At 64.2% G+C, this 221,951-nt stretch carries 209 protein-coding genes, 1 tRNA gene, 2 other RNA genes and 1 pseudogene; 123 read left to right on the top strand and 90 right to left on the bottom strand.

Going from position 1 to position 221,951, the window contains the following annotated elements; all coding sequences use genetic code 11:
* The first annotated feature begins 61 nt into the window (after positions 1 to 61).
* The 5 genes from GM909_RS09305 (at position 62) to GM909_RS09285 (ending at position 7,300) form a co-directional block, all read left to right on the top strand.
* Positions 62 to 1,393, top strand: a complete 1,332-nt coding sequence (locus GM909_RS09305) for an IS1182 family transposase (protein ID WP_157016090.1) — start codon at positions 62 to 64, stop codon at positions 1,391 to 1,393.
* Positions 1,394 to 2,691: 1,298 nt separating this feature from the next.
* Positions 2,692 to 4,446, top strand: coding sequence for an autotransporter outer membrane beta-barrel domain-containing protein (locus GM909_RS09300; protein ID WP_198174183.1), 1,755 nt, complete (start codon positions 2,692 to 2,694; stop codon positions 4,444 to 4,446).
* Positions 4,341 to 6,119: an autotransporter family protein gene (locus GM909_RS09295; RefSeq protein WP_157016086.1), complete on the top strand. Its 1,779-nt coding sequence runs from the start codon at positions 4,341 to 4,343 to the stop codon at positions 6,117 to 6,119. The genes GM909_RS09300 and GM909_RS09295 overlap by 106 nt, the downstream gene beginning before the upstream one ends.
* Before the next feature lie 276 nt (positions 6,120 to 6,395).
* Positions 6,396 to 6,953 (top strand): TetR/AcrR family transcriptional regulator, encoded by a 558-nt coding sequence (locus tag GM909_RS09290; RefSeq protein ID WP_235911776.1) that lies wholly within the window; start codon positions 6,396 to 6,398, stop codon positions 6,951 to 6,953.
* Positions 6,954 to 6,955: 2 nt separating this feature from the next.
* On the top strand, positions 6,956 to 7,300 hold the full coding sequence (locus GM909_RS09285) for a DMT family transporter (RefSeq protein ID WP_157016083.1): 345 nt from the start codon (positions 6,956 to 6,958) through the stop codon (positions 7,298 to 7,300).
* Between the two features lie 129 nt (positions 7,301 to 7,429).
* Here GM909_RS09285 and GM909_RS09280 read toward each other — a convergent pair whose 3' ends face one another.
* On the bottom strand, positions 7,430 to 8,269 hold the full coding sequence (locus GM909_RS09280) for a universal stress protein (RefSeq protein ID WP_157016081.1): 840 nt from the start codon (positions 8,267 to 8,269) through the stop codon (positions 7,430 to 7,432).
* Between the two features lie 246 nt (positions 8,270 to 8,515).
* Here GM909_RS09280 and GM909_RS09275 point away from each other — a divergent pair, with 246 nt between their 5' ends.
* On the top strand, positions 8,516 to 10,099 hold the full coding sequence (locus GM909_RS09275; RefSeq protein WP_157016079.1) for a bifunctional aminoglycoside phosphotransferase/ATP-binding protein: 1,584 nt from the start codon (positions 8,516 to 8,518) through the stop codon (positions 10,097 to 10,099).
* Here GM909_RS09275 and GM909_RS09270 read toward each other — a convergent pair.
* Positions 10,048 to 12,735: a bifunctional acetate--CoA ligase family protein/GNAT family N-acetyltransferase gene (locus tag GM909_RS09270; protein WP_157016077.1), complete on the bottom strand. Its 2,688-nt coding sequence runs from the start codon at positions 12,733 to 12,735 to the stop codon at positions 10,048 to 10,050. The two genes, GM909_RS09275 and GM909_RS09270, sit on opposite strands and share 52 nt — an antisense overlap.
* Positions 12,736 to 13,086: 351 nt before the next feature.
* On the opposite strand from GM909_RS09270, the gene GM909_RS09265 reads away from it, so the two are divergent.
* Both GM909_RS09265 and purU read left to right on the top strand, forming a co-directional pair.
* On the top strand, positions 13,087 to 13,755 hold the full coding sequence (locus GM909_RS09265; RefSeq protein WP_157016075.1) for an outer membrane protein: 669 nt from the start codon (positions 13,087 to 13,089) through the stop codon (positions 13,753 to 13,755).
* Between the two features lie 181 nt (positions 13,756 to 13,936).
* Entirely contained in the window at positions 13,937 to 14,791 is an 855-nt protein-coding gene (purU, locus tag GM909_RS09260; protein WP_157016073.1) for a formyltetrahydrofolate deformylase, read from the top strand.
* Positions 14,792 to 14,886: 95 nt separating this feature from the next.
* Here the strand turns inward: purU and GM909_RS09255 are convergent, their stop codons facing one another.
* The 12 genes from GM909_RS09255 to speB form a co-directional block, all read right to left on the bottom strand.
* Entirely contained in the window at positions 14,887 to 15,918 is a 1,032-nt protein-coding gene (locus GM909_RS09255) for a Gfo/Idh/MocA family protein (RefSeq protein WP_157016071.1), read from the bottom strand.
* 204 nt (positions 15,919 to 16,122) lie between these two features.
* Complete coding sequence (locus GM909_RS09250; RefSeq protein WP_157016070.1) at positions 16,123 to 17,280, bottom strand: OpgC family protein; 1,158 nt, start codon at positions 17,278 to 17,280, stop codon at positions 16,123 to 16,125.
* Between the two features lie 12 nt (positions 17,281 to 17,292).
* The gene (gene mdoH, locus GM909_RS09245) at positions 17,293 to 19,089 is read right to left on the bottom strand and encodes a glucans biosynthesis glucosyltransferase MdoH (protein WP_157016068.1); all 1,797 of its coding nucleotides are present in this window, start codon (positions 19,087 to 19,089) and stop codon (positions 17,293 to 17,295) included.
* 44 nt (positions 19,090 to 19,133) lie between these two features.
* Positions 19,134 to 19,292 carry a hypothetical protein gene (locus tag GM909_RS09240; protein WP_157016066.1) on the bottom strand — a complete coding sequence of 53 codons (159 nt, stop codon included), beginning with the start codon at positions 19,290 to 19,292 and terminating at the stop codon, positions 19,134 to 19,136.
* Positions 19,276 to 20,835, bottom strand: coding sequence for a glucan biosynthesis protein (locus GM909_RS09235; RefSeq protein WP_235911774.1), 1,560 nt, complete (start codon positions 20,833 to 20,835; stop codon positions 19,276 to 19,278). Before GM909_RS09235 ends, GM909_RS09240 begins: the two co-directional genes overlap by 17 nt.
* 29 nt (positions 20,836 to 20,864) lie before the next feature.
* A complete protein-coding gene (locus tag GM909_RS09230; protein ID WP_157016063.1) occupies positions 20,865 to 21,146 on the bottom strand; it encodes a hypothetical protein in 282 nt (93 codons plus the stop codon).
* Positions 21,147 to 21,561: 415 nt separating this feature from the next.
* On the bottom strand, positions 21,562 to 22,344 hold the full coding sequence (locus tag GM909_RS09225; RefSeq protein ID WP_157016061.1) for a carbon-nitrogen hydrolase family protein: 783 nt from the start codon (positions 22,342 to 22,344) through the stop codon (positions 21,562 to 21,564).
* Positions 22,341 to 23,141, bottom strand: a complete 801-nt coding sequence (locus GM909_RS09220; protein ID WP_157016059.1) for an ABC transporter permease — start codon at positions 23,139 to 23,141, stop codon at positions 22,341 to 22,343. The genes GM909_RS09225 and GM909_RS09220 overlap by 4 nt, the downstream gene beginning before the upstream one ends.
* Complete coding sequence (locus tag GM909_RS09215; RefSeq protein ID WP_157016057.1) at positions 23,141 to 23,992, bottom strand: ABC transporter permease; 852 nt, start codon at positions 23,990 to 23,992, stop codon at positions 23,141 to 23,143. Before GM909_RS09215 ends, GM909_RS09220 begins: the two co-directional genes overlap by 1 nt.
* Entirely contained in the window at positions 23,989 to 25,026 is a 1,038-nt protein-coding gene (locus GM909_RS09210; RefSeq protein WP_157016055.1) for an ABC transporter ATP-binding protein, read from the bottom strand. Before GM909_RS09210 ends, GM909_RS09215 begins: the two co-directional genes overlap by 4 nt.
* A gap of 246 nt (positions 25,027 to 25,272) precedes the next feature.
* Positions 25,273 to 26,361, bottom strand: a complete 1,089-nt coding sequence (locus tag GM909_RS09205; RefSeq protein WP_407941265.1) for an ABC transporter substrate-binding protein — start codon at positions 26,359 to 26,361, stop codon at positions 25,273 to 25,275.
* Between the two features lie 71 nt (positions 26,362 to 26,432).
* Positions 26,433 to 27,494, bottom strand: coding sequence for an agmatinase (gene speB / locus GM909_RS09200; RefSeq protein ID WP_157016054.1), 1,062 nt, complete (start codon positions 27,492 to 27,494; stop codon positions 26,433 to 26,435).
* A gap of 159 nt (positions 27,495 to 27,653) precedes the next feature.
* Here speB and gcvA point away from each other — a divergent pair, with 159 nt between their 5' ends.
* The 6 genes and pseudogenes from gcvA to GM909_RS09170 all read left to right on the top strand — a co-directional run.
* Positions 27,654 to 28,658, top strand: coding sequence for a transcriptional regulator GcvA (gene gcvA, locus GM909_RS09195; protein ID WP_157016052.1), 1,005 nt, complete (start codon positions 27,654 to 27,656; stop codon positions 28,656 to 28,658).
* 1 nt (position 28,659) lies between these two features.
* Positions 28,660 to 29,841 (top strand): aminotransferase, encoded by a 1,182-nt coding sequence (locus tag GM909_RS09190; protein WP_157016050.1) that lies wholly within the window; start codon positions 28,660 to 28,662, stop codon positions 29,839 to 29,841.
* 391 nt (positions 29,842 to 30,232) lie between these two features.
* Positions 30,233 to 31,894 (top strand): ABC transporter substrate-binding protein, encoded by a 1,662-nt coding sequence (locus GM909_RS09185; protein ID WP_157016048.1) that lies wholly within the window; start codon positions 30,233 to 30,235, stop codon positions 31,892 to 31,894.
* Positions 31,895 to 32,221: 327 nt separating this feature from the next.
* Positions 32,222 to 33,226 (top strand): ABC transporter permease, encoded by a 1,005-nt coding sequence (locus tag GM909_RS09180; protein ID WP_198174185.1) that lies wholly within the window; start codon positions 32,222 to 32,224, stop codon positions 33,224 to 33,226.
* A gap of 11 nt (positions 33,227 to 33,237) precedes the next feature.
* Positions 33,238 to 34,395, top strand: coding sequence for an ABC transporter permease (locus tag GM909_RS09175; RefSeq protein WP_157016044.1), 1,158 nt, complete (start codon positions 33,238 to 33,240; stop codon positions 34,393 to 34,395).
* A 269-nt stretch (positions 34,396 to 34,664) separates the two neighbouring features.
* A pseudogene (locus tag GM909_RS09170) lies at positions 34,665 to 36,761 on the top strand (dipeptide ABC transporter ATP-binding protein); the annotation flags it as partial.
* 562 nt (positions 36,762 to 37,323) lie between these two features.
* On the opposite strand, the gene GM909_RS09165 reads toward GM909_RS09170, so the two are convergent.
* Together GM909_RS09165 and maiA are read right to left on the bottom strand one after the other, a co-directional pair.
* The gene (locus tag GM909_RS09165) at positions 37,324 to 37,917 is read right to left on the bottom strand and encodes a transglycosylase SLT domain-containing protein (protein ID WP_157016041.1); all 594 of its coding nucleotides are present in this window, start codon (positions 37,915 to 37,917) and stop codon (positions 37,324 to 37,326) included.
* Positions 37,918 to 38,030: 113 nt separating this feature from the next.
* The gene (gene maiA / locus GM909_RS09160) at positions 38,031 to 38,681 is read right to left on the bottom strand and encodes a maleylacetoacetate isomerase (protein WP_157016039.1); all 651 of its coding nucleotides are present in this window, start codon (positions 38,679 to 38,681) and stop codon (positions 38,031 to 38,033) included.
* Between the two features lie 200 nt (positions 38,682 to 38,881).
* On the opposite strand from maiA, the gene GM909_RS09155 reads away from it, so the two are divergent.
* From GM909_RS09155 to GM909_RS09135, 5 genes are all read left to right on the top strand, one after another.
* A complete protein-coding gene (locus tag GM909_RS09155) occupies positions 38,882 to 40,234 on the top strand; it encodes an NAD(P)-dependent oxidoreductase (RefSeq protein WP_157016037.1) in 1,353 nt (450 codons plus the stop codon).
* An 11-nt stretch (positions 40,235 to 40,245) separates the two neighbouring features.
* A complete protein-coding gene (gene preA, locus GM909_RS09150) occupies positions 40,246 to 41,559 on the top strand; it encodes an NAD-dependent dihydropyrimidine dehydrogenase subunit PreA (RefSeq protein ID WP_157016035.1) in 1,314 nt (437 codons plus the stop codon).
* Positions 41,560 to 41,788: 229 nt separating this feature from the next.
* The gene (locus GM909_RS09145) at positions 41,789 to 42,292 is read left to right on the top strand and encodes an RrF2 family transcriptional regulator (protein WP_157016033.1); all 504 of its coding nucleotides are present in this window, start codon (positions 41,789 to 41,791) and stop codon (positions 42,290 to 42,292) included.
* 20 nt (positions 42,293 to 42,312) lie between these two features.
* Positions 42,313 to 42,777, top strand: a complete 465-nt coding sequence (locus GM909_RS09140) for a carboxymuconolactone decarboxylase family protein (RefSeq protein ID WP_157016031.1) — start codon at positions 42,313 to 42,315, stop codon at positions 42,775 to 42,777.
* 45 nt (positions 42,778 to 42,822) lie between these two features.
* Entirely contained in the window at positions 42,823 to 43,197 is a 375-nt protein-coding gene (locus tag GM909_RS09135) for a DoxX family protein (protein ID WP_157016029.1), read from the top strand.
* A 12-nt stretch (positions 43,198 to 43,209) separates the two neighbouring features.
* Here GM909_RS09135 and GM909_RS09130 read toward each other — a convergent pair whose 3' ends face one another.
* Together GM909_RS09130 and GM909_RS09125 are read right to left on the bottom strand one after the other, a co-directional pair.
* Complete coding sequence (locus tag GM909_RS09130) at positions 43,210 to 43,827, bottom strand: hypothetical protein (RefSeq protein WP_157016027.1); 618 nt, start codon at positions 43,825 to 43,827, stop codon at positions 43,210 to 43,212.
* 40 nt (positions 43,828 to 43,867) lie between these two features.
* Positions 43,868 to 45,262 carry a selenium-binding family protein gene (locus GM909_RS09125; RefSeq protein WP_157016026.1) on the bottom strand — a complete coding sequence of 465 codons (1,395 nt, stop codon included), beginning with the start codon at positions 45,260 to 45,262 and terminating at the stop codon, positions 43,868 to 43,870.
* Positions 45,263 to 45,500: 238 nt separating this feature from the next.
* Here GM909_RS09125 and GM909_RS09120 point away from each other — a divergent pair, with 238 nt between their 5' ends.
* Positions 45,501 to 46,421, top strand: a complete 921-nt coding sequence (locus tag GM909_RS09120) for a DMT family transporter (RefSeq protein WP_235911773.1) — start codon at positions 45,501 to 45,503, stop codon at positions 46,419 to 46,421.
* On the opposite strand, the gene GM909_RS09115 is transcribed toward GM909_RS09120, so the two are convergent.
* The 3 genes from GM909_RS09115 to GM909_RS09105 all read right to left on the bottom strand — a co-directional run bounded on the left by GM909_RS09115 (position 46,422) and on the right by GM909_RS09105 (position 49,314).
* Positions 46,422 to 47,783, bottom strand: coding sequence for an O-antigen ligase family protein (locus tag GM909_RS09115; RefSeq protein ID WP_198174182.1), 1,362 nt, complete (start codon positions 47,781 to 47,783; stop codon positions 46,422 to 46,424). It abuts the gene before it with no gap.
* Entirely contained in the window at positions 47,780 to 48,508 is a 729-nt protein-coding gene (locus tag GM909_RS09110; protein WP_157016022.1) for a glycosyltransferase family 25 protein, read from the bottom strand. The genes GM909_RS09115 and GM909_RS09110 overlap by 4 nt, the downstream gene beginning before the upstream one ends.
* A gap of 173 nt (positions 48,509 to 48,681) precedes the next feature.
* On the bottom strand, positions 48,682 to 49,314 hold the full coding sequence (locus tag GM909_RS09105; RefSeq protein WP_157016020.1) for a TetR family transcriptional regulator C-terminal domain-containing protein: 633 nt from the start codon (positions 49,312 to 49,314) through the stop codon (positions 48,682 to 48,684).
* A gap of 239 nt (positions 49,315 to 49,553) precedes the next feature.
* On the opposite strand from GM909_RS09105, the gene GM909_RS09100 reads away from it, so the two are divergent.
* The 10 genes from GM909_RS09100 (at position 49,554) to GM909_RS09055 (ending at position 58,329) form a co-directional block, all read left to right on the top strand.
* Positions 49,554 to 50,882 (top strand): aspartate aminotransferase family protein, encoded by a 1,329-nt coding sequence (locus GM909_RS09100; protein ID WP_157016018.1) that lies wholly within the window; start codon positions 49,554 to 49,556, stop codon positions 50,880 to 50,882.
* Between the two features lie 6 nt (positions 50,883 to 50,888).
* Entirely contained in the window at positions 50,889 to 51,176 is a 288-nt protein-coding gene (locus tag GM909_RS09095) for a cupin domain-containing protein (protein ID WP_157016016.1), read from the top strand.
* A 15-nt stretch (positions 51,177 to 51,191) separates the two neighbouring features.
* Entirely contained in the window at positions 51,192 to 52,442 is a 1,251-nt protein-coding gene (locus GM909_RS09090) for a Zn-dependent hydrolase (RefSeq protein WP_157016015.1), read from the top strand.
* Positions 52,443 to 52,496: 54 nt separating this feature from the next.
* Positions 52,497 to 52,733, top strand: coding sequence for an antitoxin MazE-like protein (locus tag GM909_RS09085; RefSeq protein ID WP_157016013.1), 237 nt, complete (start codon positions 52,497 to 52,499; stop codon positions 52,731 to 52,733).
* Entirely contained in the window at positions 52,730 to 53,083 is a 354-nt protein-coding gene (locus GM909_RS09080; RefSeq protein WP_157016010.1) for a type II toxin-antitoxin system PemK/MazF family toxin, read from the top strand. Before GM909_RS09085 ends, GM909_RS09080 begins: the two co-directional genes overlap by 4 nt.
* A 59-nt stretch (positions 53,084 to 53,142) precedes the next feature.
* Positions 53,143 to 54,594: a dihydropyrimidinase gene (gene hydA, locus GM909_RS09075; RefSeq protein ID WP_157016008.1), complete on the top strand. Its 1,452-nt coding sequence runs from the start codon at positions 53,143 to 53,145 to the stop codon at positions 54,592 to 54,594.
* A gap of 42 nt (positions 54,595 to 54,636) precedes the next feature.
* A complete protein-coding gene (locus GM909_RS09070; RefSeq protein ID WP_157016006.1) occupies positions 54,637 to 55,428 on the top strand; it encodes an ABC transporter ATP-binding protein in 792 nt (263 codons plus the stop codon).
* 84 nt (positions 55,429 to 55,512) lie between these two features.
* On the top strand, positions 55,513 to 56,439 hold the full coding sequence (locus tag GM909_RS09065) for an ABC transporter permease (protein WP_157016004.1): 927 nt from the start codon (positions 55,513 to 55,515) through the stop codon (positions 56,437 to 56,439).
* Complete coding sequence (locus GM909_RS09060) at positions 56,436 to 57,299, top strand: ABC transporter permease (protein WP_157016002.1); 864 nt, start codon at positions 56,436 to 56,438, stop codon at positions 57,297 to 57,299. Before GM909_RS09065 ends, GM909_RS09060 begins: the two co-directional genes overlap by 4 nt.
* A 40-nt stretch (positions 57,300 to 57,339) precedes the next feature.
* A complete protein-coding gene (locus tag GM909_RS09055) occupies positions 57,340 to 58,329 on the top strand; it encodes an ABC transporter substrate-binding protein (protein ID WP_157016000.1) in 990 nt (329 codons plus the stop codon).
* A gap of 64 nt (positions 58,330 to 58,393) precedes the next feature.
* Here GM909_RS09055 and GM909_RS09050 read toward each other — a convergent pair whose 3' ends face one another.
* Positions 58,394 to 59,332 carry a helix-turn-helix domain-containing protein gene (locus GM909_RS09050; protein ID WP_235911770.1) on the bottom strand — a complete coding sequence of 313 codons (939 nt, stop codon included), beginning with the start codon at positions 59,330 to 59,332 and terminating at the stop codon, positions 58,394 to 58,396.
* A 60-nt stretch (positions 59,333 to 59,392) separates the two neighbouring features.
* Here GM909_RS09050 and pobA point away from each other — a divergent pair, with 60 nt between their 5' ends.
* Positions 59,393 to 60,565, top strand: a complete 1,173-nt coding sequence (gene pobA / locus GM909_RS09045) for a 4-hydroxybenzoate 3-monooxygenase (RefSeq protein ID WP_157015998.1) — start codon at positions 59,393 to 59,395, stop codon at positions 60,563 to 60,565.
* Here the strand turns inward: pobA and pcaQ are convergent.
* Positions 60,559 to 61,470 (bottom strand): pca operon transcription factor PcaQ, encoded by a 912-nt coding sequence (pcaQ, locus tag GM909_RS09040; RefSeq protein WP_157015996.1) that lies wholly within the window; start codon positions 61,468 to 61,470, stop codon positions 60,559 to 60,561. The two genes, pobA and pcaQ, sit on opposite strands and share 7 nt — an antisense overlap.
* A gap of 103 nt (positions 61,471 to 61,573) precedes the next feature.
* On the opposite strand from pcaQ, the gene pcaC reads away from it, so the two are divergent.
* From pcaC to GM909_RS09010, 6 genes are read left to right on the top strand one after another with little or no spacing between them, the layout of a single operon-like run.
* Complete coding sequence (gene pcaC / locus GM909_RS09035; RefSeq protein ID WP_157015995.1) at positions 61,574 to 61,975, top strand: 4-carboxymuconolactone decarboxylase; 402 nt, start codon at positions 61,574 to 61,576, stop codon at positions 61,973 to 61,975.
* A gap of 14 nt (positions 61,976 to 61,989) precedes the next feature.
* A complete protein-coding gene (pcaH, locus tag GM909_RS09030) occupies positions 61,990 to 62,730 on the top strand; it encodes a protocatechuate 3,4-dioxygenase subunit beta (protein ID WP_157015992.1) in 741 nt (246 codons plus the stop codon).
* Between the two features lie 56 nt (positions 62,731 to 62,786).
* Positions 62,787 to 63,014 carry a type II toxin-antitoxin system RelB family antitoxin gene (relB, locus tag GM909_RS09025; RefSeq protein WP_157015990.1) on the top strand — a complete coding sequence of 76 codons (228 nt, stop codon included), beginning with the start codon at positions 62,787 to 62,789 and terminating at the stop codon, positions 63,012 to 63,014.
* Positions 62,992 to 63,261, top strand: coding sequence for a type II toxin-antitoxin system RelE family toxin (locus GM909_RS09020; protein WP_328600450.1), 270 nt, complete (start codon positions 62,992 to 62,994; stop codon positions 63,259 to 63,261). Before relB ends, GM909_RS09020 begins: the two co-directional genes overlap by 23 nt.
* 10 nt (positions 63,262 to 63,271) lie before the next feature.
* Positions 63,272 to 63,886, top strand: coding sequence for a protocatechuate 3,4-dioxygenase subunit alpha (gene pcaG, locus GM909_RS09015; protein ID WP_157015986.1), 615 nt, complete (start codon positions 63,272 to 63,274; stop codon positions 63,884 to 63,886).
* Positions 63,887 to 63,889: 3 nt separating this feature from the next.
* Entirely contained in the window at positions 63,890 to 64,960 is a 1,071-nt protein-coding gene (locus GM909_RS09010; protein WP_157015985.1) for a 3-carboxy-cis,cis-muconate cycloisomerase, read from the top strand.
* 50 nt (positions 64,961 to 65,010) lie between these two features.
* On the opposite strand, the gene paaZ is transcribed toward GM909_RS09010, so the two are convergent.
* Both paaZ and GM909_RS09000 read right to left on the bottom strand, forming a co-directional pair.
* Positions 65,011 to 67,038: a phenylacetic acid degradation bifunctional protein PaaZ gene (gene paaZ / locus GM909_RS09005; protein WP_157015983.1), complete on the bottom strand. Its 2,028-nt coding sequence runs from the start codon at positions 67,036 to 67,038 to the stop codon at positions 65,011 to 65,013.
* Between the two features lie 54 nt (positions 67,039 to 67,092).
* Positions 67,093 to 68,307, bottom strand: coding sequence for a cytochrome P450 (locus GM909_RS09000; RefSeq protein WP_157015981.1), 1,215 nt, complete (start codon positions 68,305 to 68,307; stop codon positions 67,093 to 67,095).
* A gap of 128 nt (positions 68,308 to 68,435) precedes the next feature.
* On the opposite strand from GM909_RS09000, the gene paaI reads away from it, so the two are divergent.
* The 5 genes from paaI to GM909_RS08975 all read left to right on the top strand — a co-directional run bounded on the left by paaI (position 68,436) and on the right by GM909_RS08975 (position 73,046).
* Positions 68,436 to 68,876, top strand: coding sequence for a hydroxyphenylacetyl-CoA thioesterase PaaI (paaI, locus tag GM909_RS08995; protein WP_157015979.1), 441 nt, complete (start codon positions 68,436 to 68,438; stop codon positions 68,874 to 68,876).
* Positions 68,877 to 68,913: 37 nt separating this feature from the next.
* Entirely contained in the window at positions 68,914 to 70,224 is a 1,311-nt protein-coding gene (gene paaK, locus GM909_RS08990; protein ID WP_157015977.1) for a phenylacetate--CoA ligase PaaK, read from the top strand.
* A 177-nt stretch (positions 70,225 to 70,401) separates the two neighbouring features.
* Positions 70,402 to 71,022 (top strand): TetR/AcrR family transcriptional regulator, encoded by a 621-nt coding sequence (locus GM909_RS08985; protein WP_157015975.1) that lies wholly within the window; start codon positions 70,402 to 70,404, stop codon positions 71,020 to 71,022.
* Positions 71,023 to 71,104: 82 nt separating this feature from the next.
* The gene (locus tag GM909_RS08980; RefSeq protein ID WP_157015973.1) at positions 71,105 to 72,061 is read left to right on the top strand and encodes an MBL fold metallo-hydrolase; all 957 of its coding nucleotides are present in this window, start codon (positions 71,105 to 71,107) and stop codon (positions 72,059 to 72,061) included.
* An 82-nt stretch (positions 72,062 to 72,143) separates the two neighbouring features.
* Positions 72,144 to 73,046 (top strand): PaaX family transcriptional regulator, encoded by a 903-nt coding sequence (locus GM909_RS08975; RefSeq protein ID WP_157015971.1) that lies wholly within the window; start codon positions 72,144 to 72,146, stop codon positions 73,044 to 73,046.
* A gap of 13 nt (positions 73,047 to 73,059) precedes the next feature.
* On the opposite strand, the gene GM909_RS08970 is transcribed toward GM909_RS08975, so the two are convergent.
* The 3 genes from GM909_RS08970 to GM909_RS08960 all read right to left on the bottom strand — a co-directional run bounded on the left by GM909_RS08970 (position 73,060) and on the right by GM909_RS08960 (position 74,258).
* On the bottom strand, positions 73,060 to 73,497 hold the full coding sequence (locus tag GM909_RS08970; RefSeq protein WP_157015969.1) for a type II toxin-antitoxin system VapC family toxin: 438 nt from the start codon (positions 73,495 to 73,497) through the stop codon (positions 73,060 to 73,062).
* Positions 73,494 to 73,736, bottom strand: coding sequence for a type II toxin-antitoxin system Phd/YefM family antitoxin (locus tag GM909_RS08965; protein ID WP_157015967.1), 243 nt, complete (start codon positions 73,734 to 73,736; stop codon positions 73,494 to 73,496). Before GM909_RS08965 ends, GM909_RS08970 begins: the two co-directional genes overlap by 4 nt.
* Positions 73,737 to 73,838: 102 nt before the next feature.
* Complete coding sequence (locus tag GM909_RS08960; protein ID WP_157015965.1) at positions 73,839 to 74,258, bottom strand: PaaI family thioesterase; 420 nt, start codon at positions 74,256 to 74,258, stop codon at positions 73,839 to 73,841.
* 106 nt (positions 74,259 to 74,364) lie between these two features.
* Between GM909_RS08960 and paaA the strand changes: the two genes are divergently transcribed.
* The 6 genes from paaA (at position 74,365) to paaE (ending at position 78,624) form a co-directional block, all read left to right on the top strand.
* On the top strand, positions 74,365 to 75,360 hold the full coding sequence (gene paaA / locus GM909_RS08955; RefSeq protein WP_157015963.1) for a 1,2-phenylacetyl-CoA epoxidase subunit PaaA: 996 nt from the start codon (positions 74,365 to 74,367) through the stop codon (positions 75,358 to 75,360).
* 5 nt (positions 75,361 to 75,365) lie between these two features.
* The gene (locus GM909_RS08950; RefSeq protein ID WP_157015961.1) at positions 75,366 to 75,827 is read left to right on the top strand and encodes a DUF3291 domain-containing protein; all 462 of its coding nucleotides are present in this window, start codon (positions 75,366 to 75,368) and stop codon (positions 75,825 to 75,827) included.
* Between the two features lie 11 nt (positions 75,828 to 75,838).
* Positions 75,839 to 76,126, top strand: coding sequence for a 1,2-phenylacetyl-CoA epoxidase subunit PaaB (paaB, locus tag GM909_RS08945; protein WP_157015959.1), 288 nt, complete (start codon positions 75,839 to 75,841; stop codon positions 76,124 to 76,126).
* Positions 76,126 to 76,899, top strand: a complete 774-nt coding sequence (paaC, locus tag GM909_RS08940) for a 1,2-phenylacetyl-CoA epoxidase subunit PaaC (protein WP_157015957.1) — start codon at positions 76,126 to 76,128, stop codon at positions 76,897 to 76,899. Before paaB ends, paaC begins: the two co-directional genes overlap by 1 nt.
* 134 nt (positions 76,900 to 77,033) lie before the next feature.
* A complete protein-coding gene (gene paaD / locus GM909_RS08935) occupies positions 77,034 to 77,537 on the top strand; it encodes a 1,2-phenylacetyl-CoA epoxidase subunit PaaD (RefSeq protein WP_235911777.1) in 504 nt (167 codons plus the stop codon).
* 7 nt (positions 77,538 to 77,544) lie between these two features.
* On the top strand, positions 77,545 to 78,624 hold the full coding sequence (gene paaE / locus GM909_RS08930) for a 1,2-phenylacetyl-CoA epoxidase subunit PaaE (protein WP_157015955.1): 1,080 nt from the start codon (positions 77,545 to 77,547) through the stop codon (positions 78,622 to 78,624).
* Between the two features lie 8 nt (positions 78,625 to 78,632).
* On the opposite strand, the gene GM909_RS08925 is transcribed toward paaE, so the two are convergent.
* The 6 genes from GM909_RS08925 to GM909_RS08900 form a co-directional block, all read right to left on the bottom strand.
* Positions 78,633 to 78,941: a type II toxin-antitoxin system RelE/ParE family toxin gene (locus GM909_RS08925; RefSeq protein ID WP_157015954.1), complete on the bottom strand. Its 309-nt coding sequence runs from the start codon at positions 78,939 to 78,941 to the stop codon at positions 78,633 to 78,635.
* Complete coding sequence (locus GM909_RS08920) at positions 78,941 to 79,216, bottom strand: type II toxin-antitoxin system ParD family antitoxin (protein ID WP_157015952.1); 276 nt, start codon at positions 79,214 to 79,216, stop codon at positions 78,941 to 78,943. The genes GM909_RS08925 and GM909_RS08920 overlap by 1 nt, the downstream gene beginning before the upstream one ends.
* A 60-nt stretch (positions 79,217 to 79,276) precedes the next feature.
* Entirely contained in the window at positions 79,277 to 80,926 is a 1,650-nt protein-coding gene (locus tag GM909_RS08915) for a thiamine pyrophosphate-binding protein (RefSeq protein WP_157015950.1), read from the bottom strand.
* On the bottom strand, positions 80,923 to 82,098 hold the full coding sequence (locus GM909_RS08910) for a CaiB/BaiF CoA transferase family protein (RefSeq protein WP_157015948.1): 1,176 nt from the start codon (positions 82,096 to 82,098) through the stop codon (positions 80,923 to 80,925). Before GM909_RS08910 ends, GM909_RS08915 begins: the two co-directional genes overlap by 4 nt.
* 190 nt (positions 82,099 to 82,288) lie before the next feature.
* A complete protein-coding gene (locus GM909_RS08905; RefSeq protein WP_157015942.1) occupies positions 82,289 to 84,310 on the bottom strand; it encodes a putative bifunctional diguanylate cyclase/phosphodiesterase in 2,022 nt (673 codons plus the stop codon).
* A 129-nt stretch (positions 84,311 to 84,439) separates the two neighbouring features.
* On the bottom strand, positions 84,440 to 85,381 hold the full coding sequence (locus GM909_RS08900; protein ID WP_157016106.1) for an alpha/beta fold hydrolase: 942 nt from the start codon (positions 85,379 to 85,381) through the stop codon (positions 84,440 to 84,442).
* Between the two features lie 123 nt (positions 85,382 to 85,504).
* On the opposite strand from GM909_RS08900, the gene ettA reads away from it, so the two are divergent.
* Positions 85,505 to 87,154, top strand: a complete 1,650-nt coding sequence (gene ettA / locus GM909_RS08895; RefSeq protein WP_157015940.1) for an energy-dependent translational throttle protein EttA — start codon at positions 85,505 to 85,507, stop codon at positions 87,152 to 87,154.
* Between the two features lie 78 nt (positions 87,155 to 87,232).
* Here ettA and GM909_RS25990 read toward each other — a convergent pair whose 3' ends face one another.
* Positions 87,233 to 87,826, bottom strand: coding sequence for a hypothetical protein (locus GM909_RS25990; protein WP_235911767.1), 594 nt, complete (start codon positions 87,824 to 87,826; stop codon positions 87,233 to 87,235).
* A gap of 177 nt (positions 87,827 to 88,003) precedes the next feature.
* Here GM909_RS25990 and GM909_RS08885 point away from each other — a divergent pair, with 177 nt between their 5' ends.
* Together GM909_RS08885 and GM909_RS08880 are read left to right on the top strand one after the other, a co-directional pair.
* Positions 88,004 to 89,125 carry a beta-ketoacyl-ACP synthase III gene (locus GM909_RS08885; RefSeq protein WP_157015938.1) on the top strand — a complete coding sequence of 374 codons (1,122 nt, stop codon included), beginning with the start codon at positions 88,004 to 88,006 and terminating at the stop codon, positions 89,123 to 89,125.
* Between the two features lie 104 nt (positions 89,126 to 89,229).
* The gene (locus GM909_RS08880; RefSeq protein ID WP_157015935.1) at positions 89,230 to 89,847 is read left to right on the top strand and encodes an MOSC domain-containing protein; all 618 of its coding nucleotides are present in this window, start codon (positions 89,230 to 89,232) and stop codon (positions 89,845 to 89,847) included.
* A gap of 156 nt (positions 89,848 to 90,003) precedes the next feature.
* Here the strand turns inward: GM909_RS08880 and GM909_RS08875 are convergent, their stop codons facing one another.
* Positions 90,004 to 90,321: a DUF2293 domain-containing protein gene (locus tag GM909_RS08875; protein WP_157015933.1), complete on the bottom strand. Its 318-nt coding sequence runs from the start codon at positions 90,319 to 90,321 to the stop codon at positions 90,004 to 90,006.
* A complete protein-coding gene (gene tsaA / locus GM909_RS08870) occupies positions 90,318 to 90,821 on the bottom strand; it encodes a tRNA (N6-threonylcarbamoyladenosine(37)-N6)-methyltransferase TrmO (RefSeq protein ID WP_157015932.1) in 504 nt (167 codons plus the stop codon). Before tsaA ends, GM909_RS08875 begins: the two co-directional genes overlap by 4 nt.
* Before the next feature lie 128 nt (positions 90,822 to 90,949).
* Here tsaA and GM909_RS08865 point away from each other — a divergent pair, with 128 nt between their 5' ends.
* Together GM909_RS08865 and metF are read left to right on the top strand one after the other, a co-directional pair.
* The gene (locus tag GM909_RS08865) at positions 90,950 to 91,963 is read left to right on the top strand and encodes an ArsR/SmtB family transcription factor (protein ID WP_157015930.1); all 1,014 of its coding nucleotides are present in this window, start codon (positions 90,950 to 90,952) and stop codon (positions 91,961 to 91,963) included.
* Positions 91,963 to 92,886: a methylenetetrahydrofolate reductase [NAD(P)H] gene (gene metF / locus GM909_RS08860; RefSeq protein WP_157016102.1), complete on the top strand. Its 924-nt coding sequence runs from the start codon at positions 91,963 to 91,965 to the stop codon at positions 92,884 to 92,886. The genes GM909_RS08865 and metF overlap by 1 nt, the downstream gene beginning before the upstream one ends.
* 383 nt (positions 92,887 to 93,269) lie before the next feature.
* Here metF and GM909_RS08855 read toward each other — a convergent pair whose 3' ends face one another.
* From GM909_RS08855 to GM909_RS08820, 8 genes are all read right to left on the bottom strand, one after another.
* Complete coding sequence (locus GM909_RS08855) at positions 93,270 to 94,157, bottom strand: DMT family transporter (protein ID WP_157016100.1); 888 nt, start codon at positions 94,155 to 94,157, stop codon at positions 93,270 to 93,272.
* Between the two features lie 222 nt (positions 94,158 to 94,379).
* Positions 94,380 to 95,558 (bottom strand): lytic murein transglycosylase, encoded by a 1,179-nt coding sequence (locus GM909_RS08850; RefSeq protein ID WP_157015928.1) that lies wholly within the window; start codon positions 95,556 to 95,558, stop codon positions 94,380 to 94,382.
* A 109-nt stretch (positions 95,559 to 95,667) separates the two neighbouring features.
* A complete protein-coding gene (locus tag GM909_RS08845) occupies positions 95,668 to 96,099 on the bottom strand; it encodes a DUF1801 domain-containing protein (RefSeq protein ID WP_157015926.1) in 432 nt (143 codons plus the stop codon).
* A 51-nt stretch (positions 96,100 to 96,150) separates the two neighbouring features.
* Positions 96,151 to 96,585: a DUF1801 domain-containing protein gene (locus GM909_RS08840; protein WP_157015924.1), complete on the bottom strand. Its 435-nt coding sequence runs from the start codon at positions 96,583 to 96,585 to the stop codon at positions 96,151 to 96,153.
* A 3-nt stretch (positions 96,586 to 96,588) separates the two neighbouring features.
* Positions 96,589 to 96,804 (bottom strand): hypothetical protein, encoded by a 216-nt coding sequence (locus tag GM909_RS08835; RefSeq protein WP_157015922.1) that lies wholly within the window; start codon positions 96,802 to 96,804, stop codon positions 96,589 to 96,591.
* Positions 96,805 to 96,848: 44 nt separating this feature from the next.
* The gene (locus tag GM909_RS08830) at positions 96,849 to 97,259 is read right to left on the bottom strand and encodes an SRPBCC family protein (RefSeq protein WP_157015920.1); all 411 of its coding nucleotides are present in this window, start codon (positions 97,257 to 97,259) and stop codon (positions 96,849 to 96,851) included.
* Positions 97,256 to 97,579, bottom strand: a complete 324-nt coding sequence (locus tag GM909_RS08825; RefSeq protein ID WP_157015918.1) for an ArsR/SmtB family transcription factor — start codon at positions 97,577 to 97,579, stop codon at positions 97,256 to 97,258. The genes GM909_RS08830 and GM909_RS08825 overlap by 4 nt, the downstream gene beginning before the upstream one ends.
* A 172-nt stretch (positions 97,580 to 97,751) precedes the next feature.
* Positions 97,752 to 98,591, bottom strand: a complete 840-nt coding sequence (locus GM909_RS08820) for a glycoside hydrolase family 25 protein (RefSeq protein WP_157015916.1) — start codon at positions 98,589 to 98,591, stop codon at positions 97,752 to 97,754.
* 213 nt (positions 98,592 to 98,804) lie between these two features.
* Between GM909_RS08820 and GM909_RS08815 the strand changes: the two genes are divergently transcribed.
* The gene (locus GM909_RS08815) at positions 98,805 to 100,232 is read left to right on the top strand and encodes a serine hydrolase domain-containing protein (RefSeq protein WP_157015914.1); all 1,428 of its coding nucleotides are present in this window, start codon (positions 98,805 to 98,807) and stop codon (positions 100,230 to 100,232) included.
* Positions 100,233 to 100,253: 21 nt separating this feature from the next.
* On the opposite strand, the gene GM909_RS08810 is transcribed toward GM909_RS08815, so the two are convergent.
* Together GM909_RS08810 and GM909_RS08805 are read right to left on the bottom strand one after the other, a co-directional pair.
* Complete coding sequence (locus tag GM909_RS08810) at positions 100,254 to 100,913, bottom strand: class I SAM-dependent methyltransferase (protein ID WP_157015912.1); 660 nt, start codon at positions 100,911 to 100,913, stop codon at positions 100,254 to 100,256.
* Positions 100,910 to 102,157, bottom strand: a complete 1,248-nt coding sequence (locus GM909_RS08805) for a DUF3419 family protein (protein ID WP_157015910.1) — start codon at positions 102,155 to 102,157, stop codon at positions 100,910 to 100,912. Before GM909_RS08805 ends, GM909_RS08810 begins: the two co-directional genes overlap by 4 nt.
* 176 nt (positions 102,158 to 102,333) lie before the next feature.
* Between GM909_RS08805 and GM909_RS08800 the strand changes: the two genes are divergently transcribed.
* A complete protein-coding gene (locus GM909_RS08800) occupies positions 102,334 to 104,109 on the top strand; it encodes a sugar phosphorylase (protein ID WP_157015908.1) in 1,776 nt (591 codons plus the stop codon).
* On the opposite strand, the gene GM909_RS08795 is transcribed toward GM909_RS08800, so the two are convergent.
* Both GM909_RS08795 and GM909_RS08790 read right to left on the bottom strand, forming a co-directional pair.
* Positions 104,101 to 105,336 carry a glycosyltransferase family protein gene (locus GM909_RS08795; RefSeq protein WP_157015906.1) on the bottom strand — a complete coding sequence of 412 codons (1,236 nt, stop codon included), beginning with the start codon at positions 105,334 to 105,336 and terminating at the stop codon, positions 104,101 to 104,103. The genes GM909_RS08800 and GM909_RS08795 overlap by 9 nt on opposite strands.
* Positions 105,333 to 106,139 carry an HAD-IIB family hydrolase gene (locus GM909_RS08790; RefSeq protein WP_157015904.1) on the bottom strand — a complete coding sequence of 269 codons (807 nt, stop codon included), beginning with the start codon at positions 106,137 to 106,139 and terminating at the stop codon, positions 105,333 to 105,335. The genes GM909_RS08795 and GM909_RS08790 overlap by 4 nt, the downstream gene beginning before the upstream one ends.
* 115 nt (positions 106,140 to 106,254) lie before the next feature.
* On the opposite strand from GM909_RS08790, the gene GM909_RS08785 reads away from it, so the two are divergent.
* The 3 genes from GM909_RS08785 (at position 106,255) to GM909_RS08775 (ending at position 107,651) form a co-directional block, all read left to right on the top strand.
* On the top strand, positions 106,255 to 106,593 hold the full coding sequence (locus GM909_RS08785; protein WP_157015902.1) for an ArsR/SmtB family transcription factor: 339 nt from the start codon (positions 106,255 to 106,257) through the stop codon (positions 106,591 to 106,593).
* The gene (locus tag GM909_RS08780) at positions 106,590 to 107,066 is read left to right on the top strand and encodes an SRPBCC domain-containing protein (RefSeq protein WP_157015900.1); all 477 of its coding nucleotides are present in this window, start codon (positions 106,590 to 106,592) and stop codon (positions 107,064 to 107,066) included. Before GM909_RS08785 ends, GM909_RS08780 begins: the two co-directional genes overlap by 4 nt.
* Before the next feature lie 195 nt (positions 107,067 to 107,261).
* Positions 107,262 to 107,651, top strand: coding sequence for a cupin domain-containing protein (locus tag GM909_RS08775; protein ID WP_157015898.1), 390 nt, complete (start codon positions 107,262 to 107,264; stop codon positions 107,649 to 107,651).
* Positions 107,652 to 107,657: 6 nt separating this feature from the next.
* On the opposite strand, the gene GM909_RS08770 is transcribed toward GM909_RS08775, so the two are convergent.
* A complete protein-coding gene (locus GM909_RS08770; protein WP_157015896.1) occupies positions 107,658 to 111,308 on the bottom strand; it encodes a hydantoinase B/oxoprolinase family protein in 3,651 nt (1,216 codons plus the stop codon).
* Positions 111,309 to 111,419: 111 nt separating this feature from the next.
* Between GM909_RS08770 and GM909_RS08765 the strand changes: the two genes are divergently transcribed.
* The 6 genes from GM909_RS08765 (at position 111,420) to rnpB (ending at position 115,287) form a co-directional block, all read left to right on the top strand.
* Entirely contained in the window at positions 111,420 to 111,941 is a 522-nt protein-coding gene (locus tag GM909_RS08765) for a winged helix DNA-binding protein (protein ID WP_157015894.1), read from the top strand.
* A 135-nt stretch (positions 111,942 to 112,076) separates the two neighbouring features.
* Positions 112,077 to 112,277 carry a hypothetical protein gene (locus GM909_RS08760; protein ID WP_157015892.1) on the top strand — a complete coding sequence of 67 codons (201 nt, stop codon included), beginning with the start codon at positions 112,077 to 112,079 and terminating at the stop codon, positions 112,275 to 112,277.
* Positions 112,278 to 112,552: 275 nt separating this feature from the next.
* Positions 112,553 to 113,272: a J domain-containing protein gene (locus tag GM909_RS08755; protein ID WP_157015890.1), complete on the top strand. Its 720-nt coding sequence runs from the start codon at positions 112,553 to 112,555 to the stop codon at positions 113,270 to 113,272.
* Entirely contained in the window at positions 113,269 to 114,033 is a 765-nt protein-coding gene (locus GM909_RS08750) for an N-acetylmuramoyl-L-alanine amidase (protein WP_157015888.1), read from the top strand. The genes GM909_RS08755 and GM909_RS08750 overlap by 4 nt, the downstream gene beginning before the upstream one ends.
* Before the next feature lie 193 nt (positions 114,034 to 114,226).
* The gene (locus GM909_RS08745) at positions 114,227 to 114,718 is read left to right on the top strand and encodes a lytic transglycosylase domain-containing protein (RefSeq protein WP_407941266.1); all 492 of its coding nucleotides are present in this window, start codon (positions 114,227 to 114,229) and stop codon (positions 114,716 to 114,718) included.
* Positions 114,719 to 114,839: 121 nt separating this feature from the next.
* An RNA gene (gene rnpB, locus GM909_RS08740) (RNase P RNA component class A) lies at positions 114,840 to 115,287 on the top strand.
* A 23-nt stretch (positions 115,288 to 115,310) separates the two neighbouring features.
* Here rnpB and GM909_RS08735 read toward each other — a convergent pair.
* Positions 115,311 to 116,423 (bottom strand): cystathionine gamma-lyase, encoded by a 1,113-nt coding sequence (locus tag GM909_RS08735; protein ID WP_157015885.1) that lies wholly within the window; start codon positions 116,421 to 116,423, stop codon positions 115,311 to 115,313.
* Between the two features lie 400 nt (positions 116,424 to 116,823).
* On the opposite strand from GM909_RS08735, the gene mraZ reads away from it, so the two are divergent.
* The 22 genes from mraZ to GM909_RS08625 all read left to right on the top strand — a co-directional run bounded on the left by mraZ (position 116,824) and on the right by GM909_RS08625 (position 143,122).
* Positions 116,824 to 117,288 (top strand): division/cell wall cluster transcriptional repressor MraZ, encoded by a 465-nt coding sequence (gene mraZ, locus GM909_RS08730; protein WP_157015883.1) that lies wholly within the window; start codon positions 116,824 to 116,826, stop codon positions 117,286 to 117,288.
* On the top strand, positions 117,285 to 118,307 hold the full coding sequence (gene rsmH, locus GM909_RS08725; RefSeq protein WP_157015881.1) for a 16S rRNA (cytosine(1402)-N(4))-methyltransferase RsmH: 1,023 nt from the start codon (positions 117,285 to 117,287) through the stop codon (positions 118,305 to 118,307). Before mraZ ends, rsmH begins: the two co-directional genes overlap by 4 nt.
* Before the next feature lie 2 nt (positions 118,308 to 118,309).
* The gene (gene ftsL / locus GM909_RS08720) at positions 118,310 to 118,687 is read left to right on the top strand and encodes a cell division protein FtsL (protein WP_235911764.1); all 378 of its coding nucleotides are present in this window, start codon (positions 118,310 to 118,312) and stop codon (positions 118,685 to 118,687) included.
* A complete protein-coding gene (locus tag GM909_RS08715) occupies positions 118,684 to 120,405 on the top strand; it encodes a peptidoglycan D,D-transpeptidase FtsI family protein (RefSeq protein ID WP_157015879.1) in 1,722 nt (573 codons plus the stop codon). Before ftsL ends, GM909_RS08715 begins: the two co-directional genes overlap by 4 nt.
* 60 nt (positions 120,406 to 120,465) lie before the next feature.
* On the top strand, positions 120,466 to 121,920 hold the full coding sequence (locus GM909_RS08710; protein WP_157015877.1) for a UDP-N-acetylmuramoyl-L-alanyl-D-glutamate--2,6-diaminopimelate ligase: 1,455 nt from the start codon (positions 120,466 to 120,468) through the stop codon (positions 121,918 to 121,920).
* On the top strand, positions 121,917 to 123,350 hold the full coding sequence (locus tag GM909_RS08705) for a UDP-N-acetylmuramoylalanyl-D-glutamyl-2,6-diaminopimelate--D-alanyl-D-alanine ligase (protein ID WP_157015875.1): 1,434 nt from the start codon (positions 121,917 to 121,919) through the stop codon (positions 123,348 to 123,350). The genes GM909_RS08710 and GM909_RS08705 overlap by 4 nt, the downstream gene beginning before the upstream one ends.
* Positions 123,351 to 123,378: 28 nt before the next feature.
* Entirely contained in the window at positions 123,379 to 124,461 is a 1,083-nt protein-coding gene (mraY, locus tag GM909_RS08700) for a phospho-N-acetylmuramoyl-pentapeptide-transferase (protein ID WP_157015874.1), read from the top strand.
* Positions 124,462 to 124,467: 6 nt separating this feature from the next.
* On the top strand, positions 124,468 to 125,868 hold the full coding sequence (gene murD, locus GM909_RS08695) for a UDP-N-acetylmuramoyl-L-alanine--D-glutamate ligase (protein ID WP_157015872.1): 1,401 nt from the start codon (positions 124,468 to 124,470) through the stop codon (positions 125,866 to 125,868).
* Positions 125,868 to 127,022 carry a putative lipid II flippase FtsW gene (gene ftsW / locus GM909_RS08690; protein ID WP_157015870.1) on the top strand — a complete coding sequence of 385 codons (1,155 nt, stop codon included), beginning with the start codon at positions 125,868 to 125,870 and terminating at the stop codon, positions 127,020 to 127,022. The genes murD and ftsW overlap by 1 nt, the downstream gene beginning before the upstream one ends.
* A 1-nt stretch (position 127,023) precedes the next feature.
* Complete coding sequence (gene murG, locus GM909_RS08685) at positions 127,024 to 128,145, top strand: undecaprenyldiphospho-muramoylpentapeptide beta-N-acetylglucosaminyltransferase (protein ID WP_157015868.1); 1,122 nt, start codon at positions 127,024 to 127,026, stop codon at positions 128,143 to 128,145.
* Entirely contained in the window at positions 128,142 to 129,548 is a 1,407-nt protein-coding gene (murC, locus tag GM909_RS08680) for a UDP-N-acetylmuramate--L-alanine ligase (RefSeq protein WP_157015828.1), read from the top strand. Before murG ends, murC begins: the two co-directional genes overlap by 4 nt.
* Positions 129,545 to 130,510, top strand: a complete 966-nt coding sequence (murB, locus tag GM909_RS08675; RefSeq protein ID WP_157015827.1) for a UDP-N-acetylmuramate dehydrogenase — start codon at positions 129,545 to 129,547, stop codon at positions 130,508 to 130,510. Before murC ends, murB begins: the two co-directional genes overlap by 4 nt.
* A gap of 323 nt (positions 130,511 to 130,833) precedes the next feature.
* A complete protein-coding gene (locus tag GM909_RS08670; protein WP_157015826.1) occupies positions 130,834 to 131,760 on the top strand; it encodes a D-alanine--D-alanine ligase in 927 nt (308 codons plus the stop codon).
* Entirely contained in the window at positions 131,748 to 132,677 is a 930-nt protein-coding gene (locus tag GM909_RS08665) for a cell division protein FtsQ/DivIB (RefSeq protein WP_157015825.1), read from the top strand. The genes GM909_RS08670 and GM909_RS08665 overlap by 13 nt, the downstream gene beginning before the upstream one ends.
* On the top strand, positions 132,674 to 133,984 hold the full coding sequence (ftsA, locus tag GM909_RS08660; protein ID WP_157015824.1) for a cell division protein FtsA: 1,311 nt from the start codon (positions 132,674 to 132,676) through the stop codon (positions 133,982 to 133,984). Before GM909_RS08665 ends, ftsA begins: the two co-directional genes overlap by 4 nt.
* Positions 133,985 to 134,052: 68 nt before the next feature.
* Positions 134,053 to 135,777 carry a cell division protein FtsZ gene (gene ftsZ / locus GM909_RS08655; protein WP_157015823.1) on the top strand — a complete coding sequence of 575 codons (1,725 nt, stop codon included), beginning with the start codon at positions 134,053 to 134,055 and terminating at the stop codon, positions 135,775 to 135,777.
* Between the two features lie 322 nt (positions 135,778 to 136,099).
* The gene (gene lpxC, locus GM909_RS08650; protein ID WP_157015822.1) at positions 136,100 to 137,050 is read left to right on the top strand and encodes a UDP-3-O-acyl-N-acetylglucosamine deacetylase; all 951 of its coding nucleotides are present in this window, start codon (positions 136,100 to 136,102) and stop codon (positions 137,048 to 137,050) included.
* Between the two features lie 116 nt (positions 137,051 to 137,166).
* Positions 137,167 to 138,033 carry an outer membrane protein assembly factor BamD gene (locus GM909_RS08645; protein ID WP_157015821.1) on the top strand — a complete coding sequence of 289 codons (867 nt, stop codon included), beginning with the start codon at positions 137,167 to 137,169 and terminating at the stop codon, positions 138,031 to 138,033.
* Positions 138,034 to 138,048: 15 nt separating this feature from the next.
* Positions 138,049 to 139,725, top strand: coding sequence for a DNA repair protein RecN (gene recN / locus GM909_RS08640; RefSeq protein WP_157015820.1), 1,677 nt, complete (start codon positions 138,049 to 138,051; stop codon positions 139,723 to 139,725).
* Positions 139,726 to 139,779: 54 nt separating this feature from the next.
* A complete protein-coding gene (gene ligA / locus GM909_RS08635) occupies positions 139,780 to 141,900 on the top strand; it encodes an NAD-dependent DNA ligase LigA (protein ID WP_157015819.1) in 2,121 nt (706 codons plus the stop codon).
* A 167-nt stretch (positions 141,901 to 142,067) separates the two neighbouring features.
* The gene (locus tag GM909_RS08630; protein ID WP_157015818.1) at positions 142,068 to 142,829 is read left to right on the top strand and encodes an AzlC family ABC transporter permease; all 762 of its coding nucleotides are present in this window, start codon (positions 142,068 to 142,070) and stop codon (positions 142,827 to 142,829) included.
* Entirely contained in the window at positions 142,826 to 143,122 is a 297-nt protein-coding gene (locus GM909_RS08625; protein ID WP_157015817.1) for an AzlD family protein, read from the top strand. Before GM909_RS08630 ends, GM909_RS08625 begins: the two co-directional genes overlap by 4 nt.
* A gap of 102 nt (positions 143,123 to 143,224) precedes the next feature.
* Here GM909_RS08625 and GM909_RS08620 read toward each other — a convergent pair whose 3' ends face one another.
* Entirely contained in the window at positions 143,225 to 145,051 is a 1,827-nt protein-coding gene (locus GM909_RS08620) for an aminopeptidase P family protein (protein WP_157015816.1), read from the bottom strand.
* 233 nt (positions 145,052 to 145,284) lie between these two features.
* On the opposite strand from GM909_RS08620, the gene GM909_RS08615 reads away from it, so the two are divergent.
* Positions 145,285 to 145,470 (top strand): hypothetical protein, encoded by a 186-nt coding sequence (locus tag GM909_RS08615; RefSeq protein ID WP_157015815.1) that lies wholly within the window; start codon positions 145,285 to 145,287, stop codon positions 145,468 to 145,470.
* Between the two features lie 99 nt (positions 145,471 to 145,569).
* On the opposite strand, the gene GM909_RS08610 is transcribed toward GM909_RS08615, so the two are convergent.
* The 3 genes from GM909_RS08610 to GM909_RS08600 form a co-directional block, all read right to left on the bottom strand.
* On the bottom strand, positions 145,570 to 146,442 hold the full coding sequence (locus GM909_RS08610; protein ID WP_157015814.1) for a 50S ribosomal protein L11 methyltransferase: 873 nt from the start codon (positions 146,440 to 146,442) through the stop codon (positions 145,570 to 145,572).
* A 146-nt stretch (positions 146,443 to 146,588) separates the two neighbouring features.
* Positions 146,589 to 147,167 carry an SCO family protein gene (locus GM909_RS08605; protein ID WP_157015813.1) on the bottom strand — a complete coding sequence of 193 codons (579 nt, stop codon included), beginning with the start codon at positions 147,165 to 147,167 and terminating at the stop codon, positions 146,589 to 146,591.
* Positions 147,168 to 147,213: 46 nt separating this feature from the next.
* Positions 147,214 to 147,357, bottom strand: a complete 144-nt coding sequence (locus GM909_RS08600) for a hypothetical protein (protein WP_157015812.1) — start codon at positions 147,355 to 147,357, stop codon at positions 147,214 to 147,216.
* Positions 147,358 to 147,556: 199 nt separating this feature from the next.
* On the opposite strand from GM909_RS08600, the gene GM909_RS08595 reads away from it, so the two are divergent.
* Positions 147,557 to 148,195 (top strand): DapH/DapD/GlmU-related protein, encoded by a 639-nt coding sequence (locus GM909_RS08595; protein ID WP_157015811.1) that lies wholly within the window; start codon positions 147,557 to 147,559, stop codon positions 148,193 to 148,195.
* A gap of 86 nt (positions 148,196 to 148,281) precedes the next feature.
* A complete protein-coding gene (locus GM909_RS08590) occupies positions 148,282 to 148,635 on the top strand; it encodes a DUF488 domain-containing protein (protein WP_157015810.1) in 354 nt (117 codons plus the stop codon).
* A 92-nt stretch (positions 148,636 to 148,727) separates the two neighbouring features.
* Here GM909_RS08590 and GM909_RS08585 read toward each other — a convergent pair whose 3' ends face one another.
* From GM909_RS08585 to GM909_RS08565, 5 genes are all read right to left on the bottom strand, one after another.
* Entirely contained in the window at positions 148,728 to 151,349 is a 2,622-nt protein-coding gene (locus tag GM909_RS08585; protein WP_157015809.1) for an ATP-dependent helicase, read from the bottom strand.
* Positions 151,350 to 151,480: 131 nt separating this feature from the next.
* Positions 151,481 to 152,521 carry a glycine betaine/L-proline ABC transporter substrate-binding protein ProX gene (gene proX, locus GM909_RS08580; RefSeq protein ID WP_157015808.1) on the bottom strand — a complete coding sequence of 347 codons (1,041 nt, stop codon included), beginning with the start codon at positions 152,519 to 152,521 and terminating at the stop codon, positions 151,481 to 151,483.
* A gap of 80 nt (positions 152,522 to 152,601) precedes the next feature.
* Complete coding sequence (locus tag GM909_RS08575) at positions 152,602 to 153,528, bottom strand: ABC transporter permease (protein WP_157015807.1); 927 nt, start codon at positions 153,526 to 153,528, stop codon at positions 152,602 to 152,604.
* Positions 153,529 to 153,581: 53 nt separating this feature from the next.
* Entirely contained in the window at positions 153,582 to 154,772 is a 1,191-nt protein-coding gene (locus GM909_RS08570) for a quaternary amine ABC transporter ATP-binding protein (RefSeq protein WP_157015806.1), read from the bottom strand.
* Positions 154,773 to 155,187: 415 nt separating this feature from the next.
* Positions 155,188 to 156,258: a serine/threonine protein kinase gene (locus GM909_RS08565; protein ID WP_157015805.1), complete on the bottom strand. Its 1,071-nt coding sequence runs from the start codon at positions 156,256 to 156,258 to the stop codon at positions 155,188 to 155,190.
* A 534-nt stretch (positions 156,259 to 156,792) separates the two neighbouring features.
* Between GM909_RS08565 and GM909_RS08560 the strand changes: the two genes are divergently transcribed.
* Entirely contained in the window at positions 156,793 to 158,622 is a 1,830-nt protein-coding gene (locus tag GM909_RS08560) for a chloride channel protein (protein ID WP_157015804.1), read from the top strand.
* Between the two features lie 9 nt (positions 158,623 to 158,631).
* Here the strand turns inward: GM909_RS08560 and GM909_RS08555 are convergent, their stop codons facing one another.
* Together GM909_RS08555 and GM909_RS08550 are read right to left on the bottom strand one after the other, a co-directional pair.
* Positions 158,632 to 159,927 carry an SAM-dependent methyltransferase gene (locus tag GM909_RS08555; RefSeq protein WP_157015803.1) on the bottom strand — a complete coding sequence of 432 codons (1,296 nt, stop codon included), beginning with the start codon at positions 159,925 to 159,927 and terminating at the stop codon, positions 158,632 to 158,634.
* A gap of 147 nt (positions 159,928 to 160,074) precedes the next feature.
* Positions 160,075 to 160,560: a thioesterase family protein gene (locus GM909_RS08550; RefSeq protein ID WP_157015802.1), complete on the bottom strand. Its 486-nt coding sequence runs from the start codon at positions 160,558 to 160,560 to the stop codon at positions 160,075 to 160,077.
* Positions 160,561 to 160,728: 168 nt separating this feature from the next.
* Here GM909_RS08550 and GM909_RS08545 point away from each other — a divergent pair, with 168 nt between their 5' ends.
* Complete coding sequence (locus tag GM909_RS08545) at positions 160,729 to 162,141, top strand: FAD-binding oxidoreductase (RefSeq protein ID WP_157015801.1); 1,413 nt, start codon at positions 160,729 to 160,731, stop codon at positions 162,139 to 162,141.
* Between the two features lie 85 nt (positions 162,142 to 162,226).
* Positions 162,227 to 165,988, top strand: a complete 3,762-nt coding sequence (locus GM909_RS08540) for an AsmA family protein (RefSeq protein WP_157015800.1) — start codon at positions 162,227 to 162,229, stop codon at positions 165,986 to 165,988.
* A 72-nt stretch (positions 165,989 to 166,060) separates the two neighbouring features.
* Here the strand turns inward: GM909_RS08540 and GM909_RS08535 are convergent, their stop codons facing one another.
* The 6 genes from GM909_RS08535 to ssrA all read right to left on the bottom strand — a co-directional run bounded on the left by GM909_RS08535 (position 166,061) and on the right by ssrA (position 169,719).
* The gene (locus GM909_RS08535) at positions 166,061 to 167,029 is read right to left on the bottom strand and encodes a universal stress protein (protein ID WP_157015799.1); all 969 of its coding nucleotides are present in this window, start codon (positions 167,027 to 167,029) and stop codon (positions 166,061 to 166,063) included.
* A gap of 239 nt (positions 167,030 to 167,268) precedes the next feature.
* Entirely contained in the window at positions 167,269 to 167,796 is a 528-nt protein-coding gene (locus GM909_RS08530; RefSeq protein ID WP_235911761.1) for a PRC-barrel domain-containing protein, read from the bottom strand.
* 428 nt (positions 167,797 to 168,224) lie between these two features.
* Positions 168,225 to 168,449, bottom strand: a complete 225-nt coding sequence (locus tag GM909_RS08525) for a ribbon-helix-helix domain-containing protein (RefSeq protein ID WP_157015797.1) — start codon at positions 168,447 to 168,449, stop codon at positions 168,225 to 168,227.
* On the bottom strand, positions 168,446 to 168,640 hold the full coding sequence (locus tag GM909_RS08520) for a DUF4169 family protein (RefSeq protein ID WP_157015796.1): 195 nt from the start codon (positions 168,638 to 168,640) through the stop codon (positions 168,446 to 168,448). Before GM909_RS08520 ends, GM909_RS08525 begins: the two co-directional genes overlap by 4 nt.
* A 7-nt stretch (positions 168,641 to 168,647) precedes the next feature.
* The gene (locus tag GM909_RS08515) at positions 168,648 to 169,223 is read right to left on the bottom strand and encodes an SspB family protein (RefSeq protein WP_157015795.1); all 576 of its coding nucleotides are present in this window, start codon (positions 169,221 to 169,223) and stop codon (positions 168,648 to 168,650) included.
* Positions 169,224 to 169,366: 143 nt separating this feature from the next.
* Positions 169,367 to 169,719: a transfer-messenger RNA gene (ssrA, locus tag GM909_RS08510) on the bottom strand.
* A 161-nt stretch (positions 169,720 to 169,880) separates the two neighbouring features.
* Here ssrA and GM909_RS08505 point away from each other — a divergent pair.
* From GM909_RS08505 to GM909_RS08475, 7 genes are all read left to right on the top strand, one after another.
* Positions 169,881 to 170,192 (top strand): DUF2853 family protein, encoded by a 312-nt coding sequence (locus GM909_RS08505; RefSeq protein WP_157015794.1) that lies wholly within the window; start codon positions 169,881 to 169,883, stop codon positions 170,190 to 170,192.
* A gap of 217 nt (positions 170,193 to 170,409) precedes the next feature.
* Positions 170,410 to 171,204, top strand: a complete 795-nt coding sequence (locus GM909_RS08500) for a thymidylate synthase (protein WP_157015793.1) — start codon at positions 170,410 to 170,412, stop codon at positions 171,202 to 171,204.
* A 9-nt stretch (positions 171,205 to 171,213) separates the two neighbouring features.
* Positions 171,214 to 171,750: a dihydrofolate reductase gene (locus GM909_RS08495; RefSeq protein WP_157015792.1), complete on the top strand. Its 537-nt coding sequence runs from the start codon at positions 171,214 to 171,216 to the stop codon at positions 171,748 to 171,750.
* A gap of 153 nt (positions 171,751 to 171,903) precedes the next feature.
* The gene (hflK, locus tag GM909_RS08490) at positions 171,904 to 172,995 is read left to right on the top strand and encodes an FtsH protease activity modulator HflK (protein WP_157015791.1); all 1,092 of its coding nucleotides are present in this window, start codon (positions 171,904 to 171,906) and stop codon (positions 172,993 to 172,995) included.
* Positions 172,995 to 173,945 (top strand): protease modulator HflC, encoded by a 951-nt coding sequence (gene hflC / locus GM909_RS08485; protein ID WP_157015790.1) that lies wholly within the window; start codon positions 172,995 to 172,997, stop codon positions 173,943 to 173,945. Before hflK ends, hflC begins: the two co-directional genes overlap by 1 nt.
* Before the next feature lie 3 nt (positions 173,946 to 173,948).
* Complete coding sequence (locus tag GM909_RS08480; RefSeq protein ID WP_157015789.1) at positions 173,949 to 174,134, top strand: DUF2065 domain-containing protein; 186 nt, start codon at positions 173,949 to 173,951, stop codon at positions 174,132 to 174,134.
* Positions 174,135 to 174,258: 124 nt separating this feature from the next.
* The gene (locus GM909_RS08475; RefSeq protein ID WP_407941264.1) at positions 174,259 to 175,812 is read left to right on the top strand and encodes a DegQ family serine endoprotease; all 1,554 of its coding nucleotides are present in this window, start codon (positions 174,259 to 174,261) and stop codon (positions 175,810 to 175,812) included.
* On the opposite strand, the gene GM909_RS08470 is transcribed toward GM909_RS08475, so the two are convergent.
* Together GM909_RS08470 and serB are read right to left on the bottom strand one after the other, a co-directional pair.
* Positions 175,799 to 176,377, bottom strand: coding sequence for a GNAT family N-acetyltransferase (locus GM909_RS08470; protein WP_157015788.1), 579 nt, complete (start codon positions 176,375 to 176,377; stop codon positions 175,799 to 175,801). The genes GM909_RS08475 and GM909_RS08470 overlap by 14 nt on opposite strands.
* Entirely contained in the window at positions 176,374 to 177,255 is an 882-nt protein-coding gene (serB, locus tag GM909_RS08465) for a phosphoserine phosphatase SerB (protein ID WP_157015787.1), read from the bottom strand. Before serB ends, GM909_RS08470 begins: the two co-directional genes overlap by 4 nt.
* On the opposite strand from serB, the gene miaA reads away from it, so the two are divergent.
* Both miaA and GM909_RS08455 read left to right on the top strand, forming a co-directional pair.
* On the top strand, positions 177,254 to 178,204 hold the full coding sequence (miaA, locus tag GM909_RS08460; RefSeq protein ID WP_235911759.1) for a tRNA (adenosine(37)-N6)-dimethylallyltransferase MiaA: 951 nt from the start codon (positions 177,254 to 177,256) through the stop codon (positions 178,202 to 178,204). The two genes, serB and miaA, sit on opposite strands and share 2 nt — an antisense overlap.
* Before the next feature lie 91 nt (positions 178,205 to 178,295).
* Positions 178,296 to 179,084 (top strand): GGDEF domain-containing protein, encoded by a 789-nt coding sequence (locus GM909_RS08455; protein WP_157015785.1) that lies wholly within the window; start codon positions 178,296 to 178,298, stop codon positions 179,082 to 179,084.
* Positions 179,085 to 179,218: 134 nt separating this feature from the next.
* Here GM909_RS08455 and GM909_RS08450 read toward each other — a convergent pair whose 3' ends face one another.
* Positions 179,219 to 181,054, bottom strand: coding sequence for an ATP-binding protein (locus tag GM909_RS08450; RefSeq protein ID WP_157015784.1), 1,836 nt, complete (start codon positions 181,052 to 181,054; stop codon positions 179,219 to 179,221).
* 348 nt (positions 181,055 to 181,402) lie between these two features.
* Here GM909_RS08450 and GM909_RS08445 point away from each other — a divergent pair, with 348 nt between their 5' ends.
* The 5 genes from GM909_RS08445 (at position 181,403) to GM909_RS08425 (ending at position 185,220) form a co-directional block, all read left to right on the top strand.
* Entirely contained in the window at positions 181,403 to 183,190 is a 1,788-nt protein-coding gene (locus tag GM909_RS08445) for an acetolactate synthase 3 large subunit (RefSeq protein ID WP_268890759.1), read from the top strand.
* Between the two features lie 73 nt (positions 183,191 to 183,263).
* Positions 183,264 to 183,836: an acetolactate synthase small subunit gene (gene ilvN, locus GM909_RS08440; protein ID WP_157015783.1), complete on the top strand. Its 573-nt coding sequence runs from the start codon at positions 183,264 to 183,266 to the stop codon at positions 183,834 to 183,836.
* A 66-nt stretch (positions 183,837 to 183,902) separates the two neighbouring features.
* On the top strand, positions 183,903 to 184,211 hold the full coding sequence (locus GM909_RS08435) for an AbrB/MazE/SpoVT family DNA-binding domain-containing protein (protein ID WP_157015782.1): 309 nt from the start codon (positions 183,903 to 183,905) through the stop codon (positions 184,209 to 184,211).
* A complete protein-coding gene (locus tag GM909_RS08430; protein ID WP_157015781.1) occupies positions 184,189 to 184,530 on the top strand; it encodes a type II toxin-antitoxin system PemK/MazF family toxin in 342 nt (113 codons plus the stop codon). Before GM909_RS08435 ends, GM909_RS08430 begins: the two co-directional genes overlap by 23 nt.
* Positions 184,531 to 184,623: 93 nt before the next feature.
* The gene (locus GM909_RS08425) at positions 184,624 to 185,220 is read left to right on the top strand and encodes a LysE family translocator (RefSeq protein WP_157015780.1); all 597 of its coding nucleotides are present in this window, start codon (positions 184,624 to 184,626) and stop codon (positions 185,218 to 185,220) included.
* 3 nt (positions 185,221 to 185,223) lie between these two features.
* On the opposite strand, the gene GM909_RS08420 is transcribed toward GM909_RS08425, so the two are convergent.
* On the bottom strand, positions 185,224 to 186,186 hold the full coding sequence (locus GM909_RS08420) for an OmpA family protein (RefSeq protein ID WP_157015779.1): 963 nt from the start codon (positions 186,184 to 186,186) through the stop codon (positions 185,224 to 185,226).
* Positions 186,187 to 186,293: 107 nt separating this feature from the next.
* Here GM909_RS08420 and nthA point away from each other — a divergent pair, with 107 nt between their 5' ends.
* The 5 genes from nthA (at position 186,294) to GM909_RS08395 (ending at position 189,673) form a co-directional block, all read left to right on the top strand.
* On the top strand, positions 186,294 to 186,911 hold the full coding sequence (gene nthA, locus GM909_RS08415) for a nitrile hydratase subunit alpha (protein ID WP_157015778.1): 618 nt from the start codon (positions 186,294 to 186,296) through the stop codon (positions 186,909 to 186,911).
* The gene (gene nthB, locus GM909_RS08410; RefSeq protein WP_157015777.1) at positions 186,908 to 187,570 is read left to right on the top strand and encodes a nitrile hydratase subunit beta; all 663 of its coding nucleotides are present in this window, start codon (positions 186,908 to 186,910) and stop codon (positions 187,568 to 187,570) included. The genes nthA and nthB overlap by 4 nt, the downstream gene beginning before the upstream one ends.
* Entirely contained in the window at positions 187,554 to 187,916 is a 363-nt protein-coding gene (locus GM909_RS08405) for a nitrile hydratase accessory protein (RefSeq protein ID WP_235911757.1), read from the top strand. The genes nthB and GM909_RS08405 overlap by 17 nt, the downstream gene beginning before the upstream one ends.
* Before the next feature lie 75 nt (positions 187,917 to 187,991).
* The gene (locus GM909_RS08400) at positions 187,992 to 188,480 is read left to right on the top strand and encodes a hypothetical protein (RefSeq protein ID WP_157015775.1); all 489 of its coding nucleotides are present in this window, start codon (positions 187,992 to 187,994) and stop codon (positions 188,478 to 188,480) included.
* A 65-nt stretch (positions 188,481 to 188,545) separates the two neighbouring features.
* Positions 188,546 to 189,673 (top strand): ATP-dependent DNA helicase, encoded by a 1,128-nt coding sequence (locus GM909_RS08395; protein ID WP_157015774.1) that lies wholly within the window; start codon positions 188,546 to 188,548, stop codon positions 189,671 to 189,673.
* 58 nt (positions 189,674 to 189,731) lie between these two features.
* Here the strand turns inward: GM909_RS08395 and GM909_RS08390 are convergent, their stop codons facing one another.
* Positions 189,732 to 190,139 (bottom strand): SpoIIAA family protein, encoded by a 408-nt coding sequence (locus GM909_RS08390; protein WP_157015773.1) that lies wholly within the window; start codon positions 190,137 to 190,139, stop codon positions 189,732 to 189,734.
* Between the two features lie 123 nt (positions 190,140 to 190,262).
* On the opposite strand from GM909_RS08390, the gene GM909_RS08385 reads away from it, so the two are divergent.
* From GM909_RS08385 to ilvC, 3 genes are all read left to right on the top strand, one after another.
* Complete coding sequence (locus GM909_RS08385; protein ID WP_157015772.1) at positions 190,263 to 191,009, top strand: pyridoxine 5'-phosphate synthase; 747 nt, start codon at positions 190,263 to 190,265, stop codon at positions 191,007 to 191,009.
* Between the two features lie 189 nt (positions 191,010 to 191,198).
* Entirely contained in the window at positions 191,199 to 191,885 is a 687-nt protein-coding gene (locus tag GM909_RS08380; RefSeq protein WP_157015771.1) for a TetR/AcrR family transcriptional regulator C-terminal domain-containing protein, read from the top strand.
* A 2-nt stretch (positions 191,886 to 191,887) separates the two neighbouring features.
* Positions 191,888 to 192,907 (top strand): ketol-acid reductoisomerase, encoded by a 1,020-nt coding sequence (gene ilvC, locus GM909_RS08375; RefSeq protein WP_157015770.1) that lies wholly within the window; start codon positions 191,888 to 191,890, stop codon positions 192,905 to 192,907.
* Between the two features lie 148 nt (positions 192,908 to 193,055).
* Here ilvC and GM909_RS08370 read toward each other — a convergent pair whose 3' ends face one another.
* A complete protein-coding gene (locus GM909_RS08370) occupies positions 193,056 to 193,451 on the bottom strand; it encodes an antibiotic biosynthesis monooxygenase family protein (RefSeq protein ID WP_157015769.1) in 396 nt (131 codons plus the stop codon).
* Positions 193,452 to 193,702: 251 nt separating this feature from the next.
* Here GM909_RS08370 and GM909_RS08365 point away from each other — a divergent pair, with 251 nt between their 5' ends.
* Entirely contained in the window at positions 193,703 to 194,005 is a 303-nt protein-coding gene (locus GM909_RS08365; protein WP_157015768.1) for a PilZ domain-containing protein, read from the top strand.
* Between the two features lie 187 nt (positions 194,006 to 194,192).
* On the opposite strand, the gene GM909_RS25985 is transcribed toward GM909_RS08365, so the two are convergent.
* Positions 194,193 to 194,729 (bottom strand): BA14K family protein, encoded by a 537-nt coding sequence (locus tag GM909_RS25985; protein ID WP_235911754.1) that lies wholly within the window; start codon positions 194,727 to 194,729, stop codon positions 194,193 to 194,195.
* A gap of 123 nt (positions 194,730 to 194,852) precedes the next feature.
* Between GM909_RS25985 and GM909_RS08355 the strand changes: the two genes are divergently transcribed.
* The 3 genes from GM909_RS08355 to GM909_RS08345 all read left to right on the top strand — a co-directional run bounded on the left by GM909_RS08355 (position 194,853) and on the right by GM909_RS08345 (position 196,935).
* Positions 194,853 to 195,962 carry an endonuclease/exonuclease/phosphatase family protein gene (locus GM909_RS08355; RefSeq protein ID WP_157016094.1) on the top strand — a complete coding sequence of 370 codons (1,110 nt, stop codon included), beginning with the start codon at positions 194,853 to 194,855 and terminating at the stop codon, positions 195,960 to 195,962.
* A gap of 15 nt (positions 195,963 to 195,977) precedes the next feature.
* Positions 195,978 to 196,691, top strand: coding sequence for an NUDIX hydrolase (locus GM909_RS08350; protein WP_157015767.1), 714 nt, complete (start codon positions 195,978 to 195,980; stop codon positions 196,689 to 196,691).
* A 168-nt stretch (positions 196,692 to 196,859) separates the two neighbouring features.
* Positions 196,860 to 196,935: transfer RNA gene (locus GM909_RS08345), tRNA-Lys, on the top strand.
* Positions 196,936 to 197,228: 293 nt separating this feature from the next.
* On the opposite strand, the gene GM909_RS08340 is transcribed toward GM909_RS08345, so the two are convergent.
* From GM909_RS08340 to GM909_RS08330, 3 genes are all read right to left on the bottom strand, one after another.
* Entirely contained in the window at positions 197,229 to 198,008 is a 780-nt protein-coding gene (locus GM909_RS08340; RefSeq protein WP_157015766.1) for a response regulator transcription factor, read from the bottom strand.
* Between the two features lie 514 nt (positions 198,009 to 198,522).
* Positions 198,523 to 198,735 (bottom strand): hypothetical protein, encoded by a 213-nt coding sequence (locus GM909_RS08335; RefSeq protein ID WP_157015765.1) that lies wholly within the window; start codon positions 198,733 to 198,735, stop codon positions 198,523 to 198,525.
* A 355-nt stretch (positions 198,736 to 199,090) separates the two neighbouring features.
* Positions 199,091 to 200,278, bottom strand: a complete 1,188-nt coding sequence (locus GM909_RS08330) for an acyl-CoA dehydrogenase (RefSeq protein WP_157015764.1) — start codon at positions 200,276 to 200,278, stop codon at positions 199,091 to 199,093.
* A gap of 265 nt (positions 200,279 to 200,543) precedes the next feature.
* Between GM909_RS08330 and GM909_RS08325 the strand changes: the two genes are divergently transcribed.
* From GM909_RS08325 to GM909_RS08315, 3 genes are all read left to right on the top strand, one after another.
* A complete protein-coding gene (locus tag GM909_RS08325) occupies positions 200,544 to 201,461 on the top strand; it encodes a LysR family transcriptional regulator (protein ID WP_157015763.1) in 918 nt (305 codons plus the stop codon).
* A 117-nt stretch (positions 201,462 to 201,578) separates the two neighbouring features.
* Entirely contained in the window at positions 201,579 to 202,739 is a 1,161-nt protein-coding gene (locus GM909_RS08320) for a glycosyltransferase family protein (RefSeq protein WP_157015762.1), read from the top strand.
* Positions 202,736 to 204,052: a glycosyltransferase gene (locus tag GM909_RS08315; RefSeq protein ID WP_157015761.1), complete on the top strand. Its 1,317-nt coding sequence runs from the start codon at positions 202,736 to 202,738 to the stop codon at positions 204,050 to 204,052. The genes GM909_RS08320 and GM909_RS08315 overlap by 4 nt, the downstream gene beginning before the upstream one ends.
* On the opposite strand, the gene GM909_RS08310 is transcribed toward GM909_RS08315, so the two are convergent.
* The 5 genes from GM909_RS08310 to GM909_RS08290 form a co-directional block, all read right to left on the bottom strand.
* The gene (locus tag GM909_RS08310) at positions 204,043 to 205,218 is read right to left on the bottom strand and encodes an ABC transporter permease (protein WP_157015760.1); all 1,176 of its coding nucleotides are present in this window, start codon (positions 205,216 to 205,218) and stop codon (positions 204,043 to 204,045) included. The two genes, GM909_RS08315 and GM909_RS08310, sit on opposite strands and share 10 nt — an antisense overlap.
* Entirely contained in the window at positions 205,215 to 206,213 is a 999-nt protein-coding gene (locus tag GM909_RS08305) for an ABC transporter permease (protein WP_157015759.1), read from the bottom strand. Before GM909_RS08305 ends, GM909_RS08310 begins: the two co-directional genes overlap by 4 nt.
* Positions 206,214 to 206,219: 6 nt before the next feature.
* Positions 206,220 to 208,127, bottom strand: a complete 1,908-nt coding sequence (locus GM909_RS08300; RefSeq protein ID WP_157015758.1) for an ABC transporter substrate-binding protein — start codon at positions 208,125 to 208,127, stop codon at positions 206,220 to 206,222.
* Positions 208,124 to 210,076, bottom strand: coding sequence for a dipeptide ABC transporter ATP-binding protein (locus GM909_RS08295; RefSeq protein WP_235911752.1), 1,953 nt, complete (start codon positions 210,074 to 210,076; stop codon positions 208,124 to 208,126). The genes GM909_RS08300 and GM909_RS08295 overlap by 4 nt, the downstream gene beginning before the upstream one ends.
* Positions 210,077 to 210,245: 169 nt before the next feature.
* Positions 210,246 to 210,890: a histidine phosphatase family protein gene (locus GM909_RS08290; protein WP_198174179.1), complete on the bottom strand. Its 645-nt coding sequence runs from the start codon at positions 210,888 to 210,890 to the stop codon at positions 210,246 to 210,248.
* Positions 210,891 to 211,043: 153 nt separating this feature from the next.
* On the opposite strand from GM909_RS08290, the gene GM909_RS08285 reads away from it, so the two are divergent.
* Positions 211,044 to 212,603 (top strand): carbamoyltransferase C-terminal domain-containing protein, encoded by a 1,560-nt coding sequence (locus GM909_RS08285; RefSeq protein ID WP_157015756.1) that lies wholly within the window; start codon positions 211,044 to 211,046, stop codon positions 212,601 to 212,603.
* A 4-nt stretch (positions 212,604 to 212,607) separates the two neighbouring features.
* Here GM909_RS08285 and GM909_RS08280 read toward each other — a convergent pair whose 3' ends face one another.
* Genes GM909_RS08280 through GM909_RS08270 form a run of 3 tightly spaced genes read right to left on the bottom strand, consistent with a single transcriptional unit; the run spans position 212,608 to position 215,670 of the window.
* Positions 212,608 to 213,372 carry a polysaccharide deacetylase family protein gene (locus GM909_RS08280; RefSeq protein ID WP_157015755.1) on the bottom strand — a complete coding sequence of 255 codons (765 nt, stop codon included), beginning with the start codon at positions 213,370 to 213,372 and terminating at the stop codon, positions 212,608 to 212,610.
* Entirely contained in the window at positions 213,369 to 214,517 is a 1,149-nt protein-coding gene (locus tag GM909_RS08275) for a glycosyltransferase family 4 protein (RefSeq protein WP_157015754.1), read from the bottom strand. The genes GM909_RS08280 and GM909_RS08275 overlap by 4 nt, the downstream gene beginning before the upstream one ends.
* Positions 214,504 to 215,670 carry a glycosyltransferase family protein gene (locus GM909_RS08270; RefSeq protein WP_198174178.1) on the bottom strand — a complete coding sequence of 389 codons (1,167 nt, stop codon included), beginning with the start codon at positions 215,668 to 215,670 and terminating at the stop codon, positions 214,504 to 214,506. The genes GM909_RS08275 and GM909_RS08270 overlap by 14 nt, the downstream gene beginning before the upstream one ends.
* A 116-nt stretch (positions 215,671 to 215,786) precedes the next feature.
* Between GM909_RS08270 and GM909_RS08265 the strand changes: the two genes are divergently transcribed.
* Positions 215,787 to 216,626, top strand: a complete 840-nt coding sequence (locus GM909_RS08265) for an FkbM family methyltransferase (RefSeq protein WP_198174177.1) — start codon at positions 215,787 to 215,789, stop codon at positions 216,624 to 216,626.
* A 138-nt stretch (positions 216,627 to 216,764) separates the two neighbouring features.
* Here the strand turns inward: GM909_RS08265 and GM909_RS08260 are convergent, their stop codons facing one another.
* The 4 genes from GM909_RS08260 to GM909_RS08245 all read right to left on the bottom strand — a co-directional run bounded on the left by GM909_RS08260 (position 216,765) and on the right by GM909_RS08245 (position 221,841).
* The gene (locus GM909_RS08260) at positions 216,765 to 218,117 is read right to left on the bottom strand and encodes a UDP-glucose dehydrogenase family protein (protein WP_157015751.1); all 1,353 of its coding nucleotides are present in this window, start codon (positions 218,115 to 218,117) and stop codon (positions 216,765 to 216,767) included.
* Between the two features lie 147 nt (positions 218,118 to 218,264).
* The gene (locus tag GM909_RS08255; protein WP_157015750.1) at positions 218,265 to 219,290 is read right to left on the bottom strand and encodes an NAD-dependent epimerase; all 1,026 of its coding nucleotides are present in this window, start codon (positions 219,288 to 219,290) and stop codon (positions 218,265 to 218,267) included.
* 5 nt (positions 219,291 to 219,295) lie between these two features.
* Positions 219,296 to 220,627 carry a nucleotide sugar dehydrogenase gene (locus GM909_RS08250; RefSeq protein WP_157015749.1) on the bottom strand — a complete coding sequence of 444 codons (1,332 nt, stop codon included), beginning with the start codon at positions 220,625 to 220,627 and terminating at the stop codon, positions 219,296 to 219,298.
* A 293-nt stretch (positions 220,628 to 220,920) separates the two neighbouring features.
* Entirely contained in the window at positions 220,921 to 221,841 is a 921-nt protein-coding gene (locus GM909_RS08245; protein ID WP_157015748.1) for a PhzF family phenazine biosynthesis protein, read from the bottom strand.
* Positions 221,842 to 221,951 lie beyond the last annotated feature (110 nt).

The raw sequence follows: 221,951 nt of genomic DNA, 5'->3' as shown, positions 1-221,951 counted from the left end.
CTAGGAGCGTGTCTGAGTAGTCACTGGTCAAGCGGGTGCGAGTCTGATTCCTTGCTGGGTTATGAGCAAGGACTTTCGCCTCTGGAAGATCGATGAGGCACAGCTTCTGCCGCCGAGCGTGCAGGATTACGTGCCCAGGGATCACCTGTCTCGGCTGATCGTGGCGCTGGTGCGGGAAGAGCTTGATCTTTCCGCGATTGCCGGCAGCTACAGGAGCGTGCTGGGCCAACCACCGTTTGATCCGCGCATGATGACGGCGCTGCTTCTGCATGGCTACGCGAGCGGCATCTACTCGTCGCGGCGGATCGCCAGGGCGGCTTCTGAGCGAGCGGACTTCATGATGATCGTGGCGGGCGATGCGCCGGACTTCCGCACCATCTCGGAGTTCCGCAGACGGCATCTGAAGGCGCTGGCTGCGCTGTTCGTGCAGGTCTTGCAGCTTGCCGAGAAGGCGGGATTGGTGAAGCTCGGGCACGTGGCGCTCGACGGCACCAAGATCAAGGCCAACGCGTCCAAGCACAAGGCGATGAGCTACGAGCGCATGAAGAAGCGGGAAGCGGAGCTCGGGGCGGAGGTCGACCGCTGGCTCAAAGCCGCGGAGGCGGCCGATCGGGAGGAGGACAAGCTCTACGGCAAGCAGCGCGGCGACGAGATGCCCGATTGGGTGGCCGACAAGCAGAAGCGACTGGAGAAGATACGCCAGGCCAAGGCCGAACTGGAGGCGGAAGCCAAGGCCGCCGCCGAAGAAGAGATGCGCCGCCGGGAAAAGGCGGAGGAGCAGCGCAAGGCAGAGGGCCGCAAGAAGAACGGCAAGACGCCGGCGCCACCGAAGACGGAGCCCGAGGGCAAGGCGCAGCGCAACTTCACCGATCCGGAAAGCCGCATCTTGAAGACCAAGGACGGTTACATCCAGGGCTACAATGCGCAGGCCGCTGTCGATGCACAGGCCCAGATCATCGTGGCCCAGAGCCTGACGCACAGCATGAGCGACCAGGACCAACTCGTGCCGCTCATAGACGGGATCAAGGACAATCTCGGCCGCAAGCCAAAGGAAGCCTCAGCCGATGCCGGTTACTGCAGCGAGGCAAATCTTGCCGCCTTGGCCGAGCGCGAGGTCGGCGCTTACCTCGCTACCGGACGCGCCAAGCACCCTGCCGAAGGCAGACCCAAAATTAGCGGACCGCTCGTCCAGGCGATGCGGGACAAGCTGAAGCGAGCGGGACGACGAACCCGATACAGGCTCAGAAAGCAAGTCGTCGAGCCGGTGTTCGGACAGATCAAACAGGCAAGAGGGTTCAGGCAGTTCCTGCTGCGCGGCATCGAGAAAGTGAAAGCCGAATGGGCGCTGATCTGCACCGCCCACAACCTCACCAAGCTCGCCCAAGCGGCATGAACCCACTATCGTTCAGCCAACAGCCCTATGCCGGAGCTATCTGGACAGGCTCCTAGTACAACCTCACCAAGCTCGCCCAAGCGGCATGAACCCACTATCGTTCAGCCAACAGCCCTATGCCGGAGCTATCTGGACAGGCTCCTAGCCCAAGCGATCAACGCGGTTGGCCCTGAACAGAGCGAAGTCTTCCTCGCCAAGGTCGCGCTCGCACTCGCCGACACCCTCGGATCAGTGGAGGTGGGCCTGGCGGCGATTGAGGAGTGCAAGGCGGGGTTTGCGAATGAGGGCGGGTAGAACTGAGGTTGGCGCGGCCCTGACCTGTTGTAGCCGCTTTCGATTGGGGAGTGATCGGCGCCTGCATTCCGATACGGCCGGTAGGTCCTCCCTCCCTCTAGTTGCATCGTAGTGCAGCCGATGTGATCTACAATGTCCTCCTAACTCGGGGCCGCCAAAACTCGTCGAATAATGTCTGGATGTTCTTTGATCGGGAATGGGTATCCCTGATACGGCATTCGAGTTTCCCTGTACCTCCGGTTGGGGAATTTCTGGTTAAACTATTGAAATTATAGCAATAATGGCAATGGAAATTTCATTGCCATTCAAAAAGGCCACTGGTTTCCATGTTTTTCGGGGCCTATCAGGGAATTCGACCGGAGACGAGTTCGCTCCAGACTGCCTGCTCCGCCACTATTTAAATAGCTGATTTCATTCAATTACCCGATATGCAGAGCCGGAAATGCGCATCTGGAGTAGCGTATATTCGGCAAGAAGATTCCGGTTTCTTCTTCCAGACAAGGATACCCGCGAATCGCATTGAAACTGTTGGGAAAGGCATCTCCGGATTTGGCTTGGCCGAGCGTCTCGGCGAGAGGCAATACGGAGGGCGGCGGTCCTTGCAGGAAAGCGATGCAGGGGTTTGCGGAGCGGATGGACAGAAAACCACTCACTTGAAGCCTGAAAGCAATTGCCTGGCCCGCCGCCGGCTTTTCGGACACGAGGTCAAGCGGGCATCGCTCGTTCGGCAAACTCCGGCAGCAGGCCAGTGCTCAGATGTTCGGTTGCAGCGCGTCCGATATGCACGTATCGTTCGTTGCAGCCCATACCGAGAGAGGCGGAGCGACAGGTTCATGATTCCGGATCTGCCGATGGCGCGCCGCATGGCGTACGATCGTCAAAGGCTCCTTGCAACGGTTTCGTTGTGCGCTCTCGTTTTGCCGGTATCCGCTTTGGCAGGCACTCTGTCGCCCGACGGAAATCCTCACTCCCAACAATCCGTCAATCCCGCCGATCCACTCATCGTGCAGGGCGGCGTCCTCGTCCAGTCCGGGATCTGGCCCGTTCTCGTCAACAGCGGCGCCACCGCCACTTTCCTGCCCGAAGCCGGCGCCCAGCCCGGAAACATAACCCTGAATGCAAACGGCTCGTCCTACCCTCCGTTGGACGTGCGCGGCGGAACGGCCTTGATCAACCCGAACCAGAGCGCTTTCGACACGATCCTCAACAGCAATGGCACGACAGCTACCGGTTCCTACGGCATCTTGGCGCCTTTCGGCTATACCGGGTCGACGATCGAAGGCTATCGTGTGCGTATCACTACCGTGGGGCCGCTCAACTACGGCGTCTTTGCCGGCGGCAGCGGTTCACGCATAACGCTGCGCAGTTCCTCGATCACGACGTCGGGCGCCAATTCCAATGCCAACGGTGCCTATGGCTTCCTGATCTACCCGAACGCGACAGGCGAGATCTACAACAGCACGATCCTCACGACCGGGCCGGCGGGGTCGGGCGTCGTCGTCACCGGCGGCGGGCTGACGGCGGAGAATGTCGCGATCGAGACACAAGGCCCGGCCGTTCTCTACAATGGCTATTCTTATGGCGCGATGGGGATCAACGTCCAAAGCGGCGGCGTTGCGACGGTCACCGATGGATCGGTCAGGACATTGCAGGATTATGGCGTGGGCATGCGCGCTCTATCGCGTTCGTCGCTCACCGCTTCGGGAACCGTCGTCACTACCGACGGTGCACAGGCGCATGGTGTCTATGCCGCCGGCAGCAGCAGCGCGGCCGCTACGGCAAGCCTGACCGGTCTGACAATTTCCACCGGCGGGACCCATGGCTACGGCCTGCGCGTGGACGGCGCCGGCTCGACGCTCGGCCTGGTGAATGGCAGCATTGCCACGACCGGTCTCTACGGGCACGGGGCGTTGCCCTATGTCGGCGGACAGCTCACGCTCGACGGTACCGGTCTGGTGACCGCTGGCACCGCCGCCGATGGCATCTATTCCTACGGCGGAACCGCGAACGTCACGGACAGCAGCGTCGGCACGACGGGCCAAACCAGCCATGGCGTCAACGTCACCAATGGAGGGGCGGGGGATCTCGTTGCGTCGATGGTTTCCACGCAGGGTGCCGGAGCCTTCGGGCTGAGAGCCGCCGGAACCGGTTCGGCCGTAAGCGCAACTTCGACGACTGTCGTCACGTCGGGTGACGACGCGGTGGGCGTGTCGGCACAAGATGAGGCAGCGGCGTCGATCGCCGGTACGGCGGTCACCACGACGGGAGCCGGCGCACATGGTGTCCTGGCGGTGCAGAGCGGGCTCGTGGAATTGCTTCCCGGCAGCACCGAAGCGACCGTGGTCGACACCACGGGGGCCGGGGCGCATGGGGCACTGGTCGAGTCCGGCGGTACATTGAATGGCACTGACGCGACGATCCATGCCCGCGGTGCCGGATCGGACGGGCTTTCCCTGCAGGAAGCTACGGGGGGTTTTCGTGTCGACGGTCTTGTCAACGCTCCCATAGCCCCGGCCAATCCAAACGAGGTCGGGCCAACTTCGTCGCACCGGATCTGCCGCCGATTGTCGACACCCCGCCGCAGCCGGCGCCGCCGGTCACGCCGGATGTCAGCGTCCAGCCGCGCGTCGGTACGACACAGACGGCCACGCTGGTGGACAGCACGCTGCGATCAGATGGGGGCTTCGCGATCGCCACGCTCGGGCAGGGCAACCACATATCGCTCTTGCGAAGCGAGGCGAGCGGCGCTTCGGGTCTGATGCGCGTCGCCGGCTCGGGTAGCGCCGAGCTCCGCGCCGAAGAATCGACGCTGACGGGCGCGGCGGTGACGGAGGCCGGCAGCGTTTCGAACGTGACGCTGGTGGACAGCGTCTGGAACCTGACGGGCAATTCGAACCTGACGAACCTGGTCAACGATCCGAGCCTGATCGATTTTGCCGCGCCGACTGGGGATCCGACGCAGCTTTTGAGCTACAAGACGCTGACGGTTGTGAACTACACCGGCGAAGGCGGTCAGCTCGGCCTGAACACCTATCTCGCCGGCGACGGCGCCCCGTCGGATCGGCTGGTGATCGACAGCGGCACGGCGGTGGGCACGAGCCCGATCATCGTCACCAATGCGGGCGGTGCCGGCGATCTCACCACCGGCAACGGCATCTTGCTGGTCGACGCCGTCAATGGGGGGGCGACCGCAGCGGGCGCCTTCACCCTTTCGGGACCGGTGGTCGCCGGTCCCTATGAATACACGCTTCAACGCGGCAGCGTCGATGCCGACGGCCCCGAGAACTGGTATCTCCGTTCCGCCCAATTGCCGCCGCCTCCTCCACCGCCGCCCGGTCCCCCGCCGCCGCCCGGTCCTCCTCCGCCACCTGGTCCGCCGCCGCCGCCGCACTACCGACAGGAAGTGTCGCTCTACGCGGCGATCCAGCCGATGGCCGCCATCTATGGCCGGCACCTGATCGACACGCTGCATGAGCGGGTCGGCGAGGAGGAGCATCTGCGCGGCCGGCCTTCGGCCAGCGGCCGGGATACCTTCAACGGCGCCTGGGGCCGCATCCTCGGCCATTCCGGCGAGCGCAACGGCCATGATCTCGGCATCTTCGGCGGCGCGCCGGAGTTCGATTACGACTTCTGGGGTCTGCAGGCCGGCACCGACATATTGCGCCGCGAGCGCGCCGGTGGCGGGCGCGACCATGCCGGCCTCTATGTCGCCTATGGCCATGGCGATCTGGACGTCACCCATGAACTGCCGCAGCTCGGCCGCAGCTTCAAGGCCGGCACCAACAAGTTCGACGCCGTCACCCTGGGCGGCTACTGGACCCGGTTCGGAGGTGAAAGCGACTGGTATGTCGACACGGTGGTGCAGGGCACCTGGTACGATGTCACCACCCATTCCGAACGCGACACGCTGATCGGCTTTCCCGACCAGGAGATTTCGGGTTTCGGCTTCGCGGCCTCGCTGGAGGGCGGCTATCCGTTCGCGCTTGCCAATGGCTGGTCGATCGAGCCGCAGGCGCAGCTGGTCTACCAGACGCTCGACTTCGACGATTTCCACGACAGCGCGGCCGAGGTGCGCTTTGCTGATCTGGATTCGCTGGCCGGCCGCATCGGCGCAAGGCTGGCCAGAAGCTGGGCGATCTCTGCGGACGAACACAGCAACGGCTCGGCCACGCCGCCCAGGCTGGCCACGATCTGGGGCCGGGTCAATCTGTGGCACGAGTTCCTGGCCGACACCCAGGTGTCGTTCTCCTCGGCCGACGGCTTCGTGCCGTTCTCGACCGATCTTCAGGAGAGCTGGATCGAGTTCGGCGCCGGCGCCAGCGTGCAGGTGTCGGACAAGACCACGCTCTACGGCAACCTCAACTACGAGACCACCTTCGACACCGACAGCCACGGCGTCGACGCAAAGCTCGGCGTCAGAGTCAATTGGTGAGGGGAAGCCCGAATCGCGACCGGGCCGTCGGTAAAATCGGTTTGCCGCAGCCGGTTCGGCGCCGTCGTCTTGTCATGGACCTAGCCGACGGCCTTGATGGCCTGCTCCGCAGGCGCTTTCCCGGTTCCGGATTTCCGTCTCATTCGTTCCTTTGAAAGGCTGCGATGGCCCGGAAATCCTCCGTTCTCCGTTAAGCCGATTTGGTCCCATCAGCGCCGGTGCGGGACTTCATCTTGACACATACCGACCGCGCGGTATGTATGCGCCATGAACGCGATGCCGAAACGCAGGAAGCAGCCGGACCGGGTGCGGCGCAGTCTCCTCGACTGTGCGGCGCGGCTTGCCGCCGAGCATGGGCCGGGCGGGGTCACCGTGCAGGCCGTCGCCGCTGCTGCGGGCGTGACGAAGGGTGGCCTGTTTCACCATTTCCCGAGCAAGGAAGCCCTGCTGGAAAGCCTGTTTTCGGACCTGATCGCCAGGCTCAATCGCGAGATCGACGGGTTGATGCAAACCGACCCTCTGGCGCATGGGCGTTTCACGCGGGCCTATATCCGCGCCGTTTTCGCCGACAGGATCCAGCCGGAGGGCAGCCTTTGGGCGCCGCTTTCGGTGGCGATGATCGCCGATCCGGCATTGCGGCGGCTCTGGGCGGATTGGCTGCAGGCTAGGCTGACGCGGCACGCCGACACCGATGCCGCGCCGCGCCTGGAAATGGCGCGCCTGGCCGCAGACGGCCTCTGGCTCAGCGATCTCATGGAGGTGGACGGCAAGGTGCCGCCGGCCAAGCAGGGGCTGCTCGAAATGCTGGTCGACGCTACCAAGACGGAGAGGTGACCATGAACACGGCGATTGTCTCTTATGGCACGCTGATCATCGCGATCGTCTGCGAGGTCATCGGCACGACCTTTCTGCAAAAATCCGATCAGTTCACGCGGCTCTTGCCGACCGTTCTGATGGCGACGAGTTACGGGCTGTCGTTCTATTTTCTCTCGGTGACGCTGAAATACATGCCGGTCGGCATCGCCTATGCCATCTGGAGCGGCCTCGGCATCGTCCTCATCTCGGCCATCGGCTTCGTCTTCTTTCGTCAGACGCTCGACGTCGCCGCCTTGGTCGGGCTCGGCTTCATCATCGTCGGGATCATCATCGTCAACGGCTTTTCCGGCTCCCTCAGCCACTAGATCGGTTCATTGCTTCACGGAATCGGTGAACCGATCCAACCTTTTGATTTGACGCAATTCCGGACGGAGAACCGGTTTCCACTCCTCCTGGAATTGCTCTAGATCGGCCCGCCGGAGCGGCGCTTGAACTCAGTGCGCCATCAGCAGCGGCAGCGGCGTATCGTCGAGGAACGACCAGGTGACGCCTCCGAGCACGGCCTGGCGGAAGCGGGCATGGGCAAACGCGCCCATGACCATGAGATCGATCTCTTCATCGGCGATGAACTTGCGCAGCCGGCCGCCGACATCGCCCTTCGTGACGGCGAGCGTCGCCAGTTGCGGATCGGCCACGCCGTGGCGCGCCAGATAGCCGGCAAGGTCGGCGCCCGGCGCCATGCGCGTGAGATCCTTTTCGCCCGTCACGGTGACGATGAAGACGGCGTCCGCGCCTGTCAGGAAGACCAGCCCGCCGTCGACGGCGCGGGCCGAACGGCTGCTGCCGTCCCAGGCGATTGCCACGCGCCGCGGCAGGGCCGAATTGCTCGATGGCGGCAGGATGACGATCGGCCGGCCGCTGTCGAACAGCGCATCCTCGATCGCGCCGCGCCGCGCCGGGTCGCCGCTCAAGGCGTCGAGCAGCGTCAGGTCGTTCACCCGGGCCAGTTGCACGAAGCGTTCGGTGCGCGACTGGAAGGGCGATGTCGTCATCTCGGTGAGGCATTCGATCCCGGCTTGGGCAAGATACCGCGAGGCGAAGCGGGCCGTGGCCGACATGCGTGCGTGTATCTTCGCCTCTTCGCTGGCCAGGCGCTCCTTGGCCGACGACGCCGTCCATGACACGGGAACCTGAATCGCGGGCGGCAGGATGTACGACGTTACGCGCGCCTCGTGCTGTTTAGCCAGGACCGCGGCGAATTCGAGCGCCGGGGTCGTGGCGGGCGTATCTTCGGCATCCAGGGCGAGAAGAATGCAATTGGGGGATTCGGCCAATTCGAAAATTCCTGCTGGAGCATGGTCGTTGCGGGCGGACCGGGGCACTATAGTCCGAGTTTAGGACGGTCTCATAGGCGGCAACGCATCGCGGTGGACACCAGGCCGTCGATTGACGCTCGTCAAGGCCGCCCCGGCATGACAGGCTGCAAGCGCGTGGCCCACGGTCATGTGCCCGCTCGCCACGCCTTGGAACCGCGGGCAGGGTGGCCGCATTGACCGCAGAAAGGGTGCGAGACGAAATCGATGATCATCCAGGACCAGACGGAAACGCTGGAGTTTCTCGGGCAGGCGCTCGGCAACGATGCCGACGACGCGCGCGAGATCGTCGAGACACATATCTCCTTCATCCTCCTGACGGGCGAGCGCGCCTACAAGATGAAGCGCGCGGTGAAGCTGCCTTATGCCGATTTCTCGACGCCCGAACAGCGTTTGCACTTTTGCCGCAGGGAGGTGGCGCTGAACAGGCGCACCGCGCCCGATCTCTATCTCGGCGTGCGCCGCATTACCCGCGAGGCCGACGGCGGGTTGACGCTCGACGGCGCTGGAGAGCTCGTCGACGCGACCGTGGAAATGCGACGCTTCGATGAGGCCTGCCTGTTCGACCGGATGGCGGGCGAGGGCAAGCTGACACCGGCGATCATGAGCGCCGTGGCCTCCAGCATCGCCCGCTTCCACGGCGAGGCGGAAATCATCCGCGGCTGCGGCGGCGCGGCCAATATGTCCGGCGTTCTCGACATCAACGAGGCCGGCTTCGCCACCAGCCACGTATTCGCGCAGGCGGAGGTCGAAGCTTTCAACGCCGCGTTCCGCGCGGCGCTCGAACGCTATCGCGAACGGCTCGACCGCCGCGAGGCCCGCGGTCGCGTGCGCCGCTGCCATGGCGATTTGCATTTGCGCAACATCTGCATGTTCGAGGGGCAACCGACGCTGTTCGACTGCATCGACTTCAACGACCGGATGGCGAGCGTCGATATCCTCTATGACCTGGCGTTCCTGCTGATGGATCTTTGGCATCGCGACTTGCGCGACCTGGCCAATCTCGTGGCGAACCGGTATCTCGATGCCATGGACGATGAGGACGGCTTCGCGCTCGTGCCGTTCTTCATGGCCGTGCGCGCCGCCGTGAGGGCCCATGTGACGGCCACGCAGGCCGAGGACGGCGGCGCCGGCCGGCGCGACGAACTGGCCGCCACGGCCCGTTCCTATTTCGAGCTTGCCGGCCGCCTGCTCGATGTCGAGCCGCCGGTGCTGGTCGCCATCGGCGGCCTGAGCGGTTCGGGAAAGACGACCATGGCCGAGGCGCTGGCGGCGAAGGTCGGCGGCGCGCCGGGTGCGCGCATTTTCGAAAGCGACCGCATCCGCAAGGCGATGTTCGGCGTTTCGGCCGAGACGCGGCTTGCGCCGTCGGCCTATGAGCCGGCCGTGTCGGACGACGTTTATGCGGCAATGGCCTCGAAGGCGCGCAAGATGCTGCACTCGGGCGGCTCGGTGGTCGCCGATGCGGTGTTCGATCGGCCGCAGCGCCGCGACACGATCGAGCAGGCGGCCCGCGATGCCGGGGCGGCTTTCACCGGCCTGTGGATCGAGGCGGATCGCGAAACCTTGCGCCGGCGCATCGTGGAGCGGGTCGGCGGTCCGTCGGATGCGACGGTCGACGTGCTGGAGCGGCAGCTCGAACGCGATGTCGGCACGATGCACTGGCGCCGCATCACGAGCGCCGAGCCGCTGCCCGACGTGAAGCCCGAATGGCTGACGGGGCGCGCCGCCGGCGGGCGCTACGGTCTCAGTTCGAGCGTCGCCAGCTTGAGGTTTCCCTCCGACGGGTGAGGGGTGATGACGAAGCCGAAATCGCGTGACATGGCCAGCATCCTGGAATTGTCGGCGAGCACGTTGCCTTCGATGCGGGCGATGCCTTCCGCGCGGCCATAGGCGATGAGCTTGGTGAGCAGCGTCCAGCCCAGGCCGCGCCCCTGCTGATCGCTGCGCACCAGCAGCGCGAATTCCGCCGACGCCTTGTCGGGATCGGATGCAAGCCGCCCGATGGCGGCAAGCGCGCCGTCGTCGCTCGTGTCGAGGGCGACGAAGGCGATCTCGCGCTCATAGTCGAGCTGGCTCAGCCGCACGAGCATCTCGTGCGGGAAATGCTTGCGCGGCGCGAAGAAGCGCAGGCGGATGTCGTCCGACGAGGTCCTGGCGAAGAAGTCGGGAAACAGGGCGACATCGGCCGGCCTGATGGGACGGATGTGATAGACCGTCCCGTCAAGCTCGATGTCGTCCTCCCAGCCGGAGGGATAGGGCCGCACGGCCAGCAGCGGGTTGGGCCCGGTCTGCTCGACGGCGGAGGGGTCGATCTCGATGCGCGCGTCGAGTGCCACGACGCCGTCGGCGTCGGCCAGCAGCGGATTGATGTCCAGACCGACGATACAGGGAAAATCGACGATCATCTGCGACAGGCCGTGAAGGGCGGCGATGATCGCCTCGCGATCGGCCGGCTTGCGGTCGCGATAGCCGGCGAGCAGCCTGGCGATGCGGGTCCGCTCAATCAGGTCGCCGGCGAGCACGGTGTCGAGCGGCGGCAGGGCGACGGCGGTGTCGTCGATGACCTCGACGGCCGTTCCGCCGGCGCCGAACAGCACAACAGGCCCGAATATCGGGTCCTGGCTGACCCCGAGGATGAGTTCATGAGCGTGCTTGCGCTCGACCATCGGCTGGACGACAAAGCCCTCGATCTCGTTTTCGCGGCCCATGGCGGCGAGCCGGCTCTCGATACCCTCCACCGCTTTTTTCGCCGCCGCGGCCGAGGCGATGCCCAGCACCACGCCGCCGACGTCGGATTTGTGGCTGAGCGTCTTCGACAGGAGCTTGACGACCACTTTCGGCCAGTCCGACAGCAGGCGTTCAGCCGCTGCCGCAACCTCCGTGCTCGATCCGGCGACAAGGGTTTCGGGCGTCGCGATGCCGTAGGCTGCGATCGCCGCCTTGGCTTCCGGCTCGGTGAGCATGGCCCGACCTTCGCCGGCCGCGTGGCGGAAAATGTCGAGCACCGCGTCGCGATCGCCGCCCACCTCTTCGCCGAGACTGGAAGGAACCCGCATCAGGGCCTTTTGCGCCCGCGACCAGTCGCCGAGATAGGACAGCGCCGTTGCCGCCGCGTCCGGCGTGGAGAAGCTGGCGATGCCGGCCTTTTGCAGGATCTGGCGGCCTTCGCGCGCCGTGTGCTGGCCAAGCCAGCAGGTCACCAGCGGCTTGCCTTCGACCAGCCCGTTCCTGGCAAGTCCTGCCACGGCGCCGGCCGCATCGGATGCCGAGGCGAGGCCAGTCGGGCAGTTGAACACCATCAGCGCGTCGGCGTCCGGGTCGGCGGCGACAGCGCGGATGGCGGCTTCGTAGCGTTCGGGCGGCGCATCGCCGATGATGTCGACCGGATTGGCCCGCGACCAGCCCGCGGGCAGGCTCTTGTCGAGCCCGGCGATGGTCTCGTCGGCAAGCCGGGCCAGCTTGCCGTTGCAGTCAACGATGCGGTCGACGGCGAGAACGCCGGCGCCGCCGCCATTGGTGACGATGCCGACGTGGGTGCGCTGAAGCGGGCGGAAGCGGGCGAGCACTTCGGCCGCGTCGAACAGTTCGCCGAGATTGTTCACCCGCAAGATACCGGCGCGGTGCAGCGCCGCTTCGACCACCCGGTCGGCGCCGGAGAGGGCACCGGTATGGGTCGCGGCCGCCTTGGCCGCCTCCTCGTGCCGGCCGGCCTTGATGGCGATCACCGGCTTGATGCGCGCCGCGGCGCGCGCGGCCGACATGAACTTGCGCGGATCGGGGATCGTCTCGAGATAGAGCAGCACGGCGCGCGTCGAGGCGTCCCCGGCCAGCATGTCGAGATAGTCCCCGACATCGACATCGGCCATGTCGCCCATCGACACGATATGGGAAAAGCCGACATCCTCGTCGGCCGCCCAGTCGATCAGCGATGTGGCGATGGCGCCCGATTGCGAAAGCAGCGCCAGTCCACCCGGCTTGGCGCCCTGATGGGCGAAGCTCGCATTGAGCTTGGCATAGGGCGCGATCAGGCCGACCGTGTTCGGACCGATGATGCGGAAGAGATAGGGCCGCGCCGCGTCCAGCATCTTTTGCCGTAGGCCGTTTTCGGCCCGGATGCCGGCGGTGATCACGACGGCGGCACGCGTGCCTTTCTCGCCGAGCTGCCCAATCAGGTCCGGCACCGTTTCGGGCGGCGTGACGATGATCGCGAGGTCGGGAATTCCCGGAATGTCGTCCACCCGGCGAAAGCACCGCCTGCCGCCGACAGTCCTGTGCTTGGGATTGACCGGCCAGATGTCGCCCTCGAAACCGCCCTGGACGATGTTGCTCATGACGATGCGGCCGACCGAGCCTTCCCGGTCGGAGGCGCCGATCACGGCAAGCGAATGCGGATGGGCGGCGTATTCCAGATTGCGTATGGTCATGGCGTGCGGGCCTCCTCGGGTTGCATCCGGGGCATCGGCGGCATTGTTCGCACATTGACCTCGCAAGCGCGGGCGCCAACAATGGCGCGTTCGCCCCACACGGGTCGCCGGGCCGGGAGAAAATGCCGCCTTCGAACGGACCGAGGCCATGCTACATAAAATTCGCACGCAATGAAAAAGAACGCAGCCAAGCGGCTCGCACGGCAGGAAATCGGCGCGTCGAGGGCAGTTGCACACACGGCGACGGGTTGTTTCGTGCGCGTTGTCACCTAAATGATACAGTCCCGCATGTCGGGTCGCGGTATGGTAAGAAAGAATTAACCTGGGTTTTTTGGCGTAGCAGGGAATTCGATGGTCGTGCGTCCTTCAATGCGTCTCGTCCTGTCGGCTTTGGCCGTGCTCTCGGTCACCGCGGCGAATGCGGCCGACGTGGCGCCCAGCGAGGCCCCGCCGCCGACGCCCGGCATCGAGGTGCCGATCTTCACCTGGACGGGCGGCTATATCGGGTTGCAGGGCGGCTATTCCTGGGCCGACGCGCAACTCGAAAGCGGCGCCGAGACATTCGGCGGCGATTTCGGCGGTGGCATGTTTGGCGGCTTTGCCGGGTACAACTGGCAGGCCGGTCCGGTCGTGTTCGGCGTGGAGGGCGATGCCAGCGCAATCTCGAACGACGAGCGGTTCTCCTCTTCGGTCGGCGACGTCGAGGTCGGCACGGACTATCTGGCCTCCCTGCGCGGGCGGCTGGGTTATGCCTGGGACCGCGTGATGGTGTACGGCACCGGCGGTGTCGCCTTTGCCGATGCCTCGGCCAATGGTGTGGTCAACGGGGCCAGTCTCGACACGAGCAGGGACCTCACCGGATGGACCGTCGGCGCGGGCGTCGACTATGCCATCACCAACAACTGGGTCGGGCGCGTGGAGTATCGCTACTACGACTTCTCGAACGAGGATTTCGGCGATCTCTCCAATGTCGATCTCGATTTCAACACGGTGTCCGTCGGCATTTCCTACAAGTTCTGACACGGGTCTTTCATGCAAGGGCGGCGGCAACATGCGACCGCCTTTTTCCGCTGTGCCGCATCCGGCGCGCGGCGATGTCGCGCATGGGCGCTTGCCGGCGCGAGACCTGCGGCACCAAGATCGTGGACATGAGACGCGCCGGCGACTATTGGCTGGCGAAGCGCGATGAGGGGAGCCGCCGATGCCGGACAAGGACTATGTGCTCAATCTGACCTGCACCGACAGGCCGGGAATCGTCGCGGCGGTCACGACCGAACTTGCGGCCATCGGCGCCAACATCGCCGAAAGCAACCAGTTCTGGGACCGCGCGAGCGGGCGCTTCTTCATGCGCATCGCCTTTGCCGCCAGCGAGGCGACCACGCGCGAGGACGTCGAGCGGGCGCTGAAATCGCCGGTCGAGCGCTTCGGCATGAAGACGGCGCTGGCCGATCTGGCGCGCCGGCCGAAGATCATCATCATGGTGTCGAAATTCGACCATGCCATGCTGCACCTGCTCTACCAGGTCAAGGCCGGCTGGCTGAACGCGGATGTGGTGGCCGTCGTGTCCAACCACGAGGACCATCGCCGCATTGCCGAGAACGAGGGACTGGACTTTCATTGCTGGCCGGTGAAGAAGGACAACAAGGCGGAGCAGGAGGCAAAGCTCCTGGACCTCGTCAACACCTCGCGTGCCGATCTGGTCGTTCTGGCGCGCTACATGCAGGTCCTGTCGGACGATCTTTCGAAGCGCCTATTCGGCCGCGTGATCAACATCCACCATTCCTTCCTGCCGAGCTTCAAGGGCGCCAAGCCCTATCACCAGGCGCATGAGCGGGGCGTGAAGCTGATCGGCGCCACGGCGCACTATGTCACGCCCGACCTCGACGAAGGGCCGATCATCGAGCAGGACGTCGAGCGGGTGACGCATGCGATGAGCGCGGAAGATTTCGTCGCCGCCGGCCGCGACATCGAAAGCCGGGTGCTGGCGCGCGCCGTCAAGATGCATCTCGAGCACCGCGTGATGCTCAACGGCAACCGCACCGTGGTGTTCGCCTAGCGCGCGTTTGCTTCATGGAATCGATGAACCGATCGAAGCTTTGACTTGAGGCAATTCCGGATGGAGAACCGGTTTCCACTTCTCCTGGAATTGCTCTAATCCACGCCGTCGACCTCGACCGGCAGGCCAGTGGATCCGGTCTCGATCAGCGCGTCGATCAGGCGGTGAACCTTCAGCGCCTCCTCGCCGGTGATTGCCGGTTCTCGGTCCGAGCCGATCGCATCGATGAAATCGGCCATGACGGCGCGGTGATAGTCATGCGGGAAATCCATCGGATCGGCCCCGGTGCCGCCCGCACTCCGGTCGGGCTCGATCTCGATCTTCCTGCCGTCCTGGAACTGCACGAGCAATGACGTGCCGGCGAGCGAGGCCGCCCCTTTTTCGCAGGCAAGCTCGATGCGTTCTGGAAAGCCCGGATAGGCGGCCGTCGTCGCGTCGATCGTGCCCACGGCGCCGTTTGCGAAGCGCACCGCCGCGCAGACCATGTCCTCCGTCTCCATGCGGTGGACCGGGGTGGTCGTCGCATAGCCGGTGACTTCATCGACCGGCCCGGCAAGGGAGAGCATGAGGTCGAGGGTGTGGATGCCCTGCGAGATGAGAACACCGCCGCCGTCGCGGGCGAAGGTGCCGCGGCCGGGCTCGTCATAATAGCTCTGCGGCCGCCACAGGCGAATGACGGTCGAGCAGCCGACGATCGCGCCCAGTTCGCCGCTGGCGAGGATTTCGGCAAGCTTCTTGGCCGCCGGCCGGAAGCGGTGCTGCAGCACGACGCCCAGCGCGACGCCGGCGGCGCGGCAGGTCTCGACGAGTTCGACCGCCTTTTCGGTCGAGATATCAAGCGGCTTTTCCAGAAGCACATGCTTGCGCGCCTCGGCGCATTTGCGCACGATGTCGAGATGCGTGTTGGCCGGCGTCATGACCAGCATGGCGTCGACCGAAGGGTCGCCCAGAATGGCGTCCAGACTGGTTGCGAGCGGAAAGCCGAAACGCTCGCGGAAGGCGCTGCGCCGCTCCTCGTTCGGGCTGAAGGCGTAGGCTACCTCGACCTTGTCGGCGAGATCGAGCAGACCCTTGGCGTGCGGTGTGACGGCCATGCCGAGACCGACCAAGCCGATGCGTTGCTTCATGCGACCTCTCCGGATCACGATGTTTATCGGCACCCTGACCCATCTACTTGCTCAAGCAAGGATGGCCCGAAGCGGGCGCCGGCGCAAGCGCCTCGCATCGTGTCAGCGCGCGTTCGTTTCAAACGGAAACGTTTGAAGCAAAGATATGCGCGCCAGATAAATCTGTTGGAGCATGTACCTTTCACTCAAACGATTCCGTTTGCTCTAGGCGGCCGGTGCCTCTGCCGGTGTGACGTTCCGGCCCGCGCGGGCATGGTCGCGCGTCCGTTGCGCGCCGGCCTTGCGCTCGGCCATGAAGCGGGCGAGCGAGTATTGCATGAGCAGGCCGCCGGAAATGAGAAGCGCATCGCCGACCAGGTTTGCCGGCTCTCCGAAGCGCACGATCTGCACGAAGACCGCGAGGAGCGAGCCGGCGGCGAAAACGGCCAGGCTTTGCCGCCCCATCAGATCGGCGGGCCTGAATGCTTTCATGGCGAGGAGCCGGCCAACGGCGCCGATATTGGTCAGCACATAGGCCAGGGCCAGGACATGCAACAGGCGCGGCAGGGCGAGATAAGGCTTGTCGTAACCGTAGAGGAATCCCGGCAGCATATCGGCGCCCGGCAAGGGACCCTGGCGCGTGGCCGCCCAGAAGAAGCAGAAGGCCAGCCAGGCCGAGGCCAGGGCGAAAAGCCATGGCCGGTAGGCGACAAACTTGCGCCCTTGCCTGGCGGCGATGCCGCCGGCCAGCCCGAAGGCAAAGAGAAGCTGCCAGGCGAACGGATTGAACTGCCAGCCATGGTCGGCATAAAGCAGCGGCAGATTGAGGCGGAACAGACCCGCCGCCAGCCACAGTGCGGCCGCGCCGGCAAGCATTGTCCAGGGTCTGTGCATGCCGATCACGATGTAGAGCGGGGCAGCCAGCAGCAGCGCGATATAGAGCGGCAATATGTCGAAATAGCCGAGCTGGTGGACGAGGCCGGCTACGGCGGCCAGGGCCGCCAGCGGCTCTTGCAGCAGTGGATCGACATTGAGGCCCGTGGCGAGCTTCTCAACGTCGAGGACGGTGAGGCTGGCGGCGAACAGCGCACCGGCAAGAAGCGTGATCGCGATGTGGACGCCATAGAGCGTGCGCGCCCGGCGCCACACCTTGACGACGCCGTCGCGCAGTTTGCCCGACCGGAAGCCGCCCGAATAGGCCAGGCCGACGGATATGCCGGATATCAGAACGAATGCCTCGGCCGCGTCGGAGAAGCCGAAATTGCGCGAGGTCCAGGCCTCGAAATGATTGCCCGGCACATGATTGATGAAGATCATGGCGAGGCAGATGCCGCGCAGGACGTCGATGCGATGGTCGCGGCCGGAGCCGGAAGATCGGTGCATGCATTTCTCCACTCAGCGCGGCGTCGGCGCGGGAGCAAACGCTGCAAAGTCACCAGGCAGGTCGGCCGGCGGTTGGTGAGCGGCCTGCCGGCGCCAGCGGGCGAGGATGGTTTCCTGGGCCTGGATCACCGGCGAGGCGCGATAATCTTGCGGGCAGGAGAACAGCACGGTTCTGCCGCCGCGCCCGGTGAGCCGCCAGGAGGTCAGATGAACCAATAGCGGCGCCAGGGTCATCGGGATGACGACCGGCAGCAGCCAGTAGAGAATTTCCGGGGCAAAGGCCAGCGTCGCGGCGAAGATGGCAATTCCGCCGACCGAGATCCACCAGGAGGCATCCCAGGCCTCTTTCAGGCCGACCGTATCGGCCTCGCGGTTGGCGGCCGGCCAGCCGCCGTCGGCGCCGCACAGGACCTGCAGCACCGAGCGGCTCTGGTACATCAGCATGATGGGGGCGAGCACGCTCGTCCAGACGATCTCGAGCACCGTGGTTGCGAGCGCGCGCAGCGTGCCGCCGAAGCCCTCGTTGCGGCCGGTGAAGGCACCCTGCAGGACGATGAGCAATTTTGGCGCGACGAGGATGCCGGCGACGCCGGCCAGAAGGATCAGCGCCTGGAACTGCTCGACGCGCGGGAAGACCGGCGGCCGGTGCGGCTCGGGAAAGTAGTTCGGCTCGCCGATGATGACCGGGGCGGCAATGCTGGCGATCAGGAAAAGGGCCCAGATCGGCGAGGCGAGATAGGCCATGATGCCCTGCAGGAAGGTGAATCGGCTCCAGGGCCTCAGGCCGGGGGCGAAGAGCAGCCGCGAATGCTGCAGGTTGCCCTGGCACCAGCGGCGGTCGCGCTTGGCGTAGTCGATGACGTTTTCCGGCCCCTCCTCGAAGGACCCTTCGAGATCGGTATCGAGGCGCACGATCCAGCCATTGCGGCTCAACAGCGCCGCTTCGACATAGTCGTGGCTGAGGATATGGCCGCCGAAGGGCGGCCGGCCGGTGAGCTCGGGCAGGCCGCAGCTCTGGGCGAATGCGCGCGTGCGCACGATCGCGTTATGGCCCCAGAAGGGGCCGTTTGCGCCCTGGGTGGCGGCGACACCGCGGGCGAAGACCGGTGAGTAATAGGAGGCCGCGAACTGGATGGCACGTCCGAACCAGGACCGGGCATGGACGATCTTCGGCAGGGTCTGCAAAAGGCCGAGGCGCGGCTCGGCCTCCATGCGGCGGACCATTTCGACCAGGGTCGCACCTTCCATCAGGCTGTCGGCGTCGAGAATGACGAGATAGTCGTACAAGGCGCCCGAACTCTTGATGAAGTCGGTGATGTTGCCGGCCTTCTTGCCGGTGTTGACGGCGCGCCGGCGGTAGAAGATGCGCGACAGATGGCCGTGCTCACGCCGCAAGCGCGAGAACCAGTGCTCTTCGGTTGCGAAGAATTCTTCCTTGTTCGTGTCGGACAGGATGGCGAAATCGAACCGGTCGGCCGCGCCCTGGTCCGCGAGGCTGCGCACCATCGCGGCCACGTGCGAAAAGGTCTTGGCCGGATCCTCGTTGTAGACCGGCACCAGAACGGCAGTGCGGGTCGATTCCCCGACATTGCCGCTGGTTGCCGGCCGCAACGCGGGGGCAAGCAGTCCGTTGAGGGCCAGCGAGGCCCCCCAGGAAAGCCAGGCGACGCTGATGCCGAGCAAGGCGATGCGCACGTGGTCGATCCACTGAACGCCGTCGGCGAACAGCACATTGGCGGCCAGCGCCGCGGCGGAACCCGCCACCACGATGGAGAACAGGAAAGCGAAAAATCGCTGCAGACCTGTCATCGCCTTCTCCGTCGCCTAATCTCAGTCCGAGCCACGCGATCGACCTATTTCCAGACCAGCCAGGGCATGAAGAGGAGGCGCAGCAGCCGCCAGTCGCGCCGGCGTTGCAGCCGCTGTTGCGGCATCGCCATCGGCGCGAAGGGCAGGGCGCCCGTTTCGACAAGGGAGCGGTTCGACGCCGCCCGTTCAGGATGCACGTTCATCGTCAACTCTCCACTGATACAGCCAGATCTCGGAAATGGTCCGCTCGGCATGCGTGAGATGGGCGCTGAATTCGACGGGCGCCTTGCTTTGCGGCTTCACGTCGATCACCAGCCGCCAGACCCCGTTGGCCTTCACGCGCGACAAGGATTCGTGGACCATGTCGGCATTGGTCAGCTTGATCACCGCCTTGACGGCGTCGTCGGCCGTCAGGTTTTCGAGCGCGCCGCCGGCGAAATCGACGACGAACTTCTTCAGCCCCGCCGTGTTTTCGCTTCCCGACGTGCCGCCATGACCGCCGCGCAGCGCCTGGACGCGCGCCAGCCCGCCGCCCTCGTTCTCCAGCATTCCCCAGGTCATGCGGTAGCGGAATTCGAACGCCTTGCCGGCCGTGGTCTCCTCGTCGGGCGTCCAGAAGGCGACGATATTGTCGTTGACCTCGAGATCGGTCGGAATTTCGACCAGGGCCACGGTTCCCTTGCCCCAATCGTTGAGCGGCTCGATCAACAGCGACGGGCGGCGTTCGTAGGATGCGCCGGCGTCCTGAAAGGATGCGAAATTGCGGTCGCGCTGGAACAGGCCGAAGGCGCGCGGGTTTTCCTCGACGAGATAGGAATTGGCCAGCCGGCCCGGATTGTTGAGGCTGCGCCAGATCTCCTCGCCATTGCGGCGCACGATCTTCAGCCCGTCGCTGTCGTGGACCTGGTTGCGATAATCGTCGAAGGCGTGCCGGTTGTTCTCGGCGAACAGGAACATCGAGGTCATCGGCGCCACGCCCAGCCGCTCGATGTCCCGGCGCAGGAACAGCCGCGCCGTCACGTCCACGACCGTGTTGTCGCCGGGCGTGATGGTGAAGGCATAGGCGCCGGTCACGCTGAGGCTGTCGAGCGTGGCATAGAGAGTGACCGTGGTGTCGCCGGACTTCGGCTTTTCGATGTAGAAGGCGTCGAAGCGGGGAAACTCCTCGCCGGCCTGGGTGGCGGTGTTGACGGCAAGCCCGCGCGCGGAAAGGCCATAGACGCTGCCGCGTCCGAGCGCGCGGAAATAGCTGGCGCCGAGGAAGACGGCCAACTCGTCCATGATGTCGGGCCGGTTGAGCGGATAGTGGAGGCGGAAACCCGCCACGCCGGGCATTTCCAGATCCACGAATTGCGCGGCGTCGAGCGGCTTGCGATATTCGAAATCGGCGCCGGAAAACGAAAGCGGCCTGACCCGGCCGTTCTCGACCGCAAACAGGCTGACGGGCTGCGTATAGAGCCATCCCAGGTGAAAGGCCTGCAGTTCGAACGGCGCCTGGCCTTTCCAGACCGCGTGATCCGGCCGATAGCGGATGGCGCGATGCTCGTCGTAGGACAGTTCGGCGATGGCTGCGGGCAGGTCGGCCTTATCGTCCTCGAAGGCTTCACCGGCCTTCTGCTGCATTTGCCGCGATAGATGGTCGAAGGAAAAAGGGGCAGGCGTCTCGCCGGCGCGCGAAGACGCGGCGCCATCGCCGTCGGCCGCCGCGGCCGGCTGCATGCCACGGGCGGCCAGAATCGCGCCCATTGTCGAACTCATCAAAAATTTACGTCGGTTCATTCAAGTTCCAGCAATTCGGTTTCCAGCAATTCGTGCAGGTTTGGCACAGTCGAGGTGGCGAACGCCCGCCGCAGGCAATCCTTTGCGCCCGAGCGAACCTGTGAGGCGATTGTGGATGTTGCAGGGCAGAACGTCGTGAATGGGGCGTCGTTCCGGCAATCGGCTGTAAACTTACGAATCCAGTCGTTTACGATTGTGAACAAATGGTAACCGTAAGGCGGCGCCGCACGAGCCGTGGCGCCTGCCAGGGAGGCAGGAATGAGGAAGCCTTTGTCCATCGACGTGACCGTGCAGAGTGCATGACCTTCAGGCCCGCTGCCGTGCTGCGATCCGCCGGCGGGGCCTGGTCGCCGGGGCGCGGGGCATTTGTCCGGCTCATCTTTTCACCGGGAAAATTTGTAAAAAAACAATGTGTTGGGCGTAGCCTTCCACAAGGACGCGCGGCGTCCCTCAGGTCATCGCTGCAAGGACCTGCGCGGGGGCTCGAAGCCGGTATAATCGAGAAGAAGTTCGTACATAGCTGTATGCACTGACAATCGAAGGATCGCTACGCGCGAAAAATGTGGCCGTCAAGCGAATTGTCGTGCGGCGCACCCGCGCCAGATCAGTATGCTGGAGCATGTACCTTTCGCTCAAACCATTCCGATTGAGCGGGACATGTTTTAGGAGCGCGGCGAAAGCGCCCGGCGGGCGTCACAATTCGTCGCGCATATCGCGCAGATAGGTGTTCTGGGCGGCGGAGCCGGCGAAGGCGGACGGGTCGATCGTCGCGATCAGAAGGGTGTCCTCCACCGCATCGGCGCCGGCGAGCATGGTGCCGTCGGGGGCGGCGATCTGCGACAGCCCGGCATAGGTAAAAAGCGCGTCGGCGCCGCAATGATTTGCGTAGGCGAGGAAGATCTGGTTTTCGAAGGCGCGCACCGCGATCATCTGCCGGGCGATAAAGGCGGCGTGATCGCCCGCAGGAAGCGCGGTCGGCACGAGCACCGCCTGCGCGCCGGCCTTTGCGAGCCGGCGAACGTTTTCGGGAAACTCGACATCGTAGCAGATGAGCAGGCCGAACTTCAGGCCCGCATGCTCGACGATCACGCCGGACGGGCGCGCGGGCGCGAACAGGGCGCGCTCATAGTCTCCGTAGAGATGCGACTTGCGGTAGACGGTGGCATGGCCCACCGTACCGACGAAGGCCGCACTGTTGTAGACGGTCGCTCCGGCACGCTCCGGAAAGCCGGCTAATATTGCAATGTCGTGTTGCGCGGCGATCGCCTCGAGGGCGCCGATCATGGCGCCGTCGGTCGGTTCGGCGAGCCTGGCAATCGCATCGCCCGCGCCGTAGCCCGTCAGCGCCAGTTCCGGCGCGACGAGCAGGCTTGCACCCGCCTCGGCCGTCTGGCGCGCCGCGCCTGCGATGCGGGCGAGATTGGCCGAAACGTCGCCGGCCTTCGCCTGCATCTGGACAAGCGCGATGCGGGTCATTTGTCCGTCGAGTCCATGGCGCCCAGGAGGCGCGGCAGGTCGCCGAAGTGCGCGATCAGGCCGAAGACGATTGCGGCGATGGCGACGAAGAAGATCGAGACGGAAGCCATGGTCGGCGTATAGCCGTATCGCAGCGCGTTGAAGATCTTGATCGGCAGGGTTTCCATGGTGAAGCCGACGGTCATGTAGGCGACGATGTATTCGTTGAGCGACAGGACGAAGGCGAAGGCGTAGCCCGAAATGACATAGGGCAGGATGAGCGGCAGGACCACCGTCCTGAGCACGGTGCGTTCATCCGCGCCCATGGTGGAGGCGGCTTCGACCAGCGGGCGGTCGATCGAGGAAAAGCCCAGCGACAGGGTGACCAGCGGCAGCGTGACGAAGAAGATGGCGTGGCTGATCGCCGCCGTCCACGGCTGGCCATAGAAGCCGAGCGTCGCCCAGAAGGTCAGCATGCCGAGCGCGGTGATGACGGGCGGCAGGATGAAGGGCGCGAGGCCCAGAACCTGGAAGATGTTTGCCCAGGGGGCGATGCGCCGCCATAGAAACCAGGCCAGCGGAAAGGCGATCGCGACGGCAAGGGCGGCCGCGCTCGCCGCGAGGACAACCGAATTGACGAGCGCCGAACGCCAGCCGCTGTCGGCAAAGATCTGGGTGTACCAGGCGAGCGAAAAGCCTTCGGGCGGAAAGGTCAGGCTCTGCTTTTCGTTGACCGAGACGCCGGCCACGACGACCAGCGGCAGGGCCAGGAGCAGCCCGACAAGGGCGAGGTAGAGCCGCGACAGGATACGCTTCATCAGGCAGTCTCCCTGCGTCCGACGAACAGGGTGAGCGCGACCAGCGACAAAGAGATCAGCACCAGGAAGACGGCCATGGCGGCGGCAAAGGGCATGTTGGACTGATAGATCGCCTGGTCGGTGATGAGCACCGACAACGTCCAGTGCTGCGGCCGGCCGAGGATCTGCGGCAACAGATAGGAGCCGAGCGCGAAGACGAAGACCATGATCAGCGTGGCGACGATGGTGTTTCTGAGCGTCGGCACGATGACGTTGAAAAAGGCGAGGAGGGGCGAGGCACCGAGCGTGCGCGCGGCTTCCGTCAATGTCGGGTCGAGGCGCACGATGGCCGGGTAGAGCACCAGCACCGTATAGGGCAGGGCCTGGTAGACCATGCCTGTCAGCACGGCGCCGAAGCCGGGCACCAGCGCCTGCGGCTCGCTCATCAGGCCGAGCCAGACGAAAAGATTGGTGATGCCGGCGGTGCGCGAGAACAGCGTCGACCAGGCAAAGCCGATGATGACTTCGGACAATGACAGGACCGACAGCATGACGACGAGCCAGACGATCTGCACGCGGCGCTTGGTCTGCGCCAGGAGGAAGGTGAAGGGAAAGGCGATGGCCACGCAGACGAGCGCCACCATGATCGCCAGCATGAGCGAGAAGCCGAGCACGCCGCCGAAGAAGGTGGTCAGGAAGCGGGCATAATTGTCGACGACGAAATCGGGCGTATAGAAGCCGCCCTGCTGGCGGCGGAAGAAGGAAACCGCGATCATCGTGGAAAAGGGCACCACGAAGAAGACCACCAGCATGACCGCCGGAAAGGCGAGCGGCGCGTAATCGGCAAGCGAGCGTGGCGGTTCGCGTTTCATTGCTTCACCACCACGCAAGCTTCTGCGGGAAGGACCACGCTGACCGCCTCGCCGGCGGCGAATTTTGTGCGCTCGCGTGGGGTCGTGACGGCAACGACGATCTTGCCGCCGGCCTCGACGAAGGTCTCGATGGTGCCGCCGAGATCGCGCACGAAATTGACCTTGCCGGCAATGCCGTCGCTTCCCGGTGCCTTCAGATGCACGTCCTCGGGGCGCACGGAGATCATCGCCTTGTGCTGGTCGTCGGGAAGTTTCAGGCCGGGCACGGCACTGCCGAGCACGACTGCCCGGCCGCTCCCGTCGGTTTCCACGTCGAGCAGGTTGGTCGAGCCGATGAAGTCGGCGACGAAGGCGTCGGCCGGCTTGCGGTAGATCTCGATCGGCGGCGCCGCCTGGCGGATGCGTCCTTCGCCCATGACGACCACCAGGTCGGCCATGGTCATCGCCTCGCGCTGGTCGTGCGTGACGACGATGGTGGTGATGCCGAGCTTTTGCTGCAATTGCCTGAGTTCGACCTGCATGGCCTCGCGCAGCTTGGCGTCGAGCGCCGACAGCGGCTCGTCGAGCAGGAAGAGCTTTGGCGACAGGGCCAGCGCGCGGGCGATCGCGACGCGCTGGCGCTGGCCGCCGGAAAGCTTCGACACCGGCCGGTCGGCATAGCCGTCCAGATGGATGAGCGAGAGAAGCTCGTCGACGCGCTTTTGCTGCTCGGCGCGCGGCGCGCGGCGGATGCGCAACGGGTAGGCGATGTTCTCGCCAACGGTCAGGTGCGGAAACAGCGCCAGCGACTGAAACACCATGCCGAGATTGCGCTTGTGCGTCGGCACGGGCGTGATGTCCTTGTCGTCGAGCAGGATTTCACCCGCCGTCGGGTCCTCGAGCCCGGCGATCATGCGCAGCACGGTCGTCTTGCCGCAGCCCGACGGTCCGAGCATGCACACGAAGGTGCCGTGCGGCACGGTAAGGCTGACATTGTCGACGGCAACGAGATTGCCGAAATGCTTTGCGACGTCCTGCAGGACAAGGCCCGACATGGATATGGTCCTCGCTGGGTGCGGCCGGTGGTTGGGGCTCACCTTCCCCCTGTGGGGAAGGCAATCGCACTTTGGGTCGTTATGCCCCCTCCACCGCCTTCGGCGGTCCCCCTCCCCCGCTTCGCAGGGGAGGAGCCGGCGGCGGCGCCGCGGATCCTCCTCCATTTATGGGGGAGGGGGACCATGCGAAGCATGGTGGAGGGGGCAAATTCGATGGCCCTCCCCGTGCGGGGAGGGTGCACAGTGTCAGCCGACGATGAGCTCGGTCCATTTCTGATTCAGCCAGTCGGATTTCGAGATATAGAGATCGTAGCGCGGGATGATCGGGTCGATATCCGACGACACGGCGGCGAATTCCTCGTCGGTGAGGTCCAGCAGGTCGCGCTTGAGCGTCGGGGCCGTGCCCACCTTGCGCGACATCAGCGACTGGATTTCCGGCTGGCTCATGTAGTCGATGAAGACATGCGCTTCCTCGACCTTGTCGGACGCCTTCGACAGCACCCAGTTTCCCGAATCGAGGATGCCGCCCTCCTCGGGGAAGGTCGAGCGAACGGGATGGCCGTCGGCCGCGGCGAGCCCGGTGACGTCGTGATAATACTGGCCCATCGGGATCTCGCCCGACTTCAATGCCTGCTCGAACTGCGCTTCGTCGCGATACCAAAGCCGGACATTCGGCTTGACCTCGGCGAGCTTCTCGAAGGCCTTGAGCTGGCCTTCCTCGGTGTCGAGCGCGTCGGTGCCACCCATGAACGTCCTGGCGGTGACTTCCAGCAGGAAGGAGTTGGAAACGAGCGCCAGCAGGCCGAGCTTGTCCTTGTTGGCCGGATCCCACAGCGCGGCCCAGCTCGTCGGCGCCTCCGGGTAGGCGTCGGTGTTGGTGACCAGTGTGATGTACCAGGCGACAGCGCCAACGCCGGCGACGCGGTCGTCGGGATAGGTGCTGACGAAATTGGTGAGAAGCCCGTCGAAATTCTTGATCTTGGACGGGTCGAGCGGCGTCCACAGCTCCTGCTCCTGGCCCTTGAGGGTGGAGGTCTGCGACATCATCGAAAGGTCGGCCGGCGCCTGGCCGGCGCGCGCGGCCTGCGAGAGCTGGACCAGCCAGGCCTCGCCGGTCGGCTCGGCGATGGATTCCACTGCAATGCCGGTTGCCTTGGTGAATTCGGGGAAGATGTTGGCGTCGAAGGAATCCTTGAAATAGCCGCCATAGACGCCGACCTTGATCGAGCGGTCCTGGGCGCGCAGGACGGTCGGCATGGCAAGCGCGGCAGCGCCGGCAAGCCCTGTGCCGAGCACGGCGCGGCGGCCGATATTGCGATGGAGCAGTGATTTCATCATTGTTCTCCTCTTCGTGTGCCGGGTTTCCGGCAGGTTCCCATCTTGTTTGTTGTCGATCTTATGCCTGCTCAGCGCTCCTTGCCAGCGATCGAGGGACTGAAGACCATCAGGCTCAGGATTTCAAACAGTACCTGGGCGCCGGCTTGGGCGGTGTTGGTGGTCGCGTCATATTGCGGCGCCACCTCGACCACGTCGCCGCCGACCAGGTTGAGGCCCTTCAGCCCGCGCAGAAGCTCCAGCACCTCGCGCGTCGAGGGACCGCCGATCTCCGGCGTGCCGGTGCCCGGCGCGAAGGCCGGGTCGAGGCTGTCGATGTCGAAGGACAGATAGACCGGGCCGTCGCCGACGACCGCCTTGGCCTTTTCGATGATGGCGGGAATGCCCAATGCCGGCATGTTCTCGGCGTGGATGACCGTCATGCCGGACTCGTAGGAGAACTCCCACAGATATTCGGCCGCGCCGCGAATGCCGACCTGGATGGTGCGGGTCGGGTCGAGCACGCCGTCGAGCACGGCGTTGCGGAACGGTCCGCCATGGTGGAACTTGGTCTGATCGAAGGCGCCGCCGGTGTCGCAGTGCGCGTCAATGTGGATCATGCCGACCGGCCGGTCGCGCCCGACCGCCTTGAGGATAGGGTGGGTGATGGAATGGTCGCCGCCGACCGAAAGCGGCACGACGCCGGCATCCACGATCTTGCCGATATGGGCCTCGATGTCCTCGTGGCTCTGCTCGAGGCGGTAGCGGCTCTTGAAGGGCACATCGCCGATGTCGGCCACGTTGAGCTCGAAGACCGGCGCGCATTCGAGCACGTGGTTATAGGGGCCGATGCGCTCGATGGCGCGCAGGGCACGCGGGCCGAAGCGTGAACCGGTGCGGTTGGTGACGCCGAGATCCATCGGAACACCGACCATCGCCACATCAAGGCCGCTCAGATCAGGTGCTTGCGGGTCGACCTGGCGCAGCGGCGCGTCGAGCAGGGTGGGGATGCCGGCATAGGGCGCGACGCGGGTGCCTGAGGCGGAAAAGATCTTGTCCGCGACCGCGCGGAATTTCGGATCGAACAGTTCGCCGCCATGGCCTTCGCCATATTTGGCGCGCAGCGCCTCAAGCCGCTTTTCGTCCCATGCCATGTCGTAACCTCATCCCATTGCGGCGGTGATACGTGTCACTGCCTTCTTGCGCGTCAACGACGCCGGCTGATGAAAATTGCGGCAAGCGAATTGAAAAGGCAATTGATAATGTTATACGGATTTATGTGAATTTATCTCACAACGAGAAGCCTGAGGCCGATGGCGAAACGACTGCCTCCACTCAATCCGCTGCGCGCCTTCGAGGCGACCGCCCGGCAGGGATCGCTGACCAAGGCGGCCGACGAATTGAACGTCACCCACGGAGCGGTCAGCCACCAGATCCGGGCGCTGGAAGCCGCACTCGACACCAGGCTGTTCGAGCGCGTCGGGCAGCGCCTGCGGCTGACGGCGCAAGGGGCCGAGCTTCTGCCGGCCGTCGCCTCGGCTTTCGAGGGGATCGCGGCGGCAACCGCACGCATGACGCGGCCGGCCAGCGCCGGCACATTGTCGGTCGCCTGCGTACCGGCGCTGATGTCCTTCTGGCTCGTTCCGAGGCTTGGCAGCTTCACGGCACGGTTTCCCGACATTCGCTTGCGGCTCGAGGCGTCCAACGATCACGCGATGGCGCGTTCGCCGGATGTCGATGTCTGCGTTCTCTACGGCGACGGCAATTGGCCGGATTGCTGGACGAAGCTCCTGGCGCGGTTCGAACTCTTTCCCGTCGCCAGCCCGACGCTGGTCAACAACAAGCCGATCCGCACCCTTCGCGATATCGGCAGCCATGTCATGCTGCATGCCGACGATGGGCGCGAATGGAACACCTGGCTGGCCAGCGCCGATGCGCTCGATCTCAGGCGCGGCCCGCAGCACCATTTCTCCGATGCGCGGCTGGCCGTCGAGGCGGCCGTGCACGGCCATGGCGTGGCGCTTGGCGACACGGTCACGGCGAGCGGGCTTCTGGCGCGCGGCCAGCTCGTCACCCCGTTCAACCTGGCGGTGCCGGCGGCGGATGCGTTCTACGTCGTGTGCCGCAACGATCTGCGCGAGGCGCCTGTGGTGCGCGTCTTCGTCGACTGGCTGTTTCCCGAGATGGAGGAGAGCCGCTCTCGCGGCGAGCCGCAAAACGCGGCGCGCCGCACGTTGCGCCGTCCGGGCGTTCAGCGCCCGCCGCGCCGACCCGTCGAGTTTGCCGCCAAACGGCCCATCAGAAAGAAGCAGAGATAGAATGAGCACGACCACATCCGCCCGCCTCAATCCGCTGGTGGCAAGGCTTGCGCCGCCGCCCGTGCCCGCCGTGCAGGCCTGGGCGCGCGGCTATGACGGGGCGAGGGGGGCTCTGATGGATCTTTCGCAGGCGGTCCCCGGCTATCCGCCGCATCCCGACCTGCTTGCCTGGCTTGCCGAGGCGGCCGGCTCGGTTGCCTATGCCGGCTACGGGCCGATCGAGGGCGAGCCGGCATTGCGTGAAGCCTATGCGGGCCATGTTGCGGCCCTCTACGGCGGCGCGGTCGCCGCCGGCAACATCCATGTGACGGCGGGCTGCAACCAGGCCTTCTTCGCCGCGGTCATGGCGCTGGCAAGGGCGGGCGATGCCGTGCTGATGACCAATCCGTGCTATTTCAACCACGAGACCACGCTCGCCATGCTCGGCATCGAGACGCGCTATGTCGATTGCGCAGGCGAGAACGGGTTCCTGCCCGAGCCCACGGCGATCGCGGACAAGCTCGACGGCGTGAAGGCGCTGGCGCTGGTCAGCCCCAACAATCCGACGGGCGCGGTCTATCGGCCCGATCTCATCAAGCAGATCTGCGATCTGTGCGCGGCGCGCGGCGTGTGGCTGATCCTCGACGAGACCTATCGCGACTTCCTCGCGCCGGGCGCCGGCGCGCCGCATGGACTCCTCGCCGAGGCCGGATGGGAGAAGACGTTGATCCAGCTCTACAGCTTTTCCAAGTCCTTCTGCATTCCGGGCCATCGCGTCGGCGCCGTGACGGCGAGCGAGGCGGTCATCGCCGAGATCGCCAAGGTGATGGACAATCTGCAGATCTGCGCGCCGCGCGCGCCGCAGGCTGCAATTGCGCGAGGGCTGCCGGCGCTTGCCGATTGGCGTGCGGCGAACCGGGCCGAGATCGGCCGACGGGCCGAGGCGCTTCGCAAGACGATGGCCGGCATTGACGGCTGGGCGCTGGAGGCCGTTGGCGCCTATTTCGGCTTCGTGCGCCATCCCTTTGCCGGTCAGTCCTCGCAGGCCGTGGCCGAGAAGCTGGCAAGGGAGCGCGGCGTGCTGACCATTCCGGGCGAATATTTCGGCACGCGGCTGGAGCGCTATCTGCGTTTTGCTTTCGCCAATGCGGATGCCGATGCGCTGCGCGGGCTCAAGGAGAGGCTGGCGGGCTTTTCGATGTAGCCCTTTGGTCCGCCTCCAGCCAGTGACTAGAACGGCGGCATTCCGAAGGCCTGATAGACCGTCTTGAAATTCGGTGGGGCCAGCCCGCAAATGGCGTGTTGCCGCGCTCCGATGCTCACGCACTGCGCGGGCGCTTCGGTGCCGGCCTGCATGCAGAAAGCCGACAAGTATTGTCACGAGACATTGCGCGTGGCGTCAGACGAAATCGGCATCGGCGCCAGTGAAACCGAGCGCAATTGACCGATCGCGCTGCTAGAGTGTCGCAAATGCACGATCCAGGGTGTAATCTAGGCTGCAAATTTCCTTTGGGAAGGTTCCGTCCGGCCTTTTGACAACCTGGCCCGGATCGGAAATGCTAACAGGCGGAAAAGCCGATTAATGGGAGAATACAATGACATTCTACAAAAGTGGCGGCGATCGCGTTCCCGCGCAGATTGAGGCGCTTGCCGAGGACGCAAAATCCGGGGAAATGGATCGGCGCGAGTTCCTCGCCATGGCAAGCGTCTTCGGCGCTTCGACAGCGATGGCTTACGGCATGCTGGGTCTGTCGGCGCCCATGCAGGCCATGGCACAGGACGGCGAGCCCCAGACGGGCGGCGTGTTGAAGGTTTCGATGTTTGTGAAGGCCAACAAGGACCCGCGCCAGGCCGACTGGTCCGAGATCGCCAACGCGATGCGCCAGTCGCTGGAGCCGCTGATCAAGTTCACGCGCGACTTCACCTTCGAGGGCAAACTCCTGGAAAGCTGGGAAGTCAACGACGATGCCACCGAATACATCTTCCACGTCCGCCAGGGCGTGACCTGGAACAATGGCGACGCGTTCGACGCCGATGACGTCATCTACAACATCACCCGCTGGTGTGATCAGACGGTCGAAGGCAATTCGATGACGCAGCGCCTGTCGTCCATGATCGATCCGGAAACCAAGAAGCTGCGCGAGGGCGCGGTCGAGAGGGTCGACGACTACACGGTCAAGCTGAAGCTCGAGGCACCGGACGTCACGATCATTCCGGGCGTGGCGGACTATCCGGCGCTGATCGTCCATCCGAGCTTCGATGAGACCGGCGCGGACTGGGTCGCCAATCCGATCGGCACCGGCCCGTTCGATCTGGATTCCTACGAGGTCGGCAATCGCGTCGTCTACAAGCGCCGCGAGAACGGCCAGTGGTGGGGCGGCGAGGCCTATCTCGACGGGATCGAGTTCATCGACTACGGCACCGACCCCTCCGCCGAGGTCAACGCCTTCGAGGCCGGCGAGATCCACACCAACTACGAGACGACCGCCGACTATGTCGAGATCCTCGACACATTGGACCTGGTCAAGGCCGAGGTCGGCACCTCGACGACGCTCACCGTTCGCATGAACGTCGCCAACAAGCCCTATGACGACCAGAAGGTGCGTCAGGCGGTCCAGCACGCGGTCGACAACAATGTCTGCCTCATGCTCGGAATCAACAATCTGGGCACCAAGGCCGACAATTACCACGTCGCGCCGATTCAGCCCGACTGGGTCGAGATCGGGGAATTCAGCCGCGACGTCGAGAAGGCCCAGGCGCTGATCGAGGAAGCCGGTCAGGCGGATTTCGAGCACGAGATCATCTCGGTCGACGAGAACTGGCACAAGAACACCTGCGACGCCGTCGCCGCGCAGATGCGCGACGCCGGGTTCTCGGTGAAGCGCACCGTTCTGCCGGGATCGACCTTCTGGAACGACTGGACGAAGTACCCCTTCTCCGCGACGAACTGGAACATGCGGCCGCTCGGCATCCAGGTGATCGTTCTCGCCTACAAGACGGGCGGCAGCTGGAACGAGACGGCCTATTCCAATCCGGATCTCGACAAGCTCATCGACCAGGCGCTGACCATCGGCGACAACGAGCAGCGCAAGACGGTGATGAAGGATATCGAGCAGGTCATCCAGGATTCCGGCATCATCATCCAGCCTTACTGGCGCAAGCTCTACAACCATTCGGTGCCCGCGGTGAAGAACCACGGGATGCACCCGATGTTCGAGATCGACCTGCAAAAGGTCTGGCTCGACCAAAGCGCCTGACGGGCGTCGGGAAGGGGCCGGTGACGGCCCCTTCCGGTCTGGAGCATGGTCCGCTCAAACGGTCCCGTTTGAGCGAAAGGCACATGTTCCAGCATAGTGATCTGGCGTGCATGTCTTTGCTTCAATCGTTTCCGTTTGAAGCGAATGCGCGCCAAAGGCCAGCGCGATTGCGGGACAAGCGCATCCGATCGTCTCGCGATTGCCAAGAAGCAAAAGAGTTGGGCCGGGGCGTCGATTTCCATGAAACGATGAACCGGGCCGGTGACAACCACCCCACCGAGGGGAGGGGAAACGGTGTTCATATTCGTTCTGCGGCGCCTGGGCGGCATGATGCTGACGATGCTGTGTCTCACGCTCGTCGTTTTCTTCATGGTCAACCTGGAGCCGAACCTCACCAAGCTGGCGTTGAGCCAGATGGACATGCGCGCATCGCGCGCCGATCAGGAGAACTGGCTCGAGCGCAACGGCTACAGGCAGCCGTTCCTGGTGCGCTACGGCCAGTGGATCGGCGTCGTCAAGAAGCAGCCGATCATCAACCCCGAAACCGGCGCGGCGACGGCGCGATTCTCGTTCTGCGACGATCCGACGGAACCCGTCTACTCCGGTATCCTGCAGGGTGATTTCGGCTGCTCGACCAAGTTCAGGACGCGGGTCGCGGACAAGCTGTTTCCGGCGCTCGGGGCGACCGGGACCCTGATGTTCTGGGTCATGGTGACGATGGTGCCGATCTCGCTTTTGATCGGGGTCCTGGCGGGGATGCGGGAAGGCTCGCGCACCGACCGAAGTCTGTCGGTGGCCTCGATCACCACGACGGCCACGCCGGAATATGTCTCCGGCGTCATCTTCACCGTCATCTTCGCCTCCTGGCTTGGCTGGCTCAACGGTTCGGCCGCCTCGGCGACGCGCGCCGGGGTCAATTTCTACAATTTCACCCTGCCGGTGATGACCATGGCCATCTACGGCACAGGCTACATCGCCCGCATGACGCGCGCCTCGATGGTCGAGGTGATGACGCAGCAATATATCCGCACGGCGCGCCTGAAGGGGCTGAGCTTTTCCGGCGTGGTGATCAAGCACGCGCTCAGAAACGCGCTGATCGCGCCGTTCACCGTCATCATGCTGCAGTTTCCGTGGCTGCTGACGGGCGTGGTCATCGTGGAGGTGATGTTCCGCTACCAGGGCTTCGGCTTCACGCTGGTGGAGGCGGCCGGCAACAACGATATCGACCTGCTTCTCGGGTGCTCGCTGGTATCGGTGTTCGTCGTGCTTTCGACGCAGCTCATCTCCGACGTCGGCTATGCCTATCTCAACCCGCGCATCAGAGTTCAGTAGGGGGACGGCGGATGCAGCTTGAATATGTCGGTGCTTTCCAGATCGTTCTCGGTATCATTGCCCGCTTCTGGCCGGTGTGGCTGGCCCTGGCCATCATCGTGGTGCCGAGCTTCGCCTACCGGGCACGGCTCGGGCTCTACGGGCAACTCTTCGATACCGGCGTCGGGATCACCGGCGTCCTGGTCTGCCTGTTCTGGCTTTTCACGGCGATCTTTTCGGCCCGCATCGCGCCATTCGATCCGCTCGACCAGATCGTGGTGATGAAGAATGCGCTGCCGGGCGCGATGGTGCCCGACGACGGCGGCGTGTTCCTGCTGGGCGGCGACAAGCTGGCGCGCGACGTCTTTTCGCGCATGGTCTATGGCAGCCGCATCGTGCTGATCATCGCGCCCACGGCAACCGCCTTCGCGCTGATGGTCGGCATCACGCTCGGCCTGCCGGCGGGATATTACGGCGGACGGATCGACTCGTTCCTGTCCTTCCTGGCCAATCTCGTGCTGGCTTTCCCGGTGATCCTGCTCTTCTACCTGCTGGTGACGCCGGGCATCATGGACACGCCCATTCCATACGGCATGGCGGGGCTGTTCTTCCTGTTTCCGATCATCTTCTTCGGGGCGCTCTTCTACACGCGCTTCAAAGGACGGCCGCAGCTTCTCCTTCTGCAATTGGCGGTGACATTCGTCATCGGCGGCTGGGTCTATGCCGGCCTGGTCTTCAATGCCGACCCGCTCGGCCTCATCTCGATCCGACCCAACGAACTGAACATCTTCGTCGCGGTGGTGTTCGCATCGAGCCCCGGCGTGTTCCGCATCGTGCGGGGGCTGGTGATGGACATCAAGACGCGCGACTATGTGGCGGCCGCCCAGACGCGCGGCGAGACCCCCTGGTACATCATGCTGTGGGAGGTTCTGCCCAATGCGCGGGGACCGCTGATCGTCGATGCATGTCTGAGGATCGGCTATACGACGATCCTGTTGGGCACGCTCGGCTATTTCGGCCTCGGACTGGCGCCCGAAAGTCCCGACTGGGGCACGGCGATCAAGGATTCCAGCCGGCTCCTGCGGTCCCACATCCACCCGGCCCTGCCGCCCGTGTTCGCGCTGATGTCGTTCGTTCTCGGACTCAACCTGCTGGCCGACGCGCTGCGCGAGCAGTCGCTGAAGGACTAGGGGCAAACAGGAGGCGTTTATGCTCTACGTTGCCCCCCTCTGTCCTGTCGTGCATCTCCCCCACAAGCGGGGAGATTGGCTGGCAACGATTCTTGTGCCTGTTCTTCATCGCTGGCGATTGGCGAAAGCCGTTGCGAGGGCTGATCTCCCCCCTTGTGGGGGAGATGTCCGACAGGACAGAGGGGGGCGCGACGGGTGCGAATGATGAGATCTGCCGGCCGAAATCGGAACGCCGTGCTTCCAACACCATGAACACTGAGAGCGACGCCATGAACGAAGCCATCAGCATCAATCGGAGCACCAAGGCGGGTGAGCCCATCCTCGAGATCGAGAACCTGTCGATCTCGTTCTTCACCCGCAAGGGCGAGATACCCGCGGTGATGGACTTTTCCTGCACCGTCATGCCCGGCGAGGCCATGGGGATCGTCGGCGAATCGGGCTGCGGCAAGTCGACGGTGGCGCTCGGCATCATGCGCGACCTGTCGAATGTCGGCCAGATCGTCGGCGGGCGCATCAAGTTTCAGGGTCGCGACATGGCCGATATGAGCGAGGAGGAGCTGAGGCAGATCCGCGGCAACAAGATCGCGATGATCTATCAGGAGCCGATGGCGAGCCTCAACCCGGCCATGAAGATCGGCCGGCAGCTCATGGAGGTGCCGCTGATCCATGAGAAAGTGTCGAAGGAGGAGGCCTACAGCCGCGCGCTGGAAATGGTCGGCGCGGTCCGCTTGCCCGATCCAGAACGCATCATGCGCTCCTATCCGCATCAGCTTTCCGGCGGTCAGCAGCAGCGCATCGTGATTGCCATGGCGCTGCTTTCGAAGCCGGCGCTCTTGCTGCTCGACGAGCCCACCACCGCGCTCGACGTCACGGTCGAGGCGGGCATCGTGGAACTGGTCAAGGGGCTCGGCAAGGAGTTCGGCACGTCGATGATCTTCGTGTCGCACAATCTCGGTCTCATCCTGGAAACCTGCGACCGCATCACGGTGATGTATTCGGGCGAGGCGGTGGAGACCGGCCGCATCGAGGACGTGTTCGACCGCATGCGTCACCCTTATACGCAGGGGCTCTTCCGTTCGATCCCGCTGCCCGGCGCCGACAAGAACGCCAGGCCGCTGATCGCCATTCCGGGCCAGTTGCCCTTGCCGCACGAGCGGCCCAACGGGTGCAATTTCGGCCCCCGCTGCCAACACTTCAAGGCGGGCGTGTGCGATGCCGCCGACATTCCCATGGAGCCGGTGGGCGGCCAGAGCAATCATTTCAGCCGCTGCGTGCGCATCGACGAAATCGACTGGGAGGCGCTGCCGGAGGGCGCCAAGACGGCCAAGGAGCCGATCAGGCCGGGCGCGCCGGTGCTGCAGATCGAGAAACTGAAAAAATACTACCAGGTGGCCGCCAACGCGATTTTCGGTGGAGGTGAGACGCGCACGGTCAAGGCCAACGAGGATATCTCGTTTGAGGCGCGCGAGTCCGAGACATTGGCGATCGTCGGCGAATCGGGTTGCGGCAAGTCGACGCTCGCCAAGGTGTTGCTCGGCCTGGAGACGGCGACGGAAGGCGTAGTGAAGCTCGGCAACATGCCGATCCAGTCGACGCCGATCGAGGATCGCGAGGTCGGCACGATCTCCTCGATCCAGATGGTCTTCCAGAACCCGTTCGACACGCTCAATCCGAGCCATTCGGTCGGCTCGCAGATCATCCGCACGCTGGAGAAATTCAAGGTCGGCGCCACGCTTGCCGATCGCAAGCAGCGGATGCTCGAACTGCTCGACCTCGTGAAACTGCCGCGCGCCTTCGCCGAACGCATGCCACGCCAACTCTCCGGAGGCCAGAAGCAGCGTATCGGCGTGGCGCGTGCCTTTGCCGGCAATGCCAGGGTGGTGGTGGCCGACGAGCCCGTCTCGGCGCTCGACGTCTCGGTCCAGGCGGCGGTGACTGAACTGCTGATGGACATCCAGCGCGAGAACAAGACGACGATGCTGTTCATCAGCCACGACCTGTCGGTGGTGCGCTATCTCGCCGACCGCGTGGTGGTGATGTATCTCGGCCATATCGTCGAGCAGGGGACGACGGACCAGATCTTCGCGCCGCCCTATCATCCCTATACGGAAGCGCTGCTCTCGGCCATTCCGATCGCCGACACCAGCGTCAAGAAGAAGCACATCGTGCTCGAGGGCGATATCCCTTCGGCAATGAATCCGCCGCCGGGCTGTCCGTTCCAGACACGATGCCGCTGGAAGTCGCAGGTGCCTGGCGACAAGTGCGAAACCCAAATGCCGCCTCTCAAGACGCTCGGCGACGGGCATTTCAGCCTGTGCTGGCTGGACGACGCGGCGCTCGCGGACATGGAACCCGTCATCAGCTTCGGCGAAACGAAAAAGGATCTGAGCGCGGGCAAGAGGACCGGTGCCGAGGCCGCCGCGAAGGTGTCAGCGAAGGCGAGCGAGAGCGGCGCCGGCGATGCGACGAAGAAGTCCTCGCCGGCGCGGCCGGGGTCGCGGCGCGCTCCGGACGAGCCGACAGCGCGTGAGCCGGCCGGTCTGCTCAAGGGGCGCAAGGCTCATCATCAGCGCCCGGCTGCGCATCCCGCGCCGAAGAAGACGGCCGCGGCGACGAACGTCCAGCCGAAGTCGGCCATGAAAGGCAAGGGCGCCTCGGTCGACACGAACCGGCCGCCGGCGAAGAAGCGGCCGGCACGGCCCGACGATCTCAAGGCGATATCCGGCGTCGGCCCGAAGATCGAGGCCATGCTGCACGATCTCGGCATTTTTACCTTCGCCCAGGTCGCGGCGTGGAAAAAGGCCGAGCGCGAATGGGTGGACGGGCACCTGAAGTTCCACGGCCGCATCGAGCGCGACGACTGGGTCAGGCAGGCCAAGGCGCTCACCAAGGCGAAAGAGAAGAAGTAGGCCGGATGCTTGGCGCGCGTTACCGGCCGCAGCGCTGCATTTGCGCGGCGTAGCTGTGCGCCATCTTCTCGGTGTCACGCGCATAGCGCTGGATGGTCGGATTGCTCTTCCAGGTGCCGCGGCCATAGCCTGACCAGCCGAAATAATAGGCCAGGTAGAGATTGTAGGTGTCGTTGCGCGCGACGCCGTATTTGTCCGCCGTCTTGGAATGATACCAGCCAACGAAATCGACAGCGTCGCCGAAATCCGAGCGGCGCGCGGCAAAATTGCCGGATTCCTGCTTGTATTGCAGCCAGGTGCCGTCGATTGCCTGCGAGTAGCCATAGGCGCTTGAAGGGCGCTTCCAGGGAATGAAACCCAAGAGCTTTTTGCGCGGCGGGCGCGCGTTGTGCTTGAAGCCGGACTCCTTGCGCAAAGTCGCCATCAGCACCGGCACCGGGACGCCGTACTTGCGCTCCGCACGGCTTGCCTCGCTCTGCCAGTTGTTGAACCAGCCGTCGCGCTGGTTGAAGACTGAACAGACATTGTTGATGTTGTCCGGTTGCGAGGCGCAAGCCGACAGGGCCAGCACACCAAGGACCGGTACGATACGCAGGAAACTCGACACACTCATGGTGTCGGAATTAAGCGCAAAAGTTAAAGGGATTCTTGAGAGGTTCGTTAACGCTGCAACGGCGGCGCTGACGGTTCCATCTGCAAGGCGGTCAAAGTTCAGGCTGCCCGGCGCTACTCGGCGTCCGGCTGCCTTGCCGGCGCGGCATCGGCGAAGGCCGGCAGGGCCATTGCCGCTTCATGGATGCGGTTGATGGTCGGGTAGGGCGCCATGTCGACGCCGAAGCGCCCGTTGTTGGCAACCTGCGCCACCAGACAGATGTCGGCCAGCGTCGGCCGGTCGCCTTGGCAGAATGTGCCGGTCTGCTTGTCGGAAGCCAGAATCTTTTCAAGCGGATCGAAGGTTTCCTTCACCCAGTGGCGAAACCAGTCGGCGATTTCGGCGTCGTCGGCACCGTAGCGCGCGCGCAGCGCGTTGAGGATGCGCAGATTGTTCACCGGGTGGATGTCGCAGGCGATCATCTGCGCAATCATGCGCACGCGTGCCCGGCCAAGCGCGTCGGCCGGCAGGAGCGGCGGCTGCGGCGCGACCTCGTCGAGATATTCGCAGATTGCCAGCGACTGCGACAGCATCGTGCCGTCGTCCAGGACGAGCGCGGGCACCAGGCCTTGCGGGTTGACGTCGAGATAGGCGGCGTCGCGGTGCTTTCCGAGGCGCAAATGATGCGCGACATAGTCGTAGTCCAGCCCCTTGAGATTGAGTGCGATGCGCACGCGGTAGGAGGTGGATGAGCGGAAGTAGTTGTGCAGGGTGAGTTGCGTCATCGCCTTCGATCCCGGAATTGCGTGTGCCGGTCTATTGGATGGTGCTGTAACCGTCCAGCCCGTTCGGGGTAGAACTAAAGATGAATGGAATACTCAAGTTATTTCAATTGTTTGACTGCGCTTCTGGAAAATTGACCAATTGATAAAAAAACAAAACGTGCTAGCCTTTTCCCAACACCAATAAGAATTGGGGAACATGGATGGCAGAAGGACAATTCAAGGACGGGATTGCGTCCGAACGTCTGCAACTCGCCGAGATCGCGGAGAATTTCGCCGATCTGCACCCGCCGCTCGACCATCACGAGGCCGTCGTCGAGGCAGATCGCTGCTATTTCTGCTACGACGCGCCCTGCATGCAGGCCTGCCCGACTTCGATCGACATTCCGATGTTCATCCGGCAGATCGCGACGGGCAATCCGACCGGCTCGGCCAAGACAATCTTCGACCAGAACATTCTCGGCGGCATGTGCGCCCGCGTCTGCCCCACGGAGACGCTGTGCGAGGAGGTTTGCGTGCGCGAGGTGGCCGAAGGCAAGCCGGTGCAGATCGGGCGCCTGCAGCGCTATGCGACCGACACGGCGATGCGCGCCGGCAAACAGTTCTACGAACGCGCGAAACCGAGCGGCAAGACGGTCGCCATCGTCGGCGCGGGCCCGGCGGGGCTTGCCTGCGCGCATCGGCTGGCGCGCTACGGGCACGATGTCACGGTCTTCGAGGCGAAGCCGAAGTCCGGCGGCCTCAACGAATACGGCATCGCCGCCTACAAGACGCTCGACGATTTCGCCCAGGCCGAGGTCGACTATGTCACCGCCATCGGCGGGATCGCGACCGAGAACGGCAAGGCGCTCGGGCGCGATTTCGCGCTGGCCGATCTGACCGGCCGCTATGATGCGGTGTTTCTCGGCATGGGACTGGCCGGCGTCAATGCGCTTCGCGCCGAGGGCGAGGAGGCGGACGGCGTTGAGGACGCCGTATCGTTCATCTCCGAGCTCAGACAGGCCGACGATCTGTCAAAGCTACCGGTCGGCCGGCGCGTCGTCGTCATCGGCGGCGGCATGACGGCGATCGACGCTGCCGTACAGTCGAAGCTGCTCGGCGCCGAGGAGGTGACGATCTGCTACCGGCGCGGCAAGGAGCACATGAATGCCTCCGAGTTCGAGCAGGATCTGGCCGCCGCCAACGGCGTGACGATCAGGCATTGGCTGCAGCCCAGGCGCGTCATCGCCGAGGGCGGCAAGGTGAGCGGCATCGAGCTCGAATACACGATGCTCGAAGACGGTAAGCTGACGGGCAGGGGCGAGACGATCCGGCTGGCCGCCGACCAGGTGTTCAAGGCGATCGGCCAGACGTTCGATGCCGGCCCGCTCAACGGCTCGGGCAATCTGATCGCGCTGGAGGGCGGTCGCATCAAGGTCGACGAGGAGGGGCGCACTTCGTTGCCCAATGTCTGGGCCGGCGGCGACTGCATCGCCGGCGGCGACGACCTGACCGTGTCGGCGGTCGCGCAGGGACGCGATGCGGCCGAGAGCATCAACCGGGCATTGATGGGCTGAGGAGCAAACCCATGGCAGACATCAGGAGCAATTTCGTCGGCATCAAGTCGCCCAACCCGTTCTGGCTCGCCTCGGCGCCGCCGACCGACAAGGCCTATAATGTCGAGCGCGCCTTCAAGGCCGGCTGGGGCGGCGTGGTGTGGAAGACGCTGGGCGAGGAGGGGCCGCCCGTCGTCAATGTCAACGGGCCGCGCTATGGCGCGATCTGGGGCGCCGACCGGCGGCTGCTCGGCTTCAACAATATCGAACTGATCACCGACCGCGACCTGTGGGTCAATCTGCGCGAGATCAAGGAGGTCAAGCGCAAATGGCCGGACCGGGCGGTGGTGGTCTCGCTCATGGTGCCGTGCGAGGAAGAGGCGTGGAAGGCGATCCTGCCGCTGGTCGAGGACACTGGCGCCGACGGGATCGAGCTCAATTTCGGCTGCCCGCACGGCATGAGCGAGCGCGGCATGGGCTCGGCCGTCGGCCAGGTGCCCGAATATGTCGAGATGGTGGTGCGCTGGTGCAAGCAGAATACGCGCATGCCCGTCATCACCAAGCTGACGCCCAACGTCACCGATGTTCGCAAGCCGGCGCGCGCGGCCCATGCCGGCGGCACCGATGCGGTGTCGCTGATCAATACGATCAACTCGATCACCGCCGTCGATCTCGACAATTTTGCCCCGGAACCGTCGATCGACGGCAAGGGCACGCATGGCGGCTATTGCGGCCCGGCGGTCAAGCCAATCGCCATGAACATGGTGGCCGAGATCGCGCGTGATCCCGAGACGGCCGGCCTGCCCATCTCCGGCATCGGCGGAATAACCACCTGGCGCGACGCGGCCGAATTCATGGCGCTCGGATCGGGCACGGTGCAGGTGTGCACCGCGGCCATGACCTACGGCTTCAAGATCGTCGAGGAGATGGTCGAGGGGCTGAAGACCTGGATGGACGATAAGGGCCATGCGACCCTCGACGACGTGGTCGGGCGGGCCGTGCCCAACGTCACCGACTGGCAGTATCTGAACCTCAACTACATCGCCAAGGCGCGCATCAACCAGGATCTGTGCATCAAGTGCGGGCGCTGCCATATCGCCTGCGAGGACACCTCGCACCAGGCGATCACCAGCCTGGTCAACGGTGCGCGCCGTTTCGAGGTGATCGAGGAGGAATGCGTCGGCTGCAATCTGTGCGTCAATGTCTGCCCGGTGGAGGGCTGCATCACCATGGAGCCGCTGGCCGCAGGCAGCCTCGACAAGCGCACGGGCGAGCCGGTGCAGTCGGTCTATGCCAACTGGACGACCCATCCCAACAATCCTGCGGTGCGGGTGGCTGCCGAATAGACAAGATCGCAACCGGGGGCAGGAGAGCGGTTCGGAACGTTCCGGGCCGCTTTCCTTATTCGATGTGCAGATTTCGCAGTTTGCGACGTCCTTGCGCGCTATGGACGGCCGTTCGCCGTTGGCACGGTGCCCGCGCAGGCACGTCAGGAGGAGTCAGCAGCGCTCTCCGAATCTATTGCGGATAAAATATATCCAGGATATGTATTATCCATGATAAGGAGACGAACCAATGAAGTTGAGCGAAGGCGTGGAGGCCGCCATTCATTGCGTGACCCTGCTGGCGGGGCTCGAAGAGGGGCGTACGCTGCCGGCAAGCGCGCTCGCCGAATATCACGGCGTGTCGCAGAGCTATCTGCTGAAGCACCTGAAGACGCTGAGCGCGGCGGGCATCCTCGCCTCCGTGTCCGGACCGCATGGCGGATATCGCCTGGCGCGGACGACGGACCGCATCAGCCTGCTTGACGTCGTGCTCGCCGTCGAAGGGGCGGAGCCCGCCTTTCGCTGCACCGAAATCCGCCGTCGCAGCCCCGGCGCACTGGAGGCTTCGGCCTACGCCAAGCCCTGCGCCATCAACGCCGCCATGCTGCGCGCCGAACACGCCTATCGGGCCGAACTCGGCCGGACGAAGATTTCCGATGTAATCCGCGATTACCAATCGGACGCGGACCCGCGCGCGATCACCTTTGGCTGCGCGTTTCTGGAACGCCATCGGCGCCCGCAAGACCGCCCCTGAAAGAGAGAAGGAAGACGCTGATGCAACCGCGCCTGGACTACTGGAAGATGGAACCGAAGCTCATGAACAGCCTGCTGGCGTTCAACAAGGATGTGGAGGACTCCGGCCTTGAAAAGAGCCTTGTCCACCTGGTGAAGCTGCGCGCTTCGCAGATCAATGGCTGCGCCTATTGCGTCGACATGCACACAAACGAGGCGCGCAAGGACGGCGAGAGCGAGCAGCGACTTTACCTGGTCGCCGCCTGGCGTGAATCGCCGCTCTATTCCGGGCGTGAACGGGCCGCTTTTGCCTGGACGGACCGGCTGACGAGGCTGGCCGACGGCGAGGTGGACGACGCGCTCTATGCAGAGATGCTGGAGCATTTCTCCGAATCCGAGATCGTCAAGCTGACCTTGCTCATTGGCGTCATCAACAGCTGGAACCGTGTCGCGGTCCCGTTTCGCAGCGTCCATCCGGTTCGGCGCGAAACCCAATCGGCCGCCTGACGGCGATCTCCTGCCACAACTCTCGCATTTATGGAGTGCACGCCAATGCCTTTCGAACCCGAATCTCTCCTCCTTTTTGCCGGCCGGCTCCTGCTCGGTGGTGCCTTCGTCTATGCCGGATTGCGTAACCTCGCCAACAGGCCGATGCTGACGCAGATCCTCACCGCCCGCGGCGTGCCGGCGCCGCGCGTCCTGCTTGCCGCCGGCATCGTCTTGCAGATCCTTGCCGGGGCCCTGTTGATCGCCAACCTCTGGCCAGCGCTCGCGGCGGTCGGCCTGATGGCCTTTCTGGTTGTCGCCACAGCGATCTTCCACAATTTCTGGGACCATGAGGGTGCCGAACGCGCCGGCCGCATCAACGGAGTGGTCAGCAATGCCGCGCTCTTCGGCAGCTTTCTCATGGTGGCCGTTGGGCTGTGACCTGGGCAATCTTCAAATGATGAGGATGAGCCCTGCGACCATCAGCGCCGCCGTCCAGATCATGTCGAGATTGATCCAGCCGCGGCGCAGGAAGGCGAGATCGAGCCAGAAATAGACGCTGACAGCAATTGCCGCTGTGACCGCCAGCATTGCGGCCATATGGACGGCGATTGCGGCCAGGGCAACGGGCAGCGACCCGGCCGCGGTCATCTCGCGGGCCGGTGTTGCGGCCAGGCAAAGTGGCATCACGACCGGCACCAGCATCAGGCCGGCGCCATGCGCGGTTGCCATGACTAAGGACCAGGCGGCAAGCCCGACCATACCCGTCTGCATGCCCACCCGTACCCGGTGTCGATGGCCATAGGCGATATGCCAGCCGGCCCAGCCAATGAGCGCGAGGCCGGCGGCAACTTCCAGCGCCCGCTGATCGATGACGAGCCCGACGCCGACGACGGCGAGCACGACGACGGCAATCGACAATGCGTGGCCGACCGCGATCGGCACGAGCGACAGGAGCACCACCTTGCCGCTCTTGCGGTGCATGCCGAGCGCCACCGCGAAGAGCCACCCCATCGCCGGGTTGAGCCCGTGAAAGGCGCCGAGACCGGCCAGCACCAGCCAGGGTGTCATTTCAACAATCCGTCTGCCGGACAGCGGCGATCACGCGCCGTCACGGATAGCAGTAGGAGTCGGAGGAACAGTCTCCGCCCTGCAGTCGGACCTGATGCGGCCGGTGGCCCTTCGGCCAGTCGACGAAGAACTTTTCGTCGAAGGCGATGCCGCCATTCTCGCCGACGTCGAGCTTCACCATCCAGCCGTCGATGCCGTCGGGATAGAATTGCGGGTCGATGGCACCGTAGAGCGAATTGGTGAAATAGACGCGGCGTCCATCGCGGCTGATCTCGACCATCTGTGGCCCGCCGTTGAGCGCGCCGTTTTTCGCGCCGGGATGCGTCGCGCGTGAGACGATCCCGCCGATCCTGACGCGTCCCGTCTCCTTCGGCGCGAAGGGGTCGGATACGTCATACTGGATCATGTCGCCCGTGCCCCAGCACGAGACGTAGAGAAAGTGGTCATCCATGGACAGATCGATGTCGGTGACCAGCGGCGCGACCGCCTTGAAGCCCTTGAGCACCGGCGGCAGAAGGTCGGGGTCGGCCGGCTCGGCCGGGATTTCGATCACCTTCTTCACCGCCCATTTGTCGCCGTCGCGGTACCAGGTCCAGATCGAGGCCGACAGGTCCTTCAGGCTGATGACGCAGCCGACGAAGCCATAAGCTTTGGTCGGATCATGGGCCGGACGCAGCTCGAAGACGAGTTGGTATTCCTCGCCGAAATCGATTTCCTGCAGGTGCTTACGCTTGTGAAGGTCCCAGAAATGCAACCGGCGACCGTATTTCGAACCAAGCAGGACTTCCGGTATAAGGCCGTCCTCGAACGTGTCGGGCGTGCCCCATTCGCTGGTGATCATCGTGTCGTGGCCGAGATGCCACCAGAAGTCATAGGCGAGTTCTTGCGGCCCGCGGTCCATCTCCCACTGGCCCATGACGTCAAAGCTCTCCGGGTCGAGCAGGAACATGCCGCCCGGCGCCTTGCCCTCCGCATTGCCGAGCGCGTTGACGTAAATGCCTTCCGGGCCGCAATGCGTGGTGTGCAGACGCGAATAGCCGGCCCGCTCGGCGATCTCTTCGGGCTCGATGATCCGGACGATCTGCGGGTTCTTCGGGTCGGGCTTGGTGTCGATGATGTGCAAGCGTGAAGAGCGCAGCCCCGGCACGACGAGATAACGCCGTTCCATATGGGGATGCGGCGCGTTGGGACACAGGCAGGACGAACACGCGTTCCAGCCGAAATGGTGCAGCTCGTCGCCGGCATTGGGCATTTCGACCTGGCCGACAATCCGGGCGTAGGTCGTCGATCCGGGGTCGACGTCGACCACCGCGATCGCGTCCGGCTTCTGCCTGTCGGGATCGAAGGCGGCCACATAGGCGAGGCGCTCGGCCGGCGCCTTGGCGGCCATTCTGGGTGAGGGATAAAAGGACGGGTCGGGTTGCCAGTTTGCCATGATGTTTCCTCCCAAGGATCAATGGCGGATTCCGTCTGTATGTCCCCCAACCTGCTGTTCGTAGATGATGACACCGGCCCGGCGCTTTGTCTAACGGCGTCGACATCAGCCGAAAGCATTATGCCAGTGGGCGGTGCGCCTTGCCTTTGCCGCTGCGGCCATGCCAATGCAGCAACGCCCTCGACTGACGCATCAGGCTCAACCGGGGCCGGTAGAATATGTGAGGCCATTCTCGTCCGTGACCGATCTTTCCCTGCATCGCACCTTCGCCACAGGCAAGCAGAAGCTGCTCGGCCATGCGGCGATGCTTGCTTTCGCGGCGCTCGTCGCCGGTTCGTTTTCCGTCGGTGCGCTGGCTGCGCCGCATATCGGGCCGGCCGCCATCAATGCCGCGCGCTTCGTGTTCGGCACGGCGATCATGGCGGTTGCCGCCTTCGTCTTCCTGAAGGGCAGAGTGCCGCCGCCACGTGGCGGATGGCGCTACATCCTGCTCGGTGGGCTGATGGCGATCTTCTTCGTCACCATGTTCATGGCGCTGAAGATCACCGACCCTGTCTCAGCGGGTGCGGTCTTCACCCTGATGCCGATCATGAGCACTGGTTTCGGCTGGCTGTTCCTGGGGCAGAAACCACGCCTAGTGATCATCGCCAGCCTGCTGATTGCCGGCGCCGGCGCGGTCTGGGTCATCTTCAAGGGTGACCTGCAGGCTCTGCTGAGCTTCGACGTCGGTCGCGGCGAGGCGATCTTCTTCATCGGCTGCGTGTGTCATGCGGCCTACGCGCCGCTGGTGCGTCGGCTGAACCGTGGCGAGCCCGTGATGGCATTCGCCCTGTGGACGCTGGCGGCCACGGGTCTCGTCATCGCTGCTTACGGGTTTTTTGAAATCCTGGCGACCGACTGGGCAGACCTGCCGCTGATCGTATGGGCGGCGATCGCCTATCTTTCCGTCTTCACCACGGCTGGAACCTTCTTCCTGCTGCAGTTCGCCTCGATGCGGCTGCCGGCGTCGAAGGTGCTGACCTATGGCTATCTCAATCCGACCTTCGTCATCTTATACGAAGGGCTTGCCGGCCATGGCTGGGTTTCGGCGAGCGTGGCCGTCGGCGCCGGCATCACCATTGTCGCACTTCTGGTGCTGGCGCTCGCGCCCGACGGGTGATCAGGGCCTGTTATCACTCTCCGCGGCCAGTTGCCGAAGGTAGAAGCAACAGAAACCGAAGGCTCCGGCCACTAGCATGTAGCTCTCTCCGACGGCGAGCCTGATGTTGGAATTGCTGAGCATTGAGACCAGGAAGAACACCATCGACAGGGCGAACATGAGCCCGAGATTGCGATTAATGAGGCCACGCCGGACACAGCACAGGACCTGATAGGCCGCCCAGCCAAAAAGGACCGTGTAAAAGGCGAGGCCGAGCAGGCCGAAACGGATCGCGACCTCCAGATAGCCGTTATGCATCAGCTCGTAGCCGACATGGCCGAACCGCGTCTGCTGCCAAAGATTTTCCCAATAGAGGCTTTGGCCGAACAGCCAGTCCTTCTGCCAGATCGAAAAGGCGTTCCACCAGATCTGCAGCCGCAGATCGAAGGTGAGCGGAAGATGGCCGGACTCGATCGCCTTGAGGACGACGCTCGACAGCGGCTCGCCGGAGGCGACGCGTTCCACGATCTGCCAGGCACTGCTGATGATCGGTCCGATCACCAGCATGATGCGCTTGGCAAACAGGGCGGCGCCGATTGCGGCACCGGCACAGGCCGCGACGATGAGCCAGAGACGGACGCGTCCCCGTGTTGCTGCCAGAACCGCGAGAATGGCAAACGGGAGCGTTGCCACGAGCGCGATCCACACCCCCTTCGACCGTGCGCCGACAATGCCGAGCAGCGCCAGGATCATGACGAGGCAGGCCAGGGCGATACCGCCATATCGGACGCGTCGGTCGATGTCGTACCGGCCGGCAAGATCCATCAGGAAACAGAAGGCGGCGATGAGGATCAGCCCGCCGCCGACGGAGGAATGGATGGGATTGTAGTGAAACAGGAAATCGATCTGCTGCTTGGAGGTTGCAGCCGAAGCCAGGATCTGCGGCACGTCCAGGCTGACGGCCAGCATGACCAGGCTGACGAGCATGAATATCCAGGCGATCTGCGCAGCGCGGTCCCGGTAGAGTTCGAATATGTAACCGGTGGTGATGTAAAGGATCGGAAACAGATAGATCCCTTCCGCCGAGCCGCCAGTATTGTCGGGATGGACCCGATCCGACCAGTAATAGCGAAAGACGACATAGGCGGCCCAAAAGCAGCATGCCCAACCCATCGCGCCGATGCTGGGGAACGGCCGATCGCTGGTCAGGTAATAGACCCACAGTCCGAGCCCGATGAGCGCCAGGTCGACATAGCGGTAGGTGTCCGTTTCCAACCAGACGGCGGATACGAGTGCAATGATGCCCGCCATCACCAGGTAAGCGACAACGGGTCTGCGATAGAACGGCACCTGCAGGTGTTTGACGGCTTGCCTGGTATTCATGAGGCGTTGATAGCGTAACCGACGCGGTTCACATAGTCGCCGGCGCGAAACATTGCCGTGCTGCTGCGTTGCCAGAAGGGCGGCTTGGTGTCGGCGTAATCCTTGCAGATCGTGGTGTTTGCGCGGTGCTCGGCCAGTTCCACCAGGGGACGGCGGACAGTGAAGGTGCGCACGCCCGTGTGCCATCCACGCTCCAGCGCCACGTCCCAGGGCAGCCACATCGTGGCGAGGCTGGAATGGAGCTTTGCCGCGGCTTCGCGGGTGACGGCATAACAGGCGGCCGAGCCCTGCGGGCCGTGAAGGCAGCGTCCGAATGCGTCGCCGAGCGACGAGACGCCCTTTTGCATGAAGCCCTGGGTGCGATGATTGATCAGCTTGATGAGCCCGGCTTCGGGCGCTGCATCCAGAAGCGCCATGGCGCGGTCAGCCAATTCCGCGTTCAGCCTGACGTCATCTTCGGCGATGATTGCCGCAGGGCACCCGTCTTCCACAACCTGCTCGAGGGCGGCGAGGTGGGAACGATAGCAGCCATATTCGCCGGCCACGATCCTGCGGCCGTGGTTGCGCCGGAAGCGGTCCTGGTCGACGTCGATCCATTGTTGGCGCGGAATTTCCCGGCCGTCGACCGCCTCGACACGATGAACGGACAAGCCCGCCGCGCTGTCCTTTATGGCCGCCCACCGTTCGGGCGATCGCTTCAGGTTGATGACGAATACTGGCAGCATCGAGTTATGCTTCAATTCCTTGCAGTCACATTACCGAACAGCCCCGCGTGGCGCAGTGACAAGGGTCTATAGGTGCCAATACTGGCCCCTGCAAATTCTTTCTTGTCCAAATGTGCGTACTGACTGGTTCGACATGAAGTCTGACCGCCGGCCGCCATAGGCAGGGTGCGGCGTTACGGTCGCAGCCCCTCGAGATAGAGTTGTTCCAGGAACCGCGCCGCATCCTCGAATCGGCCGTCTCCGCCGCGGTCCGGACCGAGCACGGCGCGGACCTGGACATCGAAATCTGCATAGTGCTGCGTCGTCGCCCAGATGGAGAAGATGAGGTGGCGGGGATCGCATCGCGCGATCTTGCCGTCGCGCATCCAACCGCGGATCACCTCGGCCTTCTCGTCGACCAGCGCCTTCAGTTCGCCCTCCAGAAGCAGCATGATGCGCGGGGCGCCCTGCAGGATCTCGTTGGCGAACAGGCGGCTCTCGCGCGGATAGTCGCGGGCCATCTCCAGTTTGCGTCGAATGTAGCCCCTCAATTCCGTCATCGGATCGCCGACATTGTCGAGTTCGTGCAGCGGCGCCAGCCATGTCTCCATCAGCCGATGGATGAGGGTGGTGAAGATGTCCTCCTTGCGCCGGAAATAGTAGAGCAGGTTGGGCTTCGACATGCCCGCGGCCTCGGCGATCTGGTCGATCGTCGATCCGCGAAAACCATGGGCGGAAAAGACCTCCAGCGCCGCTTCGAGGATCAGTTCGCGCTTTTCGCGCTGAATGCGTGTGCGGGGCCGATGGGCGCGTGTTCCGACACTCATTGGCGCTCCAACTGTATCATTCGCATCCCCCTCTCTGGACCAATGTCCTGGACCAGTTTTTCGTGGTGTGTGGAGCGCTCATCCGGCGGGGCGAATTCGCTACAAATTCCTTGACCACCCATCTGGCAATGCTAACGTTTGTCCAATCGGTCAAAATTTGCGTAGCACAGTTGCGCATCAAAAACCAAGCGTTGGCCGGATGATGCGAGGGGCATTAGAAAACAAAGGAAAGGCTTGGTATGTCGAATAGATCGAATGTGGCTCCGAACGATTTGAGTGCGTTCTGGATGCCGTTCACCGCGAACCGCCAGTTCAAGCAGGCGCCGCGCATGCTCGTGTCCGCAAAGGACATGCATTACAAGGCGGCGGACGGTCGTGAGATCCTCGACGGGACGGCGGGCCTGTGGTGCGTCAATGCGGGCCACTGCCGGCCCAAGATCACCGAGGCGATTCAGAAGCAGGCCGCCGAGCTCGACTATGCGCCGGCTTTCCAGATGGGCCATCCGATCGTCTTCGAACTGGCCAACCGGCTGGTCGATATCGCGCCCGAAGGCATGGACCATGTCTTCTTCACCAATTCCGGTTCCGAATCGGTCGACACCGCGCTGAAGATCGCGCTGGCCTATCATCGCGCCAGGGGCGATGGCTCGCGCTTCCGGCTCATCGGCCGCGAGCGCGGCTATCACGGGGTCAATTTCGGCGGCATTTCGGTCGGCGGCATCGTCTCCAACCGCAAGATGTTCGGCACGCTTTTGACCGGTGTCGACCATCTGGCGCATACGCATCTGCCGGGCCAGAACGCCTTTACCCGAGGCGAGCCCGAACATGGCGGGGATCTGGCCGACGAGTTGGAGCGCATCGTCGCCCTGCACGACGCCTCGACGGTCGCGGCGGTGATTGTCGAGCCGGTCGCCGGCTCGACGGGTGTGCTCATCCCGCCGAAGGGCTATTTGAAAAGATTGCGCGAAATCTGCGACAAGCACGGCATTCTTCTCATCTTCGATGAAGTGATTACCGGCTTCGGCCGTCTCGGCACGCCGTTCGCCGCCGACTATTTCGACGTTATCCCGGACATCATCACGACCGCCAAGGGCGTTTCCAACGGGGTCATTCCGATGGGCGCGGTGTTCGTGAAGAAGGAGATCCACGACGCCTTCATGAACGGGCCCGAACACCTGATCGAGTTCTTCCACGGCTACACCTATTCGGGCAATCCTATTGCCAGCGCGGCCGCCATCGCCACGCTCGACACCTACCAGGAAGAGGGGCTTCTGACACGCGGGGCCGAACTGGCGCCGTATTGGGAAGAGGCACTGCATTCGCTCAAGGATGCGCCGCACGTGATCGACATCCGCAATATCGGCCTCGTCGGCGCCATCGAGCTGGAGCCGATCGCCGGGCAGCCGACCAAGCGCGCTTTCTCGGCCTTCGTCAAGGCGTTCGAGCGCGGCGCGCTGATCCGTACAACGGGCGACATCATCGCGCTGTCGCCGCCGCTCATCATCACCAAGGGCCAGATCGACGAGTTGGTCGATCATGTGCGCGACGTGCTCGAACTGGTGGAGTGAGGCGTTATGTCGAGACCGCAGGCCACGCATGAAGTGCTCGTCGACGACGCCAAGGTTCGCGTCACGCGCTGGGATTTCGCGCCCGGCGCCGAGACCGGCTGGCACCGTCACGCAATGGACTATGTCATCACCACCTTGACGCCATGCCCCATGCTCCTGGAGGAGCCGGGCGGCGGCTCGCGCCGCACGGACATCGCGGCCGGCGTCAGCTATCGGCGCGACGAGGGTGTGGAGCACAATGTCGTCAATGCCGGCGAGGCGCCGATGAGCTTCGTCGAGGTCGAACTGAAATAAAGGGGAATACCAAACATGGCCGCACCGGGCGAGAATTTGCGGATCAATGCCGACCGTCTCTGGGACACGATCATGGAGATGGCCAAGATCGGACCCGGTGTGGCCGGCGGCAACAACCGCCAGACCGTGACCGACGAAGACGGCGAGGGCCGGCATCTGTTCAAGAAGTGGTGCGAGGATGCCGGCCTCGAAATGGGGCTCGATCAGATGGGCACCATGTTCGCGCGCCGCGAAGGGACGGATCCCGAGGCCCTGCCGGTCTATGTCGGCAGCCATCTCGACACCCAGCCGACCGGCGGCAAGTATGACGGCGTTCTCGGCGTCCTCGGCGGGCTGGAGATCATCCGCACGCTCAACGATCTCGGCATCAGGACGAAGCACCCGATCGTCGTCACCAACTGGACGAACGAGGAAGGCACGCGCTTTGCGCCGGCCATGCTGGCTTCGGGCGTGTTTGCCGGCATGCACGAACAGGATTGGGCCTACGACCGCACCGACCGCGAGGGAAAGCGCTTCGGCGACGAACTCGAGCGCATTGGCTGGAAGGGCAAGGAGGAGGTCGGCAATCGCAAGATGAAGGCGTTTTTCGAGCTTCACATCGAGCAGGGGCCGATCCTGGAGGACGAGGACATCGATATCGGCGTCGTCACGCACGGCCAGGGTCTTTGGTGGCTGCAAGTGACGCTGACCGGCAGGGAGAGCCACACCGGCTCCACCCCGATGCCCAAGCGGCGCAATGCCGGGCTCGGCATGGCGCGTGTCACCGAACTCGTCCACGAGATTGCGATGGACTATCAGCCCGACGCGGTCGGGGCGATCGGCCATGCCGAGATCTATCCCAATTCGCGCAACGTCATCCCCGGCAAGGCGGTTTTCACCATCGATATCCGCTCGCCCAACGAAAAGGTGCTCAACGAGATGCGTGCGCGCATCGAGGACGGCATCGCGACGATTGCCGAAGCGCTCGATATCGGCCACGCGGTCGAGCCCGTCGGCCATTTCGATCCCGTCACCTTCGACCAGGGATGCGTGAAAGCGGTGCGCGAAGCCGCCGGGCGTCTCGGCTACACGCATCGCGACATCGTGTCGGGCGCCGGCCACGACGCCTGCTGGATCAATCGTGTCGCGCCGACCGCTATGGTCATGTGCCCCTGCGTCGACGGACTGAGCCACAACGAGGCCGAGGAGATCACCAAGGATTGGGCCAGGGCGGGCGCGGATGTCCTGTTCCATGCCGTGGTGGAAACGGCGGAGATCGTTGAATGAAGGCAGCTTTGGCCGGATAATGCCGGCCATGACGTGAACCGACAGGAGGCCGCAATGGGCCGACCGAGAGAGTTGAGCGAAGAGGAACGCGAAGCGCTTCGAAAGGAAGGCTTCAGGCCTGTCGAAGTCTGGTTGCCCGACATCTGGTCGGACGAGGTTTGGGAACAGGTCTACAAGGATTGCGAACTTATTCGCGGGTCCGAGGAAGAAGCGGACGTGAATCTCTGGATCGAGGAGGCTGCTCGCGAGACGATGCGGCTGATCAACGAGATGGAAGAGGATGACAAGTGAAGCGCGGCGACGTGGTCATCGTATCGCTTCCGGGCGACTACGGGAAACCACGGCCCGCGGTCATCATTCAGAACGACAGGCTCGAGGGGAAACTGGAGAGCTACATCATCGCACTTTTGACGACCTTTGACGAGGGCGCCAAGGTGTTGCGGATCAACGTGAGGCCGTCGCCCGAAAATGGCTTGAAACGAGAATCGAAAGTAATGGTCGACAAGCTCTACGCTATCCCTGAACACCGGATACACCAGCACATCGGTACGATGGATGCCGCATCGATGCGCGGCATCGATCGTGCGCTGATGATCATACTCGACCTGGACCCTCTGGCTCGCGTACATCCCAGGGAATAGGCGGCCCAGCCAAATATGTAGAACGACGGACCGGACACAAAATGCCAAGGGGAACAAGAATGTCCAAAGTCATCAAGAACGGAACGATTGTCACCGCCGACCGTAGCTGGAAGGCGGACGTGCTGATCAAGCACGACAAGATCGTCGGCATCGGCCCCGACCTGCACGGCGATCACGAGATCGACGCCACCGGCTGCTATGTCATGCCGGGCGGCATCGACCCGCATACGCATCTGGAAATGCCCTTCATGGGGACCTATTCGACCGACGATTTCGAGAGCGGCACGCGCGCGGCCCTTTCGGGCGGCACGACGATGGTGATCGATTTCTGCATCTGCCAGCCAGACGGCTCGCTGCTCGACGCGATCAAGATGTGGGACAACAAGTCGACGCGCGCCTGCTGCGACTATTCCTTCCACATGGCCATCACCTGGTGGGGCGAGCAGGTGTTCAACGAGATGCCGGAAGTGGTCGACCGCGGCATCACCTCCTTCAAGCACTTCATGGCCTATAAGGGCGCCCTGATGGTCGATGACGACGAGATGTATTCGTCCTTCGAGCGCTGCGCCGAGCTCGGGGCGCTGCCCATGGTGCACGCCGAAAATGGCGACGTGGTCGCGCAGCTCCAGCAGAAGCTCCTTGCCGAAGGCAACAACGGGCCCGAGGCGCACGCCTATTCGCGTCCGCCGGAAGTGGAGGGCGAGGCGACCAACCGCGCCATCATGATCGCCGATACGGCCGGCGTGCCGCTCTACGTGGTGCATACGAGTTGCGAGCAGAGCCATGAGGCGATCCGCCGGGCCAGGCAGAAGGGCATGCGCGTTTTTGGCGAGCCGCTGATCCAGCATCTGGTGCTCGATGAGAGCGAATATGCCAATTCCGATTGGGATCATGCGGCGCGCCGGGTGATGAGCCCGCCCTTCCGCAACAAGCAGCATCAGGACTCGCTGTGGGCCGGACTGGCCGCCGGTTCGCTGCAGGTGGTGGCGACCGACCACTGCGCCTTCACAACCGAGCAGAAGCGCACCGGCGTCGGCGATTTCACCAAGATCCCCAACGGCACCGGCGGGCTCGAGGACCGCATGCCGATCCTGTGGACCTACGGCGTGGGAAAAGGGCGGCTGACGATGAACGAATTCGTCGCTGTCACCTCCACCAACCCGGCCAAGATCTTCGGCATGTATCCGAAAAAGGGCGCCATCGTCGAAGGCGCGGACGCCGATATCGTCGTCTGGGATCCCGAGGCCACCAAGACCATTTCGGCCAAGACGCAGAACTCGGCCATCGACTACAACGTCTTCGAAGGCATCGAGGTCAAGGGCCTGCCGAAATATGTGCTTTCGCGCGGCGAAATCGCGCTCGACAACGGCACGCTGCAGGCAAAGCCGGGCCATGGCGAATTCGTCGCCCGCGAACCCAACGCCCCGGTCAACCGGGCGCTGTCGAAATGGAAGGAGGTCACGGCGCCGCGCAAGGTGCAGCGCTCCGGCATTCCGGCGACGGGCGTTTGATGCACCATGACCGTCCACCAGCCAAGTATGGAAGGGGCAAGCGTGCAGCCAGCCTCGGGAAGTGTCGTTCAAGCCAACGGACTGGGTCTTACCTTCCAGACCAGTGACGGGCCGGTCGAGGCACTGTCCAACGTCGATCTGGGTGTCGGCAAGGGTGATTTCATCTCCTTCATCGGGCCGTCGGGCTGCGGCAAGACGACGTTCTTGCGCGTGATTGCCGACCTCGAACAGCCGACCGCCGGCTCGATCACGGTCAACGGCATGACGCCGCGCGAGGCGCGCAGGCGGCGGGCTTATGGCTATGTCTTCCAGTCCGCCGCGCTCTATCCCTGGCGCACGATCGAAAAGAACATCGCCCTGCCGCTGGAGATCATGGGCGTAGCCCGCGGCGAGAAAATGGAGCGCATCGCCCGGGTGCTCGACCTGGTCGACCTCAAGGGGTTCGGCAAGAAATTCCCGTGGCAGCTTTCCGGCGGCATGCAGCAACGCGCCTCGATCGCCCGGGCGCTCGCCTTCGATGCCGACCTGTTGTTGATGGACGAGCCCTTCGGGGCACTCGACGAGATCGTTCGCGACCATCTCAACGAGCAGCTCTTGAAGCTGTGGGACCGCACGAACAAGACCATCTGCTTCGTCACCCACTCGATCCCCGAGGCGGTCTATCTGTCGACCCGGATCGTGGTGATGAGCCCGCGGCCGGGCCGCGTGACCGACGTCATCGAATCGACCCTGCCGAAGGAGCGCCCGCTCGACATTCGCGAAAGCCCCGAATTCCTGGCGATCGCGCATCGCGTGCGCGAGGGGCTGAGATCGGGGCACAGCCATGAGGTGTGAGGTGTCTGTTTCCTTTCACCCCCCTCTGGCCTGCGGCAGGCCAGAGAGGGGTGGACATATCGGCTGTCTCGCTCGGGTGTCGCAATGAGCGCCGCTGCCGAAAGCCCAGTGGTCGACAGCGCTCCGGGCGTTGTTTCCCGCCTGACTGCCGGCAAGACCGTGCCCATCCTCGTCGTCGTCGCGGCGATTATCGCTATCTGGTACGCCTTTGCCGTCTATCTCAATGCGCCGGGCCAGATCGACGCCTATGAGCGGGCTGGCGAGGAGTGGACGGCGACGCAGTTCCTGCGCGATACGCTCGCCCAGGAGCGTCCGGTGCTGCCCAGCCCGCACCAGGTGGTGTCCGAAATCTGGAAGACGACCTTCACCATCAAGCCGAGTTCGAAGCGCAGCCTCGTATATCATGGCTGGGTGACGCTCTCGGCGACCCTCATGGGCTTCGCGATCGGCACGCTGCTCGGCATCCTGCTTGCCGTCGGCATCGTGCATCACCGGGCGATGGACAAGTCCGTCATGCCCTGGGTGATCGCCAGCCAAACGATTCCGATCCTGGCGATCGCGCCGATGATCATCGTCGTGCTCAATGCGGTGGGGCTCTCCGGGCTTTTGCCCAAGGCGCTGATCTCCACCTATCTCTCCTTCTTCCCCGTGGTCGTCGGCATGGTGAAGGGGCTGCGCAGCCCGGAGGCGATCCAGCTCGACCTGATGCACACCTATAACGCCAGCGGATTCCAGACCTTCTGGAAACTGCGCTGGCCGAGCGCCATGCCCTATCTGTTCACCTCGATGAAGATCGCCGTCGCCATCAGCCTTGTCGGAGCGATCGTCGGTGAAATGCCGACCGGCGCGGTCGCCGGGCTCGGTGCAAGGCTCTTGGCCGGCTCCTACTACGGCCAGACGATCCAGATCTGGTCGGCGCTGTTCGCCGCCGCCGCGATCGCCGCGACGCTGGTCGCGATTGTCGGCATCGCGCATCGCCTTGTTCTCAAGCGCATGGGGATGGCGGCATGAATGCGGGGCTTCTTCTCTTTGCCGTCGTCTTCTGGGCGGCCGCATGGGCGCTCAACGAATGGCTGGTGCGGCTGGAGCCGGCAGGCCGGACGCAGGCGCGGCTGATCGACCTTGCGGTGCCGGTCGTTTTCGGCGTCACGCTTCTGGTCATTTGGGAATGCATCGTGCGCGGCTTTTCCATTCCCTCCGTCCTGCTGCCGCCGCCGTCGATGATCGCAAGCCGCATCGCCGCCTCGGTGCCGACCTTGTGGGCGGACTTCCGCCAGACCTTCCTGAAGGCGGTGCTGATCGGTTATGCGCTTGGCTGTGGGGCAGGGTTCGTCGTCGCCATCCTGATCGACCGCTCGCCCTTTCTGCAGCGCGGGCTTCTGCCGCTCGGTAATTTCTTCTCGGCGCTGCCGATCATCGGCGTGGCGCCCATCATGGTCATGTGGTTCGGCTTCGACTGGCCGTCGAAGGCCGCCGTCGTCATCGTCATGACCTTCTTTCCCATACTGGTGAACACGGTGCAGGGGCTGGCGGCGGCGAGCGCCATGGAACGCGATTTGATGCGCACCTATGCCGCCTCCTATTGGCAGACGCTGTTCAAGCTGCGCCTGCCGGCGGCGGCGCCCTTCATCTTCAATGCGCTGAAAATCAACTCGACGCTGGCGCTGATCGGCGCCATCGTGGCGGAATTCTTCGGCACGCCCATTGTCGGTATGGGCTTCCGCATTTCAACCGAAGTCGGACGCATGAATATCGACATGGTGTGGGCGGAAATCGCGGTCGCCGCGCTCGCGGGTTCCGTCTTCTACGGCGTGGTGGCGCTTGCCGAAAGAGCCGTCACGTTCTGGCATCCGTCTGTCCGGGGAGGGTAGGCGGCACTTCAACGACATCAACTTCAGAGGGAAAGCAAAAATGAAAAGATTGATGATTTCCATGCTCGCAGGCGCCATGTCGCTTGCCGCTCACGGCGCTCTCGCCGCCGACGAGGTGACGCTGCAACTGAAATGGGTCACCCAGGCCCAGTTCGCCGGCTATTACGTGGCCGAGGACCAGGGCTTTTACGAGGAGGAAGGGCTCGACGTCGAGATCAAGCCCGGCGGTCCCGATATCGCGCCGGCCCAGGTGCTGGCGGGCGGCGGCGCCGACGTCATCATCGACTGGATGCCCTCGGCGCTGGCGACGCGCGAGAAGGGCGTGCCGCTGGTCAATATCGCCCAGCCGTTCAAGTCGTCGGGCATGATGCTGACCTGCCTGAAGGAAACCGGCATCACCAAGCCGGAAGATTTCAAGGGCCGGACGCTGGGCGTGTGGTTCTTCGGCAACGAGTATCCCTTCCTCTCCTGGATGTCGACGCTGGGTATCCCGACCGACGGCGGCGAGGACGGAGTGACGGTGCTCAAGCAGGGCTTCAATGTCGACCCGCTGTTGCAGAAGCAGGCCGACTGCATCTCGACCATGACCTATAACGAATACTGGCAGGTCATCGACGCCGGCATCCCGGCCGACGATCTCGTCGTCTTCAAATATGAGGACCAGGGCGTGGCCACGCTCGAAGACGGCATCTACGCGCTGGAAGACGATTTGAAGGACGAGGCCTTTGCCGACAAGATGGTGCGTTTCGTGCGCGCCTCGATGAAGGGCTGGAAATGGGCCGAGGAAAACCCGGACGAGGCGGCGATGATCGTGCTCGACAACGACGCCACGGGCGCCCAGACCGAAAAGCATCAAAAGCGCATGATGGGCGAGATCGCCAAGCTGACCGCCGGCTCCAACGGCGCGCTCGATGAGGCCGATTACGAGCGCACTGTGAATACCCTGCTTACCGGCGGTTCCGACCCGGTCATCACCAAGCAGCCGGAAGGCGCCTGGACGCACGCCATCACCGACAAGGCGTTGCAGTAGCCCGTAAAACCGGGACGATGAAGTATCGAAAAGGGGGCGGGCGACTGCCCCCTTCCTATTTGAGCTAAAGCTTCATCGTTTCGCGCTGGTTTCGGCGGAAGGCGGCCGGCGTGGCGCCGGTGTGACGGCGGAAGAAGCGGCTGAAATAGGCGGGGTCGGAAAAGCCGAGCTTGATGGCGATGGATTGCGCCGGCAGGAAGGTGAAGATGAGGTCGCGCCGAGCTTCCTCGACGAGCCGCGTGTTGACCAGTTCCTGCACGCTGTGGCCGGTCGCAGCGCGCGCGACGCGGTTGAGGTGGGCCGGCGACAATCCCAGCCGTTCGGCATAGAAGCCGACCGGCCTGTGCTCGCGGAAATGCGCCGCGACGAGCTGCAGGAGTTGTTCGGCCCGCGCGCCGTCCCGGTCGCCGGCGTTGCCGGCGCCTGCATCCGCGCTGCCAAGCGCACGGGCCAGGTCGATCAGGATCGTCGTCACCAGGGCTTCCAGCAGCATCGTCCTGGACGGACCGTGGCCCGCCATTTCGACGGCGATGCGCTCGAGATTGGCCACGGCATGGCGCGCCGCGTCGGACACGGCCGGCAGAAGGGCCAATTGCGGCGCGAAGAACGCGCCCGTCCGCTCGAATTCGCCCAGGGCGTCGAGCCGGTCGCGCATGATGGTGACCACAAGGCCCTGGATATCGCGCGAAAAGCGGAAGCCGTGCACTGCGCCCGGCGGCACGTAGATCAGCGTGCCGGCAGCAAAGGCATTCCACCGGCCGTCGCGCAATGCATCGCCGCTGCCGTTCGAAATGTACAAGAACTGGAAAAACGCCTCATGGCAGTGCGGGCGGATTTCCCAGTCGTGCAACCGGCTGCGTTCGGGAATCGTCTCGCAATGCAACCAAAACCCTTCGCTCTGGTCGCTGCCTTCGCCATAGAGCCGGTATGTGGGGACGGTGTGTCGGGCCGATCTTTTCTCGAGCATGATCGCAAAGTGCAAGAAGTTGCCAAAAATGTCCATTGATCGATGGCCTCCCGCGGCACAATTTGCCGTCACATTCAAGGTCGTGGGAGGACCATCATGCGTACCCAGGTCGCCATCATCGGCTCGGGCCCCTCGGGCCTGCTGCTTGGCCAGTTGCTGACCAATGCCGGCATCGACAATGTCATCGTAGAGCGCTCGACGAAGGAGCATGTGCTGGGCCGCATCCGTGCCGGCGTGCTGGAAGAGGGCATGTGTGCCATGCTTGACGAAGCCGGGGCGGGCGCGCGCATGCATGCCGAGGGCCTGCCGCATGACGGCGTCAATCTCGCCTTCGACGGGAGCCTGCACCGCATCGACCTCCATGATCTCACCGGCGGCAAGCGGGTGATGGTCTATGGCCAGACGGAACTCACTCAGGACCTAATGGACAAGCGCGAGGAGACCGCAGGGCAGACCGTTTACGAGGCGGCCGATGTCGTGCCGCACGATTTCGCCGGTGACAAGCCTTATCTGACCTATCGCAAGGACGGGGTGGAGCATCGCATCGATTGCGAGTTCATCGCCGGTTGCGACGGCTATCACGGCGCGGCGCGCAAAGCCGCCCCGGAAGCGCTGCTCAAGACCTATGAGCGCGTCTACCCGTTCGGCTGGTTGGGCATCATCGCCGAGGTGCCGCCGGTCAATGACGAACTGATCTATGCCAACCATCCGCGCGGATTTGCGCTGTGCTCAATGCGCTCGCAGACCCGCAGCCGCTATTACGTGCAGGTCCCGGCCGAGGAAAAGGTCGAGGACTGGTCCGACGAGCGCTTCTGGGACGAGATCCGCCGCCGCCTGCCGGACGAAGCGGGCGAGGCGATGACGACCGGGCCGTCGATCGAGAAATCGATTGCGCCGCTCAGATCATTCGTTGCCGAGCCCTTGCGCTTCGGCCGCATGTTCCTGGTCGGCGATGCCGGCCATATCGTGCCGCCGACCGGCGCCAAGGGGTTGAACCTTGCTGCCAGCGACGTACGCTATCTGTTTGACGCATTGCAGGAATTCTATCGCGAGAAGTCGCCGGCCGGCATCGATGGCTATTCGGCGCGCGCGTTGAACCGCATCTGGTTGGCGGAGCGCTTTTCCTGGTGGATGACGACGCTCATGCACCGTTTCCCCGATACGGGCGAGTTCGGCCAGAAGATCCAGCATGCCGAACTCGACTATCTGGTGCAGTCGAAAGCCGCCGCCACGTCGATGGCGGAGAACTATGTCGGGCTGCCTTACTGAACGGACCGCTGGTCGCCGGCAACCTGCCGCACGGCGCGCATGAAGGCGGTCAGGCCGGGCGTCGTTTCCTGATCGACGCGCATGGTCAACCCGACGGCACCGCGCGTCTCCGATGTGTCGATGGGCAGCGCGACGAGGGCGCCCGATTCCAGATCGTTGACGACGACGCCCTCGGATATGATCCACACGGCATCGCTGTCGCGCAAAAAGGCGCGGCCGAACGAGTCCGAGACGCTTTCGATGCGTGTGGCAGGTTCAGGCACGCCCTGGGCGATCAGCAACCGCTCGACGAAAGGCCGGATGATCGCTGTTCGCGTCGGCATGATGACCGGATAGGCGGCGATTGCCGCCGGGTCGGGCCTGACAACCCCGGCCAGAGGATGGCCGGCGCGCACGGCGAAGACGATCTGCTCGGAATAGAGATGCTCGAATGTCAGCCCGACCATGCGCTCGGGCGCGGCCAGCCGGCCGACGACGACGTCCAGTTCGCCATTGGCGAGCTGGTCGAGCAGCACTGCGTTTTCCCCCGTGACGATCTTGACCTGGGCGGCAGCCGAATCGAGCAGGATGGAGACGGCGCGCGGCATGATGCGCGCCGAGACGGTCGGCAGCGCGCCTATTCTCAGCGCCGGGGCGGACATGCGCGCATGCCGGACGGAATCGATGCCCTGGCGCAGGGCGGCGACCGAGGCGCCGGCGTGGCGCGCGAACGCCTCGCCGGCCGGTGTGATGCGGATGCCGCGCCCGTCGCGCTTAAACAGCGGCGCGCCCAGGGCTTCTTCCAGTTCGCGAATAGTGCGCGTCACGGCCGGTTGCGAGACGTGTAGCGCCTCGGCCGCCCGGCCGACGGCGCCGTGGCGGGCGACTTCGAGAAATGTCGTCAGGTGGCGGGTTTTGACCGGCATGCCAGTTCATATCAGTTTGGTTATGAAATTGGCAAGAATTTGCATTTTTCCTAACCGTTGCGATCTGTATATGCTGCGTCAATTCGAATGCCGGGAGCACAGCATGTCGGACCTTCCACCGAAATCCGCCCGATACGAGCAGGGCATGGCGACCCGCCGCAGCGTGCTGGGCGGCGCCCATGTCGACCGCGCCGAGGCCGCGAAGACGGAATTCGACGAGCCGTTCCAGGATCTCATAACCGAATCCGCCTGGGGGCATGTCTGGTCGCGCCCGGAATGGACCAAGCGCGAACGGTCGATCGTGACCATCGCGCTGCTCGCCGCGCTCGGCCATGACGAGGAGGTGGCCATGCATGTGCGCGCCACCGCCAATACGGGTGCGACACCGGCCGACCTTCGCGAAGCCATGCTGCATGTGGCAATCTATGCCGGTGTGCCGGCGGCGAACCACGCCATCAAGATCGTCAAGAGGACGCTGGCCGAGATGGAGGGAACGGCGCAATGAGGGAGAGAGCGGACATGTCCAACCTGAGACCGGAGACCGGTTCGTTTTTCCAGCGCGATCGCTCCTGGCAACCTCCGGCCTATACGCCGCAATACAAGACCTCCGTGCTGCGCTCGCCGCAAAAGGCCCTTCTGTCGCTCGACAACACGATCAGCGAGATCACCGGCCCGGTGTTCGGCCACAACATTTTGGGCGAGCTCGACGACGATCTGATCCACAATTTCGCGCAGCCCGGCGAAAGCGCCGTCGGCGAGCGCATCCTCGTCTACGGGCGCGTGCTCGACGAGCGCGGCAAGGGGGTGCCGGGCGCGCTCCTGGAATTCTGGCAGGCCAATGCCGGCGGCCGCTACCGCCACAAGAAGGACCAGTATTTCGCGCCGCTCGACCCGAATTTCGGCGGTTGCGGGCGCACGATCACCGGCGAGGACGGCTCCTATATTTTCCGCACCATCAAGCCCGGACCCTATCCGTGGCCGAACGGGATCAACGACTGGCGCCCGGCGCACATCCATTTCTCCGTCTTCGGCGATGGCTTCGCACAGCGGCTGATCACCCAGATGTATTTCGAGGGCGATCCGCTGATCTGGAAATGCCCGATCGTCAGCACCATACCGAGCCGCGAGGCGGTCGAAGGCCTGATCGCCGCGCTCGACATGGAGTCGACGATCCCGATGGACGCGATGGCCTACAAGTTCGACATCGTCCTGCGCGGGCGGCGTTCGACCATGTTCGAAAACAGGCTGGAGGGGAATTGAATTCGGCCGACCCGATGAATACACTGAATACAAGTATTCAGTGATTGGAGGATCGGATGCCCACGACGATCAGACTGGAACCGGAAATCGAAGCGCGGCTCGCTGCGCTGGCCAAGCGAACGGGCCGGACCAAGGCGTTCTATCTCCGCCAGCTCATCGAAAGCGGACTGGATGATCTTGAAGACTACTATGAGGCCGTGGAGATATCAGAGCGCATTCGCAGGGGCGAGGAAAGGACCTACTCATCTGCGGAAGTGAGGCGTGAGCTTGGCCTGGACGATTGAGTACTCCGAAAAGGCCAAGCGCTCCCTTCGCAAGCTCGATCGACAGATCTCGCGCCGTATCGCCGATTTCATGGACCATCGCGTGGCCATCGATGGGCCCAGAAAGCACGGCAAGCCGCTCCACGCGGCCCTCGACGGCTTCTGGTCGTATCGCGTCGGCGATTATCGGCTGATCTGCGAGGTCAAGGATGAGGTTCTGACAGTGCTGGTCGTCAAGATCGACCACCGCTCGAAAGTTTATCGCTGAGGGAAGAGACATGGTGCAATCGCTCAATCGCCTGAAGGAAAGCGCGTCGCAGACCGCGGGCCCCTACGTTCATATCGGCCTGACGCCGAATTTCTGCGACATCAACGGCGTTTACGAAACCGATCTCGGCATTGCCATGGTCAACGACAAGACCAAGGGCGAGCGCATTACGGTGAAGTCGCGGGTCATCGACGGTTCGGGCACACCGCTCAGGGACGCGCTGGTCGAGATCTGGCAGGCCGATGCCGACGGTCTTTACAATTCGCCGTCGGAAATGCGCGGCTCGGCCGATCCGAACTTTACCGGCTGGGGCCGCTGCCCGGCCCATATGGAGACCGGCGAGTTCGTCTTCGAAACGATCAAGCCGGGCCGGGTTCCGTTTCGCGACGGGCGGCTGATGGCGCCGCACATCACCTTCTGGATCGTCGCGCGCGGCATCAATCTCGGCCTGCACACGCGCATGTATTTCGGCGACGAGGAAAAGGCCAATGCCGAGGATCCGGTGTTGCAGCGCGTCGAGCACAAGGTGCGCGTGCCGACCCTGATCGCGCCGCGTGACGGCGATGTCTACACTTTCGACATCCATCTCCAGGGGGAGAAGGAAACCGTGTTCTTCGATATCTGAACCATGTCGCTTTCGCCCTTCGATCATCCTTTCCTTTCCGGGCTCCTGGGCGACGCCGAGGTCGGCGCGTGGTTGAGCGCGGAGGCCGACCTTGCCGCGATGCTTTCCTTTGAAAGAGCCTTGGCCGAGGCGGAGGCCGCCGAAGGCGTCATCGAGGCTTCGGCCGCCGCGATCATCGCCGAACAGCTGGCGGGCTTCGTTCCCGACATGGCAAAGCTCAAGGCCGGCCTTGGCCGCGACGGCGTGGCGGGACCCGAACTGGTGCGTCAGTTGCGCGAGCGCGTCGGCGGCGAGGCGGCGGCGTTTGTCCATTTCGGGGCGACCAGCCAGGACCTCGCCGACACCAGTCTGGCAATTCGTCTGCGCGCCATTCTCGAAATTTTTGGCCAAAGGCTGAACGGGCTGGCCGGTGCGCTGGCGGCGCTGGAAAAGCGTGACGGGGCGACCCGGACCATGGCGCATACGCGCATGCAGGCGGCCATTCCCGTTCCGGCGGCGCGCAAGATCAGGAGCTGGCGTGATCCGCTGGAGCGTCATCACGCCCATCTTTCCGGTGTGGCCGACGAGGTCTGTGTTCTCACCTTCGGCGGCGCGGCGGGCACGCTCGACAAGCTGGGCGAGAAAGGTCCGGCGGTGACACGCCGCATGGCGATCGCGCTGGGGCTGAAGGCGGTGGTCCATGCCCGCCACAGCGAGCGCGACGGCACGGCCGGTCTCGCCTCGTGGCTGTCGCTGGTCACCGGCAGCCTGGGCAAGATGGGCCAGGATATTGCCCTTCTGGCGCAAAGCGAGGTCGGCGAGGTGAAGCTCGCCGGCGGCGGCGGTTCATCGGCCATGCCGCACAAGGTCAACCCGGTCGGCGCGGAAGTGCTCGTCACGCTGGCGCGCTTCAACGCCACACTCGTTTCCGGCATGCACCAGTCGCTGGTGCATGAAAACGAGCGCTCGGGCGCGGCGTGGACGCTCGAATGGATGCTGCTGCCGCAGATGCTGCTCGCCACCGGCGCGGCGCTGAGAATTGCCTCGGAGGTGGTGGACGGCGTCAGCTTCGTCGATCGCGGCGCGCAGGCGTAGTGCGGCGAAGGCCGGGGCGATACGCATTGCAAAGACCGACGTAGCGGCGCTCACATCGCGTTCATCGTCAATAGCTCGTAGGCCGCGACTTCCTCGTCGTCCTGGTTGGTGACGGAAACGTCCCAGCGCACTTCGCCATACTCGTCGTTGCGCCGCGTCTTCTGCTTGGCCGTCAGCCGCACCCTGATCCGGTCGCCGGGTGAGACGGGTTTCAAGAAGCGCAGACTGTCGAGCCCGTAATTGGCCAGCACCGGGCCCGGCGCAGGGTCGACGAAGAGACCGGCGGCAAAGGACAGGATCAGGTATCCATGCGCCACGCGGCCGGGGAAGAACGGGTTGGCCCTGGCCGCGTCCTCGTCCATATGGGCGTAGAAGGTGTCGCCGGTGAAGGCGGCGAAATGCTCGATGTCATCCAGCGTCACCTCGCGTTCGGTGGTTTCGAGAGTCTGGCCGATCTCGAGTTCGCCGAAGCGCATGCGGAAGGGATGCTTGTCTCCGGCAATGGTCGAGGCGCCGCGCACATAGCGCCGGGTGATGCCGGCCAGAAGATCGGGGCTCGCCTGGACAGCGGTGCGCTGCATGTAGTGCATGACGCCGCGGATGCCACCCAATTCCTCGCCGCCGCCGGCGCGGCCCGGCCCGCCATGGACAAGATGGGGAAGGGGAGAGCCGTGGCCCGTCGCCTCGCGCCCCGTGTCGCGGTTGGCGAAATAAAGCCGGCCATGCCAGGCGCCAGACGCAAGCACGACCGCGCGTGCCACCTCCGGGTCGTGGGTGAAGACGGAAGCGACGAGCGAGCCGGCGCCGCGATTGGCCAGCGCCACGGCGTGGTCGAGATCGCGCCAGCCCATGACGGTCGAGACCGGGCCGAAGGCTTCCACAGAATGCACCTTGTCGGCACTGTCGGGGTCGTCGCAGGCAAACAGCATCGGCGGGACGAATGCACCCATTTCCGGATCGACGCCGTGAGGGGAAAAATCCTCCTGGCCGCCGAAGACGCGCTGCGCCTCGCTGGCGATGATCTCCGCCTTCTCAAGCACGTCGTCACGCTGGGCGAGGCTGGCAAGCGCACCCATGCGGGTTGTCTCGGCGCGCGGGTCGCCGACAACGGTTTTTGCAAGCTTGTCCGAAATCGCTTCGATCACCGCCGCGCGGTGCGCATTTGGCACGAGGATGCGGCGGATGGCGGTGCATTTCTGGCCGGCCTTGGCCGTCATCTCGCGATGCACCTCGCGCACGAACGCATCGAATTCGGCAGTGCCGGGTGCGGCGTCGGGGCCGAGGATCGTCGCGTTTAGCGAATCCTGCTCGGCCACGAAGCGCGTGGCGTTGGCCAGAAGATTGGCGTTGGCGCGCAGCATGCCGGCGGTTGCCGCCGATCCGGTGAAGGAGACGACATCCTGCGCGCCGAGCCGGTCGAGCAGGTCGCCGGTGTGGCCGGCGATGAACTGCACGGCGCCTTCGGGCAGAAGCCCCGATTCGACGATCATGCGGAAGGCGGCTTCGGCCAGCCAGGCCGTTGCCGAGGCCGGCTTGACGATCGCCGGCACGCCGGCAAGCAGCGTCGGCGCCAGCTTTTCCAGCATGCCCCAGACGGGAAAGTTGAAGGCGTTGATGTGGACGGCGACGCCGGTGAGCGAGGTCGCCACGTGCTGGCCGACGAATGCGCCGGTCCTGCCGAGCTGTTCCACGCCGCCGTCGACATAGACGACATCGTCGGGCAGTTCGCGCCGGCCTTTGGAGGAATAGGCGAAGAGCGTTCCGATGCCGCCGTCGATGTCGATCATGGAATCGGGCTTGGTGGCGCCGGTGTCGTAGGAGAGTTCGTAGAGCGCGTCGCGCCGCTCGTTGAGATATTTGGCGAGTTCCTTCAGCTTCGCCGCGCGCTCGTGGAAGGTCAGCGCTCTCAGCGCCGGTCCCCCGACGCTGCGCGCGAAATCGGCCATGGCGGCGAAGTCCAGTTGCGTGCCGATCTCGGCGACGGGACGACCGTCGACGGCGCTTCTGAGTTCAGACGTTTTGCCGGACGGGGCGACCCATTGTCCGGCGGCATAGCTGTTCAAGGGGATGATGGTCATGGGTAGGCCTCCGCACGTTCCGGGAAATTGCAGGTGGGAAGGATTGCGGTCATCTCAATTCACCCGCGCCGGCAGGTGCGAGAAGCCGCGAAAGCGTACGCGCCCGGTCCGCTCGGGCGCGCCGTCGAGGCGATAATCGGGAAAGCGCTGCAGGAAACGTGAAATTGCGATGCGACCCTCTATGCGGGCCAGCGAAAAGCCGGCACACAGGTGCGGGCCTTGCGCGAAGGCGAGATGGCGGTTGGGCTTGCGGGAAAGATCGAGCCGGTCCGGTTCGGCGAACTGGCGTGGATCGCGGTTGGCCGCGCCGATTGCGAGATGAATGCGCGTGCCCGGCGCGATCGTCTCGCCGTGGAAGCTGCATTCGGCCGCCGTCATGCGGTTGCCGAGCTGGTTGGGGCTTTGAAAGCGCAGGAACTCGTCGACTGCCGTGCCGATCAGGTCGGGCTCGTCCATCAGCCGCTGCCGCTCGCCGGGCCACAATGTCAGCTCGTTCAGCGCATTGCCGATCAGGTTGGTGGTCGTCTCGTGGCCGGCATTGAGGATGAAGATGCAGTTCTGCAAAAGCTCGACGTCGCTGAGCATTTCGCCGTCATTGCCGCGCAGCAGACGGGTCAGCACGTCGGTCGCCGGATCGCCGGGCGTCTTGCGCCGACGCTCCACGAGATCGGCCAGATAGGCCTTGAACTCGGTGACGGCGCGGTTGCCGTGCTCTTCCTGTTCGGGGGTGAGCACGGGCTCGAGCGCGCCGAGGATGGCGAGCGACCAGTCGCGCAGGGGCCCGCGTTCCTCATGCGGCATGACGAACAGATTGCCGATCACCTCGACGGGAATGGCGGCGGCGAAATCCTCGATCAGGTCGGCTTCGCCCCTGGCCGCGATCTGGTCGAGCAGGCCGTCGACGAGTGCAACGAGCCCGGGCTCCATCGCCGTGATCGCCCTGGGCGTCAGCGCGCCCATGATGATCCTGCGCACCCGCGTGTGGAGCGGCGGATCGTTGAAGACGAGGCTCGTCGTGTGGTGCTCGTAGAGCGGTGTTTGCCCGTATTTCGGCAGGAACTCCGCCTTCTTGTCGGAGGAAAAGGTGCTCGTGTCGCGGTAGACGCGGTCGAGGTCGTCATAGCGCGACAGCATGAGCGAGCCATCGGCAAACCGCTTCACCGGCGCGTGGTCGAGCAGCGCGCGATAGACGGGGAAGGGGTCTTCGGCGAAACCGGGCGGCAGGTGATTGATGTCGAATGCCTCCGCAAGGCCATCTGGCGCCTGCATGCTCTTCTCCTCCGCGTATCCTCCCGGCCTGTCGCCGGCCCATGGAAGTATTATTGACCGACCGGTCGGTTTATGCAAGTCTTCAATCGCAGATCGAGGAGGACAAGGGATGTGCGGGAGGGTCGTTGATGGCATTGTCTGCTGAAGAGATCGCACAAAAGAGCGCCGAGGCCATGTGGGCGCGCGACGATGCGTCCAAATGGCTGGGTGCCGCGCTCGAGGCGGTCGGGCCGGGCACGGCCACCATGTCGATGGGCGTCGAGCGCCACCACACCAATGGCCACGACATCTGTCATGGCGGCTACATCTTCACGCTCGCCGATTCCGCCTTCGCCTTTGCCTGCAATTCCTACAATCGCATCGTCGTCGCGCAGCACAACTCGATCACCTTCGTCGCGCCGGGCATGCTTGGAGACCGGCTGACCGCAATCGCGAGGGAAGTGACGCGTTTCGGCCGTTCGGGCATCTACGATGTGAGCGTGGCCAACCAGGACGGCAAGCTGATCGCCGAATTCCGCGGTTCGTCGCGGATGATCGACGGCACGCATTTCAACGAAGAAGAGGTCTGAGAGCGGGCGAATAATCGACGCTGCAGGGAGGAGCACCATGAAGGACCTGGCCCCACGAAAAGAAGAACTCGATCCGATCGAGATCGCCTCGCGCGACGAGATCGCGGCGTTGCAGCTTGAGCGTCTCAAATGGTCGCTCGCCCATGCCTATGGAAATGTTCCTCACTACAAAAAGAGCTTCGATGCGGCGGGGGTGCACCCCGACGATTTAAAGACGCTCGCGGATCTGGCGAAATTTCCCTTCACGGTGAAAAGCGACCTGCGCGACAATTATCCCTTCGGCATGTTCGCCGTGCCGCGCGAGAAGGTGGCGCGCATGCACGCTTCCTCCGGCACGACCGGCAAGCCGACGGTGGTCGGCTATACGAAGAACGACATCGAAGTCTGGGCACAAATGGTGGCGCGCTCCATGCGGGCCTCCGGCACGCGACCCGGCGACGTCGTCCACGTCGCCTATGGCTACGGTCTTTTCACCGGCGGGCTCGGAGCGCATTACGGCGCCGAGAAGCTCGGATGCACGGTGGTGCCGGTCTCGGGCGGCATGACGGCGCGGCAGGTGACGCTGATCGAGGATTTCCGGCCGACCACCATCATGGTCACGCCGTCATACATGCTGTCGATCCTCGACGAATACCGCGCACAAGGGCTCGATCCTCGACAAAGCCCGCTGCAGGTCGGCATTTTCGGCGCCGAGCCGTGGACGAATGCCATGCGCGCGGAGATCGAGCAGGATTTCGACATGCATGCCGTCGACATTTACGGCCTGTCGGAAGTGATGGGGCCGGGTGTGGCCAATGAATGCGTGGAGACAAAGGACGGATTGCACATCTGGGAAGATCATTTTTACCCGGAGATTATCGATCCGGTAACGGGCGAGCCGGTCGCCGACGGCGAAAAGGGCGAGCTCGTCTTTACCTCGCTGAGCAAGGAAGCCTTTCCGATCATCCGCTATCGCACGCGCGATCTCACCCGGCTTCTGCCCGGCACGGCGCGCTCCATGCGGCGCATGGAAAAGATCACCGGGCGCTCCGATGACATGATGATCCTGCGCGGCGTCAACGTCTTTCCGACCCAGATCGAGGAGCAGATCCTGGCGGTGGACGGGCTGGCGCCGCACTTCCAGGTCGAGCTCATGCGTCAGGGGCGCATGGACGAGATGATCGTCCATGTCGAAGCCGATCCGGCCCACGCCGCGGCCGAGGCACGCGCGGCCTGCGGCGCCGACCTGTGCCAGCGTATCAAGGACACGGTCGGGGTGACGGTGCGGGTCGATGTGTGCGACCCGGCATCGGTGGTGCGCAGCCAGGGCAAGGCGCAGCGCGTTCTCGACAACCGGCCGAAGGGGTGAAAGCGATGGTCGCGTCAATGCCTCCTTCTACCCTCCCCCTTGAGGGGTGGGTCGACGAGACGGCTTCGCGTAGCGCAGGCGGCGAGGCGGGGTGGGGGTGGACAGGTCCACGGCCTCCGTCTGGAGACCCCCACCCCGGCGCTGCGCGCCGACCCTCCCCTCAAGGGGGAGGGTAAGATGGCCCGCACGCGCGCCAAGGACTATGACGACAAACGCCGGGCGCTCTTGCACCAGGCGGCGAGCGTTTTCGCGCGCGACGGGTATGACCGCGCCTCGATGGCCGGGCTGGCGGCGGAATGCGGCGTGTCGAAGGCGCTGCTGTACCACTACTACGCCTCCAAGGAGGCGCTGCTGTTCGACATCATCAACACCCATCTGGAGGCGCTGGTGGAAACGGTCGAAGATGCCGACCGGCCGGACCTGCCGCCCGAAGAGCGCCTGGAAGGGCTGGTGGCGGCGCTTCTGGAGAGCTATCGCGACGCCGATGCCGAGCACAAGGTGCAACTCGGCGCGCTGCAGCAACTGCCTGGGCCGGATCAGGCCGAACTGAAGGCGCTGGAACGCCGGCTGGTGGACCGTTTCGCCGCGGCGATCAGGGCGGTGGAGCCGGAAATCTTCGACGGGACGCCGCTTCTCAAGCCGGTGACGATGAGCCTGTTCGGCATGCTCAACTGGTTCTACATGTGGTTCCGCGAGGGCGGTCCGGTGAGCCGCCGCGATTATGCCAGGCTGGCCACGCAGCTCCTGCTCGGCGGCGTGGCGAACATCGCGCGCACGCAACTTGTCAGATCGCGCTGACGGTCATTTGATTTCCACCGGTCATGCTGGCGTCGTAGGTTGCCGCCGCAACAAGGGTACGGCAACCCACGGAGGAAATACCATGAGCGCTTTGGAACCCGCGGAAATCTTCGAGCGCATTTCGCGCCGCCGCTTCATGACGGGGGCCGGAGCCCTCGCCGCCATGCCGTTTCTCGACTTGAAGGCCCTGGCGCAGGTCGGCCAGCCTTTTCAGTTCACCCAGGGTGAATTCGACATTACCGTCCTGAGCGACGGAACCCTGACGCTGCCGCTCGAGGTGTTGGCGCCTGATGCCACGCCCGAACAGCGCGACGAAATTGCCGCAGCGATGGGATGGGCGGACAAGATGGCGCATCCGGGCACGAACATTCCACTGATTCGCGCTGGCGACGATTTGATCCTGGTCGACGTTGGCTCGGGCGACAAGTTCCAGCCCGAAACGAGCGGCGAACTGGCCGCTAATCTCGAAGCGGCGGGCATTGATCCAGCATCCGTCACCAAGGTCGTCTTCACGCACGCCCATCCCGATCATGTCTGGGCCACGGTCATGGAAGGCGGGGAACTGCGCTTTGCCAACGCATCCTACCATGTCGGCGGTGCCGAATGGGATTTCTGGATGAATCCGGACATATTCAGCCAGATGCCTGATGCGATGCATGAATTCGCCCGTGGCGCGCAACGCGATCTCGCTGCGGTCGAAGATCGGGTGACGATGGTCAAGGCGGGCGACGCGATCGTTCCGGGACTTTCGGTTGTCGACACGCCCGGCCATACGCCGGGCCACATCTCGCTTGAGGTCGCGGGGGGTGATGGTCTCATCATCGCAGGCGACGTGACGCCCAACGAGATCATCTCGCTGCGGAACCCGGACTGGAAGTTCGGTTTCGATGCCGATCCCGACATGGCGATCGCGACCCGCAAGTCCCTGGTCGACCGGGCGGCTACGGACGCGACGAAGGTGCTCGGCTACCATTTCACCTATCCGGGCGTCGGTATGGTAGAAAAGGACAGAGCCGGCTACCGTTTCGTCGCCGCCTGACACTGGTGATGACTGCCGCCGGTCGGCGTGCGCGGGCGGAGGCAGCTTGCCAATCCGCCCGCCGGCGTGCCATTCGAAACGCATGGATGCACCCGCAAACCCGGCCGTGGCCGCACTCGATGGCCTGATCGATCGCCTGCACGCGCAGGGGCGCCCACGTGTCTGGTCGCTCGTCATCACCGTGTTCGGCGATGCGATCGTGCCGCGCGGCGGCCGCGTGGCGCTGTCGGTGCTGCAGGAATTGACGACGCGCCTGCGCGTCGAGCCCGGCGCCCTGCGCACCGCCATGTCGCGGCTGGCCGCGGACCATTGGGTGACGCGGGAGAGGGAAGGCCGCAATTCCTACTACCGGCTGGCCGAAGAGGGCCGGCACGCTTTCGATCTGGCGACCCGGCGCATCTATGCCGCCGGTCCGCCGGCCTGGCAGGGCGGGTGGACCGTGACGGTTCCGCCGGCCAATGGCGAAGGACGCAATCCGCAGCGCGACCATTGGCTGCACAACAACGGTTTCGTGCGCGCCGGGGCGGGAAGCTGGGTGCGGCTGGAGACAGCCGAGCCGGATGGCGATCAGGACCTGCCGGACGACCTCCTGGTCATTCGCGGCAATGCGCTGCACATTCCATTCGAGACGGGAAAGCTGTGGGGCCTGCCGGCGCTCGCAGAGGCGTATCGGGATTTCGTGCAGGAACTGGCGCCGCTTGCCGAGGCGTTGGCGAAAGGCGCACGGCTCGATCCGCTCGACGCGATGGCGGCACGTACCTTGCTCAATCATGGCTGGCGCAAGATCGTCTTGCGCGATCCTGGGCTTCCGGCCGCGCTCCTGCCGCATGACTGGCCGGGCGAGGAGGTGCGCGCACTGGTCAGGGAGATTTACGGGCGCCTGGCCGGACCGAGCGAAAGCTGGCTCGACGGTGCCGACCTGCCGCCGCTCATCGAGCCGGAAAAATTCAAGGCGCGTTTCGGCGGGCTGTCTCAGATGAGGTGATCTTGCAGTGGATCTATTGGCGCGGTCCGGCCGGACCGTCGAGACCGAGCGCTGCGATGCCCGCAGAAACGGCCGCATTCCGTAGCGCACGGTCGAGAGTGGCAAGCGGCAGGCGCCGCCGTTCTGCAAGTTCAAGATAGGACGCGTCGTAGGGCGTGAGGCCATAGCGGTCGGCCAGGCCCAACGTTGCCGACCAGGCATGGCGCAATGTTTCAGGGTCGATGGCGATCGGAAGTGCATCGAGCCGTTCGAGGGCTCGGTCACGAAGAGCACGATCGATGCGGTCCCGCCGAACTGCCGTCTGAAGTCCATTTGCAATCTCGAGCTTCCAGATTGCCGGAACGACGGCTCCTTGCTCGGCGACGCGCTCAAGCAGGTCTTCAGTTGCGGTCGTGCGCTCATCGTCGAAAAACCATGCGACGGTGAGTGAGGCATCCAGGACCAGACTCACATCCGACCTTCTTCGATCAGGTCCTTGATCTTGAGCCCGCCCAGGGTCACGCCCTTGCGCATGTCGCGGATATCCGCCACAGCCTTCAGCGCCTTTTCGCGATCGATACAAACCGAAGGTGCCACCAGACGCGCCACAGGCTTGCCGTGCCGGGTGATAATGACTTCCTCTCCCTGCTCGACCAGATCGAGCAGGGACCCCAATGTGTTCTTTGCTTCGAAGGCACCAATTTCACGCATCACAATTTCCAGATCAAGCTAGCTTAAGCTGGAATATATTGACGCCTTTACAGGATTGCAAGCGCGCGCCTGATTGCTGTGACCTTCGAATTCCCTCTTTGCTCACTCCTCCAGATAGGCAAAGGCGCTCGTCGCCGTGACCGCCACTTTGTCTGCATCCTTCGCCTTCATTTCCACCCGCGTGTAAGCCATGCGCCGGCCGTTCTGCAGCACCTCGACGCGGATTTCGACGTCGCCGGGCTTCAAAGGCCGGATGAAATGCGTCGTCAGGTCGACCGTCGTGCACACGCGGAAGCGGCCGTTGAGCGCGGCGAGCGCGACCACCGAGCAGGTGTCGGCAGCGGCCGCCGTCGCCTGGCCGCAAATGACGCCGCCGACATGCACCAGCGCCTTGTTTTCGGGCAGGATGAAATCGCCGCCGGTTGCGTCGAAGGCGACAGGTGTGAGTCCCATCTCGACGATCCAGGGGGCAAAAGCCCTGGCGATTGTTTCCTCGGCCTGCCTCACTCCAAATGCGCTCATTCCACCCTCGCTATTTTATGTTACGAAATATTGAGTTCTTGTCTAATTTTTGTTACACGTTGCGATACGGAAGCATACAGTAAGGCCGCGCCGAGGAGGAGATGCGATGTACAGCCAGGGTCTGATCGGGGCCAAGACCGAGACGGAAGAGGACGAGGCCTTTCTCGCCCGATTTCAGGCGCGCATCGACGCGGAGGAGAAAATCGAACCCAACGATCCGATGCCGGAGGGCTATCGCCGCACGCTGGTTCGCCAGATCGGCCAGCACGCCCATTCCGAGATCGTCGGCATGCTGCCGGAGGGCAACTGGATCACCCGCGCGCCGTCGCTCAAGCGCAAGGCGGCGTTGCTGGCCAAGGTGCAGGACGAGGGCGGCCACGGGCTCTACCTCTACTGTGCCGCCGAGACGCTGGGCGTCAGCCGCGAGGAGATGACCGAGGAGCTTCTGTCCGGCAAGGCGAAATATTCCTCCATCTTCAACTACCCGACGCTCACCTGGGCCGATATCGGCGCCATCGGCTGGCTGGTCGACGGGGCGGCGATCATGAACCAGATCCCGCTTTGCCGCTGCTCCTACGGTCCTTATGCGCGGGCGATGATCCGCGTGTGCAAGGAGGAAAGTTTCCACCAGCGCCAGGGCTACGAGATCATGATGACGCTGGCGGGCGGCACGCCCGAGCAGAAGGAGCTGGCGCAGGACGCTCTGAACCGCTGGTGGTGGCCGTCGCTGATGATGTTCGGGCCGCACGATTCGGCCAGCCAGCATGGCGATCAGTCGATGAAGTGGAAGATCAAGCGCTTCACCAATGACGAGTTGCGCCAGAAGTTTGTCGATGCGACCGTCCCGCAGGGCGAATATCTCGGCCTGACCTTTCCCGACCCCGATTTGAAGTGGAACGAGGACAAGCAGGGCTACGATTTCGGCGCAATCGACTGGGACGAGTTCTGGCGCGTCGTCAAGGGCGGCGGTTCGATGAACCGCGAGCGCATCGCGGTGCGCCGCAAGGCCTGGGAAGACGGTGCCTGGGTGCGCGAGGCGGCCCTGGCGCATGCCGATAAGCGCCGGGCGCGGCGCGAAGCTTCGAAAATGGCGGCGGAGTAGGGTCGATGCATCTCGCCGAACTCAACATCGCCCGTCCGCGCTATCGGCTCGACGATCCGCGCATGGCCGGCTTCACCGACAATCTGGATCGCGTCAATGCAGTCGCCGAACGCAGCCCCGGCTTTGTCTGGCGGCTGATCGGCGAGGGCAATGACGCGACCGACCTGCACCTTGACGACGATCCCGACGCGATCGTCAATCTGTCGGTCTGGGAGAGCGCGGAGGCGCTCGAAAATTTCGTCTGGAACACCGTTCACAAGCAGATCTACCGCCGTCGAAACGACTGGTTTCCGGCTTTCGGCAGGCCCTACTTCGTCATGTGGCACGTACCGATCGGCCATCGACCGACCCTGGCGGAAGCCGGCAGCCGGCTCGATCATCTGAGGCGGCACGGTTCCAGCGACCACGCCTTCGGCTGGGAAGGCCTTCCACACCTGAAGCGCTGGATGGAAGCGCGCTGCGCCTGAGGAGAGTGATCATGGCGACGAACGAGATCCCGCTTTGGGAAGTCTTCATCCGGCCGCGCAACGGCCTGGCCCACAAGCATTGCGGCTCGGTGCACGCGACCGACGAGGAAATGGCCATCCAGGCGGCGCGCGACGTCTATACGCGGCGCGGCGAGGGCACCTCGATCTGGGTCGTGCCGTCGGCGGCGATCACGGCGTCCGATCCCGAGCACAAGGACGAGAATTTCGAGCCGGCCCTGTCGAAGGTCTATCGTCACCCGACCTTCTACAAGATCCCCGACGATGTGGGGCATATGTGATGACGGCGCGGGCAAAGATCGACCAGACGGCGCTGGTCACCATCCTGCTCAGGCTGGCCGACGACCATCTGATCCTCGGCCACCGGCTGTCGGAATGGTGCGGCCATGCACCGATGCTGGAGGAAGACCTCGCCATGCCCAACATGGCGCTCGACCTCATCGGCCAGGCGCGTTCCCTCTACCAATATGCCGCCGAGGCGGAAGGCGAGGGACGCACGGAAGACGATCTCGCCTATCTGAGGCGCGAGCGGGAGTACCTGAACTGCCTGATGGTGGAGCGTGAGAACGGCGATTTCGCCCACACCATGCTGCGCCAGTTCTATTTCGCCGCCTTCATGCAGGCCTTCTGGGATGGTGCGCTCGAATCTGCCGACGAGACCGTTGCGGCGATTGCCGGCAAGGCGGTCAAGGAGGTTGCCTATCACCTTCGCCATGCCGGCGAATGGGTGGTGCGGCTGGGCGACGGCACCGAAGAAAGCCGCCGTCGCATGGAGCAGGCGGTCGACGCGCTGGCGCCCTATGTCGACGAGCTGTTCGAAGCCGACGCCGTGAGCGATGCGGTCGCCGAGGCCGGCATCGCGCCCGATCCGGCGTCGTTGCGCAAATCATTCGAGCGCACGGTCGGCGCGGTCTTCGCCGAGGCGGGGCTCGAGACCCAGGCCGTGCCCTATGGCCAGACCGGCGGACGGCGCGGCCTGCATGGCGAGGCGATGGGCTATCTGCTGACCGAGCTGCAATATATGCAGCGCACCTATCCGGGAGCGGTGTGGTGAGTGTGCGTGCGGAATTTTCCCTCCCCCTCGAGGGGAGGGTGGCGGCACAGCCGACGGGTGGGGTCGCTTCAATGGCCGCGACCTTCCGATCCGACGCGGCGCCTGAGCGGGCCCACCCCACCCCGGCACGTTCCGTGCCGACCCTCCCCTCAAGGGGGAGGGAGGATGCCGCGCATGCCTATGCCGCCGCTGCTTCCGTGCCCGATCCGGAAGTGCCCTGCGTCACTATCGCCGATCTCGGCATCCTGCGCTCGGTCGAGATCGAGAACGGTGTGGCGGTGGCGCGAGTGACGCCGACCTATTCGGGCTGTCCGGCAGTCCTGGCCATCGAGCTTGCCGTCGAGGCTGCCTTGCGCGAGGCGGGTTTTGAGGCGCGGGTGGAGCGCGTCGTCTCGCCGCCCTGGACCACCGACTGGATCACCGAGGAAGGGCGCGAAAGGCTCAGGGCCTACGGTATCGCGCCGCCGGCCAAGGCGTCGAACTCGGTGCGCGCGCTGTTCGGCGAGACGGATGTCGCCTGCCCGAAATGCGGCTCGCACGAAACGAGCCGGGTCGCGGAATTCGGTTCGACGGCCTGCAAGGCGCTCTATCGCTGCGAAAGCTGCAAGGAGCCGTTCGACTATTTCAAGTGCATTTGAGGCCCCGATGGCATTGCGTTTCCATGAACTGAGAGTTGTCGACATCGAGCGCCAGACGCCGGAGGCGGTGGCTATCGCCTTCGACGTGCCGGACGACCTGCGCGAGACCTTCGCCTTCCGGCCGGGCCAGTATCTGACGCTGGCGACGACCATCGACGGCGAGGATATCCGCCGCTCCTATTCCATCTGCTCGGCGCCGGGCGAAGACCGTCTGCGCGTCGGGGTGAAGAAGGTCGCCGATGGTCGTTTCTCGCGCTTCGTCAACGACCTGCTTTCGGTCGGCGACACGATCCGGGTGATGCCGCCGGAGGGCCGCTTCACCTCGCTGATCGGCCCGCGCCACGATTATCTGCTGGTCGCCTCGGGATCGGGCATCACGCCGATGCTGTCGATTGCCAAGACCGTGCTGGGGCACGAGCCGGACTCGACGGTGACGCTGATCTACGGCAACCGGTCGACCGAGACGATCATGTTCCGCGAGGAACTCGACGATCTGAAGGACCGCTATATGCAGCGGTTCTCGCTGATCCACCTCCTGTCGCGCGAAAAGCAGGATGTCGATCTGCTGAACGGCCGCATCGACGGCGAGCGCGTGCGGTTGCTCGCCGAACGCGGGTTGGTCGATCCCAAGGGCTGCGACGGCGTATTCCTGTGCGGGCCGGGCGAAATGATCGACGATGTTTCGACGATGCTGAAGGCCTATGGCGTGGACGGGGACCGCATCCGTTTCGAGCGCTTCACGCCGTCCGGCGAGGCGCCGAAGCCGCGCGCGCCGTCTGTCGCGGCCCGTCAGGCGGTGGAGGCCGGTGCGACGGTCGAGGTTCTGCTCGACGGCGTGCGGCGCAATTTTGCGATGGGCGAAGAGGATGCCACCGTGCTCGACGCCGCACATCGGGCCGGCATCGAACTGCCCTATTCCTGTGCCGGCGGCATGTGCTGCACCTGCCGCTGCCGGGTCGTGGAGGGCGAGAGCGAATTGGCGGTCAACTTCTCGCTCGAACCGTGGGAGATCGAGGCGGGCTTCACGCTTGCCTGCCAGACGCGCCCGACGAGCGACCGGCTGGTGCTGGATTTCGACGCTGCGTGAGGGGATGTTCATTCCTTCGCGAATTCACTCTCCCAATCGCGGCCGTCTCGAAAGATGCGCAGGATCACCACATCGTGGTCGGTGACCCGAAATGCGATCGATATTTTTCGCTCAAAGCCGACCACGTGCAACCCGCCTCGGACGTCTTCGCGGGCAGTTCCTCGTTCGGATGCCAGATCAAGCGCCATGCAGAAGTGCTCAAGCCGCTCAATGTACGCGCTGGCTGTTTTCCAACTCGCAACCGAACTGATCCAGTCATGAATGCCGAGGAGGTCGGATCGCGCGCTCTCGGAAAACCGAACCGACCGCGATCTCATTACTTCGGCCGCCTGGCCTCGTGACGCGCGCGCAATTCGGTAAATACCTCTTCACCGGGAATGGTGCGCATTATCCCGGCCCTGACCTGGTCATACGTCTCCGCAACGTCGGTCCGCAGCCAGTGCTCGATGGCGCGGTCGTGCTTCTGCAACGCCCGGATTCCGGCGCGTACGACTTCGCTGGCAGAGCCGTATTCGCCCGATTCCACCAGTCGATCGATGTAGTCGGCCTGCTCGGCGGGCAGGCTGATCGTGCGACGGTCGATCTTGTTCATGGCCAGGAGCCTCCCTGAGTATGAATCATTCATACCAGATGTATCTGGCCAGGTAAATTTCTACCGCTTCTCCCGGATCTCGCTCAGCGTGCGTGTGGGCGTGATGGCCTCCGGGTCGAGCTTGATCTCGATGATGGCCGGCTTGCCGCTGGCACGCGCTCGCTCGAAGGCGGGCGCGAAGTCGGCCGTCGTCTCCACCGTCTCGCCGTGACCGCCATAGGCGCGGGCCAATGCGGCGAAATCCGGATTGGTGAGATCGGTGGCCACGACCCGGCCGGGATACTCGCGCTCCTGATGCATGCGGATCGTGCCGTAAATGCCGTTGTTGACGACGATCACGACGATTGGCAGTCCGTATTGCACCGCGGTCGCGAATTCCTGTCCGTTCATCAAAAAGCAGCCGTCGCCGGCAAAGGCGATGACGGTGCGCTCGGGAAAAAGCCCCTTGGCGGCCACGGCGGCCGGCGTGCCATAACCCATCGAGCCCGAGGTGGGGGCGGCCTGCGTGGCGTAACGCCTGAAGCGATGGAAGCGGTGTATCCAGGTGGCGTAGTTGCCGGCGCCGTTTGCAAGGATGGCGTCGTCGGGCAGCACCGTTTCCAGATAGGCCATGATCGGTCCCATCTGCACGGCACCGGGGCCGGTTTCCGGTGGGGTCGACCAGTCGAGATAGGCACTGTGCAGGTCCTCGGTCCGTTCGGCCCATGCCGGGGGTGCAGACGGCTTCAGGCCGACTGCGGCCGCCGCGAAGGCCGCGGCGGAGGCGTTGATGGCGAGACTCGGCCGGTAGACGCGCCCGAGCTCTGCTGCGTCGGCATGGACATGCACCAGCGCCTGGTCGGGATAGGGGCTCTTCAATAGCGTGTAGTCGGAGGACGGCATCTCGCCGAAGCGCCCGCCGACCAGGAGCACGACGTCGGCCTCCCTGACCGCCTGGGCGAGTTTCGGGTTGGGCCCGATGCCGATGTCACCTGCATATGACGGGTGAAGATGGTCGAACAGCATCTGGCGGCGGAAGGAACAGGCGACCGGCAGGTTCCAGCTTTCGGCGAATTTCTGGAAGTCGGCGACGGCCTTGTCGCTCCAGCGCGTGCCGCCAAGAATGGCGATGGGACGCTTTGCAGTGGCCAGGAGCCTGTGGAATGCCTCCATCTCGGCCGTGCCCGGCTGTGTCTCGACAGGCACGAAGGGCAGGGCGGCCGGCGCCTGCGCTCGCTCGCTCAGCACGTCCTCGGGAAGCGCCACGACCACCGGGCCCGGGCGGCCGGACGTGGCGACCGTGAAGGCGCGTGTGAGAAGTTCGGGAATGCGCGCCGGGTCGTCGATCTCGACCACCCACTTGGCGACCGAGCCATAGAAGGCCCGGTAGTCGATTTCCTGGAATGCTTCGCGTTCCAGATTGCCGCGGGCAACCTGTCCGACGAACAGGATGAGCGGAATGGAATCCTGGGCGGCGATGTGAATGCCGGCCGAGGCATTGGTGGCGCCGGGACCGCGGGTGACGAAGCAGATGCCCGGCTTGCCGGTCAGGCGGCCATGGCAATCGGCCATCATTGCCGCGCCGCCTTCCTGACGGCATACGATGGGGCTGATCGCGGAATCGGCGAGCGCGTCGAGCACGGCAAGATAGCTTTCGCCGGGAACGCAATAGAGCCGGTCGACGCCGTTGGCCTCGAGCGCTTCGACGATCAGTTGTCCGCCCGTTTTCATGATTCGCGTTTCTCCAGTTCCGCCAGGACTTCTTGCGTGTGTTCGCCCAGACGCGGCGAGGGCCTGTCATAGGCGAGGGGGCTCGCCGACATGACCATGGGCGCACGCACCGAGGGGACCATGTTTCCGTGGCCGTCGTCGAGGTCAATGCGCATTGCGCGCGCAATCGTCTGTGGATCGGCGAACATCTCGCCGATATCGTTGATCGGACTTGCCGGTACGTTCGCCGCTTCGAGCTTCGGCAGCAACACGTCCTTCTTCCAGTCCGCAAGGGCAGAGACGATCGTCTCGCGCAGCCGGGCGCGGTTCGTCACGCGGGCCGGATTTGTGGAAAAGTCCGGGTCGTCGGGCAGGGTGTCGAGCCCGACGACGGTACAGAAATTGCGGAACTGGCCGTCATTGCCGACCGCCAGGATGATGTGGCCGTCGGCCACCGGCAGCACCTCGTAGGGCGCGATGTTCATATGGGCGTTGCCCATCTGCACGGGCGGATTGCCCGACACGAGATAGTTGAGGTTCTGGTTGCCGAGCACCGAAATCTGCGTGTCGAACAGCGCCATGTCGATGTGCTGGCCTTCGCCGGTCGCCTCGGCGTGGCGCAGCGCGGCCTGGATGGCGATGACGGAGTAAAGCCCGGTGAAGATGTCGGAAATCGCCACGCCCGCCTTTTGCGGCTCGCGCCCCGGCTCGCCGGTGATCGACATCATGCCGGACATCCCCTGGATGATGAAGTCATAGCCAGGCCGCGGCGCGTAGGGCCCGGTCTGGCCGAAGCCGGTGATCGAGCAATAGACGAGACGCGGATTGATCTTTTGCAGGCTCTCGTAGTCGAGCCCGTATTTCTTCAGCCCGCCGAGCTTGAAATTCTCGATCAACACGTCGGCCGTGGCGATCAGCCGGCGCACCGTTTCCGCTCCCTCCGCCGTCGAGAAGTCGATGGCGACCGAACGCTTGCCGCGATTCGTCGAATGATAATAGGCGGCCGAGAGGTTCTCCCCGTCCTGGCTCATGAGGAAGGGCGGACCCCATTTGCGGGTATCGTCGCCGCCATTCGGGTTCTCGATCTTGATGACGTCGGCGCCGAGATCGGCCAGCAACTGGCCAGCCCAGGGGCCTGCCAGAATGCGGGCCAACTCGATGACGCGAACGCCTTTGAGGGGTGGTTGAGCCATGATGTCCGGAAGCTGCGGTTGTCGTTGGCAACCTGACTACAATATGTGCCGGACAAACAAAACGATAATTGGCTGTCGCGCCGGCAATTCGGTTGCCACGCCGCTTCATTGTCCGATCAATGTGGCCCGATCGATTGGCGGCCGCCATGCCCAGTTCGCACCGGAGCATTGGTCCTGCCGGGAACCTTTGTCAGCGCCGCGCCGCGACGGCCGCTTTCTGGCCCATGGTCAGGCTGTGCAGCGGGACCGGTCTGCCGAACAGATAGCCCTGGGCCTCGTTGCAGCCCTGGGTGCGCAGCACCTCCAGATGCTCGTCGCTTTCCACGCCTTCGGCGAGCACGGGTATGCGCAGATGCTGCGCCAGCATGATCGTCGATTTGACGATGGCCAGCGATTCGATATTGCTGGCGATGGCGCTGATGAAGGAGCGGTCGATCTTGATCTTGTCGATGGGATAGTGCTGCAGCATGGCGAGCGAGGAATAGCCCGTTCCGAAGTCGTCCATCGCGATCGATACGCCCAGCGCCTTGAGCTGGCGCAGCACATGCAGGGTCTGCTGCTGATCCTCGATGATGCTGCCCTCGGTCAGTTCGATCTCGAGACGCGCCGGGCTCAGCCCGCTTTCGATCAGGGCTTCGTGGACGATCCTGGCCAGGTCGCATTGCGTGAATTGCGCCGAGGCGACGTTGACCGCAACCTTGCAGGACGCCTCCCAGTATGCGGCCTGCCGGCAGGCTGTCCGCAACACCCATTCGCCGATCGGAACGATCAGCCCCGTATCCTCGGCGATCGGGACGAAGTCGTTGGCGGCAAGCAACCCTTGCTCCGGGTGGTTCCAGCGCAAAAGGGCCTCGAAACCGAGCGTCGCGCCGCTCGCGACGTCGATTTGCGGCTGATAGTAGAGCTCCAACTCGTCGCGCTCGACGGCATGCCGCAATTGCATGGCGAGCGCCTTGCGCTTGCGATGCTCGCCATCGAGCGCCTCGTCGAAGAAGCAGACGCTCGCCTGGCGGCTTTTCTTGGCGCGGTACATGGCCTGGTCGGCATTGTGCACGAGATCGTCGGGCGAAGAGCCCTGGCGTGGAAACAGGCTGGCGCCGATGCTTGCCCCGGTGGTGAGTGCGTGGCCGCCGTAGACGACCGGGCGGTCGACGCAGGCCAGGAGGCGATCGGCGAAATCGGTTGCCTGACGCTCGCAGTCCGTCGCCCATTTCAGGGCCACGAATTCGTCGCCGCCCGTGCGGGCGATGAACTCGTTGTCGCGCAGTGTGGAGGTGAAGCGCCCCGCGATTTCCTGCAGCACCGCGTCGCCGGCGGCGTGGCCATGGACGTCGTTGATGTCCTTGAAGCGGTCGAGGTCGATGACGATGACGCAGCCTTGCGGGTTCGGGGCGCCGAGCACGATGTCGAGGCGTGTCGACAGCGCATGGCGGTTCGGCATCCCGGTCAGGGGATCGTGCAGGGCGGCGTGGCGGTACGAGGCCAGGAGATCGCGCTGCGTGCGGGCATCGACGCCGTAAATGGCGATGCCCATCACGGCCAGCGAGACGACGAGAACGATGACGGCCGTCAATTCCTTCGAAAGGGCCGGCCCGCCTGCCTCGGCCATGGGGAGCGGGATATATGTGGCGGCTGCCATGGCGGCGAAATGCGTGCCGCATATGGCAGCGACGAGGACGACGCTGCGCCATCCCCAAAAGTCTCGCTGCTTCGGGTCGAGACCGAAAGCGATCCCGCCAAGGGCCGCGCCAATGGCGACAGAGGCTGCGACCAGGGCCGGATTCCATTCGATGCGGGCAGGAATGTCGACGCCGGCCATGCCGACATAATGGGCGGCTGCGGCGCCCAGGCCGACGATCATGCCGCCGAGGACCCTTGTTGCCAGGCGCTCGCCGGACGCGGCGAGCCAAAGGCCGCCGGTGCTGAAGACGATGCCGGCGGCAAGCGACGCCAGCGTGAGCGCGATATCGTAGCCCACGGTCTCGACGAGATTGAACCCCAGCATGGCGACGAAATGGGTTGTCCAGATGGTCGAGCCGACGGCGAGGCCCGAAAGGAGCAACCAGTTCAGCCGGTGTGAATTGTCCACCTCGCACGCGCGGCGAAAGATATGCACGGCCGTGGCCGCGCCCATCACGCAGACGACCACCGCGACCAGCACGAAGGTCTGGTCGTGTTCATAAGCAATACAAGATACAATGCGCGAAAACATCCGAAGTCCCCCGCCTGGTCGGATCGCACTCGGACGTAACTTGAAGTGAGAATATCAATTTTTTCTAAATAGAGATAAATTGAGGTTCATTCGATAGAGTTGTTCTACTTGTACCTGTATTTGCATACTCTATGGCGGCTCCCGGGCGAGGACGGAACAGGCCCAGGCGACGAAATCGGCCATCGCGGCCTCGCGGCCGATCTCGTTGAGCGTTTCGTGGCGGGTAGCGGGACGGATCGTCGAGACGACGTTGGAAAATCCCATCGCGCGCAGGCGATCGGCCAGGACCGTGACGGCCTTGCCGCCTTCGGTCGCCGGATCGTCGGCGCCGCCCAGGAGATGAAAGGGCAGGTCCCTGGGCACATCGGCAAAATTGCGATCGTCGGCTCCCGCGACAGCGAGGCCGAATATGTCGCGCCACATGGAGACGGACGCGTCCCAGCCGCACAGCGGATCGTCCCTGTAGGCGGCGACTTCCGCCGCGTCCTGCGACAGCCAGTCGAAATCCGTGCCGGCGTTCGAAATCTGCTTCGCCCATGTGCGGAAGGTGAGGCGCGGCAGGATGCGCGAGGGCACGTCGGCGCCGAGGCGGAAACGCTCCCAGGCGAGGAAGGCCAGCGCCGCACGGGCAGTGAAGCCGGCGCTGAAATTGGCGTTCCATATGGCCGCCCCGCGCACATGCGAGGGGTGTTTCAGCACATGGTTGAGCGCGACCATGCCGCCCATGGAATGGCCGAAGACGATGACCGGCAGGCCCGGATGCTCGAGGGCGATCAGGTCGTGGATGGCATCGACGTCGGCGAGCAGCTTGCCGGTTCCGTCTTGCGTGGAAAACATGCCCGGCGGAGCGTCGGGCGCCTTCGTTCGTCCGTGGCCGCGATGGTCGTGGGCATAGACGTGAAAGCCGTGCGCGGCGAGGAAATCGGCGAAGCGGGCATAGCGGCCGGCATGTTCGGCCAGACCATGATTGATCTGCACGACGCCGCGCGCATCGGTCTCCGCTCGCCTGGTGTAGAGGCGCAGGGTCGCGCCCGTGGGGCTTTCATGGCCGGTGCTGCTCGTATAGCCCATGCCGCTTGCCTCGCCCGATTGCTCCGTCATTGGCCGAAACCGTTTGCCGTCAGGCGCCACATCGCCTAAATACGCCGCAACGCAATTTTCCCCGATTTCGTCAAGACGGAGTTTCCGCGCGCCATGGCACGCCAGTTCATCTATCACATGTCGGGCCTTACCAAGTCCTACGGACAGAAGAAGGTCCTGGCAAACATCCACCTGTCTTTCTACCCGGACGCCAAGATCGGCATTCTCGGTCCCAACGGCGCGGGCAAGTCGACGGTACTCAGGATCATGGCCGGGCTCGACAAGGAGTTCACCGGCGAGGCGTGGCTGGCCGATGGCGCGACCTGCGGCTACCTGTCCCAGGAGCCCGAGCTCGATGCCTCCAAGGACGTCATGGGCAACGTCATGGAGGGCGTGGCCGGCAAGCAGGCGATCCTCGACCGCTACAACGAACTGATGATGGATTATTCCGACGAGACGGCGGACGAGGCGGCCAAGCTGCAGGACCAGATCGACAGCCAGAACCTGTGGGATCTGGAGAGCCAGGTCGAGATGGCCATGGAGGCGCTGCGCTGCCCGCCGGGCGACGCCGACGTTTCCTCCCTCTCGGGCGGCGAGAAGCGCCGCGTGGCGCTCTGCCGGCTGCTTTTGCAGCAGCCCGACCTGCTTCTGCTCGACGAGCCGACCAACCATCTCGACGCCGAGACGACCGCCTGGCTGGAAAAGCATCTGCGCCAATATCCCGGTGCCGTTCTCATCATCACCCACGACCGCTACTTCCTCGACAATGTGACGGGCTGGATCCTCGAGCTCGACCGCGGCCGCGGCATTCCCTACGAGGGCAACTACACGGCCTATCTGGAGGCCAAGGCCAAACGCATGGCGCAGGAGGGCCGCGAAGAGGCGGCGCGCCAGAAGGCGCTGGAGCGCGAGCGCGAATGGATGGCCGCCAGCCCGAAGGCCCGGCAGGCCAAGTCCAAGGCCCGTATCCGGGCCTATGACGAGCTGGTCAAGGCAGCCAACGACCGCCGGCCCGGCGACGCGCAGATCATCATCCCGGCCGGCGAGCGCCTCGGCCAGGTGGTGATCGAGGCCGACGGCCTGACCAAGGGGTTTGGCGACCGACTCCTGATCGACGATCTCGAATTCAAGCTGCCGCCCGGCGGCATCGTCGGCGTGATCGGTCCGAACGGCGCGGGCAAGTCGACGCTGTTCAAGATGATCACCGGCCAGGAAACGCCCGATGCCGGCGAAATCCGCGTCGGCGAGACGGTGCATCTCGGCTATGTCGACCAGAGCCGCGACCATCTCAACTCCGACAAGACGGTGTGGGAAGAGATTTCGGGCGGCAACGACCTCATCAAGCTCGGCAAGCATGAAGTGAATTCAAGGGCCTATTGCTCGTCCTTCAACTTCAAGGGCGGCGACCAGCAGCAGAAGGTGGGCACGCTGTCGGGCGGCCAGCGCAACCGCGTGCACCTGGCCAAGATGCTGAAGGCCGGTGGCAACGTTATCCTTCTCGACGAGCCGACCAACGATCTCGACACCGAGACGCTGGCAGCACTTGAGGACGCGCTGGAAAACTTTGCCGGCTGCGCCGTCATCATCAGCCACGACCGCATGTTCCTCGACCGGCTGGCCACCCATATCCTGGCCTTCGAGGGCGACAGCCATGTCGAATGGTTCGAGGGCAATTTCGAGGAATACGAGGCCGACAAGATCAGGCGGCTGGGGCCCGACAGCGTCAATCCGCACCGAATGACGTATAAAAGGCTGACGCGGTAGGAACCGAGTTGGTGTCGGTGGCGGATCCGCCACCGATGATGCCGCGACCCACGGCGGACGCGGCTTTGCGCCTGCCGGTTACTCCATCCGACAACAAAACGGGAAGAAAGGTTCCGAGAGCCCCGGCGCGCCGGTCGGGGTGAAGGTGAAGTCGTGGACATTGTCGCCCTCGTCGGAGCAGCCGGCGGGCGTATAGGCGATCGAACCCGTGACCGGGTGGCTCGTCTCGAAGGTCCATGGATTTTCCGATGAAAAGGTGACGCTTCCCGGCGTCGTCTGGATACCGCTGCCGGAAAAGGCGTCGATGAAATTCGACGTCATCTGCGGCCCGTCGCAGACGAGTTCCACCGCCCAGTTGGGCTCGAAGCCGGAACAGATCATCTTTTGCCCAAGCGGAACCAGATTGTTGCAGGAAAAGTCGGCGGCGCCGGCCTGGGTTGCCGCGGCTGCAAGGGCCGCGATCGCGAGAGGCGTGGAAGCGCGGCGGGTGCGCATGGCGAAACCCTCCAATTGTCCGCTCCCCGCTTGCGCCCGAGAATAGACCCGGCTGCGCGGGCGGTAAAGCCTGTGCCTGGCGATGCCGCGCAGGGCAGGAGCCGCGGCGCTCGCATTTTCCTGTGCGCTGCAGCACGGCGTGATTGCCAATTCGCGCCAATGTGCGAGGATCGTCACCGGATCGGCTCGTTGCTTCGCGGATTTGATTCAGCGGTCCGGTTCCAAGTTTCTACACAATTCCGGACGGAGAACCGGGGACCACTTCTCCTGGAATTGCTCTAATGGCGGTGGACATGGGTCGCATGTGTCGGGTAGGCAGTCCCCGCCCGTGCGGCGAAGGAGAGCCCGAAACCTATGAAGCGCGTCGTCATCAGCGGGATGGGCGTCACCATCCCGGAAGCCTCGATCAGCAACGAGGAACTCGTCGAAAGCTTCAATCTCTGGGTCTGCCGGGAAAACCTGCGCCGGCGTGAGCAAGGGCTGGAGCCGCTGGCGAAATCGAGCGCCGATTTCATCGTCCACGCATCGGGCATCCGCCGCCGCCATGTCCACACGCCCGACGGCATCCTCGACCCGGACCGCATGGCGCCGCGCATTGCGCTGCGCGATGACGACGAACTTTCCGTGATGGCCGAGTTCGGCGCCTCGGCGGCGCGCCGGGCGCTCGACGACGCGAAGGTCGATGCACGCGATGTCGATCTGGTCATCTGCGCCGCCTCGCATCTGCAGCGCATGTATCCCTCGATCGGCATCGAGATCCAGCAGGAGATCGGGGCCGGCGGCGCGGCCTTCGATCTGAGCCTGGGATGCTCATCGGCTGCCGGCGGCCTGCACGCGGCATTCAACCTGGTGCGTTCCGGCGCTCATCGCCGGGCGCTCGTCGTGACGCCGGAACTGATCACGCCGCACCTGAATTTCCGCGACCGGCAGACCCATTTCATCTTCGGCGATGCGGCGACGGCCATCCTGATCGAGGCGGTCGAGGATGGGGCCGAGCCGGTCGGACATTTCGAACTGGTCGACACGCGCAACTGGACGCAGTTTTCCAACAATATCCGCTCCAACTTCAGCTATCTCAACCGGGCGGCGGAAGACGACGTAAGCCGCGTGCCGAGCGAGGGAAACCTGATCAAGCAGCAGGGCAACAGGGTGTTCAAGGACGTCACGGTGGCCAGCCACCGCTTCATCGTCGATTTCCTGGCCGAACATGGCCATACGCCGCGCACGGTGCGCCGGTTCTGGCTGCACCAGGCCAACGGCAAGATGAACGCGCTGATCCTGAAGATGGCATTCGGCGAGGTGGTCGACCACGACCGCGCGCCGATGGTGCTGGACGAACTCGGCAATACCGCCGCCGCCGGGGCGGTGGTAGCGCTGCAGCAGAATTTCAAGGACATGGAGCCGGGCGACTACGGCCTCCTGTGCACCTATGGGGCCGGCTATTCGATCGGCGGGGCGCTGCTTCGGCGGTTGTGAGCAGGGCCGTCCATCAATCGGCCTGACCGTTCGATCAGGACATTTGACTGGAAATCGGGGAGGAATGACGGCAATCGTCTGGCATCACAAGCAAGGAGCGATCCATGGAACTGCCGTTGACGCGACTTGATCGCGACCCCGAGATCCTGCCGGCCAGGAAACTCGCCGCCACGGTCGCCGGCGTCTATGTCGCCCCGTTCGACCATTTCGAAACGCGGGCGACGGACGGGCTGGACCTGACTTTCGAAGGCATTGCCGGCGATTACCATGCCGGCATCACGCGGAATTCGGGCGGGCGCGAGCCGTGGTATCCGCGCGGCACGGAAATGCGCAACGAGCGGCAATTGTCCATCGTGGCGCCCGACGAACTGGCCGAGATCGCCCAGAGCATGGAGATCGCGGACATCGGGCCCGAATGGATAGGCGCCAATCTGCTTCTCGACGGCGTGCCGCGGCTGTCCTTGCTGCCGGCCGGCACGCTGATGTTCTTCAAGGGTGGCGTGACGCTGAAGATCGACGCGCAGAACGGGCCGTGCAGGATCGCCGGGCGCTCGGTGGCCGAACATGCCGGGATGGCCGACCTTGATGCGGGCGCGCTGCTTTTCCCGAAGGCGGCCAAGCGGCTGCGCGGGCTCGTCGCCTGGGTCGAAAAGCCCGGCCGCATCGAAATGGGCGAAGACGTCTCGGTGCGAATTCCGGAGCAATGGCTCTATCGGCCGTAGCGCTCCAGCGCGCATTCGCTTCAAGCAGAAACGTTTGACGCGAATGCGCGCCAGATCAATATGTTGGAGCATGTACCTTTCGCTCAAACGATTCCATTTGAGCGGGACATGCTCTGGCGGCGGAGATGGTACGGCATGATGGCCGGCGTCGCGGGCTCACACGTCGGAGTCGATATCCGGATCGAGCAAGCGCGTGGCGCGCCAGCGCGTCAGGGTCTCGTTGATCTCGTCGATGACGAAGAAACGCGCCGAATCGCGATCATAGCCTTCCTCGAGCAGCGTCTCATAGCTCGAATGGGCATGGCGGACATAGGCAACGGCGGCCAGCCAGACTGCGAGCGAGGCCGGCAAAGCCTTCATGTGCGGCGCCAGCGCCTGCTGGCGGACCGCCTCGATGTCGGCATAGGGCGCCATCGGCAAAAGAAGCGTCAGCGCCTTGGCGACGGCCCGCCGGCGACCGGTTCTCGCCGTCATTGCCCCTCCTGCCGCTCGCCCGTCGCGGCGTCCGCGAACGCGTCGATCGACGGAAAATAAGGCTTGAGGTCGACGACGGGTGTGCCGTCGAGCACGTCGATGGCATCGATCTCGACACGGCCGGATGTCTCGTCGATGCCGACAAGGCGCACCACATGCAGGCCGATCGGATTGGGGCGCACCGGCGAGCGCAGGCCAAAGACCCCGCGCGGCTCGGATGCGTGACGCGGCGTCTGGACGATCAGGTTGCGCGCCGCCCGGTCGAACCAGGTCAGCACGATGGCGTGGCTGAAGCGCGACAGGCCGGCAAGGCCCGGGCGATAGGGGGCGGCGATCTCGATGAAGGCGCCGCGCCGTGCCTCGCGCGCGGCCGCCATGTTTTTCGGGCAGTCCTCGCGGCTCGTCCATGGAGAGACGACCCGGCCGATGAAGGCGAGCCGGGCGTCGGCAGCAAATGCGCCGGGATCCTCATCCAGTTCGATCTCGCCCTCACGTCTCATGTGCCGATCCTCCAGATGTTGCGCGCTGCTAGGCTTGCGCCACTTTCTTGCCCGCCAGCGACGGCGGAGTCTTGATCCTGCCTCTCGTATGATATAAACATATCTTTATATGGTTGTTGGAGGTGGAGATGCTGTCTCGCCCGCTGATCGGACTTGAACAGATGGTTGATACATTGAAGGCGGCGGCCGAATCCAGCCGCATGCGCATATTGTATCTCCTGTCGTGCGGCGATCTCACCGTCAGCGACCTGACCGAGGTGCTCAACCAGTCGCAGCCGCGCGTCTCGCGCCATCTCAAGCTGCTGCTGGACGAAGGGCTGATCGGGCGGTACCAGGAGGGGTCCTGGGCCTTCTTCCGGCTGTCGGATGCCGAGGCAACACGGGAATTCGTGCAGAATCTCCTGTCGCGTGTGGACCCGTCACAGGCCCCGGTCGACCGCGACCTGGAACGCCTGGCGCTGGTCAAGCGCAAGCGCCAGGAGCGGGCGGCCGACTATTTCAGGGCCAATGCCGAGAGCTGGGATCGTATCCGTTCGCTGCACGTGCCCGACGCGGCGGTCGAGCAAGCCATACTGGACCTGATCGGCGAGCGTCCGTTCCAGACGATGCTCGACCTCGGCACGGGCACGGGGCGCATGCTGGAGATTCTCTCGCCGCGCTTTCAGCGCGGCATCGGCGTCGACATGTCGCGCGAGATGTTGATCGTTGCGCGGGCCAATCTCGACAAGGCGGGCATCGCCAACGCGCAGGTGCGCCAGGGCGACATCTACGCGCCGCCCGTCGAGCGCGACAGCATCGATCTGGTGGCGATCCATCAGGTTCTTCACTATCTCGAGGAGCCGGGCCTGGCGATCGCCGAGGCGGCGCGGCTGTTGCGGCCGTCCGGACGTCTGCTGATCGTCGATTTCGCCCCGCACGAGCTGGAGTTCCTGCGCGAGCAGCACGCCCATGTGCGGCTCGGTTTCGCCGATGGTCAGATGGAGGAATGGCTGGAGGAAGCCGAGCTCGACATGGAAGAGACACTCGACTTCAAACCCCAGGAATCAGGCGAAGGACGCCTGACAGTCAAGCTCTGGCTGGCGCGCGACAGGCGCCTGCTGGTGGCTGACGAATTCAGTGAAAGACAAACGGAGAGCGCATGATGAACCAGTTCCGATTTTCCCGCAGACCGGACATCGGCGACCGGATCAGCGTCTCCTTCGAGTTCTTTCCACCGAAGACCGACAAGATGGAAGCGCGGTTGTGGGAGACGACCAAGCGGCTTGAGCCGCTGCAGCCGTCCTTCGTCTCGGTGACCTATGGTGCCGGCGGGTCGACGCGCGAACGCACTGCGCGGACGGTGGAGCGCATACTCAAGGAGACCGACCTCGTGCCGGCGGCGCATCTGACCTGTGTCGATGCCTCGCGCGACGAGGTCGACGAGGTGATCGGCGAGTTCGTCGCCATGGGCGTGCGCCGGTTCGTGGCGCTGCGCGGCGATCCGGCGGATGGCGTCGGCGCGGCCTACCAGCCGCACCCGCAGGGCTATGCCAACGGCGCCGAGCTTGCCGGCGCGCTGAGCCGTCAGGGCGTTCCCGACATTTCCGTGTCGGCCTATCCCGAAAAACACCCCGAAAGCCCCGATTTCGCAACCGACATCGACATGCTCAAGCGCAAGGTCGACAACGGCGCGACGCGGGCGATCACGCAGTTCTTCTTCGACAATGACGACTATGAGCGCTACGTCGAGCGCGCCCGGCGCGCCGGCATCTATATGCCCATCGTTCCCGGCATCCTGCCGGTGCACAATTTCACGCAGGTGGCGAATTTCGCCGGCCGCTGCGGGGCGCATGTGCCCGACTGGCTGGCCGAGCGCTTCGACGGCCTGGACAACGATCCGCAGACCCATGAGTTGGTCGCCGCGGCGGTGGCTGCCGAGCAGGTGCTCGATCTGGTCGAGCGCGGCGTGACGGATTTCCACTTCTACACGATGAACCGCGCCAGCCTGGTCTTCGCCATCTGCCACATGATCGGCATTCGCGCCGAGACGGAGGAGGCCGATGCCGAAACGCCGGCGGCGGCGTGATCCCAACATAAAGGAATGGCCGGGTCATGCCCGGCCATTCCACTATTTCTTCGGTGAAGCGGTCTGCTTCATTGGCCTCAGGGTAGTACCCCTACGATCAGGGCGCCGACAAAGGCGAAAGCTGCACAGAGTACCAAAGTGTTTATTGGCCGTGACAGTCCCATATCATAGCCTCCTCTGCAGACTACGCCGAAAGTTTAAGGCTGCCACACTTTCTGGCAAGCGAATTGTATGCTGCGCTGCGGGAGGCATGTGGAACGCTGTGCCATGAATCCCGGTTTTCGCATTGAAATTCCAATCGATTGAGTGATCGCGCCGGCTGTTGAAAAAATTTTCTCCCTAACCCGGCAGGCGGAACGGATTTTGCGCTGCAGCACATTTGGTCAGGCCGTCATGCGGCGCAAAAGGCGGCCGTCGATGGTGATCAGACCGAGCCCGATCAGGGCCATGCCGGCGAATTCGAACAGTTCCAGCCTTTCGCCCAGGAACAGCGATCCCAGGAGCAGGGCGCTAACCGGCACGATCAGCGTGACGAGCGAGGTGTTGGTGGCGCCGGCCTCGGCGACGAGGCGGAAATAGAGGATATAGGCAAGCGCGGTCGCCAGCAGCGCCAGGCCGAAGACCGATGCCCAGGCGGTCGGACTGGCCGAAAAGAGCCCGTTCGGTCCATGGACGAAAAGCACGATGGGGATCATCAACAGGCTCGATGCGGTGAGCTGACCCGTGGCGGTGACGGCCGGCGGAACGGATTTGAGGCGGCGTGCGACGATGAAGGCGAAGGCATAGGAAAGGGCGGTGCCGAGCAGGGCGAGCTTGGCCCAGGCGGGCCCGCCCAGCCCCGCCAGCAGGCCGGGGCCGATCATGACGGCGGTGCCGGCGATGCCGAGGATGACGCCGGCAAGCTTGGGCGCGCTGATCCTTTCATCCGCGGTCAAGACGGCGGCGACGAGGATCGTCCAGAAGGGGGTGGTCGCGTTGATCACCGAAGCCAGCCCGGCGCCGAGTTCCGTTTGGCCGAGAAACATCAGCGAGAAGGGAATGATGTTGTTCATCGTTGCCAGGAGCAGGAAGGTTGGTGCGCGCCGGATCGCCGGCATCAGCGAGATGCGACGCGCCGCCAGATAGAGCTGCAGGGCGAGGGCCGCGATGAACACCCTGAACAGGACGAGGACGAGCGGCGGTATTTCCTGCACGGCGACGCGGGCGAAGAAGAACGAGCCGCCCCACAACATGCCGAGCAGGATGAGCTGCGCCCAATGCGCCAGGCTCATCGGCTGCGGGGGCAGTGGTGCGGTGCTGGCTTGCGTCACTGTGTGCCCTCTCCTTGACGGTGCGATCCATCGATAGAAGGCAAGGCTCGCCAGCGCCACCCGAAAATGGTCGCCGCCGCCTGGCTCCTGCCGACCCCTGCCGGTGGACGGCGGGCTTCGGTCAGGCGAATTCGACGGGGTGCGTCAGGGAGACGGGATCAGGCGCGGCGTCGCCTCGCGCCCTCACAAGGCCGACAGGAGCGAGCGTGTCGGCCAGCCGTCGACGGCGAAGCCGAGCCGCATCTGTTCCCGGCGCACGGCCTCGCGTGTGCCCATGCCCAAAATGCCGTCGATGCCGCCGACGTCGTGGCCCTTGGCGGCAAGCTTTTGCTGCAACTGCTTCATCTCCTCGGCCGTCAGCCCGGGCTCGGGATTGCGCCGGTCGTAGGAGGGCGCGCCGGCCAGCCGCGTTCCCAGATAGGCGGCCGTCAGCGTGTAGGTCATCGACTTGTTCCATTCGAGATAGACGTCGAAATTGGGAAACAGCAGGAAGGCCGGCCCCTTGCGGCCCATCGGCAGGACAAGGCCGGCGGACGGCAGGCCCGGATCGAGCGCCTCGCGGGCGCGGCCGGTCACGCCCCAGTCCGACCATTGCGCGATTGGCAGCCGGTTGACGCGGCCGGTCTCCTCCCAGGGCATGGATTCGGGCACCTGCACCTCCATCATCCACGGTTCGCCGGGACGCCAGCCGAGCGAATGCAGCATGTTGGCGGTGGTCATGATGACGTCTGGCGGGCTGGAGCGCAGATCGACGCGGCCGTCGCCGTCGCCGTCGACGCCCTTCTCCAGATAGTCGGAGGGCAGCACCTGGACCTGGCCGATCTCGCCGGCCCATGCACCCTCGACATTGGCGGGCAGGGTGCCCTGGTCGATCAGGGTGAGCAGCGAGATCAGTTGCGGCCGGAACAGTTCGGGCCGGCGGCAGTCATGCGCCAGCGTGGCGAGGGCATCGAGGGTGGAGAAATCGCCCTGGACGGCGCCGAAATCCGTCTCCAGGGCCCAGAACGCCGTAATGACCGGACCCGGAACGCCGAATTCGCGCTCGGCGCGTTCGAAGATGGAGGCATATTTCTCGAGATTCGCCGCGCCGTGCTGCAGGCGGTAGTCATTGACCATGCGGCTGGAGAATTCGATGAAATCCTGGGTGAAGACGCCTTGCGCGCGGTCCATGCGCACCACCCTGGCGTTGGGCTGGGCGCCCGACAGAGCCGAAAGCCCGCGCTCTCCGACGCCCTGGCTTTGGGCTTGCGAGGCGAGCGCGCTGCGCCAGGCGGAGAAATCGCCGCCGCATTGCTGAGCCGAAGCGGGGGCGGCAGCAAGCACACAAAGGGTCGCAATCACGTACCTGTACGACAGCACCATGGGATCACCCTCCTTTTGGCCCGCATTTCTGCCCTGCAAGTTGGGACAAAATTGGGACATGCCGGTTCGGCATTCGTCGGGCAATCCAACGGCGCAATCAAGCGCCTTTTCACTTTTTCCGCGAGGACGTGTTCACGGCCACGGCGGCGCGAATGAGCGCCTTCAACGGCACTTCGTCGATCGCGTCGCCTTCCTTGAAATCGATGGCGCGCCGAACATTGCCGTCGAGACTGGAATTGAACAGCCCCGATGGGTCCTCCAGCGAGGCGCCCTTGGCGAAAGTCAGCTTCACCTTGTCCTTGTATGTCTCGCCGGTGCAGATGATGCCGTCATGCTCCCAAATCGGGACGCCGTGCGGGTTGGACGGCTTTCGCCATTTCACCGTCTCGACCGCTTCGGGATCGGCCTGCCTGATCAGGGTGCGAAGCTGTGAAAGCATTTTACCGCGCCAGCCGCCGAGCGCCGCGATCTTCGCGTCGATCTGTTCGGACGGCGTAGCGTCTGTGCCTGGTTCGTCCACCGCGTTATTTGCGCTCTTCATGGCTTGCCCGTACTCCTGTTCGCAGTTTTCGCCGGGTGACAAACAGCCGGTTCACATTCGTTCGCCGGGCAGTTGGCTGGCCTGCTTCACCCAATCGCCAAACTGGACTTCGTCGAGTTCGTCGTGCTCGTGGATGTGAAAGTAACGCACATCCGCATATTTGGAGGCAACCGGCGGGACCGGATGCAGCGAAGCGCCCTGGAAAAACGACACTTTCACGTATTTCGTAAAACAGTGGTAGTTGAGAAACCAGACGTCGTCCTCGACACCGTAGAAGGGCGAGTTCCATTTGACGGCCTTGTGCACGCCGGAAACGGCACGCGTGATGATCGCGTCGAGGCGTTGTCCGACCGCGCGCTTCCAGCCCGGCATGGCGTCGATATAGGCCTGCACCGGTGCGTCGCCATAGCCCTTTGCGATTTGCGGATTGCCGCCCGTTAGAAGGACCGGCGTCGCGGATTTGTTCGCGGATGTCTTGCCGGCCATCGCTCACGCCTGCCCGGCAGCGCGCCGACCGGCAAAATAAGGCTGGACGAACATGTACAGGCCGCTGAACAACATCAGGAAGAGCGGCGGCAGCGGCGAATAGACCAGCCATGCGGGCGGTTCCCCCATGGCCATGGCGACGAAATTGGCGACGACCGTGAGCGTGAACAGGATGGACAGCCAGCGGTGCAACTGCCGAATCCATGTGTACTGTTTCATCCGGACCTCCTGTGAATTCGGATTGTTTGAAGTATTCGGCCCCGTCAGTCCATGCGCGTCAGGACGTCTTCGAGGGCGGCGATGAAACGCGGCCAGCCGGCCTGGGCGCCCCGGTAGTAGGGCTGCTGGTCCGGCCGGAAGCCCATCTGCTCCATGCGCAGCATCGTGCCCGTCTCCGTCGGGGTGAGCGTCCATGTGACAACGCTTTCGAGATCCTTGGTTTCCCAGCTGTAGGACAGTGTCCTGTTTTCTTCGACGGTTTGGACCTGACAGTCGACGCCGCCCCAGTCGGCGGTCAGGCTGAAACGGTGGGACACGACCGGCTGAAAATCGTTCTTCATGAGCCACTCCTGGATCAGATACGGCTGGGTGAGTGCGCGCCAGATCCTTTCCGGCGGATGCGGGATCTCGCGTTCGACGACGACGGAGAGCGTTTCGGCTGCGGTATCGGTCATTGGTCCATCCTGTTGAGGAGATCTTCGAGGTCGTCAAACCGGTCTTGCCAGAACCCGTTCATCTGGTTCGTCCAGTCGATCAGCGGCGACAGTGCCGCGACCTGCGCGCTGTAATGCGTCTGGCGGCCTTCGTGGCGGTCGTGCACCAGCCCTGCCTGCTTCAAGACCCCGAGATGTTTCGAGACAGCCGGTTGCGAAACCCCGGCCACGGCCGTGAGCGCCCCGACCGTCTGCTCTCCGTTGCGGCACAGCCGTTCGAAAATGGCGCGGCGCGTCGGATCGGCAAGGGTTTTGAACAGGGCATCGTGAGGTTGTGTCATGACTACTTATAACTCGCGGGCTATATGTAGGGACGCATAACCGGTGAGATATGTGTTAGTCAAGAGCGGCGATTGCGGGCGACGCTGGATGTCGGGTACGCGGCAGCCGGTGCGCTACAGGATTGCAGGGCGGGCCCAGTCGCCGGCGCAGGAACTGCACGGCAAACGGCGATCAGCTCGTATTTTCGGCCAGCCAGACGCGCCATTCGTCCTTCGTGCCGTTGAACACGTTGATGTCGGCGTCGCCGTCGATGCCGGGAATGACGCCGGTCCCGGTATATTGCCAGAAGACGAAGGGGTGGTTGCCGTATTTCTCGTCGGGGTGGCCTGCGACGGAACGCAGCCAGTACGGGTAGCCCTTGAAGTTTTCCAGGCGGTTGTCGTCGAAGAAGTCGATCGAGGTGTAGATGATCGGCTTCTTGCCATAGTGGCGTTCCAGGGCTTCGAGAAAGATCCGCATCTCGCTTTGCACCTTGGCGGCCGGCGGGCGCTTGGTGCAGGTCGGCGAAAACGGGTTCCACTCCATGTCGAGCACCGGCGGCAGCGCGTTCGGATCGCGCGGCACATTGCGGATGAACCAGCGCGCCTGCTCGATCGCCGGGCGACAGAAATAGAAGAAATGATAGGCGCCGCGCGCTATGCCGGCCTGTCTGGCCGCCTTCCAGTTGCGCTCGAAATAGTCGTCGACGATATCGCCGCCCTCGGTCGCCTTGATGAAGGCGAAGGAGATGCCGTTCGTTCGCACCTTTTGCCAGTCGACATATTCCTGGTACTTCGCCACATCCGTTCCGTGAACCGGATGGTGCCAGGGTGCGCGGCTCTGCCAGTCATGCGGGTCGTTGTCGTCGAAGCGCGGATGGGCACGCGCCACATAGGCGAGTGCCGCGCTCGGGCTCGGCGAGGCCGCGGTGACGACGCTCGACGTTTCGGGCGCGAGCTCGGCGAGATCGTAGGTCGAGGCGCTGCAGCCGGCAAGTACGGCCAACGTGGCAACGGCAACCAGACGGCGCATGGGGTCCCCCGGCGATTCCGTTCGATCAATCATATCCCCCGACAATCCACCAATATGAATAATCCAAGGTTAAGCGCACGTCACCTCCCGGCGACGAATTTGTGGCGAATGTAGGCGAAAATGCGTTGATTTTCGGCTTCGAGCGCCCGAAGGTCCGCCCGGATGAGGAACAAGCGGCCGTCCGGCCGCTTTGCTGGAGGGGAGAAACCAGGCGTGGGCATCTTTTTCAGGCTTCTCAGATGGGGCCTCGGTCTGATCGTTCTGGCCGTTCTTGCCGCAGGCCTGTGGCTCTATTTACGGCCGCCGGCGCTGATCCAGGTCGGGACGGCCTACGCGGCCAAGATCGTCTGCTCCAACGTCTATATTGCCGAGCGCGACCCGCAGAACGTGCTTGCGCTCGACGTGCAGGCGCCCGGCCATCCGCTCTTGAAATATGTCCGGGTCGAGGTGGACGAAGAGGGCGGCACGGTCGAGGCTTCGCTCATGGGGCTGTTCGCCCGGTCGGTCGCGGTGCACCGCAGCGGTCTCGGCTGCGTCAGCCTGCCTGGAGGCGATCTTGGACAGATTGCCGATATCGCGGCTACGGGCGGCCAGGCAGTGACAGACGAGGCGCTATGGCCAAAGGGCAATCTGGCGGAATTCTCGCAATTCGCCGAGATCGACGCCATTCTGGATGCTCCGGACATGACCGGGACCGGCATGCGCGCCGTCGTCGTCGTCCATGACGGGCGCATCGTCGGCGAGCGCTACGGCGATGCGTTCACGGCGGTCACGCCGCTGCTCGGCTGGTCGATGTCGAAGACGGTGAATGCGGCGATCATCGGCACGCTGGTGAAAGAGGGCCGGCTGTCGCTCGAACAGACGGGGCTCCTGGCGCAATGGCAAGACGACCGGCGCGGCGAGATCGCGCTTTCCGACCTCATGGCAATGTCGAGCGGCCTGGCGTTCAACGAGAATTATGGCGGTGTCAGCGATGTGACCCGCATGCTCTATCTCGAGCCCGACATGGCGGGTTTCGCGGCGGGCAAGCCGCTTTCTGGCGCGATCGGCGAGACCTTTTCCTATTCGAGCGGCACCAGTGTCGTCCTGTCGCGCATCTGGCAGGACGCGGCCGGCGGCGGGCAAATGGGGCTCGAATGGGCGCGCAAGGCTCTGTTCGATCCGATCGGCATGTCGAGTGCGGTGCTGGAGGCCGATGCTGCCGGCACGTTCGCCGGCTCGTCCTATCTCTATGCGAATGCGCGCGACTGGGCGCGCTTCGGGCTCTTGTTGCTGCAGCGCGGCGCCTGGGAAGGCCGCTCCATCCTGCCGGCCGGCTTCGTCTACTGGATGGTTTCGCCGGCGTCCGCCTCGACGGCGCCGTGGGGCGAGCCCGAATATGGCCAGGGCCAGGTCTGGCTGCATGGGCCCACGGCCGGGTCGCGGCCGGGCGCCGATCCCGATGCCGGCTTCGATCTGCCGGACGACGCCTTCTGGCTGCTCGGCCATGACGGTCAGTCGATGGTGGTCATCCCGTCGCGCGATCTGGTCGTGCTGCGGATGGGGCTCACGCCGTCCAAGCTCGGCTACAAGCCGCAGCCTATGGTGGAGGCGCTGGTCGGGCTGGTCGATGCGGGCGTGCTGGACGCGCCACAGGACTGAAGACGGGGCAGGGGGATCGCCTTATCGGCTTATAATGGCGTGCACGGCATAGCCACGAAAAAGGCTTTCGAATTCGAGGCTTGCACCCGTTCTTTCGCATTCCGATTCCAGCACTTCGCGCAATGAATCACGCGGTGTCACATGGAAGCGCTTCAGCCAGATCCGCAAGGCGCGCCGGAACCAGCCGGGCAAGTCTTCCTGACCGCCGAAATCGACGATGTGGAGGGAGCCGCCAGGTGCCAAGGCGTTGATGGACAGCGCAAGGCTGCGCTCCCAGCCCGGAATCATCGACAATGCGTAGGAGATGAAGATGCGGTCGAATTGCGCGCGGCCGAAGAGCGCTTTTGCATCGAATTCCGTCGCATCGCCGCATGCCAGCGTGACCTGTGCGAAGGGCGTATTTGCGGCCAGAGACCGGCGCGCCGTGTCCAGCATTTGCGAAGAAATGTCGAGACCGAAGAACTGCGCCTGTGGGTAGCGCCGGGCGGCCAGAACCAGGTTGCGTCCGGTGCCGCAGCCGAGCTCCAGCACGCTGCCGCCCGGCGGCACGTCGAGGCCCGCGATCATCCAGTCGCGGCCGAGCAGGTAGTGTTTGCGCGTCAGGTCGTAGAAATGGCGCTGAACCCGATAGACGCCGTCCATCAGCGCGGCATGGTCGCGCGCCTCTGTGCCGACCGTCATTGCGCTGCCTTCACATAGAGATGGAAGCCGCCATAGATCGCCGACCGGTCGCGCGCGCCGAACTCGCGCGAGGCGTCCTCCTCGTAGGCCCATCGCTCGAGGATCGCCGGCGAGACGCGTCCGGGCAGCAGGCTCGGCTGGGCGGCGGTGCGGAAGATGACGCGGGCCCCCGGCGCCGCCGTGCGGGTGATCTGCGCCCACAGCGCGTTGAGCTGGTCGTCGCTCATCCAGTCCTGGGCGTCGAGCAGCACGTAACGATCAAGCGAGCCGGCCGGCTTCTTCTGCAAAAGCTCGACGAAATTTGCATGGTGCACTCGCACGCGTTTGGAATTGTCGCGGATGGCGGCGAAGTGCTCCTCCTCCAGATAGGCGGGAAGGGTGGCTTCGCCCGGTTCGGGATAGCGCCGAGCAAAGGCCTGCCAGGCGAAATAATTGTCCTTCAGGGAAAAGTGGCAGGCGAGCCGCTCGAGCCGGCTCCTGAGCACGTCGGCCATCGTGCCGTTGCCGGCGGTGATCAGGCAATCATACTGGGCCGGCGGAATGCCGAGGCCGAACAGCGAGGCCTTTCTGGAGGTCGCCCGGCGGACCAGCGGCCGGTCGAAGAGGGGGGCGAGCTGGTCCTGGAAGAACACCCGCTGCTCTCGCGGATTGCGCGCCTTCAGCATGTCCTGCGGGTCGATGCCATAGAGCTTTGCAACGCGGTGGCCGGCGGCAATGAAGAAGCCGAGCAGGCCGGTGTGGTAGAAATTGCGCGAAAAGGCGGAGATGCGCCGGCGTCCGCGCCAGTCGCGGCCTTCCCAGTAGCGGCGGCTTTCAGCGTCGAGATGCGGCGCGATGAAGAGCGCGTAGGCCTGATCGTTCTGCGTATTGCCGGCACTGCCGAAGAAGCGGAAAAGGTCGCGATGCGACGGCAGGCGCTGGAAGGCGGTGAGCTTCAGCCTGTTGAGCGCCACATGGGCCCGGTTGAGATCGACGACGTTGATCGAGGCCGGCGAGCGCGTGAGATAGGCCAGCATGTTGCAGCCGCCGGATGCGATGGTGACGACGCGATGGCCGGGCGCGAGCGCCATCGCCTCCATGTCGACATCGGGGTCCTCCCAGATTTGCGGGTAGACGAGACCGGAGAAGAGAAGGGCAAAGAGCCGTTCCGACAGGCCGGCCATGGACAGAGCCCGGTTCTGATAGACGGCATTGGAGATGCGGCGGCGCCCGGTCAGGGCAATGTCGGCGGAAAGGTCGGTCATGGCGGCGCTGGCTCCCACGCTCGAAGAGGTTTCAAAGCCGCTAGTCGCCTGCAATGACAATGCAATGACACTTTGCCGGCGCATTGCCTTGCATGGTCGGCGAATTGTGCTGAATTCGTCCGGGCGATTTCGGCGGGCGACTTGCATGTTGCACTGCGATGGGCTGAAATCGACCAATGTCCGAAACGGTTTACCCGTCGCAGCTCTCTCGCAAGGTGAAGGCGCACCTGGCCTTCATCTATCCCGACCGTGACGCCGAGGCGCTGTCGCAAAAGGTGCTGGAAGCCTTCTGGCCGAAGGCGGAACAGATCCGGCCCAAGGCGCGCCGCGCCAGCGCTCCGCCCTGGAGCGAACGCGATTCGGTGCTGATCACCTATGGCAATTCGCTGATCGACGGGGTGCATCCGCCGCTCACCCTGCTGCATCATTTCATGAACGAGCATCTGAAGGACGCCATCAGCTCGCTCCATGTGCTGCCGTTCTTCCCATGGACGTCGGATGACGGTTTCGCCGTCGTCGACTATCTGAAGGTCAACAGCGACCTCGGATCGTGGGATCATCTGTCACGGCTCGGCGCCGACTACCGCCTGATGGCCGATCTCGTGCTCAACCATGTTTCGAGCTCAAGCGCCTGGTTCACCCAGTTCCTGCAGGATCAGGAGCCGGGGTGGTCCTATTTCGTCACTGCAGATCCGAATGCCGATCTGAGCGCCGTGGTGCGCCCGCGTCCGTTTCCGCTTTTGCGCGCCGTCGAGACGCCATCGGGCGAAAGGCATGTCTGGTGCACCTTCAGCCATGATCAGATCGACGTCGATTTCGCCAATCCGGACCTGTTGAGCGAGTTCATTCGCATCATGCGGTTCCACATCGACCGCGGCGTGCGCACCATCCGGCTCGATGCCGTGGCCTTCATCTGGAAGGAGATCGGAACGCCTTGCATCCATCATCCGCGTACGCATGAGATCGTCCGGCTGATGCGCACGCTGGCCGACTATGCCGCCGAGCCGCTGGTGCTGATCACCGAGACGAACGTCCCGAATTTCGAGAACCTGTCCTATTTCGGTAACCGCAACGAGGCGCATGCGGTCTATAATTTCTCCTTTCCGCCGCTGATGCTGCACGCGCTGCTCTATGGCGACGCGAGCCTGCTCAATGCCTGGCAGATGCGCATGCCGCCGGCGCCGCTCGGCTGCTTCTTCTTCAATTTCCTGGCCTCGCATGACGGCATCGGACTGAGGCCGGCCGAAGGCTATCTCGACGATGCCGCGATTGCCGAGATGATCGACACGGTGCGCGGCTTCGGCGGTCGCGTTTCCATGCGCTCGACGGCCGAGGGAACCGAACGCCCCTACGAAATCAACGTCGCGCTGTTCGATGCGCTCAAGGGGACGGCGCAAGACGGCGAGGACGGGCTGCAGTTCGAGCGCTTCATCTGCTCGCAGACGGTGATGATGGCGCTGGAGGGTATCCCCGCCTTCTACATCCACAGCCTGCTCGCCACGCCGAACGATCACGAACGGGTGGCGCGCATGGGGTATAGCCGCTCGATCAACCGCCATCAGTGGGATTATCCGGCGCTGGAAGAGCTGTTGAGCGACCCGGAAAGCGTGCAGTCGCGGGTGCTTGGCGAGATGCTCAGGCGCATCCGCATCCGCACCAGCCAACCGGCATTCCATCCGAACGCGACGCAATACACGCTGCAGCTCGGCCCGGCGTTTTTCGGCCTGTGGCGGCAAAGCCTCGACCGCGAGCAGTCGATCTTCGCCATCCACAATGTGACGACCAAGCCGCAGCCGCTTGCCCTCGTCACGCTCAACATGATCGCGGGCGAACAATGGGTCGAACTGCTCGAAGGCCGGCCGCTCGACGTCGAGGCGGGCCAGCTGGTGCTGGAGCCTTATCAATGCGCCTGGATCACCAACCGGCCGAAGCGGCCGCGCCGGTCAGCCTGAGGCGGGCAGCCCTCCGTCGAGGCTGTCCTTTTCCACCGCGGCGGCGAGCTCGGCGAGCAGGCCGGGGAAGGCGGCATTGACGCGTCGCCAGTTGGGGATGAAGGGCGTTTCGGAGGGGTTCTCCAAAAAAACCTCGCCGGCGGCGGTGATGTTTGCGGCAAACAGCTCGACGGCCTGTTCCTCCTTGTGCCGGTCGAGCGTCAGCCCGTTCATGATGGCGTCGGCATGGTAGCTTTCGATCAAATCGAGCGCGGCGCGGAAATAGGTCGCCTTGACGCTGCGCAAAGTGCCGGCGGAGAAGATGACGCCTTCGGTGGCAAGCTTGCGGAAGATCGCCTTGGTGATATCGACCGACATGCGCGACAGGCCCTGGGTGCTGTCGTCGGCCGATAGATCCTGGTGCTTGTGGTCGTAATTGTCGGCGATATCGACCTGGCAGATGGCACGCGCGTTGACGTTGCGGCGCATTTCCGAAAGCACCCCGATTTCCAGGCCCCAGTCAGTGGGAATGCGGATATCCGGCACGACGCTGACCCGCATGGCGAACTCGCCCGAAAGCGGGTAGCGGAAAGAGGACAGGTAGTCGATGTAATTGTGCTGGCCGACCGTCATGTTGAGGGCGTGAAGCAATGGCGTGACGAGCAGCCGGCAGACGCGACCGTTGATCGTGTCGTTGGCGACGCGGGAATAATAGCCCTTGGAAAAGACGTAGCGAAAGGCCGGGTTGGCCACCGGATAGACGAGCCGGGCCAGGAGGTCGCGCGAATAGGTGACAATATCGCAGTCGTGGGTGGCGACTACGTCGGCCTTCTGGGCGGCGAGCGCATAGCCGAGGCAGTACCAGACATTGCGGCCCTTGCCCGGCTCGGTGGGCGCCAGTCCGGCCTCGGCGAGCTTTTCGTCGATGGCGCGCAAGCGCGGGCCGTCATTCCACAGGATGCGATGGTTCTGCGGCATCACGGAAAAGAACTCACGGGCGTGCTCGAACTGGTCGCGGTCGGCCCGATCGAGACCGATAATGATCTGCGACAGATAGGGGATGCCGGCCAGATGCTGCAGTATCTGCGGCAGCGCCTCGCCCTCAAGCTCCGAATAGAGCGACGGCAAGATGAGCGTGATCGGCCGGGTCTGGGCGTATGCCGCGAGTTCCGCTTCCAGCGCGTCGACAGGGCGGCGGGTCAGATTATGCAGCGTCGTGATCGCGCCGGTCTGGTGAAAGTCGCTCATGGCTGCATCCCCTGTGCTTTGGCGCCCACATGGTTGCGCAATATCTCAAGAACCGCCTGGTTCCATCCCTGTGGTCCGGGGAGGCGCGTGCGCATGACGGTCTTCTCGTCCTCGCCGTCCAGAGGGCCGAGCGGCGCATGGGCGGGATTGGCGACGATCACGGCAATGTCGGCGGCTTCGAGCATCGCACGGTCGTTTTCGGCGTCGCCCAGCGCCACGACAGGCGACAGGTGGCGGTCGAGCCGTTCCTGCAGCGCATTGCGCAATTGCCCCATATGCTGGGCTTTGCTGGTGCCGCGCGAGACGGTGAGGAAACGTCCGCCCTGAAGGGCGTGAAAACCGGCCCCGGCGAGATGGTCGATAAAGATCGCGCGCTCGTCTTCATTGCCCCGGAACAGTCCGGGCTCCGAATATTGGCGGTCAGTGGCGCGACGGGCACCTTCGAGGTCGAGCCCGGTCAGTGCGGCAATCTCGGTAAGGTCCATGTCGCCGAAGCCATGAAACAGCACACGCAGGTCGGGAGGGAGTGTGTCCAGGCAGGCGCGGATGGCGGCGTGGTCGTCGGCCCGCGGCACCATCTTGCTTCCCGAGGGCCAATCGATGCCGCCGCCGTTCTCGACGATGGCCGGCGTGTCCAGTGCCAGTTCCTTGCGCAGTTCCATGATTTCCGCCGCAGTCTTGCTGCTCGCCGGAACGAGCGGCACGCCATGGGCCGCGAGTTGCGCCAGCGCCGGACGTGCCGCTTCAAAACCATAGGTGTCATGGTCGAGCAGCGTGCCGTCGAGATCGGTAAAGACAATCATCCCGTCTGGTTTAGACGGCTGGAGGCGCGATTGGCAACTTGGCAGGAGGGGCCCGCGCGACCGGTTTCGCCTGCTTGACACCAGTCAGATGTTATATAACTGGAATGTACTTGATATGAAGCTGGATGCAGCCTTCTCGGCTCTTTCCGATCCGACGCGACGCGCGATCCTTGCCCGTCTGGCGCAGGGGGAGGCGACGGTGATGGAACTGGCGAGGCCCTTCGAGATGACGCAACCGGCAGTCTCCCGGCATCTCAAAGTGTTGGCGGCGGCTGGTCTGATCATACGCCGGGTGGACGGGACGAAGCGGCCGTGCCGACTGGCACCCGGGGCGATCGCCGAGATCGACCAGTGGCTGAACATGCTGCGCGAGGCCCTGGCGCGCAACTACGACCGGCTGGACGGCGTTCTGGCTGCAATGCAGCACGATTGGGAAGGAAAGGAGAGGTCATGAGCAAGCTGACACTAACGAAGGAGGGCGAACGTCATGTCATCGTAACCCGACGCTTCGCTGCGCCACCAGAGGCGGTCTATCGCGCCCACATCGAGCCGGAACTGATGCAGAAGTGGATGCTTGGGCCGGAAGGTTGGACGATGCCGGTGTGCATCAGCGAGGCCAGACCGGGCGGCCGCATCCGCTGCGAATGGTCCGACGGCAAGGGCGGGGGGTTCTATCTCACCGGCGAATATGTCGAACTCGAGCCTTTCAGCCGTATCGTACATATGGAGCGCATGCATCTGCCAGACCCCACACCGGACAATCATGTCGAGACCAGGTTCGAGCCTGACGGGCAGGGCACTCTTATGACAATGCGCATGACTCTGCCGGATGTCGAGGCGCGTGCGGCCATGCTGGCGAGCGGGATGGAACACGGAATGGAGGCGAGCTATGCGCGGCTGGAGCGAATGGCTGCCAAGCTTGGGTGACGAAGCGCAGGGAAAGCCGGCTCCGTGGAACGGTCTTTCGGCGCGGTGTTCCGGAATGGATCCCGCGTGGCCCTACACTTCGCTTCGGCTTTCGGAATGGCTCAAGGACGGCTTCCCCTGCCGATCGTTTCGATTACATTCGCTGCGGATCGGCCCCCGAGAGCCGGTTTTCGTTTCTGGCCTCTGGAGGTCTGGATGTCCCGCTATGATTTCGATCCTGCGACCGTGACGCCGGATGGTCGCCCGCCGGCCAAGGCCCGGCTGTTCGACGGCACGGTTCCCGGGCCCCATCGCGGCTCGGTGAACGGCGAGACATTGGCCACCCAGGTTACGGTTCTCACCTACGGCAATGACGAACCGGGAATCGGTCCGGTTCTGCACGTCCACCCCTATGACGAGGTCTTCGTCGTCCAGCAGGGGCGCGCGCGCTTCTTCGTCGGGGACGAAGTGATCGATGCCGACGCCGGCGAGACCGTGCTCGGGCCCGCCGGCGTACCGCATCGTTTCGTCAATCTGGGCCCCGGACGGCTGCAGACCCTCGACATCCACCTCTCGCCGCGCTGGATCCAGACCAATCTGGAGTAAGGCGCCTCAACCTCTCCCGAAGCCACCTGCCGTCGGGGTCGTCACGATGACGGCCTCGCCCGCCTCCAGCACCGTCTGGTCGCAGGCCTTTAGCGTCTCGATACTGCCGTCGAGGCGGCGCACCTCGGTTTTGCCGACCTTGCCGTCGCCGCCGCCCTCCAGGCCGCGCGGCGGATGCGTGCGGTGGGAGGACAGGATGGCGCATTCCATCTTCTCCAGGAAGCGGACGGTGCGGCGCGTGCCGTTTCCGGCGTTCCATTTTCCCTGACCGCCCGATTTCTCGCGGATGTGGAAATCCTCGAGCAGGACGGGGAAGCGCAGTTCCAGCACCTCCGGGTCGGTGAGCCTGGAATTGGTCATGTGCGTGTGGACGCCCGACGTGCCGTTGAACCCGGCCCCGTCGTTCATGCGCCCGGCCGGAGAACCCGAGCAGATCGTCTCGTAATACTGATAGGTCTCGTTGCCGAAGGTCAGATTGTTCATCGTGCCCTGGGCATTGGCGAGCGCGCCCATGGCGCCGAACATGGCGTTGGTGACGTGCTGCGAGGTCTCGACATTGCCGGCCACGACGGCGGCCGGATAGGACGGCCGCAGCATGCAGCCTTCCGGGATGATGATGTTGACGGGGCGCAGGCAGCCTGCATTCATCGGGATCTGGCCCTCGACCATGACCCGGAAGGCATAGAGCACGGCGGCGCGCGCGACCGGTTCCGGCGCGTTGAAATTGTTCTTCATGACCGGCGAGGTGCCGGTGAAGTCGACTGTCGCCTCGCGCTTGTCGCGGTCGACGGTGATCTTCACCTTGATGACCTGCCCGGTATCGGTCGGATACTCGTATTCCGACACGTCGGGCAGCCGCTCGAGCACCCGCCGCACGCTTTCGGCGGCGTTGTCCTGCACGTGGCCCATATAGGCGTTGACCACGTCGAGGCCGAAATGGACGACCATCTTGCGCAGCTCGGCGACGCCCTTTTCGTTGGCCGCGATCTGCGCCTTCAGATCGGCGATGTTCTGGTGCGGATTGCGCGCCGGGTAGGGGTGGTCGGTAAGGAGTTCCTCGAGCTCCTTTTCGCGGAAGCGGCCGCGTTCGACGATGCGGAAATTATCGAACAGCACGCCTTCCTCGTCGACCGTCGTGGCCAGCGGCGTCATGGAGCCCGGCGCCGTGCCGCCGACATCGGCGTGATGGCCTCGCGAGGCGGCGTAGAAAAGAATCTCCTTGCCGGCATCGTCGAAGACCGGCGTCACCACCGTTATGTCGGGCAGATGCGTGCCGCCATTATAGGGTGCGTTGAGCGCGAAGACGTCGCCGGGACGGATGTCGCCCTCGTTCAAGCGGATGATCGTCTCGACCGAGCGGTCCATGGAACCGAGATGCACCGGCATGTGCGGCGCGTTGGCGACCAGCGCGCCGTTCCTGTCGAAGACGGCGCAGGAGAAGTCGAGCCGCTCCTTGATGTTGACCGAATAGGCGGTGTTCTGCAGCGTCACGCCCATCTGCTCGGCGATCGACATGAAGAGGTTGTTGAACACCTCCAGCATCACCGGATCGGCCTCGGTGCCGATGGCGGCGGCGTGCTTCTTTCGCTCGACGCGGCGCAGAAGCACATGGTTCTTGGCGGTGATCTCGGCCTGCCAGCCGGGTTCGACCACGATCGTCTGGTGGCTTTCGATGACAAGCGCCGGGCCGGAAATGCGAGCCCCGGGCGACAGGGTCTCGCGCCGGTAGACACCGGCGTCGTGCCACGCGCCCTCGCAGAATATCTGGCGTGTCTCGGCGGCTTCGGCGGCCTGCTCGTTCACATCGGCATCGTGCTCGTCGCGGCCGAGGTTGCGCGTGTCGATGCCCTCGACGCTGATTGCCTCGACGATCATCGGCTTGTCGTCATAGACGAAACCGAACTGCGCCTTGTGGGCGGCCTCGAACTGGGCGACGGCCTCGGCAATTGAAAAAGCCTCGAAATCGACCGGCAGCGCCGTGTCGGTGCCGTCATAGCGCACCTGCAGCACCGGCCGCCACGCGATCTCGTCCTCGGCAATGCCCTGGTCGGTCAGTTCCTTGAAGACCGATTTTCTCAGCGCCTGCGTGGTCAGGCGGATCTCGTCCATGGACCCCTCGGCAAGCGGCTTCAAGAGCGCCTGCTGGCGCGAGGCGAAGACGGCGGCGAGCCCGATGCCATAGGCTGAAAGCAGGCCCGAGAAGGGATGGATCAGCACCGATTCCATGCCCAGCGAGTCGGCCACCAGGCAGGCATGCTGCCCGCCAGCGCCGCCAAAGCTGTTGAGAAGATAGCGCGTCACGTCGTGGCCGCGCTGGACCGAGATCTTCTTGATGGCATTGGCCATGTTTTCCACGGCGATGGTGATGAAGCCTTCGGCGACCGCTTCGGCGCTGCGCCCGTCGCCGATATCGGCCGCCATCGCCTCGAATTTCTGCCGTACGGCATCAGCATCCAGGCCTTCGTCCTGGTTGGGGCCGAAAATGGCGGGGAAGAAATCGGGCTGCAGCTTGCCGAGCATGACATTGGCGTCGGTGACGGCGAGCGGGCCGCCGCGCCGGTAGCAGGCCGGTCCCGGATTGGCACCGGCCGAATCAGGTCCGACGCGGAAGCGGTCGGCCTCGAAATGCAGGATCGAGCCGCCGCCGGCGGCGACGGTGTGGATGCGCATCATCGGTGCGCGCACCCGCACGCCGGCGACCTCGGTGTCGAAGGCGCGCTCATATTCGCCGTCATAATGCGTCACGTCGGTCGAGGTGCCGCCCATGTCGAAACCGATCGACTGCTCGAAACCGGCCAGCCGCGCCGTCTCGACCATGCCGACGACGCCGCCGGCCGGGCCGGACAGCAGCGCGTCCTTGCCCTGGAACATGTCGGCCGCCGTCAGCCCGCCCGACGACATCATGAACATGAGGCGGGGGCCTTCGCCACGTTCGCCGTCATCGCCGGCAGTGACCGGCTCCGCGCCCAATTCGCTTGCCACCTGCTGCACGTAGCGCGACAGGATCGGCGAGAGATAGGCGTCGACCACCGTCGTGTCGCCGCGCCCGACGAGCTTGATCAGCGGTGAAATCTGGTGACTGACCGAGATCTGCGAAAAGCCGATGCGGTTGCACAGGCTCGCCGCCATGACCTCGTGATCCGGCGTGTTCCAGGAATGCATGAAGACGATCGCCACGGCGTCGATGCCGTCGCGCTTCGCCTGTGCGATCTCGTCCTCGACGGCCTCGAAATCCGGCACGGTCTCGACCTGCCCGTCGGCGCGGACGCGCTCGTCCACCTCGATCACGTGCTCATAGAGCTGTTCGGGCAGGATGATTTCCTTGGCGAAGATGTCGGGCCGCGCCTGGTAGGCGATTTTCAGCGCGTCGCGGAACCCCTTGGTGATGAGAAGCAGGACGCGGTCGCCCTTGCGTTCCAGGAGTGCGTTGGTGGCCACCGTGGTGCCCATCTTGACGTCGCCGATCTGGTGCGAGGGCACAGGGTCGCTGGGCGCAACGCCCAGCAGGTCACGAATGCCCTGCACGGCGGCGTCGCGATAGGCTTCCGGGTTTTCCGACAGCAGCTTGCGCGGGTGCAGATTGCCTTCGGGATCACGGCCGATAATGTCGGTGAACGTGCCGCCGCGATCGATCCAGAAATCCCACCGTTGGCTCATAAACCCTCTCCCTGACACGTCTCTTGGACATTTGGCGCGTATGTTTTATAAGTCAATTTACGAGAAAACGTCAACATTTTGTAGATAAAATGTAAGTGTGAGGTTGTGGACATGCCTGAATCTGACAAGGCGATCGGCCCAGTCGTCTCCGCTGCCCATCTCGCCGATGGCGGCATGCCGGCGCTGTCGGAAATGGAGTATGCCATCAATGTCCTCAACAATGCATTCCAGCGCTGGATGGTGCGCTGCATGGGGGCGGCGGGCATTTCCGGGCTCGGACCGCTCGACGTGCAGATCCTGCATTCGAGCAATCACCGCGGGCGCGAAAAGACGCTTTCGGATCTGTGCATGATGCTCAACATCGAGGACACGCATGTCGTGGCCTACGCGCTCAAGAAGCTCGAGAGCGCCGGGCTGATAGAAACGGGTCGTCGCGGCAAGGAAAAGACAGTGCAGGTGACCCAAGCCGGAGCCGAGGCCTGCCGGCGTTACCGCGAAGTGCGCGAGGAACTGCTTGTGTCGAGCGTCAGGGCGCTTGGTTTCGAGGACGGGCAGGTCAGCCAGATCGCGGCGCTGATGCGGGCGCTTTCGGGTCAGTATGATCAAGCGGCCAGAAGTGCTGCGAGCCTGTGATCGCTGCCCCTGGATGCCGCCGCCTGACGGATTGTAACGCGGCGATTCCAGACGTGACGAAACTCGGTGGCGGTGCAAATCATTTGTTTCGCGTGGTGCCTGGCTGAGCCGGGCAAGACCGCAAAGGAGAGACAAATGAAAAAGCTTATTCTCGCATCCGCATCCGCCATTGCGTTGTTGGGTCTTGCTGCGTGCAGCGACACCAGCACAGACACCACGACGACACAGAGCACACAGCCAGATGCGGCGGCGCCTGCTGAACAGCCTGCAACCGGCGCAACCGAAGAGCCGAGCGCATCGCCGGATATGCCGGCCGAAGAGCCGGCCGCGCAGTAAATCCATGGACCGGGGCGGCCGGTGATCCGGTCCGCCCCAACCATTGTGCAACCGGATCGGCTCGTGTCGATCGGCCGATTCGGGCGGTCCCGGCTTGATTGACGGCGCTGGAGCCGGCGCGGCTGCAGCGCGAAGGGACGTTTGCGTCGGCCATTTGCCGTAAAGGCAAGATTTGGCGGGCGGCCACGTTTCTCGGCAAGGCTGATCGCGTTTCACCCTTCGCCCGGGGATCAGATATGCTCGCAATTCATTGGAATAGCTATTAGACAGGGCGTATGTCGATTTGGATCCGCCTTGGTGATTTCGTCTCACGGATGTCGACCAGCGCCGTAACCGGTGTCGGCGACATTATAGACGCCGTGCGTACGGCATTTGCCGGCGATCCGGAACTGCGCCGGCGCGTTGCGTTCTCGATCGCCATGATCGCGCTCTCGGCAAAAATGGCGAAGGCCGATGGTGTAGTGACGCAGGACGAAGTGCGTGCGTTCCGCCAGATCTTTGCCGTTCCGCGCGAAGAGGAGCGCAATGTCGGCCGTCTCTACAAGCTCGCAATGTCGGACACGGCGGGTTTCGAGGCCTATGCCGACCGGCTGGCCAGGCTGTGCGGGTCCGGTCGGCCGAATTGCGCCATGCTAACCGATATCCTCGACGGGCTGTTCCATATCGCCAAGGCCGATGGACTGATCCACGAGCGGGAGGTGGCGTTCCTGCACCGCGTGGCGGAGATCTTCGAGATAGACGAGGCCGGGTTCGAGCGCATTCTCGCCCGCCACGCCATCCCCGGCAAGGCGGACCCTTACGCCATCCTGGGCGTGGAGCGCGACGAGCCGTATGACGAGATCCGGTTGCATTATCGCCGCCTGGTCAAGGAAAACCATCCCGACCGGTTGATTGCGCGCGGCGTGCCCGAGGAATTCATCGCCATCGCCAATGAGCGGCTGGCGACGATCAACGCGGCATTCGAGCAGATCGAGCGGCAACGAGAGAACGCATGACGGGCTTTGCGGCCGACCATCCGGGCGCAGAGATCAGGGTATCGCCGAATTTCGGACCGCGCGCCGGCCCGACGGCACCCGACATGATCGTTCTTCATTATACGGGCATGGAGAACGGCGAGGGTGCCGAAGCGTGGCTGTGCGACCCCACAAGCCAGGTCTCGTCGCATTACATCGTGCACGAGGACGGCCGCATCGTGCAGATGGTGCGCGAAAGCGACCGCGCCTGGCATGCCGGGCGCAGTTCATGGAAGGGCGTGAGCGACATCAACTCGCATTCGGTTGGCGTGGAGGTTGTCAATCCCGGCCATTTTCTCGGCTATCCCGTCTTCCCGGACGCCCAAATCGAGGCGGTGATCGGCCTGTGCGCCGGAATTTCGGCGCGGCATGCCGTCGCGCCGGAGCGCATTCTGGCGCACTCGGACGTTGCACCGGGCCGCAAGATCGACCCTGGCGAGAAGTTCCCCTGGCGTGTTCTGCATGCTGCCGGACTTGGCCATTGGGTCGAGCCGTCCACTGTCAGCGGCGGGCGTTTCTTGACGCTCGGCGATCGCGGCCAGCCGATCGAGGCGCTCCAGTCGATGCTCGCGATCTACGGATACAATGTTGAAATAACGGGCCAATTCGATGCGATGACGCGGGCGGCGGTGGACGCCTTCCAGCGCCATTTCCGGCCGGCGCGCGTCGACGGCGTGGCGGATGCCTCGACCATCGAGACGCTGCATCGCCTGTTGTCAGCCTTGCCGGTACAGACGGGCTGAAGTCCTCGGGCAGTCTCGAACGCCTGTAATCTTCTTTAAGAAATCGTGACCGTTGCCGACATGAATGCCTCGCATTCGCCGGTCACCTGCCTGTTCCGTCCAATCGCGGAGCCGTTTCCTGTGCTTCGCACCTTCACAAAAACCACGATTCCCGTAGGCGGGGCAACAACGAAAAGAGAAGCATCCAAGCATGATGAAACTGACGGTACTTGCAGCGGCAGTGGCTGCAGGCATGACGAGTTTTGGAGCACACGCAGAAAGCAATCATCATCCAACCAATCCGGCATCGCTCGCCAAGATCGGCTCGAAGGAGGGCAAAAACTATTCCGATCTTATCGCACGCTATGCCAAGAACTACGGCGTTCCGGTGCAATTGGCGAATGCCGTGGTTCATGTCGAAAGCAACTTCCGACCCAATGTGCGCGGCAGTGCCGGCGAGGTTGGTCTGATGCAGATCAAGCCGGCCACGGCCCGCATGATGGGCTATAGCGGGTCGGTCAAGGCGCTTTTCGATCCCGAGACGAACATAAGGTACGGCATGAAATACCTCGCCCAGGCGCATAAGCTGGGCGGCGGTTCGACTTGCGGGACCATCCTGAAATACAATGCCGGTCACGGTGCCAAGCGGATGAACAAGATTTCCTCCGCCTATTGCGCCAAGGTCAAGCGCATTCTCGGCAACTGACGCAAGACCGGCACCCGGAAGTCATGCGGCTTCCGGGCCGCAGCGGCGGATGGCGATGTGCGGACCGCTTCGGCGTGTTTGGGGTTGCAATTCCCGGCGCAAGACCCTTTATGCATCAATGCCAGCTGGCCGGGCGGCCGCGCGGATGGGAACCGAAAGGTTGTCCGCGAGGAAAGTCCGGGCTCCATGGAAACACGGTGCCGGCGAAATGTCGGCGGGGGCGACCCCAGGGAAAGCGCCACAGAGAGCAGACCGCCCCGCCTGTAAATCGGCCCCATTGCAGCGGCCCGGCCATGATTACGGGCCGATTTACCGGCGGGGTAAGGGTGAAAGGGTGGGGTAAGAGCCCACCGCGCGACTGGCGACAGGAGCGGCACGGCAAGCCCCACCGGGAGCAAGACCGAATAGGGATGGCGCGGGAGGCAACTCCCGGACAGTTTCCGGTCCAGCCATCCGGGTAGGTTGCACGAGGCGGGAAGCAATTCCCGTCCCAGAGGAATGGCCGCCACGTTCCGCCGTCACACGACGGCGGGGCCATACAGAACCCGGCTTACAGGCCGGCTGGCATCTTTTCGAGCGCGTCGAGGCGCCCTCACACGAGAGCGTCGAGAGCGGCGGACATCGCCTTCCACAGTTCCTCGACCGGCTCGCAGCCGACCGACATGCGCACGAAGCCCGGCGCCACGGCGTCGCCCCAGCGCGCGCGTCGTTCGGCCGAGCTGTGCACGCCGCCGAAGGACGTTGCCGGCTGGATGAGGCTGCATGTGTCGATGAAACGCTCCGCGTTCTCGGCAGAGGCAAGCGTCAGGCCGATCAGAAAGCCGCAGCACAGCATCTGCCGGCGCGCCAGTTCGTGCTGCGGGTGGTGCGGCAGTCCGGGAAAGGACACGGCCGCGACGGCCGGATGGCCGGCAAGCCGCTCGGCGATCGTTTCGGCCGAGTTGCACATGCGTTCGAAGCGGACCTCGAGGGTCTCCAGTCCGCGATGCACCAGCCAGGCCTCGAACGGGCCTGGAATGGCGCCCGACAGCGTGCGCCATTCGCGCACCGACGCGATCAGCGCCGGGTCACGGCTCGCGACATGGCCGAACAATGCGTCGGAATGGCCGTTCGTCGCCTTGGTGTCGGCGGCGACCACCATGTCGGCACCCAGATCGAGGGGACGCTGGCCGTAGGGTGTCATCGTGGTGTTGTCGGCAACCACGAGGGCGCCGGCCGCATGGGCCTCGCGGGCCACTTTCTCGAGATCGCACAGGGCGAGCCCCGGATTGGACGGCGTTTCGACGAAAACCATGCGATAGCCGGCGAAACCGCCTTCCAGGAATTCCGCCGTCGGCCGCGTTTCGACGGTTATGCCGAGCCCGTTCAGGAACCGCTCGGCGAAAACGCGCGGCGTGTAATAGCCGTCCGTCGGCAGAAGCAGGCGGTCGCCGGACTTCAGGACCGACAGGAAGACGGCCGTGATCGCGGCCATGCCCGAAGGGAAGGCGACGGCTTCGGCGTCTTCGAGATGAGCGAGAAGCTCTTCGGTCGCCTCCCAGGTCTGATTGTCGAAACGCCCGTACTGGCTGAAACCGGCCGGGTCGCCCGGCAGGTGATAGATCGACGCCATGGTGAGCGGCAGGGGCACGGGATCGCCCTTTTTCAATCGCCCCCGGCGCAGATGGGGCAGGGCGGCGGCACGCTCCTCAGGTGTTTCGGTCATTTGGGTCGTCTCGGCGTTTCGGGCTGGCGTTGATCGCTGACCGCGAAACGGTAGCGGCAAGGCAAATCCCGCGCAAGCGGCCGATCGGGATGGGCGAAGATTCCGATCTAAACCCTTCATTAGGCTTAATGATCCATAAACGGTTCAGAAATCGATTTGCTGCGGACCCGGCCCATGTCGATTGATGCTAGTGGAGTGAGTTCCCGTTGACGCCCATGATGGCCCATGATATCCCATAAACGTGATCCAGTATTCGTATTTGTTCGGGTGAGCGAGCGTCGATGCCTGCAGCCGCGACGGCCGCGTGCATGGCGTCATTCATGGCCGAGCCGGATCGCGCCGGAACGCGAAAGGGTCGCGGAAGCGGCATTGAAACGGGGCATGGCGAGCGCAGCGGGCAATGGACAGATTTCTGTCAAACGCGGTGAACAGGATCGACGCCAAGGGGCGCGTCTCCGTTCCGGCCCATTTTCGTGCGATCGTGCAGAAGCGCGGATATACGGAACTGTATGCGCTGCGTGCCCTGGCGGAGCCGGCGCTCGACGTCGGCGGGCCGGATCTGCTGGATCGTTACGAGCAGCGCATCGCCCAGGAAGATCCGTTCATGCAGACGGCCGACGACATGTCGTTCTTCCTTTATGGCGACGGGGCACTTTTGAAGCTCGACCAGGATGGGCGCATCGGCGTGACCGATTTCTTGCGCGAGCATACCGGCATTACCTCGCAGGTGGCTTTCGTCGGCCGCGGGCATTTTTTCCAGATCTGGGAGCCGGAAAGACTGCGCGCCCATGGCGAGCAGGTGAGGGCGCGGCTCTTGAAGATGCGGCAGGCCGCAGCGGGCCAGGCGGCCGGAGGGGCGGAATGATGGCGGGCCCCGGTGAGATGGGCAGCGCCGGTGGCGGACCGGCCCGTCACATTCCGGTCCTGTTGAAGGAGGTGCTGGCTGCGGTTGCGCCCCGCGGAGGCATGACGATCATCGACGGAACGTTCGGCGCCGGCGGCTATTCGCAGGCGCTGATCGATGCGGGCGCGAATGTCGTCGCCGTCGATCGTGATCCCGATGCCATCGCGGCGGGGCGTGCGATGGAGGCGCAATCTGGCGGCAGACTGCGGCTCGTCGAGGGGGCATTCTCGAACCTCGACAGCTATGCGGACGATCCTGTCGATGCCGTCGTCCTCGATATCGGCGTATCCTCGATGCAGCTCGACCAGGCCGAGCGCGGTTTTTCCTTCCGCCATGATGGGCCGCTCGACATGCGCATGGATAAGCGCGGGATGAGCGCGGCCGACGTCGTCAACAGCTTCAAATCGAGCGATCTCACGCGAATCTTCGGCCTGCTGGGTGAAGAGCGCCATGCCGGCCGCATTGCGCGCATGATCGAGCGCCGGCGCGAGGCAAGGCCTTTTCTGCGCACGCTCGATCTGGCGGACGCCATCGAGGCGACGGTCGGACGCGGGCCGAAAGACAAGATCCATCCCGCTACGCGGTGTTTTCAGGCGCTGCGCATCTTCGTCAATGACGAGTTGGGCGAATTGGGGCGGGCCCTTTTTGCCGCCGAGCATGTGCTCAAGCCGGGCGGACGGCTGGTGGTGGTCACCTTTCACTCGCTGGAAGACCGCATGGTCAAGCGGTTCTTCGTCGATCGGGCGGGCGGTACCGGCGGCTCGCGGCATCTGCCGGAAAAGCAGACGCGCATCGCCACATTCGACAAGGCCGACAAGGTTGTCGCGGCCAGCGATGGCGAGGCTGCGGCCAACCCGCGGGCGCGTTCGGCCAAGCTGCGCGCGGCGACGCGCACTGCAGCGCCGGCGGGCGAGCAGGATCATTCCATCTTCGGGCTGCCGCGGTTGCCCGAAGTCAACATCGCGGCGGAGAGGCGCTAGACGTGTTTCGCACCACAGACATCGTATTGATCGCGGTCATGGTCTCGGCCGCAGCGTTTACCTACAAGACCAAGCATGAGGCCGAGGACCAATTGACCGCGGTGCGCAAGCTGCAAAAGCAGATCCAGCTCGAGGAGGAGACGATCGACCTCCTGGAGGCCGACTGGAGCCTGCTGACCCAGCCTTCGAGGCTGCAGAAACTCGCCAATGCCTACCAGGAGCAGCTCGAGCTGGAGCCGATCGAGGCGGAACGGATCGTCGATATCGACGACATACCGAACAAGCCGCCGCAGATTGAACCGCCGGACGGCGAGGCGATCGCCCGGACCGAGGAGCGCGGTACGGATCGTGGCATCATTACCGGGAGCACGACGCGATGATCGGCTGGCTTCGCCGCCTGGGCGGCAGATCGAAAGGCCGGGACGGGGCCGGCAACGACATCGTGATGGAGGGCGCTCGAAAGGCCACCGGAGGGCGGGCACGCAACCGGGTCGTCATGACGATGGCCGTCTTCTTCGCCATTTACGGCACGATCAGCGGTCGTCTCGCCTATCTCGGCCTGCAGGATGTGGAGGAAAGCCGGTATCCCGGCGCCGACCGCGTGCTGGCCTCGCGGCCCGACATCGTCGACCGCAACGGCCTGGTTCTGGCCACCGACATCAAGTCGGCCTCGCTGTTTGCCGAGCCGCGGCGGATCGTCGACGCCGACGAGGCAGTAGAACTGTTGTCGACCGTTCTGCCTTCGCTCGATTACGAGCAGACCTATCGCAAGCTCAAGAGCGGCAGCGGCTTTGCCTGGCTGAAACGCGAGATCACGCCCAAACAGCAGAACGAAATCATGCAGCTCGGCATTCCGGGCATCGGCTTCCGGCCGGAGAAGAAGCGCTTCTATCCCGGCGGGGCGACGGCGGCGCACATTCTCGGCCTGGTCAATATCGACAATCAGGGCATTGCCGGGATGGAGAAGTGGGTCGACGACCAGGGCTATGCGGATCTGCGCGAAGTGGGCCTGGCGTCCGATTCCGAGCTGGAGCCGGTGCGGTTGTCGATTGATCTGAGGGTCCAGCACGTCCTGCATGACGAACTGTCGGGCGCGATGGAACGCTACAAGGCTCTCGCCGCCGGCGGCGTCGTCTTGAATGCGCGCACCGGCGAGGTGATGGCCATGGCCTCGATGCCCGACTTCGATCCCAACAATCCCTATAACGCGCTGGAGAAGGACCGTCTCAACCGCATGAGCGCCGGCGTCTACGAGATGGGATCGACGTTCAAGAGCTTCACCACGGCCATGGCGCTCGATTCCGGCCTCGTGAGCATGGACGACAAGTTCGATGCGACGCGGCCGATCCGGATCGCGCGCTACACCATCCGCGACTTTCACGGCAAGGGGCGCTGGCTGACGGTGCCGGAGATCTTCATCTACTCGTCCAATATCGGCACGGCCAAGATGGCGGATACGGTGGGCATCGAGGGCCATCGCGCGTTTCTCAAGCGTATCGGCCTGCTCACCCGCATGCATACGGAACTGCCCGAGGTGGCGACGCCGACCGAACCGGCTGAGTGGAAGAAGATCAACTCGATCACGATCTCCTTCGGACACGGTGTGGCCACGACGCCGCTGCAGACGGCGATGTCGGCCGCCGCAGTCGTCAATGGCGGACACCTGATCCAGCCGACCTTCCTCACGCGTACGCAAGAGGACGCGGCCGAGAAGTCGGTCCGTGTGCTCAAGGAAAGCACCAGTGCCGCGATGCGCTATCTCTTCCGGCTCAACGTCGAGAAGGGTTCGGGCCGGCGCGCCGCCGTGCCGGGCTACTTCGTCGGCGGCAAGACGGGCACGGCCGAAAAGGTGGTCAATGGCCGTTACGTGCACAACAAGCGTTTCAACGCCTTCCTGGCGGCCTTTCCGGCCGACAAGCCGGAATATGTCGTGCTGGTCGTCATCGACGAGCCGAAGCCCGAAAGAGAGGGAATCGGAGCGACCGCCGGCCTGAATGCCGCCCCAACTGTGCGCAATATCATCAGCCGTGCGGCTCCCCTTCTTGGCGTGAAGCCAGAATTCGGCCATGAAAGCGAAGCTTTGCTCGTCTCGAATTGATATGATTCTGCGACGGGCGCGGCCAGGGGCTCGATTCGCGAGGGTGAGAACAGGACGAGTATGAGACTGAACGACCTAGCCGATATCCTGCCCATGGACCGCACGGTCGAAGGGGACATGGTCGTTACCGGCATGACGTCGGATTCCAGAAAGGTCGAACCCGGGTACATCTTTGCCGCGTTGCGCGGCAGCAAGACGGACGGGATGGCTTTTGCCGCCGAGGCCGTTTCGCGTGGCGCCGTGGCTGTCGTGGCCGATGAAGGGTCCTCGGCTGAAGGGCTTGGCGTACCGGTGTTTCGGGTCCGCGACGCGCGCCGGACGCTGGCGCTTGCCGCCGCCCGTTTTTACGGACGCCAGCCCGAATGCATGGTCGCCGTTACCGGCACCAGCGGCAAGACGTCCGTGGCTTCCTTCGTGCGCCAGATCTGGGAGCAAACGGGCCGCCAGGCGGCGAGCATCGGGACGACCGGCGTGACGGCGCCCGGCCGCAACGATTACGGCGCGCTGACGACGCCGGATCCCGTGGTCTTGCACGCTCTGCTTGCCGAACTGGCCGATGCCGGCGTCACGCATGCGGCAATGGAAGCCTCGAGCCATGGCCTCGATCAGCGCCGGCTCGACGGCGTGCGGCTGGCTGCCGGCGCCTTCACCAATCTCGGCCGCGACCATATGGACTATCATGCGACGGTCGAAGATTACCACGCGGCCAAGATGCGGCTGTTCGATGCGCTCCTGCCGAAGGGTGCGCCGGCCGTGGTCTTCGCCGACGATCCATGGTCGCAGCCGACCATCGATGCGGCGCGCGGCGCCGGATTGGATGTTCTGACGGTCGGTCGCGGCGGCCGCTTCCTGCATCTCAACCGGGTCGAGCACGAACGCAGCCGCCAGCGTGCCGAGATCGTCGCCGACGGCGCGATCCACGAGATCATGGTGCCGCTTGCGGGCGATTTCCAGATCTCCAACGCTCTGGTGGCGGCGGGACTTGCGATCGCCACGGGAACGCCGGCCGGCGATGCCATCCATGCACTCGAGCATCTGAAGGGGGCATCCGGTCGCCTCGAACGGGTCGGTGCCACCGCCGAGGGCACGCCGGTCTATGTCGATTATGCGCACAAGCCCGATGCGCTCGAGAATGTGCTGAAATCGGTGCGCCCCTTTACCACGGGCCGGGTTCTGGTCGTCTTCGGCTGCGGCGGCGACCGCGACCGCGGCAAGCGGCCGATCATGGGCGAGATCGCCGCCAGACTGGCCGATGTGGTGATCGTCACCGACGACAATCCGCGCTCGGAGGAACCGGCGGCGATCCGTGCGGCAATCCTGGCGGCCGCGCCCGGTGCGATCGAAATCGGAGACCGCCGCCGCGCCATCCGCGAGGCCGTGGCCATGACGCGAGCCGGCGACACGTTGATCGTTGCCGGAAAGGGACATGAAGAGGGACAGACGACCGGGGACGTGACCTTGCCGTTTTCCGATCATGCGGAGGTGCGCGCTGCGCTGTCGGAGCAGGCGGCATGAGCCATCTGTGGACCAGCCAGACGATGACCACGGCGATGGGCGGCCGTCCGGTCGGGCGTCTGCCGGAGGGCGTGTCGGGCATATCGATCGATTCGCGCAGCCTGCAGCCGGGCGACGCTTTTTTCGCCATCAAGGGAGACCGCTTCGACGGTCACGACTTTGCCACCGCGGCGAGCGCCGCCGGGGCCAGTCTTCTGGTGATCGCCGAGGGCATGCTGCCGGCGCTCGGGCGCCTGGCGACGCCGATGATCGTCGTCGAAGACGTGCTCAAGGCGATGGAGAAGCTTGCGGCGGCGGCGCGGGCGCGCAGCGCGGCCAAGGTGATCGCGGTCACCGGATCGGCAGGCAAGACCACCACCAAGGAGGTTCTGCGGCTCGTATTGTCGGGCTCAGGCCGCGTGCACGCCGCCGACCGTTCGTTCAACAATCATTGGGGCGTGCCGCTGACGCTGGCGCGCATGCCGGCCGATTGCGATTTCGCCGTCATCGAGATCGGCATGAACCATGCCGGCGAGATCCGGCCGCTGACCCGCCTGGCCAGGCCGCATCTGGCCATCGTCACGCTCATCGCTCCGGCGCATCTCGGCCATTTCCAGTCGCTCGACGAGATCGCGCGCGCCAAGGCCGAGATCTTCGAGGGCGTGGTCGAGGACGGCTTTGCGCTGATCAACCGCGACGATCAGCGCTGGCGGGTGCTCGACAAGCAGGCCAAGGAGGCCGGCATCAAGCAGATCGTCGGCTTCGGCGAGCATTCGCGGGCCCAGATCAAGCTGGTCAAATGCACCCTGGCGGAGGATCATTCCGAGATCGCCGTGCGGATCGCCGGCCAGGAGATCCGGGCGCGGGTCGGCGCACCGGGTCGCCACATGGTGCAGAACGTGCTGGCGGCGCTCGGCGCGGTTCATCTCGTCGGCGCCGACATGGACGCCGCCACGCAGGCTCTCGCGGGTCTGCGCGCGGTGCGCGGGCGGGGCGCGCGCCATGTGCTCAGCCATCCCGAGGGCGCATTCACGCTCATCGACGAAAGCTACAACGCCAATCCGGCCTCGGTGAAGGTCGCGCTCGACCTGCTGGCGCAGACACCGGTGGAAGGCGACGGCCGGCGCATCGCCGTGCTTGGCGACATGCGCGAGCTCGGCCCGCATTCGGCGAAGCTGCACGCCGCGCTCGCCAAGGCGATTGATGCTGCGGGCATCGACAAGGTCTTCCTGGCCGGCGAGGAGATCAAGGTGTTGACGGGCGAACTGCCCGAAAGCCTGCCTGTCGAGTATCGCCCGACCACGGACGAACTTGGGCCGCTCGTTGTGAACGACGTCAGGCCGGGCGATGCGCTCATGGTCAAGGCGTCGCTGACGCTCGGCTTTTCGCGCATCGTCGATGCATTGTTGAACCGGTTTCCGGCCGCCGCCGCGCAGGCGGGAACGCAATGAGACACAAGAACAGGGAACCGAAACCGGTATGCTGACCTGGCTCGTGGCCATCTCTGACCAGATTGCCGTCTTCAACGTCTTTCGCTACATCACCTTCCGGACCGGCGGGGCGTTGATCACCTCGGCGCTCATCGTCTTCATGTTCGGGCAGACGATCATCGATTCCCTGCGCCTGCGCCAGGGACGCGGCCAGCCCATTCGCGCCGACGGCCCGCAAACGCATTTCAAGAAGGCCGGCACGCCGACGATGGGCGGCCTGATGATCCTCACCGGGATAATCGTTTCAAGCCTGCTCTGGGCCAATCTGTCCAGCGTCTATGTCTGGGTGGTGCTGATGGTGACCGTCGGGTTCGGTGCGATCGGCTTTTACGACGACTATCTGAAGGTGACCAAGCAGTCGGACCGGGGTTTTTCCGGCAAGATACGGCTGGCGCTGGAGTTCGTCATCGCCGGTCTGGCCGCGTGGATCGTCATGCGCAACGGCCAGGCGCAGTTCTCCTCCTCGCTCACCTTCCCGTTCATCAAGGACCTGATCGTCAATCTCGGCATCTTCTTCGTGCCGTTCGCGGCCTTCGTGATCGTCGGCGCCGGCAATGCGGTCAACCTGACCGATGGGCTCGACGGGCTTGCCATCGTGCCGATCATGATCGCCGCCGCGTCCTTCGGCGTCATCGCCTACCTGTCGGGCAACGCCATCTTCGCGGACTATCTGCAGATCCATTTCGTGCCGGGCACCGGCGAACTGGCCGTGATCCTGGGCGCGGTGATCGGTGCCGGGCTGGGCTTCCTGTGGTTCAATGCGCCGCCGGCGGCGATCTTCATGGGCGACACCGGATCGCTGGCACTCGGCGGCTTGACGGGAACGGTTGCCGTGGCGACCAAGCACGAGATCGTCATGGCGATCATCGGCGGCCTGTTCGTCATGGAGGCGCTGTCGGTGATCATCCAGGTCTCGGTTTTCAAGATGACCGGCAAGCGCGTCTTCCTGATGGCGCCGATCCACCATCATTTCGAGAAGCTGGGCTGGACCGAGAGCCAGATCGTCATCCGCTTCTGGATCATCGCCGTCATCCTGGCCCTCATCGGCCTGTCCACCCTCAAGCTGCGATAGGCCGCGATGATTCCTGCACACACATTCAACGGCAAGCATGTCGCACTGTTCGGGCTCGGCGGGTCGGGCATCGCCACGGCGCGCGCGTTGATCGAAGGCGGCGCCGAGGTTACGGCCTGGGACGATAACCCCGAAAGCGTGGCCCGAGCCGACCGGGAGGGGATCGTCACCGCCGACCTGCGCAACATCGACTGGACGCATGTCGCCTCGTTCGTGCTCTCGCCCGGCGTCCCGCTCACCCATCCCAAACCGCATTGGAGCGTCGAGCTGGCGCGCGCCGCCGCGGTCGAGATTATCGGCGATGTCGAGCTCTTCGCCCGCGAGCGCAATCGGTTCGCGCCCGAGGCGCCTTTCATCGCGGTAACGGGCACCAACGGCAAGTCGACCACCACGGCATTGACCGCCCATATCCTCGAGACGGCGGGGCGCGACGTGCAGATGGGCGGCAATATCGGCCGGGCGGTGATGACGCTCGACCCACCCGAGAAGGACCGCCATTATGTGGTGGAATGCTCCTCCTACCAGATCGACCTGGCTCCATCCATCGATCCGACGGCCGGCGTTTTGCTGAACCTGACGCCGGACCATCTCGACCGGCATGGAACCATGCATCACTACGCTGCGATCAAGGAGCGCCTTGTCGCCGGCAGCCAGACCGCGATCATCGGCGTCGACGACATCTGGAGCGCGCAGATCGCCGAGCGGCTGGAGTGCACCGGGCGTTCGGTCATACGCATCTCCAAGCGGCTGGCGCAGACGGACGGGCTTTATGCCGATGGGCCGGTCCTGATGCGCGCGCATTCGGGCAAGATCGCGCCCATCGCCTCGTTGGAGGGGATTGCGTCGCTGCGCGGCCAGCACAATGCGCAGAACGCCCTGGCCGCTGCCGCCGTCTGCCTGTCGGTCGGCCTCGACCCGCGCGACATTCAAAAGGGACTGTCGACCTTTCCGGGCCTGGCCCATCGCATGGAGCAGATCGGGCGCAAGGGCAGGGTGATCTTCGTCAACGATTCCAAGGCGACCAATGCCGACGCCGCCGCACCGGCCCTGTCGAGCTTTTCGCGCATCTACTGGATTGCCGGCGGGTTGCCGAAGGAAGGCGGAATCGAGCCCTTGCGCGGCTTTTTCCCGCGCATCGCCAAGGCCTTCCTGATCGGCGAAGGGGCACCGGCCTTTTCGGCCGCGCTCGGCGAAACGGTGCCTTACGAGATCTCCGGCACGCTCGAGGCAGCCGTGCGCCACGCCGCCGAGGAGGCCTCCAGCGACGAGGCGGCTGAATCGGTCGTTCTTCTGTCGCCGGCCTGTGCGAGCTTCGATCAGTTCCGCAATTTCGAGGTGCGCGGCGACGCCTTCCGCACTGCCGTATTCGCCTTGCCGGGGGTGGAGCCAACAAGGGGGACGAAGTGATGGTGAGCCGTGTCGACCGGGGCCATGTGGCAAACTGGTGGTGGACCATCGACCGATGGTTCCTGGCCGCGTTCCTGACTCTGATGGGCCTGGGGGTCGTGCTGTCCTTTGCCGCAAGCCCCGCAGTTGCCGAGCGCATCGGCCTCGACAGCTACCACTTCGTCGAACGGCAGATCGTTTTCATGGTGCCGGCCGTGGCGGTGATGATCGGCGTATCCTTCCTGTCGGCGCGCAACATACGCCGCCTGGCGCTGGTGATGCTGCTGGGCTCGCTTGTCCTGATGGTGGCGGCATTGTTCTTCGGCATCGAGGTCAAGGGCGCGCGGCGCTGGGTCTCGCTGGCCGGTGTTTCCGTGCAGCCTTCGGAGTTCCTGAAACCGGCATTCGTCATCATCTGCGCCTGGCTGTTTTCCGAACATGCCCGCCAGCCAGAGATCCCGGGCAACCTGTTCGCCATGATCCTGCTGGGCGTCGTCCTGGCGTTGCTCGTCGCGCAGCCCGATCTCGGCCAGACCATGCTGGTGCTGGGGACATGGGGCGTGATGTTCTTCATGGCCGGCATGCCGTGGCTGTGGATCGTCGCCCTCGGCGCGGTCGGCGCCGCCGGTGCCTTTGCCGCCTATTCCTTCTTTCCCCATGTTGCCGAGCGCATCGACCGCTTCATCACCGGGGAGGGAGACACCTATCAGGTCGACATGGGCCGCGAGGCGATCATTCGCGGCGGCTGGTGGGGACAGGGACCGGGCGAAGGCTCGGTCAAGCGGATCCTGCCCGACAGCCACACCGACTTCATCTTCTCGGTCGCCGCCGAGGAGTTCGGCATCGCGCTGTGTTTTCTCATCGTGGCGCTGTTTGCCTTCATCGTGCTGCGCGGCCTCAAGGCGGCACTGCGCGAGGAGGACGATTTTACGCGCTATGCCATCGCCGGGCTCGTCGTTCTGATGGGCCTCCAGTCGATCATCAATATAGGCGTCAACGTGCAGCTCCTGCCGGCCAAGGGCATGACGCTGCCGTTCATTTCGTATGGCGGTTCCTCGCTCGTCGCCATGGCGGTGTCGATGGGCATGGTGCTGGCACTGACCAGGCGCAAGCCTGTGCGCCGCAAGCCGGACGGCTTCCTGTTCGGCGCTACGCGGACCATGCCGGCGGAATGAGATGAGCGAACGCACCATCCTGCTGGCGGCCGGCGGAACCGGGGGACATCTCTTTCCGGCCGAAGCGCTGGCGCACCAATTGAGGGATCGCGGCTGGTCGGTGCATCTGGCAACCGACCAGCGGGCCGAGCGGTTTGCCGGCAAATTTCCGGCCGTCCATACCGTATCGGCGGCAACGATCGGATCGCGCAATCCGATCGCGCTGGTGCGCGCGGGGCTTACCATCTGGCGCGGCGTGCGCGAATCGTCGAAGCTGATTGCCGAAATCGGCCCTCAGGCGGTGGTCGGCTTCGGCGGCTATCCGACCTTGCCGCCGCTCTACGCCGCGACACGACGGGGCGTGCCAACCCTGATCCACGAGCAGAATGCCGTCATGGGGCGGGCCAACAAGGCCCTGGCCGGTCGTGTCACGGCGATCGCCGGCGGGTTTCTCACGGCGCAAGGTCCATATGTGCAAAAGATCGTCGAGACCGGCAACCCGGTCCGCCAGGCGGTCGTGGAGGCGGCGCAGGTTCCCTTTGCCGCACCGACGCCGCAGGGCCCCTTCCATCTACTGGTCTTCGGCGGCAGCCAGGGCGCGCAGTTCTTCTCCGATGCCGTGCCGGCGGCGGTCGCCGCATTGCCCGAAGCGCTTCGCGCGCGCCTGAGGATCGTGCAGCAGGCACGGCCCGAAGACGAGGCGCGGGTGCGTCATGCCTATGACGCCTTGCAGGTCGAGGCCGAGATATCGCCGTTTTTCGCCGACATGGCCGAGCGCATGGCGAACGCGCACCTGGTCGTCTCGCGCGCCGGGGCGTCCACCGTGTCGGAGATTTCGGTCATCGGGCGGCCGGCCATCCTGGTGCCCTATCCGCATGCGCTCGATCACGATCAGGCGGCCAATGCCGCGGCCCTGGCTGCGTCCGGCGGGGCGGAGGTGCATGCGCAATCGAGCCTCACAGCGGAGCGGCTTGCCGACATCATCGCCGGTCGAATGCGCGACCCCGAGGGCCTGGCGGCGACGGCCGCGGCGGCGCGATCGGCCGGCCGGCCGGACGCGGCCGTGTTGCTTGCCGACCTGGCAGAGGCTATTGCGGGCGGTCAAGGCGCTGACGCATTCAAAAGGGAAGGGAACCGGCCATGAAGATGCCGGAAACGATCGGCCTCGTGCACTTCATCGGCATTGGAGGCATCGGCATGAGCGGCATTGCCGAGGTGCTGATGAATCTCGGCTATTGCGTGCAGGGCTCGGACCAGGCCGACAGCGCCAATGTCGAGCGCCTGCGCGAAAAGGGCATCAAGGTCTTCGTCGGCCATGACGCGGCGAACTTGGGCGAGGCCGAAGTTGTCGTCGTCTCGTCTGCGATCAAGAAGACCAATCCCGAGCTCGCCGCGGCACGCGAGCGGATGCTGCCCATCGTGCGGCGCGCCGAAATGCTGGCCGAACTGATGCGTTTCCGCCAGGCGGTCGCCATCGGCGGCACGCACGGCAAGACGACGACGACGTCGATGGTGGCGACGCTGCTCGATGCGGGCGGGCTCGATCCGACCGTGATCAATGGCGGCATCATCAACGCCTACGGCACCAATGCGCGCATGGGCGGCGGTGAATGGATGGTGGTGGAAGCCGACGAGAGCGACGGGACCTTCCTCAAGCTGCCGGCCGAGATCGCGGTGGTGACCAATATCGACCCGGAGCATCTCGACCATTACGGCAGCTTCGACAGCGTGCGCGAGGCTTTCCGGCAATTCGTCGAGAACGTGCCGTTTTACGGCTGTGGAATCATGTGCATCGACCATCCGGAAGTCCAGGCGCTGGTCGGCCGCATCGAGGATCGCCGCATCGTCACTTATGGCGGCAACCCGCAAGCGGCGGTCCGCTTCGAAAACCTGCGCGCAGACGGCGCGGCTTCGCTGTTCGACATCGTCATCCACGACCGCAAGACCGGCGCGCAATCGGAAATGCGCGATCTGCGCCTGCCGATGCCCGGGCGCCATAACGTCGCCAATGCGACAGCGGCCATCGCGGTCGCCCACGAGTTGGGGCTGACGGCCGAGGACATCCGCCGCGGGCTCGTGTCGTTCGGCGGCGTCAAGCGGCGCTTCACACCCACCGGCACCTGGAACGGGGTGCAGATATTCGACGACTACGGACACCACCCCGTCGAGATCAAGGCTGTTCTCAAGGCCGCGCGGGATTCTTGCCAGGGCCGCGTCATCGCCATTGCCCAGCCGCACCGCTTCACGCGGTTGCATGACCTGTTCGACGATTTCGCCGCCTGCTTCAACGATGCCGACACGGTGCTGATCGCACCCGTCTATCCGGCCGGCGAGGAGCCGATCGAGGGCATCTCGTCGGAGACGCTGGTGGCGCGAATGCGCGCCGGCGGCCATCGCGATGCCCGATTCATCAGCGGGCAGCAGGAGATCCGCCCGATTGTGGAAGCGCTGGCGAAACCGGGTGATTTCGTCATCTTTCTCGGTGCCGGCAGCATCACGCAATGGGCCTATCAGTTGCCGAAGGACCTGGCGGCGGAGGCTGCATGAGCGCCGGCGAAGCCCTGATCGCCAATCTCGGCGACCGCCTGGCAGGCTTGCGCGGGCGCATCACGCCCGATGCCGGCATGGACAAGATCACCTGGTTCCGGGCCGGCGGTACGGCAGATGCCCTGTTCCAGCCGGCAGACGAGGAGGACCTGGCGCAATTCCTCGAGAAATTGCCCGAGGAGGTCCCGCTCACCGTGGTCGGCATCGGCTCGAACCTGCTGGTGCGTGACGGCGGCATCCGCGGCTTCGTCGTCCGCCTGTCGGCCAAGGGGTTCGGCGAGGCCGAGGCCGTTTCTGATACGCGCATTCGCGCCGGCGCCGCCACGCCGGACAAGCGTCTGGCGGCCGCCGCGCTCGACGCCGGCATCGGCGGATTTCATTTCTACCACGGTATCCCGGGCGCCGTCGGTGGCGCGCTGCGCATGAATGCCGGCGCCAATGGCGCCGAGACACGCGAGCGGGTCGTCGAGGTGCGCGCGCTTGACCGCAAGGGGCGGGTGCACACGCTGACCAATGCAGAAATGGGCTATGCCTACCGCCATTCCGCCGCGCCGGGCGACCTCATCTTCACCTCGGCGGTGTTCGAAGGCGAGGCCGAGGACAAGGATGCGATCCGGGCGGCCATGGACGCCGTGCAGCATCACCGCGAAACCGTTCAGCCCATCCGCGAGAAAACCGGCGGCTCCACCTTCAAGAACCCGGAGGGGAGTTCGGCCTGGAAGGAAATCGACAAGGCCGGTTGCCGGGGACTGATGATCGGCGGCGCGCAGATGTCGCCGATGCACTGCAATTTCATGATCAATACAGGCACTGCGACCGGGCATGATCTCGAGGCGCTTGGCGAGACGGTACGCGCGCGTGTGCTGGAGCATTCGGGCATCAAATTGCAGTGGGAGATTCGGCGCATCGGAGAATTCCGTACGGACCAGGCGATTCAGGAATTTCTCGGCCGGATGCTGTGATCGGGAACCGGCGCGCATGCCGGCGGCGCCATTTGCAGCGATGTTGCAAAAAATGACCGCGCCGAACGAGGAGAGAAAAGGCCGCGATTGCAGTAGGTTGAAGCCATTTCATGCGGCGGCGGACGGCATTTTGCGGACCCTCCCGGCAATCCGCACTTGCCACTAAATCAATCCTCTGATTCTTTGGGTTAAAGCGTTTCCTGATTTGAGTCGTTTGACGCGTCTGCTGCGGCATTGGTCTGGGGTGTCCATCCGCCGGAGAGGCTGGATTCAATTCGGAGAAACGTCAGGCTCAACCCGTTGGAAAGAGGAAAGCGCGGGGCATGACGAGGAAGCACGTAGCCGTTCTGTTGGGAGGGTTTTCCTCCGAGCGGCCCGTTTCGCTCTCGTCCGGCGAGGCCTGCGCCGATGCTCTTCAGGCGGAAGGTTACCGCGTAACCCGTGTCGATGTCGGTCGCGACGTATCCCGGGTCCTGGCGGAGCTGAAGCCCGACGTTGCGTTCAACGCGCTGCACGGCCCTTTCGGCGAGGATGGCACGATCCAGGGCATTCTGGAATTTCTGCAGATCCCCTACACGCATTCCGGCGTGCTGGCATCCGCCCTTGCCATGGACAAGGAGCGGGCCAAGAAGATCGTCGGGCTTGCCGGCGTGCCCGTGGCCGAATCGCGGGTGATGGATCGCTTTGCGATCGGCAACGAGCACCCCGTCCGTCCGCCATATGTGGTCAAGCCGGTTTATGAAGGGTCGAGCTTCGGGGTGGTGATCGTGCAGGAGGGGCAGGGCAGTCCGCCGCAGGTGATCGCGTCCGACGAGTGGCGCTATGGCGACGCGGTCATGGTCGAGCGCTACATTCCGGGGCGCGAGTTCACATGCGCCGTCATGGGCGAAAAAGTGCTTGGCGTGGCGGAAATTCTGCCCATCGGTCACGCTTTTTACGATTACGATTCAAAATACGCTCCCGGCGGCTCCAAACACGAATGCCCGGCAAAAGTTTCACCGAATATTTACCAAAAAATTGAGACACTGGCGCTCAAGGCACATCAAGCCATCGGCTGCCGGGGCGTGTCCCGGTCGGACTTCCGCTTCGACGAGCGCCATTCGGAAGATGGCGAACTCATCTGGCTTGAAGTCAATACCCAGCCCGGCATGACGCCGACGTCGCTGGTGCCTGAAATCGCAGCCCAGGCGGGGCATGGATTTGGTGAGTTGCTGCGTTGGATGGTGGAGGACGCATCGTGTTCGCGTTGAAGTCGAGGCAGGATGGCAGGCAGGAGGCGATGTCCGGGCGTTTCCTGGTGTCGGCTGCTGTCGGCAATCGAATTGTTTTGCCGCGCTGGCTTCGTCGTCCGGTACGTGCGTTGTCGCGTATCGACCTCGATGGCCTGCCTGTTCCGCCCTTCGCTGCGACAGCCCTGACTGCAGTGCTTTTTGGCGCGACCGCCGCCTATGGTGTCGTTCTGGGCGGGCATTCGAACGCCGTGATCCAGACCGTGACGGCGCAAGGCGGATTCGCGGTCGACGATGTGCATATTTCCGGCTTGCGCGAACTCTCGGAGATCGACGTTCTGGGCGCCGTCGGGCTCAACGGCTGGACGTCGCTGGTCGGCTTTGATGCCGCGGCTGCGCGCGACCGGGTGGCGGCGCTGCCATGGGTGCAATCGGCATCGGTGCGCAAGATCTATCCCGATCAGCTCGAGGTGGTGGTCGAGGAGAAGGATGCCTTCGCGATATGGCAGCACGGCAGTGAATTGTCGCTCATCGAGCGCTCGGGGAAGGTGATCGCGCCGTTTCGGGGCGGTCACGCGGCGTTGCCGCTGGTCGTCGGCCGGGGCGCGCCGGAAGAGGCGCGGGATATCGTGGCCATGGTCGCCGGCCGGCCGGTGCTGGCGGACCGCGTCAAGGGCTACGTGCGCGTCGCCGACCGTCGGTGGGATCTGCGTTTGGCCAACGGCGTGACGCTGAGACTTCCCGAAAAGGATGTTGGTGCCGCGATCGACGATCTGCTGGCGGTCGATGCGCGCCAGGGACTTCTGTCGCGCGATATCGCTGCGGTCGATTTGCGCATCGAGGACCGGTTCGTCGTGCAGCTCACCCCCGATGCGGTCGAAAAGCGAGAAGCGGCGCTGAAGCAACGCCTCAAGGGCGCTTCGGGGAGGCGTATATGAACTGGCTCGGTTCTTCGCGCGGCCATACGGCAAAACGTTCCGGCATCGTGACGGTGCTCGATGTCGGATCGAGCAAGATCTGCTGCATCATTGCCAAGCTCAAGCCGTGCGACGGCAACGAGATCCTGCGCGGGCGCACGCATGAGGTGCGGGTCATCGGCATCGGCCATCAGCGCTCGCGTGGCGTCAAGTCGGGTATGGTGATCGATCTCGACAAGGCCGAGCAGTCGATCCGGCTGGCCGTCGATGCTGCGGAACGCATGGCCGGGCTGACGGTCGATTCGCTGATCGTCAATCTGTCCGCCGGCCGCCTGAAGGGCGATATCGCGACCGCGACGATCAATCTGGGCGGTCACGAGGTCGAGCCGGGGGACATCAAGCGCGTGCTTGCCGCCGGCGCCAAACGGGCCCTGCAGGCCGAGCGCGAGGTCGTTCATTCGCTGGCCGTCGGGTTCGCGCTGGATGCCGAGCGCGGCATTCGCGATCCGCGCGGCATGGTCGGCGACACGCTTGGCGTCGACATGCATGTCGTGACGGGCGACGCCGCGCCGATGCGCAATCTCGAACTGTGCATCAATCGGTCTCATCTATCGGTCGAACGCATGGTCGCAACGCCTTATGCGAGCGGGCTTGCCGCGCTGGTCGACGACGAGGCGGAACTGGGCGCGGCCTGCATCGACATGGGCGGCGGGACGACCAGCATTTCCATCTTCGCCGACGGCAAGTTCGTGCATGCAGATTCGATCCCGGTCGGCGGCAACCACGTGACGATGGACATGGCGCGCGGCCTGTCGACGAGTGTCGAGAATGCGGAGCGTTTCAAGGTGATGCACGGTTCGGCGCTGCCGAGCGTGGCCGACGACCGTGACATCGTCAATGTGCCGCCGGTCGGCGGCGACGACAACGACGGACCGCTGCAGGTCCCGCGTTCGGTGATGACGCGAATCATCCGCGCGCGCGTCGAGGAGACGCTGGAGCTGCTGCGCGAGAAACTTAATCGTTCGGGTTACGGGGCGACGGTCGGCAAGCGTGTCGTGCTGACCGGCGGCGCCAGTCAGTTAGCCGGCATGCCCGAGGTGGCGCGCCGCATTCTGGGCCGCAATGTGCGTATTGGCAGGCCGCTGGGCGTGGCCGGTCTGCCGGAGGCGGCGAAGGGACCCGCCTTCGCATCCGTCGTCGGGCTGATGATCTATCCGCAGGTCGCAGCTTATGAGAACAGCCGTGTGTCGGGCTTCCTGCGCGCACGGGCGACGGGCACAGGCGGGCGTATTCACCGCGTAAGTGAGTGGTTGAGAGACAGTTTCTAGAGATCGGGCGCGAGCCCCCGGTAGGCCGCTGCGGCGATGCGGCCAAGTTAGGCGAAAAGGACGAGGACATGACCATCAATCTGCAAAAGCCGGATATCACCGAGCTCAAGCCCCGGATTACCGTTTTCGGCGTTGGCGGCGGCGGCGGCAATGCCGTCAACAACATGATCACGGCGGGCCTGCAAGGTGTTGAGTTCGTCGTTGCCAACACCGATGCGCAGGCGTTGACCCAGTCCAAGGCCGAGCGGCTGGTGCAACTCGGCGCGCATGTGACGGAGGGCCTGGGCGCCGGCTCGCAGCCCGAAGTCGGGCGCGCGGCGGCCGAGGAATGCATCGACGAAATCGTCGATCACCTGGCGTCGACCCATATGTGCTTCGTCACGGCGGGCATGGGCGGCGGTACCGGCACGGGGGCCGCGCCGGTGGTTGCGCGCGCGGCGCGCGAAAAGGGCATCCTCACCGTGGGCGTCGTCACCAAGCCGTTTCATTTCGAGGGCCAGCGGCGCATGAAGACCGCCGATGTCGGCATCGAGGAACTGCAGAAGAATGTCGATACGCTGATCGTCATTCCCAACCAGAACCTGTTCCGGATCGCCAACGACAAGACCACCTTCGCCGACGCTTTCGCGATGGCCGACCAGGTTCTGTATTCGGGCGTTGCCTGCATCACGGACCTGATGGTCAAGGAAGGCCTGATCAATCTCGATTTCGCCGACGTTCGCTCGGTGATGCGCGAGATGGGCAAGGCGATGATGGGTACCGGCGAGGCGTCCGGCGAGGGCCGCGCGATGGCCGCGGCCGAGGCTGCGATCGCCAATCCGCTGCTTGATGAGAGCTCGATGAAGGGCGCCAGGGGCCTGCTGATCTCGATCACCGGCGGGCGCGACCTGACCCTGTTCGAGGTCGACGAGGCGGCGACCCGCATTCGCGAGGAAGTGGATCAGGAGGCCAACATCATCCTGGGCGCGACGTTCGACGAGGAACTGGAAGGCGTCATCAGGGTTTCCGTCGTCGCCACCGGCATCGACAAGTCGGCCGAGGAGATCAACAGCGGCCCGATCGAGATCCGCCAGCAGCAGCAGGGCAAACCCGCACCGCGCCCGGCGGCCGATGACGGACGTGTCGTCGCCGGCGGCCTGCCGCAGGGCCATGGCGCCCGGCAGATTCAGGACCCGGTCGCCGACGCGATCCGCGATGCCGAGCGCACTGCGGCCCAGGCGCAGATCCGCCAGGCGGCCGCCGACAATGACTTCCGCCCGCAAAGCCGCATCTTCCAGGCGCCGCAGCAGGTGGCCGAAGCGCCCGCCCGCGCTGTTGCGCACGGCCAGGCCGCGGTCGCCATGCAGGCCGAGCCGATGCGTCAGGCCCAGCCGCAACAGCAACCGCAATACCAGCAGCCTCAGCACGAGATGCAGGCAGGCGAACCGGTGGCGCCGCCGCGCATGCCGCGCGTCGAGGATTTTCCTCCTGTCGTGAAGGACGCCATCGAAGCGCAGTCGCGGCCGCAGGAAGCGCATGACGAGCGCGGTCCGATGGGCCTGCTCAAGCGTTTGACGACCGGCCTGTCGCGACGCGAGGAAGAGCCGGCCCGTCTGCAGGCGGCACAGCCGCGCGAGCCGCAGTTGCGCCAGCAGGCGACGCAGACCCGCAAGCTGTCTGCGCCGGATGCGGAACTCTATGCACCGCAGCGCGGGCATCAGGCCGACCAGCAGCAGGCGGCTCCTGCACCCAGGCAGTCGCAGGACGAGGATCAGCTTGAGATTCCTGCGTTTCTGCGCCGCCAGGCCAACTGATTTCTCCGCGGCGCGAAGCGAGTCGCGGAGCGCCGCGGATCATCTCCGGCCAATTTGTCGCAGTGGGCTCTCAGGCCGGACGAACTGTCCGGCCCGCGATACGAAAAGATAAGTAAAAACAATTCGTTATATGTCGTTCCAAATGGTTATCTACCGTAACAATGAGTAAGAAACCGTGATTTGGAGTCGTTTAGTGGGATCACTATCTTCCAACCCGATGTTTGTACGCTGCCGAAGGTATTGTGGGGATGAGGTTCCTTCGGATTGCGATTGTCAGGGCTGCCGGGTGAGTTTTGGACCGGCGGTTTGAACGGGGCGGGCCATGGGAATAGAATTGCACGAGTATCAGACGACACTTAGTACGCGCGTATCTCTGTCAGGTATCGGCGTGCATAGCGGCAAAGCCGTCACCATTCATTTCAGTCCGGCCGACGCGGATATGGGCATCGTGTTCAGCCGTATCGACGCGGCTGACGCGTCGCACGAGATTCGTGCCCTGGTATCGGAAATTGGCGGCACCGACCTGAGCACGATCCTTGGTGATCCGGCCGGTCTTCACGTGGCGACGGTGGAACACCTCATGGCGACGGTCTTCGGGCTCGGCATCGACAACATGTCGATCGAGATCGATGGCCCGGAAGTTCCGGTTCTCGACGGCAGCGCCCAGCCATTCGTCGACGCCTTCGAACAGGCGGGCATCCGTACGCTGGAGGCCAAGCGGCGCTATATCCGTGTCATCAAGCCGGTGCGCATCGAGAGCGGCGCGTCATGGGCGGAGTTCCTTCCCCATAGCGGGACCCGATTCGAAGTCGAGATCGATTTCGAGAGCGCGGCGATCGGGCGGCAGATCTATGCCGGCAATATGGGCGCGGAGACGTTCAAGCGTGACATTGCGCGGGCCCGCACCTTCGGGTTCATGAAGGACGTGGAGCGGTTGTGGGCAGCCGGCTATGCGCTCGGCTCCTCCCTGGAGAATTCCGTGGTCATCGGCGATGACGACCGGGTGATCAATATGGAAGGCTTGCGTTTCGCCGATGAGTTCGTGCGCCATAAGACGCTGGACGCCATGGGCGATCTTGCATTGGCCGGTGCACGCTTCATTGGCTGCTTCCGTTCCTATCGCGGCGGTCACAGGCTGAATGCGGCCGCCCTGCGCAGGCTGCTTTCCGATCGCAGCGCCTTCGAGATCGTCGAGACGACGCGCCGCGAGCGCGGCCGTTCAGCCGAACTGATTGCCGTCAATGCACCCGTATTTGTGCCTTGGGCACTTTAGACATTGCCACAAATTTGCGCGATTGCGGCGCGATAGCGTTGCCCGAGGCATCCGGCTGTGATTAATGGCGGCGGGCGGGGTGTCCGTCATGCATGGCAGAGGGATTAGGGCCACAAATGTCTTCAAAGCGACCTGTCAGACGTCCAGGTCCGGCGCGGCTGAGGCTGCTTGCCGCGTCCGCGATCGTGTTGCCGCTTGTGCTCACGGCCTGCGCCTCCGATGACGATATTGATCTGGCCACCTATGTCGAGGATATCCAGCCGGCGGACACGCTCTACAATCAGGGCCTGGCCAATCTGAACGCCGGCCGCATGAAGGAAGCCATCGCGAAGTTCGACGCGGTCGATCGACAGCACCCCTATTCGGAATATGCCCGCAAGGCGATGGTCATGGGCGCCTTCGCCAACTACCGCCAGGGCAACTACCAGGAAGCCATCAACGCCGGTAAGCGTTATGTCTCGCTCTATCCCTCGACCGAGGATGCGGCCTATGCCCAGTATATCGTGGGGCTGAGCTATTACCGGCAGATCCGCGACGTGACCCAGGACCAGGCCGATGCGCGCAAGACCATCCAGACGATGGAGGAGCTTGTCACGCGCTGGCCGGAGTCCGAATATGTCGAGGACGCTCAAACCAAGATCCGCTTCGCGCGCGACCAGCTTGCCGGCAAGGAAATGCAGATCGGCCGCTATTATCTCGAGCGCCGCGAATACATTGCCGCCGTAAAGCGCTTCCGCGTTGTCGTCGAATCATATTCCGACACAAGGCATGTGGAAGAGGCGTTGGCACGCCTGACCGAAGCCTATTTCGCCATGGGCCTGGCGTCCGAGGCGCAAACGGCGGCGGCCGTGCTCGGCCACAACTATCCCGACAGCCAGTGGTACAAGGATTCCTACGCGCTGTTGCAGAGCGGCGGGCTCGAGCCGCGCGAGAGCAAGGGATCATGGTTGTCACAGGCCGGGCGGGCCATTATTGGCGGCTGAAGCGCCGGGGGGGACATGCTCGTTCAACTGGCGATCCGAGATATCGTCCTGATCGAGCGGCTGGATATCGAATTCTCCAGCGGCCTTTCGGTGCTGACCGGTGAAACCGGGGCGGGCAAATCGATCTTGCTTGACGCGCTGTCACTGGCGCTTGGCGGACGCGGCGATGCCGCGCTGGTGCGCCAGGGCGTGCAGCAGGGACAGGTGACCGCGGTCTTCGACGTGCCCGCCGGACATGCGGCGCGCGCAGCCCTTGCTGAAAATGCGATCGAGGATGACGGGGATATCATCCTGCGCCGGGTGCAGGCCGCGGACGGCCGCACGCGCGTGTTCATCAACGACCGTCCGGCCAGCGTGGCGCTGATGCGCGCCATCGGAACCCTGCTGGTCGAAATCCATGGCCAGCACGACGATCGCGTGCTGGTCGATTCTGCGGCACATCGCGATCTCCTGGATTTGTTTGGCGGTCTGACGCCGCTCGTTCGCGAGGTGCGCGAGGCGTGGACGGCCTGGCGGGAAGCGGAGACGGCGCTTGTGCGCCATCGCGCGAAGGTCGAGGCGGCGGCGCGCGAAGCCGACTATCTGCGCGCTTCGGTCGAAGAACTCCACACGCTCGCCCCGGTGGAGGGCGAGGAGACCGAGCTTGCCGGCATGCGCTCCTCCATGATGAAGGCGGAAAAGATCGCGGCAGACATCAACGAGGCGCAGGAGCTGTTTTCCGGTTCGGCCTCGCCGGTGGCGCAGCTGTCGAGCCTGGTGCGCCGGCTGGAACGCAAATCCGCCGAGGTGCCCGGTCTTCTCGACGATATCGTCAAGGCGATCGACGAGGCGCTGGTCGCCCTGGATTCGGCCCAGACCGGCATCGACCAGGCCATGCGCGCGGTCGAGTTCGACCCGAAGCGGCTGGAGGAAGCCGAGGAACGGCTCTTTGCCCTGCGCGCGGCGGCCCGCAAGCACAATGTCGCGGTGGATGAGCTGGCCGCACTGCGCGAGCGCATGGATGCCGATCTGGCCGATCTCGATGCCGGCGAGGAGCGCCTGCAATCGCTGCAAACGGACGCGGCGGCGCGCCGCGAGGCCTATGACGCCGTCGCGCAGCGATTGTCCGAGGCGCGCGGGCAGGCGGCCGACGAGCTTGCGCGCTCGGTGATGGCCGAACTGCCGGCCTTGAAGCTGGAACGCGCCGAATTCATCGTGCAGGTGGCGAGCGAAGTTGAGGACAGGCACGAAGATGGCATCGACCAGGTCGAGTTCTGGGTGAGGACCAATCCGGGATCGAGACCCGGACCGCTGCTCAAGGTCGCCTCGGGCGGTGAGTTGTCGCGGTTCCTGCTGGCGCTGAAGGTGGTTTTGGCCGACCGGGGGTCTGCCCCGACGCTCGTCTTCGACGAGATCGACACCGGTGTGGGCGGCGCCGTGGCGGACGCCATCGGCCAGCGCCTGGCGCGCCTGGCCGAGCGCGTGCAGGTGCTTTCGGTGACCCATGCGCCGCAGGTGGCGGCACGCGCGTCGAGCCATTTCCTGATCTCCAAGGCCGGCGGCGCCGACCGTGTCGCCACGGGCGTCGAGGAACTGGCGCGCCACGCCCGGCAGGAGGAGATCGCCCGAATGCTGGCCGGCGCGACCATTACTGACGAAGCGCGGGCAGCAGCCGGCCGTTTGCTGGTTGAAAACGGCGCGGCCGCATCTTGAGCGGAGCGGCGTAGGGTGTAGTTTGGCCGCGCCGCCAGCCGCAACGAGCAAGCCATGACAAGAACCGCCACGCCCGTCGATCAGCTCACACACGAGGAAGCCGCGGAGGAATTGGCGCGGCTTGCCGCCGAAATCGCCGAGCACGACAGGCGCTATCACACCGAGGACGCGCCGACGATCAGCGATGCTGCCTATGACGCGCTGCGCCGGCGCAACCTGGCGATCGAGCAGCGCTTTCCCGAGCTGATACGCGCTGATTCGCCGTCGCGCGCGGTCGGCGGCGCCGTGTCGGAAAAGTTCGAGAAGGTTCGCCATCGCGTGCCGATGCTGTCGCTCGACAACGCCTTTTCCGACGACGACGTGCGCGATTTCGTCGAGCGTATCCGTCGCTTCCTGCGGCTGCCCGCCGATGCCGAACTCGGCATCACCGCCGAGCCGAAGATCGACGGCCTGTCGATGTCGCTGCGCTACGAGGACGGCCGGCTGGTCAAGGCGGCGACGCGCGGCGACGGGCAGACCGGCGAGGACGTGACGGCCAATGCCAAGACGATCGCCGACATTCCCAACGTTCTGTCGGGCGATTTTCCGGCCGTTCTGGAGGTGCGCGGCGAGGTCTATATGACCCAGCAGGCCTTCCTGGCGCTGAATGAGCGCCAGGCGGCGGAGGGCAAGCAGACCTATGTGAACCCGCGCAACACGGCGGCCGGCTCCATTCGCCAGCTCGACGCGTCGGTGACGGCGAGCCGTCCGCTGCATTTCTTCGCCTATGCCTGGGGCGAGGTGAGCGCGATGCCGGCCGATACCCAGATGGCCATGGTCGAGGCGTTCAGGTCCTACGGCTTTCCGGTCAACCCGCTGATGCAGCGTTTTACCGACCCCGAAGGCCTGCTGGCGCATTACCGCCTGATCGAGGAAACCAGGGCGAGCCTCGGCTACGACATCGACGGCGTCGTCTACAAGGTCGACGACCTGGCGCTGCAGGAGCGCCTCGGTTTCGTCTCGCGCTCGCCGCGCTGGGCTATCGCGCACAAGTTCCCGGCCGAAAAGGCGACGACCATCCTGAACGGCATCGACATCCAGGTCGGCCGCACCGGCGCGCTCACGCCGGTCGCGCGTCTGCAGCCGGTGACGGTGGGCGGCGTGGTGGTGACCAATGCGACATTGCACAATGCCGAGGAGATCGAGCGGCTTGGCGTGATGATCGGCGATACGGTGACGGTGCAGCGGGCCGGCGACGTCATCCCGCAGATCCTCGGCGTCGATCTGGCCAAGCGGCCCGACGATGCACGGGCCTTCGAATTTCCCTCCGTCTGCCCGTGCGAGCTCAAGACGCCGGTGGTGCGCGAGGCCACGGCGGCCGGCGTCGAGGGCGTCGTGCGGCGCTGCACCGGCGAATTCGCCTGTCCCTTCCAACGCATCGAGCATTTGCGGCACTTCGTGTCGCGGCGTGCCTTCGACATCGAGGGGCTGGGCGAGAAGCAGATCGAGTTCTTCTTCAACGACGAGGACCTGCCGGTCAAAAGCCCGGCCGACATCTTCACGCTCGAAAAGCGCGACGCGGAAAACCTACGCAAGCTGAAGGACAAGGAAGGCTTTGGTGCGGTCTCGGCGGCAAAGCTCTTTACGGCGATCGAGGAGCGCCGGACCATATCCCTGGAGCGCATGATCTACGGGCTCGGCATCCGCCATGTCGGAGAGACGACGGCGCGCACCCTGGCACGCGGCTACGGGTCGTGGACGGCTTTCCACGATGCCGCGCTGGCGATAGCCAATGGCGACGACCAGGCGCGCGAGGAGATGGATGCGCTGGAGGATATCGGCGGTGCGGTGATCGACGCGATCGCGCGCTATTTCGGCGAAGCGCACAACCGGGCGCTGGTGGAAAAGCTTGCGGCGCAGGTTTCGGTGATCGACGCTGAACAGGTCGCAAGCGATTCTCCGGTTGCAGGCAAGACGATCGTCTTCACCGGCGCGCTGGAGCGCATGTCGCGCGACGAGGCCAAGGCGATGGCCGAAAAGCTCGGCGCCAAGGCGGCCGGTTCGGTCTCCAGCAAGACCGACCTGGTGGTGGCCGGACCCGGTGCGGGATCGAAGCTGAAGAAGGCGGCGGAACTCGGCATCGAGGTGATCGACGAGGCGGCGTGGTTCGAGCGGATCGGCCGTCAGGGCGTGTAAGGGGCGACAAACGGCATCGCCATCAACCCTGAAGCGCAGCGCGAGCCGGTGCATCCAACCCTGGCGCTTGCCGCGCGGTCATCATCGCGGTTGATGGTTGGCTCAATCATTTTCATGTGACAGGCCGGGCCGGCCTACCTACATAGCGCTGATCCGGAGGAGCCTGCATGTCCGTTCAAAGCTACACCGAGACATCCGCCGCGTCGGACTACTGGCGCGGCTTCCGTCTCGGCGTGCCCGTCATGGTCGCCTCGGCGCCATTCGGTGTCCTGTTCGGCGCGCTCGCGGTGCAGAACGGGCTCAGCGTCTGGGAAGTCGTGTTCATGAGCGCGACCATCTATGCCGGCGCCAGCCAGATGGTCGGCATCGATCTTTTCGGCCAGACGATCGCCCCGTGGGTGATCGTGCTGTCGATCGTGGCGGTCAATTTCCGCCATGTGCTCTATTCGGCGGCTGTCGGCCGGCGGATCGGTCACTGGACATCCTGGCAGCGCCTCGTCGGCTTCTTCTTCCTGGTCGACCCGCAATATGCCGAGGCCGAACGCCAGGGCGAGCAGGGCGGCACGATCGGGTTTTCCTGGTATATGGGCATGGCGACGCCGATCTATGTCATGTGGGTCGTCGATTCCTGGGTCGGCGCGTCGTTCAGCCGGCTCTTGCCCGACACGCATGCGCTGGGGATAGACTTCCTGCTGCCGATCTATTTTCTCGGCCTCGTCATGGGCTTTCGCAAGCGCCCGCTGTGGCTGCCGATCGTGCTGGCAAGCAGTGCAGCCTCGATCCTCGCTTATCTCTACGTCGGCTCGCCCTGGCATGTCTCGATCGGGGCGGCGGCCGGCGTCGCGCTTGCCGCCATGATGCCGCCGACGCAGGAAGCGATCGCCGACTACCAGGATCCGCCGGCCGAAGATGCGGGAGAGGAAGTATGAGCACGACGTTCTGGATCATCGTCGCCGGCGCCGTCTTCACCTATCTGACGCGGGCCGGCGGCCACCTGGTGCTCTCGCGCTTCGAGCACGTCCATCCGCGCGTGGAGGCCGGCCTCAACGCCGTGCCGGCGGCGGTGCTGACGACGCTCGTGGCGCCGGCCGTGCTGACGGCCGGGCCAGCCGAAATTCTCGCACTCGTGGCGGCGGCGCTGATTGCGCTGCGCGGCGGCATGATGAGCCTGTTTCTGGGCGGCACGGCGGTTCTGATCGTCGGGCGGCATTTTTTCGGTTAGCGCGCGTTTGCTTCAAACGGAAACGTTTGAAGCAAAGATATGCGCGCCAGATCGATATGCTCCAGGGCCGGGCGGAGGGGAGGCGGCCGCGCGTCGCGCCCGTCAAAGCGGCGCCGTCGCCTTGTCCAGCCAGGCCAGCGTTTCACCGTCGAGCATCGGGCCGATCTCCGCGCGCACCCGAGCGTGATAGGCGTCGAGCCATTCGCGCTCGTCGCCCGTCAGCAGAGACGGCACGATCAGCCGCCGGTCGAACGGGGCGAGCGTGAGGGTTTCGAAGGCGTGCATGGCAATGTCGCCGCCGGGCAGGGGCTCTGCCGGACGCACGACGATCAGGTTTTCCAGCCGGATGCCGTAATGGCCCTCCTTGTAATAGCCGGGCTCGTTGGACAGGATCATGCCGGGCAGGAGCTTCTGCGTGCCTGTGCGGGCGATGCGCTGGGGACCTTCGTGCACGGCGAGATAGGAGCCGACGCCGTGGCCGGTGCCATGGCCGTAGTCGAGGCCCGCCTTCCAGAGCGCCTGGCGGGCGATGGGGTCGATGTCCATGCCGCGCGTGCCGGCGGGAAAGCGCAGGAGCGAAATGCCGATGAGCCCCTTCAGCACCAGCGTATAGCGCTCGCGCATCTCTTGGGTCGGCGTGCCGATGGCGAGCGTGCGCGTGATGTCGGTCGTTCCGTCTTCGTACTGGCCGCCGGAATCGAGCAGGAAAAGCTCGTCCTTGCCGAGCGTCCGGTTGGTTTCATGCGTCACGCGGTAGTGGATGATCGCGCCGTTGGGTCCCGCGCCGGCAATGGTGTCGAAGGAGATGTCGCGCAGCGGCATCTGGGCCTCGTCGCCGGCATGCCGTCGGGCGGCCTCGAGTTCCTTTACCGCGGTGATTTCGTCGAGCGTTCCCGGCGCCTGCCGGTCGAGCCAGGCAAGAAAACGGGTGACGGCCGCGCCGTCGCGGCGATGGGCGGCGCGGCTGCCGGCAAGCTCGCCCTCGTTCTTGGTTGCGCGCGGCAGGCGCGCGGGGTCGGCCGTTTCGACCACATTGCCGCCGGCCTCCTCGACGATCATGCGCAACCTGTCGGCGGCGAGCGCCGGATCGAGCCCGATGGCGGCACCCTTGGCCGCGATGGCCGACAGCGTTTCTTCCAATGCGGAGGGCGGCCTGATGTCGGCGAGCTGCGTCAGATAGGCCTCGGTGGCCTTGGGCAGCTTGCGCTTGTCCATGAACACGCTTGGCAGGCCCTTGGCGCCGAGAATGGCGAAGCCCAGGGCCAGAGGCGTGTGCGGCACGTCGTGGCCGCGGATATTGAACGCCCAGGCGATCGAGGACGGATCGGTGAGGACGCAATGGTCGGCGCCTGCCGCGCCGACCGCCTCGGCGAGTTCGGCGAGCTTGTCCTTGGCCAGCCGCCCGGCGAACTTCTCGGGATGGATGTCCACCGCCTCGAGAGGCGGGGCGGGCTGGTCGTGCCAAATTGCGTCGACCAGATTGTCGCCGAGCGCAACCAGCCTGCTGCCGCGCGCCTCGACCGCCTCGCGCAGCGCCCGCGCCTCGGAGATCGTGTGCAGCCACGGGTCGAAACCGAGCATCGCCTTGTGCGGCAGGTGCTCCTTGATCCATGTCGGGGGAGGGGTATCGACGAGGCTTTCGATGGCCAATACCGCCGGGTCCGTTTGCATGCGCGCCTGCAGCGTGTAGCGCCCGTCGACGAAGAGATGGGCGCTGTCCTTCAGCACCAGGGCCGCCCCGGCCGATCCCGTAAAGCCTGAAATCCATTGCAGGCGTTCGGCGCGCGGTGGGACATATTCGCCTTGATATTCGTCGGCCCGCGGCACCAGGAAGCCGTCGAGTTCGCGCGCTTCGAGCAGGCCGCGCAGCTTGGCGATCCGTGGGGCGACGAGGGCGGGATCTGACGTCGTTTCGAAGGACTGGAACATCGGGAAGAATGGCCTCGCTTGCGTTTGCGTGACCGTATCTCCGCCCCTATGCGGTTGCAACGGGCAAGCGCGCGGACACGTTTAAGGTACGATGTATGTTGCAGCGCACACAGACGTTTCGCACCTGCGAAAACGCATGGGTGCCATGTGCTTTGGGTGCTGGTAAACTAGGTCAGCGGTGCTTACCTTTCACAACGTGGAGGATGGATCTTCCAAAGGATAAGGAGCCCGATATGGCACACGCAAACAGACGCGGCATTTTCCGCATTGCCCTCGATACGCTGGTTGAAGCGCGTTCGCGGCAGGCATCCCGCTATGTCAACGGCGCTCTCCTGATGCTCGACGACGAGACGTTGAAGGCCAGTGGCTACAGCCGCGCCGAGCTGCAGAAGAACGCGTCGAGCTATTCCCTGATCTGATTTCTTGCATCAGGCAACAACAGCGCGGGTTTATCCCAGCGCTTACTCGGAAAGCGGCCCGAACGTTCGAGCCGCTTTCTTTTTTGTCCATGCTGCCGATCACCGCTTCATATGGATCGTCACCCATTCGCCGCGCTGAATGGTTCTGACGTGCCGGAAACGCTGCCCCGCATAGGCGGCGATCACGGCATTTCGCTGCCGCTCGAGAATGCCCGACAGGATGAGCGAGCCGCCCGAAGCGATATGCCGGGCCATGGCGGAGGCAAGTCCCATCAGCGGACGGGCGAGAATATTGGCGATGATCAGGTCGTAGGGCGCGCGCCGGGCGATCTCGGGATGGTCGAAACCCGTTGCCGTGACCGCGCGCACCCACGCCGAGGCGGCATTCAGCCTGACATTGTCGCGCGCGACCCGGGTCGCGACGGGGTCGATATCCGTTGCCAGCACCGGTATATGCGCCAGCCTGGCGAGCGCGATCGCGAGCACGGCGCTGCCCGTTCCCATGTCGAGCGCGTTGACGGGGTGCTCGCGGCGGACGATCTGCTCGATCATCTCCAGACAGCCCGCTGTGGTGCCGTGATGGCCGGTTCCGAAGGCCTGGCCGGCCTCGATTTCGATGGCAAGGTCGCCCGTGGCGCGCTTGTCGCGGTCATGCGCGCCGTGAACCAGGAAGCGTCCTGCACGGACCGGCTTCAGGCCTTCGAGCGATTTCGACACCCAGTCGATGTCCGGCAACGGCTCGTTTTCGATCGGCAGGGAGAGCCCCGCCTCATCGAGTGCGTTCCGGGCCCTGGAGACGACGCCGGCCGCATCGCCGTCGACATAGATCTCCACGCAAAGAATGTCGTTTGCCTCGTCGATTTCGGTGATGGCAAGCGCGAAGCCGTCATCCTCGAACAGGGCCTCGAACAGGGCGTAGGCGCGCATCGCTTTCTCGCGCGGCGCGGTGGCAAAAAGACGGCTCAGGCTCAAGGATCATTTCTCCGCAAGGACGGCCGCGGCGATAACGCGGCGTCGACAGGCCTTACTGCCGCAGCCGTGCCACGGGCGCAAGTGGCCAGGCCGGCGGGCGGTACGGACGGGGCCGGCACGGCAACAACGGTGGGTATATCCGGTCTTCAGCCTTCCCGGACCAGCCGCTTCAACTTGGCCAGTGCCGTGTCGGAATTCTCGCCATAGGCGATGGTGCCGAAGAAGTCGCCCGAGCGGTCGATGAGCAGGATGGATGCGGTATGATCCATCGTATAGTCGCCGTCCTCGAGCTGCACCTTCTTGGAATAGATGCCGAATGACTTTGCCATGGCCGCAACCTTCTCGGGGTCGCCCGTAATGCCTGTGATGCGATCGGAGACATTGGAGACATAGTTGTCGAGCACCTCCGGCGTGTCGCGCTCGGGGTCGACGGAGACGAAGTAGGCCTGGATCGGCTCACCTTCCTCGCCGAGCAAGTTCAGCCATCCGTCGAGCTCGAACAACGTCGTCGGGCAAACCTCGGGGCAATGGGTGAAGCCGAAGAACACCGCGCTCGGCTGGCCGCGCAAGGCGGTTTCGGTAATTTCCCCGCCCTTCTGGTCGACCAGCGTGAATGGAGCGCCGAAGGCTTCGCCGCCTTGCGTGGTGCGGTACCAGTCATAGGTGAGCCAGCCGACGGCAGCCGCCATCAGTACGAGTATGCCTATGAGAACGCCGCGCATCATGTCCTGGTAGATCCCGCCGTGAGTTCGTTTCGGTTGTCCACACGGCCTAGAAGCACCAGGACAGACCGGTTTCGGCCATCGCCATGAGAACCCTGGGTCCGTTCTCGGCCCACATGGCAAATGCGATGCCGCTGAGGCCGGCCAGCACGACGACCGTCGACACGGATTTGATCGCGAGTTTCAGCGTCATCGGCAACCACCTCGATTGGCGCAAGCATAGCCCAGACGACGACATGCACCAATACGCCATTCTGTCGCTCTGATTGCCTTCTCGAACTCGGCCAGGATGGCGATTTCGACATGCTGCCTTGCGGCCAGGACGTCCGCTGGACGGTGCAACCGATACAGCAGGCCTTGCCGGGGATGCAGGTGCGGCGTAAAGGGCGGCCATGAGCGAACCCGCCGATCTCCGCTTTGCCTCGCCCGAGCCGCGCATTCACACGACGGCGGAACTGAAGGGGTGCCGGCTCAGCCGTTATGCCGCTGTCGGCGAGCGCGTCGTCCTGCGCGAGGTTGTGGTGGGCGACTTCAGCTATTTCGAGCGCCATGCCGAGGCGATCTACACCACGATCGGCAAGTTCTGCTCGATTGCCGCCAACAGCCGGATCAATGCGCTCGAGCATCCGCTGGAGCGGGCGACGACGCATAAGATCAGCTACCGTCCGAACGAGTATTTCCGTTATCTCGGCGTCGACCAGGTGTTTCGGGAGCGCCGGCGGGCCAACCGCGTGACGATCGGCCACGACGTGTGGATCGGCCATGGCGCCGTGATCCTGCCCGGCGTGACGATCGGCAACGGCGCGGTGATTGGCGCCAATACGGTGGTGACAAGGGACGTGCCAGCCTTCACCATCGTTGCCGGCGTGCCGGCCGCGCCGCTGCGCGCGCGCTTCAGCCCGCAGATCGCCGCGCGTCTCGACGCGCTTTCCTGGTGGGACTGGCCCGTCGAAACGCTCTACGAAGCCGTGCCGGACATGCAGTCGATGGCGATCGACGCCTTTCTCGACAAGTGGGAACGACGCGGATAGGCGGGCCCGCCGTGCAATGCACGCACCATGGAATCCGGGACCCGATCATGCAATGTTGGGTTGGGTCTCCAGGATTGGACGGAGCCATGCACGATATCGGGATCAAACGGGTCTACGCGCCGCCGCAGAAGGCCGACGGCGTTCGCGTCCTGGTCGACCGGGTGTGGCCGCGCGGCGTGTCGAAGGACAAGGCGGCGGTCGATCTGTGGATGAAGGAGATCGGGCCGTCGACGGCGCTGCGCCAATGGTTCGGCCACAAGCCCGAACGCTGGGAGGAATTCCGCACCCGCTACAAGGCCGAACTGGCCGACAAGACGGACCTCCTCGACCAGTTGCGCGGCTATGCGAAACAGGGGCCGCTGACGCTCGTCTATTCGGCCCGCGACGAAGAGCGCAACCAGGCGGTGGTCATCCGAGAGGTGATTGAGAAGGGTCGGTGAGTACGCCCGAACGATGTGGTCGAGATATTCTGATGGCCGACCGCACAAGCGGCGCCGCCGCTCAGCAAGGCGTCACCTGACGAGAAGTGTCGTCACACCTTCTTGACGAATCCGTCGAGCACCCGTTTCTGGCCCGCCTTGTCGAAGTCGATGGTGAGCTTGTTGCCGTCGATGGCGGCGATGTTGCCGTTGCCGAATTTGAGGTGGAAGACGCGGTCGCCAACCGTGAAGGCCGAGGGCTCGTCGGAGACCGATTTGGCGACCAGTTCGCCCTCGATCACCCGGCCCTTGACCGAGCCGCGGCCGGCTCCGTAGCCCGAATCCGTCTCGCCATAGCCGATGCGCTCTGCCGCATGGCCCGAACGCGTGCCCCAGTTGCGGTCCGTCGCTTCGGTGCGGTTTTGCTGGGCCCTCTTCCATCCGGGCGTGGCATAGGTGTTGGAAAAGCTCCCCACATCGTCGAAACGGGAGGCGCCGTACGGGTTTTGCCGGCCGCCGCCATAGCCGCCGAAATCCGAGCCGGCCTCGGCCACCTCGACATGGGCCTCAGGCAGTTCGTCGAGAAAGCGCGAGGGGATGGTCGATTGCCACAGTCCGTGGATGCGGCGGTTGGAGACGAACCAGATGTGCAGGTTCTTCTTCGCTCGCGTAAGCCCGACATAGGCCAGGCGCCGCTCTTCCTCGAGCGCCGTGCGGCCGCCCTCGTCGAGGGCGCGCTGGTGCGGAAACAGGCCTTCCTCCCAGCCCGGCAGGAAGATGGTCTCGAACTCCAGGCCCTTGGCCGAATGCAGCGTCATGATGGAGACAGCGTCGAGGTCTTCCTGCTGCTCGGCGTCCATGACCAGAGAGACATGTTCGAGGAAGGAACGCAGCGATTCGAACTCCTCCATGGAGCGGATGAGCTCTTTCAGGTTGTCCAGCCGGCCCGGCGCTTCGGCCGAGCGGTCGTTCTTCCACATGTCGGTGTAGCCCGACTCCTCGAGGATCGTCTCGGTCAGCTCGGTATGCGGCGTATTGTCCATCGCCTCGCGCCAGCGGGCGAAATTGGCCGCCACCTCGCGCAGCGCGGCGCGCGGCTTGGGCTTCATCTCGTCGCTTTCGGCGAGATTTTCCGCCGCCGCCAGCATGGGAACGCCGAGCGCGCGCGCGGTATCGTGAACCTGGCGCACCGAAGCCTCGCCGAGCCCGCGCTTGGGTACGTTGACAATGCGCTCGAAGGCGAGGTCGTCGGCCGGCTGGGCGATGACGCGCAGATAGGCCATCGCATCGCGGATTTCCTGGCGCTCGTAGAAGCGCGGGCCGCCGATGACGCGGTAGTTGAGGCCGAGCGTGATGAAACGCTCCTCGAATTCGCGCATCTGGAAGGATGCGCGCACGAGGATCGCCATGTCGTTGAGCCGATGGCCCTTCGTCTGCAGCGCCTCGATCTCGTCGCCGACGGCGCGCGCTTCCTCCTCCGAATCCCAGGCCGCATGCACTGTCACCTTGGCGTCGTCGGGATCGGCAATTTCGGTGAACAGCGTCTTGCCGAGACGGCCTTCGTTATGGGCGATCAGATGCGAGGCGGCGCCGAGAATGTGCGCCGTGGAGCGATAGTTGCGCTCCAGGCGAATGACGGTGGCGCCGGGAAAATCCTTCTCGAAGCGCAGGATGTTGTCGACCTCGGCGCCGCGCCAGCCATAGATCGACTGGTCGTCATCGCCGACACAACAGATATTTACGCTCACGGCCGCGCGCTCGCTCCGCTCGCTGGCCTCCGCGGGGGCGGCCTGACCGGCCGACGCCCGGTCGGGCTTGCGCCCTTCGGCCGAAAGGCGGGATGTCCGCGATTGGCCGATCTCTCCCTCAAGAGGGGAGATGGCGTGTTGTCCCCGCGGCCGCTGCGCCAGGAGCCGCAGCCACATATATTGCGCCGTGTTGGTGTCCTGATACTCGTCGACGAGGATGTATTTGAACTTGCGGTGATATTCCGCCAGCACGTCCGGATTGTCGCGCAGGATGCGGATCGGGTGCAGCAGCAGATCGCCAAAATCGCAGGCGTTCAGCGTCTTCAGCCGCTCCTGATAGGCGGCGTAGAGTTCGCGGCCGCGGCCATTGGCGAAGGCGCGCGCATCGCCTTCCGCAATGTCCTTCGGGCCGAATCCCTTGTTCTTCCAGCCGTCGATCATCTGGGCGAACTGGCGCGCCGGCCAGCGCTTGTCGTCGAGCCCTTCGGCCTGGATGAGCTGTTTCAGCAGCCGGATCTGGTCGTCGGTGTCGAGGATGGTGAAATCGGAGCGCAGGCCGGCAAGCTCGGCATGGCGCCGCAAGAGTTTAACCCCGATCGAATGGAACGTGCCGAGCCACGGCATGCCCTCGATCTGCGAGCCGACCAGCACGCCGATGCGGCTCTTCATCTCGCGTGCGGCCTTGTTGGTGAAGGTAACGGCGAGGATCTGCGACGGCCAGGCACGCCCGGTGGCAAGGATATGGGCGATGCGCGTCGTCAGCACGCGCGTCTTGCCGGTGCCGGCGCCGGCCAGAACGAGCACCGGGCCTTCCGTGGTTTCCACCGCAAGGCGCTGCTCGGGATTGAGCCCTTCCAGATAGTCGGGCGCGCGCTTGCTGCGCGCCGCCATGGCGCGGGCGGCGATGCCCGAACCGGTCGCGCCTGGGGCTTCGGCATGCGGGCGGTCGTCGTCGAAGAAGGGAATATCGTCTGGCTGTGCGGACATGTCCCCGAATGTAGTGATTCGGGGCGGAAAGGCCAGCTTGCCGCCGGCATATCCTGACGTTGAAGGCCAGAAATAAAAGAAGCGGGCCGCAATTGCGGCCCGCTTCGACAGTCGGTTGCGGCTGTGCCGTCTTACATGGCGGAGTCGCGTGCCGCCTTCAGCCAGCCATCGACCTCGTCGGAATGCGCGTCGATCCACTCCGAGGCCTGACGGACGATGTCTTCGTCGTCATCCTCGCCGGCGTTCATCTTGGCGTTCTGGGCAAAGATATCCTCGAGCGGGATCGAGACTTCCTCGAGCAGCGTGGCCGCGGCCGGGTTTCCCTTGAGGAATTCGGAGTTGACCACCGGCTGGATATCGTTGGCAGGCCAGCCGAGATTGCACGGATCGGCGACGCAGCCCGCAACACCCTCAAGCGTCGTTGCGTCCTCGAGGTCCTTCTGGTCCTCCGGCAGGTCGGTCTTGGCAACCTCGATCCACACCACGTCTTCGCCGGGCTTCAACTCGTTGACCGTCCAGTTCGGCGTCCAGGTATAGAAAAGGATCGGCTCGCCCTGGCCGTAAGCGGCGATCGCGTCGGCCATCGATGCCGAATAGCCGGCCTTGATGGAGTTGACGGAGTCGCGCAGGTCATAGGCATCGAGCTGATATTCGATGACCGTCTCGCAGCCCCAGCCGGGCGGACAGGCGACCAGGTCGGCCTTGCCGTCGCCGTTGCGGTCGAAGGCTTCCTTGACCTCGTCGCGCTTGAAATCCTCGATCGTCTTGATGTCGAACTTCTCCGCTGACGCCTTGTCGACCAGATAACCCTGCAGGGCGCCGCCCTTGGCGACCATGCCGAAGCGTTCGGCGCCGCTGGAGAAGGTGCTTTCATAGGTGTTGTGAAGCGGGAACCAGCCATTGACCCAAAGGTCGAGGTCGCCCTGGGAGACGGCCTGATAGAAGGGCGGATTGTCAAGCGTCGTCGGCCCCTCGACAGTGTAGCCCAGCTTTTCCAGGAGCTGCTTGTAGATCTCGGCATGGAACCAGCCGGTGTCCCACGTCGCCCGTGCCATGCGCACGGTGGTGCCTTCTCCGGGCATGTCCTGGGCCGAGGCCGTGAGCGGCATCAGGCCGATCGCGGCAGCAGATACGCCGAGCGCAAGAAGTCGCGAAAGATATGGTCGCGTCATGTGAATTCTCCTCTGTTTCTTCGTTCGCCTGCCAGAGCGGCAGGTACTTTTGCCGCTGGAAGGCGGCGGAGCAGGCTTTGTCAACCTGCCCGTTCCGTTGTCTGTTTGCCCGGTCCGGCCGTCGAGATCATGGATCTCAGCGTCTGCAGCAGCGATGTGCGCCGCATCTGCCTGGCCTCGCCCAGCGCCTGGGTGATCCGGTCGAGAATGATGGCGATGAGCACGATGCCAATACCGCCGGCCATGGCGTTGCCGACGTCGAGCCGGCCGAGGCCGGTATAGACGGTGAGCCCGAGGCCGCCGGCGCCGATCAGCGCCGCGATCACCACCATGGAAAGGGCGAGCATCAGCGTCTGGTTGAGGCCGGCCATGATGGTGCGCATGGCGAGTGGAAGCTGCACCTCCCACAGTGTCTGCCACCGGGTTGAGCCGAAGGCGTTGGCCGCCTCGATCAGATCATGGCGGACATTGCGGATGCCCAGATTGGTCAGCCGGATGATCGGCGGCAGGGCGAAGATGATGGTGGCGATGATGCCCGGCACCATGCCAACACCGAACAGCATGACGATGGGCACCAGATAAACGAAGGATGGAATCGTCTGCATGATGTCGAGGATCGGCCGCAGCACCGCCTGGAAGCGGTCGCTGCCGGCGGCGATGATGCCCAGCGGTACGCCGAGTACGGTGCAAAACAGAACGGCCGTGACAACCATGGACAGCGTCGTCATCGTCTCCGGCCATTGGCCGATCATGTCGATAAACACCAGCGCGATAATGGTGAAGATCGCCACGGAACGTCCCGCCGTGCGCCATGCGATGAACGCCAGGACCGCGGTGAGAACGATCATCGGCGTGGCGTTCAGCAGGCCGTCGAGTGCGTTCAGCACCTGGGTGATCGGCCATTGCAGGGAACGGAAGAAGGGCCGGAAATTGGGCACCAGCCAGTCGCGCACGAAGCTGTTGACCCAATCGTCAAGCGGGATTGTGAGTAAGTCGGATGGTCTCATGTCGTCTCCTGTGCCCGGATTATGCGCCCGGGCCGGTCAGTTCGCGCAGGCTCTCAAGCCGCCTCATCGGAGTCGCTCGCCACCTTGGCGAGCACGGCTTGCGGCTCCACAATGCCTTCCAGCCGGCCCTTGCGTCCGACGATGGCAATCGGCAGCCCGCTTTCGCATAGCGGATAGAGCTCATGCAGCGGCGTCGTGCTCTTGGTCGTGGGGTAGTCCGCGATGATGGCGTCGGACAGGGCCGCACCATTGTCGCGCATCGATGCGGTGAGGTCGCGATAGGTCACGGTGCCGGCGATGCGGTCGCCGTCGAGCACGTAAATCGCGTCGCGGTTCAGCTGTTCCATGCGCTCGATCGCGGACGCGGCCGTATCCTTCGACAGGTCGATCGCCTCGGCCGGGCTGAGCACGCTCTGCGCCGTGAAGACACGCGAACGGTCGATGTCCTTGGTGAATGCCGCCACATAATCGTCGGCCGGCTTGTCCACGATCTCTTCGGCGGTGCCGATCTGGACAATCGCCCCGTTGTGCATGATGGCGATGCGGTCGCCGAGCGTCAGCGCCTCGTCGAGGTCGTGCGTGATGAAGATGATCGTCTTCTTCATCGAGCGCTGCAGTTCGAGCAATTCCTCCTGCATGTCGCTCCTGATCAACGGGTCGAGGGCGGAGAAGGGCTCGTCCATCAGCAGCACCTCAGGCTCGGCGGCCAGGCCGCGGGCAAGGCCGACGCGCTGCTGCATGCCGCCGGACAATTCGTCGGGATAGCTGTCGGCATGCGCCCTGAGGCCGACCTGCTCGAGTGCGGCCAGGGCACGTTCGCGCCGTTCGGCAGCGCCCATGCCCTTGATCTTCAGCCCGTAGGCGGCATTTTCGCCGACCGTCTTGTGCGGGAAGAGCGCGAAGTGCTGGAACACCATGGCCACTTTCGTGCGCCTGATTTCGCGCATCTGCTGCGGCGAGCAATTGGCGATATCTGTGCCGTCGACCAGCATTTCGCCCGATGTCGGAGCGATCAGCCCGTTGATCATCCGCACCAGGGTCGACTTGCCCGACCCCGACAGCCCCATGATGACGAATATTTCGCCTTGCTGGACGGCAAAACTCGCATCTTGGACGCCGATGGTGAGGCCGGTTGCTTCGAAGATTTCCTCCTTTGATCGACCTTCTTCGAGCATATTTTGGGCCGACTTGGGATCGTCTCCAAAAATCTTGAAAATATTCTTCGCTTCTACTTTGGCTTTCATGGATGCCTTTGAAACATAAAATTGCTCCCCACTATGACTATGAGGACATTTGCTAGGTTGTTCGATAGTATAGTCGGTCAGAGGAATTGTGACAAATTCTAACCCCAAGCTGCCATACAGGCTTATTTATTAGCGATATAGGACGGATCGCCTCTCGAGGCAACCCAGGTCTACCTGCAGCGGAAAGATGGGATTTGCCCGGTCGGGCCGATCACGGACGACGGACCGAACCATGGGGAAGGGCCGCCGTCGGTGGTGGCGCAGGGCGACGAACGGCATGCAGGTGTGGATCCGCTCATCTCTTCGCTTCAAACGTTTCCGTTTGAAGCGAACGCGCGCTAGCGACGATGCGTCAGTCCAACGCCTTGATTTTTCGCAATGCCAACGAGGAGCTTTTGCGCCTCCCGGAGCTGCTTCAGTCCCTGCTCTCAAGCCCGGAAATGCGCCGGTCGGTGAAATTCAGTCGACCGGCCGCGACGTCCTGCACGATGGCTGCAAGGTCCGGCTCCCGCTGCAGCACCGCATCGAGCTCGGTCATCTGGTTCATCGCGACAAGCCGCAGAATGTCGTCGCGTGGTGCCCCGTCGGGTCGGCGGGGCAGGGCGTTGACCGGCTGAATGAGATCGGCGCCGCCGTCTCTGAGCTTCGATTTCTGCAAGCCTTCAAGCTCGGCCTGCCCAATGCCGCCATCCGCCTCGACAAATGCGTATATGCCGACGCCCTTGCGCGGCAGCGGATAGAGCGTCAATGCGACGTCGCGCACGCCCGGATGCGACTTCAGCGCAGTCACGATGCCGGCACCTTCCCGGTCGAGCCGGTCGCCGGTGCCTTCGCCGTCGGACCAGTTGAACAGGCCGCGCGTAATCAGATTGTAGACCTTCTTGCCGCTTGCCATCCAGATGCGCGAGGGCAGCGAGCGGCGGGCGAGAATGCCCTTTTCGCGCCGTGTCATCAGTTCTGGCGCGAAGGCGCGCTTCTGCTTCAGGAGATGGCGGAAATCCTCATAAGCCATCAGCCTGTAGAGGGCGCCCTTGCGCCGGTGCAGCGAGGCGAGCTGGAAATCGATCACCGCTGCCGAGCCGTCGGGAGCGGCCAGCCAGTTCTGCGGCTTGGCCAGATCGTTGTGTGTGACCCCGCGGCGGCGGAAGCTGCGCAGGAGGCGGTGGGCATCCTTGTACCATGCGGGATCATGCGGGCGGGCAAGATGCAGTGGGGTCCCTTCCACCCAGGTCCGGTAGAGGCCGTCGGCGTCGACGGAAATGAGGTTGGGCGTTCCGGGCACGCCGTCGACCGCGCGCATCACCCTGATCTCGCGCCGGGCCAGCAACCAGGCCAATGGCCGCGACCACACCGGCGCGGCGCCGACCTCGCGCCGAATGATCTTGCGTTCCGGGTCGCCTTCAAAATGACCTTTGCGGGTCTCGGAAAAGACGTCGCGCTTGAGGACGTTTTCAGCCGTGAACTGGAGGGGCGCTGCTTCAATCATGCGCCCCAATAGCCCCAAGGTGGCGCCTTTACAATCATGTCGGTGCGTCCCGATTGACGAAGCGCGGCGCAGGGAAGCCGGCAGTCCACGCTCGACGAACCCCGTGAAACGGAAGACGACCGCCAGCTGGTCGTTATCGTGGCCGGCGCGAACGGCTCCATCGGCACCAAGGCGCGCAACTACGCCTGTCCCTGCTGGCGCGCGTTCGCTTCAAACGGAAACGCTTGAAGCAAAGATATGCGCGCCAGATCAATATGTTGGAGCATGTACCCTTCGCTCAAACGGTACCGTTTGAGCGGGACATGCTCTGGCAGGGCGTTGCGAAATTCATTCGGTTTTTCGGGCAGTTGCGTGAGCCGGTTGTGGTGCTTTACAACAATTGCGGGTTGCTTCGATGCCGCGCCAGCGCCATAAGGGCCCACATTCATTGAATACCTAGTGGAACGAATCTGACATTCGATACTCACTCGATGTCGCCCCAGTTGGAAACGAACCACTAGCCCTGAAACGCAAACCAAACGCGGAAACTCGCACATGTCGTCCCAAGTCGTCACGCCACCCTCGACAACTCGGGGCGCGGGGGATGGCAGGGCAGGTGCGGCCGGCGAGGCGCCGCCGGTGGAACGCGAGGTTCCACTGCCGGTGCTTTCGCTGCTTGCCCTGGTGGTCGGCGTCGTCGCGGCGCTGGGCGCCATCGTCTTCAAGTTCCTGATCGCGCTGATCTACAACCTGGCCTTCTATCAGACCTTGTCCTTCCAGTACGACCCGAACGCTTTTGGCGCGCCGAGCCCGCTTGGCCCGTTCATCATCGCCGTTCCGATCATCGGCGGGCTGCTCGTCGTCCTTCTGGTGCGCAGCTTCGCGCCGGAAGCCAAGGGGCATGGCGTTCCCGAAGTCATGTATGCGATCTACCACAATGCCGGCAATGTCCGCGGCGTGGTGGCCGTGGTGAAGTCGCTTGCCTCGGCGATCTCCATCGGCACCGGGGCTTCGGTCGGCCGTGAGGGCCCGATCATCCAGATCGGCTCGTCCTTCGGCTCGACCTTCGGGCGGCGGCTCAATCTGGTCCGGGCGCAGAAGATCACGCTGCTTTCGGCCGGTGCCGGGGCGGGGATCGCCGCGACCTTCAACACGCCGCTGGGCGGCGTGCTGTTCGCCAGCGAGGTCCTGCTGCCCGAGATCTCGCCGCGCAGCTTCCTGCCCGTCGTCATCGCCACGGCGACCTCGACCTATGTGGCGCGGCTCGTCATCGGCGCCGAATCGGCGTTTGCCGTGCACCCTCTCATCCTCCCGCAGATGGAGGCGGTGAATTTCCATGAGATCGTGCTGGCCGCGGCCGCGGGGATCATCATCGGTCTTGCCGCCTATCTTTTCGTCAAGACGCTGGCCTATGCCGAGGACCGTTTCGAGGCGATGCCGATCAGCCCCTATTGGCAGAACCTGATCGGCATGACCGCCGTTGGCGTGATGGGCTATCTCTTCCTGCTGGCGAGCGGCCACTACCACGTGCTGAGCGTCGGCTACGCCACGATCCAGGACGTTCTGGCGGGAGGAAACACCAGCCTGATACTGCTCATCGCGCTGTTTTTCGGCAAATTGGCGGCCACCTCGATCAGTCTTGGCGCCGGAGCATCGGGCGGCATTTTCTCACCCAGCCTGTTCATGGGCGCCACACTTGGCGCTGCGATCGGCGTCGTCGGGACGATGCTGTTTCCGCAGGCCGATATCTCGGTGCCGACATTCGCCATGATCGGCATGGGCGCCATGGTCGGCGGCGCCACGAGCGCACCGATGACGGCCATCGTGATGATCTTCGAGATGACGCGTGACTACCATGTCATCGTGCCGCTGGTGCTCGCCGTGGCGCTGGCGATCGGCATCCGGCGCGCCCTGATCACCAGCGACATCTACACGATCAAGCTGCGCAATCGCGGCAGGCCCATTCCGACCAACCGCACCACCAACATGTTCCTCGTTCAGCCGGTAAGCGAGATCATGAATCGCAATTTCAAGGTGCTGCCCGATACGATGACGGTTGCCGAAGCGGTGAACGAGATCGATCCCGCCTCGACGAAGGTTCTGGTGAGCGACGGGCAGCGTATTTCCGGTTTCATCCGTTTCGGCACGCTGCGTCACGAAATGCAGCGTATCGGCAAGGAGACGCTCGGCTCGCTCTCGTCCAACGCCTTCATCCTGGCGACGGATGACAGCAATCTCAACGACGCCATCACTCGCATGAACAGGCGCGGACGTTCCTATGCCGTCGTCATCAAGGGCCATGGCGTGCCGCGACCCGACGCGATCGTCGGCATCATCGACCGCGAGGAAGTGGCCAACGCCGTGATTCAGAACCACTACGGGTGAGAATGCGCGCTAACGATACAGATCCGCGCGCGTCGGCGGCAGGCTGGAAGGCCCGCGCCGCCGAAGGGTCGTGACCGTCTGGTAGACGCCAACGCCATTGCGCTCGAAAGCGATCGCGCAGGCTGCGAGATAGGCGAGCCAGAGCCGTGTCTTCACCTCGCCGACCTCGTCTGTCGCGGCCTCGTATTTGGCAAGCAGGCGGTCGTGCCAATGTTTGCAGGTGCGCTGGTAATGCTCGCACAAACCCTCGACATCGTGCACCTCGAAGCCGTTTTGTTCCAGGGTGGCGAGCGTGTTTCCGATATGGTCGAGTTCGCCGCCGGGGAAGATATACTTGGTGAGCAGCGCGAATTCGGCCCGTTTGCGCCGGAACGTCCGGGCGTCACGTTTGGCCGGCCGGGTGATGGCGTGATTGAGAAAGATCCCGCCCGGTTTCAGTATCCGCTTCACGGTGGCGCAGTAGGTCGAAAGATTGTCGAGGCCGATATGTTCCTGCATTCCGACTGAAACAACCTTGTCGAACTGGCCCGTGACCGAAGCATAATCGGTCAGCTCGAATCTGACCCGATTCTCAAGGCCGAGACGCCGCGCCTTTTCCCTGGCATAGGCGATCTGTTCCTCCGACAAACTCACTCCGAGCGTGGTCACGCCATAGTTCTGCGCGGCGTACAAAGTCAGCGCCCCCCAGCCGCAGCCGATGTCGAGCAGGTGTTCGCCTTCGCGCAGGCGAAGCTTGCGGCAGATGTGCTCGAGTTTGTCCCGCTGCATCCGGTCGATATCGTTGTCCCAGTCCGTGCAATAGCCGCAGCTGTAGACCATTTCCTTGTCCAGCCACAGCGCATAGAAGGCGTTGGAAACATCATAGTGGTAGCCGATGTTCTTCTTGTTCTCGGCTGCGTTGCCGTCGCTCGGCTTTTCGTTCGGCTGGGTTTCGAGCGGCCAGGGGCCACCGCGGCCGACCATGAGAAAGCTCAGGTAATTCTTCAGCAACAGGCTTTTGTCGAGGACCTTGCGAATATCGCGGGTTCGGACTTTCGGCCGCAATCGGACAAGGTCGAACAGGGTGCCGTTCAAAAGGTCGATGCGCCCGCTGACCCAGAGATTGGCAAGCGTCTCGAGATTGGGACGCCGGCACAGTGCGGCGACCGCTCCTTCGTCGGCGATTTTGACGGCGAACGCGTCAGCTGCGAGATCGGCCGGCACTTTCACGCCATCCCAAAGGACGACACCGAACTGAAGCTCGAGGATTTCGCGCGCATGAACGATCATGCGCCGCATGGTCTCGAGCCGCCGTTCGGATTTCATTGCATCAGCCTCCGCCCGTGTGAGTCGGTACCGGCGAAAAACTAGAGGCCGCCCCGGCGATTGTCACGGCGATTCCCAAACGCTGCGGCGGCTTCTAAACGGCAGGTTCTGTACGCGGCCGAGGGCACGATGGCGTGTCATCGCCTGCTATCCGTTCTTGCGCTTGATGCCGATGGCGCGGCCGGCGCGCTCGGGCATCGGCAGGTCCGCGTGGGCGGCGCGCATGGCCTCGACCCTGGCCTGGATGTCGGGCGGGAAGGGGGCGACCTTCGGGCCCGCCATGTCGACATGCAGCGACAGCGTTTCGGAACTCGCGGCCAGCCACCCGTCGACATGGTGGATTTCCTGATAGGCGCGCAGGCGCTTTTCGTCATGGTCGAGAAGCTGGAATGAAACGCGCACCTTGTCGGCCAGGTGCAGTTCGCGCACATAGCAGACATGGACCTCGGCGGTGTAGATCGTCAGCTTGCGTTCGCGCGCATAGTCAGGTCCCATGCCCAGGATCTCGAAGGCCTCATCCGAGCAGCGATCGAACAGGACGTTGTAGTAGGCCATGTTGAGATGGCCGTTATAATCGATCCAGTCCTTTTCCACTTCCATGATGCGGGAATGGAAGGGTGCTTCGATTGTCATGCAAATCCTCGCTTGAATGTTCGCCGATGAGGTTTATGGATGGCGGCAGCGCGGCGGGCTGGGCGGTCCGCGAGCCGCTTGCACATTACGCATGAACGGCCGCCGTTCAAGGGCGGCCGGCTCGACGACGGCCATGATGTCCGCGGCGCGGGCGGTAAGGAGAAAGCGATGGCTTTGGCGGATCTGGCACCGGTTGAACGCAACGAAGAGGGGATCGCCGCCGTGCTCGGCATTCTCCGGCAGCGCTTCGGCGAGCGCTTCCAGACCGGCCAGGCGATCCGCGAGCAGCATGGCCATACCACGACCTATATCCCGAACCAGCTTCCCGACGGCGTGGCCTTCGTGGAAACGACCGAGGAGGTCAGTGAGATCGTGCGTGTGTGCGCCGAGCACACCGTGCCGGTGATCGCCTTCGGCGTCGGCTCGTCGCTCGAAGGCCATGTCAACGCGCCGGGCGGCGGCATTTCCATCGACATGTCGCGCATGAACCGCGTGCTGGCGGTCAATGCCGAGGATCTCGACTGCACGGTGGAGGCCGGCGTCACGCGCGAGGAACTCAACACCTATCTGCGCGACACCGGGCTCTTCTTCCCGATCGATCCGGGTGCCAATGCCAGCCTCGGCGGCATGGCGTCGACCCGCGCCTCGGGAACCAATGCCGTGCGCTACGGCACGATGCGCGAGAACGTGCTGTCGCTGACGGCGGTCATGCCGGATGGGCGGATCGTTAAGACGGGCGGGCGGGCGCGCAAATCCTCGGCCGGCTACGATCTGACACGGCTTCTCGTCGGCTCGGAGGGCACGCTCGGCATCATCACCGCCCTGACGCTTCGCCTGCAGGGCATTCCGCAGGCGATCTCGGGCGGGGTCTGTCCGTTCCCGAGCCTGAAGACGGCCTGCGAGGCGGTGATCCAGACGATCCAGCTCGGCATTCCGGTGGCGCGCATCGAACTCGTCAACACGCTCGGCATGCAGTCCATCAACAGCTATTCGAAGCTCGATTACCCCGAGAGCCCCTGCCTGTTCATCGAGTTCCACGGCACCGATGCCGGGGTGCAGGAGCAGGCGGAGATGTTCGGCGAGATCGCCGACGAGTTCGGCGGCGGTCCGTTCCGCTGGACAAACGTGGCCGAAGAGCGCGCCAAGCTGTGGAAGGCGCGTCACGACGCCTATTGGGCGGGCATGGCGCTGAGGCCCGGCTGCCAGAACCTGACGACGGATGTCTGCGTGCCGATCTCGCGGCTGGCCGAGTGCATCGAGGAGACGGAGATCGACATTGCCGAGACGGACCTGATCGCGCCGATCGTCGGCCATGTCGGCGACGGCAACTTCCATGTCATGATCCTCGTCGATCCCGACGATGCCGAGGAGATCGCGCGCGCCGAAGGGTTTGTCTCCCGATTGAACGAGCGCGCCCTGTCGATGGAGGGCACCTGCACGGGCGAGCATGGCATCGGCCAAGGCAAGGTAAAATATCTTGAGCTGGAGCATGGTGCCGGCATCGACACGATGAAGGCCATCAAACGGGCGATCGACCCGCTCAACATCATGAATCCGGGCAAGCTGTTCGCACTCGATTGAGCTGCAACGGCGCAACCGGGATTGTGGTGGCGTCGCTCGCCACTTTATCGACACGGCCGCTCAGGTAAACTGGCGGCCGATTGATTTGCGGGGTGAAACACTGGCGCGGCTGTTTGTCATCGTTGGTGGTCTGATCGTGCTGGCGCTCACGGCGGCGCTGGTGGGCCCCTATTTTATCGACTGGACGAGCTACAGGGCCGATTTCGAGCGCGAGGCGAGCCGCATCCTTGGCCGCAAGGTGACGGTGGAGGGAACAGCCACGGCGCGCCTGCTGCCGTTTCCCTCGGTCCGTTTCACCGATGTCCGCGTCGAAGGCAATGCGCCTGGTGAAACCGCGATGACGGCCGACAGCTTTTCCATGGATGCTGAGCTCGCGCCCTTCCTGAGCGGCGAGATCCTGATCTTCGACATGCGGCTGGAGCGCCCGGAAGCCGTCATCGAGATCGGCCCGCAGGGCAGGATCGACTGGGCGCTGCGCCCCACAACCCGGTTCGACCCGCATCAGATCACGCTCGAAAACGTCACCGTCACCGACGGCGCGATCAGCATTCGCCATGGCGTCAGCGGTCGCGCGCATGAGGTGAGTGCGCTCAACGCGCGAATCAGCGCGCGCTCGCTGGCCGGTCCCTGGCGCATGGAGGGCGAGGCGCGCCTCGACGGGATGCCCGCACGCCTTGCCATCTCCACGGGCACGCCGGACGACAATGGATCGATGCGGCTGAGGGTGCGCGCCGCAAGCGTGGTATATCCGATCGAGTTGGAAGCCGACGGCGATGTGCGGGTCGATGCGGGCGCTGCCAGATATAGCGGCACCTTCCAGGTGGGAATGGGGTTTTCGCAACAGCCCGATCACGGCCCGCAGCCTGCGGCCGGTAGCACGGTCGCGGACAGGACGGGCATCGCGGACCATCGCGTCAGCGGACGTTTTTCGCTCGATCACCGGCGCCTCGACGTGGCGGAATTTCGTTTCGAGACCGGAGCGCGCGACGATCCCTATACCGCCGACGGCACAGCACTTCTCGATTTCGGCCGCGATCCGCGCTTCCTGGTCGAGGCGCGCGGGTCGCAGGTGCGGCTCGACGGCGAAGCCGGGCAGGACGCGCAAGGCGAGGCGGGTTTGCCGCTGGCCGAGCGGCTGGGTGCGGTGCGCCGGCTGCTGGAGGACCTGCCGCGCCCGGCGATCGACGGGCGCGTCGAGATCGAACTGCCGGCGATCGTTGCCGGCGACACCACCATCCGCAACATCGAGGTGTCGGCCGAACCGGCGCGCTCGGGATGGGTCATCGACAATTTCGGCGCCAGCTTCCCCGGCCGCACCACGCTGGAGGCGAGCGGCCTGTTGTCAGTGGAGGAGGATGTCGGTTTCAGGGGCGAGATGCTGGTCGCCGTTGGCCAGCCGTCCGGTTTTGCCGCCTGGCTGGCCAAGGATGTCGACGAGGCCATCCGCCGGCTGCCATCGGCCGGGTTTTCTGCCGATGTCGACCTCGGCCCGCAGCGCCAGCGGTTCACCGACATGGAGCTGATACTGGGCAAATCCCGGTTTACCGGTGCGCTCGACCGGCTCAGCCGGCCCGATGTCCGCCCCTCCATGCTGGCACATCTCGACGGCGGGGCGCTGGACCTGGAGGGCATGACCGCCTTTGCCTCGCTGTTCGTCGCCGATGACGGAGAAGCCCGTTTCGGCGGCCACGATATCGAGTTCGAGCTGAAGGCCGGTCCGGTGGAGGCCGCACAGATGCGCGCCGAATCGGTCGATGCCGCGTTGCGGCTGAAGGAAGACAGGCTGGAGATCGACCGTCTGGCGATCGGCGGGCTGGCCGGCGCCAATGTCAGTGCCACGGGTACGGTGACTGACCTGTCGGGCGAACCGGCCGGCAATGTCGATGTCTCGGTGGTTTCTCCCGATCTCGTTCCTTTCGTGCGCCTTGTCGCCGAGCGCTATCCCGACAACGCGATTGCCCAGGCGGCGGCCCGGCGGGCCGACATCTTTCCCGGCCTCTATGCCGACGCGCGCATCGACCTCGTCGGTTCGCTGGCGCGCCGATCGGGCGGCGCGACCGATATTGCGCTGAGCGTCCAGGGAAAGGCCGGCGAAAGCTACTACACCATGGCCGCTTCGGCCGACGCGGTGGCGGGCGATCTGGCCACGGCGCCGCTGAAGATCGATTTTTCCGCGCGCGGCGCAAACGGTGCCGCGCTTCTTGCGCTGAGCGGACTGCCCGCGCTCGATCTGGGTCTGGCGGACGGCGGGGAAGCCGAACTGAAGCTCGACGGAGTGCTGTCGGATGGCGCCTCGGCGCGCTTCGTCCTGTCGGGCGAAGATGCCTCCGCCGTCTACGACGGCGAGGTGAGGGCGATGCCGCAGGGCCTGTCGGGCAAGGGCAGGCTGGAACTCAAGGGCGACGATTTCGAGCCGTGGCTGATGAGCGTCGGGGCAGGCGTCCCGGGCATGGGGCTGGGCTTGCCGGCCGATATGACCATGACGGCCGATTTCGAGCCTGGCGCGCTGCATTTCGACGACATTCAGGGCACGATCGCGTCGATCCCCGTTTCCGGCGACCTGGACGTGGAGACGGGCGAAGAGGTGCCGCATGTGACCGGCGAGGCCTCGCTGGACGTGCTCGACCTGTCGCTGGCCGGCATGATGATCCTGGGCGAGCGGGCCTTCGAGAGCGACGGCGAAGACTGGCCCGACATGCCGTACCGCCAGACCGGCCACGCGCCGATCACCGGCGACATATCGCTCAAGGTGGCGTCGCTCGATTTCGGCTCGGCGGCGGCCGCCGACGACGTCGAGATGCGCATGCGGATCAACCGCGACGGTTTGCGGCTGTCCGACGTTTCGGGCTCCATTTTCGGCGGCAGGGCCGAGGCGCTGATCGAATTGCAGAACAACGAGGGCACGGGGCTGTTCTCCGGCCACGTCAATATTTCGCACGCCGATGCGCGCACCCTTCTGCCTGCCGCCGCGCTCGACGGGAAGGTCGATCTGACCGCCGAGCTGACGTCGAACGGCAAATCGACCGGCGCTTTGATCGCTTCGCTTTCCGGGTCGGGTACGGCGCGGGTCGACGGGCTCGTGGTGCCGGGCCTCAATGGCGAAGCGTTCCCCTCCATCATTGCCGAGGCAGACAGGATCGGCCGCGATATCGATGCCGAGAAGACCGCGGCATTTGCCCCGACGATCCTGCGCGACGGCCGCTTCCGGATGCCGCCGAGCGAGGTCGCCTTCACGGTCGCCGCCGGGGTAGTGCGCACGCCGCCGCTGTTCATCGAAGGCGATGGTGCAGGCATCGAAACGGAATTGCGGCTGGACCTGAACGCGACCCGTGTCTCGGCCGACGGACAGATCGTCTTCGATGCCGGAGACGAGGCGCTTGTGGGCTCCGAACCGCGGGTCGGCTTCACCGTGTCCGGCCCGTTGAAATATCCGCACGCCAGCCTGGATACGGTGCCGCTCGGGCAATTCCTCACCCAGCGCGCGCTGGAGATCGAGCAGGCACGGGTGGAGGCCATGCAGGCGCGGCTGCTTGAAAAGCAGCGCCTGCGCCGCGAGGCGCGATACTATGAGCGGCGCGCCGACACGCGCCGCGAAGCGGCAGACAGGGCGCGCCGTTCGGCCGAAGACGACGTGCGACGCATGCTCAGGCGCGAAGACGAAAGGCAGGCGGAGGAACGCCGCCGGCAGGAGGAACTCAGCAGGCAAAGGCCGGAGAATGCGGGCGCAGCAGGCGGGGAGGAGGGGCCGGATGCCCAGCCGACCGTGGAAGAACCACCGCCCGGCCTGTTCGACGCGACATCGATCCGCGATCTTTTGAACTCGCTGCAAGGCGACGCCATTCGGTAGCGCCGCTTGGCGCCACGACCATCGATGACAACGCTGCCGATGGATGGGTGGCGCCGGTCCGGCAATCGCGCGTCAATGCGCCATCAGCACCGGGGTCGTGGCGGTGTTGGCCAGGATGTGCCGTGTCACCCCGCCAAGCAGCATCTCGCGAAGACGACTGTGCGAATATGCGCCCATGACGAGAAGTCCGGAATTCTGTTCGCCCGCCTCTGCCAGCAACGCCTCGCCGATCGACAGTGAGTGCGGTTCGACGATGCGGTGAGTTGCGGCAATGCCGTGGCACGCCAGATAGTCCAGAATATCCTTGCGCGCCCGTGCCTTGCTCCAGGCGTCCTTATCAATGCTGACGACCTGGACGGAGTCTGCACGTTGCAGGAAAGGTACGGCGGCCGACACCGCACTCCAGCACTGAGGGCTGTTGTCCCAGGCAATTATCGGATTTCTGCTCAAGCTGTAGGATTGGGCGATCGGCGCCAGGAGAACAGGCCTTCCCGCCTGCAGCAAGGTCGCTTCCGCGATGTTGCGGAGCGTGTCCGAAACCGCCGCGCTGCCGGCTATGATGAGGTCGTAGCCTGAGGCCCGACCAACCGTAATGGTCGAGTATCGCCCTTCCGCTTCGCGCCAGCGTGCGCTCGGCATCGCGCCGATGTCGGCACCCTCGTCGAGGAGCGGCACGTGAGCGAGACCGCAGGCCCGTTCGAACGCGTCGTGGGCAGCGCGGGCCGCCCTTTCTTGTTCTTCAACCGGTGAGGTTCGCAGGCCGGCCACGCTGACTTGCCCCATCCTGGCCACCTCGCCATATGCCATGCCGGAGGTCGGTGGCTCGGGCGGTTCGGAAATGAACAGGGCTTCGACATGGGACTCGAGGAAAGTGGCGGCTGATAGCGCCAGCGCAATCTCTTCGTCGGGCCTGGTTCCGCGGGGAAACGGAACAAGGATTCTCTTGATGCTCATGACGGTGCCTCGCGCAGTTCGACTGGAGCATGTTCCAGCATATTGATCTGGCCTCCCGCCGAATTGCTGTTGCCAGAGATCTGCCATGCAACGCCGGCAACCGCCGCACTCAGGCGCTGGTTCCGCCGGTGGGACGAATTGGCAGACGATCACGCTCGCCGGGGTGAGAGTTGGACGAACGTGATCGCCTGTTTTGTGATGCCGGCCCGTTCGGTATGGTCTTCAGGCGACGGGCCAACTGGCATCTCTGCGATTAATCGGCCGGGCAGGGCGTCTGTTCCATCACGATTGGCGACCCGATTGCATCGATCGTGAACCCATCTGCATCACTGCACCGGGGTTTCCTGCTGTTCCTGAGGAACCGTCCGCTCCTGCCTTTCGGCTTCAGCGGCCGCCTTCTCGGCTGCGACGGTCTCCTCGGCCTTCGTGACGTCGTCCGCCGTTGCCGGCTTCGGCTCGCTCACAGCGGCATCGGCGGGCATCGGTTCGAACGCCCTGGGGTCGAAATCGGGCAGCGCCTTGAGTGCGTCGGCACTGGTTTCAACGACCATGTAGCGATTGCCCTCGAGTTCCTGCCAGTCGACGAGGTCATACTCGATGGCGACGTCCTTGCTGCCGATGCCGAGAAAGCCGCCGACGCCGATCACCACGGCCTGCAGATCGTCGTCGGGTGAAATGACGATGTCACTCACCTTGCCGATATTTTCGGCGTCCTCGCCTGAGCTGTTGAGGACCGACTTGCCAATGATGTTGCTGGCCAGATGGCCCTTGGATTTCACGACCATCGGTACGTCGGGTTGGGTCGGTTGTTGCAGGGTTGGATCGGTGGGCGTCGGGGCGGTCGACTGGGCCATCGCACCCGTTGCGACCATCGCTGCAACGGCGGTTGTTGCGAGAAATCTGTTGAACATAGAAAGGTCTCCTTCGCTGTTGCGTCGCGAACGATACCGACCGCCTGTTCTCGCCATTTGGCGCAACTGGCGGCGCCTGCAGTGGGTCAATGTACTTCGTGCGCCTTCGTTCCTCGCGCATGCGGGCGTCAGAACACATTTGCTTTCAGTGCGTTATATGATTTCAATCGCCTCCCGCCCGTGGCGCCCTATCTCGCGATACGGATATGGCGGCGTCCTGATCTCGAAACTCCGTGCAGCGCCGTCGTGTCTCCCATCGGGGCGCCGTCTCTCCGGTCGTATGCGACCCCGATTGGGGCTCCGGCTGACGGGCACCCGTGCCCCGTACCCCGCCCATGGGTGCCCAGGCCGGAGCCGAAGAGTGGATCTAGCTAGCTCAGAAATCCCTTCTTCGCGGCTTCGAGGACGTAGAGCCGCAATGCCGAGGACAGGTTCGTGGCGCGCGCACGTGTGCGGTCGATCTCCGTGACCAGCGCGGCGAGCGTGACACCCTGTTGGGCAGCCAGGCGCAAAAGCTCATCGAAAAAGGGCTGTTTCAGTGAGAAGGAGGTCCGATGGCCGCGAATGGTCACCGAGCGCTTGCGCACGGCTGTCACGGCGTGTCGGTCTCGTCGTGCGTACGCCGATGGCCGTCGAGCTTGCGTGCAAGCCGATCTTTCTCGATCTCCGCGGCTCTTTTTTCCGGCCCTGCGCGTCCGAAGCGAAGCCGGTTCGCCTCCGCGGTCTTGGCCTTCGCCGCGCGGGCGGCGCGCTTGCGGACCATGCGGAGATTGACGATCTCGGCCATTGTGCGGCTACTTCTTGCGGAATGCGTCGAGCGATACGACCTGTCCCGAGGAGGCGGGCTCGTCCTGTGTGTCGTCGGTTTCGCCTTGCCCAGCAGATTCGGACGCAGCCTTTTCCGCCTTCTTCTTCTTGCCGCCCTTGGCGGGTTTGTCGGCCGCGGCGGCGGTGTCCGATGTGGCAAGCGGCTGCGCGGGAGCGACAGTGGCCGGCTGCTCGTCGGCCTCCTCAACCTTGACGTCGAACTCGAGTTCGAAATTGACCGAGGGGTCGTAGAAGCCGCGCACGGCGGTGAACGGAATCTCGAGCTTTTCGGGAATGTCGGAGAAGGACAGGCCGATCTCGAAGCCCGTATCAGTGACCTTCAGGTCCCAATACTGATATTGCAGCACGATCGTCATCTGTTCGGGATAGCGCTCGCGCAGGCGGGTGGATATGCGCACGCCGGGCGCACCGGTCAGGAACGTGATGAAGAAATGGTGGTTGCCGGGAAGGCCGGTGCGGGCAACTTCTCCCAATACCTTGCGCATGACGCCGCGCAGGGCCTCCTGGGCAAGTATGTCGTAGCGGATGTGGTCGTCGGGCATGGGGAATGCGCATCTAGCTCGTGAATCGCCATAGATTTAATGAAGCCGGCGGGCATCGTAAACTGATTATGAGCCGTCGGTGCAAAAAGTCGTGCGAATTATGCTGACGTGCCGATGCGGGAGTGACCGACTGAGGGCAAGAAAGTGGAGGCTTCTGTTGCCAGGTGCCTCCGAACCCCGCTCAGACCTGCGACGGCCTGAGGCTTGAATTGAAGCTGTCGCACCGCTTACGCGGCGAGACGTGCTTCCGCATAGTTGTCGTTTGCAACTATAAAGATAGCCCGATAACGGTGGTACAATGCCGGGCGAAAGTTCGATCTTTACACCTTCGTCGATCCTGTTTCGCCCCCATCAGAAACCGCTTCGCAGCGGCTTTTGGTGGAGGCGCCGGGTACCGCCCCCGGGTCCGAACGGTTTATTGCATCGGCCGTTTATCGCCATAGTCAGCCAGGCTGACACCGCAGATATAGGTAATTTCCGTGGCGAAGTGAAGGGGTGAAACGTCTGCTGCAAGGTTCGGCAATTCAGCAATTGACACCAAATCGCGCAGCGGGGAAGCTTGCCTGCCGGGAAGCCAGTTCCAATTGCACGTTCTCGGCGAATTGCGGCGCGCCCGCGAATGTTGACAAGCTTTGTTCCTGACGAGGGGAAATGCCTATGGCCGACTATCTCGAAGATGTGAAGAAGTACGATTCCGGCGCCAGCGCCGATACTGTCGACAAGATCGTGAAGCATCTGGGAATTGCGCTGCGCAGCCGGGATGCTTCGCTCGTTTCCTGCAGCGATCCGGACGAATTGAAGCGCGTTCAGCAAAGCTGGTGCGCCAAGAAGCTGGGCGTCGACGACGCGGCCGCAGGGATGGCGGCAGTCGAAAAGACCTGCGAGGCGATGAGCGCCGACAACTCCAAGAGCCGCGTGACGTTCTATTATCTGGTGGCGAAGGACCTGGGCAAGCTCGGCTCGCTTTGAAGCCACTGTCCGGATCGACAACTCATTCTGATCCAGGAACGGCCGGGCGCAGACGCCCCGGCCGCTTTTCCGCTACCGGCGGGCTGGCGCCCAAACGAGGCCTGGCCTTGGGTCTTGAGCATGGCCGGCACCAATCATGGGGACGAAAGCGCCGCGCTGATGCATCTGCAGTCGATGTCGACTAGACTGACGGCGAACCGGAATCATCTGGACTGCCATGCGCCAATATCTCGACCTGCTCTCCCATGTGATCGACCACGGAACCGACCGCGGCGACCGAACCGGCACAGGAACGCGTGCAGTTTTCGGCCATCAGATGCGTTTCGACCTGGCAGACGGCTTTCCGGTCACCACGACGAAGAAATTGCATCTGAAATCGATCATCCACGAGCTTTTGTGGTTTCTGGCCGGCGACACCAATGTCAAATATCTCAACGACAACGGCGTCACGATCTGGGACGAATGGGCCGATGCGAGCGGCGATCTCGGTCCCGTCTATGGCGCGCAGTGGCGCTCCTGGCCGGCGCCGGACGGCCGCCACATCGACCAGATTGCCAATGTCATCGAGCAGATCAGGACCAATCCCGAATCGCGCCGGCTCATCGTGTCGGCGTGGAACCCGGCGCTGGTCGACGAAATGGCGTTGCCACCCTGCCATTGCCTGTTCCAGTTCTTCGTGGCGGAGGGAAAGCTGTCGTGCCAGCTCTATCAGCGCTCGGCCGACATCTTTCTCGGCGTGCCCTTCAACATCGCCTCCTACAGCCTGCTGACCATGATGGTTGCGCAGGTGACGGGGCTGAAGCCCGGCGCATTCGTCCACACATTGGGCGATGCGCACCTGTATTCCAATCATTTCATGCAGGCACGGCAGCAACTGACCCGTACGCCTAAGCCCTTGCCGCGCATGAGGATCAATCCGGACGTGAAGGATCTGTTCGCATTCCGCTACGAGGATTTCCGCCTCGAAGGGTATGAGGCCGACGCCAGCATCAAGGCACCGATCGCGGTGTAGGAATTGATCATGCATGTAGCAATCGTGGTGGCGGCGGCCGAAAACGGGGTGATCGGCCGCGACGGCGGGATGCCCTGGCGCCTTTCGACCGACCTGAAGCGTTTCAAGGCGCTGACGACCGGCCATAGCGTCATCATGGGCCGCAAGACCTTCGACAGCATCGGCAAGCCGTTGCCGAACCGGGTCAGCATTGTCGTCACGCGCAATCGCGACTGGTCTGCGGCCGGGGTTTCACGGGCGTCCTCGCTGGATGAGGCCCTTGCCATTGCGGGCGGACAGATGCAGCCCGGCGGCGACGAAACGGTCTTCGTGCTCGGGGGCGGCGAGATCTATCGCGAGGCCTTGCCGCGCGCCGACCGCGTTCATTTCACCCATGTGCTTGCCGAAATCGACGGCGATACCATCTTTCCCCAGCTGGATGAGGCGCAGTGGCGTCTCGTTGCCCGGGAAGATGTGCCGGCCGGCGAGAACGACACGTTTCCCACGCGCTACGCCGTTTATGAAAGACGCAATGCGGCGAAGGGCTCGACGGGAAATTCACCATAAGTTACGATCATTCACGAATGACAGGCCGGAAATCGGCACTGCGGTCATGTCGCCGCGTTGAAAGGCCGCTTCTGCGACCCTATAACCACGGAAATTGCGGATTCTGCCTTCACCCGCGTCGCAAGGCGCGGATCACGGACTGAAAGGACATTCATGCCTTGGAGCAATCAGAGCGGAGGCGGCGGCCCTTGGGGCGGCGGCAACAATGGCGGCGGGCCCTGGGGGCAGGGGCCGCGCGGGCAAGGCGGGCCGCAGGGCACGCCTCCAGATCTTGAGGACATCATCCGCAAGGGACAGGACAGGCTGAAGCGCGCCCTGCCGGGCGGCGGCGGGTTCAGTCCGGCCATTGCCGGCATCGTCGTCGTCGGTCTTCTGGCGCTGTGGGGCTTCAAGGCGATTTACACGGTTCAGCCGGACGAAGTCGGCGTCGAACTGCGGTTCGGCAAGCCGAAGGACGAGGTTTCCGAGCCCGGGCTGCATTTCGCCTGGTGGCCGATCGAGACTGTGGAAATCGCCAACACGGCCGAGAAGCTGATGAACATCGGTGCTGGCGGCGGCAGCGGAAACTCCGAAGGGCTGATGCTGTCGGGTGATCAGAACATCGTCGATGTGCGGTTTTCTGTTGCCTACCAGGTTGCCGATCCGGGCGCCTATCTCTTCAACGTGGCCGATCCAGACAACATGCTGCAGCAGATCTCCGAAAGCGCCATGCGCGAAGTCGTCGGCCGGCGCCCCGCCCAGGATATCTTCCGCGACGACCGCCAGGGCATCGCCGACGATGTTCGTTCGACGATCCAGACGACGCTTGACGAGTATGGCTCCGGCCTTGCCATCAATGCGATCTCGATCGAGGACGTGGCGCCGCCGCGTGAAGTCGCCGATGCCTTCGACGAGGTTCAGCGCGCCGAGCAGGACGAGGACCGTTTCGTCGAGGAATCGAACCAGTATTCCAACCAGAAGCTGGGCCAGGCGCGAGGCGAGGCGGCTCAGGTCCGCGAGGATGCCGCAGCATACAAGAACCGGGTCGTGCAGGAGGCCGAGGGTGAGGCGCAACGCTTCATCTCGGTCTATGACGAATATGCAAAGGCACCTGACGTGACGCGCAAGCGTCTGTTTCTGGAGACGATGGAAGGCGTGTTGAAGGATTCCGACAAGGTCATCGTCGGGCAGGAGAGCGGCCAGGGCGTCGTGCCCTATCTGCCGTTGCCCGAACTGCAGAAGCGCGCGGCCGGAGGAGCCAACTGATGTCGAATCGTCTCCCAATCATCGTCGTCGCCATCGGCCTGCTTCTGCTGCTGGTGTATTCGTCGCTCTTCGTCGTCAACGAGCGCCAGCAGGCCATCGTCCTGCGGTTCGGTGAGATCGTGAAGGTCGAATCCGAGCCTGGCATCTATTTCAAACTTCCCTTCGCCTTTCTCGAGGCCGACAACGTGCAGATCGTCGAAGATCGCGTGATGCGCTTCGATCTCGACGACATCCGAGTCCAGGTTTCGGGCGGCAAGTTCTACGAGGTCGACGCCTTCGTGGCCTATCGCATCGCCGATCCGCGGGCCTTCCGCCAGAATGTTTCGGGCAGCGTGTTGCTGGCCGAGCAGCGTCTGCGCACGCGCCTCGACGCGGCCCTGCGCCGTGTCTACGGTCTGCGTGGTTTCGAGGCGGCATTGTCGGACGAACGTTCCTCGATGATGCGCGAAGTGCGTGATCAACTGCGGCCCGACGCGACCTCGCTGGGGCTGGAGATCGAGGACGTGCGTATTCGCCGCACCGACCTGACGCAGGAGGTCTCGCAGCAGACGTTCGACCGCATGAAGGCGGAGCGCCTGGCCGAAGCCGAGAGGTTGCGGGCCCGCGGTCGCGAGGCGGCCCAGCGCATTCGTGCCCGCGCCGATCGCGAGGTGGTCGAGATCATCGCCGAGGCGCGGCGCGAATCGGAAATCCTGCGCGGTGAAGGTGAGGCCGAGCGCAATGCGATCTTTGCCGATGCCTTCCAGCGCGATCCCGAGTTCTTCGATTTCTATCGCTCGATGGCGGCCTATCAGCAGGCGCTGCAGGGCAGCGGCACGACGATGGTGCTGTCGCCGGACTCGGAGTTCTTCCGCTATTTCGGCTCAGCCGACGGCATGGCTCCGGCATCGCCGGCGCCATCGCCGGGTGTCGACGGTTCGACGACGAGCGCAACCCAGACCGGCCAGTGACGGGTGGGCGATTTCCTGGCGGCGTTGGGACTGGTGCTCGTTATAGAGGGGTTGATCTATGGCGGGTTTCCGCGGCAGGCCAAACGGCTTGCCGCGGAAATGCAGACAATGCCGGAGCATCTGTTGCGCTATGGCGGCCTGGCCGCCATCTTGTTCGGCGTGCTGATCGTATGGGTCGTACGCCGGTAACGGAGGATTTATTCCTCGCTTGCAGGCATGGCCGCAAACACGCCTCATTTCATCTGGACGATCGTATTCGAACGAGCGTGCGCAGGACCTTGGCGGTTGGCGCGGAATCCGGGAGAGACAGCATATGACGTCGACGCAAATTCGACCCGCGATTGCCAGGGCCATGACGACGGGAGCCGTGGTGCTTGCGCTGGCCGGCCTGTCAGCGCCGGTCGTGACAGCGCATGCGCAGTCCGGCGCGCAGCAGACCGCTCCACAATCCTCTATGCCTGCCGCTCCGGTATCTCCGCGCGGGCCCGCTTCGGTGGCCGACCTGGCGGAAGGTCTGCTCGACGCGGTCGTCAACATATCGACCTCGCAGAACGCCGATGTCGGCGGTTCCGGCACGGTTCCGATGCCGGAGTTGCCGGAAGGCTCGCCGTTCCAGGACTTCTTCGACGAGTTCTTCAACAACCGCGGCGACAACAACGCACCGCGCCGGGTGCAGTCGCTCGGTTCGGGGTTCGTTATCGACGCTGACCAAGGCATCGTCGTCACCAACAATCACGTCATCGCCGACGCCGACGAGATCGAGGTGAACTTCTCCGACGGGTCGAAGCTGGAGGCCGAACTGATCGGGCGCGATACCAAGACCGATCTCGCCGTTCTGAAGGTCGATCCGGGCCAGAAGAAGCTGACGGCGGTGGCGTTCGGTGATTCCAACGCCATTCGCATCGGCGACTGGGTGATGGCGATCGGCAACCCGTTCGGCCTCGGGGGCACGGTGACGGTCGGCATCGTTTCGGCGCGCGACCGCGACATCAATGCCGGCCCCTATGACGACTTCATACAGACCGACGCCGCGATCAATCGCGGCAATTCCGGCGGACCGCTGTTCAACATGGATGGCGAGGTCATCGGCATCAACACGGCGATTATCTCGCCGACCGGTGGCTCAATTGGCATCGGCTTCTCCATCCCGTCCGAGCTGGCCGTGGGCGTCATCGACCAATTGAAGGAATTCGGCGAGACGCGCCGCGGTTGGCTCGGCGTACGCATCCAGCCGGTTACCGACGATATTGCCGAGAGCCTCGGAATGAAGACGGCCAAGGGCGCGTTGGTGGCCGGAATCATCGAGGGCGGACCGGTCGATAATGGCGTCATTCAGCCCGGCGATGTCATAACCCGCTTCGACGGCAAGGACATCGACGAGATGCGCGATCTGCCGCGGATCGTCGCCGACAGTCCGGTCGGCAAGGAAGTTCAGGTGGAGATCGTTCGCAAGGGCGAGGAGCAGACCGTGGCGGTCACGCTCGGCCGGCTCGAGGACAGTGAGCAACTCGCTTCGACCGACAATGGCGAGGACGAGGCTACGGGAGAGGAAGAAGCGCCCGTTGCGACGGCAAGCGTTCTCGGCATGACAGTGGCCGGGCTCGATGAGGAGAGACGGGCCGAGTTCGAGATTTCCGATGACGTTTCCGGCGTCGTCATCACGGCTGTTGCCGAGAATTCGGCCGCCGCGCAGAAAGGCGTGAGCGCGGGCGAGATCATCACCGAGATCGCCCAGGAAACGGTTTCCACGCCGCAGGACGTGGTCGACCGCATTCAGGCGTTGAAGGATCAGGGGCGCAAGAACGCGCTGTTGATGCTGGCGTCGAAGACCGGCGAATTGCGCTTCATCACGCTCAGGATGGATTGAGCCCGCCGCGCCGCGCCAGCCAATCGCCGCGCGACAGGCGGTAGAGCACATGGCGCTTCAAATGCGGATGGCTGTCGGGCACGGCAGGGTGATCGAAATCGCCGGCTGCATCGCGGGTCATGCCGATGCGCCGCATGACTGCGGTGGATCGCTCGTTGCCGGTGACGGCGAAGGAGACGATCTCTCCGAGGCAGAGCGATTCGAAGCCGTAGGAGAGCCATGCTTCAGCGGCTTCCGTCACATAGCCCTTGCCCCAGAACTCGGGTGCAAGCCGCCAGCCGATTTCGATGGTTCTCGCAGGCAGGCCGGGGAGGTCGTTCGTTTCCTGCAGGCCGACGAAGCCGATGGTTTCGCCCGTCTCGGCGATCTCTGCGGCGGCAAAGCCAAAGCCCTTTTCATGAATCGCATCGTGTATCCGATCCATCATCTCGTCGGAAGCAGCGTGATCGGGGCGAAAGGGAAAGAACTCCATCACAGTATCGTCGGAGTTGATACGGTAAAAGAGACCGCGATCGCGTTCTTCCCAATTGCGCAAGATCAGCCGTTTAGTCTCGATGGGTTTCATGTGACAAACTCATCCCGACGGTAGCCTTGCAGATAGAGCAGGGCGGTGAGGTCGCCATGGTCGATGCGGAAGCGGGCGCGTTCGGCGACCGACGGCTTGGCATGCAATGCGACCCCGGCACCCGCCAGGTCGATCATGTCGAGATCGTTGGCCCCGTCGCCGACGGCGATCGCGTCTTCAAGGCCGATGCCCAGGCGGGCGGTGATCGTGCGCAACGCCTGTGCCTTGGCCTCGCGCCCCAGGATCGGCTCGGCGACCTGGCCGTTAAGCCTCCCGCCCTCGTCGATCAGCCGGTTGGCCTGCGTCTCGTCAAAGCCGAGCTTGGCGCCGATCGGGCCGGTGAAGGCGGTGAAGCCCCCGGAAACCAACGCCGTGTGCGCGCCGTTCGCCTTCATCGTCGTGACCAGCGTGCGGCCGCCGGAGGCCAGGGTGATGCGCTCGGTGATCACCTTGTTGATGACAGACAGGGGCAGGCCCTTGAGCAGCGCGACCCGCTCGCGCAGGGCCGGCTCGAAGGCGATCTCGCCGTTCATGGCACGGGTCGTGATTTCGGCGACATGCGCCTTGAGGCCGGCTTCCTCGGCCAGTTCGTCGATGCATTCCTGATCGATCATGGTCGAATCCATGTCGGCGATCAAAAGCCGCTTGCGGCGGCTTTCCGGTGCCTGCACGGCGACGTCGACCGGCGCATCGCCGACTGCCTGGCGCAGAAGCCGGTCCGCTGCCAGAGGCTCCATGTCGACCGTCATCTCGCAGGCGATCTCCTCGGCGAGCCAGGCGATCGCACTTGCACCGATGGCCTTGCACGCCTTATTCGCTAGGCTTGTCGATACGGCCGGGCGATCGGGATGGGAAATGAGCGTTGCGACGAGTGTCATGAGGGATCCTGCTGGTGAGTTGCCCGACGGGCCCGTCAGGGGCGCGGTCCTGATAGCGGGGCCGACGGCGAGCGGCAAGTCCGCCATGGCCCTGGATGTCGCGCGCGCGACGGGCGGCGCGGTCATCAACGCCGATTCCATGCAGGTCTATTCGGTATTGAAGGTCTTGACGGCACGGCCGGGGGCGGACGATCTGGCGGTTGCGCCGCACTATCTCTACGGCCATATGCGGCCGGACGTACACTATTCCACCGGCGATTGGCTGCGTGACGTGGGGCGGCTGATTGCAAGCGGCGAACTGGCCGGCCGGCGTTTGATCTTCGTCGGCGGCACCGGCCTTTATTTTCGCGCGTTGACGGGCGGGCTGGCCGCCATGCCCGCCATTCCGAAGGATGTGCGCGATGCATGGAGGGCGCGTCTGGCGGAACGCGGCCCGGGCCGGCTGCATGCCGAGCTTGCCCGGCGCGATCCGAAAGGCGCGGCGCGCATCGGGCCGGCGGACGGCCAGCGCATCGTTCGCGCGCTCGAAGTCGTCGACCATACGGGACTGCCGATCGGCCACTGGCAATCACGCAAGGGACAAGCGCTGGTCGACATGGCTTCGGCCAGGGCCTTTGCGATTGCGCCGGAGCGGCCCGTCCTGCATTCGCGGATCAATGAAAGGTTCGACCGGATGGTCGAGGCGGGCGCGCCCGATGAGGTCAGGGACCTGCTTGCCCTTGGCATCCCGGCGTCGATGCCGGCCATGAAGGCGATCGGCGTGCAACAGCTCGCCGCCGCCCTGGCGGGAACGCTGTCGACGGAAACGGCCGTCGAGCAGGCCAAGGCCGCGACACGGCAATATGCGAAGCGTCAGATGACCTGGTTCAAGAACCAGTTGGGCGCGGAATGGCAATCCATTCAAAAGCCGCAGGATGCCGAAACAGTCGATTCACTTTTCAATCAATAGAAGAGCGCCCACGCGCCCGCTTGTGGCGCATGTTAATACCCCTGAAAGGCCTCGGTGAGAGGTTGCGCCCGACAATCTGGTGCAAGGTCTTATGCGCTTCCACAAATCGGAAACGGCGTTCTTCGTGTTCATCGCCCTGATCCTGGCGTCGGGGGCGATTTCCGCTGTTGCCTACAGCCTGGTGGGCGCGGGAGGAGAAGGTTTCGTTGCGTCCTACGGCAGCGGTGGCTACCGTCTGACGCAATTGCTGTTCGGTGCAGTGGTTCTGCAGGTTACATCGCTGTTTTTCGGCATGTTCTTCATCTATCCCCAGATCCGGACCCAGGTGAAGGAAGAAGGCAAGCTGAGAGCCATGACCGCTTCGCTCAGCGCACGGTCCGAAACGCTCGAACATGCGGCGCTCACCGACGGGCTGACGGGCATGCAGAACCGCCGCTTCTTCGATGACGCGCTGCGCGAATATCTCTCCGAGTTCCGGCGTATTCAAAAGCCGGTCGGCCTGGTCATCCTCGATCTCGATCATTTCAAGCAGGTCAACGATACCCACGGCCACGATGTCGGCGACGAAGTGTTGCGCGCCGTGGCCAATTGCGTGCACGATTTCACGCGCTATCACGACGTGGCCGCGCGCCTCGGCGGAGAGGAGTTCGCCATCGTCGTGCCCAACATGGACAGCGACCGTCTGGGTAAATTCGCCGAACGCATCCGCAAGGCGATCTCCTCGCTGTCGGTCGTCTCAGGCAATGTCCGGCTGCGCGTGACGACGAGCGTCGGCTTGGCGGTGTGGGATGGCCGCGAGACGGCCGAGGACTTCTATCGCCGCGCCGACAGGATGCTCTATCAGGCTAAAAGCATGGGCCGGAACCGGGTCTGCGCTTGACGTGCAGGATGTGTCCGCTCGTGTTGAGTTGCGAGGGGCGACCATGTGCAGCGGCGGAACCTGGCTGATGACGCGCGCCGTGAAATTGCAACTGAAGATCAGAAAAGGCGCGTCCCGAAGTCGGGCGTTTCGGCTTATTCGCCGACCGGCCTGTAGAGCGGGTCGCCGGTGCGTCGGTTGAGATGCTGGGGCAGTTCGTAGGTTGCTTTCTGCATCGCGCCGATCCCTGACGGCGAGCGTTTCAGGATCGAATTCTGTTCGCCGAAAAAGGCCGGATCCTCGTCGTTCTCGGCCGGTCCCGGCGCCTTCATATGCCGGATGCGGCCGATGAGGGCGGCAAGGTCGATCTCGCCATTGGGCTCGGCCTTGCCGAGTTCGTCGCGAATGTCGAGGCCGGGAATCATGTCCTGGCCGAGCTGCTCGAACTTCAACCGCATCGGGGTCGCCACGGCCTCGCCGAAGGCGATCGTCTCGCGCTGTCCCATCGACGACAGGAACGCCAGGACCGATGCCGAGGAGTCGGCGATCGCCGAGCGGATGATGTCGTGGTCGCGGTCATTGGCCAGGCGCATGGCAAACACCGTCGAGCATTGCGACAGGATCGTCGGATCCAGCTCGCCCGGCCGCTGGGTCACGACACCGAGGAAGCAGCCATATTTGCGCCCCTCCTTGGCAATGCGCGCCAGGGCGTGGCGCGTCGGTGCGAAACCGAGACGGTGGTCGGACGGCATGTAGCGGTGTGCTTCCTCGCACAGGATCAAGAGCTTCAGCTTTCCCTCGCTCGCCTGGGCGATGTCGAAGGCGAGGCGCGCCAGAACCGAACAGACCGAGTTGACGACCTCCGAGGGCATGCCGGCCATCTGGAAGCACAGAACGGGCCTGCCTTCGTGCGGCACGCGGAAAATGCGGCCGAGTGCCTGGTGGATGGTTTCCTCGGTGACGTGCGGGCCGAACATGAAGCGATAGGACGGATCGTTGATGACGCTGTCCAGCCGCGCGCGCAACGTCTTGAGGGCGGGACGTTCCGACTTGGCGTCGAGCATTCCCATGCGCTCGTCGATAAGGCGAATGAGATCGGCGACGCGGTAGGGGACGGGCGTGTCCGCCGTCACCGCGCCCATGTCGCTGGAACGGCGCAAACGCGCCGCGCCGCTCGGCGTGCGATAATTGACCTTGGCCACCGGGATGAGGTCACGCAGGATGTCGAGTTCGTCGACGACATTGTCGCGGCCGCGAAAGAGAACCTCGGCCAGTTCGTCGAGGGTGAACAGCCAGAACGGCAGTTCCAGACCTGATAGGTCCATCTTCTGGGCGAGCCCGTTGAAGGCGCTGGCGAACTCGTTGTGCGGATCGAGAATGAGGACGCGCAGGTCGGGGCGCTCCTCGACCGCCTTGTGCAGCAGCAGCGAGACGGCCGTGGACTTGCCGACGCCGGTGGTCCCGACGATGGCGAAATGCCGGTGGAGCATGGCATCGACGGAGATGCGCGCCGGAATGGAGGCATCCTGCGACAGGGTGCCGATGGGCACGGTGCGTTTGCCTTCCTGATGGTAGACGGCGGCGAGATCGCGCGCACGGATGCGGTGGGCGACGGCGCCGATATGCGGATAGACCGTAATGCCGCGGTCGAAATACGGGGCCCTGGTGTGCTCGTCGTCGCGCACCTCGCCGATGAGTTCCAGATGAACCTTGATCGGGTTGCGGTCCTGTTCGTCCCAATGCACGTTCGGCATCTCGATCTGGGAGACAAGGCCGACCATGCGCGTCTGTCCGGTCGAGATCGAGACGAGCCGGCCAACGCACCAATGCTCGGTCGGCGCGGTATCCGACTGCTCGGCATAGGATGCGACGACCGCGGCCGCGCCGTCGCATTCGACGACACGACCGAGCATGCGGGCATCGGGTTGGCGCTTGCTGCGGCGTTCCTGGCTGACGGCTTCTCCCGCAGCCACACCATCTTCGACATACATCGGTTCCGCCCCCGGATTCACAATTGCATCGGGCAGACTAAGCGCGGGCGCGTTAAGACGAAGTGAGAAGTCGTGGTTGAGGCGGCGTTAACATGCAACCGGTCGTAAAGGGCAAGGCTGCGCCCAAATCGCGTCGATTGGCCATTGACGGCGGTCGAATGCGCACATAATGTCCCCCGCCATGAACACGACGATCATTCTCGTAGTAGGAACGCGCATGGGCAAGGCGGTGTAACCGCCGGGCGACAGCATCCCATGCGCGAACATAGGCTCCTTCGGGGGCCTTTTTTATTGGCCACTCTACAGACATCAGCAGCTAGGCGAAGCGGAAGAAACGGGACGAGACCGATGGGCGATGGATATCAGGAAACCGGCAGGCGCGAAATGACGGGCGCCGAGATGGTGGTGCAGGCGCTGAAGGACAACGGCGTCGAGCACTTGTTCGGCTATCCGGGCGGAGCGGTCCTTCCGATCTATGACGAAATCTTCCAGCAGGAGGATGTCCGGCACATTCTGGTGCGCCATGAGCAGGGCGCAGGCCATGCCGCCGAGGGCTATGCGCGTTCGACCGGCAAGGCGGGCGTCATGCTGGTGACATCAGGGCCGGGCGCGACGAATGCGGTGACCGCGCTGCAGGACGCGCTGATGGACTCCATTCCGCTCGTCTGCCTCACCGGCCAGGTTCCCACGACGCTCATCGGATCCGATGCTTTCCAGGAATGCGACACCGTCGGCATCACGCGCCCGTGCACCAAGCACAACTGGCTGGTCAAGGATGTCGACAAGCTCGCGGGCATCCTGCACGAAGCCTTCCACGTCGCCACGACCGGCCGGCCCGGTCCCGTCGTCGTCGACATTCCCAAGGACATCCAGTTCGCCAAGGGCACCTACACGCCGCCCCAGACGGCGCCGCGCACCTCCTACAATCCGCGCGTCCAGGGCGACATGGAGGCGATCAAGGCGGCCGTCGCGCTCATGGTGCAGGCGAAGAAGCCGATCATCTATTCCGGCGGCGGGGTGGTCAATTCCGGGACGGAGGCCTGCCATCTCCTGCGCGAGCTCGTGGAACTGACAGATTTTCCGATAACCTCGACGCTGATGGGGCTCGGCGCCTATCCGGCATCGGGCAAGAACTGGATGGGCATGCTGGGCATGCACGGCACCTTCGAGGCCAACATGGCCATGCATGACTGCGATGTCATGGTCTGCATCGGGGCCAGGTTCGACGATCGCATCACCGGCCGGCTCGACGCGTTTTCGCCCCATTCGCGCAAGATCCATATCGATATCGACCCGTCATCCATCAACAAGAATGTGCGTGTCGACGTGCCGATCATCGGCGATGTCGGCAGGGTTCTGGAAGACATGGTCCGTTTGTGGCGGGCCGCCGCCGCGCCGGACAGGCGGGCCTTGCGGCCGTGGTGGGACCAGATCGGGCAATGGAAGGCACGCGATTCCCTGGCGTTCATGGCAAATGACGACGTCATCATGCCGCAATACGCCATTCAGCGGCTCTATGAGCTGACCAGGGATCGTGACACCTACATCACCACCGAGGTCGGCCAGCATCAGATGTGGGCGGCCCAGCATTTCGGGTTCGAAAAGCCCAACCACTGGATGACGAGCGGTGGGCTGGGCACGATGGGCTATGGCCTGCCGGCGGCGCTCGGCGTGCAGATCGCCCATCCCGAGAGCCTCGTCGTCGACATTGCCGGCGACGCCTCGGTGCTGATGACGATGCAGGAGATGAGCGCGGCTGTGCAGCACAATGCGCCGATCAAGATCTTCATCCTCAACAACCAGTATATGGGCATGGTCCGCCAGTGGCAGCAGCTTCTGCACGGCAACCGGCTGTCGCATTCCTACACCGAGGCGCTGCCCGATTTCGTCAAGCTGGCCGAGGCCTATGGCGGGCATGGCATACGCTGCGACAAGCCGGGCAACCTGGACGACGCCATCAGAGAGATGATCGAGGTCGACAAGCCGGTGATCTTCGACTGCCGGGTGGCCAATCTCGCCAACTGCTTCCCAATGATCCCGTCTGGCAAGGCACATAACGAGATGCTGTTGCCGGACGAGGCGTCGGACGAGGCGGTGGCCAATGCCATCGATGCCAAGGGCAGGGAACTGGTGTGACGATGCTCCGGTTGGGCAAAAGGCCAATTACGGCCAATAGGATATCGTCAGAAATCAAGATCGGAATTCACATATGAACGCACAGCTCCAACCCACCGGCTCGGCCTATTTCATCGCCAGGGAAACCGAGCTCCCAGAGACGCACACGCTTTCGGTGCTGGTCGACAACGAACCGGGCGTTCTCGCCCGCGTCATCGGCCTGTTTTCGGGCCGCGGCTACAACATCGACAGTCTCACGGTCTCCGAAACCGAGCACGAGCGTCATCGCTCGCGCATCACCATCGTGACGCGCGGCACGCCGCATGTGCTGGAACAGATCAAGCATCAGCTCGAGCGCATCGTGCCGGTGCACCGGGTGGTCGATCTGAGCGTGGTGGCGCATGAGCGCGGGCAGGAGCGGCCGCTGGAGCGCGAACTGGCGATGGTCAAGGTGGCTGGGGCGGGCGACAACCGCGTCGAGGCGCTCCGGCTTGCCGACGCCTTCCGCGCCCAGGTGATCGACGCCAATACGGAACATTTCATCTTCGAGATCACGGGTCGGGTGTCGAAGGTCGAGCAGTTCATTTCCATCATGAAGCCGCTCGGCCTGGTCGAAGTTTGCCGCACCGGCGTGGCGGCGATGAACAGGGGGCCGGAAGGCATGTGACATTGCGGGCCCGCGTGTCATCGCGTATATACATGGGCGATACATCCACGATGCAGGAGGCCGGCAATGTCCGAATTGCGTATTGCCAAATGGGGCAACAGTGCCGCCCTTCGTCTGCCCAAGGCGGTGCTGGACGAGCTTGGGCTGAAGCCGGGCCAGGCCGTCGAACTGACCGTCAAGGACGGCAAGGGCGTGATCGAGCCCAAGCGGCCGAAGAAGATCACGTTGGAATGGATCATTTCGGAAACCAAGCGTCTTGGTCCGGAGAATGCGCCGGAAACGGTGGAGTGGGGCCCCGACCGTGGCGAGGAGATCATCGACGACGAATTTTCCCGAGGCGAGATAACGCTCGATGACCTCCTTGGAGGCCGGTGATATCGTCTGGGTCGATTTCGACCCAGTGCTGGGAACCGAGCAGGCAGGGCGGCGCCCGGCAATCGTCGTGACGGACCGTGAATACAATACGCTTTATCCACGTTCGATCGTCTGTCCGATCACGAGAAACAGCACGCCGTGGCCAACCAAAGTCCTTCTGCCGTCCGGTATGACGACGAGGGGTGCGGTGCTTGCCGACCAACCAAGAACGGTGCACCGAAGTTTACGCGTTTTCCGCTTCATCGAGCGGGCGCCCGAGGGCATCCTTGCGGATGTGCGCGCCATTATCGGTTCACTGATCGGCCTCGACCGCATCTGAGCGCGATATTGCCACCGTGACAAGTTTGCCGTGGACGCCGGATTCGGCAGCCCATAATTCTCGCCACGACACCATTCAGCACGGAGTGCGCGCATGTCACCCGACCTCTTCGTGGCATTGCTTGTGTTTGCCTTTGTCTCCTCGGTAACGCCGGGGCCGAACAATTTCATGCTTCTGGCCTCCGGCGTGAATTTCGGTTTCAGGCGCACCGTGCCTCATATGCTCGGCATTGCCGGCGGTTTCGGCATCCTGCTTCTCGCGGTCGGTCTCGGCCTTGGGGCGCTGCTCAAGGCCTTTCCCGTCCTGCATCTGGGACTGAAGCTCGCCGGAGGCACCTATCTGCTCTATCTCGCCTGGCGCATCGCGATGTCGCGCTCGCTCGGCAAGGCCGCGGGCGAGGATGCGCGCCCGATGCGATTTATCGAGGCGGCCGCCTTCCAATGGGTCAATCCGAAGGCCTGGGTGATGGCGGTGACGGCGATGGCGATCTACACAAACCCCGCCGCGCCGGTCATTTCCGTCCTGCTGGTGGCCTTGGCCTTCGTCCTGGTCAATTTTCCAAGCGTGTCCGTCTGGGCCGGTTTCGGCACCGCGTTGCGCGGGTTCCTGTCCGATCCCGTCCGCCTCAAATGGTTCAATATCGCCATGGGGCTGATGCTGGCGGCGACTTTGTGGCCTATGCTGCGCTGATTGCTATCGCTCCACGATCTCGACCCTGCGATTGGCGGCGCGCTCGTCCTCGGTGCGATTGGTGGCGACGGGCGCTGCCATGCCGGCACCGACAGGCATCAGCCGCGCGGCGTCGATGCCGTAGCTGCCGGCGAGCACATCGACAACGGCTTGCGCGCGCCTGGCCGACAGCGCCTGATTGTAGTCGAGCGTGCCCTTGTTGTCGGTGTGGCCGACGATCAGCACCTCGAGGTCGGGCCGATCGTTGAGCAGCCTGGCAATCTCTTCGAGCTGAGGCTTGGAGTCGGGTCGGATATCGGCCTTGTCGAAATCGAAAAGGATGCCGTAGACGGCGATCTTGCCCTCGCTCGACAGGCCCGTTTCCAGCGCCCCGGCGTCGAGCAAGACCATCTTTTCTTCCATCGGCTGCAACTCGACCACGTCGAGCTGAACCATGGTGCGGTCCTTGTTAGGGCCGCCGCCGGCCTTGTTCTCGACTGCGTAGAGCCCGACATAGACGTCGCCCTCGGCGCGCTTCAGCCTGGCGGCAAGATAGCGCTGCTCAGCGTGGTAGTCCCCGAACAGGGAGTAAAGGTCACCGGACCACTGGACATGGTTGAAATTTCGCCCGCCGCATGCTTCCCGGTCGCAGGCGAATATCGTCTCGAAACCCGCTTCCGCCAGCGCGTTCTCATAGTTGCGGAACACCTCCAGCACCGAACGCTCGGCGGGCGCGCGATAGCTGATGCGCGCCATCTTGCCTTCCAGCACGATGGTTGAAGCGTGGTTCTTCTCCAGGCCGCCGTAATTCTCCGCCTTGGCGTTCAGCAAACGGTAGTCGGTGAACGCCTCCGTCGCATAGGCGACGATCTCGGAATCCTCGTAACGCGGTACCAACGGATGATCGGCACTGCCTTCAATGTCGGCCGCGTGGCCGGTGGCGACCAGGGTGAGGTTCAAGATGATGACGGCAATCAGAATTCGCATCCCGGCGTCCCCCTATTTTCTACCGATGCGGGTGGAGAGTATGCAGTTACGTAGGGGAATGTCACGCCGAACTTGCTGGCTGGCTCGCGACGGCATAATTTGCCGCCATGTCGCACGATCATGACCACCCACACGACAACGAACTTGACCCGATGACGGCGCGGGTGCGGGCGCTCGAGACGATCCTGACACAAAAGGGACTGGTCGATCCGGCGGCGATCGACGCCATCGTCGACACCTATGAAAACAAGGTCGGCCCAAGAAACGGCGCCCATGTCGTCGCCAAGGCATGGAGCGAGCCGGCCTTTGCCGATTGGCTGCGCAAGGATGCAACGGCGGCGATCGCCTCGCTCGGCTATACCGGCCGGCAGGGTGAGCACATGCAGGTGGTGTTCAATACGGCCGAGACGCATAATCTCGTCGTTTGCACACTGTGCTCGTGCTATCCGTGGTCGGTGCTGGGCCTGCCGCCCGTCTGGTACAAGTCGCCGCCATACCGCTCGCGTGCCGTCATCGACCCGCGCGGCGTGCTTGCGGAATTCGGGCTGACACTGCCGCAGGACAGGCAAATCCGGGTTTGGGATTCGACCGCCGAGCTTCGTTACCTCGTCGTGCCTGAACGGCCGGACGGCACGGAAGGCTGGCCGGAAGAGCGATTGATGCGCCTGGTCACCCGCGATTCCATGATCGGGACCGGTCTTGCGCTGGCGGCGGAGGCGACATGAACGGACCGCAGGATCTCGGCGGGCAAATGGGGTTCGGGCCGATTGCGCCAGAACTTGACGAGCCGTACTTTCACGCCGATTGGGAAAAGCGCGCGCTGGGCCTGACGCTGGCGGCCGGGGCGATGGGGCACTGGACGATCGACGAGAGCCGCCATGCGCGCGAGAGCCTGCATCCGGCGGACTATTATTCCTCCAGCTATTACGAGATCTGGACCAGGGCACTGGAAGACCTGCTCGCGCGGCACGGGTTCGTCACGCCGGAGGAATTGCAGCAGGGCAGGGTGCTCGGTGCTGGCAGCACACCCAAGCGTGTCTTGAAGGCAGGCGACGTTGCCGACGCCCTGTCGAGAGGTGGCCCGTGCGACAGACCGATCGAGGCGCCGCCGCGCTTCAAGGTGGGCGATCGCGTGCGAACCCGCAATTTTCATCCTTCGGGGCACACGCGCCTGCCGCGCTATGCACGCGGCAAGATCGGCACTATCGAGGCCGACCGCGGCGGCTTCGTCTTTCCCGATTCCAACGCGCATGGTTCGGGCGAAGCGCCGCAGCGCGTCTATACGGTCGTCTTTTCCGGAACCGAATTGTGGGGCGAGGGGAGCGATCCCGCGCTCACTGTCAGCATCGATGCCTGGGAGAGCCATCTTGAACCGGGCGAATGACGATGAGCGTGCCTTGCCGGACGGCGGAGACGGGCAGGCGTTCGATGCGCCCTGGCAGGCCGAGGCCCTGGCGATCGCCGTGGCGCTGCAGGACGCCGGTCTGTTCACCGCGGCCGAATGGGCCGAAGCGCTTGGCCGCGAACGCAATCGCGCCGGCCTGGCCGCCGACGGTTCGGACTACTATCAGTCGGTCGTCGATGCCCTGGAAGCATTGCTGTCGGGCAAGGCCATCGCGACCCGGGGCGAGATCAGCGCTACGGCCCGGTCGTGGCGCCGTGCCGCAAGGGCGACACCGCACGGAAAGCCGATCCTCCTGGAGAACGATCCGCAGTTTGGCGCCGAGTAGTGCAGTCGACCCATATGTCAGCAATGCGCAACCGCCGGCTGGCGCAGTATCCGCCGGCAGTGGTATATTGCGTGCATGCCGAAGGTCTTGACGCCTCGTACGATCATTGGCGCGAGCATTGCGCTCCTCGTTGTGCTGTTTGCACTGGGATGGCTGACGCGCCAGGATCCCGACGACAAGCCCTATCTCAAGATCCTGGGCGGCGGATTCATGTTCAATTACCGTGTCGCGGATGTTTTCTACGGTTTTACCGCCGAAGTGGTGCGGCCCCTGCCGACGGGCTCGATCATCGTAGCGTCCTTCGAGGACCCGGCCGGCGGCCCGGCCCATGTGGTTCGCCAGCGGGTTGGCACGGAAACCGAGCGCTACTCGCTTCGCTCGCCTTCCGTGCGCGGTGTCGAGGCGGACAAGCCGTATACCGTGGCCATCCAGGTATTGGATCGCGATGCCAAAGACGTACTGTGGCAGGACGACGTCGTCTTTCGCTCACAGATCAGCGACAAGGTGGTCCCCAACGAGCCGCTGACCGTCGGTCCCGGCTATGCGCGCAATCAGGTGCAGTGAGCGCGGTTGTCGATTGCGCCGCCCAGAGTGTCGCATTCCGCGCTCGAATCGTGCATTGAACGACGATGGAATTCTCACCGCAGCAGGATGCCGCCCTGAAGGCCGTGGAGCGCTGGCTGAAGGCCGGCCAGCCGCAGATTTTTCGCTTGTTCGGTTATGCCGGTACCGGCAAGACGACATTGGCGCGCCATTTCGCCGAGCATGTCGACGGCACCGTGCAGTTCGCCGCTTTCACGGGCAAGGCGGCGCAGGTCCTGCGCTCCAAGGGCGCCACCAATGCGCGCACCATCCATTCGCTGATCTACCGGCCGCGCGGCGAGGAGACGGTGGAGGACGAGACGACCGGCAAGACGTCGGTTTCGCCGACCTTCTCGCTCAACCGGCAAAGCCCGATCGCCAAGGCCAAGCTGGTCGTGATCGACGAATGCTCGATGGTCGACGAAGAACTCGGACGCGACTTGATGTCGTTCGGCACGCCGATCCTCGTGCTGGGCGATCCGGCGCAGCTTCCGCCGATCTCCGGCGGCGGCTTCTTCACCGAGCACGAACCCGACTACCTCTTGACCGAGATTCACCGCCAGGCGCGCGACAATCCGATCATCCAGCTTGCGCTCGACGTGCGCGAGGGTCGCGAATTCATGCATGGCGATTTCGGCGCGGCGCAGGTGATCGGCCGCAACGAGGTGACGCAGGAACTGGTGCTCGACGCCGATCAGGTGCTGGTCGGCATCAACCGCACGCGGCGGCGCTACAACAAGCGTCTGCGTGAACTGAAGGGCTTTGACGCGGACTATCCGCAAGCGGGCGACAAGCTCGTCTGCTTGAGGAACGATCCCAACAAGGGTCTGCTCAACGGCTCGCTGTGGAAGGTCATGACCTCGTCGCGCGAGACGGTGAAGCCCGGCATCAACCTCTTGGTCTCGCCGGAAGAGGACGATCCCGACCGCGGCGTGGCCAAGATCAAGCTGTTGAAGGCGGCCTTCGAGAACCCGGAGGCCGACATTCCCTGGCAGCAGAAGCGGCGCTTCGACGATTTCGATTACGGCTATGCGCTCACCGTGCACAAGGCGCAGGGCTCGCAATGGAACAATGTCGTTCTGTTCGACGAGAGCTACGCTTTCCGCGATACGCGCCAGCGCTGGCTCTACACAGCCATCACGCGGGCGGCGGAACGGTTGACGATCGTCCGCTGAAACAAGATCGCTTTTCGTTCAATGACCTATTTCTGATCGCTCCCTCGCTGCGGGCCCGTCAGACCTTGGCGGGTTTCGGCTTCGCGCCCAACCATTGCCACGCCTCGTCGGCTTTGCCGGCCTCGAAATGCTCCATCTCCATCGACATGAAGGGCTTGAACAGGGCGAGCATGGCACGCATCCAGCCCGGACCGCCGACGACGGCATATTTGCGGATGTGCTTCAGCGCGTGGGTCTTGCCGACCATGGTGGGCTCCTTGAGGGCGGCCGCCCAGTCGAAACCTTCGTAATTGTGGACCAGCACCAGAAGGTCGATCTTGTCGTGCAATTCGTAGGCCCCTTCGAGCAGGCCGTACATGTTTTCCATATCGGCTGCCGTGATGTGGCCGGTGATCTCGAAGGCGTAGGCATCCTCGCGGTCGGTCTCGATACGGCGGATGTTGGGCGGGTTCTCGTTGACCAGCATGGCGGTTTCCCGTTGCAATTGTGATCGGCGGCTTGTCCACCGGGTGAACGAAGTTTGGCCCTGTCGGTTGCGTGAATTTGCATTATACCTCGTTTGCAGCCGATGCTGAAAACAGGTCAAGCCATGTCCGCCAAGCTCTCCGTCAATCTGAATGCGACCGCCCTTTTGAGGAACCGCCGCGACCTGCCCTGGCCGAGCGTGACCGGCCTCGGGCGCATTGCGCTGCAGGCGGGCGCAGGGGGGCTGACCGTGCACCCGCGTCCCGACCAGCGCCATGTGCGCTTCACCGACCTGCCGGAAATCCGCGCCCTGATCGACGACGAGTTTCCGGACGCCGAGTTCAATATCGAGGGCTATCCGACCCAGGATTTCCTGGAACTCGCCGAAGCGTCAGAGCCGGAACAAGTGACGCTGGTGCCGGACGATCCCGAGCAGCCGACCTCCGATCATGGCTGGGATTTCGTCGCCAATGGCGAGATCCTGCGCGCCATCGTGGCCAGGCTGAAGAAGAGCGGGACCAGGGTCTCGCTGTTTTGCGACCCCGACGCGTCTGAGGCCCAGGTCGCCGCAGCCAGGTCGACGGGCGCCGAGCGGGTGGAGTTTTATACCGGGCCCTATGGCGCCTGCTACGGTGATGCGCAAACCGCGGCCAAGGAATTGGAGAAGCTGAAGAATACGGCGATCCTGGCCAATCAGGCGGGGCTTGGCATCAATGCCGGCCACGACCTGACGGTGGCCAATCTTCCGGCCCTGGTGAAAGCCGTCCCGACGCTGCAGGAGGTGTCGATCGGCCACGGGCTGACGGCCGACGCGCTGCAATACGGCATGGCCGGGACAGTGGGACGCTTCCTCAAGGCGCTCGGCTCGTAGGGCGAAATATTTCCGGTTCGATCCGCAGACTGAAATGGAGGTCTTGCGGAAGCACTCATTGCGCGATAGAAGCGAGCCGTAACGTACGGTACGGTACTGGAAGCCTCACGATCCCGGTCGTGCCGCATGGTCGCGTCGGAGAAACCTGCAGTCGTCGGGATCGCAAGTCAGTGCTGAAAGGTCGCGGAATTGGATTCAAGTGCCGCCGAGAACACGGAACAGCCGACACAGCGTCAGCAGGATGTGCTCGACGCCGTGCTCGACCTGCTCGTCCAAGGGGGCGATGCGCTGACGATGACTGCCGTGGCGCGGCGGGCGAACTGCTCCAAGGAAACGCTCTACAAATGGTTTGGCGATCGGGACGGGCTTCTCACGGCGACGGTGCAATGGCAGGCCTCAAAGGTCCGCGCGGGCACCTATGACCGGCAGAAACTCGATGCGGCGGCCTTGCGCGAAAGCCTCGAACGCTTCGGCGCGAGCTGGCTCAGGGTCATTTCGTCCAAAACGTCGATAGCGCTCAACCGGGTGGCCATCGCCCATGCCGCATCCGTCAAGAGCAATCTCGGGCGCATCGTTCTTGCCAATGGCCGGTTTGCGATCGGGGAGCGTCTGAAACCTCTGTTGGAGGACGGGCGTGCGGCCGGCCTGCTGGCATTCGACGATGCGGAAGAAGCCTTTCGCACGTTCTTCGGCCTGATCGGCCGCGACGTCCAGATCCGTCTCCTGCTGGGGGACCGGCTGGAGTTGTCGGAGGCGGACATCAGGCGCGATGCGGTGCAGGCGGCCGAGCAGTTCCTGGCTCTCTACGCGACCGGCGCGGAAGCCGGACCGGAGCATTCAGATCAGTTCAGTTCAAACTCAAGGAAGGAAACGTAAACATGCGTGTCTATTACGATCGCGACGCCGATCTCAATCTCATCAAGTCCAGGAAGGTCGCCATCATCGGTTATGGCAGCCAGGGCAGGGCGCATGCGCTGAATCTCAAGGATTCGGGCTGCAAGGACGTGGCCGTGGCGCTGCGCGCCGGTTCGGGCTCCGCCAAGAAGGCCGAGAGCGACGGTTTCAAGGTGATGACGGTGGCCGAGGCCGCCGGCTGGGCGGACCTGATGATGATGGCGACGCCCGACGAGCTTCAGGCCGGCATCTACAAGAGCGAGATTGCACCCAATATCCGCGACGGCGCGGCGATTGCCTTCGCCCACGGCCTCAATGTCCATTTCGGCCTGATCGAGCCGAAGGCCAGCGTCGACGTGCTGATGGTCGCGCCCAAGGGCCCCGGCCACACCGTGCGCGGCGAATATGAAAAGGGCGGCGGCGTGCCGTGTCTCGTTGCAGTGCACCAGGATCCGTCCGGCAATGCGCTGGATCTGGCGCTCTCCTACGCCTGCGGCGTCGGCGGCGGCCGTTCGGGCATCATCGAGACCAATTTCCGCGAGGAATGCGAAACCGACCTGTTCGGCGAGCAGGTGGTCCTGTGCGGCGGCCTTGTCGAACTCATCCGCGCCGGCTTCGAAACGCTGGTGGAGGCCGGCTACGCACCGGAAATGGCCTATTTCGAGTGCCTGCACGAGGTCAAGCTGATCGTCGACCTCATCTATGAGGGCGGCATCGCCAACATGAACTACTCGATCTCCAACACCGCCGAGTGGGGCGAATATGTCTCCGGACCGCGCATCATCACCGACGAGACGAAAGCGGAGATGAAGCGGGTGCTGAAAGACATTCAGAGCGGCAAGTTCACCTCCGATTGGATGCAGGAATGGCATTCGGGCGCGGCGCGCTTCAAGGCGACGCGCCGGCTCAACGATTCCCACCAGATCGAGGAAGTGGGCGAGAAGCTGCGCGCCATGATGCCCTGGATCTCGACCAACAAGCTGGTCGACAAGGCGAAAAACTAAATCCCAGGCGGCCAATCTGGGTTGAGAGGCGCGGCGGAGCAGGGGCTTCGCCGCGCCTTTTTTAGAACATGTACCTTTCGCTCAAACGGTATCGTTTGAGCGAAAGGTACATGTTCCAACATATTGATCTGGCGCGCATATCTTCGCTTCAAACGTTTCCGTTTGAAGCGAATGCGTGCTCGTCGCGTTGGGCCGCGACGGACGCCAACTGCCCGTAGTTGGCGATGTCGGCGACAATGCCCAGCCGATCCATCATCGCCTTGCGGTCAAATCTCGTCTCGGCGTGCGCTCTGGCCACTTGCGCGGCCGCGTTTTCAACGTCAGCCTCGCTCTCCCATTCGACCAAGGTAACGAAGTTGTAGCGCCCCGGTCCCGAATCCTGTTCCAAAATGAAATCCTGCACGAAACCGTCCTGGCGGCGCAGGATGTCGTGCGTCGTCCCGACCCTGTCGAGAAACGTCTCTCGCGCGTCTTGCGGAACGATGAATTTGTCGACGCGGTAGACGTGACGCCGATTGCCGCCTGAACCGTTGCCTGTGCTCATTGCTTTCTCCTTGATTGCGTGCCGCCGCAATGGCGGCGGGCTGGTCATGGCGCGACCCTGCAGCCTCGACCTTGGTTGAGGTCAAGAGGCTTGTGGGGTTTTCCGACGCAGACCCTTGCCGCTCGACGGTTGTCCCATTGCGGCACAGTTCAATCTGGCATGGCATTTGCGAGGCATCGGGCGAACTGGAGCAATTCCAGGAAGCGGGATCCGTTTCACCGATGAAGCGGCCCCAGGCAGGAGGGCCATACGTGAACGACATGAACGACACTGTCGTCGAGTTGACGTCGAAGATCGATACCGAACGGCGCAAGGAACCGCGTCGGCGTGTGCTCAAAAATGCAACCATAAGCTTCAATCGCGGCTATGGCGCCTTCGAAGGCGTCATACGCAGCCAGTCGCCTTCGGGTGCAAGGCTGAGCTTCGGCGACGCGCTCGGCCTGCCGCCACGCTTCGTGCTGGATGTGCCGGGCGACGCGCGTACGCGGCTTGCCGAAGTCCGCTGGCGCAGCGATGGCGACGTCGGTGTCGAGTTGATCGAAGAAGCGCCCTGAATCGGCCTCGTCTTCCGCATCGCGCCCTTGAGAGCCATTTTGGGGGGCAGCTCTCGGGTCGATGCGAAGCCCGCGAAAGCGGGAGGCTGGCCGGTCCGGCGCGTGGGGCGGATCGGCCAGCCACTATTGTTGTGCAAGTCTTCAGCACGGAAAGGTGTGACCGATCGGGCTGCGTTTCACGCCCCGCTCATTGATAGGGTGAGCGGCAAGGCCGGCGCGGTCCCTGATAGGGCTGAAACGTGTTGTCGTTCGCCCGGTAGCTGCGGTAGCGCTCATTGCACCAGTCGAAATGCTCCGAGGGCAGCCGGACTGCCCCGCGCCGGTCGCGCATGACCTCACCACTGCCCGAAGGCGGCCGTGGCGCGCGAACGTTGCGGTCGACATAGCCCGGAGGCTGGCGATATTCGTAGCGGCCAAGCGGCGTGCGGTCTCCCGGCCTGGCTTCGGGGACCCGCCTGACATCGGGGACACGGGGGCCGTAAAGATTGCGCTGCGGCGAACAGTCGAAGTCGACGCAGCCCGGCATCACGGTCGGTGAACGGAACACGCCTCCGCTGCGCGGTGCGCCGCCGCCAACGCCGACGCGCGGGCTGGAAATACCCTGGGCCTGCGCAACGCCGGCAAGGAGCCCGGCAAGCAGCATCGTCACGACAGCGTCGGCAATCAGGCGGTGGATCGGGCTTGGGACCACGAAACCGTTCCTTCCTTCGATGCGCCCGTCCATCGACACCCTGCCTTCAAACGCCAATCACGTCCAGATGCGGCCTGTGGCGGGCGCCGGAGTGTCGCATCAATTCGCAACGGCCGGACTTGTCCTGCAGTGCGCGGACGGGCAAACATGGCGACCATGTCCGTTCGCATCGCCACCTTCAATGTCGAGAACCTGATGAACCGGTTCGATTTTTCCGGCTACCGGAACGAACTGCAGCAGGATCGCGCTCTCGCCCTTTTCGACATCAGGAACGAGGCGGAATATCGCGAGATCGAACGGGCGCGCACGATTGCCCATACGGACGACACGCGGCAGCTTTCGGCGCTGGCGATTGCGGCCACGCGGGCCGACATACTGTGCCTGCAGGAGGTCGACAATATCGAGGCGCTCAAGGCGTTCGAGTATGGCTACCTGTTCAAGATGATCGGTGCCGGCTACCGGCACAAGCACATGACGCCGGGCAATGACAGCCGCGGCATCGACGTTGCGGTGATGCTGCGCGACGAGACGGCGCATGGCGAGCCGATCGAGTTCGTCCGCATGGTCAGCCACGCCCATGTCACCTATGAGGAATTCGCACTGCATTCGCCAGTGCTTGCCGAACTCGGCATCGAGCCATTCGAGCGCATTTTCCGCCGCGACTGCCTGGAGATCGACCTGAAGATCGGCGGCAAGCGCTTCACCCTCTACTGCCTGCATTTCAAGTCGATGGGCGGTGCGCGCAACGGTATGGACGGCCGCACCGCGACGATGCCGGTACGCATGGCCGAGGCGAAGGCGGTCAGGCGGATCATCACGGATCGCTTCGGCGCCCGCGCTGGCGACAAGCGCTGGGCGATCTGCGGCGATCTCAATGACTATGCCGAGCGTGTCGTCATCACCGGCGACGCCGTCTCGGGCTACCAGTTCAGCCCCGTACGGGAGAACGGCTCGAGCGTCGACGTACTGACGAAGGGCGGATTTGCCGTCAACGCGGTCGAACGCCGGCCCGAACTCGACCGGTGGACGCTCTACCACACCCGCGGCCCGCAGGAGCGGCATCTGTGCCAGCTCGACTATATCCTCCTTTCGCCGGCGCTTGCCCGCACCAATGCGCTGGCCACGCCCGACATCGTCCGAAACGGGCAGCCCTTCCGCACGCTTTTCCCGCCGGGCCAGGAGGTCGAGCGCTTTCCCCGCATCGGCTGGGACCGACCCAAGGCGTCGGACCATTGCCCGGTCGCGCTCACCGTTGACCTCTTGTAGTTGGCTTTTTCCTTCATGACTTTTGACATACCGCGCAATGTGATCCTGCCCGTGGATGAGGTCGGGGTCCGGCTCGATCCGGGCCCGCATCCCTTCGAAACGGCGAACCGTGCTGCCATCGAGGCCAATTGGCGCCGCGAGAAGGCGGCCAATCCGGCGCTCTTCGACGGCAAGGTCGTGCTGCTGGCGCAGCTTTCCTACCGCGCCGGCCGCATCGAGGGACGCTGCCATCTGGTGCGCTATGCAACCTTTCTGCATTGGCGCAGCGTCAAGCCTGTCGCCTCGGCCGAGCACACCTATGCGCACGCCATGCTGGCCGCCGCAGACGGCGCCCTGGTCGCCGTGCGCATGGGTGCCCACACGGCCAATGCCGGGCGCGTCTATTTCGCCGCCGGCTCCTTCGAGGAGGCCGATTTCTCCGGCGCGGTCGCCGATGCCGATTTCAACATGGCGCGCGAAGTGCGCGAGGAAACCGGCCTCGACATAACGCGCGGCGAACGGGAAAATCGCCTTCATGCCTATTCGGACGAAACCGGCACGGTGCTTTTCCGCCGCTATCATCTGGCCGAGGACGCCGAATCGATCGCCGGGCGCATCCGCGCCTTCGTCGCATCCGAATCCGACCCGGAGATCGAGGGTCCGGTCATCATTCGCACGCCGAATGACCTGCCGGACGGCCTCATGGCGCATATGCGCCCGCTCGTCGCCTGGCATTTCGACAATCCGTGAGGCGAGGGCGGGCCGTGAGGCGAGCGCGGGCTGTGAGGCGGGTGCCGGCGCCGGTTTGCACATGGCCTGACAGAAAGGCGGAGAAGTTTGCTCCGAAAGGCTTGCATGAGCGGCACTCAGCCGCTATAGACCCGCCGTTCCCGAGCGAAATTCGGCGCACGGGCCCGTGGGTGATTAGCTCAGTTGGTAGAGCAGCTGACTCTTAATCAGCGGGTCGTAGGTTCGATCCCTACATCACCCACCAATCTTTTCAATGACTTAGAACATGTCCCGCTCAAACGGAATCGTTTGAGCGAAAGGTACATGTTCCAGCATATTGATCTGGCGCGCATATCTTTGCTTCAAACGCTTCCGTTCGAAGCGAACGCGCGCTAGTGGAACGAATTTGACATTCGATACCAACTCGATGTCGCCCCAGAGATCGAATGTCAAATTCAAAAATTCCACTAGTATCATAGTCTTGATAGTGGTTCTTTTGTTGCCAACATTTTCCCTCAGGGCCAATACAAATGGGATACAAATGTTGGAAACGAACCACTAGGCGCTTGCGGCGATGGTTCCGCCGTTGCGATACAGGTCGTTTACCTTGTAGGCCACTTCCGTGCGGTTCGTCGCCTTCAGCTTCTTCATGATGTTGCGCACGTGAACCTTCACTGTGCTCTCGCACATGTTCAACTCATAGGCGATGATCTTGTTCGCCTTGCCGCGGCGCAGCGCGTCGGCCACTTCGGCCTGGCGATGGGTGAAAATCTCCTGCATGGAACGGTCCGCCTGGGACTTGCCGCCGATAAGGTGGCGCACCGACATCACGCTGCTGGCGGGAACGAAGATGCCGCCGGCCATGGCCAGTGCAACCGCCTCGGCGCACACGCCGACACCCACCGAACTTGGAATATAGCCCCGCACACCGCTTTCCAGTGCCATCAGGATCTGGCCAAGATCGTCATTGTCGGCCAGGACGACCACGGGCACCGGCCGAAGCCTTGCAGCAAGCTGCCCGATCTCCTCGCTGGCTTTGCCGTCGGCCAGTTGCCGGGCTCCGAGATTGACCAGAACCGCGCCAAGCGGGGCGTGCAGTTCCTCCTCCTGGCACCATTCGTCGATCGATCCGAGCGCGACGACGTTCATCTTCAGATTGTGTCCGGCAATCGCCCTGGCCAGGCATTCCCGGTCAAGCGCCCGTTCGTCGATGAGCAGCAGGGTGCATTCGGCCTCGCAGCGCGCCCGGTCGTCGTGGGCAGGTGCCGCGGTTCGGTCGCCGTCGTCCAGATTGCGTGATGCAGTGTGTGCGTCCGGTTGTCCTGTCATGGGTTGCATGGAGATTTCCACCTTTTGCCTGCTGAGCGCCGATTGGCGATCGTTCAAGCCCCGATAGTCGGAATGATCGCATTGCATTCTTCTCGAACGTTCTGGTTCTGGCCCCGCCGGCAGCCGAAGAGAACTGGAATGCGCCCTCCGATCCGTCCGCCACCCAATATGGTCTCGAAGCATGAAACTGCATTAACACTATGTGATGGCTCTGTGACGTCTTTAACATAAGTCAAGAAGAGCCGAATATTTTGTGGAATACTGCGTAAATACTCGCCTATTGGCGTAGGCACCCTATCCAATCGACGTAGGGTCTGCGCGCGGTGCGGGCAGGGATTTCAACGCGCCGGGGTCGACGAACGACATGGGGTCGCATGAAACGAAGGGAGGGCTGTTGCGCGAGCAAGGTCGGGTGCGGTCAATTCACGGTGCCGACACAGGAAAGCGTGCCGGGTTCCCGCCATCCACCGCAACTGCGACAGGGCTGAACAAGTCTTTGATTGTGGCTGCTTGGTCGGGCGGTCTATGCGTGGCCGGCCGGCCGCACCTCTCTGAGCCACGCCTCACGTGCGCCTTGCTGCTCGGCGTCCTGGCCGGTGAATGCCGCGATCAGGCGCGTCGCCGTCACGCTTGCCGGGTGCGATTCCGGCAATTGCGATCGCACGCGGCAGGCGGCGCGATAAATTTCCTGCAATTGCTCGAACTGTTTCGGGCCCAGGGACGTTTGTCGTGACATATAGCACATGCGGGCGTCTCCCCAACGAAATGGACAGGAGCCGCCACCCGCAATTCGAACTCTCCTGTCGATATTCAACTTATCACACCCGGGCGAAATCGAAAGCGCCGATTGCAGGTTGAGACCGATACTTTGGAATCGTGGATCATTCGATAGACGGAGGCCGGCAGAGGTTGTCCTGCACGCCAACGCCACCGGTCGGGGCGGCGTTGGTGTGAGGACCAGAGCATGTCCCGCTCAAACGGTGACGTTTGAGCGAAAGGTACATGCTCCAGCATATTGATCTGGCGCGCATATCTTTGCTTCAAACGTTTTCGTTTGAAGCAAAGATATGCGCGCTAGCGCGGCGGTCAAATCAGAAAAAGGCCTGAATGTCCGTTTGTGCCCGACCGAGGATCAGCGCATGCACGTCATGCGCGCCCTCATAGGTGTTGACCGTTTCCAGATTCTGCGCGTGGCGCATGACGTGATATTCGATCTGGATGCCGTTGCCGCCATGCATGTCGCGGGCCTGGCGCGCGATGTCGAGCGCCTTGCCGCAATTGTTGCGCTTTACGATCGAGATCATTTCCGGCGCCATCTTGCCTTCGTCGAACAGTCGGCCGACGCGCAACGAGCCCTGCAGGCCGAGCGCAATCTCGGTCTGCATGTCGGCGAGCTTCTTCTGATAGAGCTGCGTGGCCGCAAGCGGCTTGCCGAACTGCTTTCGCTCGAGTCCGTACTGGCGGGCGCGGAACCAGCAATCCTCCGCCGCGCCCATCGCGCCCCATGAAATGCCGTAGCGGGCGCGGTTCAAGCAGCCGAACGGACCCTTGAGGCCGGACACGTTGGGCAACAGCGCGTCTTCGCCGACTTCCACGCCGTCCATGACCACTTCGCCGGTGATCGAGGCGCGCAGCGAAAGCTTGCCGCCGATCTTGGGCGCCGACAGGCCCTTCATGCCCTTTTCCAGCACGAAGCCGCGAATCTGGCCATCATGGGCCGCCGATTTCGCCCAGACGACGAAGACGTCGGCGATCGGGGCGTTGGAGATCCACATCTTGGATCCGCTGAGGCGATAGCCGCCGTCGATCTTGTCGGCCCGTGTCTTCATGCCGCCGGGATCGGAGCCCGCATCGGGCTCCGTCAGGCCGAAACAGCCGATCCATTCGCCGGATGCGAGCTTGGGCAGATATTTCTTCCGCTGCTCTTCCGAGCCATAGGCCTGGATCGGGTACATGACGAGCGACGACTGCACGCTCATCATCGAGCGGTAGCCTGAATCGATGCGCTCGACCTCGCGCGCAACCAGCCCATAGGTGACGTAATTGGCGCCGAGCCCGCCATATTCCTCCGGGACCGTGATGCCGAGGAGGCCGGCCGCGCCCATCTCGGCAAAGATCGCCGGGTCAGTCTTTTCCTCCATATAGGCTTCCTGGATGCGCGGAGCGAGCTTGTCGGAAGCGAAGGCGGCCGCACCGTCGCGGATCATGCGCTCGTCTTCGGAAAGCTGGTCTTCGATGAGGAACGGATCGTTCCAGACAAAAGGGGCCGGTTTGGTCATGGCGGTTCTCTCTCTATAAGCTGGCGGCATCTAGTGGTTCGTTTCCATCATTTGCATCCCATTTGTATCGGCCCTGAGGGCAAATGTTGGAAACAAAAGAACCACTAGCAAGTATATGATTCTAGTGGAACTTTTGAATTTGACATTCGATCTCGGGGTCGACATCGAGTGGGTATCGAATGTCAAATTCGTTCCACTAGCGGATGCCGGTGCTGTATCGCAAGCAACGTTTACTCACTCTTCCATGAGCTTTAGTAATCCTTGCATGAAATCTCTTCCGCGCCGCCTCCTGCCGTCCACCAGCGCGCTCGCTGCCTTCGAGGCCGTGGCGCGACTGGGCAGCTTCACTGCCGCGGCGCATGAGCTCTCCTTGACGCAAGGCGCGATCAGCCGCCAGATCGTCGCGCTCGAGACCCTGCTGGGGAGGCCCCTGTTCGCGCGCGGCAGGCGCGGCGTCGCCTTGACGGCGGAGGGTGCAGCCTATGCGCGGCGGATCACCGAGGCGTTGTCGATCATCCGCACCGCATCGCTCGACGTCATGACGAAACGGCATGGCAACACCTTGAACCTCGCCGTCACGCCGACCTTCGGCACGCGATGGCTGATGCCGCGCATGCGCGGCTTTCTCGACCGCCATCCCGAGATCACCCTGAATTTCGTCAACAGGATCGGCCAGTTCGACTTCGCTGTCGAGGGCATTGACGCCGCCATCCATATCGGCGCGTCCGATTGGCCCGGAGCGGAGTGCATGCTGCTCATGCACGAGACGGTCGCGCCCCTGTGCAGTCCGGCCTTTCTCGGCGATCACGCCATCGGCGGCGCGGCCGATCTCGGGCGGTTGCCGCTGTTGCACATGGCCTCGCGGCCCGGCGCCTGGGAGCATTGGTTCGACAGCCTCGGGCTTGCGCCGCCGCCGGCGCAGGGAATGCGCTTCGACCAGTTTGCCGCCGTGGCCCAGGCGGCGATTGCCGGGATCGGCGTGGCGCTCCTGCCGCTCTTCCTGGTGCGCCAGGAGCTCGAAGCCGGCCAGTTGGTCAAGGCGGTCGACCATCCCATCCGCAGCCGGAGCTCCTATTATCTGGTGACGCCGCGATCGAAGCCCGTCGAGGGGTCGGTGGCGCAATTCAGGCAGTGGCTGCTTGCCGAGATCGAGGCGTTCCTGCAGTCCGACGATGCGCCATGAGGCAATGCATACCATGTCGCCCGACGGCCGAAGGCGCTCGATACTGGAAATGACCGCCAAATCGTGTAGAGGTCGTCCTCGCCGTACCCGTTCAACCACAGCTCTGCCGTGCCGTGCATGAAAATTCTCATCTACAGCCATGATACGTTCGGCCTCGGGCATCTGCGCCGTGCCCGCACGATCGCCAACCACATCGCCGAAAGCGATCCGGCGGCCGAGATCGTCATCGTGTCGGGCTCGCCGCTCGGCAGCGCCTACACCTATTCGCGAAGGGTGCGTGTGTGCCAGATCCCGGCGGTGCGCAAGCAGCCGGACGGCTCCTACCGTTCGGCCGACGGCGTGCTCTCGATCGATCAGGTCATCGACGCGCGGATGGAAAAGATCGCCGCGCTTTACGAGGCGTTCGTGCCCGATCTTCTCATCGTCGACAAGGAACCGCTGGGCCTGCATCGCGAGTTCCTGCCGACGCTGGAGCGGCACAGGCAGCGCGGCGGCAAGGCTGTTCTGGGCTTGCGCGAGGTGCTCGATGCGCCGGACGTCCTGAGCGGCGAATGGCAGCGCAAAGGGGTGATGCCGTATCTCGAGCGTCTCTATGACGAGATCTGGATCTACGGCCCGGAACATTTCAACGATCCGCTGTCGGCAGTCGAACTGTCAGACAGGGTGCGCCGGCGTGTCCACTTCACGGGCTTCCTGCGCCGCGACACGAATGGTGGCGAAAACCCGGTGCCGCTGGCCAGCCAGGCCATACTGGTCACGAGCGGCGGCGGGGGCGACGGTTTCGGGCTCATGGCCGCCGCCTGTTCGGCGGCCGCAACCGCGCGAGGGCGCAGATACGGTTTCGTTCTGGCGCTGGGCGCCTTCATGAGCGAGGCGGAACGGCGCGAACTGCACGAGCGGGCGGCCACGCTCGACAATGTCACGCTGCTCGACTTCCAGGCCGACCACGATCTGGTGCTCGCCGATGCCCGTCTGGTCGTCGGCATGTGCGGCTACAACACCTTTTGCGAGGTGCTGTCGGCCGACAAACGGGCGCTCTTCGTGCCGCGCACCCATCCCAGGCGCGAGCAGGCGATCAGGGCGATGCGGGCCGGCGAGCTCGGCTGGGCGCGCATGATCGATGCAGACGAGGCCCGCGACGGCGAGCGCTTCGTTGAGGCCATGGAACAGGCGCTCCAGGCCGAACCGCCTTCCATGGCCGATGTCGTTCCGCAGCTCGACGGGCTGGAGCGCATCAGCGAGCGCGTGCAGGCGCTGCGCGTGGGAGTGGCCGCATGAGCGGACCCGTTGCAGGCGGGCAGGCGGCGGCGGACCATGTCGTCGTCGTTCTGAAGGGGTATCCGCGCCTGTCGGAAACCTTCATCGCCCAGGAAATCCATGCGCTGGAGCAGGCAGGCTTCCGGCTGTCGCTGGTGTCGCTGCGTCATCCCACCTCGAAGAAGCGCCATCCCGTGCATGACGAGATCAAGGCGCCGGTCACATACCTGCCGGAATATCTCTACCAGGAACCGTTGCGCGTCCTGAAAGCATGGCTGAAGGCACGTCGCCTGCCGGGATACGCAAAGGCGTGGCGGCACTGGCTGGCCGATCTCAAGCGCGATTTCACGCCGAATCGCGGCCGCCGTTTCGGCCAGGCGCTGGTGCTGGCGGCGGAGTTTCCGGCCGATGCGACATGGATCTACAGCCATTTCATCCACACCCCGTCCTCGGTCGCGCGCTATGCCGGCGATATGCTGGGCGCACCGTGGAGCGCATCGGCGCATGCCAAGGACATCTGGACATCGCCCGACTGGGAATTGTCGGAAAAGATGGCCTCGGCGCGCTGGGTCGTCACCTGCACGGCCGGCGGCTGCGATCATCTCAAGGCATTGGCCGCAGACCCTTCCAGGGTGAGCCTGGTCTATCACGGTCTCGATCTCGACCGGTTCGGCCATGCCGAGCGCACGCCCGGCGCAAGGGACGGGAGTGCTCCAGGCGAACCCGTACGCCTGCTGTCGGTCGGACGGGCCGTGCACAAGAAGGGTTTCGATACGCTTCTGGAGGCGCTGGCGCGGCTGCCGGGCGATCTTTCATGGCGCTGGACGCATATCGGCGGGGGTGATCTGGAGGACGAATTGAAGGCGCAGGCCGAGCGCGTCGGGCTTGCCGGCAAGGTCGTCTTTGCCGGTGGCGCCGCACAACAACAGGTGCTCGAAGCCTACCGGGCGTCGGACCTTTTCGTGCTGCCCTGCCGCATCTCCGGCAACGGCGACCGCGACGGGCTGCCCAATGTGCTCGTAGAGGCCCAGAGCCAGGGGCTGATGTGCATCTCGACCGACATTTCGGGCATACCCGAACTGATCCGCGACGGCGAGAACGGCATTCTCATCGAGCCGGAGCGGCCCGACCAGCTTGCGGCAGCCATGGAACGCGCGGTGCGTGACCCGGAATTGCGGTCGCGGCAAGGCGCGGCGGGCGAGCACCGGGTTCGGTCCGATTTCGATCACCACGCCACGATCGGCGCCCTGATCGACCTGTTCGAGCGGTCCGGCGTGCGCCATGTCGGATCGTCCGATCGCGGCGACATGCCGAAGGCAGCGGCTCAGCGATAAGGGTCGGCCGCGTCGCGCAGGCCGTCGCCCATGAAGTTGAATGCCAGGATGACAAGCACGACCGGCACCACCGGGATGATCAGCCAGGGGTAAAGCGCCACGGCGTTGATGTTCTGCGCTTCATTGAGCAAAACGCCCCAACTCGTGATCGGCGGGCGCAGGCCGAGCCCGAGAAAGCTCAGCGCCGTCTCGCCCAGGATCATCGAGGGAATGGTGATCGTCGCCGAGGCGATCAGGTGGCTCATGAAACCGGGGATCAGGTGGCGGAAGATGATGCGCGGCGGGCGGGCGCCCATCAGCTCGGCGGCGCGCACATAATCTTCCTCTCGCAGCGCAAGAAGCTTGGAACGCACGGCGCGGGCCAGCCCCGTCCAATCGATAAGGCCGAGAATGATGGTGATGCCGAAATAGACGACGAGCGGGCTCCACGTCACCGGCATGATCGCCGCCAGCGCCAGCCACAGCGGAATGCTCGGCAGGCTTTGCAGCACCTCGATGATGCGCTGGGCGACATTGTCGACCCAGCCGCCGAAATAGCCGGCCGCGCCACCGATCGAAATACCCAGAACGAAGCTGATCAGGATGCCCATCAGGCCGATGGTGAGCGATATGCGGGTGCCGTAAATGATGCGCGAAAGCATGTCGCGGCCCAGCCGGTCGGTTCCCAGCAGGAAGGCCGTGCCGTCGTCCCTGGCGCAAAACAGGTGCCTGTTGCTCTCGACAAGGCCGAGAAGGCGATAAGGCTCTCCCTTGCAGAACAGGCCGATGCGGTGAATCGAGGTCGTGTCGACCTGATACTCGCGCTGCAGCGTCTCCATGTTGAGGGTGTAGCTGCGTGCGTAGACAAACGGGCCGACGAAGCGACCCTCGTGAAACAGGTGGACCGATTGCGGCGGCGCATAGATCTGATCGACGAAGCGCTGGTTGAGCCCGTATGGCGCCAGGAACTCGGCGAAGGGTATGGACAGATAGAGCAGGCCGAGAAGGACAGCCGAATAGACAGCGACGCGATGGGCGCGGAACTTCCACCACATCAACCGCCATTGTGAGGCGAGATAGATCTTTTCCTGCTCGGGCGTCAGCTTCTCGACCGCCTGCGGATCGAATTTCGCCGGCGAGACGAAGTGGCCGATCGTCTCGCCATCGCCGGGCAGGGGAGAGTTCATCGCCGCACGCCTCCCGAAAGACGGATGCGCGGATCGAGGATGGCCAGCGCGATGTCGGAGATCAGCACCCCGGCGACCGTGAGGGCGGCGAGGAACATCAGGAACGAGCCCGCCAGATACATGTCCTGGCTCTGCAGGGCGCGGATGAGGAGCGGCCCCGTCGTTTCCAGCGACAGCACGATCGCCACGACCTCGGCGCCCGATATGACGGCCGGCAGAATGCTGCCGATGTCGGCGATGAAGAAATTCAGCGACATGCGCAGCGGATATTTGACCAGCGCGCGAAACGGCGGCACGCCCTTGGCGCGGGCCGTGATCACATATTGCTTGTGAAGTTCGTCGAGCAGGTTGGCCCTGAGGCGGCGGATCATGCCGGCCGTGCCGGCTGTGCCGATCACGATCACCGGAATGACCATGTGCTCCGAGATCGACCTGAATTTCGCCCAGCTCATCGGCTGGTCGAGATATTGGGCATCCATGAGATGGCCGATCGAGGTGCCGAACCAGATATTGGCCAGGTACATAAGGATCAGCGCGAGCAGGAAGTTGGGCGTGGCCAGCCCCAGGAGCCCGAGGAAGGTCAGCCCGTAATCGCCCCAGGAATATTGGTGGGTGGCCGAATAGATGCCGATAGGAAAGGCGATCAGCCAGGTAAAGATGATCGTCACGAGCGAAACGAAGATGGTGAGGAAGAGACGGTTGCCCACGACATCCGTCACGGGCAACTCGTACTCGAAGGAATAGCCGAAATCTCCGTGCAACATGCCGCCGACCCAGTTCAGGTAGCGCACGATCATTGGCTGGTCGAAGCCGTATTCCGCCTTGAGATAGGCGATCTTATGCGGGTCGACCGTTTCTCCCATCGCCTGAAGCTCGGCGATGTAGTTCTCGAAATAGTCCCCCGGCGGCAACTCGATGATGAAGAAGACGAGCAGGCTGATCAGCAACAGCGTCGGAATGGCCGTCAAGAGCCGCTTGACGATGTAGATCAGCATCCGGCCTCACTCGCCTTGCGCAAACCAGAACGTGTCCATACTGTAGATGCCGAAATAGGCCGTCGGCAGGAAAGTATAGATTCCGCTTTCGGGTACGTTTTGAAGTTTGGCATGTCGCACCACGGGCTGCATGACTTCGTTCACCGTGCCGATGGTGAAGATCTGGTCGGCATGTATGGCAAGCATTTCGCTCCAGATGCGGGTGCGTTCCTCGTCAGATGCCGACGTGCGCCAGGCCTTGTAAAGATCCATGAGCTTCTTGACCTCCGGCAAATCGGGTTCCTCGCCGGCCTGGCCCATGGTCTCGGTGAGTTGTCCCCAGATCGGCCACTGACCTTGCACCGAGGAGACGGGGGCCAGTTCCTCCGGCGACAGATCGGGCGTCGCCAGACCGACCGTCAGGCCGTTCCACACCGACATCACCGTTTCGCCTGACAGGAAGCGGCGGCGCAGGTTATCCCGGCTGATGCCGCGCTGGTAGAGCTTGATGCCAACGTCGCGCCAGTGATCCTGGATGAGCTCGAGAATGTCGCTGTCCTCCCCGCCGCCGGAATACTCCACGATGATCTCCGCGGGGCGTCCATCGGGCAAGCGCCGCATCCCGTCGGGACCACGTTTCAGGCCCGCCTCGTCGAGCAGCGCATTTGCCTTTTCGGGGTCGTGGCTGGCATAGGCCGCGGAAAGTTCCGGGCGGTAGAGCGGCGATTCCGGCAGCACCGTGTCGGCGCTTTCCTTGGCCAGGCCGAAAAAGAACTGCTGGTTGATCTCTGCCCTGTTGATGGCAAGCGACAAGGCTCTGCGCACGCGCGGATCCTGCAGCACCTTGCGCCAGCCTTCGTCGGACGTGTTCAAATTGGGGATCAGGGCGAGGCGCGAACCGGTGCCCTCCTTCCACAATGCGACGCGAATGGGGTGCGTCTTTTCGGCGTTCTTGAGGAAGGTGTAGTCGTCGAAGCGCAGATAGCGCGCCTGCAGATCGCTGTCGCCGCTGCCGGTCTTGGCGGCGATCAGGTCCTCGGAACTGATGCGCATGTTTACCGTGCCGATGTAGGGCAGCTGCATGCCGTTCTGGTCGACGCGGTGGAAGAAGGGGTTGCGCTTGAATACGAACTGCTCGGCGGGCGGCGGGGTGGTGTTGGCCCACGGTTCGAGCGTCGGCAGGTCGGGGTTTTCGGGCCGATATTGCCGTGCCAGGACTGTGTGCAGCGCAACCCAGTCGCGCATGTCGCGCTGCTTGACCTCTTTTTCAAGCTGCGCCGGATCGGCATACTTCTTGTGGAATTGGCGCATGTAATGCGCCGGCAGGAAAATGTAGTTGGGGCTTGCGCCGGCGAGAGAGGGCAGGAAGAGCGGATTGGGCTTCGACCAGCTGTAACGCACCGTTCTCTCGTCGATCACCTCGAATTTCGGCAACTCGCCGTCGACGACCATTTCTTGCCCCGGTCCGCCGCGCGACAACTCTTCATTGAGTGCGACGTCCTCCCAGTAGTACCGGAAATCCTCGGCGGTGAAGGGTGCGCCGTCCGACCATTTGTGTCCCTCGCGCAAGGTCAGGGTGAAGATGCGGTCATCCTCGACCGTGAAGTCCTCGAGAATGTCGGGCACCAGCGTGTAGTCCCGGTCGAAGGCGACGAGACGTGCATAGCTGTAGACCGTCATCATGCGGATGTCCTTGGGGTTGGACATCAAGATGTCGAGCACCCCGCCGTAGCTGCCCGGCGAGCGCCCAAGACTGGACGTGTCGATGACGCGTGGGTTTGCCGGCAGCCGCTGATCCATGGTCGGCAGGTCTCCCTTCTCGACGGCGGCGCTGATGTCCGGCGGTTCGGCGGCGAAAACCGCGGAAACAGAAAAGGCGAGCCACGTGAACACCGCCAGGAACCGGAGCGGGAAGTGGTGACGAAGGCGGGTCATGATGCGAGACTCCTGAGTTCTGCCGACTGGCGCGTCAGCACGAAGTGACTATCAGATATGGGCCGCAGGGCGAGACGGTCGGAGCCTTCCCCCGGCGTCCGGAACATTGAATCCCAACCCAGCTCAAGGTCGGGTACGGCTTCGCCGCGCTTGAAATCGAAATGATCGAAGGGAAGCGGATGGTCGAGATCGGCATGCGGCACGGCCTCGAGAAGCTGCCGCGTGTAGGGATGGCTGGGGTTGCAAAACAGTTCCGCGGCCGTCGCCAGTTCGACGATGCGCCCGCGGCGCATGACGGCGATGCGGTCGGCCATATATTTGATCACCGCCAGATTGTGCGAGATGAAGATGCTGGTCAGCTTGAGCTCGGCCTGCAGCTTCTTCAGCAGGTTGAGGATCTGGGCCTGCACCGAGACGTCGAGAGCCGAGACCGGCTCGTCACACACCAGTATGCTCGGCGACAGGGCGAGCGCCCTTGCGATTCCGATGCGCTGGCGCTGACCGCCGGAAAAACTGTGTGGGAAGCGGTTGAGGCTGGTTGGCTGAAGCCCCACCAGGCGCACCAGCTCCTCGGCGATCTGGCGGGCTTGCGCACCCCTGCAAGCCTCGTGGATCTCGAGCGGTTCGGTCAGGATGTTGAGCACCGTGGCGCGCGGATTGAGCGATCCGAAGGGGTCCTGGAAGACCATCTGGGCACGCTTTCGATAGTCGAAGAGTTCCTTCGAATCGAACTCCACGACATCGCGCAGGCCTTCGCCGTCGTCGAACAAGATCGCGCCGCGATCAGGGTCGAGGGCGCGCAGGATCAGCTTGCTCAGCGTCGTTTTGCCAGACCCGCTTTCGCCGACGATGCCGAAGCACTCCCCCGGCCGGATGTCGAAACTGACATCGTCGACCGCAGTGAACGGTTTGCCTGCTTTCGAAAACAGTGTCTTGCCGCGCACGTTGAATGTCTTCGTCAGCCCTTCGACGCGCAGGATCGGTCCGGCGGGCCGGGGCCTCGCCTCGGCACGGCGTTTCATCATGTCGGGCACCGGGCGGTCGATCTCCCATAATCCGCGCAATCGCTCGCCGGGCTGCAGATCGAGGCTGGGCACGGCCCGCATCAGGGCCTTGGTGTAGGCGTGGCCGGTGCGGCGGAAGATATCCTCGCGATTGCCCGCCTCCATGACCTCGCCATGATAAAGAACGACGATTTCGTCGGCCATATTGGCGACGATGCCGAAATCATGCGTGATCAGCAGCAGGGACATCGACAGATGTTCCTGCAGGTCCTTCAACAGGGCCAGGACCTGGGCCTGGATGGTCACGTCGAGCGCCGTGGTCGGCTCGTCGGCGATCAGCAGTGCCGGGTGGCAGATCGCCGCCATGGCGATCATCGCTCTTTGGCGCATGCCGCCCGACAGCTCGATCGGGTACATGGCATAGGCCTTTTTCGGGTCCGGGAAACCGACCATGCGCAGCATGTCCACGGTCACCTCATAGGCTTCGCGTCCGCTGCTGGCCCGGTGCAGCGTCAGCGCTTCCTGGACCTGATGCCCGACGCGGTGCAGCGGCGACAACGAGGTCATCGGCTCTTGAAAGATCATCGAGATCGCGCCGCCGCGCATCGCCCGCATATAGGGCCCGTCGGACGGTTCGGCGGCATGGTCGAATTCGCCTCCATCCATATCGGGCGGACGAAACAGGATGCGGCCGCGAGTGATTTTCGCGACATTGGGCAGGATGCCCAGGATCGCCTGGGCGGCGATCGTCTTGCCGGAACCGGATTCGCCGACCAGCGCAACCGTCTTGCCGGCGGGAATGCGAAAGCTCACGCCCTTGAGTACGTCGATGCTGCCGCGCTGAAGGCGGATATTGATATGCAGATCCTCGAGGCGCAGGAGGTCGCGCGCCTGCGCGGCGCGCCGCGCCGCGGCTGCATCTCGCTCCCGTTCCCCTATGGACACCTGAATGTGTTCCCTGTCCGTGTTTTTCGGTCACGTTACATGGCGCCGCTCAAGGCGGCAACAAGGGGAATCAGTGCATTGCGCCATATGTCTTGCCGATGTCCGGCCCGCCGCTCTCCGGCCATGGATTCTCCTTTCGCTTGCAATGGGATGCATGCAGCGGCCGGCTTTATTGCGATATCCATTCGAGCCGCCGTCCGTCCCAGCCCAGGACCGAGCCGTGCGGAACCGGCAGAACGGCCGAAGCGTTGCCCCCATATCCCGCCAGGAGGTAATAGAGCGTGCGAATATTGCCGGAATGTGTAACCAGGATCGGCAGGCCGTCGGACGGCAGGTCGCGCAGAAGGCCGCGCATGGCGTCGGCCGCGTCGGCATGGCTCTGGCCGCCAGGCGGCGCGAAGGCCCAGCGGTCCTGCTTGCGCGCGCGGCGCTCCTGCGGAAACCGCGCCTTGACCTCCAGCGTCGTCAGCCCCTCCCAGGCTCCGAACGCGATTTCACGCAGCCGCTCGTCTGTGCGCAGCATCTCCGCAGGAACACCGGTTTGGCGGCAGATCTCCTCGGCCGTTTCGACGGCCCGGCGCAAGGGCGACGACAGGACGACGACGCGCCGGCGCGCGGCCCGGTCGGCGGCAAGCAGACCGGCGAGCGTTTTGGCAGCCTCGGCCGCCTGGCGGCGCCCGCTCGCGTTGATCGGTATATCGCAATGGCCCTGAAACCGGCCCTGCCGATTCCATTCCGTTTCGCCGTGCCGCAGCGCGTAGAAAGGCGCGACGGCGGTGAGTCGCGGGCTGGGTGGCTGCAGGGACTTATCCATCCATTCCATTTCCACTGCGGTATTTGCAGGTCAGGGCGCGCATCATCCGTTTCAATGCAGACATTGCTGCCCCTTTTATGCCTTTTTGGGCGGTAGCCAATGCGCCGGTGACACGATAAATCACGCGGCGTTGCCACCGTCTTAGGAGAAGGCATGCGAATTCTCGCCTACAAGCCGGGCCATGACGGCCATGTCGCCGTCGTCGAGGATGGGCGGCTGGCCTACTCGGTCGAAGCGGAAAAGGATTCCGGCCCGCGCTATGCGCCGGCTTCGCCCGAACTGATCCTGCACGGCCTGTCGCTTCTGGACGGTCCGCCCGACGTGGTGGCCGAATCGGGCTGGATGCGCTCCTTCCGGCCCATGGCCGATCCGATCGGCGCGGGCTATTTCGGTCTCGGGCCCGACACGATCGTTTCGCGGCCGCAGCGCTATATGGGCCGCGACGCGCACTACTTCTCGTCCTCGCACGAGCGCTCCCACCTGATCGGCAGCTACGCCATGTCGCCCTTCGAGCAGGGCCGGCCGGTCTACGCGCTGGTGTGGGAAGGCGTGCTCGGCCATTTCTACCGCATCGGCGCCGATCTGACGATCGAATGCCTTGGCACGCCGATGAGCGGGCCGGGCCACAAATACGGCTTTGTCTACGGCCTGGCCGATCCGACCTATCCGGCCGATGCCCGCAAGATGCGGCGCGAAGACGCCGGCAAGCTGATGGCGCTGGCGGGGCTGGGAACGGCCGGGCCGATGAATGGCGCCGAACGTGCCCTGGCGGAGCGCCTGTTTGACTGGGACGCGCGCAAGGCACCGCATTCCAAGGCCGATTTCCGCGACGATCCGTTCTTCAATATCGGTCTCGACAATCCTGCCTTCCATGATTTCGCGCGCAGGTTCCAGGAGGCCATGTTCGAGCGCTTCTGCGGTTTCGCACGCACCGTTGTGAACGAAAAGCTGCCGTTGCTCGTTTCCGGCGGCTGCGGGCTGAATTGCGACTGGAACAGCGCCTGGACGGAATGCGGGCTGTTCGAGGATGTCTTCGTGCAGCCTTGCGCCAATGATTCCGGCTCGGCGATTGGCACGGCGGCGGACGCCCAGTTTCACCTGATCGGCAATGCCAAGCTCGACTGGAGCGTCTATGCCGGCGAAGAGTTCATCATCGACGAGGCCGATCTGTCGGGCTTTGCCCGCCAGGAGCGCGACGACGCGGCGGTCGTCGAGATGCTGGCGAACGGCGCCGTGCTTGCCTGGGTGCAGGGGCGCTACGAGATCGGGCCGCGCGCGCTCGGCAACCGCTCGCTGATCGCCGCGCCCTTTACGAGCGAGACCCATGCCCGCCTCAACGCGATCAAAAAGCGCGAGGGCTTTCGCCCGATCGCGCCGATCCTGATGGATGAGGAGCACGACCGGCTGTTCGACAATCACGGGCCGAGCCCGCACATGCTCTATTTCCAACGGGTCAGGACCGGCGCGCTGGCGGCCGTCACCCATGTCGACGGCAGTGCGCGCTCCCAGACGGTGACGCGGCAGGAAAACCCGCCGATGCACGCCTTGCTTGCCGCGTTCAAGCAGCGCACGGGCTATGGCGTCCTGTGCAACACGTCGCTCAATTTCAACGGCAAGGGATTCATCAACCGGCTGTCCGATCTCGCTGATTACGCAAGACAAACCGGCCTCGACGGCTTTGTCGTCGGCGACACGCTCTACAGGCGGACCTGACCGGCTATTTTTGCAGCAATTGCGGCGCACTGGCGAAGCGGCCGGCCGGATGGCGCGCCAGCGCCTCCAGCAAGCTGACGAGCGAAGCCCATGCCGTCTCGTCGTGGACGAGATGGTGGGTGAGCAGGCCGATATGGTGCTGCCCCGTTTGCCGCGCGGTCTGCAGTGCGGCGGCCGTTTCGGCGGCAACGACCTCGGCGGTCTTGCCATGCCGGTCGCCGCGCCAGTCGATCAGATCCACATGGGTGTTCACCTGCGGCAGGGGCGAGGGAAAGCGCTTCCAGCCGAAGCCCGACAGGGCGGCGAAACCGGCTTCGTGGACGCGCGCGGCAACGGCGTTCGACATGCGGTTCCACGGCGGAACCAGGATCGGCTCCAGATGCTGTGCGAAAAGCTGCGAAAGGCGCTCGCGTCCCTGCCGCAACTCATCGAGCACATGGTCCACGCTGCGTGCCGGACCGGTGTCGAACAGTTCGGTCTTCTTGACGTTCGCAGGGGCGTGGTTTTCGTGGCGATAGCCGTGCTGGCAGACCGTGACGTTGGCGCTTCCGGCCAGGCGGTCGGCCAGCGCTGCGGTCGCGGGCAGGGGGATCACGGCGATCAGCGCCGGGCAGGCGAAGTCGTCGCTGATCGCGAGCAGGCGATCGAGAGCAGGTGAGGGCGCAACCGCATCGTCGTCGCGCAACCAGACGGAGGCGACGGTGCCTGCGGCCTGCCAGACGTCGAGTTCTGCGGTCAGGTCGGCCAATGCGTTTGCAAGCCCGTTCATTTCGCGTTGGCCAGTTCATCAAAGGCGCGGCGGAAGGTTGCGCTCGCCGCCTCGATGCCGTGACGCGCCTGCACATGGCGTTGCCCGGCCGCGCCCAGCCGCCGGCGCAGCGCGGGGTCGTCGAGCATCGTGGCAATTGCGGCGGCGTAGCCGGCGGCGTCGCCTTCATCGACCAGAAGACCGGTGGCGTCGCCGGCAACGACATCGGGCACGCCAAGCGAACGCAGCGCGACGACCGGCAGACCGTTGGCCTGGGCCTCCAGGTAGACCATGCCGATCGATTCGCGATAGCCGGGCCAGGCGAAGATGGCGCTCTGGCGCATCCATCCCAGCACCGCCTCGCGGGCGAGTGCGCCGGCGAGGTGGATGCGCTTGGCCTCCAGGAACGCGAAACGTTCCCGCACCTCGTCCATTCCGGGACCGTTGCCGACAATGACGAGGTTCCAGCGCCGATCGCGGATTTGCTCAAGGGCATCGGCGAGCAGCCGGTAGCTGGCCATCTTCTTGCCCGGACGCATCATGCCCACCGCGAGGATGACGGGATCGTCGTTATTAAAGACGGACGGAGGTGCAGAGGCGGGCCGGGCGCGCGCCGCCTCGATATCGATGAAGGGGGCGAGCGCGACAATGCTGCCGGTATCGGGCAGGAAGCTCGACAGGTAGTCGAAATCCGAGCGTTTCATGCAGAAATTGGCCGCGGCCTGGCCCACGGCCTCCTGGACCGCCAGGCGCCCCGGCATCCAGTCGGCATCGGTGTTCTGGCGGGTGCGGCAGGCCTCGACCGTCGCATAGGGAATATCGAGCGCCTTCGCCACACTCGGGCCGATCCAGTCCGGCGCCTTGCAGTAGGGATGGTAAGTCAGCCAGAGCTGCGGGCGTTCTGTGGCGGGACGTGCCTCAAAGTCCGCCAGGATCGTCCTGGCGGCAGCCATGCCCTCGCTGCGCCTGGCCTCGAATAGCTCGTGCGAGGGGCGTTTCTGGTAGGCAATGAAGAAAGACGCCTGTTCCACCGTGCAGCCGGCATGGCCGAGTGCCACCATGATGAGGCGCGCGATCTCCCGGTCACCCGAGGCGATCGGATGGTCGGGCGGCTTCATCGGGGCATAAAAGGCGACCCGCCTGATCGTGCCGTCAGCGATAGGCATCGAGGGACGATCCGGCGAGAATGGCGCTGACGATGTCGGCTGTCGTTTCCGCGCCCCCCAGGTTGATCGCGCCGTAATCCGGCGTGGGAGCGGCCATTGCGCGCGCTATCGCCGCCGCAAGGCCCTCGGCGCTTTCGTCCTGCGGCCAGAGCACCGTTGCCAGGCCCCGTTGTTCCAGAATGCCGGCACGGCGCAACTGCTCGGTCTCCTCGCCGTCGGAGAGCGGCACGACGATGGCACGGGCGCCGGAGCGGAAGATGTCGGCCGCGGTGTTGTAGCCGGCGCGCGAGATCGACAGCCGGGCATGCGCCATCTGCGTGCGCAGATCCGGCAGGAATTCGTGGATATCGACATTGCCGCCGGCGAGCGCGGCGACCTTTTCGCGCAGGTCCGGCGCCACATTGACGCCGGTGACGATGCGCCAGCGGGCATCCTGCAAGACGCTGAGGGGCTTTGCCGCGGCGGCGGCGAGCAGCAGTTGCGCGCCCATGACGCCGCCGCCGACACTGACGATCACGTCGCAGGGGCCGCCGGCAGGCTCGGCCCTGGTGTCTTCCTTCGATGGCGCGACGATGCCCGTATAGAGCACCTTGCCGGCAAGCCGCTCGTAGCAGGGAAAGGTGTCTTCCAGGCGCACGAGACGCCGATCGCCATGGACGAGCACATGACTGAAATAGCGCTCGACCATGTCGGCGGTCTCGGCGTCGCGCACGGGCTTGCGGTTTTCCTGCAGGATGTCGCGAATGGAGGAAACGACCACAGGCGGATTTTTCCGCGCGCTTGCCGCTTCCAGCATGGGCAGGAGCTCGAAATGCATCTGACGGCGACCGAAAGGGAAGGCCTCGGTGATGATCATGTCGGGGGCGGTCTTTTCCAGGATCGCCAGCAGCATGTCGCAGCGCTGCTGCTTGTAGGCGTCGTCGACGGCCACGCCGTCGGGCGTTTCCAGCTTTCCGAAGACGGTCGAACCGGCGCGCAGCGGCGGCAGATAATGAACGCTGGCGCCTTCGCCGTCGAAATGCGGGATGCGCGCGCCGCCATAGACGAGATGAACGTCGAACCCGCGCTTGACCAGTGCGGCGACGACGCGGCGCGCCCTGAAGACATGGCCGACGCCCATGAGATGCTGCACGTAGAAGAGTATGGTTTGCACAGGAACGACTGCCGCTCTAAAGAGGCCGCGCCAAGACCGGCGCCCGCAAAGCGTGTTGCCACCGGTGTCATTCGGGGTCAATACATAGTGCAGACCCTTATGCGCGAGTCGCGACCTTGACCGTCGACATCTCCAAGCTCCCGGATACGAAAACGCCCTACGGCGCGCAGCAGCCAGGCATGGCGGCACGCCTGGCATGGCAGGTGGCGACGAACCGCTATCTCCCGCGCGAGATACGCCGGCGGTTGCGCAAGGCGGTCGCGGCGCGGTTCGCCGGGCCGTTCGACGTCGAGGCGGACGGGGTTCGCCTGCGCGTCTATCCGGCAGAAAACCATTGCGACCGAACCGTGCTCGGACGCGGACATCTGCCCGAGGCGCCGGAACGGGCGCTGATCGCACCGCTTCTCAAGCCCGGCATGGTTTTCGTCGACATCGGCGCCAATGTCGGCGTCTACAGCCTGTTTGTTTCCGAGCGTACGCAGGGCTCGGCGCGCGTTATCGCCTTCGAGCCGCATCCGCGCAGTTTTTCCAAGCTATGGTTCAACTGCACCATCAACGGTTTTGGCAAGATCAACTGCATCAACGCTGCCGTCGGCGGGCAAAGGGGCGAGGCGTCGCTGTTCAGCGACGGCGGCGGCAATGTCGGCGGGGCGTCTCTGCGCGGCGGGGCGGTCGTACCCAATCGCAGCGACACGGTTTCGCTCGTCGGTCTCGCCGAGACGCTGGCCGCGCTCGATATTGCGGTCATCGATCTCCTCAAGATCGACGTCGAAGGCTACGAGGACGAAGCTCTATTGCCGCTGTTCGAGGCCGATGCCGCTCTTTGGCCGCGCCATATCCTGCTCGAAACGGTGCATGCCAAGCTGTGGGGTCGCGATGTCGGTGCGGCGTTGCGTGCCAACGGCTATCGCGTCAGCGGCGAAACGGTTGAGAACAGCCTTTTCAGCCGGATGTAGGCTTGGCAATGCGCCGCTAGAACATGTGCATTTCGCTCAAACGGAATCGTTCGAGCGAAAGGCACATGTTCCAACATATCGATATGCGCGCTAATCAGGGCGGCGCAGCCCTTATCGGATGTCATCCCGGACGCGACATCACGCTTTCCTGCGCAGTCCGGCCGATTGTTCCGCATGCGTCGGCTCGGCCACGTCGCGTCCGACGCTGATATAGGTGAAGCCGTAGCGGGCCGGCTCCTTGCGTCGGTGAATGTTGCGCAGATCGATCATGACTGGAGTGCGCATGGCCGATTTCAGCTTCATCAGGTCGAGCGCGCGCAGCACGTTCCATTCCGTCATGATGACCACGGCGTCGGCGCCGCTCGCAGCGTCGTAGGGATCGTCGAACCAGTGCGTTTGCGGAAACAGCGCTCCGGCGGCATCGGCAGCCTGCGGATCGAACCCTCTGATGCCGACGCCGGCCTCCAGCAGATGTTCGACGACGGTCAGCGCCGGCGATTCACGCAGATCGTCCGTTTCCGGCTTGAACGCCACGCCGAACAGGGCGACCTGCTTTCCGGTCGGCTGGCCGATCGCCTTGAGAACGCGCTGGGCCATACTGCGCTTGCGCGCCTCGTTGGTGGCGATCGTCGCCTTGACGAGACCCTGCGGCGCGCCGACTGCGTCGCCGAAAGTTGCCAGGGCGCGCGTGTCCTTGGGAAAGCAGGAGCCGCCAAATCCCGGTCCGGCGCGCAGGAACAGGTCGCCGATGCGCGGATCCATCCCCATGATGTCGGCGACCTCCATCACGTTTCCGCCGGTCCTTTCGCACAGATCGGCGATTTCATTGATGAATGTCACTTTGGCTGCGAGGAAGGCGTTGCAGGCATATTTGCTGATTTCGGCATCCTCGAGAGAGGTCACCTTGACGATGGTGTCCTGCATCTGCAGCGGCCGGTAGAGCTGTTCCGTCACCGCGCGCCCGTGATCGTCATGGGCGCCGATGACGATGCGGTCGGCCTTGAGGAAATCCTGCACGGCCGAGCCCTCGCGCAGGAACTCCGGATTGCTGACGACGGAGAAGCGCAGATTTGGCCGCAACTGCGCGATCCGGTTGCGGATGCGCGCATTGGTTCCGACCATGACCGTGCTCTTGGTGATGACCACGACCCCATCGGACAGAAGGGGGGCAATCTCTTCGACCGAGGCGAAAATCTGCGACAGGTCGATTTCGCCCGTGTCCTTCGTCACCGGCGTGCCGACTGCCAGGACGACGGCGTCGGCCCATGGCACGACGCCGGCCGGATCGGTCGTGAAATGGAGATGCCCGCTCGCACTATGGGCGCGAATCATCGGTTCGAGCTGCGGCTCATAGATGGGGCATTCGCCGCGGTTGAGCCGTTCGATCTTGGATGCGTCGCGGTCGACGCATGTGACGTCATACCCGAACCCGGACAGGCAGGTACCGCTGACGAGGCCGACGTAACCGGTCCCGATGACTACGATCTTCAAAGCACACTCCTGCTACTTTGGCCTGGATCACCGTTGATCAGCGATCGCGGCGGCTGCAATTCACCGTCGTGCCGGGTGTTTCGGCCAACCCCTCGACTTTGTCGCCGCCAGCCTACGACAGTTTGACGACTTTGTCGCGACGCCGGCTCAGGCGCCGCCATAATAGGCGCGATACCAATCAACGAAGGTGCCGACGCCCTCGCGCACGCTCGTTTTGGGCGCGTAGCCGAAGGCCTCGGCAAGCAATGTGACGTCGCTGTGCGTGTCGGGAACGTCCTCGCTGCGCCGCGGCAGCAGATTTTTCTCCGCCTTCATGCCCAATGCGTCCTCGATCGCCTCGATATAGCTGGTCAGCTTCACCGGGCGTGTGTTGCCGATATTGTAAATCCTGAACGGTGCGCCGCTGCTCGCCGGGTCGGGCGTCTTTCCGTTCCAGTCCGGATCGGGCCGCGCAGGTGCGTCGGCAACCATCAGCACGCCGGCCACCACGTCGTCGATATAGGTGAAATCGCGCGTGTGATTGCCGTGGTCGAAGACGTCGATCGGTTTGCCGGCGAGGATGTTGCGGGTGAAGATCGACAACGCCATGTCCGGGCGTCCCCACGGGCCATAGACGGTGAAAAAGCGCAGGCCCGTGGTCGGCAGGCGGAAAAGATGGCTGTAGGCATGCGCCATCATCTCGTTGGCGCGCTTGGTCGCGGCGTAGAATTGCAGCGGATGGTCGGCGGGCTGGTGCTCGGAAAAGGGCAGGGCGGTGTTGGCGCCGTAGACGCTGCTGGTGCTGGCATAGACCAGGTGGGAAACGCCGTAGTGGCGGCAGGCTTCGAGAATGTTGGTGAAGCCGACCAGATTGCTTTCCACATAGGCATGCGGGTTTTCGAGCGAGTAGCCGATGCCGGCCTGGGCGGCGAGATGGATCACGGTGTCCGGCTTTTCGTCGCCAAAGCACTTTTCGATGGCCGCACGATCGGCGAGGTCGGCGCGGATGAAGCTGTAGCGCCCTTTCGAGGCGGCGGCGGTCTTGTCCAGTTCGGCCAGCCGCGCTTGCTTCAGCGCCGGGTCGTAATAGTCGTTAACGGAATCGAAGCCGATCACGTCCTGGCCCCGCTCGAGCAGTTGCCGGGCGACGTGAAAGCCGATGAATCCCGCATTGCCAGTTACCAGTACAGTCAACGAATTCAGGCCTTTACGATAGTGTCCTTGACGATCGAGCGGCGCCCGAAGGCGTTGCGCGTGTCGATGATCAGCCGTGCGTGCCGGGCGATCAGCGTGTAGTCGACGGCATCGTGATCGGTGGCGATGAGAACCGCGTTGCACCGGGCGATGTGCCCGGCCGTCAGCGGTACCGATTTTATGCCCTCCGCCCAGGGGTGGTGCCTTGTCCGGGGAACCTCCGCAACCAGGGGGTCGTGATAGAGAGGCTCAACGCCGCGCTCGCGCAGGAGCGCCAGCAGTTCGAGCGCCGGGCTTTCGCGCGTGTCGGCGACGTTCTTCTTGTAGGCCAGGCCGACGACGAGGATTTTTGCCGAACTGAGCGAGACGGATTGCCGGCGGTCGATCTCGGCCTCCGTTCTGCGCACGACATGGGCCGGCATGGCGACGTTGATCTCGCCGGCAAGCTCGACGAAACGGGCCGACAGGCCGTATTCGCGCGCTTTCCAGGTCAGATAAAAGGGATCGACCGGGATGCAGTGGCCGCCGAGCCCGGGACCGGGATAAAACGGCATGTAGCCGAACGGCTTCGTCGCCGCCGCGTCGACGACCTCCCAGATGTCGACGCCCATCGCCTCGTAGATCAGCTTCAGGTCGTTGACGAGGCCGATATTGACCGCCCGGAAGATGTTTTCGGTGATCTTCACCGCTTCGGCCGTGCGCAGCGACGACACCGTCACCACCTTCTCCACGACCCTGCGATAAAAGGCTTCGGCAAGGCGGGAGGCCTCTTCTCCGTCGCCGGACACGATCTTCGGAATGGAGGTGGTCGTGAAACTGTCATTGCCGGGGTCCTCGCGTTCGGGCGAATAGGCGAGAAAGAAGTCGGTTCCGGATTTGAGACCTGAGCCTTCGAGGATGGGCTGCAAGACCTCCTCGGTCGTGCCGGGGTAGGTCGTCGATTCAAGGACGATCATCTGGCCCGGCCGGAGAACGGAGGCGATCGTTTCGGCCGTGCGCTCCACATATTGCAGGTCCGGCTGGCGCTGCGGCGTCAGCGGTGTCGGAACGCAGATCATGATGACATCGCATTCGGAGAGGTCGGCCGCTTCGGATGTGGCGCGAAACAGCCCGGCGGAAATGTGGCGCCGCAGGTCCTCGCACGGTGCGGAAGCGATGTCGGATAGGCCGGAATTGATCCGTTCAGCGCGGTCCGTATCGATATCGAACCCCAGGGTGGCAAAGCCGGCGCGCGCCGTGGCCATGGCCAGTGGCAGGCCGACATAGCCGAGCCCGATGACCGCCGCCCTGGCGGACCCGTCCTCGATCTTCGTGAACAGGTCTTGTGCTGGAGCCATGATACGATGTCGCAATGTGTTCAACTGTTGCGTGAAGGTTGCGCCGCGCAGGTGGCAACCGCTAGTGGTTCGTTTCCAACATTTGCATCCCATCTGTATCGGCCCTGAGGGCAAATGTTGGAAACAAAAGAACCACTAGCAAGTTTATGATTCTAGTGGAACTTTTGAATTTGACATTCGATCTCTGGGGCGACATCGAGTGCGTATCGAATGTCAAATTCGTTCCACTAGCATCATGCCGCCGCTTCGACAATATGTGCGACGATGGGGCGGCTTGCTACCCGACCTGGCCATCAGGCCAGCAGCACGCCCTCGGCCACCTTCACCGCGTGGCCTCCGATGCGCGCCGCCGTCATCGCCTTTTGGGCAATGTCGATTTCCAGGCGGATGCGTGAGGGGCGGCCCATTTCGATGCCCTGCTCGATCCAGTAGCGATTGGGACCGTCAACCGGCGCATCGAAGGCATGGATGGCGCCGGCGAATGCGGCCGCGGCCGATCCTGTCGCGGGGTCTTCCAGGATGCCGTCATGCGGGGCGAACATGCGGGCGTGGAAGGCCGTGTCGTCATCGACCGTTTCGCGGCAATAGACATAGGCGCTGGGCAGGATGTCGCCGTCGCGCGGCGCAACCTCGAGCCACATCTCGGCGTTGACGGCCGCGCGAGACGCTGCGTCAAGGCCCCGGACCGGCACGCAGACATAGGGAACGCCGGCCGTCCAGGCGCTTGGACGGTGGTTTTCGAGATCGATGTCGCGCGCATCGAGGCCGAGTGCCGCGGCCACGAGTTCCGGCTCCGCCGACAGGGGAATCGGGGAGGGCAGGCGCGGCAGGTCGATCTCGGCGAAAGCGGGTTTGCCGGCATGGTTCGAAACCGCGCAGCGTACCGCGCCGATCTTTTCTTCCAGCACCAGGATGGCTGCGCCCGACGGGTTGCGTTCGCCGCCGTCGCGCTCATAGAGGCAGATGGCTGCGCCGACGGTCGGATGGCCGGCGAAGGGCAGTTCGATGCGCGGGGTGAAAATGCGCGCGGACGCGCTGTGCGCCGGCATTTGCGGCGGGCTTACGAAGATCGTCTCCGACAGGTTGAATTCGCCGGCGATCGCCTGCATCGCGTGGGTATCAAGCCCTTCGGCATCCAGGACGACGGCGAGCGGATTGCCCGCCAGGGCCTTGTCGGTGAAGACGTCGTAAACCTCGTAGCGTCTCTTGTTCATGCGCGGCCTCCTGATCTGGAACTGCTCTAGCAGGTTGCTGAAAAACTCCAACAATGGCACGGGAATTGTGATTCACTCGGCTGGGAGCGATGGAGTGATTTGCGATGCGC

It is taken from the genome of Mesorhizobium xinjiangense (assembly GCF_009749525.1).
GTDB classification, from domain to species: domain Bacteria; phylum Pseudomonadota; class Alphaproteobacteria; order Rhizobiales; family Rhizobiaceae; genus Mangrovimarina; species Mangrovimarina xinjiangensis.
Note: the sequence above shows the minus strand (reverse complement) of the source record. Positions and strands in the feature narration are given on the sequence as shown.

Coding starts and splice junctions, on each gene's coding strand:
- GM909_RS09305 (WP_157016090.1), top strand. CDS start 62: ATGAGCAAGGACTTTCGCCTCTGGAAGATCGATGAGGCACAGCTTCTG.
- GM909_RS09290 (WP_235911776.1), top strand. CDS start 6,396: ATGCCGAAACGCAGGAAGCAGCCGGACCGGGTGCGGCGCAGTCTCCTC.
- GM909_RS09285 (WP_157016083.1), top strand. CDS start 6,956: ATGAACACGGCGATTGTCTCTTATGGCACGCTGATCATCGCGATCGTC.
- GM909_RS09275 (WP_157016079.1), top strand. CDS start 8,516: ATGATCATCCAGGACCAGACGGAAACGCTGGAGTTTCTCGGGCAGGCG.
- GM909_RS09270 (WP_157016077.1), bottom strand. CDS start 12,735: ATGACCATACGCAATCTGGAATACGCCGCCCATCCGCATTCGCTTGCC.
- GM909_RS09265 (WP_157016075.1), top strand. CDS start 13,087: ATGGTCGTGCGTCCTTCAATGCGTCTCGTCCTGTCGGCTTTGGCCGTG.
- purU (WP_157016073.1), top strand. CDS start 13,937: ATGCCGGACAAGGACTATGTGCTCAATCTGACCTGCACCGACAGGCCG.
- GM909_RS09255 (WP_157016071.1), bottom strand. CDS start 15,918: ATGAAGCAACGCATCGGCTTGGTCGGTCTCGGCATGGCCGTCACACCG.
- GM909_RS09250 (WP_157016070.1), bottom strand. CDS start 17,280: ATGCACCGATCTTCCGGCTCCGGCCGCGACCATCGCATCGACGTCCTG.
- mdoH (WP_157016068.1), bottom strand. CDS start 19,089: ATGACAGGTCTGCAGCGATTTTTCGCTTTCCTGTTCTCCATCGTGGTG.
- GM909_RS09240 (WP_157016066.1), bottom strand. CDS start 19,292: ATGAACGTGCATCCTGAACGGGCGGCGTCGAACCGCTCCCTTGTCGAA.
- GM909_RS09235 (WP_235911774.1), bottom strand. CDS start 20,835: ATGGGCGCGATTCTGGCCGCCCGTGGCATGCAGCCGGCCGCGGCGGCC.
- GM909_RS09230 (WP_157016063.1), bottom strand. CDS start 21,146: ATGGACAAAGGCTTCCTCATTCCTGCCTCCCTGGCAGGCGCCACGGCT.
- GM909_RS09225 (WP_157016061.1), bottom strand. CDS start 22,344: ATGACCCGCATCGCGCTTGTCCAGATGCAGGCGAAGGCCGGCGACGTT.
- GM909_RS09220 (WP_157016059.1), bottom strand. CDS start 23,141: ATGAAGCGTATCCTGTCGCGGCTCTACCTCGCCCTTGTCGGGCTGCTC.
- GM909_RS09215 (WP_157016057.1), bottom strand. CDS start 23,992: ATGAAACGCGAACCGCCACGCTCGCTTGCCGATTACGCGCCGCTCGCC.
- GM909_RS09210 (WP_157016055.1), bottom strand. CDS start 25,026: ATGTCGGGCCTTGTCCTGCAGGACGTCGCAAAGCATTTCGGCAATCTC.
- GM909_RS09205 (WP_407941265.1), bottom strand. CDS start 26,361: ATGAAATCACTGCTCCATCGCAATATCGGCCGCCGCGCCGTGCTCGGC.
- speB (WP_157016054.1), bottom strand. CDS start 27,494: ATGGCATGGGACGAAAAGCGGCTTGAGGCGCTGCGCGCCAAATATGGC.
- gcvA (WP_157016052.1), top strand. CDS start 27,654: ATGGCGAAACGACTGCCTCCACTCAATCCGCTGCGCGCCTTCGAGGCG.
- GM909_RS09190 (WP_157016050.1), top strand. CDS start 28,660: ATGAGCACGACCACATCCGCCCGCCTCAATCCGCTGGTGGCAAGGCTT.
- GM909_RS09185 (WP_157016048.1), top strand. CDS start 30,233: ATGACATTCTACAAAAGTGGCGGCGATCGCGTTCCCGCGCAGATTGAG.
- GM909_RS09180 (WP_198174185.1), top strand. CDS start 32,222: ATGATGCTGACGATGCTGTGTCTCACGCTCGTCGTTTTCTTCATGGTC.
- GM909_RS09175 (WP_157016044.1), top strand. CDS start 33,238: ATGCAGCTTGAATATGTCGGTGCTTTCCAGATCGTTCTCGGTATCATT.
- GM909_RS09165 (WP_157016041.1), bottom strand. CDS start 37,917: ATGAGTGTGTCGAGTTTCCTGCGTATCGTACCGGTCCTTGGTGTGCTG.
- maiA (WP_157016039.1), bottom strand. CDS start 38,681: ATGACGCAACTCACCCTGCACAACTACTTCCGCTCATCCACCTCCTAC.
- GM909_RS09155 (WP_157016037.1), top strand. CDS start 38,882: ATGGCAGAAGGACAATTCAAGGACGGGATTGCGTCCGAACGTCTGCAA.
- preA (WP_157016035.1), top strand. CDS start 40,246: ATGGCAGACATCAGGAGCAATTTCGTCGGCATCAAGTCGCCCAACCCG.
- GM909_RS09145 (WP_157016033.1), top strand. CDS start 41,789: ATGAAGTTGAGCGAAGGCGTGGAGGCCGCCATTCATTGCGTGACCCTG.
- GM909_RS09140 (WP_157016031.1), top strand. CDS start 42,313: ATGCAACCGCGCCTGGACTACTGGAAGATGGAACCGAAGCTCATGAAC.
- GM909_RS09135 (WP_157016029.1), top strand. CDS start 42,823: ATGCCTTTCGAACCCGAATCTCTCCTCCTTTTTGCCGGCCGGCTCCTG.
- GM909_RS09130 (WP_157016027.1), bottom strand. CDS start 43,827: ATGACACCCTGGCTGGTGCTGGCCGGTCTCGGCGCCTTTCACGGGCTC.
- GM909_RS09125 (WP_157016026.1), bottom strand. CDS start 45,262: ATGGCAAACTGGCAACCCGACCCGTCCTTTTATCCCTCACCCAGAATG.
- GM909_RS09115 (WP_198174182.1), bottom strand. CDS start 47,783: ATGAATACCAGGCAAGCCGTCAAACACCTGCAGGTGCCGTTCTATCGC.
- GM909_RS09110 (WP_157016022.1), bottom strand. CDS start 48,508: ATGCTGCCAGTATTCGTCATCAACCTGAAGCGATCGCCCGAACGGTGG.
- GM909_RS09105 (WP_157016020.1), bottom strand. CDS start 49,314: ATGAGTGTCGGAACACGCGCCCATCGGCCCCGCACACGCATTCAGCGC.
- GM909_RS09100 (WP_157016018.1), top strand. CDS start 49,554: ATGTCGAATAGATCGAATGTGGCTCCGAACGATTTGAGTGCGTTCTGG.
- GM909_RS09095 (WP_157016016.1), top strand. CDS start 50,889: ATGTCGAGACCGCAGGCCACGCATGAAGTGCTCGTCGACGACGCCAAG.
- GM909_RS09090 (WP_157016015.1), top strand. CDS start 51,192: ATGGCCGCACCGGGCGAGAATTTGCGGATCAATGCCGACCGTCTCTGG.
- GM909_RS09085 (WP_157016013.1), top strand. CDS start 52,497: ATGGGCCGACCGAGAGAGTTGAGCGAAGAGGAACGCGAAGCGCTTCGA.
- hydA (WP_157016008.1), top strand. CDS start 53,143: ATGTCCAAAGTCATCAAGAACGGAACGATTGTCACCGCCGACCGTAGC.
- GM909_RS09065 (WP_157016004.1), top strand. CDS start 55,513: ATGAGCGCCGCTGCCGAAAGCCCAGTGGTCGACAGCGCTCCGGGCGTT.
- GM909_RS09060 (WP_157016002.1), top strand. CDS start 56,436: ATGAATGCGGGGCTTCTTCTCTTTGCCGTCGTCTTCTGGGCGGCCGCA.
- GM909_RS09055 (WP_157016000.1), top strand. CDS start 57,340: ATGAAAAGATTGATGATTTCCATGCTCGCAGGCGCCATGTCGCTTGCC.
- GM909_RS09050 (WP_235911770.1), bottom strand. CDS start 59,332: ATGGACATTTTTGGCAACTTCTTGCACTTTGCGATCATGCTCGAGAAA.
- pobA (WP_157015998.1), top strand. CDS start 59,393: ATGCGTACCCAGGTCGCCATCATCGGCTCGGGCCCCTCGGGCCTGCTG.
- pcaQ (WP_157015996.1), bottom strand. CDS start 61,470: ATGCCGGTCAAAACCCGCCACCTGACGACATTTCTCGAAGTCGCCCGC.
- pcaC (WP_157015995.1), top strand. CDS start 61,574: ATGTCGGACCTTCCACCGAAATCCGCCCGATACGAGCAGGGCATGGCG.
- pcaH (WP_157015992.1), top strand. CDS start 61,990: ATGTCCAACCTGAGACCGGAGACCGGTTCGTTTTTCCAGCGCGATCGC.
- relB (WP_157015990.1), top strand. CDS start 62,787: ATGCCCACGACGATCAGACTGGAACCGGAAATCGAAGCGCGGCTCGCT.
- pcaG (WP_157015986.1), top strand. CDS start 63,272: ATGGTGCAATCGCTCAATCGCCTGAAGGAAAGCGCGTCGCAGACCGCG.
- GM909_RS09010 (WP_157015985.1), top strand. CDS start 63,890: ATGTCGCTTTCGCCCTTCGATCATCCTTTCCTTTCCGGGCTCCTGGGC.
- paaZ (WP_157015983.1), bottom strand. CDS start 67,038: ATGACCATCATCCCCTTGAACAGCTATGCCGCCGGACAATGGGTCGCC.
- GM909_RS09000 (WP_157015981.1), bottom strand. CDS start 68,307: ATGCAGGCGCCAGATGGCCTTGCGGAGGCATTCGACATCAATCACCTG.
- paaI (WP_157015979.1), top strand. CDS start 68,436: ATGGCATTGTCTGCTGAAGAGATCGCACAAAAGAGCGCCGAGGCCATG.
- paaK (WP_157015977.1), top strand. CDS start 68,914: ATGAAGGACCTGGCCCCACGAAAAGAAGAACTCGATCCGATCGAGATC.
- GM909_RS08985 (WP_157015975.1), top strand. CDS start 70,402: ATGGCCCGCACGCGCGCCAAGGACTATGACGACAAACGCCGGGCGCTC.
- GM909_RS08980 (WP_157015973.1), top strand. CDS start 71,105: ATGAGCGCTTTGGAACCCGCGGAAATCTTCGAGCGCATTTCGCGCCGC.
- GM909_RS08975 (WP_157015971.1), top strand. CDS start 72,144: ATGGATGCACCCGCAAACCCGGCCGTGGCCGCACTCGATGGCCTGATC.
- GM909_RS08965 (WP_157015967.1), bottom strand. CDS start 73,736: ATGCGTGAAATTGGTGCCTTCGAAGCAAAGAACACATTGGGGTCCCTG.
- GM909_RS08960 (WP_157015965.1), bottom strand. CDS start 74,258: ATGAGCGCATTTGGAGTGAGGCAGGCCGAGGAAACAATCGCCAGGGCT.
- paaA (WP_157015963.1), top strand. CDS start 74,365: ATGTACAGCCAGGGTCTGATCGGGGCCAAGACCGAGACGGAAGAGGAC.
- GM909_RS08950 (WP_157015961.1), top strand. CDS start 75,366: ATGCATCTCGCCGAACTCAACATCGCCCGTCCGCGCTATCGGCTCGAC.
- paaB (WP_157015959.1), top strand. CDS start 75,839: ATGGCGACGAACGAGATCCCGCTTTGGGAAGTCTTCATCCGGCCGCGC.
- paaC (WP_157015957.1), top strand. CDS start 76,126: ATGACGGCGCGGGCAAAGATCGACCAGACGGCGCTGGTCACCATCCTG.
- paaE (WP_157015955.1), top strand. CDS start 77,545: ATGGCATTGCGTTTCCATGAACTGAGAGTTGTCGACATCGAGCGCCAG.
- GM909_RS08925 (WP_157015954.1), bottom strand. CDS start 78,941: ATGAGATCGCGGTCGGTTCGGTTTTCCGAGAGCGCGCGATCCGACCTC.
- GM909_RS08920 (WP_157015952.1), bottom strand. CDS start 79,216: ATGAACAAGATCGACCGTCGCACGATCAGCCTGCCCGCCGAGCAGGCC.
- GM909_RS08915 (WP_157015950.1), bottom strand. CDS start 80,926: ATGAAAACGGGCGGACAACTGATCGTCGAAGCGCTCGAGGCCAACGGC.
- GM909_RS08910 (WP_157015948.1), bottom strand. CDS start 82,098: ATGGCTCAACCACCCCTCAAAGGCGTTCGCGTCATCGAGTTGGCCCGC.
- GM909_RS08905 (WP_157015942.1), bottom strand. CDS start 84,310: ATGTTTTCGCGCATTGTATCTTGTATTGCTTATGAACACGACCAGACC.
- GM909_RS08900 (WP_157016106.1), bottom strand. CDS start 85,381: ATGGGCTATACGAGCAGCACCGGCCATGAAAGCCCCACGGGCGCGACC.
- ettA (WP_157015940.1), top strand. CDS start 85,505: ATGGCACGCCAGTTCATCTATCACATGTCGGGCCTTACCAAGTCCTAC.
- GM909_RS08885 (WP_157015938.1), top strand. CDS start 88,004: ATGAAGCGCGTCGTCATCAGCGGGATGGGCGTCACCATCCCGGAAGCC.
- GM909_RS08880 (WP_157015935.1), top strand. CDS start 89,230: ATGGAACTGCCGTTGACGCGACTTGATCGCGACCCCGAGATCCTGCCG.
- GM909_RS08875 (WP_157015933.1), bottom strand. CDS start 90,321: ATGACGGCGAGAACCGGTCGCCGGCGGGCCGTCGCCAAGGCGCTGACG.
- tsaA (WP_157015932.1), bottom strand. CDS start 90,821: ATGAGACGTGAGGGCGAGATCGAACTGGATGAGGATCCCGGCGCATTT.
- GM909_RS08865 (WP_157015930.1), top strand. CDS start 90,950: ATGCTGTCTCGCCCGCTGATCGGACTTGAACAGATGGTTGATACATTG.
- metF (WP_157016102.1), top strand. CDS start 91,963: ATGAACCAGTTCCGATTTTCCCGCAGACCGGACATCGGCGACCGGATC.
- GM909_RS08855 (WP_157016100.1), bottom strand. CDS start 94,157: ATGAGCCTGGCGCATTGGGCGCAGCTCATCCTGCTCGGCATGTTGTGG.
- GM909_RS08850 (WP_157015928.1), bottom strand. CDS start 95,558: ATGGTGCTGTCGTACAGGTACGTGATTGCGACCCTTTGTGTGCTTGCT.
- GM909_RS08845 (WP_157015926.1), bottom strand. CDS start 96,099: ATGAAGAGCGCAAATAACGCGGTGGACGAACCAGGCACAGACGCTACG.
- GM909_RS08840 (WP_157015924.1), bottom strand. CDS start 96,585: ATGGCCGGCAAGACATCCGCGAACAAATCCGCGACGCCGGTCCTTCTA.
- GM909_RS08835 (WP_157015922.1), bottom strand. CDS start 96,804: ATGAAACAGTACACATGGATTCGGCAGTTGCACCGCTGGCTGTCCATC.
- GM909_RS08830 (WP_157015920.1), bottom strand. CDS start 97,259: ATGACCGATACCGCAGCCGAAACGCTCTCCGTCGTCGTCGAACGCGAG.
- GM909_RS08825 (WP_157015918.1), bottom strand. CDS start 97,579: ATGACACAACCTCACGATGCCCTGTTCAAAACCCTTGCCGATCCGACG.
- GM909_RS08820 (WP_157015916.1), bottom strand. CDS start 98,591: ATGCGCCGTCTGGTTGCCGTTGCCACGTTGGCCGTACTTGCCGGCTGC.
- GM909_RS08810 (WP_157015912.1), bottom strand. CDS start 100,913: ATGACGGTCGGCACAGAGGCGCGCGACCATGCCGCGCTGATGGACGGC.
- GM909_RS08805 (WP_157015910.1), bottom strand. CDS start 102,157: ATGACCGACCTTTCCGCCGACATTGCCCTGACCGGGCGCCGCCGCATC.
- GM909_RS08800 (WP_157015908.1), top strand. CDS start 102,334: ATGTCCGAAACGGTTTACCCGTCGCAGCTCTCTCGCAAGGTGAAGGCG.
- GM909_RS08795 (WP_157015906.1), bottom strand. CDS start 105,336: ATGAGCGACTTTCACCAGACCGGCGCGATCACGACGCTGCATAATCTG.
- GM909_RS08790 (WP_157015904.1), bottom strand. CDS start 106,139: ATGATTGTCTTTACCGATCTCGACGGCACGCTGCTCGACCATGACACC.
- GM909_RS08785 (WP_157015902.1), top strand. CDS start 106,255: ATGAAGCTGGATGCAGCCTTCTCGGCTCTTTCCGATCCGACGCGACGC.
- GM909_RS08780 (WP_157015900.1), top strand. CDS start 106,590: ATGAGCAAGCTGACACTAACGAAGGAGGGCGAACGTCATGTCATCGTA.
- GM909_RS08775 (WP_157015898.1), top strand. CDS start 107,262: ATGTCCCGCTATGATTTCGATCCTGCGACCGTGACGCCGGATGGTCGC.
- GM909_RS08770 (WP_157015896.1), bottom strand. CDS start 111,308: ATGAGCCAACGGTGGGATTTCTGGATCGATCGCGGCGGCACGTTCACC.
- GM909_RS08765 (WP_157015894.1), top strand. CDS start 111,420: ATGCCTGAATCTGACAAGGCGATCGGCCCAGTCGTCTCCGCTGCCCAT.
- GM909_RS08760 (WP_157015892.1), top strand. CDS start 112,077: ATGAAAAAGCTTATTCTCGCATCCGCATCCGCCATTGCGTTGTTGGGT.
- GM909_RS08755 (WP_157015890.1), top strand. CDS start 112,553: ATGTCGATTTGGATCCGCCTTGGTGATTTCGTCTCACGGATGTCGACC.
- GM909_RS08750 (WP_157015888.1), top strand. CDS start 113,269: ATGACGGGCTTTGCGGCCGACCATCCGGGCGCAGAGATCAGGGTATCG.
- GM909_RS08745 (WP_407941266.1), top strand. CDS start 114,227: ATGAAACTGACGGTACTTGCAGCGGCAGTGGCTGCAGGCATGACGAGT.
- GM909_RS08735 (WP_157015885.1), bottom strand. CDS start 116,423: ATGACCGAAACACCTGAGGAGCGTGCCGCCGCCCTGCCCCATCTGCGC.
- mraZ (WP_157015883.1), top strand. CDS start 116,824: ATGGACAGATTTCTGTCAAACGCGGTGAACAGGATCGACGCCAAGGGG.
- rsmH (WP_157015881.1), top strand. CDS start 117,285: ATGATGGCGGGCCCCGGTGAGATGGGCAGCGCCGGTGGCGGACCGGCC.
- GM909_RS08715 (WP_157015879.1), top strand. CDS start 118,684: ATGATCGGCTGGCTTCGCCGCCTGGGCGGCAGATCGAAAGGCCGGGAC.
- GM909_RS08710 (WP_157015877.1), top strand. CDS start 120,466: ATGAGACTGAACGACCTAGCCGATATCCTGCCCATGGACCGCACGGTC.
- GM909_RS08705 (WP_157015875.1), top strand. CDS start 121,917: ATGAGCCATCTGTGGACCAGCCAGACGATGACCACGGCGATGGGCGGC.
- mraY (WP_157015874.1), top strand. CDS start 123,379: ATGCTGACCTGGCTCGTGGCCATCTCTGACCAGATTGCCGTCTTCAAC.
- murD (WP_157015872.1), top strand. CDS start 124,468: ATGATTCCTGCACACACATTCAACGGCAAGCATGTCGCACTGTTCGGG.
- ftsW (WP_157015870.1), top strand. CDS start 125,868: ATGGTGAGCCGTGTCGACCGGGGCCATGTGGCAAACTGGTGGTGGACC.
- murG (WP_157015868.1), top strand. CDS start 127,024: ATGAGCGAACGCACCATCCTGCTGGCGGCCGGCGGAACCGGGGGACAT.
- murC (WP_157015828.1), top strand. CDS start 128,142: ATGAAGATGCCGGAAACGATCGGCCTCGTGCACTTCATCGGCATTGGA.
- murB (WP_157015827.1), top strand. CDS start 129,545: ATGAGCGCCGGCGAAGCCCTGATCGCCAATCTCGGCGACCGCCTGGCA.
- GM909_RS08670 (WP_157015826.1), top strand. CDS start 130,834: ATGACGAGGAAGCACGTAGCCGTTCTGTTGGGAGGGTTTTCCTCCGAG.
- ftsA (WP_157015824.1), top strand. CDS start 132,674: ATGAACTGGCTCGGTTCTTCGCGCGGCCATACGGCAAAACGTTCCGGC.
- ftsZ (WP_157015823.1), top strand. CDS start 134,053: ATGACCATCAATCTGCAAAAGCCGGATATCACCGAGCTCAAGCCCCGG.
- lpxC (WP_157015822.1), top strand. CDS start 136,100: ATGGGAATAGAATTGCACGAGTATCAGACGACACTTAGTACGCGCGTA.
- GM909_RS08645 (WP_157015821.1), top strand. CDS start 137,167: ATGTCTTCAAAGCGACCTGTCAGACGTCCAGGTCCGGCGCGGCTGAGG.
- recN (WP_157015820.1), top strand. CDS start 138,049: ATGCTCGTTCAACTGGCGATCCGAGATATCGTCCTGATCGAGCGGCTG.
- ligA (WP_157015819.1), top strand. CDS start 139,780: ATGACAAGAACCGCCACGCCCGTCGATCAGCTCACACACGAGGAAGCC.
- GM909_RS08630 (WP_157015818.1), top strand. CDS start 142,068: ATGTCCGTTCAAAGCTACACCGAGACATCCGCCGCGTCGGACTACTGG.
- GM909_RS08625 (WP_157015817.1), top strand. CDS start 142,826: ATGAGCACGACGTTCTGGATCATCGTCGCCGGCGCCGTCTTCACCTAT.
- GM909_RS08620 (WP_157015816.1), bottom strand. CDS start 145,051: ATGTTCCAGTCCTTCGAAACGACGTCAGATCCCGCCCTCGTCGCCCCA.
- GM909_RS08615 (WP_157015815.1), top strand. CDS start 145,285: ATGGCACACGCAAACAGACGCGGCATTTTCCGCATTGCCCTCGATACG.
- GM909_RS08605 (WP_157015813.1), bottom strand. CDS start 147,167: ATGATGCGCGGCGTTCTCATAGGCATACTCGTACTGATGGCGGCTGCC.
- GM909_RS08600 (WP_157015812.1), bottom strand. CDS start 147,357: ATGACGCTGAAACTCGCGATCAAATCCGTGTCGACGGTCGTCGTGCTG.
- GM909_RS08595 (WP_157015811.1), top strand. CDS start 147,557: ATGAGCGAACCCGCCGATCTCCGCTTTGCCTCGCCCGAGCCGCGCATT.
- GM909_RS08590 (WP_157015810.1), top strand. CDS start 148,282: ATGCACGATATCGGGATCAAACGGGTCTACGCGCCGCCGCAGAAGGCC.
- GM909_RS08585 (WP_157015809.1), bottom strand. CDS start 151,349: ATGTCCGCACAGCCAGACGATATTCCCTTCTTCGACGACGACCGCCCG.
- proX (WP_157015808.1), bottom strand. CDS start 152,521: ATGACGCGACCATATCTTTCGCGACTTCTTGCGCTCGGCGTATCTGCT.
- GM909_RS08575 (WP_157015807.1), bottom strand. CDS start 153,528: ATGAGACCATCCGACTTACTCACAATCCCGCTTGACGATTGGGTCAAC.
- GM909_RS08570 (WP_157015806.1), bottom strand. CDS start 154,772: ATGAAAGCCAAAGTAGAAGCGAAGAATATTTTCAAGATTTTTGGAGAC.
- GM909_RS08565 (WP_157015805.1), bottom strand. CDS start 156,258: ATGATTGAAGCAGCGCCCCTCCAGTTCACGGCTGAAAACGTCCTCAAG.
- GM909_RS08560 (WP_157015804.1), top strand. CDS start 156,793: ATGTCGTCCCAAGTCGTCACGCCACCCTCGACAACTCGGGGCGCGGGG.
- GM909_RS08555 (WP_157015803.1), bottom strand. CDS start 159,927: ATGAAATCCGAACGGCGGCTCGAGACCATGCGGCGCATGATCGTTCAT.
- GM909_RS08550 (WP_157015802.1), bottom strand. CDS start 160,560: ATGACAATCGAAGCACCCTTCCATTCCCGCATCATGGAAGTGGAAAAG.
- GM909_RS08545 (WP_157015801.1), top strand. CDS start 160,729: ATGGCTTTGGCGGATCTGGCACCGGTTGAACGCAACGAAGAGGGGATC.
- GM909_RS08535 (WP_157015799.1), bottom strand. CDS start 167,029: ATGGCAGATCTCTGGCAACAGCAATTCGGCGGGAGGCCAGATCAATAT.
- GM909_RS08530 (WP_235911761.1), bottom strand. CDS start 167,796: ATGGCCCAGTCGACCGCCCCGACGCCCACCGATCCAACCCTGCAACAA.
- GM909_RS08520 (WP_157015796.1), bottom strand. CDS start 168,640: ATGGCCGAGATCGTCAATCTCCGCATGGTCCGCAAGCGCGCCGCCCGC.
- GM909_RS08515 (WP_157015795.1), bottom strand. CDS start 169,223: ATGCCCGACGACCACATCCGCTACGACATACTTGCCCAGGAGGCCCTG.
- GM909_RS08505 (WP_157015794.1), top strand. CDS start 169,881: ATGGCCGACTATCTCGAAGATGTGAAGAAGTACGATTCCGGCGCCAGC.
- GM909_RS08500 (WP_157015793.1), top strand. CDS start 170,410: ATGCGCCAATATCTCGACCTGCTCTCCCATGTGATCGACCACGGAACC.
- GM909_RS08495 (WP_157015792.1), top strand. CDS start 171,214: ATGCATGTAGCAATCGTGGTGGCGGCGGCCGAAAACGGGGTGATCGGC.
- hflK (WP_157015791.1), top strand. CDS start 171,904: ATGCCTTGGAGCAATCAGAGCGGAGGCGGCGGCCCTTGGGGCGGCGGC.
- hflC (WP_157015790.1), top strand. CDS start 172,995: ATGTCGAATCGTCTCCCAATCATCGTCGTCGCCATCGGCCTGCTTCTG.
- GM909_RS08475 (WP_407941264.1), top strand. CDS start 174,259: ATGACGTCGACGCAAATTCGACCCGCGATTGCCAGGGCCATGACGACG.
- GM909_RS08470 (WP_157015788.1), bottom strand. CDS start 176,377: ATGAAACCCATCGAGACTAAACGGCTGATCTTGCGCAATTGGGAAGAA.
- miaA (WP_235911759.1), top strand. CDS start 177,254: ATGAGGGATCCTGCTGGTGAGTTGCCCGACGGGCCCGTCAGGGGCGCG.
- serB (WP_157015787.1), bottom strand. CDS start 177,255: ATGACACTCGTCGCAACGCTCATTTCCCATCCCGATCGCCCGGCCGTA.
- GM909_RS08455 (WP_157015785.1), top strand. CDS start 178,296: ATGCGCTTCCACAAATCGGAAACGGCGTTCTTCGTGTTCATCGCCCTG.
- GM909_RS08450 (WP_157015784.1), bottom strand. CDS start 181,054: ATGTATGTCGAAGATGGTGTGGCTGCGGGAGAAGCCGTCAGCCAGGAA.
- GM909_RS08445 (WP_268890759.1), top strand. CDS start 181,403: ATGGGCGATGGATATCAGGAAACCGGCAGGCGCGAAATGACGGGCGCC.
- ilvN (WP_157015783.1), top strand. CDS start 183,264: ATGAACGCACAGCTCCAACCCACCGGCTCGGCCTATTTCATCGCCAGG.
- GM909_RS08435 (WP_157015782.1), top strand. CDS start 183,903: ATGTCCGAATTGCGTATTGCCAAATGGGGCAACAGTGCCGCCCTTCGT.
- GM909_RS08430 (WP_157015781.1), top strand. CDS start 184,189: ATGACCTCCTTGGAGGCCGGTGATATCGTCTGGGTCGATTTCGACCCA.
- GM909_RS08425 (WP_157015780.1), top strand. CDS start 184,624: ATGTCACCCGACCTCTTCGTGGCATTGCTTGTGTTTGCCTTTGTCTCC.
- GM909_RS08420 (WP_157015779.1), bottom strand. CDS start 186,186: ATGCGAATTCTGATTGCCGTCATCATCTTGAACCTCACCCTGGTCGCC.
- nthA (WP_157015778.1), top strand. CDS start 186,294: ATGTCGCACGATCATGACCACCCACACGACAACGAACTTGACCCGATG.
- nthB (WP_157015777.1), top strand. CDS start 186,908: ATGAACGGACCGCAGGATCTCGGCGGGCAAATGGGGTTCGGGCCGATT.
- GM909_RS08400 (WP_157015775.1), top strand. CDS start 187,992: ATGCCGAAGGTCTTGACGCCTCGTACGATCATTGGCGCGAGCATTGCG.
- GM909_RS08395 (WP_157015774.1), top strand. CDS start 188,546: ATGGAATTCTCACCGCAGCAGGATGCCGCCCTGAAGGCCGTGGAGCGC.
- GM909_RS08390 (WP_157015773.1), bottom strand. CDS start 190,139: ATGCTGGTCAACGAGAACCCGCCCAACATCCGCCGTATCGAGACCGAC.
- GM909_RS08385 (WP_157015772.1), top strand. CDS start 190,263: ATGTCCGCCAAGCTCTCCGTCAATCTGAATGCGACCGCCCTTTTGAGG.
- ilvC (WP_157015770.1), top strand. CDS start 191,888: ATGCGTGTCTATTACGATCGCGACGCCGATCTCAATCTCATCAAGTCC.
- GM909_RS08370 (WP_157015769.1), bottom strand. CDS start 193,451: ATGAGCACAGGCAACGGTTCAGGCGGCAATCGGCGTCACGTCTACCGC.
- GM909_RS25985 (WP_235911754.1), bottom strand. CDS start 194,729: ATGGACGGGCGCATCGAAGGAAGGAACGGTTTCGTGGTCCCAAGCCCG.
- GM909_RS08355 (WP_157016094.1), top strand. CDS start 194,853: ATGTCCGTTCGCATCGCCACCTTCAATGTCGAGAACCTGATGAACCGG.
- GM909_RS08350 (WP_157015767.1), top strand. CDS start 195,978: ATGACTTTTGACATACCGCGCAATGTGATCCTGCCCGTGGATGAGGTC.
- GM909_RS08340 (WP_157015766.1), bottom strand. CDS start 198,008: ATGCAACCCATGACAGGACAACCGGACGCACACACTGCATCACGCAAT.
- GM909_RS08335 (WP_157015765.1), bottom strand. CDS start 198,735: ATGTCACGACAAACGTCCCTGGGCCCGAAACAGTTCGAGCAATTGCAG.
- GM909_RS08330 (WP_157015764.1), bottom strand. CDS start 200,278: ATGACCAAACCGGCCCCTTTTGTCTGGAACGATCCGTTCCTCATCGAA.
- GM909_RS08325 (WP_157015763.1), top strand. CDS start 200,544: ATGAAATCTCTTCCGCGCCGCCTCCTGCCGTCCACCAGCGCGCTCGCT.
- GM909_RS08320 (WP_157015762.1), top strand. CDS start 201,579: ATGAAAATTCTCATCTACAGCCATGATACGTTCGGCCTCGGGCATCTG.
- GM909_RS08315 (WP_157015761.1), top strand. CDS start 202,736: ATGAGCGGACCCGTTGCAGGCGGGCAGGCGGCGGCGGACCATGTCGTC.
- GM909_RS08310 (WP_157015760.1), bottom strand. CDS start 205,218: ATGAACTCTCCCCTGCCCGGCGATGGCGAGACGATCGGCCACTTCGTC.
- GM909_RS08305 (WP_157015759.1), bottom strand. CDS start 206,213: ATGCTGATCTACATCGTCAAGCGGCTCTTGACGGCCATTCCGACGCTG.
- GM909_RS08300 (WP_157015758.1), bottom strand. CDS start 208,127: ATGACCCGCCTTCGTCACCACTTCCCGCTCCGGTTCCTGGCGGTGTTC.
- GM909_RS08290 (WP_198174179.1), bottom strand. CDS start 210,890: ATGGATAAGTCCCTGCAGCCACCCAGCCCGCGACTCACCGCCGTCGCG.
- GM909_RS08285 (WP_157015756.1), top strand. CDS start 211,044: ATGCGAATTCTCGCCTACAAGCCGGGCCATGACGGCCATGTCGCCGTC.
- GM909_RS08280 (WP_157015755.1), bottom strand. CDS start 213,372: ATGAACGGGCTTGCAAACGCATTGGCCGACCTGACCGCAGAACTCGAC.
- GM909_RS08275 (WP_157015754.1), bottom strand. CDS start 214,517: ATGCCTATCGCTGACGGCACGATCAGGCGGGTCGCCTTTTATGCCCCG.
- GM909_RS08250 (WP_157015749.1), bottom strand. CDS start 220,627: ATGGCTCCAGCACAAGACCTGTTCACGAAGATCGAGGACGGGTCCGCC.
- GM909_RS08245 (WP_157015748.1), bottom strand. CDS start 221,841: ATGAACAAGAGACGCTACGAGGTTTACGACGTCTTCACCGACAAGGCC.